Annotated in this window: 173 protein-coding genes, 7 tRNA genes and 2 pseudogenes (1 of these 182 only partly in view); 97 read left to right on the forward strand and 85 right to left on the reverse strand. The window is 71.5% G+C overall.

Going from position 1 to position 216,340, the window contains the following annotated elements; genetic code table 11:
- From EIM47_RS07175 to EIM47_RS07225, 11 genes are all read left to right on the forward strand, one after another.
- Positions 1 to 172, forward strand: partial view of an SDR family NAD(P)-dependent oxidoreductase gene (locus tag EIM47_RS07175; protein WP_026010329.1) — the end only. It extends 587 nt beyond the left edge of the window; 172 of the gene's 759 nt are visible here — the last part of the coding sequence; its start codon lies off the left edge, out of view; it ends in the stop codon at positions 170 to 172.
- Entirely contained in the window at positions 169 to 768 is a 600-nt protein-coding gene (locus EIM47_RS07180; RefSeq protein ID WP_019397740.1) for a YhgN family NAAT transporter, read from the forward strand. The genes EIM47_RS07175 and EIM47_RS07180 overlap by 4 nt, the downstream gene beginning before the upstream one ends.
- A gap of 219 nt (positions 769 to 987) precedes the next feature.
- Entirely contained in the window at positions 988 to 4,143 is a 3,156-nt protein-coding gene (locus EIM47_RS07185; protein ID WP_232207886.1) for a carboxypeptidase regulatory-like domain-containing protein, read from the forward strand.
- Between the two features lie 125 nt (positions 4,144 to 4,268).
- The gene (gene ppnN, locus EIM47_RS07190; protein WP_125076536.1) at positions 4,269 to 5,651 is read left to right on the forward strand and encodes a nucleotide 5'-monophosphate nucleosidase PpnN; all 1,383 of its coding nucleotides are present in this window, start codon (positions 4,269 to 4,271) and stop codon (positions 5,649 to 5,651) included.
- A 116-nt stretch (positions 5,652 to 5,767) separates the two neighbouring features.
- Complete coding sequence (locus tag EIM47_RS07195) at positions 5,768 to 6,280, forward strand: Tfp pilus assembly protein FimT/FimU (protein WP_125076537.1); 513 nt, start codon at positions 5,768 to 5,770, stop codon at positions 6,278 to 6,280.
- On the forward strand, positions 6,277 to 6,735 hold the full coding sequence (gene pilV / locus EIM47_RS07200) for a type IV pilus modification protein PilV (RefSeq protein WP_125076538.1): 459 nt from the start codon (positions 6,277 to 6,279) through the stop codon (positions 6,733 to 6,735). The genes EIM47_RS07195 and pilV overlap by 4 nt, the downstream gene beginning before the upstream one ends.
- Positions 6,736 to 6,743: 8 nt before the next feature.
- Entirely contained in the window at positions 6,744 to 7,913 is a 1,170-nt protein-coding gene (locus EIM47_RS07205) for a PilW family protein (RefSeq protein ID WP_125076539.1), read from the forward strand.
- A gap of 8 nt (positions 7,914 to 7,921) precedes the next feature.
- Positions 7,922 to 8,416: a PilX N-terminal domain-containing pilus assembly protein gene (locus tag EIM47_RS07210; protein WP_125076540.1), complete on the forward strand. Its 495-nt coding sequence runs from the start codon at positions 7,922 to 7,924 to the stop codon at positions 8,414 to 8,416.
- Positions 8,417 to 8,485: 69 nt separating this feature from the next.
- Positions 8,486 to 13,030 (forward strand): PilC/PilY family type IV pilus protein, encoded by a 4,545-nt coding sequence (locus EIM47_RS07215; RefSeq protein WP_240626187.1) that lies wholly within the window; start codon positions 8,486 to 8,488, stop codon positions 13,028 to 13,030.
- A gap of 16 nt (positions 13,031 to 13,046) precedes the next feature.
- The gene (locus EIM47_RS07220; RefSeq protein WP_125076541.1) at positions 13,047 to 13,490 is read left to right on the forward strand and encodes a type IV pilin protein; all 444 of its coding nucleotides are present in this window, start codon (positions 13,047 to 13,049) and stop codon (positions 13,488 to 13,490) included.
- A 69-nt stretch (positions 13,491 to 13,559) separates the two neighbouring features.
- Positions 13,560 to 13,636: transfer RNA gene (locus tag EIM47_RS07225), tRNA-Asn, on the forward strand.
- A gap of 130 nt (positions 13,637 to 13,766) precedes the next feature.
- Here EIM47_RS07225 and EIM47_RS07230 read toward each other — a convergent pair.
- Complete coding sequence (locus tag EIM47_RS07230) at positions 13,767 to 14,297, reverse strand: GspH/FimT family pseudopilin (RefSeq protein WP_125076542.1); 531 nt, start codon at positions 14,295 to 14,297, stop codon at positions 13,767 to 13,769.
- Between the two features lie 395 nt (positions 14,298 to 14,692).
- On the opposite strand from EIM47_RS07230, the gene uvrB reads away from it, so the two are divergent.
- Together uvrB and EIM47_RS07240 are read left to right on the forward strand one after the other, a co-directional pair.
- Complete coding sequence (gene uvrB, locus EIM47_RS07235) at positions 14,693 to 16,720, forward strand: excinuclease ABC subunit UvrB (protein WP_019397729.1); 2,028 nt, start codon at positions 14,693 to 14,695, stop codon at positions 16,718 to 16,720.
- A gap of 85 nt (positions 16,721 to 16,805) precedes the next feature.
- Positions 16,806 to 16,880 (forward strand) — tRNA-Val (locus EIM47_RS07240).
- A gap of 243 nt (positions 16,881 to 17,123) precedes the next feature.
- Here the strand turns inward: EIM47_RS07240 and EIM47_RS07245 are convergent.
- Entirely contained in the window at positions 17,124 to 19,565 is a 2,442-nt protein-coding gene (locus tag EIM47_RS07245) for a glycoside hydrolase family 127 protein (RefSeq protein WP_125076543.1), read from the reverse strand.
- Between the two features lie 109 nt (positions 19,566 to 19,674).
- Positions 19,675 to 21,399, reverse strand: coding sequence for an IlvD/Edd family dehydratase (locus EIM47_RS07250; protein ID WP_019397727.1), 1,725 nt, complete (start codon positions 21,397 to 21,399; stop codon positions 19,675 to 19,677).
- 341 nt (positions 21,400 to 21,740) lie between these two features.
- Between EIM47_RS07250 and EIM47_RS07255 the strand changes: the two genes are divergently transcribed.
- The 5 genes from EIM47_RS07255 to EIM47_RS16100 all read left to right on the forward strand — a co-directional run bounded on the left by EIM47_RS07255 (position 21,741) and on the right by EIM47_RS16100 (position 24,267).
- Complete coding sequence (locus EIM47_RS07255; RefSeq protein ID WP_164514562.1) at positions 21,741 to 22,175, forward strand: DUF1801 domain-containing protein; 435 nt, start codon at positions 21,741 to 21,743, stop codon at positions 22,173 to 22,175.
- 92 nt (positions 22,176 to 22,267) lie between these two features.
- On the forward strand, positions 22,268 to 22,546 hold the full coding sequence (locus EIM47_RS07260; RefSeq protein ID WP_125076545.1) for a hypothetical protein: 279 nt from the start codon (positions 22,268 to 22,270) through the stop codon (positions 22,544 to 22,546).
- Between the two features lie 187 nt (positions 22,547 to 22,733).
- The gene (locus EIM47_RS07265) at positions 22,734 to 23,054 is read left to right on the forward strand and encodes a DUF1330 domain-containing protein (RefSeq protein ID WP_019397724.1); all 321 of its coding nucleotides are present in this window, start codon (positions 22,734 to 22,736) and stop codon (positions 23,052 to 23,054) included.
- 22 nt (positions 23,055 to 23,076) lie between these two features.
- Positions 23,077 to 23,355, forward strand: coding sequence for a hypothetical protein (locus EIM47_RS07270; RefSeq protein WP_125076546.1), 279 nt, complete (start codon positions 23,077 to 23,079; stop codon positions 23,353 to 23,355).
- Between the two features lie 78 nt (positions 23,356 to 23,433).
- Positions 23,434 to 24,267 (forward strand): DUF1801 domain-containing protein, encoded by an 834-nt coding sequence (locus tag EIM47_RS16100; protein ID WP_125076547.1) that lies wholly within the window; start codon positions 23,434 to 23,436, stop codon positions 24,265 to 24,267.
- Here the strand turns inward: EIM47_RS16100 and EIM47_RS07280 are convergent.
- Positions 24,218 to 25,774 (reverse strand): alpha-L-arabinofuranosidase C-terminal domain-containing protein, encoded by a 1,557-nt coding sequence (locus EIM47_RS07280; RefSeq protein ID WP_125076548.1) that lies wholly within the window; start codon positions 25,772 to 25,774, stop codon positions 24,218 to 24,220. The genes EIM47_RS16100 and EIM47_RS07280 overlap by 50 nt on opposite strands.
- Before the next feature lie 340 nt (positions 25,775 to 26,114).
- Between EIM47_RS07280 and EIM47_RS07285 the strand changes: the two genes are divergently transcribed.
- Both EIM47_RS07285 and EIM47_RS07290 read left to right on the forward strand, forming a co-directional pair.
- Positions 26,115 to 27,173 carry an aldose epimerase family protein gene (locus EIM47_RS07285; RefSeq protein ID WP_125076549.1) on the forward strand — a complete coding sequence of 353 codons (1,059 nt, stop codon included), beginning with the start codon at positions 26,115 to 26,117 and terminating at the stop codon, positions 27,171 to 27,173.
- Between the two features lie 22 nt (positions 27,174 to 27,195).
- The gene (locus tag EIM47_RS07290) at positions 27,196 to 28,164 is read left to right on the forward strand and encodes a Gfo/Idh/MocA family oxidoreductase (RefSeq protein ID WP_205948696.1); all 969 of its coding nucleotides are present in this window, start codon (positions 27,196 to 27,198) and stop codon (positions 28,162 to 28,164) included.
- A 41-nt stretch (positions 28,165 to 28,205) separates the two neighbouring features.
- Here the strand turns inward: EIM47_RS07290 and EIM47_RS07295 are convergent, their stop codons facing one another.
- Positions 28,206 to 29,156: a LysR family transcriptional regulator gene (locus tag EIM47_RS07295; RefSeq protein WP_019397718.1), complete on the reverse strand. Its 951-nt coding sequence runs from the start codon at positions 29,154 to 29,156 to the stop codon at positions 28,206 to 28,208.
- Positions 29,157 to 29,314: 158 nt separating this feature from the next.
- On the opposite strand from EIM47_RS07295, the gene araD1 reads away from it, so the two are divergent.
- From araD1 to EIM47_RS07335, 8 genes are all read left to right on the forward strand, one after another.
- The gene (araD1, locus tag EIM47_RS07300) at positions 29,315 to 30,316 is read left to right on the forward strand and encodes an AraD1 family protein (RefSeq protein ID WP_125076550.1); all 1,002 of its coding nucleotides are present in this window, start codon (positions 29,315 to 29,317) and stop codon (positions 30,314 to 30,316) included.
- A gap of 25 nt (positions 30,317 to 30,341) precedes the next feature.
- Positions 30,342 to 31,781, forward strand: coding sequence for an aldehyde dehydrogenase family protein (locus EIM47_RS07305; RefSeq protein ID WP_125076551.1), 1,440 nt, complete (start codon positions 30,342 to 30,344; stop codon positions 31,779 to 31,781).
- 97 nt (positions 31,782 to 31,878) lie between these two features.
- Positions 31,879 to 32,859 carry an ABC transporter substrate-binding protein gene (locus tag EIM47_RS07310; protein ID WP_019397715.1) on the forward strand — a complete coding sequence of 327 codons (981 nt, stop codon included), beginning with the start codon at positions 31,879 to 31,881 and terminating at the stop codon, positions 32,857 to 32,859.
- Positions 32,859 to 34,412, forward strand: a complete 1,554-nt coding sequence (locus tag EIM47_RS07315; protein WP_125076552.1) for a sugar ABC transporter ATP-binding protein — start codon at positions 32,859 to 32,861, stop codon at positions 34,410 to 34,412. Before EIM47_RS07310 ends, EIM47_RS07315 begins: the two co-directional genes overlap by 1 nt.
- The gene (locus tag EIM47_RS07320) at positions 34,409 to 35,497 is read left to right on the forward strand and encodes a sugar ABC transporter permease (RefSeq protein WP_019397713.1); all 1,089 of its coding nucleotides are present in this window, start codon (positions 34,409 to 34,411) and stop codon (positions 35,495 to 35,497) included. The genes EIM47_RS07315 and EIM47_RS07320 overlap by 4 nt, the downstream gene beginning before the upstream one ends.
- Positions 35,494 to 36,516: a galactofuranose ABC transporter, permease protein YjfF gene (gene yjfF / locus EIM47_RS07325; protein ID WP_019397712.1), complete on the forward strand. Its 1,023-nt coding sequence runs from the start codon at positions 35,494 to 35,496 to the stop codon at positions 36,514 to 36,516. Before EIM47_RS07320 ends, yjfF begins: the two co-directional genes overlap by 4 nt.
- On the forward strand, positions 36,509 to 38,479 hold the full coding sequence (locus EIM47_RS07330; protein WP_026010322.1) for a glycoside hydrolase family 97 protein: 1,971 nt from the start codon (positions 36,509 to 36,511) through the stop codon (positions 38,477 to 38,479). Before yjfF ends, EIM47_RS07330 begins: the two co-directional genes overlap by 8 nt.
- A gap of 40 nt (positions 38,480 to 38,519) precedes the next feature.
- On the forward strand, positions 38,520 to 40,634 hold the full coding sequence (locus tag EIM47_RS07335) for a glycoside hydrolase 43 family protein (protein ID WP_205948697.1): 2,115 nt from the start codon (positions 38,520 to 38,522) through the stop codon (positions 40,632 to 40,634).
- A gap of 353 nt (positions 40,635 to 40,987) precedes the next feature.
- Here EIM47_RS07335 and parE read toward each other — a convergent pair whose 3' ends face one another.
- On the reverse strand, positions 40,988 to 42,877 hold the full coding sequence (gene parE / locus EIM47_RS07340) for a DNA topoisomerase IV subunit B (RefSeq protein ID WP_028915352.1): 1,890 nt from the start codon (positions 42,875 to 42,877) through the stop codon (positions 40,988 to 40,990).
- A 179-nt stretch (positions 42,878 to 43,056) separates the two neighbouring features.
- On the opposite strand from parE, the gene EIM47_RS07345 reads away from it, so the two are divergent.
- From EIM47_RS07345 to truD, 9 genes are all read left to right on the forward strand, one after another.
- Entirely contained in the window at positions 43,057 to 43,314 is a 258-nt protein-coding gene (locus EIM47_RS07345; protein ID WP_019397708.1) for a hypothetical protein, read from the forward strand.
- A gap of 144 nt (positions 43,315 to 43,458) precedes the next feature.
- Positions 43,459 to 45,123, forward strand: a complete 1,665-nt coding sequence (locus EIM47_RS07350) for a CTP synthase (protein ID WP_028915353.1) — start codon at positions 43,459 to 43,461, stop codon at positions 45,121 to 45,123.
- A gap of 104 nt (positions 45,124 to 45,227) precedes the next feature.
- Positions 45,228 to 46,061 carry a 3-deoxy-8-phosphooctulonate synthase gene (gene kdsA, locus EIM47_RS07355; RefSeq protein WP_019397576.1) on the forward strand — a complete coding sequence of 278 codons (834 nt, stop codon included), beginning with the start codon at positions 45,228 to 45,230 and terminating at the stop codon, positions 46,059 to 46,061.
- Positions 46,062 to 46,259: 198 nt separating this feature from the next.
- Positions 46,260 to 47,552 carry a phosphopyruvate hydratase gene (gene eno / locus EIM47_RS07360; RefSeq protein WP_019397577.1) on the forward strand — a complete coding sequence of 431 codons (1,293 nt, stop codon included), beginning with the start codon at positions 46,260 to 46,262 and terminating at the stop codon, positions 47,550 to 47,552.
- 13 nt (positions 47,553 to 47,565) lie between these two features.
- Positions 47,566 to 47,886 (forward strand): cell division protein FtsB, encoded by a 321-nt coding sequence (ftsB, locus tag EIM47_RS07365; RefSeq protein ID WP_050992118.1) that lies wholly within the window; start codon positions 47,566 to 47,568, stop codon positions 47,884 to 47,886.
- Entirely contained in the window at positions 47,883 to 48,575 is a 693-nt protein-coding gene (gene ispD, locus EIM47_RS07370) for a 2-C-methyl-D-erythritol 4-phosphate cytidylyltransferase (protein WP_125076623.1), read from the forward strand. Before ftsB ends, ispD begins: the two co-directional genes overlap by 4 nt.
- Positions 48,576 to 48,603: 28 nt before the next feature.
- Positions 48,604 to 49,107 carry a hypothetical protein gene (locus EIM47_RS07375; RefSeq protein WP_232207884.1) on the forward strand — a complete coding sequence of 168 codons (504 nt, stop codon included), beginning with the start codon at positions 48,604 to 48,606 and terminating at the stop codon, positions 49,105 to 49,107.
- A gap of 82 nt (positions 49,108 to 49,189) precedes the next feature.
- A complete protein-coding gene (gene ispF / locus EIM47_RS07380; protein ID WP_125076553.1) occupies positions 49,190 to 49,684 on the forward strand; it encodes a 2-C-methyl-D-erythritol 2,4-cyclodiphosphate synthase in 495 nt (164 codons plus the stop codon).
- Positions 49,685 to 49,692: 8 nt separating this feature from the next.
- Positions 49,693 to 50,751 (forward strand): tRNA pseudouridine(13) synthase TruD, encoded by a 1,059-nt coding sequence (gene truD, locus EIM47_RS07385; protein ID WP_125076624.1) that lies wholly within the window; start codon positions 49,693 to 49,695, stop codon positions 50,749 to 50,751.
- A 172-nt stretch (positions 50,752 to 50,923) separates the two neighbouring features.
- On the opposite strand, the gene bamA is transcribed toward truD, so the two are convergent.
- The 10 genes from bamA to rpsB form a co-directional block, all read right to left on the reverse strand.
- The gene (gene bamA / locus EIM47_RS07390) at positions 50,924 to 53,326 is read right to left on the reverse strand and encodes an outer membrane protein assembly factor BamA (RefSeq protein ID WP_026010283.1); all 2,403 of its coding nucleotides are present in this window, start codon (positions 53,324 to 53,326) and stop codon (positions 50,924 to 50,926) included.
- A gap of 68 nt (positions 53,327 to 53,394) precedes the next feature.
- Positions 53,395 to 54,753 carry an RIP metalloprotease RseP gene (gene rseP, locus EIM47_RS07395; RefSeq protein WP_125076554.1) on the reverse strand — a complete coding sequence of 453 codons (1,359 nt, stop codon included), beginning with the start codon at positions 54,751 to 54,753 and terminating at the stop codon, positions 53,395 to 53,397.
- Positions 54,746 to 55,972 (reverse strand): 1-deoxy-D-xylulose-5-phosphate reductoisomerase, encoded by a 1,227-nt coding sequence (locus tag EIM47_RS07400; RefSeq protein ID WP_125076555.1) that lies wholly within the window; start codon positions 55,970 to 55,972, stop codon positions 54,746 to 54,748. The genes rseP and EIM47_RS07400 overlap by 8 nt, the downstream gene beginning before the upstream one ends.
- Before the next feature lie 14 nt (positions 55,973 to 55,986).
- The gene (locus tag EIM47_RS07405) at positions 55,987 to 56,850 is read right to left on the reverse strand and encodes a phosphatidate cytidylyltransferase (protein ID WP_125076556.1); all 864 of its coding nucleotides are present in this window, start codon (positions 56,848 to 56,850) and stop codon (positions 55,987 to 55,989) included.
- On the reverse strand, positions 56,847 to 57,596 hold the full coding sequence (gene uppS / locus EIM47_RS07410) for a polyprenyl diphosphate synthase (RefSeq protein WP_026010285.1): 750 nt from the start codon (positions 57,594 to 57,596) through the stop codon (positions 56,847 to 56,849). The genes EIM47_RS07405 and uppS overlap by 4 nt, the downstream gene beginning before the upstream one ends.
- Positions 57,597 to 57,621: 25 nt before the next feature.
- A complete protein-coding gene (frr, locus tag EIM47_RS07415) occupies positions 57,622 to 58,179 on the reverse strand; it encodes a ribosome recycling factor (RefSeq protein ID WP_019397588.1) in 558 nt (185 codons plus the stop codon).
- A gap of 135 nt (positions 58,180 to 58,314) precedes the next feature.
- Positions 58,315 to 59,037, reverse strand: a complete 723-nt coding sequence (pyrH, locus tag EIM47_RS07420) for a UMP kinase (RefSeq protein ID WP_026010286.1) — start codon at positions 59,035 to 59,037, stop codon at positions 58,315 to 58,317.
- 73 nt (positions 59,038 to 59,110) lie between these two features.
- Positions 59,111 to 60,601 carry a GGDEF domain-containing protein gene (locus EIM47_RS07425; RefSeq protein WP_125076558.1) on the reverse strand — a complete coding sequence of 497 codons (1,491 nt, stop codon included), beginning with the start codon at positions 60,599 to 60,601 and terminating at the stop codon, positions 59,111 to 59,113.
- Positions 60,602 to 60,784: 183 nt separating this feature from the next.
- A complete protein-coding gene (gene tsf, locus EIM47_RS07430; protein ID WP_019397591.1) occupies positions 60,785 to 61,663 on the reverse strand; it encodes a translation elongation factor Ts in 879 nt (292 codons plus the stop codon).
- 161 nt (positions 61,664 to 61,824) lie between these two features.
- Positions 61,825 to 62,640, reverse strand: a complete 816-nt coding sequence (rpsB, locus tag EIM47_RS07435; protein ID WP_125076559.1) for a 30S ribosomal protein S2 — start codon at positions 62,638 to 62,640, stop codon at positions 61,825 to 61,827.
- 358 nt (positions 62,641 to 62,998) lie between these two features.
- Here rpsB and map point away from each other — a divergent pair, with 358 nt between their 5' ends.
- The 6 genes from map to dapE are packed head-to-tail and all read left to right on the forward strand — an operon-like array spanning position 62,999 to position 70,824.
- Complete coding sequence (gene map / locus EIM47_RS07440) at positions 62,999 to 63,775, forward strand: type I methionyl aminopeptidase (protein WP_019398607.1); 777 nt, start codon at positions 62,999 to 63,001, stop codon at positions 63,773 to 63,775.
- A complete protein-coding gene (gene glnD / locus EIM47_RS07445; RefSeq protein WP_125076560.1) occupies positions 63,772 to 66,396 on the forward strand; it encodes a [protein-PII] uridylyltransferase in 2,625 nt (874 codons plus the stop codon). The genes map and glnD overlap by 4 nt, the downstream gene beginning before the upstream one ends.
- Positions 66,396 to 67,304: a 2,3,4,5-tetrahydropyridine-2,6-dicarboxylate N-succinyltransferase gene (gene dapD, locus EIM47_RS07450; RefSeq protein ID WP_019398605.1), complete on the forward strand. Its 909-nt coding sequence runs from the start codon at positions 66,396 to 66,398 to the stop codon at positions 67,302 to 67,304. The genes glnD and dapD overlap by 1 nt, the downstream gene beginning before the upstream one ends.
- Before the next feature lie 36 nt (positions 67,305 to 67,340).
- Positions 67,341 to 69,248 (forward strand): CocE/NonD family hydrolase, encoded by a 1,908-nt coding sequence (locus EIM47_RS07455; protein WP_125076561.1) that lies wholly within the window; start codon positions 67,341 to 67,343, stop codon positions 69,246 to 69,248.
- Positions 69,249 to 69,272: 24 nt separating this feature from the next.
- Complete coding sequence (locus EIM47_RS07460) at positions 69,273 to 69,632, forward strand: arsenate reductase (protein WP_019398603.1); 360 nt, start codon at positions 69,273 to 69,275, stop codon at positions 69,630 to 69,632.
- Positions 69,633 to 69,678: 46 nt separating this feature from the next.
- On the forward strand, positions 69,679 to 70,824 hold the full coding sequence (dapE, locus tag EIM47_RS07465) for a succinyl-diaminopimelate desuccinylase (protein WP_125076562.1): 1,146 nt from the start codon (positions 69,679 to 69,681) through the stop codon (positions 70,822 to 70,824).
- Between the two features lie 3 nt (positions 70,825 to 70,827).
- On the opposite strand, the gene EIM47_RS07470 is transcribed toward dapE, so the two are convergent.
- Both EIM47_RS07470 and EIM47_RS07475 read right to left on the reverse strand, forming a co-directional pair.
- Positions 70,828 to 72,501, reverse strand: coding sequence for an AarF/UbiB family protein (locus EIM47_RS07470; protein WP_028915364.1), 1,674 nt, complete (start codon positions 72,499 to 72,501; stop codon positions 70,828 to 70,830).
- An 82-nt stretch (positions 72,502 to 72,583) separates the two neighbouring features.
- Complete coding sequence (locus EIM47_RS07475; RefSeq protein WP_125076563.1) at positions 72,584 to 72,868, reverse strand: hypothetical protein; 285 nt, start codon at positions 72,866 to 72,868, stop codon at positions 72,584 to 72,586.
- On the opposite strand from EIM47_RS07475, the gene asnB reads away from it, so the two are divergent.
- On the forward strand, positions 72,849 to 74,543 hold the full coding sequence (asnB, locus tag EIM47_RS07480; protein WP_019398600.1) for an asparagine synthase B: 1,695 nt from the start codon (positions 72,849 to 72,851) through the stop codon (positions 74,541 to 74,543). The genes EIM47_RS07475 and asnB overlap by 20 nt on opposite strands.
- Positions 74,544 to 74,661: 118 nt before the next feature.
- On the opposite strand, the gene EIM47_RS07485 is transcribed toward asnB, so the two are convergent.
- Together EIM47_RS07485 and EIM47_RS07490 are read right to left on the reverse strand one after the other, a co-directional pair.
- The gene (locus EIM47_RS07485) at positions 74,662 to 75,420 is read right to left on the reverse strand and encodes an NAD-dependent deacylase (protein WP_125076564.1); all 759 of its coding nucleotides are present in this window, start codon (positions 75,418 to 75,420) and stop codon (positions 74,662 to 74,664) included.
- A gap of 22 nt (positions 75,421 to 75,442) precedes the next feature.
- Positions 75,443 to 77,804 (reverse strand): annotated as a pseudogene (locus EIM47_RS07490) (penicillin acylase family protein).
- Between the two features lie 117 nt (positions 77,805 to 77,921).
- On the opposite strand from EIM47_RS07490, the gene bfr reads away from it, so the two are divergent.
- Entirely contained in the window at positions 77,922 to 78,413 is a 492-nt protein-coding gene (bfr, locus tag EIM47_RS07495; protein WP_125076565.1) for a bacterioferritin, read from the forward strand.
- Between the two features lie 39 nt (positions 78,414 to 78,452).
- Here the strand turns inward: bfr and EIM47_RS07500 are convergent, their stop codons facing one another.
- From EIM47_RS07500 to EIM47_RS07520, 5 genes are all read right to left on the reverse strand, one after another.
- On the reverse strand, positions 78,453 to 79,109 hold the full coding sequence (locus EIM47_RS07500) for a thiopurine S-methyltransferase (protein ID WP_125076566.1): 657 nt from the start codon (positions 79,107 to 79,109) through the stop codon (positions 78,453 to 78,455).
- Between the two features lie 95 nt (positions 79,110 to 79,204).
- Positions 79,205 to 81,448 carry a DNA topoisomerase IV subunit A gene (gene parC, locus EIM47_RS07505; protein WP_125076567.1) on the reverse strand — a complete coding sequence of 748 codons (2,244 nt, stop codon included), beginning with the start codon at positions 81,446 to 81,448 and terminating at the stop codon, positions 79,205 to 79,207.
- 64 nt (positions 81,449 to 81,512) lie between these two features.
- Positions 81,513 to 83,330, reverse strand: a complete 1,818-nt coding sequence (locus EIM47_RS07510; RefSeq protein WP_125076568.1) for an SLC13 family permease — start codon at positions 83,328 to 83,330, stop codon at positions 81,513 to 81,515.
- Between the two features lie 139 nt (positions 83,331 to 83,469).
- Positions 83,470 to 83,554: transfer RNA gene (locus EIM47_RS07515), tRNA-Leu, on the reverse strand.
- Between the two features lie 130 nt (positions 83,555 to 83,684).
- Positions 83,685 to 83,769 (reverse strand) — tRNA-Leu (locus EIM47_RS07520).
- 110 nt (positions 83,770 to 83,879) lie between these two features.
- Between EIM47_RS07520 and rnr the strand changes: the two genes are divergently transcribed.
- The 3 genes from rnr (at position 83,880) to EIM47_RS07540 (ending at position 90,368) form a co-directional block, all read left to right on the forward strand.
- The gene (gene rnr / locus EIM47_RS07525; protein ID WP_125076569.1) at positions 83,880 to 86,315 is read left to right on the forward strand and encodes a ribonuclease R; all 2,436 of its coding nucleotides are present in this window, start codon (positions 83,880 to 83,882) and stop codon (positions 86,313 to 86,315) included.
- A gap of 272 nt (positions 86,316 to 86,587) precedes the next feature.
- Positions 86,588 to 87,334, forward strand: coding sequence for a 23S rRNA (guanosine(2251)-2'-O)-methyltransferase RlmB (gene rlmB / locus EIM47_RS07535; RefSeq protein ID WP_125076570.1), 747 nt, complete (start codon positions 86,588 to 86,590; stop codon positions 87,332 to 87,334).
- A 67-nt stretch (positions 87,335 to 87,401) separates the two neighbouring features.
- On the forward strand, positions 87,402 to 90,368 hold the full coding sequence (locus tag EIM47_RS07540) for a two-component regulator propeller domain-containing protein (protein ID WP_125076571.1): 2,967 nt from the start codon (positions 87,402 to 87,404) through the stop codon (positions 90,366 to 90,368).
- Positions 90,369 to 90,378: 10 nt separating this feature from the next.
- Here the strand turns inward: EIM47_RS07540 and rnt are convergent, their stop codons facing one another.
- From rnt to pstS (EIM47_RS07575), 7 genes are all read right to left on the reverse strand, one after another.
- Positions 90,379 to 90,975, reverse strand: a complete 597-nt coding sequence (gene rnt / locus EIM47_RS07545) for a ribonuclease T (protein ID WP_186828153.1) — start codon at positions 90,973 to 90,975, stop codon at positions 90,379 to 90,381.
- Between the two features lie 129 nt (positions 90,976 to 91,104).
- A complete protein-coding gene (gene phoU, locus EIM47_RS07550) occupies positions 91,105 to 91,797 on the reverse strand; it encodes a phosphate signaling complex protein PhoU (RefSeq protein ID WP_125076572.1) in 693 nt (230 codons plus the stop codon).
- Between the two features lie 123 nt (positions 91,798 to 91,920).
- Positions 91,921 to 92,775, reverse strand: coding sequence for a phosphate ABC transporter ATP-binding protein PstB (pstB, locus tag EIM47_RS07555; RefSeq protein ID WP_186828151.1), 855 nt, complete (start codon positions 92,773 to 92,775; stop codon positions 91,921 to 91,923).
- Complete coding sequence (pstA, locus tag EIM47_RS07560) at positions 92,768 to 93,628, reverse strand: phosphate ABC transporter permease PstA (RefSeq protein ID WP_028915374.1); 861 nt, start codon at positions 93,626 to 93,628, stop codon at positions 92,768 to 92,770. The genes pstB and pstA overlap by 8 nt, the downstream gene beginning before the upstream one ends.
- Positions 93,628 to 94,596: a phosphate ABC transporter permease subunit PstC gene (pstC, locus tag EIM47_RS07565; protein ID WP_019399270.1), complete on the reverse strand. Its 969-nt coding sequence runs from the start codon at positions 94,594 to 94,596 to the stop codon at positions 93,628 to 93,630. The genes pstA and pstC overlap by 1 nt, the downstream gene beginning before the upstream one ends.
- Positions 94,597 to 94,695: 99 nt before the next feature.
- Entirely contained in the window at positions 94,696 to 95,790 is a 1,095-nt protein-coding gene (gene pstS, locus EIM47_RS07570; protein ID WP_125076573.1) for a phosphate ABC transporter substrate-binding protein PstS, read from the reverse strand.
- A gap of 199 nt (positions 95,791 to 95,989) precedes the next feature.
- Positions 95,990 to 97,000 carry a phosphate ABC transporter substrate-binding protein PstS gene (gene pstS, locus EIM47_RS07575; RefSeq protein WP_125076625.1) on the reverse strand — a complete coding sequence of 337 codons (1,011 nt, stop codon included), beginning with the start codon at positions 96,998 to 97,000 and terminating at the stop codon, positions 95,990 to 95,992.
- Positions 97,001 to 97,275: 275 nt separating this feature from the next.
- Here pstS (EIM47_RS07575) and EIM47_RS07580 point away from each other — a divergent pair, with 275 nt between their 5' ends.
- On the forward strand, positions 97,276 to 98,571 hold the full coding sequence (locus tag EIM47_RS07580; protein WP_125076574.1) for a porin: 1,296 nt from the start codon (positions 97,276 to 97,278) through the stop codon (positions 98,569 to 98,571).
- A gap of 60 nt (positions 98,572 to 98,631) precedes the next feature.
- On the opposite strand, the gene gspM is transcribed toward EIM47_RS07580, so the two are convergent.
- From gspM to EIM47_RS07645, 13 genes are all read right to left on the reverse strand, one after another.
- The gene (gspM, locus tag EIM47_RS07585) at positions 98,632 to 99,099 is read right to left on the reverse strand and encodes a type II secretion system protein GspM (RefSeq protein ID WP_164514563.1); all 468 of its coding nucleotides are present in this window, start codon (positions 99,097 to 99,099) and stop codon (positions 98,632 to 98,634) included.
- Between the two features lie 29 nt (positions 99,100 to 99,128).
- Positions 99,129 to 100,247 carry a type II secretion system protein GspL gene (gspL, locus tag EIM47_RS07590; RefSeq protein WP_164514564.1) on the reverse strand — a complete coding sequence of 373 codons (1,119 nt, stop codon included), beginning with the start codon at positions 100,245 to 100,247 and terminating at the stop codon, positions 99,129 to 99,131.
- Positions 100,247 to 101,224, reverse strand: a complete 978-nt coding sequence (gene gspK, locus EIM47_RS07595) for a type II secretion system minor pseudopilin GspK (RefSeq protein WP_164514565.1) — start codon at positions 101,222 to 101,224, stop codon at positions 100,247 to 100,249. The genes gspL and gspK overlap by 1 nt, the downstream gene beginning before the upstream one ends.
- Positions 101,221 to 101,826 carry a type II secretion system minor pseudopilin GspJ gene (gene gspJ, locus EIM47_RS07600; protein WP_125076577.1) on the reverse strand — a complete coding sequence of 202 codons (606 nt, stop codon included), beginning with the start codon at positions 101,824 to 101,826 and terminating at the stop codon, positions 101,221 to 101,223. The genes gspK and gspJ overlap by 4 nt, the downstream gene beginning before the upstream one ends.
- Entirely contained in the window at positions 101,811 to 102,182 is a 372-nt protein-coding gene (gspI, locus tag EIM47_RS07605) for a type II secretion system minor pseudopilin GspI (protein WP_125076578.1), read from the reverse strand. The genes gspJ and gspI overlap by 16 nt, the downstream gene beginning before the upstream one ends.
- The gene (locus tag EIM47_RS07610; RefSeq protein ID WP_125076579.1) at positions 102,166 to 102,663 is read right to left on the reverse strand and encodes a GspH/FimT family pseudopilin; all 498 of its coding nucleotides are present in this window, start codon (positions 102,661 to 102,663) and stop codon (positions 102,166 to 102,168) included. Before EIM47_RS07610 ends, gspI begins: the two co-directional genes overlap by 17 nt.
- Positions 102,660 to 103,106, reverse strand: a complete 447-nt coding sequence (gspG, locus tag EIM47_RS07615; RefSeq protein WP_125076580.1) for a type II secretion system major pseudopilin GspG — start codon at positions 103,104 to 103,106, stop codon at positions 102,660 to 102,662. Before gspG ends, EIM47_RS07610 begins: the two co-directional genes overlap by 4 nt.
- A 32-nt stretch (positions 103,107 to 103,138) precedes the next feature.
- Positions 103,139 to 104,338: a type II secretion system inner membrane protein GspF gene (gspF, locus tag EIM47_RS07620; RefSeq protein WP_125076581.1), complete on the reverse strand. Its 1,200-nt coding sequence runs from the start codon at positions 104,336 to 104,338 to the stop codon at positions 103,139 to 103,141.
- Entirely contained in the window at positions 104,325 to 105,812 is a 1,488-nt protein-coding gene (gene gspE, locus EIM47_RS07625; RefSeq protein WP_125076582.1) for a type II secretion system ATPase GspE, read from the reverse strand. The genes gspF and gspE overlap by 14 nt, the downstream gene beginning before the upstream one ends.
- On the reverse strand, positions 105,809 to 107,899 hold the full coding sequence (gene gspD, locus EIM47_RS07630) for a type II secretion system secretin GspD (protein WP_125076583.1): 2,091 nt from the start codon (positions 107,897 to 107,899) through the stop codon (positions 105,809 to 105,811). The genes gspE and gspD overlap by 4 nt, the downstream gene beginning before the upstream one ends.
- Entirely contained in the window at positions 107,896 to 108,723 is an 828-nt protein-coding gene (locus EIM47_RS07635; protein WP_158675186.1) for a type II secretion system protein N, read from the reverse strand. Before EIM47_RS07635 ends, gspD begins: the two co-directional genes overlap by 4 nt.
- 154 nt (positions 108,724 to 108,877) lie before the next feature.
- Entirely contained in the window at positions 108,878 to 111,511 is a 2,634-nt protein-coding gene (locus EIM47_RS07640) for a TonB-dependent receptor (protein ID WP_125076585.1), read from the reverse strand.
- Positions 111,512 to 111,614: 103 nt separating this feature from the next.
- Positions 111,615 to 113,087 (reverse strand): hypothetical protein, encoded by a 1,473-nt coding sequence (locus EIM47_RS07645; protein WP_125076586.1) that lies wholly within the window; start codon positions 113,085 to 113,087, stop codon positions 111,615 to 111,617.
- 249 nt (positions 113,088 to 113,336) lie between these two features.
- On the opposite strand from EIM47_RS07645, the gene EIM47_RS07650 reads away from it, so the two are divergent.
- A complete protein-coding gene (locus EIM47_RS07650; RefSeq protein ID WP_162125603.1) occupies positions 113,337 to 114,188 on the forward strand; it encodes a 2OG-Fe(II) oxygenase in 852 nt (283 codons plus the stop codon).
- Positions 114,189 to 114,251: 63 nt separating this feature from the next.
- Here the strand turns inward: EIM47_RS07650 and nth are convergent, their stop codons facing one another.
- From nth to EIM47_RS07665, 3 genes are read right to left on the reverse strand one after another with little or no spacing between them, the layout of a single operon-like run.
- A complete protein-coding gene (gene nth, locus EIM47_RS07655; protein ID WP_125076588.1) occupies positions 114,252 to 115,049 on the reverse strand; it encodes an endonuclease III in 798 nt (265 codons plus the stop codon).
- On the reverse strand, positions 115,046 to 115,399 hold the full coding sequence (locus tag EIM47_RS07660; RefSeq protein ID WP_125076627.1) for a hypothetical protein: 354 nt from the start codon (positions 115,397 to 115,399) through the stop codon (positions 115,046 to 115,048). The genes nth and EIM47_RS07660 overlap by 4 nt, the downstream gene beginning before the upstream one ends.
- A gap of 16 nt (positions 115,400 to 115,415) precedes the next feature.
- On the reverse strand, positions 115,416 to 116,198 hold the full coding sequence (locus tag EIM47_RS07665; protein WP_019398882.1) for an enoyl-CoA hydratase-related protein: 783 nt from the start codon (positions 116,196 to 116,198) through the stop codon (positions 115,416 to 115,418).
- A 169-nt stretch (positions 116,199 to 116,367) separates the two neighbouring features.
- Here EIM47_RS07665 and EIM47_RS07670 point away from each other — a divergent pair, with 169 nt between their 5' ends.
- From EIM47_RS07670 to EIM47_RS07680, 3 genes are all read left to right on the forward strand, one after another.
- Positions 116,368 to 117,069, forward strand: a complete 702-nt coding sequence (locus EIM47_RS07670) for an FKBP-type peptidyl-prolyl cis-trans isomerase N-terminal domain-containing protein (RefSeq protein ID WP_019398881.1) — start codon at positions 116,368 to 116,370, stop codon at positions 117,067 to 117,069.
- 82 nt (positions 117,070 to 117,151) lie between these two features.
- Positions 117,152 to 117,961: a CoA pyrophosphatase gene (locus EIM47_RS07675; protein WP_125076589.1), complete on the forward strand. Its 810-nt coding sequence runs from the start codon at positions 117,152 to 117,154 to the stop codon at positions 117,959 to 117,961.
- Positions 117,958 to 118,827: a sulfurtransferase gene (locus EIM47_RS07680; RefSeq protein ID WP_028915383.1), complete on the forward strand. Its 870-nt coding sequence runs from the start codon at positions 117,958 to 117,960 to the stop codon at positions 118,825 to 118,827. The genes EIM47_RS07675 and EIM47_RS07680 overlap by 4 nt, the downstream gene beginning before the upstream one ends.
- A 41-nt stretch (positions 118,828 to 118,868) precedes the next feature.
- Here EIM47_RS07680 and EIM47_RS07685 read toward each other — a convergent pair whose 3' ends face one another.
- The gene (locus EIM47_RS07685) at positions 118,869 to 119,633 is read right to left on the reverse strand and encodes an SDR family oxidoreductase (RefSeq protein WP_019398878.1); all 765 of its coding nucleotides are present in this window, start codon (positions 119,631 to 119,633) and stop codon (positions 118,869 to 118,871) included.
- Positions 119,634 to 119,743: 110 nt separating this feature from the next.
- On the opposite strand from EIM47_RS07685, the gene EIM47_RS07690 reads away from it, so the two are divergent.
- Positions 119,744 to 120,658, forward strand: a complete 915-nt coding sequence (locus EIM47_RS07690; protein ID WP_084220849.1) for a LysR family transcriptional regulator — start codon at positions 119,744 to 119,746, stop codon at positions 120,656 to 120,658.
- Positions 120,659 to 120,662: 4 nt separating this feature from the next.
- Here the strand turns inward: EIM47_RS07690 and EIM47_RS07695 are convergent, their stop codons facing one another.
- Positions 120,663 to 121,442 carry an enoyl-CoA hydratase/isomerase family protein gene (locus EIM47_RS07695; protein ID WP_019398876.1) on the reverse strand — a complete coding sequence of 260 codons (780 nt, stop codon included), beginning with the start codon at positions 121,440 to 121,442 and terminating at the stop codon, positions 120,663 to 120,665.
- 44 nt (positions 121,443 to 121,486) lie between these two features.
- On the opposite strand from EIM47_RS07695, the gene EIM47_RS07700 reads away from it, so the two are divergent.
- Both EIM47_RS07700 and EIM47_RS07705 read left to right on the forward strand, forming a co-directional pair.
- Positions 121,487 to 122,002 (forward strand): copper chaperone PCu(A)C, encoded by a 516-nt coding sequence (locus EIM47_RS07700; RefSeq protein ID WP_125076590.1) that lies wholly within the window; start codon positions 121,487 to 121,489, stop codon positions 122,000 to 122,002.
- A 63-nt stretch (positions 122,003 to 122,065) separates the two neighbouring features.
- Positions 122,066 to 122,959, forward strand: a complete 894-nt coding sequence (locus EIM47_RS07705; RefSeq protein ID WP_125076591.1) for a universal stress protein — start codon at positions 122,066 to 122,068, stop codon at positions 122,957 to 122,959.
- Positions 122,960 to 123,037: 78 nt separating this feature from the next.
- Here the strand turns inward: EIM47_RS07705 and EIM47_RS07710 are convergent, their stop codons facing one another.
- Together EIM47_RS07710 and uvrA are read right to left on the reverse strand one after the other, a co-directional pair.
- Positions 123,038 to 123,460, reverse strand: coding sequence for a thioesterase family protein (locus EIM47_RS07710; RefSeq protein WP_019398873.1), 423 nt, complete (start codon positions 123,458 to 123,460; stop codon positions 123,038 to 123,040).
- Entirely contained in the window at positions 123,457 to 126,396 is a 2,940-nt protein-coding gene (uvrA, locus tag EIM47_RS07715; protein WP_125076592.1) for an excinuclease ABC subunit UvrA, read from the reverse strand. The genes EIM47_RS07710 and uvrA overlap by 4 nt, the downstream gene beginning before the upstream one ends.
- A gap of 217 nt (positions 126,397 to 126,613) precedes the next feature.
- On the opposite strand from uvrA, the gene rplU reads away from it, so the two are divergent.
- The 3 genes from rplU (at position 126,614) to cgtA (ending at position 128,422) form a co-directional block, all read left to right on the forward strand.
- A complete protein-coding gene (gene rplU / locus EIM47_RS07720; protein ID WP_019398871.1) occupies positions 126,614 to 126,922 on the forward strand; it encodes a 50S ribosomal protein L21 in 309 nt (102 codons plus the stop codon).
- Between the two features lie 19 nt (positions 126,923 to 126,941).
- Positions 126,942 to 127,202, forward strand: coding sequence for a 50S ribosomal protein L27 (gene rpmA, locus EIM47_RS07725; protein WP_019398870.1), 261 nt, complete (start codon positions 126,942 to 126,944; stop codon positions 127,200 to 127,202).
- A gap of 155 nt (positions 127,203 to 127,357) precedes the next feature.
- Positions 127,358 to 128,422, forward strand: a complete 1,065-nt coding sequence (gene cgtA / locus EIM47_RS07730; protein ID WP_028915388.1) for an Obg family GTPase CgtA — start codon at positions 127,358 to 127,360, stop codon at positions 128,420 to 128,422.
- A 106-nt stretch (positions 128,423 to 128,528) separates the two neighbouring features.
- Here cgtA and rpsT read toward each other — a convergent pair whose 3' ends face one another.
- A complete protein-coding gene (gene rpsT / locus EIM47_RS07735; RefSeq protein WP_019398868.1) occupies positions 128,529 to 128,801 on the reverse strand; it encodes a 30S ribosomal protein S20 in 273 nt (90 codons plus the stop codon).
- A 131-nt stretch (positions 128,802 to 128,932) separates the two neighbouring features.
- On the opposite strand from rpsT, the gene murJ reads away from it, so the two are divergent.
- The 5 genes from murJ to ispH all read left to right on the forward strand — a co-directional run bounded on the left by murJ (position 128,933) and on the right by ispH (position 135,960).
- Entirely contained in the window at positions 128,933 to 130,549 is a 1,617-nt protein-coding gene (gene murJ / locus EIM47_RS07740) for a murein biosynthesis integral membrane protein MurJ (RefSeq protein ID WP_125076593.1), read from the forward strand.
- 108 nt (positions 130,550 to 130,657) lie between these two features.
- Complete coding sequence (locus EIM47_RS07745; protein WP_125076594.1) at positions 130,658 to 131,608, forward strand: bifunctional riboflavin kinase/FAD synthetase; 951 nt, start codon at positions 130,658 to 130,660, stop codon at positions 131,606 to 131,608.
- Complete coding sequence (gene ileS, locus EIM47_RS07750) at positions 131,605 to 134,451, forward strand: isoleucine--tRNA ligase (RefSeq protein WP_125076595.1); 2,847 nt, start codon at positions 131,605 to 131,607, stop codon at positions 134,449 to 134,451. Before EIM47_RS07745 ends, ileS begins: the two co-directional genes overlap by 4 nt.
- A complete protein-coding gene (gene lspA, locus EIM47_RS07755; RefSeq protein ID WP_125076628.1) occupies positions 134,448 to 134,954 on the forward strand; it encodes a signal peptidase II in 507 nt (168 codons plus the stop codon). The genes ileS and lspA overlap by 4 nt, the downstream gene beginning before the upstream one ends.
- 55 nt (positions 134,955 to 135,009) lie before the next feature.
- On the forward strand, positions 135,010 to 135,960 hold the full coding sequence (gene ispH, locus EIM47_RS07760) for a 4-hydroxy-3-methylbut-2-enyl diphosphate reductase (RefSeq protein ID WP_019398711.1): 951 nt from the start codon (positions 135,010 to 135,012) through the stop codon (positions 135,958 to 135,960).
- Between the two features lie 15 nt (positions 135,961 to 135,975).
- Here ispH and EIM47_RS07765 read toward each other — a convergent pair whose 3' ends face one another.
- Positions 135,976 to 138,267, reverse strand: coding sequence for a DUF3772 domain-containing protein (locus EIM47_RS07765; protein WP_125076596.1), 2,292 nt, complete (start codon positions 138,265 to 138,267; stop codon positions 135,976 to 135,978).
- A 117-nt stretch (positions 138,268 to 138,384) separates the two neighbouring features.
- Here EIM47_RS07765 and EIM47_RS07770 point away from each other — a divergent pair, with 117 nt between their 5' ends.
- The gene (locus EIM47_RS07770; RefSeq protein WP_026010538.1) at positions 138,385 to 138,963 is read left to right on the forward strand and encodes a DUF488 domain-containing protein; all 579 of its coding nucleotides are present in this window, start codon (positions 138,385 to 138,387) and stop codon (positions 138,961 to 138,963) included.
- Positions 138,964 to 139,170: 207 nt separating this feature from the next.
- On the opposite strand, the gene EIM47_RS07775 is transcribed toward EIM47_RS07770, so the two are convergent.
- Positions 139,171 to 139,246 (reverse strand) — tRNA-Thr (locus EIM47_RS07775).
- A 197-nt stretch (positions 139,247 to 139,443) separates the two neighbouring features.
- Here EIM47_RS07775 and radA point away from each other — a divergent pair.
- Positions 139,444 to 140,841: a DNA repair protein RadA gene (radA, locus tag EIM47_RS07780; RefSeq protein ID WP_205948699.1), complete on the forward strand. Its 1,398-nt coding sequence runs from the start codon at positions 139,444 to 139,446 to the stop codon at positions 140,839 to 140,841.
- 13 nt (positions 140,842 to 140,854) lie between these two features.
- Here radA and EIM47_RS07785 read toward each other — a convergent pair whose 3' ends face one another.
- The 7 genes from EIM47_RS07785 to EIM47_RS07815 form a co-directional block, all read right to left on the reverse strand.
- A complete protein-coding gene (locus tag EIM47_RS07785) occupies positions 140,855 to 141,748 on the reverse strand; it encodes a filamentous hemagglutinin N-terminal domain-containing protein (RefSeq protein WP_125076597.1) in 894 nt (297 codons plus the stop codon).
- Complete coding sequence (locus EIM47_RS07790) at positions 141,745 to 143,466, reverse strand: ShlB/FhaC/HecB family hemolysin secretion/activation protein (protein ID WP_019398716.1); 1,722 nt, start codon at positions 143,464 to 143,466, stop codon at positions 141,745 to 141,747. Before EIM47_RS07790 ends, EIM47_RS07785 begins: the two co-directional genes overlap by 4 nt.
- A gap of 6 nt (positions 143,467 to 143,472) precedes the next feature.
- Positions 143,473 to 144,264, reverse strand: a complete 792-nt coding sequence (gene ccsA / locus EIM47_RS07795) for a cytochrome c biogenesis protein CcsA (protein ID WP_125076598.1) — start codon at positions 144,262 to 144,264, stop codon at positions 143,473 to 143,475.
- Between the two features lie 203 nt (positions 144,265 to 144,467).
- Positions 144,468 to 146,054, reverse strand: coding sequence for a DHA2 family efflux MFS transporter permease subunit (locus EIM47_RS07800; RefSeq protein ID WP_125076599.1), 1,587 nt, complete (start codon positions 146,052 to 146,054; stop codon positions 144,468 to 144,470).
- A gap of 15 nt (positions 146,055 to 146,069) precedes the next feature.
- Positions 146,070 to 147,260 (reverse strand): efflux RND transporter periplasmic adaptor subunit, encoded by a 1,191-nt coding sequence (locus tag EIM47_RS07805; RefSeq protein ID WP_125076600.1) that lies wholly within the window; start codon positions 147,258 to 147,260, stop codon positions 146,070 to 146,072.
- Positions 147,261 to 147,273: 13 nt separating this feature from the next.
- On the reverse strand, positions 147,274 to 148,752 hold the full coding sequence (locus EIM47_RS07810) for an efflux transporter outer membrane subunit (RefSeq protein ID WP_125076601.1): 1,479 nt from the start codon (positions 148,750 to 148,752) through the stop codon (positions 147,274 to 147,276).
- A 3-nt stretch (positions 148,753 to 148,755) separates the two neighbouring features.
- Positions 148,756 to 149,205 (reverse strand): MarR family transcriptional regulator, encoded by a 450-nt coding sequence (locus tag EIM47_RS07815; RefSeq protein ID WP_019398721.1) that lies wholly within the window; start codon positions 149,203 to 149,205, stop codon positions 148,756 to 148,758.
- Between the two features lie 170 nt (positions 149,206 to 149,375).
- On the opposite strand from EIM47_RS07815, the gene ffh reads away from it, so the two are divergent.
- Entirely contained in the window at positions 149,376 to 150,746 is a 1,371-nt protein-coding gene (gene ffh / locus EIM47_RS07820; RefSeq protein WP_028915400.1) for a signal recognition particle protein, read from the forward strand.
- 70 nt (positions 150,747 to 150,816) lie between these two features.
- Positions 150,817 to 151,644, forward strand: coding sequence for an aminotransferase class IV (locus EIM47_RS07825; protein ID WP_240626188.1), 828 nt, complete (start codon positions 150,817 to 150,819; stop codon positions 151,642 to 151,644).
- 278 nt (positions 151,645 to 151,922) lie between these two features.
- On the opposite strand, the gene EIM47_RS07830 is transcribed toward EIM47_RS07825, so the two are convergent.
- Genes EIM47_RS07830 through EIM47_RS07840 form a run of 3 tightly spaced genes read right to left on the reverse strand, consistent with a single transcriptional unit; the run spans position 151,923 to position 159,341 of the window.
- Positions 151,923 to 155,027 carry an efflux RND transporter permease subunit gene (locus tag EIM47_RS07830; protein ID WP_125076603.1) on the reverse strand — a complete coding sequence of 1,035 codons (3,105 nt, stop codon included), beginning with the start codon at positions 155,025 to 155,027 and terminating at the stop codon, positions 151,923 to 151,925.
- 1 nt (position 155,028) lies between these two features.
- A complete protein-coding gene (locus EIM47_RS07835; protein WP_028915403.1) occupies positions 155,029 to 158,124 on the reverse strand; it encodes a multidrug efflux RND transporter permease subunit in 3,096 nt (1,031 codons plus the stop codon).
- The gene (locus tag EIM47_RS07840; protein WP_125076604.1) at positions 158,121 to 159,341 is read right to left on the reverse strand and encodes an efflux RND transporter periplasmic adaptor subunit; all 1,221 of its coding nucleotides are present in this window, start codon (positions 159,339 to 159,341) and stop codon (positions 158,121 to 158,123) included. The genes EIM47_RS07835 and EIM47_RS07840 overlap by 4 nt, the downstream gene beginning before the upstream one ends.
- Positions 159,342 to 159,698: 357 nt before the next feature.
- On the opposite strand from EIM47_RS07840, the gene rpsP reads away from it, so the two are divergent.
- The 6 genes from rpsP to EIM47_RS07870 all read left to right on the forward strand — a co-directional run bounded on the left by rpsP (position 159,699) and on the right by EIM47_RS07870 (position 162,983).
- Positions 159,699 to 159,965, forward strand: a complete 267-nt coding sequence (gene rpsP, locus EIM47_RS07845; protein ID WP_028915405.1) for a 30S ribosomal protein S16 — start codon at positions 159,699 to 159,701, stop codon at positions 159,963 to 159,965.
- Positions 159,966 to 160,002: 37 nt separating this feature from the next.
- On the forward strand, positions 160,003 to 160,536 hold the full coding sequence (gene rimM, locus EIM47_RS07850; protein WP_050992169.1) for a ribosome maturation factor RimM: 534 nt from the start codon (positions 160,003 to 160,005) through the stop codon (positions 160,534 to 160,536).
- A 127-nt stretch (positions 160,537 to 160,663) separates the two neighbouring features.
- Positions 160,664 to 161,434 (forward strand): tRNA (guanosine(37)-N1)-methyltransferase TrmD, encoded by a 771-nt coding sequence (gene trmD / locus EIM47_RS07855; protein WP_125076605.1) that lies wholly within the window; start codon positions 160,664 to 160,666, stop codon positions 161,432 to 161,434.
- 197 nt (positions 161,435 to 161,631) lie between these two features.
- Complete coding sequence (gene rplS / locus EIM47_RS07860) at positions 161,632 to 162,027, forward strand: 50S ribosomal protein L19 (protein ID WP_019398730.1); 396 nt, start codon at positions 161,632 to 161,634, stop codon at positions 162,025 to 162,027.
- A gap of 224 nt (positions 162,028 to 162,251) precedes the next feature.
- Entirely contained in the window at positions 162,252 to 162,656 is a 405-nt protein-coding gene (locus EIM47_RS07865; RefSeq protein ID WP_019398731.1) for an RNA-binding S4 domain-containing protein, read from the forward strand.
- Between the two features lie 93 nt (positions 162,657 to 162,749).
- Positions 162,750 to 162,983 carry a hypothetical protein gene (locus tag EIM47_RS07870; protein ID WP_019398732.1) on the forward strand — a complete coding sequence of 78 codons (234 nt, stop codon included), beginning with the start codon at positions 162,750 to 162,752 and terminating at the stop codon, positions 162,981 to 162,983.
- 60 nt (positions 162,984 to 163,043) lie between these two features.
- Here the strand turns inward: EIM47_RS07870 and katG are convergent, their stop codons facing one another.
- Both katG and EIM47_RS07880 read right to left on the reverse strand, forming a co-directional pair.
- Positions 163,044 to 165,269 (reverse strand): catalase/peroxidase HPI, encoded by a 2,226-nt coding sequence (gene katG, locus EIM47_RS07875; RefSeq protein ID WP_125076607.1) that lies wholly within the window; start codon positions 165,267 to 165,269, stop codon positions 163,044 to 163,046.
- Between the two features lie 268 nt (positions 165,270 to 165,537).
- Positions 165,538 to 166,599 carry a cytochrome-c peroxidase gene (locus tag EIM47_RS07880; RefSeq protein ID WP_019398734.1) on the reverse strand — a complete coding sequence of 354 codons (1,062 nt, stop codon included), beginning with the start codon at positions 166,597 to 166,599 and terminating at the stop codon, positions 165,538 to 165,540.
- Positions 166,600 to 166,719: 120 nt separating this feature from the next.
- Here EIM47_RS07880 and EIM47_RS07885 point away from each other — a divergent pair, with 120 nt between their 5' ends.
- The 3 genes from EIM47_RS07885 to EIM47_RS07895 all read left to right on the forward strand — a co-directional run bounded on the left by EIM47_RS07885 (position 166,720) and on the right by EIM47_RS07895 (position 168,543).
- Positions 166,720 to 167,412, forward strand: coding sequence for a YafY family protein (locus EIM47_RS07885; RefSeq protein ID WP_125076608.1), 693 nt, complete (start codon positions 166,720 to 166,722; stop codon positions 167,410 to 167,412).
- Between the two features lie 81 nt (positions 167,413 to 167,493).
- Entirely contained in the window at positions 167,494 to 168,135 is a 642-nt protein-coding gene (locus EIM47_RS07890) for a glutathione S-transferase (RefSeq protein ID WP_019398736.1), read from the forward strand.
- A 3-nt stretch (positions 168,136 to 168,138) separates the two neighbouring features.
- Positions 168,139 to 168,543, forward strand: a complete 405-nt coding sequence (locus EIM47_RS07895; protein WP_019398737.1) for a GFA family protein — start codon at positions 168,139 to 168,141, stop codon at positions 168,541 to 168,543.
- A 168-nt stretch (positions 168,544 to 168,711) separates the two neighbouring features.
- Here EIM47_RS07895 and mutS read toward each other — a convergent pair whose 3' ends face one another.
- Both mutS and EIM47_RS07905 read right to left on the reverse strand, forming a co-directional pair.
- Positions 168,712 to 171,309, reverse strand: coding sequence for a DNA mismatch repair protein MutS (mutS, locus tag EIM47_RS07900; protein WP_125076609.1), 2,598 nt, complete (start codon positions 171,307 to 171,309; stop codon positions 168,712 to 168,714).
- A gap of 49 nt (positions 171,310 to 171,358) precedes the next feature.
- The gene (locus EIM47_RS07905; RefSeq protein WP_019398739.1) at positions 171,359 to 172,801 is read right to left on the reverse strand and encodes a GGDEF domain-containing protein; all 1,443 of its coding nucleotides are present in this window, start codon (positions 172,799 to 172,801) and stop codon (positions 171,359 to 171,361) included.
- Between the two features lie 522 nt (positions 172,802 to 173,323).
- Between EIM47_RS07905 and EIM47_RS07910 the strand changes: the two genes are divergently transcribed.
- From EIM47_RS07910 to EIM47_RS07920, 3 genes are all read left to right on the forward strand, one after another.
- Complete coding sequence (locus EIM47_RS07910) at positions 173,324 to 175,870, forward strand: TonB-dependent receptor (RefSeq protein WP_232207911.1); 2,547 nt, start codon at positions 173,324 to 173,326, stop codon at positions 175,868 to 175,870.
- 353 nt (positions 175,871 to 176,223) lie between these two features.
- Positions 176,224 to 177,102 (forward strand): cation diffusion facilitator family transporter, encoded by an 879-nt coding sequence (locus EIM47_RS07915; protein ID WP_019398742.1) that lies wholly within the window; start codon positions 176,224 to 176,226, stop codon positions 177,100 to 177,102.
- 93 nt (positions 177,103 to 177,195) lie between these two features.
- Positions 177,196 to 177,693 (forward strand): CinA family protein, encoded by a 498-nt coding sequence (locus EIM47_RS07920; RefSeq protein ID WP_026010542.1) that lies wholly within the window; start codon positions 177,196 to 177,198, stop codon positions 177,691 to 177,693.
- Positions 177,694 to 177,716: 23 nt separating this feature from the next.
- Here the strand turns inward: EIM47_RS07920 and EIM47_RS07925 are convergent, their stop codons facing one another.
- The gene (locus tag EIM47_RS07925) at positions 177,717 to 177,926 is read right to left on the reverse strand and encodes a helix-turn-helix transcriptional regulator (protein ID WP_028915412.1); all 210 of its coding nucleotides are present in this window, start codon (positions 177,924 to 177,926) and stop codon (positions 177,717 to 177,719) included.
- Positions 177,926 to 178,465: a hypothetical protein gene (locus EIM47_RS07930; RefSeq protein ID WP_019398745.1), complete on the reverse strand. Its 540-nt coding sequence runs from the start codon at positions 178,463 to 178,465 to the stop codon at positions 177,926 to 177,928. Before EIM47_RS07930 ends, EIM47_RS07925 begins: the two co-directional genes overlap by 1 nt.
- Before the next feature lie 112 nt (positions 178,466 to 178,577).
- On the opposite strand from EIM47_RS07930, the gene lexA reads away from it, so the two are divergent.
- The 7 genes from lexA to EIM47_RS07965 all read left to right on the forward strand — a co-directional run bounded on the left by lexA (position 178,578) and on the right by EIM47_RS07965 (position 184,801).
- Entirely contained in the window at positions 178,578 to 179,228 is a 651-nt protein-coding gene (lexA, locus tag EIM47_RS07935; protein ID WP_019398746.1) for a transcriptional repressor LexA, read from the forward strand.
- A gap of 167 nt (positions 179,229 to 179,395) precedes the next feature.
- Positions 179,396 to 180,421, forward strand: a complete 1,026-nt coding sequence (gene recA / locus EIM47_RS07940; protein ID WP_019398747.1) for a recombinase RecA — start codon at positions 179,396 to 179,398, stop codon at positions 180,419 to 180,421.
- Positions 180,422 to 180,565: 144 nt separating this feature from the next.
- Complete coding sequence (locus EIM47_RS07945; RefSeq protein WP_240626189.1) at positions 180,566 to 180,982, forward strand: TfoX/Sxy family protein; 417 nt, start codon at positions 180,566 to 180,568, stop codon at positions 180,980 to 180,982.
- Positions 180,979 to 181,461 carry a recombination regulator RecX gene (gene recX / locus EIM47_RS07950; protein ID WP_125076610.1) on the forward strand — a complete coding sequence of 161 codons (483 nt, stop codon included), beginning with the start codon at positions 180,979 to 180,981 and terminating at the stop codon, positions 181,459 to 181,461. Before EIM47_RS07945 ends, recX begins: the two co-directional genes overlap by 4 nt.
- Before the next feature lie 166 nt (positions 181,462 to 181,627).
- Positions 181,628 to 184,273, forward strand: a complete 2,646-nt coding sequence (alaS, locus tag EIM47_RS07955) for an alanine--tRNA ligase (RefSeq protein ID WP_028915415.1) — start codon at positions 181,628 to 181,630, stop codon at positions 184,271 to 184,273.
- Between the two features lie 146 nt (positions 184,274 to 184,419).
- The gene (gene csrA / locus EIM47_RS07960) at positions 184,420 to 184,626 is read left to right on the forward strand and encodes a carbon storage regulator CsrA (protein ID WP_026010543.1); all 207 of its coding nucleotides are present in this window, start codon (positions 184,420 to 184,422) and stop codon (positions 184,624 to 184,626) included.
- A gap of 82 nt (positions 184,627 to 184,708) precedes the next feature.
- A tRNA-Ser gene (locus EIM47_RS07965) sits at positions 184,709 to 184,801 on the forward strand.
- A 1,007-nt stretch (positions 184,802 to 185,808) separates the two neighbouring features.
- On the opposite strand, the gene EIM47_RS07970 is transcribed toward EIM47_RS07965, so the two are convergent.
- The 9 genes from EIM47_RS07970 to EIM47_RS08010 all read right to left on the reverse strand — a co-directional run bounded on the left by EIM47_RS07970 (position 185,809) and on the right by EIM47_RS08010 (position 193,146).
- Positions 185,809 to 185,885, reverse strand: a tRNA-Arg gene (locus EIM47_RS07970).
- 41 nt (positions 185,886 to 185,926) lie between these two features.
- Positions 185,927 to 186,787 (reverse strand): alpha/beta fold hydrolase, encoded by an 861-nt coding sequence (locus EIM47_RS07975; RefSeq protein WP_019398752.1) that lies wholly within the window; start codon positions 186,785 to 186,787, stop codon positions 185,927 to 185,929.
- Complete coding sequence (thiD, locus tag EIM47_RS07980) at positions 186,784 to 187,593, reverse strand: bifunctional hydroxymethylpyrimidine kinase/phosphomethylpyrimidine kinase (protein ID WP_028915417.1); 810 nt, start codon at positions 187,591 to 187,593, stop codon at positions 186,784 to 186,786. The genes EIM47_RS07975 and thiD overlap by 4 nt, the downstream gene beginning before the upstream one ends.
- A gap of 36 nt (positions 187,594 to 187,629) precedes the next feature.
- Positions 187,630 to 189,333 carry a SulP family inorganic anion transporter gene (locus EIM47_RS07985; RefSeq protein ID WP_028915418.1) on the reverse strand — a complete coding sequence of 568 codons (1,704 nt, stop codon included), beginning with the start codon at positions 189,331 to 189,333 and terminating at the stop codon, positions 187,630 to 187,632.
- The gene (locus EIM47_RS07990) at positions 189,333 to 190,064 is read right to left on the reverse strand and encodes a YoaK family protein (RefSeq protein ID WP_028915419.1); all 732 of its coding nucleotides are present in this window, start codon (positions 190,062 to 190,064) and stop codon (positions 189,333 to 189,335) included. Before EIM47_RS07990 ends, EIM47_RS07985 begins: the two co-directional genes overlap by 1 nt.
- Positions 190,065 to 190,089: 25 nt before the next feature.
- A complete protein-coding gene (locus tag EIM47_RS07995) occupies positions 190,090 to 190,341 on the reverse strand; it encodes a helix-turn-helix transcriptional regulator (protein ID WP_028915420.1) in 252 nt (83 codons plus the stop codon).
- Positions 190,342 to 190,494: 153 nt separating this feature from the next.
- Positions 190,495 to 191,895 carry a PhoH family protein gene (locus EIM47_RS08000; RefSeq protein ID WP_019398757.1) on the reverse strand — a complete coding sequence of 467 codons (1,401 nt, stop codon included), beginning with the start codon at positions 191,893 to 191,895 and terminating at the stop codon, positions 190,495 to 190,497.
- A 127-nt stretch (positions 191,896 to 192,022) separates the two neighbouring features.
- Positions 192,023 to 192,499, reverse strand: a complete 477-nt coding sequence (locus tag EIM47_RS08005) for a peroxiredoxin (RefSeq protein ID WP_028915421.1) — start codon at positions 192,497 to 192,499, stop codon at positions 192,023 to 192,025.
- 17 nt (positions 192,500 to 192,516) lie between these two features.
- A complete protein-coding gene (locus EIM47_RS08010) occupies positions 192,517 to 193,146 on the reverse strand; it encodes a glycine cleavage system protein R (protein WP_026010545.1) in 630 nt (209 codons plus the stop codon).
- A gap of 95 nt (positions 193,147 to 193,241) precedes the next feature.
- Here EIM47_RS08010 and dapA point away from each other — a divergent pair, with 95 nt between their 5' ends.
- Positions 193,242 to 194,150: a 4-hydroxy-tetrahydrodipicolinate synthase gene (gene dapA, locus EIM47_RS08015; protein ID WP_037034999.1), complete on the forward strand. Its 909-nt coding sequence runs from the start codon at positions 193,242 to 193,244 to the stop codon at positions 194,148 to 194,150.
- Positions 194,151 to 194,177: 27 nt separating this feature from the next.
- Positions 194,178 to 194,693 (forward strand): hypothetical protein, encoded by a 516-nt coding sequence (locus tag EIM47_RS08020; protein ID WP_019398761.1) that lies wholly within the window; start codon positions 194,178 to 194,180, stop codon positions 194,691 to 194,693.
- 267 nt (positions 194,694 to 194,960) lie between these two features.
- On the opposite strand, the gene fdxA is transcribed toward EIM47_RS08020, so the two are convergent.
- The 5 genes and pseudogenes from fdxA to EIM47_RS08045 form a co-directional block, all read right to left on the reverse strand.
- A complete protein-coding gene (gene fdxA / locus EIM47_RS08025) occupies positions 194,961 to 195,284 on the reverse strand; it encodes a ferredoxin FdxA (protein WP_019398762.1) in 324 nt (107 codons plus the stop codon).
- Between the two features lie 71 nt (positions 195,285 to 195,355).
- Positions 195,356 to 196,251, reverse strand: a pseudogene (locus tag EIM47_RS08030) (2-dehydro-3-deoxygalactonokinase).
- Positions 196,248 to 197,153, reverse strand: a complete 906-nt coding sequence (locus tag EIM47_RS08035) for an SMP-30/gluconolactonase/LRE family protein (protein ID WP_125076611.1) — start codon at positions 197,151 to 197,153, stop codon at positions 196,248 to 196,250. Before EIM47_RS08035 ends, EIM47_RS08030 begins: the two are co-directional and overlap by 4 nt.
- 7 nt (positions 197,154 to 197,160) lie before the next feature.
- Positions 197,161 to 198,309: a galactonate dehydratase gene (dgoD, locus tag EIM47_RS08040; RefSeq protein ID WP_125076612.1), complete on the reverse strand. Its 1,149-nt coding sequence runs from the start codon at positions 198,307 to 198,309 to the stop codon at positions 197,161 to 197,163.
- A complete protein-coding gene (locus EIM47_RS08045) occupies positions 198,306 to 198,932 on the reverse strand; it encodes a 2-dehydro-3-deoxy-6-phosphogalactonate aldolase (protein ID WP_019398766.1) in 627 nt (208 codons plus the stop codon). Before EIM47_RS08045 ends, dgoD begins: the two co-directional genes overlap by 4 nt.
- A gap of 209 nt (positions 198,933 to 199,141) precedes the next feature.
- On the opposite strand from EIM47_RS08045, the gene EIM47_RS08050 reads away from it, so the two are divergent.
- The 8 genes from EIM47_RS08050 to EIM47_RS08085 all read left to right on the forward strand — a co-directional run.
- A complete protein-coding gene (locus EIM47_RS08050; RefSeq protein ID WP_125076613.1) occupies positions 199,142 to 200,131 on the forward strand; it encodes a LysR substrate-binding domain-containing protein in 990 nt (329 codons plus the stop codon).
- A 153-nt stretch (positions 200,132 to 200,284) separates the two neighbouring features.
- On the forward strand, positions 200,285 to 203,473 hold the full coding sequence (locus EIM47_RS08055; RefSeq protein WP_125076614.1) for a TonB-dependent receptor: 3,189 nt from the start codon (positions 200,285 to 200,287) through the stop codon (positions 203,471 to 203,473).
- Positions 203,474 to 203,755: 282 nt separating this feature from the next.
- Positions 203,756 to 206,674: a TonB-dependent receptor gene (locus tag EIM47_RS08060; RefSeq protein ID WP_125076615.1), complete on the forward strand. Its 2,919-nt coding sequence runs from the start codon at positions 203,756 to 203,758 to the stop codon at positions 206,672 to 206,674.
- 259 nt (positions 206,675 to 206,933) lie between these two features.
- A complete protein-coding gene (locus tag EIM47_RS08065; RefSeq protein ID WP_125076616.1) occupies positions 206,934 to 208,877 on the forward strand; it encodes a sialate O-acetylesterase in 1,944 nt (647 codons plus the stop codon).
- A 5-nt stretch (positions 208,878 to 208,882) separates the two neighbouring features.
- The gene (locus EIM47_RS08070) at positions 208,883 to 210,604 is read left to right on the forward strand and encodes a DUF5597 domain-containing protein (RefSeq protein WP_125076617.1); all 1,722 of its coding nucleotides are present in this window, start codon (positions 208,883 to 208,885) and stop codon (positions 210,602 to 210,604) included.
- A 63-nt stretch (positions 210,605 to 210,667) separates the two neighbouring features.
- Positions 210,668 to 213,514 carry a TIM-barrel domain-containing protein gene (locus EIM47_RS08075; protein WP_125076618.1) on the forward strand — a complete coding sequence of 949 codons (2,847 nt, stop codon included), beginning with the start codon at positions 210,668 to 210,670 and terminating at the stop codon, positions 213,512 to 213,514.
- A gap of 69 nt (positions 213,515 to 213,583) precedes the next feature.
- Positions 213,584 to 216,001: a glycoside hydrolase family 95 protein gene (locus EIM47_RS08080; protein WP_125076619.1), complete on the forward strand. Its 2,418-nt coding sequence runs from the start codon at positions 213,584 to 213,586 to the stop codon at positions 215,999 to 216,001.
- Positions 216,002 to 216,064: 63 nt separating this feature from the next.
- On the forward strand, positions 216,065 to 216,340 hold a 276-nt coding region (locus EIM47_RS08085; protein WP_164514567.1), incomplete at its 3' end, for an MFS transporter.

Below are 216,340 nucleotides of genomic sequence, written 5' to 3' on the forward strand. Positions count from 1 at the left end.
GCAGCCGGGGCCGATGCGCACCCCGTTGCGCGCCCGCGCCTACGCCGACGACCTGGCCGCCGACCTGCGCGATCCGCAGGCCTATGCCGAGCGCTGCGTCATGCTGCTCTCGGCCGCAGGCAAGGACTACCGCGGCCGGGTGCTGGCCGGGCTGGAGGGGGTGCCGGCATGACCATCATGTCCGCGGCCCTGCTGCTGTTCCTGATCCTGGATCCGCTGGGCAACGTCCCGGTGTTCCTCAGCGTGCTCAAGCCGCTGGCGCCGCAGCGCCAGCGCAAGGTGCTGGTGCGCGAGCTGCTGATCGCGCTGGCCGTGCTGATGCTGTTCCTGTGGTGCGGCAAGTACGCCCTGGAGCTGATGCACCTGCGCCAGGAGTCGGTCTCCATCGCCGGCGGCATCGTCCTGTTCCTGATCGGCATCCGCATGATCTTCCCGCGCCCGGAAGGGCTGATGGGCGAGATCCCGGACGGCGAGCCGTTCATCGTGCCGCTGGCGATCCCGCTGGTGGCCGGCCCCTCGGGCATGGCCGCGGTGATGCTGATGGGCAGCCGCGAGCCGGACCGGCTGTGGGAGTGGAGCCTGGCGCTGTTCCTGGCCTGGGCCGCGACCGCCGCGATCCTGCTGGCCTCGCCGTTCCTCTACCGGCTGCTCGGCCGGCGCGCGCTGACCGCGGTCGAGCGCCTGATGGGCATGCTGCTGGTGGCCATTTCGGTGCAGATGCTGCTGGACGGCGTGGCCGTCTACCTGGCCCAGGTGGCGGCCGCTTGAGCGGTCGCCGGGCGGCGGTTTCGTCGCAAACCATGCTGCGGCGCAGTAAAAATTTGTAATGAAACCGTCACGGTACGCACCTACCATGTTAACCTAGTGTTAACCGCGCGCAGCGCCGCGCGCGGGGAAGTCATTGATCCTATTAGCCCTTGTTCGGGCTGAAACTTTTCCGCCACCCTCCCGAGGCCTTTAGCCATGACCGATCACCGTCGACCCCGGATGTCCAAGCTCGCCCTTGGACTGGTCGCCGCCCTCGCTGTTGCTCCTGCGTTCGCCCAGAGCACTTCCTCTGGTGTCGCCGGTACTGTTACCTCCACCAGCGGCCAGCCGGTCGCCGGCGCCGAGGTGACGATCGTCCACGTCGAGTCCGGCACGGTCAGCCGCGCCACCACCGACGCCAACGGCCGCTACACCGCGCGCGGCCTCCGCCCGGGTGGCCCGTACACCGTCACCATCACTTCGGCCCAGGGCACCACGACCGAGGAAGGCGTGTACCTGGAGCTGAACAAGGTCGGCACCGTCAACGCCGCCCTGGGCAACGTGACCGAGATCGCCGCCGTGCAGGTCACCGGTTCGCGCCTGCTGGACACCTTCAACCCGGACAACAAGGGCGTCAGCACCTCCATCAGCGGCCGCCAGCTCGAGACCGCCGCCGCCGGCAACCGCTCGCTGGACGACTTCGCCCGCCTCGACCCGCGCCTGTCGGTCGACGCCGGCACCGGCGCCATCTCCGCCGCCGGCGTGAACAACCGCTTCAACGAGATCCAGGTCGATGGCATCTCCCAGGGCGACCCCTTCGGCCTGAACGCCAACGGCATGCCGTACACCGGCTCGCCGATCTCGATCGACACCATCGCCGCGTTCGACATCGCCGTCACCGACTACGACGTGGCCTTCAGCACCATCGGCGCGCAGATCAACGCGGTCACCAAGTCGGGCACCAACGAGCTGCACGGCTCGGCCTACTACGCGTTCAAGGATGCCGACAGCATGATCGGCAAGCGCGACGGCAAGCGCTACACCGGCTTCGACAAGGACAGCACCAAGGGCTTCACCCTGGGCGGCCCGATCGTCAAGGACAAGCTGTTCTTCTTCGTGTCGGCCGAGAAGCAGGAAGTGACCGCGATCGGCGGCACCGACTCCGACGGCCTGAGCACCGGCGCCGTGACCCAGCAGCAGGTCAACGACGTGATCGACGCCGCCACCCGCCTGGGCCTGTTCCCGGGCGCGTACATCGGCGCGATGGACCTGGAGAACGAGCGCTTCCTGGCCAAGCTGGACTGGAATATCAACGACTACCACCGCGCCAGCCTGACCTACCAGCGCACCGAGGAGGTCAAGCCGAACCCGTACAACCAGTCGGGCAACCGCGTGGTCCTGTCCAGCCACTGGTACAACTACGACAGCCTGACCGAGAACACCTCGCTGCAGCTGTTCAGCGACTGGTCCGAGAACTTCAGCACCGAAGCCAAGATCAGCTACCAGAAGTTCGACCAGGAGGCGGCCGCGTTCACCAACCAGCCGCACGTGGAGGTCTACACCGGCACCGCCACCAGCGGCCCGGCGATCTTCCTGGGCGAGGACAAGTACCGCCACGAGAACGCGATCTCGACCAAGAAGCTGACCGCCTCGCTGTTCGGCAACTGGTACCTGGGCGACCACGTCGTCAAGGGCGGCTTCGAGTACGTCGAGAACGACGTCTACAACATGTTCGGCCGCGACCTGCACGGCGTGTACCAGTTCACGCTGGCCAACTTCCTGGCCTGCGCCGACGGCAGCACCCCCTGCAACTACTCGCGCTACGACCTGCGCACCCCGGCCCCGGGCTACGGCCTGGAGGACGTCCCGGGCGCGGTGACCATCAGCACCTTCAGCCCGTTCGTGCAGGACACCTGGCAGGCCACCGACAAGCTGTCGCTGACCTACGGCGTCCGCGTCGACATCCCGAAGGAAGACCACGCCCCGCTGTACAACGCGGCCTTCGAGGAAGCCTTCGGCTACCGCAACAACCACCGCCTGGGTTCCAGGAACAAGGTCGTGCAGCCGCGCGTGGCCTTCAACTACCTGCTGAACGAGGAGCAGTTCATGCAGGTGCGCGGTGGCTTCGGCCTGTTCCAGACCAAGCCGCCGGCGGTGTGGCTGAACAACCCGTACCAGAACAACGGCCTGACCGTCTACGCGTACAACACCTCCAACCCGGCCACCGCCCCGTTCAGCCCGGATCCGTACAACCAGAACGTCCCGGGCAACGGCTCGGCGCCGCAGATGGCCGTCGACACGCTTGATCCGGACTTCAAGCTGCCGACCGCGTGGAAGGCCAACCTGGGCTTCGACGCCGCCCTGCCGTGGTGGGACCTGGTCGCCACCGTCGAGCTGCAATGGATCAAGAACAAGGACGCGATCCTGTACCTGGCGCCGAACATCGGCACCCCGAACGGCACCCTGCCGGACGGCCGCGCCTCGTACTGGGTGAACGGCTTCACCACCAGCAGCTCGGCCAGCGGCAAGAACCACGGCAGCAACCGCGCGTTCACCACCAACTCGACCCTGCTGACCAACACCGACAAGGGCGGCTCGCGCGCCATCACCTTCGCCCTGGACAAGAAGTTCAGCGACGGCTGGTACGCCAACCTGAGCACGACCTTCACCAAGGCCGAGGAAGTGAACCCGGGCAACAGCTCGCAGGCCTCGTCGGGCTACAGCTACGTCGCCCGCGTGGACCACGAGAACGTGGTCTCCAGCACCGCCGACCGCACCATCGCCACCCAGGTCAAGCTGGCCGTGGGCTGGGAGCACGCGTTCTTCGGTGACTACAAGACCAGCATCACCGCGTTCTACAACGGCCACGACGGCATGCCGTACAGCTGGACCTACGGCACCGACGTGAACGGCGACGGCGACTCCAACTACGACCTGGCCTACATCCCGCTGCGCGAGAACGACCCGTACGTCAGCTACGGCAACGCCACCGCCGAGCAGATCGAGGCCTTCCACAAGTTCATCGACGGCGACCGCTACCTGTCCAAGCACCGCGGCGAGATCGCGGAGCGCAACGGCGCGCGGATGCCCTGGGTGAACCAGCTGGACGTGTCGATCCAGCAGGAGCTGCCGGGCTTCTTCAGGGAGCACAAGTCGATCGTCCGCCTGGACATCTACAACTTCCTGAACCTGCTCAACAAGGACTGGGGCGTGACCAACTACATCGACAACGGTTACAGCACCCGCCGCCTGGCCTACGTCAACGGCATCACCGACGACGGCAAGTACATCTACGGCCTGAACACCGCTTCGCTGGTGCCGTACGATGGCAAGGGCCTGCCGAGCCGCGCGGTGTCCCGCTGGGGCGCCATGCTGACCCTGAAGTACCAGTTCTGATGGCTGCTGCTTCAAGGTGACACGGAAACGGCCGGGGCAACCCGGCCGTTTCCTTTTGCGCGGTGGTGCGGCGCCCGGGGCTGCGCTAGAGTCGCCGACCGGTTTGCCACACTCGCAGGACCCCGATGAACGAGCCCGCCACCAGCACCCTCCCGGTCCAGGACGCCAGGATCTACCCGCGCGGCGGGCTGGACGTGCTGTCGCGGACCGAGGTGGCGCGGTTGCGCGACGCCTCCAGCGGCGGCATGCACGAGCTGCTGCGGCGCTGCGCCCTGGCGGTGCTGACCAGCGGTAGCGCCAGCGACGACCCGCGCGCCGCGCGCGACCTGTACCCGCACTTCGACATCCAGGTCACCCAGCAGGACCGCGGCGTCCGCATCGACCTGCAGAACGCGCCGGCGATGGCCTTCGTCGACGGCCAGATCATCCGCGGCGTGGCCGAACTGCTGTTCGCGGTGGTCCGCGACCTGGCCTGGACCGCGATCGAGCTGGGCCCGGAGTACGCGACCGAGCTGGAGAGCTCCGAGGGCATCACCGACGCCGTGTTCGGCCTGCTGCGCAACGCCCGCGTGCTGCGCCCGGCCGAGCCCAACCTGGTGGTGTGCTGGGGCGGCCACTCGATCTCGCGCGACGAGTACCTGTACACCAAGCAGGTCGGCTACGAGCTGGGCCTGCGCGGCCTGGACATCTGCACCGGCTGCGGCCCGGGCGCGATGAAGGGCCCGATGAAGGGCGCGACCATCGCCCACGCCAAGCAGCGCAAGGCCGACAACCGCTACATCGGCATCACCGAGCCGGGCATCATTGCCGCCGAGTCGCCGAACCCGATCGTCAACGAGCTGGTGATCATGCCGGACATCGAGAAGCGGCTCGAGGCGTTCGTGCGCATGGCCCACGGCATCATCGTGTTCCCCGGCGGCGTGGGCACGGCCGAGGAGATCCTGTACCTGCTGGGCATCCTGCTGCGCGAGGAGAACGCGCACGTGCCGTTCCCGCTGATCTTCACCGGCCCGACCATCGCCGCGCCGTACTTCGAGCAGATCGACCGCTTCATCCGCCTGACCCTGGGCGAGGCGGCCACCTCGCGCTACGAGATCGTGATCGGCGACGCGCCGGAGGTGGCGAAGAAGATGTTCGCCGGCATCCGCCAGGTGCGCGAGGCGCGCATCGCCCACAAGGACTCGTTCTACTTCAACTGGGGCCTGTCGATCCCGCTGGAGTTCCAGCGCCCGTTCGTGCCCACCCACGAGGCCATGGCCGCGCTGGACCTGCACCACGGGCGCCCGGCCTCGGCGCTGGCCGCGGACCTGCGCCGCGCCTTCTCCGGCATCGTCGCCGGCAACGTCAAGGAAGAGGGCATGCGCCGGGTGGAGCAGCACGGCCCGTTCCTGATCCACGGCGACGCGGACATGATGCAGGCCCTGGACGGCCTGCTGCGCGCCTTCGTCGAGCAGCGCCGGATGAAGATCGCCGGCGAGTACCGGCCCTGCTACCGCGTGGTGGCCTGAGCCAGGAGGAGGGGCGCCGCCGCTCCTCCGCCGGTTCCGACCGCCCGTCCCTCCGGCGCTAGGCGCCGCCAGGTCGGGCCGCTAGTCTTGCCAACGTCACGCTGGGGAGCGTCCGTATGCCGTCCTGCCGCAATTCCGGTTTCACATTGATGGAGCTGATGGTGACCCTGGCGGTCCTGGCCATCCTGCTGGCGGTCGGGCTCCCATCCTTCCAGGGCAGCCTGCGCAGCAACCGCCTGGCCACCACCACCAACGAACTGATCGCGTCCATGTCCTTGGCGCGCAGCGAGGCCATCCGCAACGGGCGCGGCAGCGGTGTCTGCGCCAGCGCCGACGGCGCTTCCTGCGGTGACGACTGGGCCGCCGGCTGGCTGGTGTGGCAGGACGCTAACGGCAACGGCAACCTGGATGCCGGCGAGGCGGTCCTGCGCTTCAGCCAGGGCAACGCCAAGATCGCGGCCAGCGCGACGGCCGACGTCATTGCCTTCGACTCGCGGGGGCGGCGTCGCGCCGCCAACGATCAGAGCATCGGCCTCCAGCCCACCGACTGCCCGGGCGGGGACCTGCGCCGCACCGTCACGGTCAACACCACCGGGCAGATCAAGACCACCAAGGGAGCTTGTTCATGAGGGGGCGCCGCATCTCCGGGCCAGCCGCAAGCGCCGGCTTCAGCATGATCGAAGTGCTCATCGCCATCCTCGTGCTGGGCATCGGCCTGCTCGGGTTCGCCCTGCTGCAGACGATGAGCGTGCGCTTCACCCAGAGCGCCAACTTCCGCACCCAGGCCACCAACTTGGCCTACGAGATGCTGGACCAGATGCGGATCAACCGCGTGGTGGCCAAATCCTACGCCGGCAACTACACCGCCACGACTGGAGCCTGCACGCCGACCACCGGCGCCAACCTCTCCGCGACCAGCTTCCGCAATGCCTGGTCCTGCCGCCTGGGTAAAGCGCTGGGGGGCGGCGCGACCGCCAGCGTCGTCCGCAACGGCGCCGAGGTCACGGTCAACATCACTTGGGGCGACGAGCGTTGGGACGAAAGCGCGTCGGCCCGCACCTTCAGTTTCACGACCCAGCTGTGAGGCAGACCATGTCACGACGCGTCCGCGGTTTGACGCTAATCGAGCTGATGATCGCCATGCTCATTGGCGTGGTCCTCATCCTCGGCCTGGTGCAGGTGTTCGCCGCCTCGCGCTCGGCCTACATGCTGTCGGAGGGCATGTCGCGGGTCCAGGAGAACGGCCGCTTCGCCCTGGATTACCTGCAGCGTGACATCCGCATGGTCGGCCACTTCGGCTGCGTCAACGACCAGGCGCACATGGCCAACTCGCCGCAGGGCCTGGTCAGCCTGTTCGGCGCCCATCCGGGGCTGGATTTCTTCACCTCGGTCCAGGGCTACGAGGCCGATGGCACCGCGCCCGGCGCCGGCCTGGCCATCTCCGAAACCCCGGCCGTGGGCGGCACCGCCTATTCGCCGACGCTGCCGGCCGAGATCGCCGCGGCCACCACCAACCGCATCAATGGCAGCGACATCATCGCCCTGCGCTTCCTTGCCGCCGAGGGCGTGCCGGTGACCGCCATCGAGGGCACCCCGGACACCCCGGTGTTCCGCTTCGACCCGGCGCGCTGGGACGTGCTGCGCAGCGGCGCGGACAACCCCGGCCTGTTCGGCGTGGCCGACTGCATCAGCTCGGTGGTGTTCCAGGCGGCCGCGGTGGACTCGGGCAGCGGCAGCGTCACCGCCGGCTCGACCCAGTCCTTCAACGCCAGCTCGGTGTTCACCCGGGTCTTCACCGAGGGCCAAGCCACCCTGCACCGGGCCGAGAGCGTGGTGTTCTATGTCGGCCGCAACGACCAGGGCCAGCCCTCGCTCTACCGCGTCCGCTTCACCGCCGGCCCCAGCGGCGCCCTGGTCGCGCAGCGCCAGGAGCTGGTGGAAGGCATCGAGAACATGCAGCTGCTCTATGGCGTGGACCGCCAGCTCGATCCCACGCGCCCGGCCGACGGCTTCATCGACCGGCTGATGGTGGCCTCCGGCGTCCAGGCCGCGGCCACGCCCGCCCGCGAGGCCTGGCGCAGGGTGGGGGCGGTGCAGATCGGCCTGCTGGCGGTCAGTCCGCAGCGCGCCACCGCCGTCCAGGGCGACGACACCCACCGGCCCTCGGCCCTGGGCGTCACCTACACGGTTCCCGACGACGGGCGCTACCGCACCGTCTACGAGAGCACCATCGCCATGCGCAACCGCCTCTACGGCAACTGAGTGTCGTGATGAATACCCTCCGCCCGCGCAAACTGCCTTCCCGCCTCCCGCGCCGCCAGTCCGGCGCCGTGCTCTACGTGGCCCTGGTGATGCTGATCCTGCTGGCGCTGATCGGCATCGTCGGCATGCAGGTGGCCGGCCTGCAGGAACGGATGGCGGCCAACTACCGCAACGCCAACCTGGCCTTCCAGAATGCCGAGGCGGTCGCGCGCGAGATGGAGCGCGAGATCGACGCTGCGCTCACCGGCGAGGCCGGCACCTACGAGGCCGACCAGGAGGTGTGCCAGCCCACCTTCGACCCGGTGACCTGGGCCGACAGCATCAGCGCGACCGAGGCGACCTATACCCGGCGCATCGACCAGTGCTTCCCGGCCTCCAGCCGGGTGGCCGGGAAGAAGCGCAACGAGCAGACCAGCAACATCTACGAGGTCAACTCGCTGGCCAGCGACAACGCCACCAGCGCGACCTCCTCTGCCGTGATCAGCACCATCTACATTCCCTGAGGCACACTCGTCATGAAAGGCATCGCGATTCCCCGATGGTTGCGTTGGACTGTGCCGGGTGCCGCAGCAGTGGCCATCGCAGGCTGGATGCTGGGCCTGTCGGCGGCGGTCAGCGACTTCGACATCGCCCAGCGCCCGCTCTACCAGGGCACCAGCGAACCGCCGCTGATGATGATGGTGATGTCGCGTGACGAGCGCCTGTTCACCAAGGCGTTCTCCGACTACACCGACCTGGATGGCGACGGCCTGCTGGACGTCACCTACAAGGACAGCTTCAGCTACGAGGGGTATTTCGACCCCGGCCTTTGCTACAGCTACAGCAGCAACAGGTTCAAGGCCGCCGCCCAGGCCGGCGGCCCCAATGGGCACAGCTGCAGTGGCCAGTGGAGCGGCAACTTCCTCAACTGGGTGACGATGAGTCGCCTGGACATCCTGCGCTACGTGCTCTATGGCGGGATGCGTTCCACCGACACCAACACCACGGTGCTGGAGCGGGCGCATATCCCCAACGACCTGCATGCCTGGGTCAAGGTCTATTCCGGCAGCGACATCGGCAGCTTCGTGCCCGGCGCCAGCGGCACCACCTCGTTCTGCAACGCCTCCCTCAGCAGCACTGGCGAGCCGAAGATGCGCATCGCGAGCGGTGCCTGGCCAGAGTGGGCCTCGACCGCGGCGCACCAGTGCATGCTCAAGAGCCAGAACGCTGGCCAGGGTTCGGATAACGACATGCCGCCGAGCACCACGGATTACACCGTCCGGGTGGAGGTGTGCGACCCGAACAACACCGCCCTGCACGAGTCGTTCTGCCAGCGCTACGGTGCTTCCTCCTACAAGCCGGTGGGCCTGCTGCAGACCTATGGCGAGACCAACAAGCTGCGCTTCGGCCTGCTGACCGGCAGCTACTCCAATCCCCGCGACGGCGGCATCCTGCGCCGCAACATCGGCCGCTTCGCCGGCAATGGCAACAGCACCAGCGGCTGTGCCGCCGGCGACGAGGTGGACCTGTCCAACGGCCGCTTCTGCAACCAGAACGACGGCGCCGAGGGCATCGTCAACACCATCAACCGCTTCAAGCTGACCCAGTGGAACGCCGGCAACAAGGTCTGGGACGACTGCAATACCTACGGCATCCTCAACAGGGACCTGGGCAGTAACAACGCGCGGCGCTGCAGCGCCTGGGGCAATCCGCTGGCGGAGATGTACGCCGAGGCCCTGCGCTACATCGCCGGCCAGAACTCGGCCACGGCCGCGTTCACCGGCGGCAACGACCTGGCCGGCCTGCCCAAGCCGGCCTGGCAGGATCCCTACCGCCTGCCGGAGCTGGGCGGCAATTCCTACTGCGCCGCCTGCAACATCCTGGTCATGTCCTCCAGCCTGCCCTCCTTTGACGGCAACGCCATCCCCGACGTGCCGCAGGGGATCGGCAACGGCAACAGCCTTACCAACTCGATAGGCAGCTACGAGGGCCTCAACGGCGAGCTGCTGGTTGGCAGCGCGACCCAGGACACCAATACCGCCCATGAGCAGCTGTGCTCGGCCAAGAACGTGACCGCCCTGGGCAGCGCCCGCGGCATCTGCCCGGACACGCCTTCCACCGAGGGCAGCTACCGCCTGGCCGGCCTGGCCTATGGCGCGCGCACCACCGACCTGCGCCCCGGCCTGCAGGGCAAGCCGGCGACCCACCGCAATACGGTGACCACCTATGCGGTGGCACTGGCCGACAACCTGCCCAAGTTCGAGGTGCCGGTCGGCGGGGGGCGCATCACCCTGGCGCCGCTGTGCCAGGCCAACAACAGCGGCAATGCGGGCATCGACAGCAGCGGCTGGCGCAGCTGCTTCCTGGGTTCGGTGGGCGTGGGCGCCAAGACCGCCAGCGTCAGCCCCCAGCATGTCTATGGCCGCCCCCTGCGCGACGACGGGCGCGCCGGCAGCTTCTCCCTGGTCTGGGAAGACTCGCTGTGGGGCAACGACCACGACAACGACGTGGTCTCGATGCTGACCTACTGCGTGGGTTCGACCTGCACCGAGGACACCAACCCCAGGAACAACAACGAACATAGCGGCTACGACATCTGCTGGCGCTCGGACTCCGATGTCTGCAACGGGGGCGGCCGTCCGACCGTGAACGAGGATGAGGTGCTGGTGCGCATCGAGAACCTGTCGGCGTACGCCGGCAACGCGATGCTGACCGGTTTCGCCGTGGCGGGTTCCGATGACGACGGCCTCAAGCGCCTGGCCCTGCGCCCCGGTAACAGCAACACCACCATCCTGACTGCCCAAGCCGATCCGCCGAGCAACTGGGACAAGCCCAAGGTGCTCAAGTTCAAGCTCGGCAACAGCGGCGCCAGGCAACCGGAGAGCCCGCTGTGGTACGCCGCCAAGTACGGCGGCTTCAAGGACGCCAATGGCAACAACCGTCCGGATTCCGGCGAGTGGGATAGCCGTACCCCGGGCGAGCCTGACAACTATTTCTTCGCCCGCGACCCGTCCAAGCTCAAGCGCGAGATCCAGGCCATCTTCGAGGCGGCCTCGCTGACCGGCGCGGTCACGGGCGGCAGCGGCGCCGGTTCCCGCATCGGCGACAACTCGATGACGGTCGAGGTCGGCTTCCAGCCGGGCCCGGAGGACAATCCGGGCGACTGGACCGGCTACCTGCGCGCGGTGACCGTCACCGCGCTCGGCGGCCGCGGCGAAGTGCTGTGGGATGCGGGCAGCAAGATCCCGTCCCCGGCTTCGCGCAACATCTACGTGGCTACCCAGCCGACCCAGCTCAATGCCACCGGGGCGGTGACCCAGGCCGTCCAGGCCGCGACCTTCACCTCCGCCTCGCTGGGCGCCAACAACACCGAGCGGCTTGCCGCGCTGGGCGTGCCTTCGCCGGCGCCCAACTGGCTCGGGGCCTCGCCCAGCGCCGACACCCTGGTCAGCTACCTGCGCGGCCAGGCCGTGGCCGACTACCGCACCCGGAGTTCGCTGCTGGGCGACATCATCAACTCCCAGGCCGAGATCGTGACGCCGCAGGACGACTACGGCTACGGCTTCTGGTCGTACGGCACCGGTGCCCCGGCCTGGCGTGCCGGACTGGGCAGCGGCTACAGGGACTACCTGGCCGCCAAGCGCACCGCGGGCCGGCGTACGATCTTCGTGGGCGCCAATGACGGCATGCTGCACGCCTTCGATGCGCAGATGAACGGCGCCGGCGGCACCGAGAAGTTCGCCTTCGTCCCCAATGGCGCGCTCCGGCACATGTACGAGCTGGTCAACCCGGCGTACGACCACCGCTATTTCGTCGATGGTCCGATCGCGGTTGGCGATGCTTCCTTCAGCGGCACCGGCAGCGGCGACTGGCGCACGGTGCTGGTCGGCAGTACCGGCGCCGGCGGCGCCGGCATCGCCGCCGGCTCCACGGTGCGTGGCGACGGCTCGGTGTTCGCGCTGGACGTCACCAATCCGGATGGCTTCGGCGCCAACAACGTGCTGTGGGAGCTGACCGGCGCCACGGACGATGACCTGGGCTTCGTCCTGGGCAAGCCGACGATCGTGCCGGTGGCCATCGACGGGCTGGACTCGGCGCCGCGCTGGGTGGCGCTGTTCGGCAACGGACCGAACTCGGCCAACGGCGCCCCGGTGCTGTTCGTGGTGGACATCGCCAGCGGCGCGGTCCTGGCCCGGCTCAAGCCCGGCAACAGCTACGCCGGCCAGAACGGCCTGATGAACATCGCCCCGGTGGCGGTCTACAACAGCCTGGGCGTGGTGGACACCGTGTACGGCGGCGACCTGCAGGGCAACCTATGGAAGTTCGACCTGCGCGGTACCCAGGCCGACTGGGAGGTGGCTTTCAGCGGTGCCCCGCTGTTCCAAGCGCGCTATGGGGCGCAGGTGCAGCCGATCACCGGCGGCCTGGAGATCTCCAGTGGCCCGGGTGGCGGCATCAGCGTGCTGTTCGGTACCGGCCGCTTCTTCGTCCAGGGTGACAATACCGATACCTCCGTGCAGTCGCTGTACGGCATCTGGGACAACCTCAGCGACACCCCGGTCAGCGGCCGCGATGTGCTGGTGAACCAGAGCGTGTCGGCGCTGGGGGCCGCGGACGGCTACAACACCCGTGGCGTTGGCCCGGTGCCGCCCAACTCGGTGAACTACGGCGTCCACCGCGGCTGGTACGTGGACCTGGTGGTCGCCGGGCAGGCGGCGGCCGGGGAGCGCTTCATCGGCGCCCCGACCCTGCAGAACGGCAAGGTGATCTTCACCACCTACGTGCCGACTTCGGCGATCTGTTCCGCGGGCGGTGGCGTCAACTGGCTGTACGCGCTGGACCTGCTCAGCGGCACCGGCAGCATGGCCGGCATCAGCCTGGCCCCGGGGGGCGAGGCGGTGTGCACCGGCAACTGCGGCGCCATCTCGCTCAACAAGGATGATTCACCGCAGGCGCCGGTGACCAGCACCAACATCTTCGTTCCCAAGCTGGAGGGATGCGATCCTTCCGACCCGGGTTGCACGATCGACCAGGTGTTGGCGGCGGAGAAGTGCACCTTCGTGCTGCGCGCACCCGGTGCCGACCCGCTGTACATGCCCAGGCCGTGCGGCCGCCAATCCTGGCGCCAGGTACGTTGAGCAGGAGTGACCACAGATGAAGCGAGCCCTTGCCATCCTCCAGCCCGGCCGCGCGCAGTCCCAGCGCCAGGCCGGCTTCACCCTGGTGGAGCTGATGATCGTGGTGGCGGTCGTGGCCATCCTCGCGGCGCTGGCATATCCCGCCTACACCGGCCATGTGCTCAAAGCGCGCCGTGCCCAAGCCAAGGCCGACCTGGTGGAGTACGCGCAGCTGGCCGAGCGCTGGCATACGGTGAACAACACGTACCAGGGGTTCAGCCTGCCGGTGACGCAGTCGCCGCGCGAGCCGGGTGCGACCGCCCGCTACGCCCTGGCGCTGGACAACGTGACTGCGACCACCTTCACCATCGTCGCTACCGCCCAGGGCGCCCAGGCCGAGGACCGTTGCGGCGACCTGTCCATCACCCATACGGGGGCCAAGGCCAGGACCGGCACGGCGCCGCTGTCGGAGTGCTGGTGAGGGCAGGCCGAAAAAATTCTCCGGGATGCTTGATCCTTGCGCGTCACGTTGACTACAATGCGCCCCCCTGCCCGAATAGCTCAGCCGGTTAGAGCACTTGACTGTTAATCAGGGGGTCGTTGGTTCGAGTCCAACTTCGGGCGCCATATTCATGAAGCACTTAGGCCCGCCTTGGCGGGCCTAAGTGCTTTTTGTATGCCAGCCGCTGGTCGCCTGCTGTGTGCTCGGCGGAGCGGTTCGTTCAGTTTGGCAGGGCCGCGGTGGGCCAAGGGCGGTTCAGCTCTCCGGGCAAGGTTGTGGTCGCTCCAGGCGCTGGCTGCGGGTGCGGCCGGCGTTGTTGACCACCACTTCGCCGCGCAACTGCCCGCCCACGCAGACTCTCAAGGTGAGGTTGGTGCCACTGTTGCGGCCGTCGGGCTGGTAGCGCACCCGGTGCCGTCCGGTGGAGGACACCACCCGCACGTCCGGGTGGAAAGGCTGGCGTATGTTGCGCAGCACGTTGGCCTCCGAGGCGGGTTGGCCGGTCCGGGCCGGGTCCAGAAACAGGAGCCAGTCCCCGCTCCAATCGGTTCCGCTGGCGCAGCGGCCGTCGCCCCGGGATGGGCACAGAGTCACCGGCATCCGCCGGGTGATGGCGGTGCTGCGGGCCTGGGCCAGCTGGGCGGTGACCAGGTGCATGGCGGTAGCCAGGCGTTGGCGGCGCAGTGCTTCCTGAAGGGAAGGCAGGGCGAGCCCGCACGTGATGGCGACCACGGCCGCCACCGCGGCGGTCTCGACCAGACTGTATCCCGGCGCATCCTTGCGCATGGGCGAAATCCTTTTCGCTCGGGAACTCCAGCATGGAGCCGGCGGCCGGCCGGCGGAATCGGCATCCCGGCATGCGTGGTGTAGGAATTCGCCGCATCCGGGCGGGCGCCGAGTAGGGCCGCCGGGAACGCGCCTGGAGCGCCAGGGCGGGCCGTTCGGCGAAGACCGAGCCGTGCTGGCGCCCCCTCGGCCTCCGTCGCCGGCTGCCGTCGGCAGTCGCCGGGCGCCTGGCGCCAGTGCGGCGCGACGCTGCTGGCCCCGGCCGGCAACGCCGGCCTGGTCGCGGGCATCGCCGCCCGCCCGGTGGTCGCCAGGCGCCGGCCGCCGGCACCCCCGGTCACGGCCGGCACAGCCCCGCTGTCTATACTGGACAGTCCCCATCCACGGTGTCGCCCATGAGCGAGCGGTTCGAGCTGGTGTCCCCGTACGCCCCGGCGGGCGACCAGCCGTATGCCATCGAGAAGCTGGTCGAAGGCTTCGAGGCCGGCCTGGCGAAGCAGGTGCTGCTGGGCGTCACCGGCTCGGGCAAGACCTACACCATCGCCAACGTGGTCCAGCAGGTGCAGAAGCCGACCCTGGTGATGGCCCACAACAAGACCCTGGCCGCGCAGCTGTACGGCGAGTTCAAGGCGTTCTTCCCGAACAACGCGGTCGAGTACTTCGTCAGCTACTACGACTACTACCAGCCCGAGGCCTACGTCCCCTCGACCGACACCTTCATCGAGAAGGACAGCTCGATCAACGACCACATCGAGCAGATGCGCCTGGCCGCGACCAAGGCGCTGCTGTCGCGGCGCGACGTGCTGGTGGTGGCCACGGTCTCGGCGATCTACGGCCTGGGCGCGCCGGAGGACTACCTGTCGCTGCGCCTGATCCTGTCGCGCGGCGAGCGCATCGACCAGCGCGAGCTGCTGCGCCACCTGACCCAGCTGCAGTACACCCGCAACGAGTACGAGCTGCAGCGCGGCACCTTCCGCGTGCGCGGCGAGGTGGTGGACGTGCACCCGGCCGAAAGCGACGCCGAGGCGGTGCGCATCGAGCTGTTCGACGGCGAGATCGAGAACATCTCCCTGTTCGACCCGCTCACCGGCGAGATCCTGCGCCGCATCCCGCGCTACACCATCTACCCGAAGACCCACTACGCGACCACCCGCGAGCGGGTGCTCAACGCGATCGAGACCATCAAGCTCGAGCTGAAGGAGCGGCTGGAGCAGCTGTACGCGCAGAACAAGCTGGTCGAGGCCCAGCGCCTGGCCCAGCGCACCCAGTTCGACCTGGAGATGATGGCCGAGGTCGGCTACTGCTCGGGCATCGAGAACTACTCCCGGCACCTGACCGGCAAGGCGCCTGGCGAGCCGCCGCCGACCCTGTTCGACTACCTGCCGGCCGACGCGCTGCTGGTGGTGGACGAGTCGCACGTGACCATCCCGCAGATCGGCGCCATGTACAAGGGCGACCGCTCGCGCAAGGAAACCCTGGTGGAGTTCGGCTTCCGCCTGCCCTCGGCGCTGGACAACCGCCCGCTGAAGTTCGAGGAGTGGGAGGCGCGTGCGCCGCGCTCGATCTACGTCTCGGCCACGCCTGGCCCGTACGAGATGCGCGAGGCCGGCGACCAGGTGGTCGAACTGGTGGTGCGCCCGACCGGCCTGGTCGACCCGCAGGTGGAGATCCGCCCGGTCGCCACCCAGGTCGACGACCTGATGGGCGAGATCAACAAGTGCGTGGCCATGGGCGACCGCGTGCTGGTCACCACCCTGACCAAGCGCATGGCCGAGAACCTCACCGACTACCTGGCCGAGCACGATATCAAGGTGCGCTACCTGCACTCGGACGTGGACACGGTCGAGCGCGTGGAGATCATCCGCGACCTGCGCCTGGGCAAGTTCGACGTGCTGGTGGGCATCAACCTGCTGCGCGAGGGCCTGGACATGCCCGAGGTCTCGCTGGTGGCGATCCTCGACGCGGACAAGGAGGGTTTCCTGCGTTCGTCCGGCTCGCTGATCCAGACCATCGGCCGCGCCGCGCGCAACCTGCGCGGCAGGGCGATCCTGTATGCGGACACCATCACCCGCTCGATGCAGGCGGCGATCGACGAGACCAACCGCCGCCGCGAGAAGCAGGAGCAGTACAACGCCGAGCACGGCATCGTCCCGCGCCAGGTGGTGCGCCAGATCATGGACGTCATGGAGGGCGCGCGCCCCGAGCCCGGCGAGGCCAAGTCCAAGGGCAAGGGCCGCGGCAAGGCGCGCCAGGTGGCCGAGCCGGCCACCGACTACTCCACCCTGGACCCGGCCAAGGCCCTGGCCAGGATCAACGAGCTGGAGCAGCGCATGTACCAGCACGCCCGCGACCTGGAGTTCGAGGACGCCGCGCGCCTGCGCGACGAGATCCGCAAGCTCAAGGAAGCGGCCCTGGCCGGCTGAGGCCCGCCCCCTGTTGTGGATTCGGCCCGGGGCAGGGTAGAATGCGCGCCCCTGCAGACGGCGACGCCGTCCGGCAGCGGCAAACGGGCGGTTAGCTCAGCGGTAGAGCACTACCTTGACATGGTAGGGGTCACAGGTTCGAACCCTGTACCGCCCACCACCTCCAGGCAGGTGGAAAAAATGCCTTGGCCCGAAAGCCCCGCCCGCCGCGGGGCTTTTTCGTATCCGCGGCCGGCACCGCGCCACGCGCACGCGGCTCAGCGGGCGAGGGCGTCCAGCAGCCACGCCAGCCTGCGCAGCTGCACCGGCTGCACGCGGAGACTCCGGGTGTGCGGATCGCCTCCGGCGTGGCGATATCCCGGGCGCTTCGCTACCCCCGGCTACGCCCGCTGGCCCGGGCCGCTCACCTGCCGGCCGCGCCTTCCACCACCCGCACCTCGAACACCCACGGCGTGCGCTTCCCGCCATGGGCGACGAACTCCACCCGCGTCCCATCGCCGCGCAGCGCGGCCGCTGTCCCGGCAGGCAGCGTGAACTCCTCGACCACCAGGTCGTCCTTGCCCTTGCCGTCGAGCACGATGCTGCCGAGCTTGCGGCCGTCGACCAGCACGTCCATGCCGGCATTCCACTGGCCGCCGAACACCGTCAGCTGCAGGGTCGGTGGGGTGCTTTCGGGAACCGGACGGCGGGCTCGCAGCAAGTAGGAGAAGCGGTCGCCGGCATCGCGCCAGGGCCGGCCGAGCATGTTCCCGGTCCTGCTGTCGCGGCCCTGGTAGGCGTGGTCGACCTCGGGCTGCTGTTCGCCGGGCTGGACCTGGTCCAGGGTGCGGGCTTCCAGGGCCTGGCGCTGGCGTTCGGCCGCCTCGATCGCGGCGACCACGGCCGGATACCGCTCCGGGGTGGTGGTGCGCCAGTAGGCCATGTAGCGGGCGTCGTGGACGCGGTACAGCGGCTCCAGGCGCAGGCCGCGGAACGACATCGGCCGCACCAGGGCGTCGGCGCTGAACACCAGCGGCTGCCCCGGCACCGGGCGGATGCCCGCGGCCAGCGCCTCGCGCTCGCCCACCAGCATCGGCGCCTGGTCCAGCGGCAGGTAGGGGCCGGGGGCGATATGGCTGCCGCGGCCGTCGTCGGCGATCAGGCCTTCCAGATCCTCCCCGCCGGTGCGCGCGGCCAGCATCAGCGGGCCGTGCATCACCGCCACCCAGTCCGAGCCGTCGGGCAGGGCCTCGATGCGGGTGGCCATGGGCAGCTCGACCTCGATGCGGTCGCCGTCCTGCCACCGCCGCTCGATCCGCGCATGGGACGAGGGCCTGGATTCCACCGGCCAGGACCGGCCATTGATCCTCACCCGCAGCGGGCCCGCCAGCCAGTGCGGATGGCGCAACTCCAGGGCGAAGCTGTGCGGCGTATCCAGCGCCAGTTCCAGCACGCTGCGCGGCTCCTCGGGGAAGCGCGTGTGCTGGCGCAGCACCAGGCCGGATTCGGCCCAGCGCAGTTCCGAGTCCAGGTACAGGTTCACCCGCAGCACATCGGCATCGTAGGAGTACACGAAGGCACCGTGGCGGCCGTGGTTCTCCATGCCGCTGCCCACGCAGCACCAGAAGCACTGCTGCGGCTGCGAATACACGCGGTAGTGCCGCGGCCGGATCGGGGTGAAGTACACCAGCCCGCCGTGGTCGGGATGCTGGGTGGAGAGGATGTGGTTGAACAGCACCCGTTCGTAGAAATCCGCATGCCGCGGGTCCGGGCGCAGCCGCTCCAGCAGCAGGGTCAGGCGCAGCATGTTGTAGCTGTTGCAGGTCTCCGGGCCCTCGCGCGAGGCCACCATGCCGCTGAAGTCGCCGGCCGGGTTGAAGTGCTCGCGCACGCTGTTGCCGCCAAAGGCGATGCTCCGGTGCAGCGCCACCCGCTCCCAGAAGAACTGCGCCGCCTCGATCCAGGCCGCGTCGCCGTCCAGCTCGCCGATGCGGGCGAAGCCGATCACCTTGGGGATCTGGGTGTTGGCGTGCAGCCCGTCCAGCCGGTCCTCGCGCCGCAGCAGGGGCTCGAGGATGGCGCGGTGCGAGAAGCGCCGCGCCAGCGCCAGGTAGCGGCGTTCGCCGGTGATGGCATAGACGTCGGCCAGCACCTCGTTCATGCCGCCATGCTCGGTATCGAGCACGCGCTGCAGCTGGTCGTCGTCGAGGTTGGCCACCAGCGCCCCGGCCCAGTCGGCGAAGCGCACCAGCACCTCGCGCGCCTGCCCGTTGCCGGCCAGCACCCAGGCATCGCGCAGCCCGGCGAAGGTCTTGTGCAGGTTGTAGAACGGCACCCAGGCGCCTTCCAGCGCGAACGACTCGGCCTGGAAATCGCCGCTGGCGATGCGCTCCCACAGCACGCGGCCGTTGGGCACGCCGCCGACGTAGCCGTCGCCGTTGGCGGCCTGGACCTCGGCCAGGGCCGCGACCATGTAGTCCAGCCGCCGGCGCATCTCCGCGCTGCCCTGCGCGGCCTGCTGCGCCAGCGCCGAGAGGTAATGGCCGGCGGTATGGCCATCCAGGCCCATGGATTCCCAGTTCGGGTACCTGGATGCGGGCGAGGGCAGGCCGGCCTCGAGCCGGAATGGTGCCAGCAGCCGGTCCATGTCCAGCGCGGCCAGATAGCGCAGGTTGAGCGCGCTGGAGCGGGCGAACAGGCCTTCGCCCAGGCGCACGTCGGACAGCGGGAAGAAGCGCACCGGCCCGCGCTGCCAGGGCAGCGGCGGCGGCAGGGCCAACGCCGGCAGCAGGGGCAGGCTGGCCGCGGCGCCGCCCAGGGCGGCGACGAAGCCGCGCCGGCTCAGGCGCGGGCCGGGCGCGGCCATGGCGGCGTCTGCCAGGAGAAAAAGACCCCGTCGCAAGGGGAAACCGCCGGGGTGGCGGTGGCGGCGGGGCTTCCGGAAGGGAGGAACACACCGCGCGGCATGGCGGCGCTCAGTGCGAGTCGCGGGCGACGGTGTCGCCACTGCCGCCGACCAGGAAGTCCAGGTCGGCACCCAGGTGCGCCTGCTGCACGTGGTCCACGTACAGCCTGGCCCAGCCACGGGCCGGTGGCGGCGGCGGGGTCCACTCGGCGCGGCGGCGCTCCAGCTCGGCCGCGTCCACGTCCAGGTGCAGGCGGCGGGCCTCCACGTCCAGCTCGATGAAATCGCCCTCGCGCACCAGCGCCAGCGGGCCGCCGGCGGCGGCTTCCGGCGAGACGTGCAGCACCACCGTACCGTAGGCGGTGCCGCTCATGCGCGCATCGGAGATGCGCACGATGTCGGTGATGCCACGGCGCAGCAGCTTGGGCGGCAGCGGCATGTTGCCGACCTCGGCCATGCCCGGGTAGCCGCGCGGACCGCAGTTCTTCAGCACCATCACGCAGGTCTCGTCGATGTCCAGCGCTTCGTCGTCGATCCGCGCCTTGAAGTCCTCGATGTCCTCGAACACCACCGCGCGGCCGCGGTGCCTCAGCAGGTGCGGCGAGGCGGCCGAGGGCTTGATCACCGCGCCGTCCGGGGCCAGGTTGCCGCGCAGCACGGCGATGCCGGCCTCGGCGCGCAGCGGCTGGTCGAGCGGGCGGATCACCTCGCGGTTCCAGCACGGCGCGTCGGCGATGTTCTCGCCGAGGGTGCGGCCGTTGACCGTCAGTGCGTCCAGGTCCAGGTACTGCGCGATCTCGCGCAGCACCGCCGGCAGGCCGCCGGCGTAGTAGAAGTCCTCCATCAGGTACTCGCCCGACGGCTTGAGGTTGACCAGGCAGGGCAGGCGCGAGCCGATCTCGTCCCAGTCCTCCAGGCTCAGTTCCACGCCCAGGCGGCCGGCCAGGGCCAGCAGGTGGATCACCGCGTTGGTCGAGCCGCCGATCGCGGCGTTGGCGCGGATCGCGTTGGCGAAGGCCTTGCGCGTGAGGATCCTCGACATGCGCAGGTCCTCGCGCACCATCTCCACGATGCGGCGGCCGGAAAGGTGGGCCAGGCGGAAGCGGCGCGAGTCGACGGCCGGGATTGCCGCGTTCTCCGGCAGCGACATGCCCAGTGCCTCCACCATCGAGGCCATGGTCGAGGCCGTGCCCATGGTCATGCAGCTGCCCCTGGAGCGCTGCATGCAGGCCTCGGCCTCGTTGAACTCGGCCTGGGTCAGGGTGCCGGCGCGGACCATCTCCGACATCTCGATCACCCCGGTGCCCGAGCCCACCGGCTTGCCGCGCCAGTTGCCCGACAGCGAGGGGCCGCCGGACACGCCGATGGTCGGCAGGTCCACGCTGGCCGCGCCCATCAGCAGCGAGGGCGTGGTCTTGTCGCAGCCCATCAGCAGCACCACGCCATCGATCGGGTTGGCGCGGATGGATTCCTCCACGTCCATCGAGGCGAGGTTGCGGAACAGCATGGCCGTGGGCCGCACCTGGGTCTCGCCCAGGGACATCACCGGGAACTCCAGCGGGAAGCCGCCGGCCTCGTACACGCCGCGCTTGACGTGCTCGGCCAGCTCGCGGAAGGAGCTGTTGCAGGGCGTCAGTTCCGACCAGGTATTGCAGATGCCGATCACCGGGCGGCCATCGAACATGTCGTGCGGCAGGCCCAGGCCCTTGAGCCAGCTGCGGTAGTAGAAGCCCTGCTTGCCCTCGCGGCCGAACCACTGCTGGCTGCGTAAGGGCTTTTTGCTGGAGTCGCTCATGCGCTAGGGATCCCTGCCCAGGAGGAGAGGGCGGGCAGGCGGGGAGGGACTCCCGCGCGGCCCACCTGTTGCGCACGGATGCTACCGGGCCGGGACATGCCCGAAAAATAACAATTCCGCCGGTTGGGATATGAGGATTGCAATGCGGAATGGTCCGCGCCTGGGCCAGCCCGGCTGGGCCGGATCCTCGCGTGGTATCCCCTGCCGGAACGGGGTCGCGGGTGGTGCACGGCGGATGCGCCGCGCCGGCGCGCGGAATACCCTCGCCCATGCGGGCAGGACCCCGGGGCATATCCATTCCTTCCGTCCCGCATCGCGGGACGCCAACAGGGAGCGCATGCATGGCGGCAGCAAGGAAGCAGGGCACGGGTGGCGCGGCGCGGCGGGAGCAAGACGACACGCCGGGCGTGGACGCGCTGGTCGCGCGGCTCTCGCATCCGCTGGCGCCGCTGCTGCAGCGGATCCGGGCGGCCATCCTCGCGGCCGATCCGGCGATCGGCGAGGGCATCAAGTGGAACTCGCCGAGCTTCCACCGCCATGGCTGGTTCGCCACGATCAACTGCCGGCGCCCGGACCTGCTGCAGGTGGTGTTCCACTGCGGCGCGAAGGTGCAGGCCGGCAGCACGGTGCGCGAGGCGGTGGACGACCCGCGCGGGCTGCTGGCCTGGCCTTCGGCCGACCGGGCGCTGGTGGCGTTCGCCAGCGAGGCGGACTTCGCCGCGGCCGAGGAGGACTTCCGCCGGATCGTGGCGCAGTGGGCGGCGTACGCGGGATAGGGTGGGTCGCGGCGGCGTGGTCCGCAGGCGCGCCTCGCGCGCCGGCAGGGAAAGGTGCACGCTGGTCCGGCTTTCCACGCTGGAGGTGCGCCATGGATTCCGACCTGGATGGCATGAGCCGCGAGCAGCTGGTCGCGGAGGTGGTGAGGCTGCGCAACGCGATCCGCGCCCATCGCGACAGCTCCGGGCATGCGCTGTGCTGGTACCACCCGGACCTTTGGAGCCTGTTGCCGGAGCAGTCCACCGCCAGGCCGGTGGTGCCGGAGTGGCCCGTGTTCCTGCGCGGCTGCATCCGCTACCGGCAGTCGCTGGACGAGCAGCTGGCGGACGCGCCGCGTTCGTCCGTGGAGTATCCGGGCGACGGGGCCTGACTGCCGCGGGTGGAGCCGATTGGCAGCGTTCCTGTTCCCGCGCCCTGCGGTGGCGGGGCACGGACGGCGGTTGTCTACAATGCCGGCGACCCGTCGCGCCCTGCCGGAGGCGGGGGTCATGCCCCGGTTTCCTGCGGCCCATGCCGCCGGAGCGCGCAGGAATAGCGTTGCTGCCATGGAGTAATCGATGACTGCCTATGCTGTTGCGGTAATACGCGAGACCCGGTTCTGCGACGAGATCAAGGAATACCTGCAACGCATCGACGACACGCTGGCTCCTTTCTCCGGCAAGTACCGCGTGCATGGAGGTCCCTACCAGCCGCTCGAGGGGTCATGGTCGGGGGACCTGGTCATCATCGAGTTCCCCTCCATGGAACTGGCCAGGAGCTGGTACGAGTCGGAGGCGTACCAGGCCATCCGTCCCTTGCGCACGAAGAACACGGAGGGGGATGTCCTCCTGGTCCAGGGCGTGCCGGAGGGGCACAGGGGCGTGGATCTCCTTGGGTAAGGCCGGGGCCGCCCTGGTGGCAATGCGCAGCTTCCTGGCGGCGGACGTGCTGACCCTGTTGGCGGCCGCGGTCGTGGTGGGCGCGGCAGCCGTGCTGTTCACCTTCCCGCAGGACCCGCGGGCGTGGCAGGCGGCCACCTGGACCTTGGTGGGCGGGCTGGTGGTGTTGTCGGTGCTGGTCGTCTCCTGCGGCATCCGGATGGCCCGGAATCGCGCGGCGAGGGGGTGGCGGAGTATCGTGGCCTTCGCGATCGGCCTGGCATGCCTTGCGCCGTTCGCCGCTGCACTGCTGCTGGCGTAGGCCCCGCGCGATCCGGCGAGGGCCGCATCGGCCGGGGCGGTGGAGCCTTCCGCAAGCCTGCACGCCGGAGGAGGCAGCATGGAAAAGCCGGGCAAGCCGACGACCGTCGAGGGGTACATCGCCGCCGCCGCGCCGGGGAATGCGCAGGCGCGGCTGCGCGAGATGCGCCAGTGCCTGCGCGAGGCGGCACCGCAGGCACGGGAGTCGCTGAAGTGGGGCAAGCCGGCTTTCAGCCTTGGCACCGTGCTTTACGTCTATTCGGTCCACAAGCGGCACGTCAGCTTGCACCCTGCGGTCGGCGCGGTGGCGCACTTCGCCGCCGAGCTGGGCGGCTACGCGACGTCCGGCAACACCATCCAGTTCCCGCTCGATGCGCCGCTGCCGCTGGACTTGATCCGCCGCATGGCCGGATTCCGGGTGCGCGAGGTGGTGGAGCACGGGGGGGGGATGGAAATAGGCCCCGGTACCGGCGTTGACAGGCAAGTCGTGGCTGCCTTCATCGTCGACGACATCCAGGCCGAGTACGAGCGCCTGCTGGCCGCCGGCGTGCGCTTCACCCAGCCGCCGGTGGCGATGGGCCCGGTGACCATCGCCGTGCTCGATGACACCCCTGCGGCAACCTGGTCCAGCTGCTGCGGAAGAACACCTGGCCGTAGCCCGGAAAAGCGGAACGCTTCCGGTTTCCGGCGTTGCGGTACCCGGATGCGGCCGGGTACCTGCGATCCCGGGGCGCGACGAGGCCAGGGCCGTCGCCACCGGCCCGCCATCCTGGAGCGCGTCTCCCGAACCTCTCGCGATGGCAGGGAGCAAGAAGAAGGGCGCCTTGCGGCGCCCTTCGCGGGTCACGCGTTGACGGCGGATCTCACTCCAGCCGGAGCACCACCACCGACTTGGCCGGCAGTTCGACCTTGAGGGTGTTGCCGTTGAGGCTGGCGCCATTGAAGGCGGCGGGCTTCACCACCTCGGGGCGGTCGAAGGTGTTGTGCGCGGTGATCGCGTCGGCGGTCAGCACGCGGCCGCTGACGGCGCGGGCCTGCAGGCCGCTGACGCTGGCGGAAATGCTCGCCGGCCGGTTGGGGTCGAGGTTGCTGAGGGCCACGTACACGTGCCCGTCCTTCGCGCGCACCGCCGAGCCGTGCACGCCGGGGATGGCGCTGTTGCCGTGGCGGTACTGCGGAGCCTTCAGCTCCAGCGGCAGGTAGGTCGCGTCCTGCCAGGGCTTGTACATCTCGAAGACGTGGTAGGTGGGCGTGAGCACCATCTTCCCGCCCTCGGTGAGGATCATCGCCTGCAGCACGTTCACCATCTGCGCGATGTTGCCCATCTTCACCCGGCGCGCGTGCTTGCTCATCGCGTCGAAGTGGATCGCGGCCACCAGGGCGTCGCGCAGGGTGTTCTGCTGCTGCAGGAAGCCCGGGTTGGTGCCGGGGTAGGCCTCGTACCAGGTGCCCCACTCGTCGAGGTACAGGGCGACCTTGTTCTCCGGGTCGTACTTGTCCATCACCTCGATGTGCCTGCGCAGCAGCTCGTCGACCTTCAGCGCGCTTTCCAGGGTCTGGAACCAGGCGGCCTCGTCGAACTCGAAGCTGGAGGCGCGCGGCGGCCAGCCGCCGGGCACGGTGTAGTAATGCACCGACAAGGCATCCATGTGCTTGCCGGCGATCTTCATCATCACCTCGGTCCAGTTGTAGTCGTCGCCATTGGCGCCGGCGGCGACCTTGGTGACGGTCTGGCCGGCGGGCACCTTGACGAAGGTCTGGAACTGGCGGTGCAGGTTGGCGGCGTGCTCGGGCGTCATGTTGCCGCCGCAGCCCCACATCTCGTTGCCGATGCCGAAGAAGGGCACCTTCCACGGCTTGTCGCGGCCGTTGGCGCGGCGCTCCTCGGCCAGCGAGGAGCCCTTCTCGTAGGTCATGTACTCGACCCACTCGGCCATCTCGCGCGGCGAGCCGCTGCCGGTGTTGCCGGAGACGTAGGCGTCGGTGCCCAGCAGCTCGGCGAAGTCCATGAACTCATGGGTGCCGAAGCTGTTGGGTTCTTCCACGCCACCCCAGTGGGTGTTGATCTTGACCCGCCGCTTCTCGCGCGGGCCGATGCCGTCGCGCCAGTAGTACTCGTCGGCGAAGCAGCCGCCGGGCCAGCGCACCACCGGCACCTGCAGCTGCTTCAGCGCGGCCAGCACGTCGTTGCGGTAGCCGCGGGTGTTGGGGATCTCCGAGTCCTCGCCGACCCAGATGCCGCCGTAGATGCCGTAGCCCAGGTGCTCGGCGAACTGGCCGAAGATGTAGCGGCTGACGGTCTCGCCGGGCTGGTCGGCGCGCAGGGTGGCGCTGGCCTGGACCGGCGCCTGCGCGCTGGCGGTGCCTGCGAACAGCAGCGCGGTGGCCAGCGCCAGCCGGGACAACGGGTTGTTGAGCATCGTCTTGCCTCGCTTTCTCGGTGGACGGTTGGGTTGGACGCGCACCGGGACGGCGAGGCTGCGGGCAGCCGCGACGGATCGGCACGACGTCCGGGCGATGCGCCCGGCGCCGGTGGCGGCGGGCGCAGGCCGGTCGAGCATAGTCAGGGCCCCGATAACCTGCCAATTACTTTGTCGGGCGCAGCCATACCCGTTCGCGTATCCCGCGCCAGGCCCCCTGGAGGGGCAAGGGGTATTCCTTTTCGCGCGGTTGGCATGCCCGGGGCGGGATTGGTCGACGCCCGGTGCGGTCGCTATCCTGCCCGCCGCCGGCAGCGGCCGGCGCGGACTGGGAAGGCGGATGGCGCACAGGCGGCCCTTTGGCGAACTGGACGACGGCAGGGCCGTGCACGCGCACGTGCTGGGCGATGGCAACGGGCTGCGCGCCGAGGTGCTGGACCTGGGCGGGATCCTGGCGCGGCTGGAATTCCCCGGTGAGCGCGGCCCGGTGGCGCTGGTGCTGGGGCTGCCGGACGCGCGTGCGTACTTCGCCGATCCGGCCTACCTGGGCATCGTGGTCGGGCGCTTCGGCAACCGCATTGGCGGCGCCGCGTTCACGGTCGATGGCCAGGCCTGCCGGGTCAGCGCCAACGAGGGACGCAACCACTTGCACGGCGGGCACCTGGGCTTTGGCCGGCGGCTTTGGCGGGTCGCCGCGCACGATCCCGGCCGGCTGGAGCTGCACTACCACTCGCCGGACGGCGAGGAGGGCTATCCGGGCAACCTCGACATGCGCGCGGTCTACAGCCTCCACGGCGCGCGCCTGCGCCTGGAGCTGGAAGCGGAGTGCGACGCGCCCACGCCGTTCAATCCCACCCACCATCCGTACTGGAACCTGGCCGGCGATCCGGCGGTGCCGGCCGCGGCGCAGTGGCTGCAGGCGCCAACCCGCGGCTTCCTGCCGGTGGACGGCGAGCTGATCCCGCTCGGCCAGGTGGCCGCGGCCGCCGGCACGCCGTTCGATTTCCGTGCCGCGCGCACGCTCGAGGCCGCGGCCGCCAGCGGCCATCCGCAGCTGGAGGTGGCCGGCGGTTACGACCACTGCCTGGTGCTGGAGGAGGGTGCGACCACCTGCGCCACGCTCTACTCGCCGCACAGCGGCATCGCCCTGCGCATCGACTGCGACGCGCCGGCACTGCAGCTGTACGACGGCCACGGCCTGGACCGGCAGCATCCGGGGCTCGGCCGCGGCCTGTGCCTGGAGCCGCAGGGCTATCCCGACGCGCCGAACCGGCCGCAGTTCCCGGACGCGATCCTGCGCCCGGGCACGCGCTTCCGGCGCGTGATCGAATACCGCTTCGCCAACGCCGGGCGCGGCTGCGCCTGGGGCGCGGTGGAAGCAGCGCTGGCGCAGGCTTGAGCCGCGCCACGCACCCGAACGCATGCGCGGCCCTGCCGCGCGCCACAGCCATGGAGGACACGCCGTGCCAAGCATCAACCTCGCCATCGTCGGTGTCGGCAAGATCGTGCGCGACCAGCACCTGCCCGCGGTCGCGGCCAATGCCGACTACCGCCTGGTGGCCGCGGCCAGCCGCAACGGCCGGGTGGACGGGATCGCCAACTTCGGCTCGATCGAGGAAATGCTGGCGGCGGTTCCGGAGATCGACGCGGTCTCGCTGTGCATGCCGCCGCAGTACCGCTACGCGGCCGCGGTGAAGGCGCTGGAGGCGGGCAAGCACGTGTTCCTGGAGAAGCCGCCGGGGGCCACGCTGTCGGAGGTGGAGGACCTGGCGGCGCAGGCGCGCGCCAAGGGCGTGACCCTGTTTGCCAGCTGGCACTCGCGGCACGCGCCGGCGGTGGAGGCGGCGCGCGCGTTCCTGGCCGGCACCACGGTGCGCTCGATGCGGGTGACCTGGAAGGAGGACGTGCGCCACTGGCACCCGGGCCAGGCCTGGATCTGGGAGGCCGGCGGCCTGGGCGTGTTCGACCCGGGCATCAATGCGCTGTCGATCGTCACCCGGATCCTGCCGCGGCCGGTATTCGCCACCGAGGCGACGCTGGAGTTCCCGCAGAACCGCGCCGCGCCGATCGCCGCCAGCATCCGCTTCAGCGATACCCAGGGCCTGGACCTGCGCGCCGAGTTCGACTGGCGCCAGACCGGGCCGCAGAGCTGGGACATCGAGGCGGAGACCGGGGCGGGGACCATGCTGCTGTCGCATGGCGGCGCGCGGTTGGCGGTCAATGGCCAGGTGGTCCATGCCGAGCCGGAGCAGGAGTACCCGGAGCTGTACCGCCACTTCGCCAGGCTGGTCCGTGCCGGCGAATCGGACGTGGACCTGGCGCCGCTGCGCCACGTGGCCGATGCCTTCATGCTTGGCCGGCGCGTGGTGGTCGAGCCGTTCCACGATTGAGTCGTTCCCGCACCCGGGCGCGGCCTCCGGCCCTGTACGGGCTACGCAGCGGTGCCGTAGACCTCGGCCGCGGTTTCCTGCAGCGCCTGCAGCACCGTGCGCGCGCCGGGCGAGAGCAGCCAGTCGGTGCGGGTGATGATGCCGAAGGAGTCCATGTGGCAGGACAGCTCCACCGGCAGGATCTTGACCATGCCGTAGGCGGCGTAATGCCGCGCCACGTCCACCGGGACCACGGCCAGGTAGTCGCTTTCCTGCAGCATCTTGGTGATGAACACCAGGGCGGTGGTCGCCAGCACGTGCTGCGGCGGCTGCAGTCCGGCGCTGCGGAACATCAGCTCGAAGCGGTGGCGCAGCACGCTGCCTTCCGGCGGCACGATCCAGCTGGCCTGGGCCAGGCCGGCCAGGTCCAGGCGCTTCCTCCCGAGGATCGGGTGGCCGGGGCGCACGATCGCGCAGATCTCCTCCTCGGCCAGGGCCTGGTACTGCAGGTGGGTCTTGTCGTGCTGCTCGAACAGGCGCGCGACCAGGAAGTCCAGGCGGTTCTGTTGCAGCCGCTCCAGCAGCACGTCCGAGCTTTCCACCAGCAGCGACACCCGCAGGTCCGGGGCGGTGCGCGCCACCCGTGCCAGCGCGGTGGGCAGCAGGCTCATCGCCGGCCCGGCGATCGCGCCGATCGCCACGCTGCCGGCCCAGCCGCCCCTGAGCGCCTCGATCTCCGCGCCGGCCTCGCCCAGGCTGGCCAGGGCGATGCGGGCGTGGCGGATCATGGTCTCGCCGTACCAGGTCGGGCGCATCCCGCGCGGCAGCCGCTCGAACAGCGCCACCCCCAGCATGTCCTCCAGGTCCTTCAGCAGCTTGGAGGCGGCCGGCTGCGACATGGCCAGGGTTTCGGCCGCGCGGTGGATGTTGCCTTCCTCGTCGATCGCGATCAGCAGCATCAGCTGCCGGGTCTTGAGGCGGGCGCGGACGAACCACGGCACGTTCTGCGGCACGTATGACACTCCAGTCGATACGAATGTTCATATATGTTATGCACGAATTTGCATTGGATGCATATTCGTCCAGCCGGCAGAATCGGCCGAGGCATGCGCGGTGGCTTCCGTCTCTCCCGGAAGCGGCATGCCTTCCCATCCCATGACGAGGGCGGCCGATGCGACTGATCCAGCTGCGGGACGATGGCGGTGACATCCGCGTCGGCGTGATCGAGGGCGAGGTGGTGCGCCTGCTGGACGGCGTCGACTCGACCTGGGCGCTGGCCAATGCCGCCATCGCCGCCGGCCGCAGCCTGGACGACGAGGCCGCCACCCGCGCCGGGGCCACCACGCTCGCCTACGCGCCGCTGCTGCGCGAGGGGCGGGTGCTGGGCCCGCTGCACCATCCCGATCCGGCGCATTGCCTGGTCACCGGCACCGGCCTGACCCACCTGGGCAGCGCCGCCGCGCGCGACGCCATGCACCAGAAGCTGCAGCAGCAGGCCGAGGAAGGCACGCTGACCGACTCCATGCGCATGTTCCAGTGGGGCGTGGAGGGTGGCATGCCGGCCCCGGGCACGGCGGGCGCGCAGCCGGAGTGGTTCTACAAGGGCGACGGCCAGATCGTGGTGCCGCCGGGCGCGCCGCTGCGCTCGCCGGACTTCGCCCTGGACGGTGGCGAGGAGCCGGAGCTGGTGGGGCTGTACGTGATCGGCCCGGATGGCACCCCGCACCGGCTGGGCTATGCCCTGGGCAACGAGTTCTCCGACCACGTCACCGAACGCCAGAACTACCTGTACCTGGCCCATTCCAAGCTGCGCACCTGCGCGGTGGGCCCGGAACTGCGCACCGGCCCGCTGCCGGCGGACCTGCGCGGCACCAGCCGCCTGCGCCGCGACGGCGCGGTGGTGTGGGAGAAGCCCTTCCTCACCGGCGAGGCCAACATGTGCCACTCGCTGGAGAACCTGGAGTACCACCACTTCAAGTACGCCGCGCACCGGCGCCCGGGCGACGTGCACCTGCACTTCTTCGGCACCGCCACCCTGAGCTTCGCCGACGGCGTGCGCGCGCAGCCGGGCGACGTGTTCGAGATCGAGATCGCCGAACTGGGCGCGCCGCTGGCCAACCCGCTGCAGGTGGTGCCGGCCGGCTTCGCCCCCGGCGGCGTGCGCGCGCTGTGAGCGCGGCCGGCAACAGGAGCAGTACGTGAACGAACCGCGTTATTCCAGCTACATCGCCGGCCAGTGGGTGGAAGGCGGGGGCAGCCTCGTCGACGAGAACCCGGCCAACCTCGACGCCCCGGTCGGCCACTACGGCGTGCTCGATGCCGCCGCGGTCGGCCAGGCGGTGGACGCGGCGGCCGCGGCGCTGCCGGCCTGGTCGCTGGCCACCCCGCAGCAGCGCGCCGAGGTGCTGGACTTCGTCGGCAGCGAGATCCTCGCCCGCAAGGAGGAACTGGGCCGGCTGCTGGCGCGCGAGGAGGGCAAGACCCTGGCCGAGAGCATCGGCGAGGCCGCCCGTGCCGGACAGATCTTCAAGTTCTTCGCCGGCGAGGCGCTGCGCATCCCCGGCGAGAAGCTGGCCTCCACCCGCCCGGGCGTGGACGTGGAGGTCACCCGCGAGCCGGTGGGCGTGGTCGGCATCATCGCGCCGTGGAACTTCCCGCTGGCGATCCCGGCCTGGAAGATCGCCCCGGCGCTGGCGTTCGGCAACACCGTGGTGTTCAAGCCGGCCGAGATCGTGCCCGGCTGCGCCTGGGCCCTGGCGGAGATCCTGTCGCGTGCCGGCCTGCCGGAGGGCGTGTTCAACATGGTCCTGGGCAGCGGCCGCACCGTGGGCCAGGCCCTGGTCGCGCACCCGAAGCTGGACGCGCTGACCTTCACCGGCTCGGTGCCCACCGGCCGCGCCCTGCTGGAGCAGGCGGCCGGGCGGGCACTGAAGGTGCAGATGGAGATGGGCGGCAAGAACCCGCTGGTGGTGCTGGCCGACGCCGACCTGGACCAGGCGGTGGAATGCGCGGTCAACGGCGCGTTCTTCTCCACCGGGCAGCGCTGCACCGCCTCCAGCCGGCTGATCGTCGAGGCGGCGGTGTACGACCGGTTCGTGGTGAAGATGCAGGCGCGCATGGCCCAGCTGCGGGTCGGCGATCCGCTGGACCCGCAGGTGCACATCGGCCCGGTCGCCAGCCAGGCGCAGCTGGACACCGACCTGGGCTACATCCGCGCCGGGCACGAGGACGGGGCCGAGCTGCTGGCCGGCGGTGGTCGGGTGGATTGTCCCACCCGCGGCCACTTCCTGGCGCCGACCCTGTTCGCCGCGCGCGCCAGCGACCGCATCTCGCGCGAGGAGATCTTCGGCCCGGTGGCCGCGCTGCTGCGCGCGGCCGACTACGAGCACGCCCTGGCCCTGGCCAACGACACCGAGTTCGGACTGTGCGCGGGCATCTGCACCACCTCGCTCCGGCACGCCACCCATTTCAAGCGGCACGCCCAGGCGGGCATGGTGATGGTCAACCTCCCTACCGCCGGGGTCGATCCGCACGTACCCTTCGGGGGGCGGAAGGCTTCCAGTTACGGACCGCGCGAGCAGGGGCGCTACGCGGTGGAGTTCTACACCACGGTCAAGACCGCCTATACATCGGCCTGAGGGCCAACCGCGGCCGCGCGCGCTGGAGGGCGCGCACGGCCAGCCGCGGCGAGGGTCGCGGCACGCGGCACAACAACGAATCGATCGGGAGGGAGCGATGAGGAAGTTCGTGTTCGGGATGCTGGCGCTGGGCGCCATGGCGCTGGCCGGCTGTTCCGGCGGCGGCGAGGGCAGCGGCGGCGAAGGCGGCGAGGGCAAGCCGATCACCGTCGGCTTCAGCCAGGTCGGCGCCGAGAGCGAGTGGCGCACCGCCAACACCCGCTCGGTGAAGGAGGCGCTGGCCGCGCCCGAGTTCCGCCTGCGCTTCTCCGACGCCCAGCAGAAGCAGGAAAACCAGATCAAGGCGATCCGCTCGTTCATCGCCCAGCGCGTGGACGTGATCGCGTTCTCGCCGGTGGTCGAGTCCGGCTGGGAGACGGTGCTGCGCGAGGCCAAGGCCGCCGGCATCCCGGTGGTGCTGACCGACCGCGCGGTGGACGTGTCCGACGACTCGCTGTACGTGACCCTGATCGGCTCGGACTTCGTCGAGGAAGGCCGCCGGGCAGCGCGCTGGCTGATCGAGGACAGCAAGGACAAGGAAGGGCCGATCCGCGTGGTCGAGCTGCAGGGCACCGTGGGTTCGGCCCCGGCCAACGACCGCATGCGCGGCTTCAAGGAAGTGATCGCCACCGATCCGCGCTTCCAGATCGTGCGCTCGCAGAGCGGCGACTTCACCCGCGCCAAGGGTAAGGAAGTGATGGAGGCCTTCCTCAAGGCCGAGGGTGGCCGCATCGACGTGCTGTTCGCGCACAACGACGACATGGCCATCGGCGCGATCCAGGCGATCGAGGAGGCCGGGCTGAAGCCGGGCCAGGACATCCGCATCGTCTCCATCGACGGCGTGCGCGGCGCGTTCGAGGCGATGAAGGCCGGCAAGCTCAACGCCACCGTGGAGTGCAACCCGCTGCTGGGCCCGCAGCTGGCGCAGCTGATCCGCGACGTGCACGCCGGGCGGCAGGTGCCCAAGCGCGTGGTGGTGGAGGAGGGCGTGTACACCATGGACCAGGCCGCCGCCGAACTGCCCAACCGGAAGTACTGATGGCGCCGGCGCAAGGGCACGCGCAGGGCGATGGCGGCCGCGGCGGGAGCGCGGCCGCGCCGGTCGTGCTGCAGGCCTCGGGCCTGCGCAAGCGCTTCGGCGCCACCCTGGCGCTGGACGACGCCGGGCTGGTGCTGCGTGCCGGCGAGATCCACGCGCTGATGGGCCAGAACGGCGCCGGCAAGTCCACCCTGATCAAGCTGGTCACCGGGGTCGAGCGTCCCGACGCCGGTCGCATCGAGCTGGACGGCCGCGAGGTCGCCCCGGGCACGCCGCTGGAAGCGCAGTCGCTGGGCATCAGCACGGTCTACCAGGAAGTGAACCTGTGCCCGAACCTGTCGGTGGCCGAGAACCTGTTCGCCGGGCGCTACCCGAAGCGGCGCTGGAGCGGCCTGATCGACTGGCCGAAGGTGCGCGCCGGCGCGCGCGAACTGCTGGCGCACCTGGGCCTGGACATCGACGTGGACCGCAGCCTGGGCAGCTACCCGGTGGCGGTGCAGCAGATGGTGGCCATCGCCCGCGCGCTGGGCGTGCAGGCGAAGGTGCTGGTGCTGGACGAGCCCACCTCCAGCCTGGACGAGGACGAGGTGCAGGCGCTGTTCGCGGTGATGCGCCGGCTGCGCGACCGCGGCATGGCGATCCTGTTCGTCACCCATTTCCTGGACCAGGTGTATGCGGTCTCCGACCGCATCACCGTGCTGCGCAACGGCACCCTGGTGGGCGAATACGCCGCATCGGAGCTGCCGCAGGGCGCGCTGGTGGCGGCCATGGTCGGGCGCGAGGTGGCGCTGGCCGGGGGGCGCGAGCCGGGGGAAAGCGTTGCGGCGGGCGAGGTGGTGGCCGAGGCGCGCGGCCTGGCCCGGCGCGGCGCGCTGCATCCGGTGGACCTGCAGCTGCGCGCCGGCGAGGTGCTGGGCCTGGGCGGGCTGCTGGGTTCCGGCCGCACCGAACTGGCGCGGCTGCTGTTCGGCCTGGACCGCGCCGACGCGGGCGAATTGCGCATCGGCGGCCAGGCGGTGCAGCTGCGGCATCCGGCCGAGGCGGTGGCGCGCGGGCTGGCGCTGTGCCCGGAGGAACGCAAGACCGAAGGCATCGTCGCCGGGCTGTCGGTGCGCGAGAACATCGTGCTGGCGCTGCAGGCGCGGCGCGGCTGGTGGCGCGCGCTGCCGCAGGCCAGGCAGGAGGAGATGGCGCGCGAATTCGTGCGCCTGCTCGGGATCAAGACCGCCGACATCGAGACGCCGGTGGGCGCGCTGTCCGGCGGCAACCAGCAGAAGGTGGTGCTGGCGCGCTGGCTGGCCACGCAGCCCTCGCTGCTGATCCTTGACGAACCGACCCGCGGCATCGACATCGCCGCCAAGCAGGAGATCATGGCCGAGGTGGTGAAACTGGCGCGGCAGGGCATGGCGGTGCTGTTCATTTCCGCCGAGATCGAGGAGCTGACCCGGCTCAGCGACCGCATCGCGGTGCTGCGCGAGCGGCGCAAGGCCGGCGAGCTGGACGGCGGCAGCGATGGCAGCCGGGTCCTGGACCTGATCGCGGGGCACGCATGAGCGAGGAACAGGCTCCCCTGGTGCAACCGGCACAGCCGCGGCCGCAGTCCGCGCGGCCGGGCCTGCGCGAGCGCCTGATGGCGCATCCGCTGCTGTGGCCGGCGCTGGCCCTGGTCCTGCTGCTGCTGGGCAACGCGCTGTTCAACCCCGGTTTCCTGGCGCTGCAGTGGCGTGACGGGCACCTGTACGGAAACCTCGTCGACATCGCCAACCGGGCGGCTCCACTTGCGCTGGTTTCGCTGGGCATGACCCTGGTGATCGCGGTGCGTGGCCTGGACATCTCGGTGGGCGCGGTGCTGGCGATCAGCGCCACGGTCGCGGCCTGGACCATCGCCCGCATGCAGGCCGGCGGCAGCGGGGGCCTGGCACCGCTGTTCGGCGCGATCGCCGCGGCGCTGGCGGTGGCCGCGCTGTGCGGGCTGTGGAATGGCGTGCTGGTGGTCAGGGTCGGGATGCAGCCGATCATCGCCACCCTGATCCTGATGGTGGCCGGGCGCGGGGTGGCCCAGCTGATCGGCGATGGGCAGATCCTCACCATCTACTACGCGCCCTACGCCTTCCTCGGCAACGGCTTCCTGTTCGGCCTGCCGTTCTCGCTGTTCGTGCTGGCGGCGGTGTTCGTGGGCCTGAAGCTGCTGCTGGACCGCACCGCGCTGGGGCTGTTCGTGCGCGCCATCGGCCACAACCCGGCCGCGGCCCACGTGGCCGGCATCCGCGCCCGCGCCATCGCCCTGTCGCTGTACGTGTTCTGCAGCTTCAGCGCCGGCCTGGCCGGGCTGCTGGTCAGCTCCAACGTGGCCAGCGCCGATGCCAACAACGCCGGCCAGCTGCTGGAGCTGGACGCGATCCTGGCCGTGGCCCTGGGCGGCAGCGCCCTGTCCGGCGGCCGCTTCAGCCTGGCCGGCAGCCTGCTGGGCGCGCTGATCATCCAGACCCTGACCACCACCATCTACGCCATCGGCGTGCCGCCGCAGGTCAACCTGGTGGTCAAGGCGCTGCTGGTGACCGCGGTGCTGCTGCTGCAGTCGCCGCAGTTCCGGGCCAAGGCCAGGACGCTGTTCAGCCGCAGGGAGGCACGCGCATGAGCATCGCGATGCGCGCCCCGGGGGCCGGCAACCTGCTGCGCCGGCTGCGCGAGCCCGGCCTGCTGTCGCTGGCGGTGACCCTGGCCCTGTTCGTGGCCATGTCCGCCGCCGGCGGCATCCTCTACGAAGGCTTCCTGTCGCCGCAGGTGTTCCTGAACCTGCTGATCGACAACGCCTTCCTGCTGATCGTCGCGGTCGGCATGACCTTCGTGATCCTCACCGGCGGCATCGACCTGTCGGTGGGCGCGGTGGTGGCCTTCACCACGGTGCTGCTGGCCAGCCTGGTGGAGAAACACGGCTGGCATCCGCTGGCGGCAATCCCGCTGGTGCTGCTGATCGGCACCGGCTTTGGCGCGCTGATGGGCGTGCTGATCGAACGCTACCGGCTGCAGCCGTTCGTGGTGACCCTGGCCGGCATGTTCCTGGCGCGCGGCGCGGCGACCCTGGTCAGCGTGGATTCGATTGGCATCAACCATGCCTTCCACGTGGCCGTGGCCAGCACCCGGGTGCCGCTGGGCGGCGGTGCCTCGCTCTCGGTGGCGGCGCTGGTGGCGCTGGCGGTGGTGGCGGCCGGCGTGGTGCTGGCCGGTTCCACCCGCTTCGGGCGCACGGTGTACGCCATTGGCGGCAGCGCGCAGTCGGCGGAGCTGATGGGCCTGCCGGTGGACGCGACCCTGATCAAGGTCTACGCCCTCAGCGGCTTCTGCTCGGCGCTGGCCGGCGTGGTCTACACGTTCTACATGCTCAGCGGCTACAGCCTGCACGGCATGGGCCTGGAGCTGGATGCGATCGCCGCGGTGGTGATCGGCGGCACCCTGCTCGCGGGCGGTAGCGGCTACGTGCTGGGTTCGCTGTTCGGGGTGCTGGTGCTGGGCCTGATCCAGACCCTGATCGTGTTCGACGGCACCCTCAGCTCGTGGTGGACGCGCATTGCCATCGGCGTGCTGCTGCTGGCGTTCTGCCTGTTGCAGCGCCTGCTGGCGCGGGGCGGTCAAGCGAGTGGAGGCGGTCATGGCTGACAAGTGGCTCCGTGCGCGCGCCGCGCGCGTGCTGGCGGCACTGGCATTGGCGGGCGCCTGGCTGCCGCTGCAGGCGGCCACGCCGGCGCTGGGCGAGGTCGCAAGTCCGGACGGCAGGCTGCGCGTGGAGATGGCGCTGGACGAGGCCGGCCGCCCCACCTGGCGGCTGCTGCGCGAAGGCCGCGAGGTGATCGCGCCGTCGCCGCTGGGCATGGTGGGCGAGGGCGTGGACCTGTCGCGCGGGCTGGCCTTCGCCGGTGCCGATCCGGTGCAGGCGGTGGCCGACGACTACGAGCTGCTGTCCGGAAAGCGCCGCCACAACCATTACCGCGCCAACCGCCGCGTGTTCCGCTGGGAGGATGGGCGGGGCCACGAGCTGGCCGTGGCCTGGCAGCTGTCCAACGATGGCGCCGCGTTCCGCTACGAGCTGCAGCGCCCGGTACCGGGGCTGGATACCTGGAAGCGCGATGCGGCCACGTTCCGCCTGCCGGTCGATGCCCATGCCTGGCTGCAGCCGCTGGCCGAGCCCAAGACCGGCTTCGGCCGCACCAATCCCTCCTACGAGGAGTACTACCTGCAGGACGTTGCGGTGGGCACGCCTTCGCCGCTGGGGCATGGCTGGGTGTTCCCGGCGCTGTTCCGCAGCGGGCAGGACTGGATCCTGCTCAGCGAGGGCAGCCTGCGCCGCGGCGATGCCGGCAGCCGCCTGCTCGATGGCGCGGTTCCGGGCGAGTACCTGCTCGGCTTCCCCGACGCACGCGAAGCCCTGCCGGGCGGGGCGGCGTTGCCGTGGATCGAGGGGTTCCCGTGGCGTTCGCCGTGGCGCATCGTCGCGGTGGGCGACCTGGCCACCGTGGCCGATTCCACCCTCGGCACCGACCTGGCCGACCCGCCGGCGGTGGCCGCGCCCTCGGTGCCGGGCAAGGCCTCGTGGAGCTGGCCGCTGCTGGGCGACGACCACACCGTGTTCGAGGTGCAGAAGCAGTTCGTCGACTACGCCGCGCGCATGGGCTGGCGCTACACCCTTGTGGACGCGCTGTGGGACGTGCAGATCGGCGAGGCGAAGATGCGCGAGCTGGTGGACTACGCGCGCGGCAAGGGCGTGTCGGTGCTGGTCTGGTACAACTCGGCCGGCGACTGGAACGAGGCGCCGCAGACCCCGCGCAGCCGCCTGCTGGACCATGCCAGCCGGGTGCGCGAGTTCGACAAGCTCAAGGCCATGGGCGTGGCCGGGCTGAAGGTGGATTTCTTCGGCGGCGACGGCTCGTCGATGATCGCCTACTACCTGGACCTGCTGGCCGACTCGGCTCCGTACGGCTTCCAGATGAACTTCCACGGCTCGACCCTGCCGCGCGGCTGGCAGCGCACCTGGCCGCACCTGCAGACCATGGAAGCGGTGCGCGGGCTGGAGTTCGCCACCTTCGAGCAGGCCAATGCCGACCGCGTCCCGGTGCACGCGGCGACCCTGCCGTTCACCCGCAACGTGTTCGACCCGATGGACTTCACCCCGCTGGCCATGGTCAAGCTCAACGACCGCGTCCAGCGCCGCACCAGCGCGGCGTTCGAGCTGGCGCAGTCGGTGCTGTTCGTCTCCGGCATCCAGCACTACGCCGAGACCGCCGAGGGCATGGCGCAGGTGCCGGAGTACGTGCGCCACTTCCTTGCCGGCCTGCCGGAGGCATGGGACGACAGCCGCTTCATCGATGGCTACCCGGGCCGGTGCGCGGTGTTCGTGCGCGAAGGCGGCGGGCGCCGCTACGTGGCCGGGATCAATGCCGGGCCGGGACCGCGCAGGATCGTGTTGGACGCCGGCAAGCTGGGCGGTGGCGTGCTGCGCGGCCAGCTGCTCACCGATGGCGGCGACGCGCCGGGCTTCGCGGAACGGCAGGTGGAGCTGGCGCCCGGCCGGCCGCTGGAACTGGAGCTGCCGGCCGCCGGCGGCTTCGTGCTGCAGCTGGATTGATGCGACGGCGCCCAGGGCGCGCCGCGCGGGGAGGCAAGTGATGGTGTTCGCGCGACCATTCGGGCTGGCGTGCCTGCTGATGTTGCTGCTGGCGGGCGGCGTGTCCGCGGTCGCTGCGCCAGCCAGCTGGACCGCCGACAACGGCAACGGCACCTACACCAACCCGATCTTCTACGACGAGTTCTCCGACCCGGACCTGGTCCGGGTGGACGACTGGTTCTACATGACCGGCACCACCATGCACGCGGTGCCTGGCCTGCCGCTGCTGCGCTCGCGCGACCTGGTGAACTGGGAATTCGTCTCGTACGCGCTCACGGAGTTCCCGCCCGGACCCGAGTACCGGCTGGAGGACGGCAAGGACCTGTACGGCCAGGGCATCTGGGCGCCGGTGCTGCGTTACCACGATGGCCGCTTCCATGTCTTCGCCAACATCAACGAGCGCGGCCTGCACGTGTTCACCGCCAGCGACCCGGCGGGGCCGTGGGACCACACGGTGATCGACCGCAACCTGCATGACCTGTCGGTGCTGTTCGACGACGACGGCCGGGTGTGGGCGGTGTTCAACTACAACGAGGTGCGGCTGGTGGAGCTCAAGCCGGACCTGTCCGGCGTGGTCGAGGGCAGCGAGCGGGTCATCATCCCGGCCGGCAATGGCATGGGCGAGGGCCACCACTTCTACAAGATCGACGGGCGCTACTACATCATCAGCGCCAACTACGCCCCGGTCGGGCGCATGCAGGCCGCGCGCGCCGACCGCCTCGATGGTCCATGGGAGACGGTGGCGATCAGCGCCAGCGAGAGCATGGGCTTCCAGCGCGGCTGGTGGGAGGACAGCGTGGGCCAGCGCTCGCCGGTTCCGGCCGACGGTGCGTCGTTCTCTTCGCACAAGCCCGCGGACAACGCGCTGGGCGCCGTGCCGCTGCACCAGGGCGGCATCGTGCAGGCGCCGGACGGCAGGTGGTGGGGCTTCTCGATGATGGACCTCAAGTCCGTCGGCCGCACCACCTTCCTGTCGCCGGTCACCTGGCACGATGGCTGGCCGTACTTCGGCCTGCCGGGCAACCTGGGGCGCACGCCGCGTACCTGGACCAAGCCGGTGGTGGACCCACGCATCCGGCCGCATGCGCCGTACGTGCGCAGCGACGCCTTCTCCGCGCCGCGGCTGCAGCCGGTGTGGCAGTGGAACCACCAGCCGCTGGACGGCAAGTGGTCGCTGCGCGAGCGCCCGGGCCACCTGCGCCTGCACGCGCTGCCGGCCGAAGGCTTCCTGCATGCGCGCAACAGCCTGACCCAGCGCGTGGTGGGCCCGGAGGCCACGGCCACCGTGGTGCTGGATGCATCCGGGTTGCAGCCGGGCGACGTGGCCGGGCTGGGCCTGCTGAACATGCCGGCGGCGTGGCTGGCGGTGATGCAGGAGGACGGACGCCGCGTGCTGCGTTGGTATTCGCAGGCGCAGGACCGCCGGGTCGAGGTGCCACTGCCCCGGGCCCGCGTGCACCTGCGCGTGCGCGGCGACCACGACGAGGACCTGGCCTGGTTCTCCTGGAGTGCGGACGGGCGCCGCTTCCACGACATCGGCGAGCCGGTGCGGCTGCCGTACCAGCTCAAGACCTTCCAGGGCTCGCGCTACGCGCTGTTCGCGTACAACAGCGCCGGGCGCGAAGGCGGATATGCGGACTTCGACCGTTTCGACCTGCACGAGCCGCTGGCCGACCGCTCGCGCAACATCCCGCTGGGCAAGGTGGTGAGGCTGGAGAACCTGGGCGATGGCAGCGTGGCCGCAGTCCATCCGCTGGGCGTGGTGCAACCGGTGGCGGCCGACGACGGGAGGGCGCGGTCGCCGTCTGCCCGTTTCCGCGTGCATGACCGCGGCAATGGCCAGGTGGCGCTGGAAGCGATGGATGGCAGCGGCTTCCTGACCGTGGTCGGCATCGGCCTGTCCGCCGACGTGCGCCTGTTGCCCGAGCATCCGGTGGACAGCCGCTTCATGTGGCAGGACCTGCTGCGCGGCCAGTTCATGCTGCTGTCGATGAAGACCCACCGCTACCTGGGCATCCTGCCCGGCAGCGGCGAGCCCTATGCCGCCGACCGCCCCGGCACGCGACCCGACCGTCGCGACGGCACGGTGCTGGCGTGGAAGCTGGCGGAGGACTAGCCAAGGCAGCGGCCCTGGCCCTGCCCGCGCCACGTTCCGCGAACTCCGAATCCCGGATCCCCGATCCCGAGCCCTTCAGACCTCCAGCGAAGCCGCGCCCCTGCGCCGTTGAAATGCGACGACGTCGGGGCCGTCGCCACGGCCCAGCAGTCTGGACGTGCGAGGCTTTAGACCTCTAACGAGGCCGCGCCCCTGCGCCGTTGAAGTGCGACGACGTCTGGGCCGTCGCCACGGCCCAGCAGTCTGGACGTGCGAGGCTTTTAGACCTCTAACGAGGCCGCGCCCCTGCGCCGTTGAAGTGCGACGACGTCGGGGCCGTCGCCACGGCCCAGCAGTCTGGACGTGCGAGGCTTTTAGACCTCTAACGAGGCCAGATCGCCCTTCGTCTCCAGCCACGCCTTGCGATCGCTTGCCCGCTTCTTGGCCAGCAGCATGTCCATCAGCGCGCGGGTCTGTTCACCGTCGTCGACGGTCAGCTGCACCAGGCGGCGGGTGTCGGGGTGGATGGTGGACTCGCGCAGCTGCTGCGGGTTCATCTCGCCCAGGCCCTTGAAGCGGGTCACGCTGACCTGGCCCTTGATCTTCTCGCGGGCGATCTTCTCCAGCAGCAGGCGCTTCTCTTCCTCGTCCAGGGCGTAGAACACCTGCTTGCCCACGTCCACGCGGAACAGTGGCGGCATGGCCACGAACACGTGGCCGGCGGCGACCAGGGCCGGGAAGTGGCGCAGGAACAGCGCCGACAGCAGGGTGGCGATGTGCAGGCCGTCGGAGTCGGCGTCGGCCAGGATCACGATCTTGCCGTAGCGCAGGCCCGACAGGTCGTCCTTGCCCGGATCGCAGCCGATGGCCACGGCCAGGTCGTGCACTTCCTGCGAGGCCAGCACGCTGCCGGAGGCCACTTCCCAGGTGTTGAGGATCTTGCCGCGCAGCGGGAGGATGGCCTGGAAGTCCTTGTCGCGCGCCTGCTTGGCACTGCCGCCGGCCGAGTCGCCTTCCACCAGGAACAGCTCGGTGCGCGACAGGTCCTGGCTGATGCAATCGGCCAGCTTGCCGGGCAGGGCCGGGCCCTGGGTGACCTTCTTGCGGACGACCTGCTTCTCGGTCTTCAGGCGCGCGCTGGCGCGCTCGATCGCGATCTGGGCGATGCGCTCGCCCATGTCCACGTTCTGGTTCAGCCACAGGCTGAAGGCGTCGTGCACGGCGCTCTCGATGAAGCCGGCGGCCTGGCGCGAGGACAGGCGCTCCTTGGTCTGGCCGCTGAACTGCGGGTCGCTCATCTTCAGCGACAGCACGAAGGCGACGCGGTCCCACACGTCCTCCGGCGCCAGCTTGACCCCGCGCGGCAGCAGGTTGCGGAAGTCGCAGAACTCGCGCAGCGCGTCGGTCAGGCCCGAGCGCAGGCCGTTGACGTGGGTGCCGTGCTGGGCGGTGGGGATCAGGTTGACGTAGCTCTCCTGGACCAGCTCGCCCTCCGGGACCCAGGCCACGGCCCAGTCCACCACCTCGGTCTCCTTCTTCAGCGAGCCGGTGAACAGCTCCGGCGGCAGCAGCTCGCGGCCGGCCAGTTCGCCCTTGAGGTAGTCGCGCAGGCCGTCCTCGTAGTGCCAGGTGTCGCGCTCGCCGGAGGCCTCGTCGAACAGGGTCACGGTCAGGCCGGGGCACAGCACGGCCTTGGCGCGCAGCAGGTGGCGCAGGGCGCGGACGTTGATCTTCGGGCTGTCGAAGTACTTCGGGTCCGGCCAGAAGCGCACGCGGGTGCCGGTGTTCTTCTTGCCGACGGTGCCGACCACCTCCAGCGGGGTGGCGCGGTTGCCGTCGCGGAAGGTGATGCGGTGCTCGGCGCCGTCGCGCTTGATGTGCACCTCGACCAGGGTGGACAGGGCGTTGACCACGCTCACGCCCACGCCGTGCAGGCCGCCGGAGAAGGTGTAGTTCTTGTTGCTGAACTTGCCGCCCGCGTGCAGGCGGGTGAGGATCAGCTCCACGCCCGGGATCTTCTCCTCGGGGTGGATGTCCACCGGCATGCCGCGGCCGTCGTCGGCCACCTCGCAGCTGCCGTCGCGGTACAGGGTGACCTCGACCGAGCGCGCATGCCCGGCCAGCGCCTCGTCCACCGCGTTGTCGATCACCTCCTGCGCCAGGTGGTTGGGGCGCGAGGTGTCGGTATACATGCCGGGCCGGCGCTTGACCGGGTCCAGGCCGGACAGGACTTCGATGTCGGCGGCGTTGTAACGGCTGCTCATGGAACCTTCGGTGACGCGGTAAAGACGCGCAAGTGTGCGGCCTGTCTGCCGTTTTTGCACGCCCGCCAGCCCGTTCAGGCCGGCGCAGGGCGCGCGGACGTATAACCGGGGCCGCGGCACGAGCCGCGGCCGGCCGCCCCCCGTGGCCGGCGCAATGCCCCCCCAAGCGGAGGAACGCCATGAACCGACGCCTGATCTGGAGCGCAGTGGCCGCCGCGGTGGCGGTCGCGGCCATCGCCGTCCCGGCGCTGGCCCAGGAGCGCAAGGCCGAGGGCCGCCAGGGTGCGCTGGCCGAGCACAAGGCCCAGGAGGCCAGGGACAATGCCGAGGCCGACGAACGCGCCCGCCGCCGCGAGGCGGCCCGGTCCGGCCAGGACCCGCGCAACAAGTCGCGCCCGCAGCGCGAAGAGGAAGAAGAGCAGCGCGAACGGCGCTGAAGGCGCCCGTTCGGGACCTGTTCCAGGCCCGCCGGCCCTTGTCCGGCGGGCTTTTTCGTCGGCTCCGGGCGCGCCGGCGGGTAGCCGCCGGCTTGGGCTCGGGCGGTCGAGCCGGTAAACTACGGCTTTCCGGAGCCCCGCCAAATGACTCCCCTGATCTTCGTTACCGGCGGCGTGGTGTCCTCGCTAGGCAAGGGCATCGCCGCCGCTTCGCTCGCGTCCATCCTCGAGGCCCGTGGCCTGCGGGTCACGATGATGAAGCTAGACCCCTACATCAACGTGGACCCGGGCACCATGAGCCCGTTCCAGCACGGCGAGGTCTACGTCACCGACGACGGCGCCGAGACCGACCTGGACCTGGGCCACTACGAGCGCTTCGTGCGCACCCGCCTGAGCCGCAAGAATTCGGTCACCACCGGCCGGATCTACGCCGAGGTGATCCGCAAGGAGCGCCGCGGCGACTACCTCGGCGCCACCGTGCAGGTGATCCCGCACATCACCGACGAGATCCGCCGCTGCATCGACGAGGCCACCGAGGGCTACGACGTGGCCCTGGTCGAGATCGGCGGCACGGTGGGCGACATCGAGTCGCTGCCGTTCCTGGAGGCGATCCGCCAGATCCGTGCCGAGCGCGGCCCGGAGAAGGCGCTGTTCATGCACCTGACCCTGGTGCCGTGGATCGCCGCCGCCGGCGAGCTGAAGACCAAGCCGACCCAGCACTCGGTCAAGGAACTGCGCTCGATCGGCATCCAGCCGGACGTGCTGCTGTGCCGTTCCGAGCAGCCGCTGCCGGACGGCGAGCGCCGCAAGATCGCGCTGTTCACCAACGTCCCCGAGCGCGCCGTCATCTCGGTGCAGGACGTGGACGTGCTGTACAAGCTGCCGCTGGAGCTGCACGCCCAGGGCCTGGACGCGCTGGTGGTCGACCGCCTGCGCCTGCAGCCGCCGCGCCCGGCCGACCTGCACGAGTGGGAGGCCGCGGTCGACGCCACGGTCAACCCGGTGGACGAGGTCACCATCGCCGTGGTCGGCAAGTACGTGGACCACAAGGACGCGTACAAGTCGGTGGGCGAGGCGCTCAAGCACGGCGGCCTGCGCCAGCGCACCCGGGTCAACCTGAAGTGGCTGGAGTCGCAGGACATGGAGACCGCAGGCGCCGAGGCGCTGCTGGCCGACGTGGACGGCATCCTGGTCCCGGGCGGCTTCGGCGACCGCGGCTTCGAGGGCAAGGTCCTGACCTCGAAGTTCGCGCGCGAGCACGGCATCCCGTACTTCGGCATCTGCTACGGCATGCAGGCGGCGGTGGTGGACTTCGCCCGCCACCGCGCCGGGCTGGAAGGCGCCAACAGCACCGAGAACGACAAGCAGTGCCCGCACCCGGTGATCGGCCTGATCACCGAGTGGCGCACCAGCACCGGCGAGGTGGAGAAGCGCGACGAGAAGTCCGACCTGGGCGGCACCATGCGCCTGGGCCTGCAGGAGCAGCGGCTCAAGCCGGGCACCCTGGCGCGCGAGCTGTACGGCAAGGACGTGGTCGCCGAGCGCCACCGCCACCGCTACGAGTTCAACAACCGCTACCGCACCCAGCTGGAGGACGCCGGCCTGGTCATCTCGGCCAAGTCGATGGACGACACCCTGGTGGAGATGGTGGAGCTGCCGCGCAACGAGCATCCGTGGTTCCTGGCCTGCCAGGCCCACCCGGAGTTCCTGTCCACCCCGCGCGAGGGCCATCCGCTGTTCGTCGGCTTCATCCGCGCCGCGCGCGAGAAGAAGGCCGGCGGCAAGCTGCTGAAGGAGGCGCGGGCCTGAGGCCCGCCGCCCGGTTGGCGCGCCCTTCGCGCCGGCCGGGGTGAACCGATCGTCCAGTTGCCGGCGCCGCGCGCCGGCTGCCGTCCCCGGAAGAGGAAGAAGCAATGAAACTGTGTGGATTCGAAGTCGGCCTGGACCAGCCGCTGTTCCTGATCGCCGGCCCCTGCGTGATCGAATCGATGCAGCTGCAGCTGGACGTGGCCGGCAGGCTCAAGGAGATCACCGGCAAGCTGGGCATCAACTTCATCTTCAAGTCCAGCTTCGACAAGGCCAACCGTACCTCCGGCAGCAGCTTCCGCGGCCCGGGCCTGGAGGAGGGCCTGAAGGTGCTGGCCGAGGTCAAGCGCCAGATCGGCGTGCCGGTGCTGACCGACGTGCACGAATACACCCCGCTGCACGAGGTGGCCGCGGTGGTGGACGTGCTGCAGACCCCGGCGTTCCTGGTGCGGCAGACCGACTTCATCCGCAACGTGTGCTCGGCCGGCAAGCCGGTGAACATCAAGAAGGGCCAGTTCCTTTCGCCGTGGGACATGAAGCCGGTGGTGGAGAAGGCCAAGTCCACCGGCAACGAGCAGATCCTGGTGTGCGAGCGCGGCGCCAGCTTCGGCTACAACAACCTGGTCAGCGACATGCGCTCGCTGAGCGTGATGCGGCAGACCGGCTGCCCGGTGGTGTTCGACGCCACCCATTCGGTGCAGCTGCCGGGCGGCCAGGGCACCAGCTCCGGCGGCCAGCGCGAGTTCGTGCCGGTGCTGGCGCGCGCGGCGGTGGCCGTGGGCGTGGCCGGCCTGTTCGCCGAGACCCACCCGGATCCGGCCAAGGCCCTGTCCGACGGCCCCAATGCCTGGCCGCTGGGCAAGATGGAGGCGCTGCTGGAAACCCTGCTGGCGCTGGACTCGATCACCAAGAAGCACGGCTTCATCGAACAGACCCTCTGAAACCGCCCCGTGGGGGTGGCCAGGGCACGACCAGGCGGGCGCCCCAGGGCGCCCGTCCTGCGTTCCGGGGCGGCCGTTTCCGCGGCAACGAAGGCGGGCCGCCGCAAGTGGCGGAAAAGCCCGGGAAAAGCCGCCAAAGCCGGGCCCGGCTCCGTTAAACTTCCGGACGACTCCACCCACTGGACGCTAGCCATCCCAATGACCAGCATCGCCAAGATCCACGCCCGCGAAATCCTCGACAGCCGCGGCAACCCCACCCTCGAAGCCGAGGTCACCCTGGCCGATGGTTCCTTCGGCCGTGCCGCGGTGCCGTCCGGCGCCTCCACCGGCACCAAGGAGGCGGTGGAGCTGCGCGACGGCGACAAGACCCGCTACCTGGGCAAGGGCGTGAAGAACGCGGTGGCCAACGTCAACGGCGCCATCGCCGAGGCCCTGGCCGGCTTCGACGCCGCCGACCAGCAGGGCCTGGACCGCCGCCTGATCGACCTGGACGGCACCGAGAACAAGGGCCGCCTGGGCGCCAACGCGCTGCTGGGCGTGTCGCTGGCCGCCGCCCATGCCGTGGCCGCCTCGAAGAAGCAGCCGCTGTGGCAGTACATCGCCTCGATCACCGAGTCGAACGTGTCGCTGCCGGTGCCGATGATGAACATCATCAACGGCGGCGCCCACGCCGACAACAACGTCGACTTCCAGGAGTTCATGATCCTGCCGGTCGGCGCCTCCTCGTTCTCCGAGGCCCTGCGCGCCGGCACCGAGGTGTTCCACTCGCTCAAGTCCGTGCTCAAGGGCCACGGCCTGAGCACCGCGGTGGGCGACGAGGGCGGCTTCGCCCCGGACTTCCGCAGCAACGTCGAGGCCCTGGACACCATCCTGGAGGCCATTGGCAAGGCCGGCTACAAGGCCGGCGAGGACGTGCTGCTGGGCCTGGACGTGGCCTCCAGCGAGTTCTACGACAACGGCAAGTACCACCTGGTGGGCGAGAACAAGCGCCTGTCCTCCGAGCAGTTCGTCGACTTCCTGGCCGACTGGGTCGCCCAGTACCCGATCATCACCATCGAGGACGGCCTGGCCGAGGACGACTGGGCCGGCTGGAAGCAGCTGACCGAGCGCCTGGGCAGCAAGGTGCAGCTGGTCGGCGACGACCTGTTCGTGACCAACCCGAAGATCCTCAAGCAGGGCATCGACTCGGGCACCGCCAACGCGATCCTGATCAAGGTCAACCAGATCGGTACCCTGAGCGAGACCCTGGACGCCATCGCCATGGCGCACAAGGCCGGCTACGCCTCGATCGTCTCGCACCGCTCGGGCGAGACCGAGGACACCACGATCTCGGACATCGCCGTGGCCACCACAGCGACCCAGATCAAGACCGGCTCGCTGTGCCGCAGCGACCGCGTGGCCAAGTACAACCAGCTGCTGCGCATCGAGGAAGCGCTGGGCGGCTCGGCCCGCTACGCCGGCCGCGACGCCTTCGTCTCGCTGAAGCGCTGAGGGAGGATCGCCCGTGTTGCGATGGGTGCTCCTGGGGCTGGTCCTGCTGCTGGGATGGCTGCAGTACCGGCTCTGGTTCGGCATCGGCAACGCGGGCGAGGTCACCGCGCTGGCGGCGCAGGTCGAGGCCCAGCGCCGCGAGAATGCGGGCCTGGAGGAACGCAACGCCGCGCTCGCGGCCGAGGTACGCGACCTCAAGGAGGGCGTGGCCGCGGTCGAGGAGCGCGCGCGCAGCGAGCTGGGCATGATCAAGCCGGGCGAGGTGTTCTATCGCGTGGTCGAGGACACCCCGCCGCGCCCGCTGCCGCCCCCGCCGGCGGCGGAGGAGGACTGATGGGCGGCATCTGGGCGGTGGTGCCCGCGGCGGGCCGCGGCACCCGTTTCGGCGGCGAGGTCCCCAAGCAATACCTGGAAGTGGCCGGCAAGCCGTTGCTGGTGCACACCCTCGACGCGCTGCTGGCGCACCCGGCGGTGGCCGGGGTGGTGGTGGCGCTGTCCGGCGACGACCCGCGCTGGCCTGGCTGGCACGAGTACCGCGGCAAGCCGCTGCTGGCCTGCACCGGCGGCGACAGCCGCGCCGCCTCGGTGCTGGCCGCGCTGCAGGCGCTGCCCGAATCGGTGCGCCCGGACGATTTCGTGCTGGTCCACGATGCCGCCCGTCCCAACCTGGCGCTGGAGGACCTGGACCGGTTGCTGGAGCGCGGCCGGCTCGATCCGGTCGGCGCGATCCTGGCTGCGCCGGTGCGCGACACCCTCAAGCGCGCCGGCGACGACGGCGGCATCGACCGCACCGAGCCGCGCGAGCGGCTGTGGCGCGCGCTGACCCCGCAGCTGTTCCGGCGCCTGCAGCTGACCCGCGCCCTGGAGGCCGCCGCGGCCGCAGGGGTGGAGGTCACCGACGAGGCCATGGCGTTCGAACTGCAGGGCCAGCGCCCGCTGCTGGTGGAAGGCCGCGAGGACAACTTCAAGGTCACCACGCCCGCCGACCTGGCACGGTTCGAGTTCGAGCTTTCGCGCCGCTGAGCGGTGCCGGCACGACAGGGAGGTCGTGATGGCGAAGGTGGGAAGGTTCTTCCGCGACGCGTTGCTGGCTGACCCGGATGGCCGCCTGTTGTGGCGGTCGTTCCTGGCCTTCCTGGTCTCCCTCGCCGGTGCCCTGGCCTGCGTCGCGCTCGGGCTTGCCGTGCTGGAGCTTGCAGGCCTTCCGAGGGACGGAATGGACCAGGTCGACGCCGGTACCGGATGGCGCGCCTTCATCGGGGGCGTCCTGTTCGCGCCGGTGGTGGAGACCCTGCTGCTGGGCGGGATGCTGGCGCTGATGCCAGGGCGCTGGAGCATCCCGTCCAGGGCCTTGCTCGCAGGCTTGCTCTGGGGGCTGCTGCATGGCCTGGTCGCGCCGATCTGGTTCATCGGCACCTGGTTCCCGTTCTTCGTCTTCAGCTGTTGCTGGATGACCTGGCGCCGGCGCTCCTTCCGCCACGCCTTCGCCGCCGCGGCGCTGCCGCATGCGCTGCAGAACCTGGTGGCGTTCTGGCCCGACATCCTCGCTGGCTGAGGGGATACGCCCGGTCCTGCCACCCGGAGGGCACAATAGGCACGACGTGCCGGACCGTCCGGCAACGACCGGAACCTGCGACATGGCAATCGACATCCCTCCCTTCCGCATCGGCCAGGGCTACGACGTCCACGTGTTCGGCGAGGGCGACCACGTGATGCTTGGCGGCGTGCGCGTGCCGCACGAGCGCGGCGTGGTCGCGCACAGCGACGGCGACGTGGCCCTGCATGCGCTGTGCGACGCCATCCTCGGCGCGCTGGCGCTGGGCGACATCGGCGTGCACTTCCCGCCCGGCGACGAGCGCTGGCGCGGCGCCGACAGCCTGGTGCTGCTGCGCCACTGCGTCGGCCTGGTGGCCGGCTGCGGCTGGAAGCTGGGCAACGCCGACATCACCATCGTCTGCGAGCGGCCCAAGGTCGGCCCGCACGCGGCGCAGATGCGCCAGCGCATCGCCGAAGCCTGCGGCGTGGACCTGGACGCGATCAGCGTCAAGGCCACCACCAGCGAGAAGCTGGGCTTCACCGGCCGCGGCGAGGGCATCGCCGCGCAGGCGGTGGCGATGCTGGTGCGCGCGTGAACGCGCCGATGCAGGCCTTCGGCGCGCCGGTGCTGGCGGCGCGGATCCGCTCCGTCCCGGAGGATTTCCGGGTCGAGGAACTGGACGGTTTCGAGGCCAGCGGCGACGGCGAGCACCTGCTGCTGACCATCGAGAAGCGCGGCATGAACACCGGCTTCGTCGCCGGGGAGATCGCGCGCTGGGCCGGGGTGCCGGAGGTGGCGGTCGGCTATGCCGGGCTCAAGGACCGCCACGCGGTCACCGTGCAGCGCTTCAGCGTGCAGCTGCCCGGGCGCGAGCCGCCACCGCTGGATGCGCTGGAGCGCGAGGGCCTGCGCGTGCTGGCCCAGGCCCGCCACAGGCGCAAGCTGCCGCGCGGGGCGCTGGCCGGCAACCGCTTCGTGCTGGTGCTGCGCGGGGTGCAGGGCGAACACGCGGCGATCGAGGATCGGTTGCGGCAGGTCGCCGCCCGCGGCGTGCCCAATGCCTTCGGCGACCAGCGCTTCGGCCATGGCGGCGGCAACATCGCCAAGGCGCTGGCGATGTTCGCCGGCAAGCGGGTGGGGCGCGAGCAGCGTTCGATGCTGCTGTCGGCGGCGCGCTCGGCGCTGTTCAACCAGGTGCTGGCCGCGCGCGTGGCCGACGGCAGCTGGGACCGCGGCCTGGACGGCGAGGTCTGGGCCCTGGAGGGCAGCCGCAGCGTGTTCGGACCAGAGCCGATGACGGAAGACATCGCCAGGCGCCTGGCCGCGTTCGACATCCATCCCAGCGGTCCGCTGTGGGGCCGCGGCGCGCCGCGCAGCGAAGGCGCCTGCCAGGCGCTGGAGCTGGCGGCGATGGACGACCCGACCTCGCTGAAGCTGCGCGAGGGCCTAGAACGCGCCGGCCTGGAGCAGGAGCGGCGCGCGCTGCGCCTGCGCCCGCAGGGACTGGTCTGGCGCTGGCTTGCCAATGACCTGCTGGAACTGGCGTTCGCGTTGCCGGCCGGCTGCTATGCGACCGCGGTGCTGGACCAGCTGGGCCGGATCGAGGATGCCGCGGCACGCCCACCGGCCGCGGGAGGGGAAGGCGGCCCGGCGCCCGCGTAGCCCGGATCGGCGAAGCGCGTCCGGTACTTGGCGGGCGTGTCCTCCCGGATGCGGCCTGCGGCCCTGTCCGGGCTACGCCACCGGTCCCGGCCTGCGGCGGCCGGATCGGGCCGCCGGAAACACGAAGGGCGCCGCAAGGCGCCCTTCGTGCCTGTGCCTGCTGGCGCTGGCGTCAGAAGCCGCCGCCGAAGGTGAACTGCAGGCGCTCCAGCTCGTCGCCTTCCTTCTTGCGGAACGGGAACGCGTAGCTGATCGAGATCGGGCCCACCGGGGCGCGCCACAGCAGGGCCACGCCGGCGGAGGCGCGCAGCTCGCCGCTGTCGAAGTCGTCGATGCCGTTGTACACGTTGCCGAAGTCGACGAAGGCCGAGACGCGCGCGGCATTGCTGTCGAACAGCTTGGGGAACACCATCTCGATCTGGCCGACGGTCTTCAGCGAGCCGCCCATCGGCTGGCCGCGGTAGCCGGCGATGACCTCCGAGCGCGGGCCCAGGGTGTTGTCGCGGAAGCCGCGCACCGAGCGGGTGCCGCCGGCGTAGAAGTTCTCGAAGAACGGCAGCCCGGAAGCGGTGACGGTCTTGCGGTAGCCGGCCGCGTCCGGCGTGCAGGGATCGGCGGTGGTGCCGTCGACCGGGACGCACAGGTGGCGGGTGGTCTCGCTGCCGTAGCTGTCGCCGTAGCCCAGGTCCAGGCCGGTGCGCAGCACGAACGCCGGGCTCAGGCGCCAGTAGCGCGAGAACTCGTAGCTGAGCTTGTAGTACTCGGCGGTCGAGCCGGGCAGGGTGGTTTCCAGGCCCACGCGCTGGTAGGTGCCGCGGGTGGGCATGAAGAAGTCGTTGCGGGTGTCGCGCGCCCAGCCCAGCTCGGTGCGCCAGGCGTGGAAGGTGCGCTGGCCGACCGCGTCGAGGTAGTCGACGATCGCCTGCGGGGTGTAGCCGCCCCAGGCCTGGATCTGGTTGCTGTCGATGCCGAACAGCAGCGAGACCGAGCTGTGCTCGGTGATCGGCAGGCCCAGCACGGTCTGCACCGCGGCGTTGGTGCTGTTGTACTGGGCGGTGTTGAAGTCCGAGTAGTCCAGCTCGCGCCACCAGACGTTGTAGCCCAGCGACACGCCCTCGTCGGTGAAGAACGGGTTGATGTAGGAGAACGCGTAGCGCTGCAGGTAGTCGCTGCGCTGCGCCTCCACCGACACGCGGTTGCCGCCGCCGAGGAAGTTGCTCTGCGACAGCTGCACCGAGGCGGTCATGCCAGCCAGCTGCGAGTAGCCGAGGCCGAACACGAAGCTGCCGGAGGTGGTCTCCTTGACGTTGAACACCACGTCCACCTGGTCGCCGCTGCCCGGCACCTGCGGGGTCTCGACCTCGACGGTCTCGAAGTAGCCCAGGCGGCGCAGGCGCACGGTGGAGCGGTCGATCGCCGCCTGCGAATACCAGGCGTTCTCGAACTGGCGCATCTCGCGGCGCAGGACCTCGTCGGAGGTGCGGGTGTTGCCCTTGAACACGATCCGGCGCACGTTCACGCGCGGGCCGGGGATCACCTGCAGGTTGATCGCCACGGTGCGGTCGGCGCGGTTCGGGGTCGGGATCGGGTTGACCCGGGCGAAGGCGTAGCCGATGTTGCTGAGGGTGTTGGTGATGGCGTCGGCGCTGGCTTCAAGCAGCACGCGCGAGAAGGTGTCGCCGGCCTTGGGGATCACCATGCGCTCGACCACGTCCTGCGGCAGGATGGTGTCGCCGGTGACCTTGATTTCGGAGATCTTGTAGACCTCGCCCTCGGTGATCGAGGTGCTCAGGTACATCTCGCGCTTGTCGGGGCTGATCGACACCTGGGTGGAGTCGATGCTGAAGTCCACGTAGCCGCGGTCCAGGTACCAGGAGTTGAGCTTCTCCATGTCGCCGGAGAGCTTTTCCTTGGAGTACTGGTCGTCGCGGCGGTACCAGGACATCCACGAGCTTTCCTTGGACTCCCAGGTATCCAGGATCTCCTCGGTGTCGAAGGACTCGGCGCCCACCAGGTTGACGTGGCGGATCTTGGCCGCCTTGCCTTCCTTGATGTCGATGGTCACGTCCACGCGGTTGCGGTCCAGCTGGCTGACCGTGGGCGTGATCTGGACGTTGTACTTGCCGCGGTTGTTGTACTGGCGGGTCAGCTCCTGGGTGACGCGGTCCAGTGCCAGGCGGTCGAAGGTCTCGCCCTCGGCCAGGCCGATGTCCTGCAGGCCGCGCAGCAGGTCCTCGCTCTTGATGTCCTTGTTGCCGTTGAGCGTGAGCTTGTTGATCGCCGGGCGCTCGGTGACGGTGATCACCAGGATGTCGCCCTGGCGGTCCAGGCGCACGTCCTCGAAGAAGCCGGTGCGGTACAGGGCGCGCACGGTGTCGCCGGCCTTGGACGCGTCCAGGGTCTCGCCGCGCTCCACCGGCAGGTAGGTGAAGACCGTGCCGGCCGCGATGCGCTGCAGCCCGTCGATGCGGATGTCCGCGACGGTGAACGGCTCGGCCGTCTGCGCCATCGCCGACAGGCTCAGGGACGAGGCGAGGGCGAGGGCGAGCAGGCGGCGAACGGGGAATCGCGTCATGTCACATCCGGTGGAAAACGGGTATCGGGGCAGGAATCGCCGGCGCCGCGCGCCGGTGGTCGTCAGGGTCATCGCGGGAGCAGGCCGAGCAGGTCGTTGTAGAAGGCCAGGCCCATCAGGCCGGCCAGCAGGGCCAGGCCGACGTACTGGCCGGTGGCCATCGCCCGCTCGCTCAACGGACTGCCCTTGATCAACTCGATCGAATAATACAGGAGGTGGCCGCCGTCCAAGACCGGGATCGGCAGCAGGTTGATGATGGCCAGGCTCAGCGACAGCAGGGCCAGGAAGTACAGGAACCAGTCGGCGCCACGCTTGGCCGAGGCGTTGGCGGCACGGGCGATGGTGACCGGGCCGGAGAGGTTCTTCACCGAGGCCTCGCCGGTGACCATGCGCCGCATCATGCCCAGCGAGTCGGAGGCCAGGCGGCCGGTCTCGCGCAGCGCCACCGGCAGGGCCGCCAGCGGGCCGTAGCGCTGCACCGCGTCATAGGCCGGGGCCTGCGGCGGGGCCAGGACGATGCCCAGCTCCCACGCGCCGGCGCGGGCCGGATCGGTGCTGCGCCGCGGCTCCAGCTCGATCGCCAGGCGCTCGCCCTCGCGCTCGACCTCGATCATGCCCGGGCCGCCACGCTCGCCCAGGGCACGCACCAGCGGCGCGACCTCGTCGGCGGCGTTCACCGCCTGGCCGTCGATCGCCAGGATCACGTCGCCCGGCAGCAGGGCGCCGGCGGCGGCGCCGTCCGCGCGGACCTGGTCGATCCGGGCCGGGGCCAGCATGAACTGCCAGGCCAGGCCGGCGTGCTCGGCCAGGCGGCGCTCGTCCAGCTGGTCCGGCAGGCGCGACAGGCGCAGGGTGCGGGTGGCGACACGGCCGGCGGGATCCTCGACCGTGACCTCGATGTCGCGGCGGTCCAGCGCCGGAGCGGCCAGGGCCAGGCTGGCATCGGTCCAGGTCGCGACCTGGCGGCCGTCGACCGCGACCAGGCGGTCACCGCGCTGCAGACCGGCCTCGGCGGCCACGCCCCCGACCCGGCCCAGCACCGGGGCGTAGTCCTGGCGGCCGACCATGAACATCACCCACAGCAGGGCCACGCACAGCAGCAGGTTGGCGAGCGGGCCGGCGGCCACGATCGCGATCCGCCGCCACACGTTCTGGCGGTTGAACGCATGCGCCTGGCGGGTGATCGGGACATCGCCCTCGCGCTCGTCCAGCATCTTCACGTAGCCGCCCAGCGGGATGGCGGCGATGGCGAACTCGGTGCCGGCGCGGTTGCGGCGCGACCACAGCGGCTTGCCGAAGCCGACGGAGAAGCGCAGCACGTCCACGCCGCAGCGGCGGGCCACCCAGTAGTGGCCGAACTCATGGAAGGTCACCAGCAGCCCGAGGCTGACGATGAGCCACCAGACGGAGCCGAGGAACTCACCCATGGCGGGCATCCTGGAGCGGGGTGGCTGGGGCACCGCCGGGGGAACGGTGGTCGATCATCTGGCGGGTCACTCGGCGCGCGTCCGCGTCGGCCTGCAGCAGCGCCTCCAGGGAACTGGCGGGCGCGGCCGGCAATGCGGCGAGGGCATCCTCGACCAGCGCGGGAATGGCTAGGAAACCCACGCGCCCCTGAAGAAAGGCTGAAACCGCCTCCTCGTTGGCGGCGTTGAGCACCGCCGGGGCGGTGCCGCCGGCATCCATCGCCCCGCGCGCCAGGCGCAGGCAGGGGAAGGCGTCCATGTCCGGCGGCTCGAACTCCAGCCGGCCCTGGGCCAGCAGGTCCAGCCCGGCCACGCCGGACTCGATCCGCTCCGGCCAGCCCAGGCCCACCGCCAGGGCGGTGCGCATGTCCGGCAGGCCCAGCTGGGCCAGGGTGGAGCCGTCCACGTACTCGACCAGGGCGTGGACCAGGCTCTGCGGGTGCACCAGCACGTCGATCCGCGAGCCGGGCAGGCCGAACAGGTGGTGGGCCTCGATCACCTCCAGGCCCTTGTTCATCAGGGTGGCCGAGTCGACCGAGATCTTCGGGCCCATCGACCACTTGGGATGGGCCACGGCCTGGGCCGGGGTGACCTCGGCCAACGAGGCCCGGCTGCGGCCGCGGAACGGGCCGCCGGAGGCGGTCAGCACGATCCGGCGCACGTCCTGGCCGCGGCAGGCGCGCAGGCACTGGAACACCGCGCTGTGCTCGCTGTCGATCGGCACGATGGTGGCGCCGGCGTCGCGCGCGGCGGCCATCACCAGCTCACCGGCCAGCACCAGCGATTCCTTGTTGGCCAGCAGCAGGCGCTTGCCGGCGCGGGCCGCGGACAGGGTGGAGCCGAGGCCGGCGGCGCCGACGATGGCGGCGACCACGGTGTCGCAATCGGGGCCGGCGGCCAGCGCCTCCAGGGCCTCGCTGCCGGCGTGGGCGCGGGTGGCCAGGCCGGCAGCGCGCAGCCCGTCGCGCAGGCGCGGGAACAGTGCCGGGTCGGCGATCACCGCGTGCTCGGGGCGGTGGGCGATGCACAGCTGGACCAGGGCATCGACCCGGCCGCCGGCGGCCAGCACGGTGGCGCGCATGCGCCGGGGATGGCGGGCGATGACATCGAGGGCCGAGGTCCCGATGGAGCCGGTGGCTCCGAGGACGGCGACCCGGCGGATGTCGGCGGGGGAAGACATGGGGAAGGCCTCGCTCAGAACCCGGCGATTTCCTTGCCGATGGCGAAGACCGGCAGGGCGGCGAGGACGCCGTCGATGCGGTCCAGTACGCCGCCGTGGCCCGGGATCAGGTCGCCGGAATCCTTCACCCCGGCCTGGCGCTTGAGCAGGCTCTCGACCAGGTCGCCGACGATCGAGGCCAGGGCCGCGACCAGCGCGACCAGCGCCAGGCCCGGCCACTGCGCCACGCCGGCGCCGGCCAGGGCGCCGAAGGCCAGGGCCACCAGCACCGCGCCGGCAATGCCGCCCAGCGCGCCCTCGACCGTCTTGTTGGGGCTGATGGTCGGCGCCAGCTTGCGCCGGCCCAGGTGGCGGCCGGCGAAGTAGGCACCGGTGTCGGCCGCCCAGACCAGGGCCAGCGCGGCCAGCAGCCAGCGGTGGGCCATCGGCTCGCCCGGACCGCCGAGGGTGGCGAAGCTGTCCGAGTGCACCAGGCACAGGGCGCACCACGCCGGGACCACGGCCAGGGTGCCGGCGGCCAGCTTGAGCGCGCGGTTGGCGGGGCGGTCGGCGGCGCCGAAGCCCGGGCGCCACAGCCACAGCAGGGACAGCACCCAGCCGGCGGCGCCGGCCAGGGTCGCCAGCTGGAACAGCACCGGCGAGAAGCCGGCCTCGCTGCGCGAGGCCCAGACCAGCAGGACCATCAGCAGCAGGTTCAGGCCCACCAGCACGGTGCGCGGCAGGCTGTCGTCGACCCCGGCCAGCTTCAGCCATTCCCACAGGCCGGTCAGCATGACCAGGGCGGCCACGGCGGCCAGCCACGGGGTGGGCAGCAGCAGGATGGCGGCGATGGCCGTTGGGGCCATCACCAGGGCAGCAATCACGCGGGTGCGGGTCATGCGGAGGTCTCCGCTGCGGCGATCTGCGCGCTGGTCAGGCCGAACCGGCGCTCGCGCCGGCCGAAGTCGTCCAGGGCACGCTGCAGCACGCTGGCGTCCACGTCGGGCCAGAGCGTGTCGGTGAACCACAGCTCGGTGTAGGCCAGCTGCCAGAGCAGGAAGTTGCTGATCCGGTGGTCGCCACCGGTGCGGATGAACAGGTCCGGCGGGGGCAGGTCGGCCAGGGCGACGTGGGCGGCCATGGCCGCCTCGTCGATCCGCTCCGGGTCCAGGCGCCCGGCGGCCACCTCGCGCGCCAGGGCGCGGGCGGCGAAGGCGATGTCCTGGCGCCCGCCGTAGCTGGCGGCAACGGCCAGCTCGAGGCGGCCGTTGCCGGCGGTCTGCGCCTCGGCGGCGGCCATGCGCTCGCGGATCGCCGGGGAAAAGCGCTCGCGGTCGCCGATGAAGCGCAGGCGCACGCCGCGCTTGTCCAGCGCCCCGACCTCGCGTTCCAGCGCGCCCAGGAACAGCTTCATCAGGGCGTTGACTTCCTCCTCGGGCCGGCCCCAGTTTTCGCTGGAGAAGGCGAACAGGGTCAGCGCCCCGATGCCCCGGTCCAGGCAGAAGTCGATGGTGCGCTCGGCCGCGCGCGCGCCGGCGCGGTGGCCGACCACGCGCGGGCGGCGGCGGCGCTGCGCCCAGCGGCCGTTGCCGTCCATGATGACGGCAAGGTGGCGGGGGACCGGGGTGCGTTCTGGGGCGGACATGAGGGTCATGCGGATGGCAGACCGCTCAGACCGCCATCAGTTCCTGTTCCTTGGCCTTGACCACCTCGTCGACGTCCTTGATCGCCTTGTCGGTGATCTTCTGGATCTCGTCCTCGGCGCGGCGCACGTCGTCCTCGCTGATCTGCTTTTCCTTCAGCAGGTCCTTGACCTTCTGGTTGGCGTCGCGGCGGATGTTGCGGATGGCGACCTTGGCGTCCTCGCCCTCGCCGGCCACGACCTTGGCCAGCTCACGGCGGCGCTCCTCGGTCAGCGGCGGCAGGTTCAGGCGGATGGTGGTGCCGGCGGTGTTGGGGGTCAGGCCCAGGTCCGAGCCGAGGATGGCCTTCTCGATCGGGCCGACCATGCCCTTGTCCCAGGGCTGGATGACCAGGGAGCGGGCGTCGGACACGGAGACGGCGGCCACCTGCGACAGCGGGACCTCGCTGCCGTACGCGCTGACCCTGATCGAGTCGACCAGGCCGGTGGAGGCGCGCCCGGTGCGGACCTTGACGAGGTTGTGGCGCAGGGCCTCGATGCTCTTGGCCATGCGTGCCTGCGCGTCTTGCTTGATTTCGTTGATCATCGCCGTGTTTCCTGGTGGAGCCGAATCGGCCGATTATACGGGTAATGCCATCCCTGGCCCCGGGCGCGGCGGCAAGGCACGAAAAAGGGCCGCGCGTGCGCGGCCCTTCGCGGGGTCGGGGTGCGGCGGCCGCGGTCAGCGGCGGGCGCGGACCAGGGTGCCGATCGGCTCGCCGCGCAGGATGCCCATCAGGTTGCCCGGCACCGACAGGTCGTAGACCCGCAGCGGGATGCCGTGGTCGCGGCACAGGGCGAAGGCGGCGGTGTCCATCACCTGCAGGTCGCGGGCGATGACCTCGTTGTGGTCCAGTTCCTCGAAGCGCACCGCGTCGGGGTGCTTCTTCGGGTCCTTGTCGTACACGCCGTCGACCTTGGTGGCCTTCAGCAGCAGGTCGGCGTTGATCTCGATCGCGCGCAGGGCGGCGGCCGAGTCGGTGGTGAAGAACGGGTTGCCGGTGCCGGCGGCGAAGATCGCGATGCGGCCCTTCTCCAGGTGGCGCACGGCGCGGCGGCGGATGTAGTCCTCGCACACGTCGTTGATCTTGATCGCGCTCATCACCCGGACCTTGCCGCCGAGCTTCTCCAGCGCGTCCTGCATGGCCAGGGCGTTGATCACCGTGGCCAGCATGCCCATCTGGTCGCCGGTCACCCGGTCCATGCCGCCGGCGGCCAGGCCGGCGCCACGGAAGATGTTGCCGCCGCCGATCACCAGGGCGATCTCGGCACCGGCCTCGCGGGCCTCCATCACCTCGCCGGCGATGCGCCGGATCACCACCGGGTCGATGCCGTAGTCCTCCGACCCCATCAGCGCCTCTCCCGAAAGTTTCAGCAGCACGCGACGGTGGACGAGATCGGACATGGGGGGCCTCGGGAGTGGGGTGGACAAACGCGGGGATTCTAGCGGAAACCCCGGCGCCTGCGCCCGCACATCCTCACTGCCCGTGCTGGCCCACCTGGTTGCGGCCGCGGCGCTTGGCCAGGTACAGGGCCTGGTCGGCGGCCTGGAGCATGGCGCGGGCGTCGGCGAACGGGCTGTCGTGGCCGTCGCGGCTGGCGACGCCGGCGGAGAAGGTCACGTACAGCGGGTGGCCATCGACCACCGCCATCGGGGTGCGCGCGGTCTCCTCGAGGATCCGCCGCAGCACCCGTGCCGCGGCGGCCTCGTTGGAATGGGCCAGCACCACCAGGAACTCCTCGCCGCCGTAGCGCGCGACCAGGTCGGTGCTGCGCAGCAGGCGCTGCAGGGTCTGGGCGAACTGGCGCAGGACCTGGTCGCCGACCAGGTGGCCGTGGCGGTCGTTGATCTGCTTGAAGCCGTCCAGGTCGACGAAGGCGATCGACAGCGGCTGGCCGGCGGCGCTGGCGGCGGCGAACTCGCGCTCCAGCGCCTCCTCCAGCTGCATGCGGTTGTAGACCCCGGTCAGCGGGTCGCGCCGGGCCTGTTCGGTCAGGTGGCGGATGTGCTCGCGCGAGGCGTCGGCCTCGCGGCGGGCGCGGGCGGCCTCCTGGATCTCGCGCAGGTTGCGCAGCACCAGCAGCTCGCGCGCCTGCTCGATGATCGCCTGCAGGTGCGCCGGCTGCACGATGCGCATGTCGAACAGGGCGCCGAAGCCCTGCGCCGCCGAGGCCATCTGCGCCAGCAGGCTGTCCAGGGTGCCGGGGCCGCCGATGCCGCCGGCCTCGATCCGGGCCTCGGCCGCGGTGCGCAGGGCACCGTCGGGGTCGTCGTCGGCCAGCCACAGGGTGGCCACCGCGCCGGAGGCGAACACGCACGCCTGGAAGGCGTTGGCCGGGGCCGGGCAGCCCTCGCTGGCGGCGATCGCGTCGCACAGGTGGTCGGGCAGCTGCCACTGCCGGGCCAGCCAGGCGCCGGCCGCGGCATGGTCGTCGCCGAAGACCTCGCGCTCGCGCTCCAGCGGTGCCGGGACGCGGCCGCCGTCCTGCAGGGCCAGCCAGGCATCGGGGCGGGCCTGCAGCAGGGCCAGGGCGCCGATGTCCTGCAGCAGGCCGGCCAGCATCAGGTCCTCCAGCCGTTCCAGCCCGGCGTGCTCGCCCAGCAGGCGTGCGGCCAGGGCCGACAGCACGCTGCGCTTCCACAGCCGTTCCTGCTCGGCGGCGGCGCCGTCGGTGGCGCGCAGGCCGCGGGCCAGGGAGAAGCCCAGGGCCAGGCTCAGGGTGGCGTTGAGGCCCAGCATGGTGGTCGCCTGGGCCAGGGTCTCGACCCGGCGGCGCCCTGCGTACAGCGGGGAATTGGCCACCCGCAGCAGGCGCGCGCTGAGCGCGGGGTCCATGGCGATCACCCGCGCGGCGGTGGCCAGGTCCGCGTCGGGGTCCTGGGCCAGTTCGATGATCTGCAGGGCGATCGCCGGCGGCGACGGCAGGTTGCGGCAGTGCACGAGGCTGGCTTCGAGGTCCGGGTGCATCGTCTGTGGCTGTCAGGGGGAAACCTGCCGCCGTGGCGTGGGTCCACGGTCCCAACGTGGCGGTCCATGCGCTGGCGCATGGCTGCCTCCGCTACCGGTATCGGCTGGCTCGCCGGGGCCTTTAATGCGGAAAAGCCGCGGCGGGGCCGCGGCTTTTCCTCGGGGACTGCGCCAGGAGGCTGATCAGGCCAGGCCGGCCTGCTTCATGACCTCGGCGGCGAAGTCGTCTTCCTTCTTCTCGATGCCTTCGCCCACGGCCAGGCGCTCGAAGCGGACCACCTCGGCGCCGGCGGCCTTCAGCACCTGCTCGACGCTCTGGTTGGTGTCCAGCACGTACGGCTGGCCGTACAGGGTCACCTCGTTGACGATCTTGTTGATCTTGCCGGAGATGATCTTCTCCAGGATCTCGGCCGGCTTGGCCTTGTCCTTCTCGGACATCTTGGCCAGCTCGATCTCCTTCTCCTTGGCGATGAACTCGGCCGGGACGTCGGAGGCCTTGATGTGCGGCGGGTTCATGGCCGCCACGTGCATGGCGATGCCACGGGCCAGCTCGGCGTCGCCGCCCTTGACCTCGACCAGCACGCCGATGCGGCCGCCGTGGACGTAGGCGGCGACGTTGTTGGCGCTGTCGATGAGGGCCAGGCGGCGGACCTGCACGTTCTCGCCGACCTTGGCGATGACCGCGGCGCGGGCTTCCTCGACGGTCTCGCCGGAGGCCAGCTTGGCGGCCTTCAGGGCCTCGACGTCGGCGGCGCCGGAGGCCAGCGCGGCCTGGGCGACGGCCTCGGCGAAGGCCAGGAAGTTGGTGTCCTTGGCCACGAAGTCGGTCTCGGAGTTGATCTCCACCAGCACGGCCTTGCCGCCGTCCTGGGCGACCGCGATGCGGCCGTCGGCGGCCACGCGGCCGGCCTTCTTGTCGGCCTTGGCCAGGCCGGCCTTGCGCAGCCACTCGGCGGCGGCGTCGATGTTGCCGTTGTTCTCGGTCAGGGCCTTCTTGCACTCCATCATGCCGGCGCCGGTGCGCTCGCGCAGTTCCTTGACCAGGGAAGCAGTGATTTCCACGGGAATTCCTCTCTAACGGGATGAAGGTGGCTCCGCGCCGGGGCGGAGCGGGCGGAGGGCCGTCGCGCATGCCTGCGCGGGGCGGCCCGCCCGCAAGCGGGCCTGCCTGGGGCGGGCCCGCGGGGGGATGGCGGCCGCGCGGGGTGGCCGCCGGGTGCGGCTTACTCGGCCGCGGCGGCCTCGCCTTCCTCGGCCTTGCCCTTGCGCGGGCCCTTCTTGGCCGGGGCGCGGCGGGCGCCCTTGGCCTCGTCGGCCTCGATGAAGTCGCTCTCGGTCACGGTGGCGGCGTGCGGGGCGGCGGCCTTGCCCTCCAGCACCGCGTCGGCGGCGGCGCGGGCGTACAGCTGCACGGCGCGGATGGCGTCGTCGTTGCCCGGGATCGCGTAGTCGACCAGGTTGGGGTCGTAGTTGGTGTCGACCACGGCCACCACCGGGATGCCCAGCTTCTTGGCTTCCTTGATGGCGATGTCCTCGTGGCCGATGTCGATCACGAACAGGGCGTCGGGCAGGCGGTTCATGTCCTTGATGCCGCCCAGCGAGGCTTCCAGCTTCTCGCGCTCGCGGCGCAGGCCCAGGACCTCGTGCTTGACCAGCTTTTCGAAGGTGCCGTCGGTCTCGGCGGCCTCCAGCTCCTTCAGGCGGGCGACCGACTGCTTGACGGTGCGGAAGTTGGTCAGGGTGCCGCCCAGCCAGCGCTGGGTCATGTACGGCATGCCGCAGCGCTCGGCCTCTTCCTTCATGGCGTCGCGCGCGCTGCGCTTGGTGCCGATGAACAGGATGGTGCCGCGCTTCTGCGCGATGCCCGAGATGAAGTTCATCGCGTCCTGGAACAGCGGGACGGTCTTCTCGAGGTTGATGATGTGGATCTTGCCGCGCGCACCGAAGATGTACGGGGCCATCTTCGGGTTCCAGTAACGGGTCTGGTGGCCGAAGTGGACGCCGGCTTCCAGCATCTGGCGCATGGTGATCTGGGGCATTGCAGAACTCCTGGCAGTGGAACCGCCCCGCGGCCTGTCTGGGCAATGTGCGGGCGCCCGGGCGTGGCGCCGCGGGCATGGGTTCCGGGGTTGGGCCTCCCTGGCGCTTCCGTGGCCGAACCTGTCTGGCAGGCACCCCGGCACGGGCATTGGCGTCAGGTGTGTATTCGCCGGCCGGGACGGAGCCCGGTACCCTGCGCCCGGCGTGGGCGTCCCCCTGGCGGGGGCAAACAGAGACGCGGAAGTATACCTGCCGGGGCGGGGGCGGGGCAAACGACCCGGGGTGCGGGGGCGTGGCAGGCCGCGTGCGGGCGCGGAAGGGCCGCCGGAGGGGCGCGAATAGGCGATAATCCCCGCCATGACCCTGCACCTCAAGACCCCCGAAGAAATCGAGAAGATGCGCGTCGCCGGCCGCCTGGCCGCCGAGGTGCTGGAAATGATCACCCCGCACGTGAAGCCGGGGGTGAGCACCGAGGAACTGGACCGCATCTGCCACGACTACATCGTCAACGTGCAGGGCGCGATCCCGGCCAACGTCGGCTACCGGGGCTACCCCAAGGCCACCTGCATCTCCGTCAACAACGTCATCTGCCACGGCATCCCGAGCGCCACCAAGGTCCTCAAGGACGGCGACATCGTCAACATCGACGTCACCGTGATCAAGGACGGCTGGCACGGCGACACCAGCCGCATGTACTACGCCGGCACCCCGTCGGTGATGGCCCGGCGCCTGGTCGAGACCACGTTCGAGGCGATGTGGCGCGGCATCCGCGCGGTGAAGCCGGGTGCCACCCTGGGCGACGTCGGCCACGCCATCCAGAGCTACGCCGAATCCGAGCGCTTCTCGGTGGTGCGCGAGTACTGCGGCCACGGTATCGGCAAGGTCTACCACGACGAGCCGCAGGTGCTGCACTACGGCCGCCCGGGCGAGGGCCTGGTGCTCAAGCCGGGCATGACCTTCACCATCGAGCCGATGATCAACGAGGGCACCCGCTACACCCGCGTGCTGCCCGACGGCTGGACCGTGGTCACCAAGGACCGCAAGCTCTCCGCGCAGTGGGAGCACATGGTCGCCGTCACCGAGGACGGGGTGGACGTGCTGACGCTGGCGCCGGGCCAGCAGCCGCCGGCGTGAGCGGTCCCGGCCCGGTGGACGTGGCTGGCGTCGCCGCGACCAGCGACGCCGACTGGGCCGCCACCGCCCGCGCCCAGCTGGCCGCCGCCGACGCGCGGCTGGCCCGCCGCTACGGCCCCGAGGCCGACATCGACCGCCTGCTGGCGCTGCGCGCGCGCGCGGTGGACCTGGTCCTGCGCCAGGCCTGGGCGCGTTGCCTGGGCGAGGCTCCCGGGCTGGCCCTGTTCGCGGTGGGCGGCTACGGCCGCGGCGAACTGTTCCCGCGCTCGGACATCGACCTGCTGGTGCTGGCCGAGGCCGGCGCGCAGCAGGCGCACGAGGCCGCGCTTTCCCGCTTCTTCGCCCTGGCGTGGGACGCCGGCCTGCCGGTCGGCCACGCCGTGCGCTCGCCCGCCGAGTGCACCGCCGCGGCCGCCGACCAGACGGTGATGACCGCGCTGCTGGAGGCGCGCCCGCTGGTGGCCGACGCCGCCGCGCAGGCGGCCCTGGCCGACGCCATCTCCCCGCAGCGGGTATGGCCGCCGCGCGAGTTCTTCCTGGCCAAGCGCGAGGAGCTGCAGGCGCGCCACCAGCGCTTCGGCGACACCTCCGACAACCTCGAGCCCAACATCAAGGACGGCCCCGGCGGCCTGCGCGACCTGCACACCCTCGGCTGGATGGCGCTGCGCGCGTTCGGCGTCAGCGACCTGCACGCGGTGGTGGAGCTGGGCCACCTGGGCCAGGACGAGGCCGCGGCGCTGGCGCGCGAGCGCCGCGCCCTGGGCCGCCTGCGCTTCGGCCTGCACCTGGTGGCCGGGCGCCCCGAGGAGCGGCTGGGCTTCGACTACCAGAAGTTGCTGGCGCGGCGCCTGGGGCTTGAGGACGACGCCCACAGCCTGGCGGTCGAAAAGATGATGCAGGGCTTCTACCGCAGCGCCGCGATCGTGCGCCGGATCAGCGACCGGCTGCTGCAGCGCTTCGAGGAGACCTTCGACGGCGAGGCCGAGGCGGTGCCGCTGAACCCGGACTTCGGGCTCAAGCGCGGCTACCTCGCGGCCGCCGCGCCGTACTGGCCGGAGGGCGACCTGCGCGAGGTGCTGGGGCTGTTCTCGACCTGGGCCGCGCATCCGGAGATCCGCGGCCTGCACTCGCGCACCGCGCGCGCGCTGGCCGAGGCGCTGCCGCGGCTGCCGCCCTATACCGAGGCCGGCCCGGCGGCGCGCGCCCGCTTCATGGCCCTGCTGCGCGGGCCGCGCCCGGTCGAGACCCTGACCCGGCTGGCGCGGCTGGGCGTGCTCGGCCAGTACCTGCCGGCCTTCGCCCGGGTCTCCGGGCGCATGCAGTTCGACCTGTTCCACGCCTACACCGTGGACCAGCACACCCTGATGGTGCTGCGGAACATGGCGGGTTTCGCCAGCGGCCAGCCGGACGAGCGCTTCTCCATCGCCCACGAGGTCTGGCCGCGCCTGCGCAAACCCGAGCTGCTGCTGCTGGCCGGCCTGTTCCACGACATCGCCAAGGGCCGCGGCGGCGACCATTCCGAGCTGGGCGCGGTGGACGCGCGCGAGTTCTGCGCCGCGCACGGGCTCAGCGAGTCCGACACCGGGCTCGTGGCCTGGCTGGTGGAGCAGCACCTGCGCATGTCGGTGACCGCGCAGAAGCAGGACATCGCCGACCCGGAGGTGGTGCGCCGCTTCGCCATCCTGATGGGCGAGCGCGAGCGCCTGGACTACCTGTACCTGCTGACCTGCGCCGACATCGCCGGCACCAGCCCCAAGGTCTGGAACGCATGGAAGGACCGCCTGCTGGCCGACCTCTACCTGGCCACCCGGCGCATGCTGCGCGAGGGCCTGGAGGCGCCGCTGGACGTGGAGGCGCGGGTGGCCGAGGCGCGCGAGGAGACCCGTGCCCTGGTGCGCGCGGCCGGCTTCGACGACGCCACCATCGACCGCCAGTTCGCGCAGATGCCGGACGAGGCCTTCCTGCGCTTCCGACCCGAGCAGCTGGCCTGGCAGACCATGCTGCTGGTGGACGTGCGCATGGGCGACACCCGGGTCGCGGTGCGGCGCATCGCCGGCACCGCGCTGGAGGTGTTCGTGCATTCGCCCGACCGCGACGGCCTGTTCGCCGCGATCGTGGCCACCCTGGACCGGCACGGCTACGGCATCCACCAGGCGCGCGTGCTGATGGGCCCCAACGGCACCGTGTTCGACACCTTCGAGGTGCTGCCGGCCGACAGCTTCGCCAGCGGCGACCCGGTGCAGCTGGAGGCGGCCCTGGCCCAGGCCCTGTCCGGCGAGCTGGACCAGGTGCGCGCCACCCGGCGCGCCGCGCCGCGGCAGTTGCGCCATTTCCGTTTCCCGCCGACGGTGGAGTTCAACACCACCGCCGACGGCCGCCGCAGCCTGCTGTCGCTGGTTTGCCCGGACCGCCCGGGCCTGCTGGCGGAGGTGGCGCTGGCGCTGCGCGCCTGCCGGCTGCGCGTGCACGACGCGCGCATCGCCACCTTCGGCGAGCGCGCCGAGGACCTTTTCCAGATCACCGACGAGCATGACCGGCCGCTGGACGGCGCCGCGCAGGAGGCCCTGCGCGCCGAGCTCCGCACGCGGCTGGATCCCGACAGCACAGGAGCCGCACGCTGATGGCAACGACGCCGAAGAAGACCCCCGCCACCCGCAAGCCCGCCGCGCCGCGCAAGCGCGCCGTCGCCGCCGCCGAGAAGCCCGGCCTGGCCGAGCTGCGCTTCTCGATCGAGGACGCGTTCGAACGCCGCGCCAGCCTGACCCTGGACGAGATCGACGGCTCCACCCGGCCGCTGGTCGAGCGCGTGATCGGCGGCCTGGAGAGCGGCGAGTTCCGCGTGGCCGAGCCGGACGGCAACGGCGGCTGGCAGGTGAACGAATGGCTCAAGAAGGCCGTGCTGCTGTACTTCCGGGTCAACGACATGGTGGTGATGGAAGGCGCGCCCGGCCCGTACTGGGACAAGGTGCCGCTGCGCTTCCAGGGCTGGGGCGAGGCCGAGTTCCGCAAGCTTGGCGTGCGCGTGGTGCCGGGCACCGTCGCCCGCCGCGGCACCTACTTCGGCAAGGACGTGGTGCTGATGCCCAGCTTCGTCAACATCGGCGCGCACGTGGGCGAGGGCACCATGGTCGACACCTGGGCCACGGTCGGTTCCTGCGCGCAGGTCGGCAAGCACTGCCACATCTCCGGCGGCGCCGGCATCGGCGGCGTGCTCGAGCCGCTGCAGGCCAGCCCGACCATCATCGAGGACCACTGCTTCATCGGCGCGCGCTCGGAGGTGGTGGAGGGCGTGGTCGTCGGCCACCACAGCGTGATCGGCATGGGCGTGTTCCTCGGCCAGTCGACCCGCATCTACAACCGCGCCACCGGCGAGATCAGCTATGGCTACGTGCCGCCGTACAGCGTGGTGGTGTCCGGCTCGCTGCCGGCTGCCGACGGAAGCCATTCGCTGTACTGTGCGGTGGTCGTCAAGCAGGTCGACGCCAGGACCCGCGCCAAGACCAGCATCAACGAGCTGCTGCGCGGCTGAGGATCCAGATCGTCCACTCCCGGGGGGTGAATGCCCATGAAGGCGGAACGCAGGAAGGGGAAGCGGGTTGGCTGGCTGGCGGCGGTGCTGGCGGCGGTGGTGCCGCTGGCATGCGCCGGGGAGCTGTCCCGCTACAGCGAGGACGGCCTGCGCGCCGAGCTGGCGGAGATCGCCGAGGCCGAGACCGCGGTGCTGGTGCCGATGCGCGACGGCGTCGGCCTGTCCACCAACGTCTGGCGGCCGAAGGGCGCCACCGGCAAGCTGCCGACGGTGCTGTGGAAGACCCCGTACAACGAGCACAACCCGCGCGGGCGCTCGGCGCAGCTGGCGATCGAGGCCGTGCGCCGCGGCTACGCCTTCGTGGTGCAGAACGAGCGCGGCCGCTACTTCAGCCAGGGCGACTACGAGATCCTCGGCCATCCGCAGACCGACGGCTGGGACACCCTGGACTGGATCGCGGCCCAGCCCTGGTCCAACGGCAAGGTCGGCACCCTGGGCTGCTCGTCCTCGGCCGAATGGCAGCTGGCGCTGGCGGCGCTGGACCACCCGGCGCACGCGGCGATGGTGCCGATGGCCGCCGGCGCCGGCATCGGCAAGGTCGGACGCTTCCGCGAGCAGGGCAACTTCTACACCGGCGGCGTGCCGCGCATCCTGTTTGCGGTGTGGATGTACGGGGTGGACAACCCGCTGCGCGCGCAGCTGCCGCAGGACCTCGACGGCCCGCTGCGTGCGCGCGTGGCCCAGTACAACGACCTGCACGCGACCAAGCCCAAGGTCGACTGGGCCAGGCACATCTGGCACCTGCCGTACAGCGAACTGCTGTCCTCGCTGGGCGAGCCGCCGGCGACCTGCGAGGCGCTGATCCGCCGCAACGGCCCGGCCGACCCGGCCTGGGAACAGGGTGGCCTGTACCACGACTCCATGGGCTGGGGCGTGCCGGCGCTGTGGTTCAACAGCTGGTACGACGTGTCCATCGGCCCGAACCTGGAGCTGTTCAACCACGCACGCAACGCCGGCACCGACGCCGAGGCCAGCGCCAACCAGTACGTGGTGGTCGGCCCCAACCCGCACTGCCAGTTCTGGCAGCTGGGCCCCGACTACACGGTCGGCGCGCGCAAGGTCGGCGACGCCAGCTTCCCGGTCAGCGAGCAGATCTGGGCGTTCTTCGACCGCTGGCTGAAGGGCGAGAAGAAGGCCTTCCCGTCCAGCACGCCGAAGGTGCGCTACTTCACCATCGGCCTGGACAAGTGGCAGGCCGACGAGCATTGGCCGCCGAAGGCGGCCAGGCCGCTGCGCCTGTACCTGCATTCGGACGGCCGCGCCAACTCGCTGCACGGCGACGGCCGGCTGTCGCCCGGACCGCCGCCCGCCGGCGCGCCGGCCGACCGCTTCGTCTACGACCCGGCCAACCCGGTGCAGACCATCGGCGGCGGCGACTGCTGCAACGGCGGCCTGGTGACGCCCGGCGCCTTCGACCAGCGCCAGGTGGAGGCCCGCCACGATGTTCTGGTCTACACCAGCGAGCCGCTGGAGCAGCCGCTGGAAGTGACCGGCTTCGTCGACGCGGTGCTCAAGGTCTCCTCCAGCGCGCCGGACACCGACTTTGCGGTGAAGCTGGTGGACGTGGCCCCGGACGGCACCGCGTGGATCGTCGGCGACACCATGCTGCGCGCGCGCTACCGCGACGGCTACGAGTCGCCGCGGCTGATGCAGCCGGGCCAGGTCTACGAGCTGCGGCCGACCCCGATCGCCACCTCGATCCAGTTCGGCAAGGGCCACCGCATCCGCGTGGAAGTGACCAGTTCCAACTTCCCCAAGTTCGCCCGCAACCTCAACACCGGCGGCGCGAACGAGACCGAGTCCGAGCCGGTGGTGGCGGAGAACGCCGTGCACCACTCGGCCGACGCCGCCAGCTACATCGAACTGCCCGTGGTCGCGCGCTGAGCGCGGCCGCGCCCCGGAGACTGCATGAGCAACACGATCTACGGCCTGAAGAACTGCGATACCTGCAAGAAGGCGACCAAGTGGCTGGACCGCTTCGGCGTGCCGTACACCTTCGTCGACTACCGCGACAACAAGCCCTCGCCGGAGACCCTGGTGGAGTGGGCGGGCAAGGCCGGCGGCTTCGATGCCCTGGTCAACAAGTCCTCCACCACCTGGCGCCAGCTGCCGGAGAACCGCAAGTCGCCGGGCAGCGAGGCGGAGTGGAAGCTGTTGCTGCGCGAGCATCCGCAGCTGGTGCGCCGCCCGGTGGTGGTCCGGGAGGACGGCAGCTTCAGCCAGGGCTTCTCCGACAACGGCTTCAAGAAGCTGTTCGGCGTCGGCTGAGGCCATACCGCGGCGGCCGGCCGCAACCCGGATACGGATCGAGAGCATGAGCGAAGTCCTGGACCTGGCCTGCGAACTGATCGCGCGTCCCTCGGTGACGCCGGACGACGCCGGCTGCCAGGCGTTGCTGGCCGCGCGCCTGCGGCGCGCCGGCTTCGCCTGCGAATCGCTGCGCTACGGCCAGGTTGACAACCTGTGGGCCACGCATGGCAGCGGCGAGGGCCCGGTGCTGGTGCTGCTGGGACATACCGACGTGGTCCCGCCCGGCCCGCGCGAGGCCTGGGCCAGCGATCCATTCCAGCCGCAGGTGCGCGACGGCGTGCTGTACGGCCGCGGCGCGGCCGACATGAAGGGCAGCGTGGCCGCGTTCGTGGTCGCGGCCGAGCGCTTCGTCGCCGCGCATCCCGGCCATCCCGGCACGCTGGCGCTGCTGCTGACCTCGGACGAGGAGGGCGATGCCATCGACGGCGTGCGCCGCGTGGCCGAGACCTTCCGCCAGCGCGGGCAACGGATCGACTGGTGCATCACCGGCGAGCCGTCCTCGACCGCCAGGCTGGGCGACCTGCTGCGGGTGGGGCGCCGCGGCAGCCTGTCGGCCACGCTCACGGTGAAGGGCGTGCAGGGACACGTCGCCTATCCGCACAAGGCGCGCAACCCGATCCACCAGGCCGCGCCGGCGCTGGCCGAACTGGTGGCGCGGGTCTGGGACGAAGGCTACGAGAGCTTCCCGCCGACCAGCCTGCAGGTCAGCAACATCCACGCCGGCACCGGCGCCAACAACGTGATCCCCGGCGAGCTGCAGGTGCTGTTCAACCTGCGCTACAACCCGCACTGGGACGCGCCGCGGCTGGAGGCGGAGATCGCCGCACTGCTGGACCGCCATGGGCTCGGTTACGAGCTGCGCTGGCACCGCAGCGGCGAGCCGTTCTACACGCCCGAAGGCCCGCTGCGCCGCGCCGCGCGCGAGGTGCTGGCGGAAGTGGCGGGCGCGCCGCCGGAGGAAAGCACCGGCGGGGGCACCTCCGACGCGCGCTTCATCGCGCCGCTGGGCGCGCAGTGCATCGAGGTCGGGCCGGTGAACGCGTCCATCCACCAGGTCGACGAGCACGTGTCGGTGGCCGAGCTGGAGGCGCTGCCTGGCCTGTACCAGCGCCTGCTCGAGCGGCTGTTGCTGCAGCCCGGCGCGCGCTGAGCCTCAGGTCGGGCCGCTGCGTTCGGCCGGTTTGGCGCGGCGGTCGAAGATCAGCGCGCTGAGCGCAATGGCGATGCCCAGCCCGGCGCCGACCAGGAACAGCAGCACCGCCAGCACCGGGTAGCCGAACAGGGTCGTCTTGGTCTCGATCCTCATCAGCATCGCCGAGGACAGCAGCAGCGCCGCGGTCACCACCGCGGCGGCGATGCGGTTGGCGATCTTCTGCAGGTTCTCCATGATCCTGGAGTGGTCCAGGCCGTCCAGGCGGACCTGCATCTTGTTCTCGGCCAGCAGCGACAGGGTGTCGGAGATCTTGCGCGGCGCGTCGCGCAGCAGCGCCTGCACCTCAAGCGCCTCGCTGGCCATGTTGGCGCTGGAGAACGAGCGCCTCAGCTGCTTGCGCATGATCGACTGCAGGTGTTCCTCCACCAGCTCGCGCACGTCCATTTCCGGGTCCAGCGCGTCGGCCACCCGCTCGAGGTTGAGCAGGGTCTTGCCGAGCAGGCTGATCTCCGGCGGCACCCGCAGGCCGCGTTCGGCCGCGCAGGCCACCAGGTCCAGCAGCAGCCGGCCCTCCGAGGTGCGGCGGCCGCCGGTGGCGTAGCGCGCCACCAGCTGCCCGGTGTCGCGGCTGAAGGCGGCATCGTCGAATTGCTCCAGGCGCGTGCCGATCGCCACCAGCTCGCGCGCCACGTCCTCGCCGCGCGCGTCGACCGCGGCGAACAGCAGCTTGAGCAGGCGCTCGCGCATGCGCGGCGCCACCTGCGCGACCATGCCCAGGTCGATCAGCGCCAGGCGTCCGTCGCGGCACAGCAGCACGTTGCCCGGGTGCGGGTCGGCATGGATGTCGCCGTTGACGAACACCTGGTCCAGGTAGGCGCGCATCAGTTCCGAAGCCGGCGTGCGCAGGTCCAGCTCGGTGCGCTGCAGGCCGGTGACCGAGGTGACCTTCTCGCCGTGCACAAGTTCCATGGTCAGCACCTTGCAGGTGCTCAGGCCCCAGACCGGCGCCGGCACGAACAGGTGCGGGTATTCGGAAAGGCGCTCGCGGAAGCGCTCCAGGTTCTCGGCCTCGCGCCGGTAGTCCAGCTCCAGCAGCAGGATCTTGCGGAACTCGGCGATCCAGTCGGCGAAGCGCAGGCGGCGCCCGGCCTGGGTCAGCGCATCGGCGGTGCCGGCCAGTCCGGCCAGCACTTCCAGGTCCAGGCGGATGGCGGCTTCCATGCCCGGGCGCTGCACCTTCACCGCCACTTCGCGGCCGTCGCGCAGGGTCGCGCGGTGCACCTGGGCCAGCGAGGCGGCGGCCAGCGGCACCGGGTCGAAGCTGGCGAAGATGCGGCCGACCTTGGCGCCCAGCTCCTCCTCGATGGTCTTCTCGATCACCGCGGTCGGCACCGGCGCGACCTCGTCCTGGATCCGGTCCAGTGCGTCGATGTAGGCCGCGGGCACCAGGTCCGGGCGGGTGGACAGGGATTGCCCCAGCTTGATGAAGGCCGGGCCCAGCGCCTCCAGGTCGGCGGCGAAGGCCTTGGCCTCGGCGACCTCCGATACGTGGGCCACGGTCGGTTCCACCGGCGGCGCCTGGCTCCAGTCCATCCCGGTCAGGATGCGGCGATGGCGCGCCAGGCGGGTAACGACCTGGGTGGTGCGGGTCAGGCGGCGACTGGTTTCAGGCAAGGCGGTGTCTCCCCGGGCGGTGCGGCGGCCGGCGCCGGATGCGCCGTGGGCGGAGTATTGGGGCCGCCGCGTGAGCGAGGCGTCAGTTGCCAAGGCAACGGTTGCGGCGGGCCCGGCGCGGGGTTAACGTGCGGCCCATGCCTTCGATCAGCCGCGCCAATCCGGCCAATGCCAACCGCAACAATATTGCGGCGAATAACCGTGCGCGGCCGATGCGGGGGCGCCACCGGGCATAAGCAGGAACTGCCCGGGGAACGAGAAAACCCGCATCGGCCGATGCGGGTTTTTTTGTGCCCGCCACCGGAGTGCGACCACCACCACGCGCCAACATCCAGGAGTCCCTTCCCATGTGTTCGATCTTCGGCATCTTCGGCCTGCAACCGGGCGATGACCTGCAGCAGCTGCGCCGGCAGTCGCTGGACCTGTCGCAGCGCCAGCGCCACCGCGGCCCCGACTGGAGCGGCGTGTACGTGGACGAAGGGGCGATCCTGGTGCACGAGCGCCTGGCCATCGTCGACCCGGCCGGCGGCTCGCAGCCGCTGCTGTCGGAGGATGGCGAACTGGCGCTGGCGGTGAACGGCGAGATCTACAACCACGCCCTGCTAAAGGACGAACTGCGCCAGCCGTACGCGTTCCGGACCGCCTCCGACTGCGAGGTGATCAACGCGCTGTACCGCGAGGACGCGCCGGCTTCGTTCCTCAACCGGCTCAATGGCATCTTCGCCTTCGCCCTGTGGGACAAGGCCAGGGGGCGCGCCATCATCGCGCGCGACCCGATCGGCGTGGTGCCGCTGTACTGGGGCCACGACCGCGAGGGCCGCCTGCGCGTGGCCTCGGAGATGAAGGCGCTGGTGGACGAATGCGCGGACGTGGCCCAGTTCCCGCCGGGGCACTGGTACGACACCGCCACCGGCGAGCTCACGAAGTACTACCAGCGGCCGTGGCGCGACTACGCCGCGGTGGAGGGCGTGTCGGTGCCGCTGCAGGAGCTGCGCGAGGCGTTCGAGGCGGCGGTGCACCGCCAGCTGATGACCGACGTGCCCTACGGCGTGCTGCTGTCCGGGGGGCTGGATTCCTCGCTGGTGGCGGCGGTGGCCGCGCGTTACGCGCGCCACCGGGTCGAGGATGGCGGCCGCAGCGAGGCCTGGTGGCCGCGCCTGCATTCCTTCGCCATCGGCCTGAAGGGTTCGCCGGACCTGGCCGCGGCCAAGGTCGCCGCCGACGCCCTGGGCACCGTGCATCACGGCTTCGAGTACACCTTCGAGGAAGGCCTGGACGCGCTGCCGGAAGTGATCCGCCACATCGAGACCTACGACGTCACCACCATCCGTGCGTCCACGCCGATGTTCCTGCTGGCGCGGCGGATCAAGGCCATGGGCGTGAAGATGGTGCTGTCCGGCGAGGGCAGCGACGAGGTGTTCGGCGGCTACCTGTACTTCCACAAGGCGCCCAACGCGCGCGAGTTCCACGAGGAGCTGGTGCGCAAGCTCGATGCGCTCAACTACTACGACTGCCTGCGCGCGAACAAGTCGATGATGGCCTGGGGCGTGGAGCCGCGGGTGCCGTTCCTGGACCGCGAGTTCCTCGACGTGGCCATGCGCATGGACGCCGCGCACAAGATGGTGCGCAAGGGCGATGCCGGCCCGCAGCGGATGGAGAAGGGCATCCTGCGTGCCGCCTTCGACGGCTACCTGCCGCCGGAGATCCTGTGGCGGCAGAAGGAGCAGTTCAGCGACGGCGTTGGCTACGGCTGGATCGACGGGCTCAAGGCGCACGCCGAGGCGCAGGTCTCCGACCGCGAACTGGCCGCGGCCGACAAGCGCTTCCCGGTCAACCCGCCGCAGACCAAGGAGGCGTATTTCTACCGCACGATCTTCGAGCGCTACTTCCCCGGGCAGGCCGCGGCGGAGACGGTGCCCGGCGGCAAGTCGATCGCCTGCTCCTCGCCGGCGGCGATCGCCTGGGACGCGAGCTTCGCGAAGATGGCAGACCCCTCCGGCCGCGCGGTGGCCGGCGTGCACAACGAGGCACTGGCGGGGTGACGTACCGCTGTCCCTCCTCTCTCCCCGGGAGAGAGGAGGGGTGAGGGCCGGTGTGCCGGCCATGTGGAAGTCCCGGCCTCTCAACCCACCCTGGCGCCCCGCCAACCCGGCGGGGGCTTCAGGGCCGCAGCAATAGCTCAGCCAGCAATGGCAGCCCCACGGCCGCATTGAGTGGCAGCCGGTGGATACGGCGCGCACCCGGCGCGCCCGGCTGCGGATTGACTTCGACCACCACCGCATCACGCGGCGCCAGCCCGACCAGCCCGGCGGCCGGCTGGACCACGCCGGAGGTGCCGACCACCAGCAACAGGTCGCAGCCGGCGATGCGTTCCTGCGCCTGCCGCAAGACGGTGTCGTCGAGCATTTCCCCGAACCAGACCACGCCCGGACGCACTTCACCGCCGCAGTGCGCGCAGCGCGGCGGCTCCAGCCGCCGCTGCGCCGCGCCCGGAGGTGAAGGCAGCGGGTGCGGAGCCGCGCAGTCGAAGCAGCGTGGCGCGAACAGGCTGCCATGCAGGTGCAGGACGTCGGCCACGCCGGCGCGCTCGTGCAGGTCGTCCACGTTCTGGGTGACCACCTGTGCGCCCAGGGCCTGCTGCATCCGCGCCACGGCCAGGTGGCCCGGATTGGGCGCGGCCTGCATCACCAGCCCGCGCCGCCATTCGTACCAGCCCCAGACCAGGGCGCTGTCGCGGCGCCAGGCCTGCGGGGTGGCCAGCTGCTGCGGATCGAACTCGTGCCACAGGCCATTGCTGCCGGAGCGGAAGGTGGGGATGCCGCTGTCGGCGGACATGCCGGCGCCGCTGAACACCACGATGCGTTCGAAGCGGCGCGACAGCGCCTGTCGCAGGGCAGGATCGAGGGTGGAATCCGGCATGGGTGGTGTGCTTGCGGTGGTTTCATTCCCGCGCGGCGACCGGCCGCAGGGTGAGCGTGTATCTTGCCGGCCCCGGGAGGAACGGGGTGGGCCGGCCGTGGACCCAGTCGTCGTGGCCGGCGCCGCGGAATGGCGACAGCGGATGCCCGCCCTGGCCGCCGGGCATGTGCGCCAGGCCGTCCTGCTCGCGGCCGGGCGCCACCACCATGCGCTGCGAGGCGCCGAACGCGGGCGCGGCGACGCGCGGCACGATGCGGTCGCCGCGCAGTTCGTCGGCCGGCATGCACAGGCGCCGGGCCAGCAGCGCGGGCACGGCCGCGGACAGCGGATGGCAGATGCGAGCAGTGTTTTCCTCGCCCCAGCGGCGTGCGGCCAGGGGCCCGGCCGCGGCCAGCGCGTCGCGCACCTCGGCGGCGGCATCCTCCAGCAGCGCTTCCCAGCTGTCGAAGCCTGCCGGAAGCAGGTGCGGCGGGCGCTGCCGCAGCAGCGGCCAGGCCACGCCTTCCAGCTGCGGCAACGCAGGCAGCTCGAACTCCGGCCCCAGCCGTGCCAGCGCGGGCGCGGCCAGGCCGCGGGCAATGCGCGCGTGCACTGCCAGGCGCCAGGCGCGGACCAGGCGGTAGGCCACCGACTCCGGCGCGGCATGGCCGTTCCAGTCTCCGCCGGCATCGGCCAGGGCGCGCAGCGCCGAGCCCGCGGGCGCGCGCCGGGCTTCGCCCAGCAGCAGGTCGTGCCACGGCTCCAGCAGCAGGGCGCGGTCGTCCAGCTGCATGGCCAGCAGCGCCGTCGAAACGGTCCGCCGCGTGCAGGCGCTCGCGGATCTGCCAGGCGCGGATGCCCAGCGCATAGCCGCCATCACCCACGCGCGCCAGCGCCTCGCCGTCGAGGGTGCGGGCGTTGGCGGTCCACAGGCGCTGCCCGGGCGGGTCGCGCTGGACCGGCACGCTGGCGCTGGCGAGCGGCCACGGCGTGCAGGTAGCGGTGCTTCCGTCGGGCCGCAGGCCGGTGCAGCCGGGTGCGCGGGCGGGCAAGGGGCCGAGGATGCGCCAGGCGATGGCGCCGTGGCGGTCGGCGATGACCAGGTTCTGCGCCGGGATCGCGGCCTGGTCGGCGATCGCCAGGGCCTGGTCGAGGTCGGCCGCGTACGCGAAGCCGGCCAGGCCCAGGTTGAGCGCGCCGGGCAGGTGCGCCACCCAGCGCAGGGCCAGGGCCTGGCCATCGATGTCGGCGTGGACCAGCGGACCGGCCGCGGTCTCGCGGATCTCCAGCTGCACGTCGTCGCCGCCGGCCACGCGGATGGTTTCCACGTGCCGCGCCACCGGATCGCAGTCCTGGGCCTGGCCTTCGCCACAGGGGCGCACCGGGAACCAGTCCGCCGTGTCGGCATAGGCGTTGGTGAAGCCCCAGGCCACGTGGCCATTGCTGCCCACGACCACCGCCGGCAGGCCGGGCAGGGAGAAGCCGCTGACGTCGACCCGGCCGCCGGGCGCGGCCGGGTCCGGATAGCGCAGCCGCACCCGGAACCAGAGGTTGGGGGCACGCAGGCCCAGGTGCATGTCGTCGGCGACGATGGCGCGGCCGTCGGTGGTCAACGCGGCGCCCACCGCCCAGTTGTTGCTGCCGGGGCTGGCAGGCTCGTGCAGCGGCTGGCCGGCGGCGGGCGGAGCTGGCAGCCGGCGCAGGTCGACCGCCGCCGCGTCCGGCAGCGCGGCCTCGCCACGCGGCTGGCCCAGCAGCGGCGCGTCCCACTGGCTGCCGTCGTGCAGCAGCAGCTCGCGCAGCGGTGCCGGCAGGCGCCGGCCCAGCCGCCACAGCGCCAGCTCGCGGCGGTTCTCCGCGTCCTGCAGGTCGAAGTACATGGCGTAGCCGGCCAGGGCCGTGTCGGCTGGTTGCCACGGCCGGGGCGGCTGGCGCAGCAGCAGGTAGGGCCAGGGTCGCACCGGCAGTGCCTCCAGCCCGGCATTGACGCCTTCGGTGTAGGCCTGCAGCTGCGGCATCCGCGTGCCGGCGAAGGCATCCAGGCGCGCTTCCACGCGGGCGCGCAGCCGGTGGATGCGGCGCCTGCGGTCGGTGTCCAGCGCCCGCGGGCCGAACAGTCCGGCCAGTTCGCCGGCGGCGGCGCGGCGCAGCAGGTCCATCTCGAAGAAGCGCTCCTGCGCGTGCACGTAGCCCAGGGCGCGGGCGGCGTCCCCGGCGCTGGCGGCGTCGATGGTGACGATGCCGAGGGCATCGCGCTGCACCGTGGCCGGCGCCGCCAGGCCCGGCAGCGCCATGCTGCCCTCCAGGCGCGGCAGGCTGCCGCGCAGCAGCAGCCAGGCGGCCGCGGCCAGGGCCAGCAGGACCAGCGGCAGCGCGCAGGCCGCGCGCAATAGCCATCGACGCATGCGGGGCTCCCGGTGGGCGGCGGGTGCGAAGGCAGTGCAACTGCGACTGATTCCGATTGAAACATGGCCGCGGCGCTTGCGGCACACTGCGCCCCTGCGTTCCACCGGAGCACCCCCATGAAAGGCGACCCCGAAGTCATCGAATGCCTCAAGGAACTGCTGCGCGGCGAGCTGGCCGCGCGCGACCAGTACTTCCTGCATTCGCGCAGGTACGAGGACCTGGGCCTGAAGGCGCTGTACGAACGCATCAACCACGAGATGCAGGAGGAGACCGAGCACGCGGACGCGATCCTGCGCCGGATCCTGTTCCTGGAAGGCGAGCCGGACATGCGCCCGCACGGGTTCCAGCCCGGCACCACCGTGGTGGAGATGCTGCAGGCCGACCTGCGGGTGGAGTACGAGGTGCGTGCCAACCTCGCCGCGGCGATGAAGCTGTGCGAGGAAAGGCAGGACTACGTCAGCCGCGACATCCTGCTGGCCCAGCTCAAGGACACCGAGGAGGACCACGCCTGGTGGCTGGAGCAGCAACTGCGCCTGATCCGCATGATCGGGCTGGAGAACTACCAGCTGTCCAAGCTCGAGGGCGACGGCGCCCCGGCCCACGGCTGAGCGTGGCGTGGTGCCGCGGCCCCCGCTGGCGGGCCGGGGCTAGCGGCGCCGCAGGCGGTAGACCGCGGTCGCCAGCGCGGTGACGCCATCGGCGACGAAGCGCGGCTCCTGGGCGAGGATGTCGCGCCGCTCCAGCAGCTCCACCTCCCAGTCCGCGGCGAACAGCCCGCGGACCTCGGTTTCCGCCACCGAAAACGGCGGGCCCTGCATCTGCTCCTGCGGATATTCCAGGGTAATCAGCAGGCCGCGGCAGCCGCGCGGCAGGCGGCCGTAGACCTGGCTGGCATAGCGGCGCCGCAGGGCGGTCGGCAGGGCGATCAGCGCGGCGCGGTCGTAGACCGCCTGCATCCGCGCCAGGGTGGCGTCGGCCAGCGCGAACACGTCGCCCTCGACCAGGTCGATGCGGCCGGCGCGATGGTGCAGCCCGTCCGCGTCCCGTTCCTGTTCCGGGGCCAGGCCGGCCTCGGCGAAGAACGCCTCCACCGCCAGCGGCGACAGCTCGCAACCCAGCACCCCATGCCCGCGCGCGGCCAGCCAGTGCATGTCCAGGGTCTTGCCGGCCAGCGGCACGAATACCGGCGCGCCGTCGGCCGCTCCCAGCCTGGGCCAGTGCTTTTCCAGCAGCGGCATCACCGCGTCGCGATGGAAGCCGGTGCGGCCCTCGCGCCAGCGCTGCAGCCAGAATTCCGGTTCCATCGTGCGACTCCTGTGGGGTGGCGCGGGACTGCACGGGATGCCTGCGACGGCGCCTGCCGCGCCGCCGCACGCTGCGGGTGCCAGGCTACGACGTGCTACTCGACGTCAAGGCCATCCACCTTCTGCCACCCCCGCGGCAGCAATCCACCCCGCGTCGCCCGCGCACCCAGATACGCATCCAGGTCCTTGAACGACAGGGTCATGGTGCGCTGGCCGCTGTAGACCTGCAGCTTCTGCGCCGGGCCGACCGCGGCCACCGCCACCACCCGCTCGGTGCCGAGCTTGGCGCGCGGGATGTCGATCAGCTTGTTGCCCTTGCCCTTGTCCAGCTCCGGCAGTTCGGCGGCCGGGATCGCCAGCAGGTGGCCGGCGCTGGTCACCGCGACGATGCGGTCGGTCCCGAGGTTGCCGACCAAAGCCGGCTGCAGCACGGTCGCGCCGGGCGCCAGGTTGATCAGCGCCTTGCCGGCCTTGTTGCGGCCGGTGAGGTTCTCGAAGCGGGTCACGAAGCCGTAGCCATGCGAGGACGCCAGCACGAAGCGGGTCTCGTCCTCGCCGCTGGCCAGGGCCAGGAAGGAGGCGCCGCTGGCGGGCGAGAAGCGGCCGGTCAGCGGCTCGCCGTTGCCGCGCGCCGAGGGCAGGGTGTGCGCCGGGGTCGAGTAGCTGCGGCCCTGGGAGTCGATGAAGGCCACCTGCCAGGTGCTGCGCGCGCGCACCGCCGCCAGCAGGGCGTCGCCCTCGCGGTAGGACAGGCCGGCGGCATCGACGTCGTGGCCCTTGGCCGCGCGCACCCAGCCCTTCTGCGACAACACCACGGTGACCGGCTCGCTGGGCACCAGCTCGGTCTCGTCGATGGCGTGCGCGGCCTCGCGCTGCACCAGCGGCGAGCGGCGGGCGTCGCCGAACTTCTTGGCGTCGGCCAGCAGCTCGTCCTTGACCAGCTTCTTGAGCTTGGCCTTGCTGTCCAGGGTGGCGAGGATGCGTTCCAGCTCCTTCGCCAGCTCCTCCTGCTCGCCGCGGATCTTCATCTCCTCCAGCCGGGCCAGCTGGCGCAGCCTGGTCTCGAGGATGTAGTCGGCCTGTTCCTCGGTCAGCCCGAAGCGGGCCATCAGCACCGGCCTGGGCTCGTCCTCGGTGCGGATGATGCGGATCACCTCGTCGAGGTTGAGGAAGGCGACCAGCAGGCCTTCCAGCAGGTGCAGGCGGCGCTCGACCTTCTCCTGGCGGTGCTTGAGCCGGCGCACCACGGTGTCGGTGCGGAAGGTCAGCCACTCGTCCAGCAGGGTGCGCAGGTTCTTGACCGCCGGCTTGCCGTCCAGGCCGATCACGTTGAGGTTGACCCGGTAGCTCTTCTCCAGGTCGGTGGTCGCGAACAGGTGGCCCATCAGCTGCTCGGCATCGACGCGGTTGGAGCGCGGCACCAGCACCACCCGCACCGGGTTGGCGTGGTCGGACTCGTCGCGGATGTCCTCCAGCCACGGCAGCTTCTTGGCGCGCATCTGCGCGGCGATCTGTTCGATCACCTTGGACGGGGAGACCTGGTAGGGCAGGGCGGTGACGACGAAGTTGCCGTTCTCCTTCTGCCAGGTGGCGCGGGCGCGGACGCTGCCGCTGCCGCTCTCGTACATGGCGCGCAGCTCGGCCGGCGGGGTGATGATCTCCGCCTCGGTCGGGTAGTCCGGGCCGCGCACGTGCTCGCACAGGTCGGCGACGCTGGCGTCCGGGTCGTCGAGCAGGCGCACGCAGGCGCTGACGATCTCGTTGAGGTTGTGCGGCGGCACGTCGGTGGCCATGCCCACGGCGATGCCGGTGGTGCCGTTGAGCAGCAGGTGCGGCAGGCGCGCCGGCAGCCAGCTCGGCTCCTCCAGGGTGCCGTCGAAGTTCGGCGTCCAGTCCACCGTGCCCTGGCCCAGCTCGCCCAGCAGCACCTCGGCGATCGGGGTCAGCTTGGCCTCGGTGTAGCGCATGGCCGCGAACGACTTGGGGTCGTCGGGCGAGCCGAAGTTGCCCTGGCCCTCGATCAGCGGGTAGCGGTACGAGAACGGCTGGGCCATCAGCACAAGGGCCTCGTAGCAGGCCGAGTCGCCGTGCGGGTGGTACTTGCCGATGACGTCGCCGACGGTGCGCGCCGACTTCTTCGGCTTGGCCGCGGCGTTGAGCCCCAGCTCGCTCATCGAATAGATGATGCGCCGCTGCACCGGCTTGAGCCCGTCGCCGAGGAACGGCAGGGCGCGGTCCAGGACCACGTACATCGAATAGTCCAGGTAGGCGCGCTCGGCGTACTCGCGCAGCGGGATCTGTTCGAAGCCGTGGAAGGCGGGGCGGATGGTTTCGGTCATTGCGGGCACAGCTGCGGGACAGGAGCGCGATTCTACCCGCGTGCCGCCGCCCGGCGCCCGCCGCTCAGGGCAGGGAAGGCAGCAGCGGGCCGCCGAGCCACAGGGCGCGGGCCATCCAGGCCGAGGCCAGGCCGATCAGCAGGGTCAGCGGCACCCCCACCTTCAGGAAGTCGCCGAAGGTGTAGCGGCCCGGGTTGAGGATCAGCAGGTTGCCGTGGTGGCCGATCGGGGTCAGGAACGAGGCCACCGCGCCCATCGCGGTGCAGACCACGAACGGGGCAGGGGGCAGGCCCAGGGCCTCGGCCACCGCCAGCGCGATCGGCGCCAGCAGCACGGTGGTGGCGGCGTCGGACAGGATCTGGGTGAGCAGGGCGGCGGTCCAGAACATCACCAGCAGCAGCCCGAACACCGGCCACTGGGCGGCGTGGGCCATCAGCAGGTCGGCTACGGCCTGGGCGGTGCCGGTCCGCTCCATGGCGATGCCCAGCGGGATCACCCCGGCGATCATCACGTAGATGCGCACGTCGACCTGCCGGTAGGCCTCCTCCACCGGCACGCAGCGGCACAGGACCATGGCCACCGCGCCGGCGAGGAAGGCGACCTGCGGGGCCAGCAGCCCGGTGGCCGCGGCGACCACGGTGGCGGCCATGATCGCCAGCGCCACCGGCGCGCGGCGGCGGGCCTGGCCGCGGCCCTGGAACGGCATCAGCATCATGAAGCCATGGTGGGAGGACAGCGGGCGGATGTCGGCCTCGCGGCCCCACAGCACCAGCAGGTCGCCTTCTTCCAGGCGCATCTCCGACAGTTCGCCGTGCAGCCAGCCCTCGCGCCGCCACAGGCCGACCACGACCACGCCCAGGGTGCGCAGGAAGTCGATGTCGGCCACGCTGCGGCCGATGAACTCCGAGTGCGGCGCGACCACCGCCTGCACCAGCTGCTCGTCGCCCAGCAGCTCGGCCTGGCCGCCCTGGCGCGGGCTGTCGCCGTACTTGGCTACCGCGTGCAGGGCCAGGCCCGGCTCGTCCTTGATCGAGGCGATCTCGTCCGGCGAGGCACGCACCAGCAGCACGTCGCCGGCCGCGAGCGGGCTGTCGCCGGACTGCCGGCGCCGGCGCATGCCGTAGCGCAGCCAGTCCACCACCTGCAGGCGCTCGCTGAAGGCCTCGTCGAACTCGCGCCGGGTGCGTCCGACCCAGGGCGAGCCTTCCTCGACCAGCAGCTCGGTGTAGTAGCGCTCCAGGCGCATGTAGTCGCCCTGCGGGGCCTCGCCCTGGCGGCGCGGCACCAGCCAGCGCGCCAGCAGCATGTAGACCGTGCCCAGCACCACCAGCACCGCGCCGATCGGGGTCACGGCGAGGATGTCCAGGCCCTCGCCGCCGGCGCGTTGCAGCAGGTCGCTGGCCAGCAGGAAGGCCGGCGCGCTGAACAGGGTCAGGGTGGTGCCCAGCGAGGCGGCCAGCGACATCGGCATCAGCAGGCGCGAGGCCGCCAGCTGCCGTTCCCGCGCCAGCCGCATCAGGATCGGCAGCATCATCGCGGTGACCATGACGTGGTGCGAGAACGCGGCCAGGGCGGCGGTCGCTGGCATCACCACCGCGATCGTGCGCCACTCGCTGCCGCCGGCCGCGCGCCCGATCGCCGCGCCGATGCGGTCGGTGATGCCGGTCGCGGAAAGGCCGGCGGAAAGCACGAAGACCGAGACCACGATGATCGCCGGCTCGCTGGAGAACCCGGCCAGGACCTGGCGCGCGTCGAGGATGCCGGTGAAGGCCAGCGCGAGCAGGGCCAGCATCGCCACCAGGTCCACGCGCATGCGCCCGCTGACGAACAGTGCCAGCGCGGCGCCGAGGATGGCGAGGAAGACGATCTGTTGTGGGTCCATGCCTATGCATCCCCCTGCGCGGACCCGGATCGTGCCAGAAGGACGCCGGGGGCCTGGTGATGCCCACGTTCGCGGGCCCTGATACGAAAAAACCTCGCCGGGGCGAGGTTCATCGATGGCCGTCTGGCCGCTGCGCCGTTGGTGCCCAGGAGAGGACTCGAACCTCCACGGTTTTACCCGCTAGTACCTGAAACTAGTGCGTCTACCAATTCCGCCACCTGGGCGGCGCAGGGCGGCAATTCTGCGGGAGGCGGTTGCACCTGTCAACAGTCCCCGCGCGGCGCGGGGCGGAACGCCGGATGCAAAAAACCCCGCCGTTGGCGGGGTTCTTCGTAGGCCCGAAAGCCGGTGTCTTGGTGCCCAGGAGAGGACTCGAACCTCCACGGTTTTACCCGCTAGTACCTGAAACTAGTGCGTCTACCAATTCCGCCACCTGGGCAGGTGAGGCGGCGCATTCTGGAGGCGCGCGAAGGCAATGTCAACGGTCCGTGCACGGCGGTCGCGGCGGACCCCGGGTCCGGTACAGCAGCCGGGGTGTAGGATCGGCCCATGAAGAAGACTGGAAGTCGCGGCGGCAGCCGCAAGGGAGCCGGCGGCGCCGGCGCAGGCAAGGGAAGCAGGACGGCGGGCGGCAAGGCCGGCGCAGGGCGCCAGGCAGGCAACAAGCTGCCACCGTGGATGCCGGAGCCGGCGCCCGCGGCGCGGCCGGGCAAGGCCGGGGCGGCGGTGCGCGCGCCACGGCGGGTGATCGCGGCGGTGCCCGATCCCTTCGCCGAGCGCGAGGCCCAGCGCTACGACAATCCGATCCCCAGCCGCGAGGCGATCCTCGCCACCCTGGAGGAGGCGGATGGCCCGCAGACCCATGCGCAGCTGGCGGCCCTGCTCGGGCTGGACGGCGATCCGGAACGGTTCGAGGCCCTCGGCAAGCGCCTGGGCGCGATGGTGCGGGATGGCCAGCTGGTGCAGAACCGGCGCGGCGGCTTCGCCCCGCTCGAGCAGACCAACCTGATCCCCGGCACCGTGATCGCCAACCCGGAAGGGTTCGGCTTCCTGCGCCCGGACGGCGGCGGCGACGACCTGTTCCTGGCCCCGTACGAGATGCGCAAGGTCATGCACGGCGACCGCGCGCTGGCCAACGTCACCGGCATCGACCGCCGCGGCCGCCGCGAGGGCAGCATCGCCCGCGTGCTCGAGCGCGGCGTGCACCGGCTGATCGGCCGCTTCGGCAGCGAGGCGGGCATCAGCTTCGTGGTCCCCGACGACGCGCGCATGCAGCGCAACCTGCACATCCCGCCGGACGCCACCGGCGGCGCGCGCGAAGGCCAGCTGGTGGTGTGCGAGCTGGTGGCCCCGCCGGACACCCGGCGCCCGCCGATCGGCAAGGTGGTGGCGGTGCTGGGCGACAGCCTGACCCCGTCGCTGGTGGTGGAGACCGCGATCCACGGCCACAACCTGCCGCACGAGTTCCCGCCGGAGGTGCTGGACGAGGCCACCGCGATCCCGCTGCAGGTCGAGCCGTCGATGATCGGCGACCGCGTGGACCTGCGCGACCTGCCGCTGGTGACCATCGACGGCGAGGACGCCAAGGACTTCGACGACGCGGTGTACTGCGAGCCCAACCGCCAGGGCTTCCGCCTGGTGGTGGCGATCGCCGACGTCTCCCACTACGTGCGCCCGGGCACGCCGCTGGACGAGGAGGCGCAGAAGCGCGCCACCTCGGTGTACTTCCCCGGCTTCGTGGTGCCGATGCTGCCGGAGACGCTCTCCAACGGCATCTGCTCGCTGAACCCGAAGGTCGACCGCATGTGCTTCGTGTGCGACATGCAGGTCGACCACGAGGGCGAGGTGGTGCGCTCGAAGTTCTACGAGGCGGTGATGAACTCGCACGCGCGCCTGACCTACACCCAGGTGTGGAAGGCGGTGGGCGAGGACGACCCGGAGGCGAAGGCGCAGGTCGGCGCACTGATGCCGCAGGTCGAGCGCCTGTACCAGCTCTACCAGGTGCTGGCCGCCGCCCGCGCCCGGCGCGGGGCGATCGAGTTCGAGACCGCCGAGGTGCGCTTCGTGCTCGACAACCGCGGCGAGGTCACCCAGGCCGGCATGTTGCCGCGCAACGACGCGCACAAGCTGATCGAGGAATGCATGATCGCGGCCAACGTCGAGGCCGCGCGCTACCTGCTGAAGACCCGGATCCCGGCGCCGTTCCGCATCCACGAGAAGCCGCCGGAATCCAAGTACGCGGACCTGCTGGAGTTCCTCAAGGAGTTCGGGTTGAGCCTGCCGCCGTGGAGCAAGGTCACGCCCGGCGACTTCACCCGCCTGCTGAAGAAGGTGCGCGACCGCGCCGACGCCACCCTGCTGGAGTCGGTGCTGCTGCGCAGCCAGAGCCTGGCGGTGTACTCGCCGGACAACGTCGGCCACTTCGGCCTGGCGCTGGAGGCCTACGCCCACTTCACCTCGCCCATCCGCCGCTACCCGGACCTGCTGGTGCACCGCGCGATCAAGCACGCGCTCAAGCGCGGCAAGCCCGACGGCTACCTGTACTCGGCCCGCGACATGGCCGGCCTGGCGCTGCAGTGCTCCGAGCGCGAGCGCCGCGCCGACGAAGCCGAGCGCGAAGTCGACGAGCGCTACCGCGCGGCGTGGATGGAGAAGCACGTCGGCGGCCAGTTCGACGGCGTGGTCAGCGGCGTGACCAGCTTCGGCCTGTTCGTGGAGCTGGAGCAGTCCAAGGTCACCGGCCTGGTGCACGTGACCCAGCTGCCGCACGACTACTACCAGTTCGACCCGATGCGGAAGATGCTCACCGGCGAGCGCCGCGGGCTGGAGTTCCGCCTCGGCGACCGGGTGCGGATCGTGGTGCTCAAGGCCAGCATGGAGGACCGCAAGATCGACTTCCGCCTGGTCCCGGACGACGCCGACGGCGGCCTGCCGCCGCTGCCACCGCGCGGCCAGCCGGCGAAGCGGCCCAAGCGCAAGTACTGAGGACGGGGCCGTGGGCGGCCATGGCGCAAGCCCGGACGATGGCGGCGGCTGCCACTGCGGTGCGGTCCGCTTCCGCGCCACCGGTACCCCGGGTGCCGCCTCGACCTGCCACTGCCGGATCTGCCGGAAGGCCTTCGGCGGTTAGTTCGCCCCGCTGCTGGAGCGGAGCCGCGGCGCCGGCCTGGTGGCCCGCGCACGGCTGAAGGCCCGCGCCGGCGGCGATCGCGGCGGGATGCGATAATGCCGGCCTTCCTTACGTGGCCGTGCAGTCGATGAGCAAGCAGAACCAGTGGGTGGTGGGCGTCAACGCCGTGGCCTCCGCCATCGAGAACGATGCGGAGCACGTGCGCGAGGTCCTGGTCGACTCCGGTGCGCGCAATCCGCGCCTGGTCGAGATCGAGGAGCAGGCCCGCCGCTACGGGATCGAGGTGCGCAAGGTCGCCACCCAGGCGCTGGACGGCATCGGCGGCAACGTCCGCCACCAGGGCGTCGCCGCGCGCTACGCCGCCACCAGGACCTGGGACGAAAGCGAGCTGCCCGGCCTGGTCGAGGCCGCGGAAGGCAAGGCCCTGCTGCTGGTGCTCGACGGCGTGCAGGACCCGCACAACCTCGGCGCCTGCCTGCGCAGCGCGCTGGCCGCCGGCGCCACCGCGGTGGTCATCCCCAAGGACAAGTCGGCACCGGTGAACGCCACCGTGCGCAAGACCTCGGCCGGTGCCGCCGACCGCCTGCCGGTGGTGCAGGTCACCAACCTCGCCCGCACCCTGCGCGAGCTGCAGAAGCTGGGCGTGTGGGCCTACGGCCTGGCTGGCGAGGTCGACGACACCCTTTACGGCGTGGACCTCAAGGGCAACGTCGCCCTGGTGCTGGGCGGCGAGGCCGATGGCCTGCGCCGGCTGACCCGAGAGACCTGCGACGGCCTGGTCCGCATCCCCATGCCCGGCGACGTGGAAAGCCTCAACGTGTCGGTGGCCGCCGGCATCTGCCTGTTCGAGGCGGTCCGCCAGCGCGGCGGCTGAGGGGGCGGCGGGGACAGGGGGCGTGATGCGGCCGCGCGGATCCCGGTGGACCACCCGCGGATGCCGGTTGCGCATCGCGCAGGCCCTGCTGCTGTGCCTGCTGGCGTGGCTGCCGGCGGCGGTGCTGGCCGCGCCGCCGGGTCCACCGCCGCTGCGCGACTACGCGATCGACGCCTGGAGCACGCGCAACGGCCTGCTGCACAACTCCGTGCGCGACATGGCCCAGACCGCCGAGGGCTACCTCTGGTTCGCGACCTGGGAGGGCGTGGTCCGCTACAACGGCGTCGAGTTCACCCCGTTCCACCGCGGCACCCGGCCGGGCCTGCGCGACAACGGCGTCGGCGCGCTGTACCTGGACCCGCAGCGGCGGCTGTGGCTTAGCGACTCGCGGGGCAACCTCGGCCGCCTGGGCGCGGATGGCGCCTGGGAATACCTGGAACGCCCGCCGGAGTGGCCCCGCGCCCTGGTCCACGACATGGTGATGGACGGCGGCGGCCGGTTGTGGCTGCTGTTCGAGAACCATGGCCTGGGCTGCGTGCAGCCGGACGGGCGCCTGGAGTACATCGCGCCGCCGCCGGGGATCCCGCTGCCGGCCAGCTTCCCGCGCATGGCCGTGGATGCGTCCGGCAACCTGTGGATCGGCACCCTGGAAGGCCTGGTCGTGCGCGCGGTGGATGGCCAGTGGCGGCGCTTCGGTCCCGCCGATGGCCTGCCCGCGGGCCTGGTCTGGCCCTACATCGCCCCCGACGGCACGCTGTGGCTGGCGGCCGGCGAACGCGTGTTCCGCCGCCGCGGGGACGGCCGCTTCGCCGCGGTGCACGTGTTGCCCGGCGCCGGCTACTTCACCTCGATGCTGCAGGACCGCGAGGGCTACCTGTGGCTGGGCACCGAGAACCGCGGCGTCGCCCGGATCGGCCCGCACGGGCAGGAATGGCTGCCGCCGGAGCGGCTGACCAACGGCCGCATCGCCAGCCTGCTGGAGGATGCCGAGGGCGGCATCTGGATCGGCGCCAACGGCGGCCTGTTCCGCCTGCGCGAGGCGCTGTTCACCGGCTGGACCCGGCGCGACGGCCTCGGCGGCGAATACGTGCGCGCGCTGCTGGAGGACTCGGCCGGCACGCTGTGGGTGGGCGGCGGCGGCGGCCTGGACCGGCTCGGCGCCGACGGCCGCTTCCACCCGGTGCCGCTGCCGGGCGGCAACGCGCCGGTGCCCTCGATCCTGAGCCTGGCCGAGGGCCGCGAGGGCGACCTGTGGGTCGGTACCTTCGCCGATGGTGTGTTCCGCCTGCGCCAGGGCCGGCTGCTGCAGCACTACGGACAGGCCGAGGGCGTGCCCAGCGGGCACGTGCGCGCGATCGCGGTGGGCGACGATGGCCGGGTCTGGATCGGTACCCGCCGCGGGGTGGTGGTGGTCGACGACGCCGGCGTGCATACGCCGCCGGCGCTGCCCGGAATGCCGCAAGGCCTGGTGACCGCGCTGGCGGCGATCGACGGTGAACTGTGGATCGGTTCGGTCGAGGGCGCCAGCGTGCTGCGCGCCGATGGCACGGTGGAAAAACTGCCGCTGGAACGCGCCGGCGGCGACCCGCGCACCGTGTTCGGCTTCCACAAGGTCGGCGGGGCGGTATGGATGACCAGCGACCGCGGCCTGTTCCGCATCCGCGACGGCCACCCGGCACGGGTCGGCCTGGAGCAGGGCCTGCCGGTTGACGCGGTGTTCTCGCTGCTCCCCGATGCTGCCGGGGATGCCTGGATCACCAGCAACCGCGGCGTGCTGCGGGTGCCGCTGGCGGCGCTGGAGGCGGTGGCCGATGGCGCTGGCAACGGCCGCCTGCCCTTGCAGCACTACACCGAGATCGACGGCCTGCCCAGCTCGCAGGGTAATGGCAGCTCCTCGCCGGCGGCGATCCGGCGGCGCGACGGCAGCATCTGGCTCGCCACCGCCGCCGGCGCGGCCAGCGTCGACCCGGAGCGGCTGGCGCGCTACGCCGACCGGCCGGCGCCGCCGCCGGTGATCGAGGCGGTGAGCGTGGACGGGCAGGCGCTGGACTGGCGCGCGACCACCGCACTGCCGGGCGGCAGCCGCCTGGCGGTGACCTATGCCGGCCTCAGCTACCTGCTGCCGGAGCGGATCCGCTACCGCACCCGCTTGCACGGCCTGGACGGCGGCTGGGTCGAGCGCGGCACCCGCCGCGACGTGGAATTCATCGGCCTGCCGCCGGGGCAGTACACCCTGGAGGTGCAGGCCGCGCACCCGGGCGGGGCGTGGAGCCCGCAGGCGGCGCGCTGGTCGTTCCAGGTGCGGCCGCTGTGGTGGCAGCGCAGCGACGTGCGCATCGGCGGCGCGCTGCTGGCGCTGCTGCTGCTGTACGGCCTGTACCGCTACCGCGTGCACAGCTACCAGGCCAGCAACCGGCGCCTGGCGCAGCTGGTGGACGCGCGCACCGCCGACCTGAAGGCGCAGGCGCAGCGGCTGCAGGAAATCGACCGCGAGCGTGCCGGCCTGCTGGAGCAGCTGCGCGAGCAGGCCGAGGGCTATGCCCGCCAGGCCCGCGAGGACGCCCTGACCGGCCTGCCCAACCGGCGCCAGTTCGAGGAAACCCTGGCCCGCGACCTGGCCCTGGCCCGGCGTGGCGCGCATCCGCTGTGCCTGGCGCTGCTGGACATCGACCACTTCAAGCGGATCAACGACACCCGCTCGCACAGCGTGGGCGACCAGGTGCTGCGCGAGTTCGGCCAGCTGCTGCACGGCCAGCGCCGCGGCTCGGATCTGGTGGCGCGGCTGGGCGGCGAGGAGTTCGCGCTGCTGATGCCCGATACCCGGCTGGAGGAAGCACTGCCTGCCTGCGAGCGGCTGCAGGCGCGGACCCGGGCACACCGGCCCTGGGCCGGCCTGGAGGACCTGGAGGTGAGCTTCAGCCTGGGCCTGGTGGAACTGCGCCCGGGCGAGGACGCCGAGGACCTGTACCGGCGCGCCGACGCGGCCCTGTACCGGGCCAAGCGCGAGGGCCGCGACCGCCTGCAGCTGGGCTGAACGGCCGCGCTCAGCCCGGCAGCGGCGAGGGCCAGGCGTTGGCGATGCGGCAGAACAGGCGCGCGGTCTGCTCGGCGTCGTACACCGCCGAATGCGCTTCCTTGGCGTCCCATTCGAACCCGGCCGCCTGCATCGCCCGCGCCAGCACGGTCTGGCCGTAGGCCACGCCGGCCAGGGTCACCGTGTCGAACACGCTGAACGGGTGGAACGGGTTGCGCTTGTGCCCGCTGCGCGCCACCGCGGCATTGACGAAGTTCAGGTCGAAGTGGGCGTTGTGGCCGACCAGGATCGCGCGCTGGCAACCGTGCCGGCGCACCGCGGCGCGGACCTGGTTGAACACGTGGCCCAGTGCGTCGCGCTCGGGCTTGGCCAGGCGGAACGGGTGGTCCAGGTCGATGCCGGTCACTTCCAGCGACTTGGGATCGATCTCGGTGCCGGGCGCGGGGATGAAGTGCGCGCTGGCGGTCTTGCCGGGCACCAGCAGGCCCTGCTCGTCCATCTCGATCGGGACCGCCGCCATCTCCAGCAGGGCATGGCGGTTCCAGTCGAAGCCGCCGGTTTCCACGTCCACCACCACCGGCAGGAAGCCGCGGAAGCGGCGCGCCATCGCGCCGGGAGGCGCGGCCGGGGTCTCGTCCTTGTGCAGGTCGTCCAGATCGCTTTCGGTCATGCCCGCAAGGGTACTTCACGGCGGCCCCGGCGGGGGCACCGCCGGCCCGCGGGACCGCGCGCCGGTTCAGGGCGGGGCCGCCGCCGCGGTCCCGTCGCGCTTGTCGCGCGGCTCGGGGGGCGGTTCCCCGTGCAGCAGGAACCAGGCGTTCTCGGCGATGTTGGTGGCATGGTCGCCGATCCGCTCCAGGTTCTTGGCCATGAACAGCAGGTGCGTGCATGGGGTGATGGTGCGCGGGTCCTCCATCATGTAGGTGAGCAGCTCGCGGAACAGGGCGGTGTATTGCTGGTCCAGGCGCGCGTCGTTGTCTCGCACCTGCAGGGCCAGTTCGCCATCGCCCTCGCGGTAGGCGCGCAGGGCCTGGCGGACCTGGCCGGCGGCCAGCATGCCCAGCGCCCGCAGGCCAGCGGTATGCGGCAGCGGGGGCGCGGTGTTGAGGGCGATCGAGCGCTTGGCCACGTTGGCGGCGTAGTCGCCGATGCGCTCGATGTCCGCGGGGATGCGCACCCCGACCAGGATCTCGCGCAGGTCGCGCGCAAGCGGTCCGCGCAGGGCCAGCAGCATCACCTCGCGGCTGATCCGCCGCTCGGCATCGTCGATGGCGTCGTCGTTGGCGACCACCCGCCGCGCTGCGGAGTCGTCGCGGCGCTCGACCACGTCCAGCGCCGCCTCCAGCTGCGCCACCGCGACATGCCCCATGTCGATGATCTGTTCGACCAGCTGTCGCTGTTCCTCGTCGTAGCTCCTGACGATATGCATTCAGCACCTCCGGTGCTTGGTTCGGGATTAGGCATTCGGGACTAGGGATTCAGGTGGCAGCGTTGGTTTGCTCTTACGAATCACCAATCACGAATCCCCAATCCCGCACCGGCAGGGTCGGCGTCAGCCGAACCTGCCGGTGATGTAGTCCTCGGTCTGCCGCTTCGAGGGACTGGAGAAGATCGTCTCGGTGCGGTCGTGTTCCACCAGCTCGCCCAGGTACATGAACGCGGTGTAGTCGGATACGCGCGCGGCCTGCTGCATGTTGTGGGTGACGATGACGATCGTGTAGTCGCGCTTGAGCTCCTCCACCAGCTGCTCGATGCGGCTGGTGGAGATCGGGTCCAGGGCGGAGGTCGGCTCATCCAGCAGCAGCACGTCCGGGCGCAGGGCCACGGCGCGGGCGATGCACAGGCGCTGCTGCTGGCCGCCGGACAGGCCCAGCGCGGACTGCCGCAGCTTGTCCTTGACCTCGTCCCACAGCGCGGCCTGGCGCAGGGCCTGCTCCACGCGCCCGGCCAGCTCGGCCTTCGACAGCCGCTCGTGGTGGCGGATGGCGTAGGCCACGTTCTCGAAGATCGTCATCGGGAACGGCACCGGCTTCTGGAACACCATGCCCACGCGCGAGCGCAGCCGGTTTATCGGGTACTTCGGCGAGAGGATGTCCTCGCCGTCCAGCAGCACCTGGCCGCGCGCCTCCAGCTTCGGGTACAGGGCGTAGATCCGGTTGAACACCCGCAGCAGGGTGGACTTGCCGCAGCCGGAGGGGCCGATCAGCGCGGTGACGCGCTTCTCCGGGATCTCCAGGTCGATGCCCTTCAGCGCATGGAACCGGTCGTAGTAGAAGTCCAGCCCGCGTGCCGCGAGCTTGACCGGCGCCGCGGCGGCCTCCGGACGGGCGACGGCGGCCAGCGACAGCGGCTTGGCGGAGGTGGTCTCGGGGAGGTTCATGGCCAGGTCCAGGGCGGGGTCAGTCATGGGAGATCCGGTTGCGCAGCAGCAGGGCGCGTGCGGCCAGGCTCACCAGCAGCACGAAGACGGTCAGTACCAGGGCGCCGGCCCAGGCCAGCACCTGCCAGGACTCGTACGGGCTGGCGGCGAACTGGTTCATCACCACCGGCACCGAGGCCATGGGCTGGAAGACATGAGTGCTCCAGTACTGGTTGCCGAACGCGGTGAACAGCAGCGGCGCGGTCTCGCCGGAGATGCGGGCCAGGGCCAGCAGCACGCCGGTGACGATGCCGGCGCTGGCGCTGCGGTAGAGCACCTGCACGATCACCTTCCACTGCGGGATGCCCAGCGACAGCGCGGCCTCGCGCATCTGCACCGGCACCAGGCGCAGCATCTCGTCGGTGGTGCGCACCACCACCGGCAGCACGATGAAGGCCAGCGACAGCGCGCCGGCGAAGGCGGAGAAGTTGCCGCCGGTCTGCATCACGTACAGCGTGTACACGAACAGGCCCAGCACGATCGATGGCGCCGACAGCAGGATGTCGTTGACGAAGCGCACCACGGTGCCGGCCTTGCGCGCGTTGCCGTACTCGGCCAGCCAGGTGCCGGCGGCGATGCCCAGCGGGGTGCCGATGGCGATCGCCATCACGCACATCACCGCGCTGCCGAAGAACGCGTTGGCCAGGCCGCCTTCCTGCATCGGCGGCGGGGTCATGCGGGTGAACAGGTTCCAGTCGATGCCGGCCATGCCCTTGGCCACCAGCGTCCACAGGATCCAGCCCAGGAAGAACAGGCCGAACAGCGCGGTGGCGCAGGACAGCACCAGGGCGACGACGTTGACGACGCGGCGGCGCAGGTACAGCGCGGTGGTGGCGGACATCAGTTGCCCTCCCGGCGGGCCAGGCGCAGCAGCATCAGGCGGGCGATGGCGAGCACCACGAAGGTGACGATGAACAGCACGAAGCCCAGCAGCAGCAGCGCGGAACGGTAGGTCTCGGTGGCCTCGCCGAAGTCGTTGGCGATCAGCGCGGCGATGGTCGTGCCCGGCTCCAGCAGCGAGGGCGACAGGCGCACCGCGTTGCCGACCACGAACGCCACCGCCATGGTCTCGCCCAGGGCGCGGCCCAGGCCGAGGAAGATACCGCCGATGACCGCCGAGCGGGTGTACGGCAGCACGATGTCCCAGCTGACTTCCCAGCGGGTCGAACCCAGCGCGTAGGCCGATTCCTTGAGCCGGGTCGGCACGGTCAGGAACACCTCGCGCATCACCGAGGAAATGAACGGGATCACCATGATCGCCAGCACGAAGCCGGCGGTGAGCAGGCCGATGCCCAGCGGCGGGCCCTGGAACAGCGGGCCGATCACCGGCGCGGTGCCCAGGTTCTCGTTGAGCCACGGGGTGACGTACTCGGTCATCACCGGCACCAGCACGAACAGGCCCCACATGCCGTAGATGATCGAGGGGATGCCGGCCAGCAGCTCGATGGCCGTGCCGACCGGCCCGCGCAGCCAGCGCGGCGCCACCTCGGTGAGGAAGAAGGCGATGCCGAAGCTCACCGGCACCGCCACCACCATGGCGATCAGCGCCGTCACCAGGGTGCCGTAGATCGGCACCAGGGCGCCGAAGCGGTTCTCGACCGGGTTCCATTCGGCCGAGTAGAAGAAGCTCAGGCCCTGGGTCTGCAGCGCGTCCCGCCCGCCCCATAGCATCGACAGCGCCGCCCCGGCCAGGGCGACCAGCACGAAGGCCACGCAGGCGGTCAGGGCGTAGCGGAACATCCGGTCGGCGCGGGCGTCGCTGCGCTCGCGCGCGTCGGCCTGGCTGGCGTGCAGGGTGATGGTGTTCATCGGCTCGCTGGGAATAGGTGCGCGCGGGGCGGCGGTCCGGGGAGGGTCGGACCGCCGCCCGGCGGCGCAGGGGACGCGGTGTGGCGCGGGCGTGCCGGCTTACTTGAACTCGCTGGCCCAGTAGGCCTCGATCTGCTGCACCAGCTCCGGCGGCAGCGGCACGTAGTGCAGCTCGTCGGCCTGCGCCTGGCCCTGCTCGAAGGCCCACTTGAAGAAGGCCAGCGTGGCGGCGTTGCGCGCCGGGTCCTTGGCCTGCTTGCGCATGAGCATGAAGTTGGTGGCGGTGATTGGCCAGGACTTCTCGCCCGGAGCGTTGGTGATCACCAGGTTGAAGTCGCGGGCATTGGCCCAGTCGGCGCTGGCCGCGGCGGCGGCGAAGCTCTCGGCGCTGGGCTGCACCCACTGGCCGGCCGCGTTCTGCAGCGAGGCGTAGGGCATGCCGTTCTGCAGCGCGTAGGCCAGCTCGACGTAGCCGATGCCGCCCTTGATCTGCTTCACGTAGGCGGCCACGCCCTCGTTGCCCTTGCCGCCCACGCCGGTGGGCCATTGCAGCGAGGTGCCCTCGCCGACCTTCTGCTGCCACTCCGGGCTGACCTTGGCCAGGTAGTTGCTGAAGTTGAAGGTGGTGCCCGACCCGTCGGAGCGGTGCACCACGGTGATCTTCTCCGCCGGCAGCGCCACGCCGGGGTTGGCCGCGGCGATGGCCGGGTCGTTCCAGGTGGCGATCTTGCCCAGGAAGATGTCGGCCAGCAGCGCGCCGGTCAGGCGCAGCTGGCCCGGCTCGACGCCCTGCAGGTTGAACACCGGCACCACGCCGCCGATGGCGGAGGGGAACTGGCCCAGGCCGGCCTCGGCCAGCTCCTCGCTGGACAGCGGCTTGTCGGACGAGCCGAAGTCCACCGTCCCGGCCTTGATCTGGGCGATGCCGCCGCCCGAGCCGATGGACTGGTAGTTGATCTTGTTGCCGGTGGCGGCGTGGTAGTCGGCCGACCACTTCGACACCAGCGGGTAGATGAACGACGCGCCGGCGCCGGAAATCTCGGCCGCGACCGGCGTCTGCTGGCCGGCGGGCGCGGCGCCGGCCTGGGCCGGAGCCGCGGAGGCGGGGGCGCCGTCGCCGGAGGGCGAGCAGGCGGTGGCGGCCAGGGACAGGGCCAGGGACAGGGCGGCGAGGCGGACCGGGGCGGGAAGCATCGGGGATCTCACGACAGGAAGGAGCGCCGGCCGGGCCGGCGTGGACGTAATGAAATGATGTTTTTGTTACACCCGTATGACATTTCCCCGCGGCCCCGCTGGACGGTCCCGGGGGCCGTGGAAAGGAAAGGGCGCGGACCGTCCGGTCCGCGCCCCTGTGCCGGGCGGCGAGGGGAGAGAGGGGCTCGCCGCCCCTTGCTCAGTACTTCATGTTCTGGGCCCAGTACGCCTCGATCTGCTTGACCAGGGCGTCGGGCAGGGGGACGTAGTCCAGCTGGCGGGCCTGGGCGTCGCCGTTGGCGTAGACCCACTGGAAGAAGGCCTTGGCGTTGCGGGCGCCGGCGGCGTTCTTCGGCTTCTTGTGCATGAGGATGAAGTTGGTGGCGGTGATCGGCCAGGCGTTCTCGCCCGGGGCGTTGGTCATCACCAGGTAGAAGTCCTGGGCCTTGCCCCACTCGGCGCTGGCCGCGGCGGCGGCGAAGGTCTCGTCGCTGGGCTGCACGAAGCGGCCGGCGGCGTTCTTCAGCTGCACGTGGGAGAGCTTGTTCTGCAGCGCGTAGGACAGCTCGACGTAGCCGATGCCGCCCTTGATCTGCTTCACATAGGCGGCCACGCCCTCGTTGCCCTTGCCGCCGATGCCGGTCGGCCACTGCACCGAGGTGCCCTCGCCCACCTTCTGCTTCCACTCGGGGCTGATCTTGGACAGGTAGTTGACGAAGTTGAAGGTGGTGCCCGAGCCGTCGGAACGGTGCACCACGGTGATCTTGGTGTCGGGCAGCGCCAGGCCGCGGTTGAGGGCGGCGATGGCCGGGTCGTTCCAGCGGATGATCCTGCCCAGGAAGATGCCGGCCAGGGTGTGGCCGTCCAGCTTCAGCGCGCCCGGCGCGACGCCCTGCACGTTGACGATCGGAACCACGCCGCCGATCACCGACGGGAACTGCGCGAGGTTGTACTTGGCCAGCTCCTGCGGCGGCAGCGGCGCGTCGGACGAGCCGAAGTCGACGGTGCCGGCCTTGATCTGGGCGATGCCGCCGCCCGAGCCGATGGACTGGTAGTTGACCTGCTTGCCGGTGGCGGCCTTGTAGTCGGCCGACCACTTGGACATCACCGGGTAGACGAACGACGCGCCGGCACCGGTGACGTCGTTGGCGTGCGCCTGGGCGGCGAAGGACAGCGCGACCAGCGCGGCGGCGGCGCGGAACTTGGACATGGCGTTCAAGCGGGGCTCCTGTTGGGGCAGCAGAGGGGACGCGGCAGGACCCGCGTCGGCCCGGCCATTGCACAGGCGATGCATGACAGCCGGATGTCGCAACCATGACGGGAGGATGACCGGCGGCGGCATCCTGCGCCGCGCCTTCCCGTCATGTGACAGGCGGCGTCATGCGCCGGTCATGTTTCCGCCACATGCTGCGCGCGGAACCTGGCGGCGCGACCTTCCCCGCGCGCACCGGCCGGGGCGCCCCCCTCATCATCCGGAGAGCATCCATGCGTCATTCCCCCCTGGCACTGGCCCTGGCGCTGGCCGCCGGCACGGCCGCCTTCGACGCCGCCGCCGCCGACAGCGCCGAGCTGGCCGAACTGAAGGCGCAGCTGGCCGCGCTGCAGGCCCGCGTGGCCGAACTGGAGGCGCGCACCGACGCGCAGTCGGACATCAACGTCGGCACCCAGCAGAGCATCGAGAACATCGCCACCACCACGCCCAAGGTGGAGACCAAGGGCGGCCTGAAGGTCACCTCGCCCGACAAGCAGTTCGAGGCCTCGCTCGGCGGCCGTATCCACTTCGACGCCTACGCCTTCGACCGCGACCAGGCCTCGGCCACCGGCACCAGCGAGTTCCGCCGCGCGCGCCTGACCCTGGCCGGCAAGGCGCTGGGCTGGGACTACAAGCTGGAGCAGGACTTCGCCGCCGGCACCAACCTCGAAGGCCTGCGCGACGCCTACATCGCCACCGGCCTGTGGGGCGGCAAGGTCACCATCGGCCACTTCAAGCCGTACCGATCGATGGAGGAACTGACCAGTTCCAACGACCTGCTGATGATGGAGCGGCCCTTCGCCTCGGCCACCGGCCTGTTCAACGGCCGCCAGTTCCAGCAGGGCGTGGGCTACCAGCGCGCAGGCGAGAACCACACCGCCGGCTTCACCGTGTTCAACCTGCGCGGTGCCTCGGGCAGCCGCAACGAGGGCATGGGCGCGGCCGGCCGCGTCACCTGGGCGCCGATCAATACCGACAACGACACCCTGCACTTCGGCGGCTGGGCCAGCCGCGAGGACGCCAACCAGGGCTCGGCCGACCTCGTCGCCTCGGCCAGCTACGCCGGCCGCCGCGGCCCGTCGCAGGCCATCGCCACCACCACCGGCGCCAGCCGCAACACCGTCACCGCCTACGGCCTGGAAGCGGCCGGCGCGTTCGGTCCGCTGTTCTTCCAGGGCGAGTACGTCAACGCCGTGTTCGGCCAGCCCATCGGCGGCGACCAGGACGTGACCACCTGGTACCTGCAGGGCAGCTGGCTGATCAACGGCGGGCACAAGGCGTACAAGTCCGCCACCGGCGTGTTCGGCGCGCCCAAGGTCACCGACAGGGGCCTGTGGGAGCTGACCGCCCGCTACGACACCATCGAGAACCGGGACATCGACGACCGCCAGGCCACCAGCGTCATCCTCGGCGTCAACTACTACGTCAACCCCAACCTGCGCTTCATGTTCAACTACACCCGGGGCGACAACGAAGCCACCGGGGACGAGACCGGGCAGTACGCGGTCCGCACCCAGTTCAGCTGGTAAGCCGCCTGGCTTCCGGAAGAGCCCCGCCTGCGCGGGGCTCTTCCTTTTCATGCGGATGTCTCAATGCGCGGCCGTCACGAACTGCGCCTGCACGCGCAGCCGGCCTTCGCTCTTGGCCGCGCTGAGCGTGGCCGGCGCCAGCCCGTGGTCCTGGCGCAACGCATCCAGGAACGCGAACAGTTGCCCCGGGCTGGCCGCATCGGCCTCGATGCCGAAGCCGCCGTCGTCGCGCTCGCGCGACACCGCCAGCCCGGCCTTCGCCGCCGCGGCCAGCACCGCCGCCCGCAGCGCCGCCGCGTCGCTTGGCCGCGCCGGCATGCGCTCTTCCAGCGCCGCGACTCCCGCCGCCTCCGATCGCACCCGCGCCAGCTCCGCCGCGGCCCGGTCGTGCCGGAGCCGCGCCGCCTCCGCCGCCCCGCGCAGCGGCAGGTGCAGCCCGTACCAGTAGGCGAAGGCCGCCAGCATCGCGGCCATCGCCCCCAGCATCCACCGTTCGCGCGGCGCGCGGGCGTCCCACCACGGGTGCATGCGCGCGAAAGTCCCTCTGCCCGTTGCGCTCATCGCAATGCCTCCACGCCCACCAGGCTGCGCATCCCGCCGTCCACCGGCCGGCTCTCCAGCGGCACCGGCGCCAGCCCCGCCGGGGCCAGGCGCTCGCGCAGCGTTTCCAGGTCCTGTTCGCCCGCGTGCAGCAGCCCGGCGCGCACGCCGGTGGCGGTGGCGAACTCGTAGCTGTCCAGCTGCGCGCCGGGCACGGCCGGCAGCGCCCCGAACAGCGCCGCCGAGTGCTGCGCCAGCACCGCGGGCGCGGCCAGCTCGGCGTGCAGTGCGTGCAGCGCGGCCGACGGGTCGGCGCTGGCGGCCAGCGCCGGGACCTGCTGCACCGCCAGCGCGTCGGCGCGCGCCTGCATCCAGTGCGCGCCCAGCGCATAGCGCAGCGCCAGGGCGCCATCGACCAGCACCGGCGAGCACAGCGCCAGCGCGGCCAGCACCGCCAGCCGCCGGCGCCGGCGCCGCGCGCGGGGGTCGCGGCGGGCGTGGCCGTACTGCAGCAGGTCCAGCGGCGGTTCGCCGGCCGCGGCGGCGGCGAAGCGCGCCTCCGCCTCGCCGGGTTCCAGCATCCGCAACGGGCGCGCCCCCGCGATCGCGCGTGCGAGCCCGGGCTCGGCGGTGAACGCCAGCCGAGGCCCGCGCACGGCCAGCATGTCCCCGGCCGGCGCGGCGAGCAGCGTGCCGTCGTCGGCCTCGGGCAGCAGCAGGCAGTCCGGCACCACCGCGTGCGGCGAGATGCCCAGTTGTGCGCAACGCTGCAGCCAGCCGCGCAGGGTGGCGTCCTCCACCGCGCCCAGCAGGCGCGGGCCGGCGGCCGCCGGCGCGATGGCCACGTGCAGTCCCTGGACCGCACCGGCGACGTGGTCCTCCAGTTGCAACCGCGCGGCGGCCAGCGCCTGCGCCGGATGGCGCGCGGGCAGCTCCAGCCACAGCAGCCGCACCGACTCGCCGGGCACGGCCACGACCTCGCGCACGGACTCGCCCGGAGGCGGCGGCGGTGCCTGCCCCGGAAGCAGCGGCTGCCGCGCGAGGATGCGCCCGGACGGGTCGATGCGCAGGCAGGTGGAAGGCTGCGCCGGGTCGCGCGCGAGCAGGGTCAAGCGGGTGGCGGAAGGCGGTTTCATCATTCGTCTCGGGTCCAGCGGCGGGCGGCCAAGCGTGCTTCGCGGCTGCCGTCCTGTTCCAGCAGCGCGCTGAGGACGACCTGCGCGCCGGCGTACTCGACCTCGGCGTCGAGCACGAACCAGTGGCTGCGCAGCGACACCTGGTCGTAGACCTCGTTGGGCACCGGCGCCTGCAGCAGCGCCGGGTCGGCCCAAAAGGCGGCCGCGTCGCGCCAGCCGCGGGCCGGGCGCGACTCCAGCACCCGGCGCGCCTGCGCCGGGGTCAGCGCACCCAAGGTGAGCATGCTCAGCACCGGCGCGCGCGCCGGGGCCAGCGCGTTGACGTTGACCGGCGACAGGTCCGGCCGCGGCAGCGCGCACACGTACGGACGCAGGCGCGCGTACACGGGCGGCGTGTAGCCCTGCACGGCGCGCAGCTCGCTGGCTTCGGCCAGCAGCGTGCCGCCGGTGCGGTAGGGGGGCTGCAGCGCGGCGTAGCTGCCGTCCTCGGCGCCCAGCGGCGCGCGGCGGTGGTCGCTGTCGATCCAGTCGGCCAGCGCGTCGGCGAGCGCCTGCGCCTGCGCCGCACTGAAATCCAGCGCCTGCAGCAGCGCCACGTACTGGCGCACGCCCAGCTCGCGCCGGCGCCACTGGCCGGCGGCGCCTTCCACCACGCTGTTGAGGTTGAAGCAGTCGCTGCCGTCGCGCAGCCGCGCGCGGACCAGGCCGTGCTCGACGGGAAACGCCAGCGGCCGGCCATTCCAGGCGGCCACGGCCACGTCCTCGCGCGCCAGCGCCGCGACCTTGCGCCGCGCCAGCGCCTCGGCGCCCAAGGCGAGGCGCTGCGCCTGCGCCATTGCGTCGGCGTTGGCGGTGCGGCGCAGGCCGAAGCGGATGTCGTCCAGCATCGCCACCACCAGCACGCCCATGAGCGCGGCCATCAGCAGCACCGACAGCAGCGCGGTGCCGGACTGGCGGGCGGGACGGGGCGCGCTCACGGCGGGGCCTCCGGCAGCACGAACACCTGGCGCACCGGGCCGAAGTCGCGCAGGCGCAGGTCCAGACGCACCGCGCGCGGCAGCGCCTGCGCCCCGCCGATCCAGCCGTCGCTCCACTGCCCGTGCGAGTAGAAGCCGGCACGCACGTCCTCCACGCCGGTCAGCAGCACCTGCGGCGCGGCCGCGGCGGTGCCGTCCAGGGCCGGGCGCGCGCTGCGCTCCAGCCGGCCGTCGACCACGCGGTACTCCACGTACTGCAGCGAGGCGCGCGGTTCGGCGTCCGGGTTCTCGCGGCCGCGGCGCACGAAGCCCAGCAACGGCCGCGACAGGTCGCCCGGCGGCGCGGCGTCGAAGGCGTTGCGCGCGATACCGCCGTCCGGCAACCGCGTGCGCCGCACCGCGGCCTGCGACAGGTCGGCCTTGAGCAGCGCATGCGCCCGCTGCAGCTCGCCCAGCCGCTCCATGCGCGCGCGCAGCGCGGCCTGCTGGTCCCCGGCCCAGGCCAGGATGGCCACCGCCGCGGCCGCGAGCAGGGCGAACACCGCCAGCGCGACCAGCACTTCGACCAGGGTGAAGCCGCGCGCCTTCACCGGAACACCCACGCATCGGCGGCTTGGCCGCCGTCTTCGCCGACGACCACGATGTCCACCCGCAGCAGCCCGTCCGCGCCGGTTACGGTGGCCGTGCGCCGCCAGCGCCAGTCGCGCCCGCCCAGGTGCGCCACGCCGTCGGCCGGGGCGGCCAGCGTGGCGGCGTCGGCCAGCATGGCCTCGGCGGCCAGGTTGTCGGCGACGATGCCCGCCAGCATCCGCTGCTCCACATGCGCCGCGGTGCGCGCGCTCTCGCCGGCCAGGTTCAGCACCCCGGCCACGACCAGCGCCAGCACCGCCAGCGCCACCAGCAGTTCGATCAGGGAGAAGCCCGGCGCGCGGGCGGGCCCTTCAGTGCGGGCGGCCATGCACGTCCACCTTGCCGGCAGGATCGACGGACACCTCCACCCGGGCCTGGCCGAGGGCCAGCGCCACCGCCTGCGGCTCGGCCGCGCCGGTGGGATCGAAGCGGAAGCCCAGCCGGTCCTGGCGCGCGGGCAGCAGCGCGCGCACGCCGTCCTGCCAGGCGCGGGCGGCGAACGGACCGTCCTCCAGCGGCACCCAGGCGCCGAAGTCGTGGCGCGCGAAGCGGTAGCCGGCCGCGTCCACCTGCACCTGCACCGTGCGCCCGCCGAGGATGGCTTCGTCGCGCGCGTGGCCCAGGCGCTGCGCGAAGCCGTCGGCCTGGCGGTGCAGGGTGGCGTCGTCGTCCGGCAGGGAGAGCAGCACCGCGGTGGCGGCCAGGCCGGCGATGGCCACGGCGACCAGCAGCTCCAGCAGGGTGAAGCCGCGCGCGCGCCTGCGCCGCGGCGCGGGGAGGTGGCGGCGTGGGCGCGCGCGCGCGGTCACTGCCAGTTGCCGATGTCCGCGTTCTCGCCGTCGCCGCCCTCGGCGCCGTCGGCACCGAAGGAATAGACGTCGAACGCGCCGCGCCGGCCCGGGATCCGGTACTGGTAGGGGTTGCCCCACGGATCGTCCGGCAGCCGGCGGATGTAGCCGCCCTTGCGGTAGCGCTCGGGCCGCGCCAGCCCGGCCGGCGCCTGCAGCAGCGCCTGCAGTCCCTGGTCGTTGCGCGGGTAGGCCAGGTTGTCCAGGCGGTAGGTCTCCAGCGCCTGCTCCAGCAGCGCCACGTCGGCGCGGGCCTTCTCGGCCATGGCGCGGTCCTGGCTGGGGAGCACGTTGATCATCACCACCGTGGCCAGCAGGCCGATGATGACGATGACCACCATCAGCTCGATCAGGGTGAAGCCGGCGGCGTCCGGATGCGGGCGGAAGCGGCGGGGCGGTCGCATGGGCGGTTCCTCGGTGCGGGGTCGGGGCGCGCTCAGCCGAGCGCGAGCGAGTTGAACTGGAGGATGGGCAGCAGGATGGAGAGCACGATCAGCGCGACCACGCCGCCAAGGGCGACGATGATGGCCGGCTCGAGCAGGCTCAGCGCGGCGGCCGAGACGGTGTCGATCTCGCGCTCCAAGTAGTCGGCGGCGCGTCCGAGCATCGGCGCCAGGCGGCCGCTGCCCTCGCCGCTGCCGGCCATGTACAGCAGGGTGGGCGGGAACACGCCGGCGCGGCGCATGGCGGACGACAGGCTGCTGCCCTCGTCGATTGCGGTGACCATGGTGGCGGTGGCCGCGCGCAGCACGCGGTTGCCCACGGTGCGCGCGGTGATGGACAGCCCCTCGAGCAGCGGCAACCCGCTCTCGAGCATGATGGCCAGCGTGCGCGCCATGCGCGCGGCATGCAGGTCGCGCAGCACCCGGCCCAGCAGCGGCAGGCGCAGCAGCAGGCCGTCGAAGCGCATGCGGAAGTCCTCGCGCCGCAGCAACCGGAGGAAGGCCACGCCCGCCACCGCCAGCAGCGCCAGCCCCAGCCAGCCCCACTGGGCGATCGCGTCGGACACGGCGATCACGGCGCGGGTGAGCCACGGCAGCGCGCGGCCCATCGAGTCGAACTGCTCCACCACCTTGGGCACCACGAAGCCCATCAGCGCCGCCACCACCAGCACCGCGGTGAACGCCAGCGCCGCCGGGTAGACCAGCGCGCCGGCCAGGCGCGCGCGGAGCTGCTGTTGCCGCTCCAGCAGCTCGGCCAGCCGTTCCAGGATCTGCGGCAGCGCGCCCGAGCTCTCGCCGGCGGCGACCATGGCCCGGTACAGCGGCGGGAAGGCGTTGCCCTGCTGCGCCATGGCGTCGGCCAGGCGGTAGCCCTCCAGCACCTGCGCGTGCGTGGCCATCACCACCCGGCGCACGCCGCGGCGGTCGCTCTGGCTGCCGATGGTGCGCAGCGCCTCTTCCAGCGGCGCGCTGGCGGCCAGCGTGGCCAGCTGGCGGGTCAGCAGCGCCAGGTCGCGCGCGGTGAAGCGGCCACCGGCGGCGCGCGCGGCGGCCTGACGCGCCGGCTCCAGGCGCACCGGCACCAGCTGCCGCTGTTCCAGCAGCGCGCGCGCCTCGCGCGCGCTGGCCGCGGCCACCGTGCCGGTGCGGGTGCGGCCGCGGCCGTCGAGCGCGGAATACTCAAACGCCGACATCGCCCGGGTTCTCCTGGCGGGTCACGCGCACGGCCTCCTCCGGCGTGGTGACGCCGGCGGCCACGCAGCGCCGCGCCGCGTCGGCCAGCCGCCCGCCGCCGGAGGCGAACGCGGCCTCGGCGATGGCGTCCTCGCCGGCGTCCTCGGCGACCAGGCGGCGGATGCGCTCGTCCACGACGATGAATTCGTGGATGCCGATGCGGCCGGCGTAGCCGGTGTGGTTGCAGCGCGGGCAGCCGACGGCCTCGTACACGGTGCCGCCGGCGCGCCCGCCGCCCAGCGCCGCGTCCAGGCGGTCGTCGCCGCGCGGCCGCCGGCAGTGCGGGCACAGCCGGCGCAGCAGGCGCTGGGCCATCACCAGGCGCAGGCTCGAGGCCAGCAGGAAGGGCTCGATGCCGATGTCGCGCAGGCGGGTGATGGCCCCGGCGGCATCGTTGGTGTGCACGGTGGACAGCACCAGGTGGCCGGTCAGGCTGGCCTGCACCGCGACCTGCGCGGTCTCGCCGTCGCGGATCTCGCCGACCATCACCACGTCGGGGTCCTGGCGCAGGATGGCGCGCAGGCCGGCGGCGAAGGTCATGCCCACGCGCGCGTTGACCTGGGTCTGGCCGACGCCCTCGATGGCGTACTCGACCGGGTCCTCGACGGTGAGGATGTTGCGCTCGCCGTCGTTGAGCGCGGCCAGCGCGGCGTAGAGCGTGGTCGTCTTGCCCGAGCCGGTGGGGCCGGTGACCATGACGATGCCGTTCGGCGTGCGCAGCGCGTCGCGCAGCGCGGCCAGCGCCGGCGGCTCCATGCCCAGCTGCTCCAGCGAAAGCGCGCCCTGATCCTTGTCCAGGATGCGCAGCACCACGCGCTCGCCGCCGCGGGTGGGCAGGGTCGAGACGCGCACGTCCAGCGCCTTGGCGCCCATGGCAAGCGACACGCGGCCGTCCTGCGGCACGCGCTTCTCGGCGATGTCCAGCCGGGCCATGACCTTGACCCGCGAGACCAGCAGCGGCGCCACCCGCGCCGGCAGGCTCACCGCCTCGCGCATCACCCCGTCCACGCGGAAGCGCACGCGCAGCGCCGATTCGAACGACTCGATGTGCACGTCCGATGCGCCGATGCGCGCGGCCTCGGCGATCACGCCGTTGATCAGGCGGATGATGGGCGCGTCGCCCTGGCTCTCCAGCAGATCGGCGGTGCCGGGGATGTCCTCCGCCAGCGCGTCCAGGCTGCCGTGCAGGTCCAGCTCGCCCACGCCGGCGGCGTTGCCGAGGGCGGCGTCGGCGTACACCTCCGAAAGCCGGCGGTCGAACGCGGCGCGCTCCAGCACATCCACCTGCAGGGGCACGCCGAGCACGCGCCGCACCTCGACCAGCGCCTGCGGGTCGCCGCCCTCGCGCAGCGCGACGTGGCCGCCGGCGCCGAGCAGCAGCACGCCGTGGCGCCTGGCGAAGGCGTAGGCCAGGGCAGGCGCGGCCGTACTCATCGCGGCGAACCGCCGTCCGTGGCCGCGCCTGGCTGCACCGGCGCCTTGGCGGGGGCGGGGGCGGGAGCGGGGGCGGGGGCGGGGGCCGCGACCGGCGCGACCGGCGGGTTGGCGCGCAGGTAGTCGCGCACCACCGCGTCGAGCTCGGCCAGCGCGGTGGGGTCCCCGCGCAGCTGCTGCTCGCGCAGGTAGCCGTAGCGGGCCGCGGTGTGGCGCTGCGCGTCGGCGGCGTCGCGGACGATGGTCGGGCGCAGGAACACCATCAGGTTGGTCTTGCTGCGGCTGCGCGACCTGCTGCGGAACAGCGCGCCCAGCGCCGGAATGTCGCCGAGCACCGGGATCTTCTCGGTGCGCGCCTCGTCGCTCTGGTCCAGCAGGCCGCCCAGGGCGACGATGGCGCCGTCGTCGACCACCACGTTGGTCTCCACCTCGCGCTTGTTGAGCACCAGCTCGTCGCTGGTGGTGCTGACGGTGCCGTTGACCGAGGACACCTCCTGCTTGATCGACAGGGTGATGCCGCCGCCGCTGTTGATCTGCGGCCGCACCGTGAGCTGGATGCCCACGTCCTGGCGGTCGATGGTGCGGAACGGGTTGTCGTTGTTGGTGCTCAGCACCTCGCCGGTGGTGACCGGGACCTCCTGGCCGACCATGATCCGCGCCTCCTCGTTGTCGAGGGTGAGGATCGAGGGCGTGGACAGCAGGCTGGAGCCGGTGTCGCTCTTGACCGCGTTGATGATCAGGCCGAACAGGCGGTCGTCGCTGCGGTCGGCCAGGCCGACCAGGCCGCCGCTCAGGCCGAGCAGCGCCTGCGCCGCGGCGCGGCGGGCCAGATCGGCCGCCTCGCTCTCCGAATCGCCGGCGAGCGCGCCGCCGGCCAGCGCGGCCATGCCCGGCCCTGCATTGGAGAACTGGGTCAGGCCGATGGGCACGCGTCCGTCGCGGCCGGCCAGCAGCAGCTGCGCGCCGAGCTTGCGCGCGGCCTCGTCGGAGATCTCCACCACCAGCGCCTCGACCAGCACCTGCTCGCGGCGCACGTCCAGCTGGCGGATCACGTCCAGCAGCACGCGCTGGGTGTCCGGGTCCGCGTGCACGATCAGCGAATTGGCGCCGGGGTAGCGCACGATCACCGGGCGCTTGCCGCTGGCCGGGGTGATGATCTGGGTGCTGGCCGCGTCGGTGGCGGCCCCGGCCGGGGCCGACGGGATGCGCGCCGCGTCGGCGCCGGACGCGGCGGCCACCGGGTCCGGGGCCTGGCCGATCAGCTGCTGCAGCACCGGCAGCAGCTGTTCGGCGCTGGCGTGCTGCAGACGGACCACGGCCACGTCGCCGCTGCGCTCGGCGCGGGCGTCCAGTTCCATCGCCAGTTGCGCGGCGCGCTGCACCAGCGCCGGGTTGCCGCGCAGCAGCAGCGAGTTGCTGCTCTCCACCGGCACCACGGACAGCGGCGCGGCCGCGCTGCGGTCGGTGGTGCCGCCGTAGAGCCCGGCCAGGGTGGCGGCCAGCTCGCGCGCCGAGGTGTTGCGCAGGGCGACGGTGTCGATGCTGGCGCTGTCGCGGTCGATGCGCTCGACCAGGCCGAAGATGCGCTGCAGGTTGTCCGCGTAGTCGGCCACCAGCAACTGGTTGCCCTGCGGCAGCGCGACCACCACGCCGCCCCGGCCGACCAGCGGCTTGAGCGTCTCGGCCGCGGCGCGTGCGTCGATGCGCTGCAGCGGGAACACGCGCGTGGCGAAGCCCAGCGGCGTACCGGGCTGCTGCGCGGCGGTGTCGTCCGGCACCACGCGGTAGGTGGCCGGGCCCGCGGGCACGGCGATCAGCCCGTTGCCGCGCAGCACCGCCAGCAGCACGCCCATCAGGTCCTCGTTGGACATGGCGTCGCCGCGGGTGACGGTGACCGTGCCCTGCACGCGCGGATCGACGATGAAGGTGGTGCCGGTGGCGCGCGCCACGTCCTGGATGAACGCGGACAGCTCCACGTTCTGCATGCGCAGCGCCGGCGCGGACGCGGCCTGGGCCGGCGCCGGCGGCACCGGGAAGACGAGTGCGCCCGCGGCGATCAGCAGCAGGGCGGCGGGGCGTGGGGTCATGGGGAGCCGGTTCCGAGGGTGACGGTCCGCACCTGGCCATCGCGTCGGTAGGCGATGACGGCGCGCGGGTTGGACTTGAGCTGTTCGGCCACTTCCGGCAGGTGCTCCGGATCGAGCGCCTGGCCGTTGACGCTGAGCAGCACGTCGCCGGGCTGCAGGCCGGCGGCGCGCAGCAGCGCGGCGTCGCCGCGGGGCATCAGCGTGTAGCCGGCCACGCGGCCGGCCTCCTGGTAGGTGCGCAGCCCGGCCTCGGCGAGCAGGCGCGCGGGGTCGACGTCGCGCGTCTCCTGCTCGGGCGCGGCCGCGGTGGCCGGCGCAGGAGCGGGCAGGGCGGCCGGCGCAGGCGCAGGCGCGGAAGCGGGCAGGGCGGCCGGTGCAGGCCCGCCGCCCGGGCCGGCGCCCTGGACCGCCGGCAGCTCCAGCCGGCGACGCACGCCGGCATCGAGCAGCACGGCGTGGTCGGCGGCCACCGCCTCCAGCACCACGCCCGGGGCGAGCGCGTCGCCGACGCGGTAGGCCTGCTGCGGGCCGCCGTCGCGGGCGAGGATGGCCGAGCCGCCGTCGGCCGCCACGCGCAGGCCGAACAGCCGCCAGCTGCCGGCCTCGCCGGCCGCCTCCGGTGCGTTGCCGAAGAACGGATCCAGGCCGGCCAGCGCCGGCGCCTCGGCCGCCACCGCCACCGGCGCCGCCCCGGCCGACGCCGGCGCCGGCGCGAACGCCAGCCAAAGCAGCCGTGCCAGCTGCAGCAGCAGCACGAGCACGAGCGCGGCCTCGGCCAGCGCCGGCCAGTGCCGCAGGAGCGAGTTCGGGAGCGGTCGTGGCACGTCGATAGGTGCGCGGGGCCGGAAAGCCCCGGTTCGATGACAGGATGAGTCAGAAATGTGACGTGCCGGTTTCAGCCCGCGCGCGCGATGCACGGAACTGAAACAAAGCGGCCCGGCGCGGGGCCGGGCCGTCGGGACGCACGTGGCACCCGCGTCAGAAGTCCACCGACAGGCTCACGCTGTAGCTGACGCCCGGCTCGTAGGTGTACACGTCCACGCGCCGGCCGCCGCGCTCCTGGTACTCCTCGTGGTCGGTCTCCAGCAGGTTGCGCGCGGTGAACGCCAGCGTGCCGCGGCGGTCCCACAGGTCGAAGCCCTTGCGCACCACCAGGTCCAGCGTGGTGCCCGGCTTCTCCATGTAGTCCGGCTGGCCGGGACGGCCGCGCGCCAGGATGCGCTCGCTGACGTGGTTGGCCACCAGGGTCGCCTGGAAGCCCGAGCTGGCGCTCTCGATGCCCAGCTGCAGGTTGGCGATGTGCTCGGACTGGCCCTGCAGCTGGCTGCCGTCGCGGACGAACAGGCGTGCCGGGATGGGCGTGGCGTAGCCGTAGGGATGCACGGTGTCGCCTTCGCCGGCCTCGACCTCCGAGTCCGACCAGGTGTAGTTGCCGGCCACGTACAGGCGGTTGTCCCCCCACCAGGCCGCCTGGATCGGCAGGTCGAAGTACTTCTTGGCGTCGAACTCGAAGCCCTGCACGGTGGCCGAGGGCGCGTTGACGAAGCTCTGGAACACCACCCCGCCGGCCTCGTTCACGTTGGCCTCGATCGGCCGTTCAATCTCCTTGTGGAACAGGCCGGCGGTCAGGTACTCGCCGGCGCCGAAGAACCACTCGTAGCGCAGGTCGAAGTTGCGCAGCTTGCTGTCGACCAGGTTCGGGTTGCCGTAGAACAGGCGGTCGTTGTCCGGGTCGTTGTACTGCTGCGGCGCCATCTCGCGGAACTGCGGACGGGCGATGGTTTCCGAGACGCCGAAGCGCAGCTGCTGGTTGTCGGCGAAGTTCCAGGTCACCGTGGCCGCAGGGAGCAGGTAGTCCTCCTCCAGCGGCGCCGGCGACTCGATGCGCTGGCCGGTGAAGATGTCGTACGGATGCACGGCCTGGGTGGCGTCCTCGTAGCGGACGCCGAGGCTGGCGCGCACCATCGGCACCACCTCGCCCTCCAGCTGCAGGTACGCGGCGCGCACCTTGAGCGTGGCGTCGTAGGCGGCCGCGCCGGTGTTGCCGGTGGTCTCGCGCAGGCGCAGCAGGTCCTGGCTCAGGTTGTAGTCCGAGAACAGGTAGTCGATGCGCTGGTAGCGGTTGTAGAAGGGCAGGGCGCCGTCCAGGGCCAGGAAACGGAACTCGCGCTGCCAGGCGCTGCGGTCGTTGTCCGAGTAGGACGCGCCGCCCGAGAGGACGAACTCGCGCTCGGTCGGCAGGCGCCAGCCCACGTCCACGCCGCCGCTGGCCACCTCGTCCTCCACCTCGCCGAAGCGGATGTAGTTCTGCACGCGCGAGGCGTCGTGGCTCCAGTAGCCCTCCACGTTCTCGTAGCTGATGCCGGTCTCGTACGGCGACTCGCGGTTGGCGCGGGAAACGGCGCCGCGCCATTCGACGGTCAGGTCGTCGTACTCGCCGAAGCGGTGGGTGCCGCTGACCTGGTTGTTGACCAGCGTGCGCTCGAACCACTCGGTGTAGTCGTCGCGGACCTCGAAGCCGGCCAGGTTGTCCTCGCCGGCGCGGCTGCGCGCCTGCTTGACGGTGTCGTGCACGTACAGCGAGGTGAAGGTCACTTCGTGGCTCTCGCCCTTCAGGCCGGCGCCGAACATGGCGTTGACGCGGGCGTTGTTGCGGGTGGAGGCGAAGTCGTAGCTGCTGTTGAACTCCACCTCGTCGCCGGTGAAGTATCCGTCCTGCTGGCGTCCGGTGCGGGTGCGCCACTCGTTGCTGAAGTTGGCCACGGCCACGAAGCCCAGGTCCACGCCGTCCTGGACCTCCATCGAGTTGCCGGCGCTGCCGCCGAAGCTGAAGTCCGGGTCGATGCTGTCCTTCTGCTGCAGCAGGTACAGGTTGGGGTCGTTGATGCTGCGGCCGATGGTGCGGATGTCCGCGCGGTCGAAGTCCGCGCCCAGGTCCACGCGCCGGCCGGTGGCCAGCGCCTGCCTGAGCTCGGGCGACATCTTGCGGGTGCCGTCGTCGTAGCCCCACCAGTCGTCGTCGCCGCCGTAATAGGTCAGGCCCTTTTCGCCGGTGGTGACGCTGTTGCCGCCGGTGCCGATGGACAGCTTGAGGAAGCCCTCCTCGGGCACGGTCAGGCCGCGCAGGTCGATCACGCCGCCGCCGAACTCGCCGGGGTAGCGCGCCGAGTAGGTCTTCTGCACGGTCACGCCCTCCAGCACCTCGCTGGGGAACAGGTCCAGCGGCACCACGCGCTGCAGCGGCTCGGGGCTGGGCAGCGGCGAGCCGTTGAACAGGGCCGAGGAGTAGCGCTCGCCGAGGCCGCGGACGTAGACGAACTTCTCGCCGACCACGCTCAGCCCGCTGACGCGGGTCAGCGCCTGGGCGGCGTCGCTGTCGCCGGTGCGCTGCAGGTCCTCGCGGGTCACGAAGGTGGCCACTTCGGTGGTGTGCTGCATCGGCTCGGGGATGTGCTCCCCGCGTACCTGGACGGAATCGAGCTGGACCGCGGCGGCCACGGCCGCGGTGGCGGCGTCGGCGGACTGCTCGGCCCAGGCGGGCGTCGCCAGCGCGGCGGCGACGGCCAGGCACAGGCTGGAGCGGGGCGGTCCGATGCGGGGTAGTTTGGACATCATGGAGGATAGCCTTGGCTGCGGAGGGCAGGCGGAAGGGAAACGTCGTGCGGCGCGGCGGCGAAGGACGCCGCCGCGCCGCGTAGCGCGGCGGAGGCCTGCGTCAGCAGGGCTTGTCCGCCGTCAGGCCGCAGGTCCAGCCCTGCCACCAGGTGTCGGCCGAGTTCTTCACGCCGCCGATGTAGTCCACGTTCTGGAAGAAGGAATGGACCCCGCTCAGGTTGGCGTACGGGGTCACCGCCGACTCGTTGGCGCCGTTGACGAAGGTCGAGGCCAGGGTCGAGGTGCCGTTGGCGACGTTGTTGGTGCCGGCGTTGAACGCGGCCTCCGCCGTGGCGCCGGAGAAGGCGGTCGGGCAGGAGAAGAACACCGAGTGGAAGGTGCCGGTGGTGTTGGCGTCGGCGATGTTCAGGCAGGTGGCGCCGTTGCCGCTGCCGCCGGCCGGGCGGGTCACCACGGTGTTGTAGAAGCTGGCCTGGGTGCCCTGGTTCAGCTCGATCGCCACGCCGCCGCCGGCGCGACCGACGTAGGTGAAGTTGGCGATCCTGGGCTTGGAGTAGGGCTCGCGGCGGATGGCGCTCCACTCGTTCATGCGGTCGCCGCCGTTGGCGCGCTGCACCACGATGCCGAACTGCGCGCCGCCGTCCCAGCCGGTGTCGGTGTCCAGGCTGTCGTCGTCGTTGCCGGTCAGCACGATGTGGCGCAGGTTGACCGTGCCGCCGAAGATCTCGATGCCGTCGTCGGAGCTGTTGTGCACCTGGATGTGGTCGACGGTGGTGGCGCGGCCGACGCCGCCGAAGGTGATGCCGTTGAGCTCGTTGTTGGCGGCGATGGTATAGCCGGAGTGCTGCACGCGCACGTAGCGCAGGCGGCCGCTGTTGTCGTTCGGGTTGTTGCCGCCGTAGAAGACGTTGTTCACGCCCTCGATGAGCGCCTGGCACTCCGGCGTGCCCGACACGGTCTCGCCCGGGCAGGCGCTGATCGGCGCGCGGCCCAGGATGACCACGCCGCCCCACTGGCCGATGGAGTCCACGTTGGTCTCGCCCTCGACGCTGGCGCGCGAGGTGAACACGATCGGGTCGCTGGCGGTGCCCTCGGCGAAGATCTGCGAGCCGCGGTTGACCACCAGGAAGTCGGCGCCGGCCGAGCCGAAGAAGCGCACGCCGGGTTCCACGGTCAGGATGCCGGTCTGCGCGCCAGCCACCGGGGCCGAGGCGTTGCCGCCTGCGTCGTCGCCGACGTTGACCTGGCCGTTGATCGCGTAGATCACGCCGTCCAGCTTCTCGATGACCAGGTTGCCGACGATGCGGTTGGGCAGCTGGCAGGCGCGCAGCGTGCCGCCGGCGACGGTGCCGACGTTGGCGAAGCCCGTCGGGCAGTTCTCGGCCGGGCCGGCGGCCGGCGGCGGCGAGGTCGGCGGCGGGGTGGTCGGCGGCGGCGTGGTCGGCGGCGGAGCCGGCGGGAAGGCGCCTTCGCCCGGGGAAACGACGCTGTCGGCGCCGCCGCCGCAGGCGCTCAGGGCCAGTGCGGCGCCGAAAGTCATCAGCAGGGTCTTGGTGTTGTTGCGGACAGGCATTTCCTCTATCTCCGGTCGTTGGACGGGTGGTCCGGGCGAGCAAAAAAGCGTTAAGAAGGCTGTATAGGAAACTTGCGTGACAAAGCGGTTACCGCCCGCGTCGCGCGCATCCGCTGCGGGCAATGGGCGGCCGTCGGCGATCGCGTCGCCGTGCACGCCATGTTTCAGCAGCTTTGTTGCAGCCGTATGTTGTTCATGCGACGCGCGCGGCCTGCTGCATCCGCGCGCGGCTGCGGCACAATGGCGTGCATGGATCGCAGGCAGCTTCCCGACGAACTCGAGCAGTGGGTGGTGCGGCAGGCGGTGGCCGGCGCCGACCCGGAAGACGTGCTGCGCCCGCTGCGCGAGGCGGGCTGGGACGAACAGGACGCGGTGGACGCGGTGCAGGAGGCGGTCGCCCGCTTCCTCGAGCGCAGGTCGCAGGAAGCCGGGCTGCCGCTGCCCTGCCCGGTGCCGGTGCCGATCGGCATCAACGGCCCCTCGGTGCTCGACGCCGGCGACCGCGAGGTGCACGTGCTGATGAGCCTGATGCTGCCGCGCGTGGTGGTGTTCGGCGGGCTGCTGTCGGACGAGGAGTGCGACGCGCTGGTCGAGCTTTCGCGGCCCGGGCTGCGCCGCTCGACCACGGTGGACATGCGCACCGGCGGCGACCAGGTGCACGCCGACCGCACCAGCCGCGGCACCTTCTTCACCCGCGGGGAGAACGCGCTGTGCCGGCGCATCGAGGCGCGCATCGCGCGGCTGCTGGACTGGCCGCTGGAGAACGGCGAGGGATTGCAGGTGTTGCACTACCCGCCGGGCGCGGAGTATCGCCCGCATTACGACTACTTCGACCCGGCCGAGCCGGGCGGCGAGGTGTTGCTGCGTCGCGGCGGCCAGCGCGTGGCCACGCTGGTGATGTACCTCAACACGCCGCGCCGCGGCGGCGCCACCTCATTCCCCGACGCCCGGCTGGAGGTGGCGGCGGTGAAGGGGAACGCGGTGTTCTTCAGCTACGACCGCGCGCACCCGATGACGCGCACGCTGCATGCCGGCGCGCCCGTGGTCGAAGGGGAGAAGTGGATCGCGACCAAGTGGCTGCGGGAGCGGCGGCACGACTGAGCGCGCCGCAGCCGGCCGTCGCCGCCTCCGACCGGCCCCCGGGTGCGGGCGGGCCCGGCGCGTTCAATCCCCGGGCAGGGCGAGGGTCTTGTGCTCGTACCTGCACAGGTCGCGGATCGGGCAGCGCGGGCATTCCGGCCGGCGCGCCTTGCAGGTGTAGCGACCGTGCAGGATCAGCCAGTGGTGCGCGTCCTGCAGGAATTCCGGCGGCACCACCCGCAGCAGGCCTTCCTCCACCTCGCGCACGTCCTTGCCCGGTGCCAGCCCGGTGCGGTTGGCGACCCGGAAGATGTGGGTGTCCACCGCGATGGTCGGCTCGCCGAAGGCGGTGTTCAGCACCACGTTGGCGGTCTTGCGGCCCACCCCGGGCAGCGCCTCCAGCGCCGCGCGGTCGCGCGGCACCTGGCCGCCGTGTTTCTCCAGCAGGATGCGGCTGGCGGCCACCACGTTCCTGGCCTTGGCGTTGAACAGGCCGATGGTGGAGATGTAGCGCTTCAGCCCTTCCTCGCCGAGCTCGACGATCCGCTGCGGCGTGTTGGCCACCGGGAACAGGCGGCGGGTGGCCTTGTTCACGCCCACGTCGGTGGCCTGCGCCGACAGCGCCACCGCCACCAGCAGCTCGAACGGCGTGCTGTATTCCAGCTCGGTGGTCGGATGCGGGTTGAGCTCGCGCAGGCGCGAGAACAGCTCGCGTACTTCCGCCGGCGCCAACCGCCCGGCGCGGGCGCGGATGCGCGGCTTGGCCGCGGCCTCGCGCGCCTTCGCGGCCGTGCCGGCTTTGTTCGCGGCCGCGGGCCGGGCGGCCGGTCCCGGGACGGCGGCGCCGGGACCCGAGGCGCGCTTGCGTACCACCTTGCTCATGGCTTGCGCCCCGCCGCCGCGCGCGCCCGCGCGCGGGCCAGGGCCGCCGCCGCCGCGGGCGGCAGGGCCGGGTTGGACGCGGGCGCGTCGGCCGGAACGGCCGCGGCGCGGCGCCGGGCCTCGCGCTCGGCGGCAATCCGCTCCAGCCGCGCGGCGCGCGCGCGGTGCCGCTCGCGCGCGGCCCAGGCCGTGCGCAGGCGCTGTTGCGCCGCAAGCAGCGGCGCGTCCTCCGCTGCGGCGGGCGAGGCGGGGTAGTCCATCAGCCCGGCCTGCAGCGCGGCGTCGAGGTCGCCATCGGCCAGCAGCGCGAGCAGGCGCGCGCGCTGCGCCTGGCGGGCCGGGTCCTGCATCGTCGCCATCGCCCGGTCAGCGGTTGCGGAACTGCGGGGTGCGCTTGCCGAGGAAGGCGGAGGTGCCCTCGCGCATGTCCTCGGTGGCGAACAGCAGGGCGAACTGCGCGGTCTCGAACTGCAGGCCTTCCTCGATCGCGCACTCGCCGCCGACCACCACCGCGTCCAGGACCGCGCGCAGCGCCAGCGGCGCGGCCGTGGCCAGGCTGCCGGCGAGGGTGGCGACCTCGGACTCGAGTTCCGCGGCCGGGACCACACGGTTCACCAGGCCCAGCTGAAGGGCGCGGGCGGCATCGATGGGCTTGCCGAGCAGGCACAGCTCCAGCGCCGCGGCGCGGCCGCACAGGCGCAGCAGGCGCTGGGTGCCGCCGAAGCCCGGGACCAGGCCCAGGTTGATTTCCGGCTGGCCCAGGCGCGCGCTGTCGGCGGCGATGCGCAGGTGGCAGGCCATGGCCAGTTCCAGGCCGCCGCCCAGGGCGTAGCCGTTGACCGCGGCGATCACCGGCTTGGGCATGCGCTCGATCCGGCGCATCAGGCGCTGGCCCAGCAGGGAGAACTCGCGTGCCTCGATCGGGCCGAGCTGGTTCATCTCGGCGATGTCGGCGCCGGCCACGAAGGCCTTGGGGCCGGCGCCGGTGAGTACCACCACGCGCACGGCGGTATCGGCCGACGCCGCGGCAAAGGCCGCGTCCAGCGCCTCCAGGGTCTGCCGGTCCAGGGCGTTGAGCCGCTCGGGACGGTCGATGGTGATGGTGCGGACGCCATCGGCGTCGCGGACGGTGACGGGACTGGACGCCATGGGGCTCCTTGTCGGTACGGTTCGGGAATGTGAAGGAAGCGGCGGAACTTCGCGGGTCCGCCACGGTCACAGGCCTGTCCCGCGCGCTCTGGCGCGGGCAACCAAGCGGCGGCTATCCTAGCGCGTCGAACACCCGGGGCCGACCGTCCCCCTTCCGGAGAAGAACTTGATGAAGTTGCGTCCGATCGCTGTCGCCCTTGCCGCCATGGCCGTGGCCGGCAGTGCCCTCGCCCAGGACACCACGTCCGAGAAGGGCAAGCTGAGCTACTACTTCGGCTATGACTACGGCAACAACCTTGCCGAACTGCAGGCCCGCGGCGAGCAGCTCGACGTCAATTCGGTGGTCAAGGGCCTGCAGGACGCCCTGGCCAAGAAGGAGCCGGCGATCACCGCCGAGCAGCTGCGCCCGGCCCTGGAAGCCTTCCAGAAGCGCGAGCAGGCCCGCATGCAGGAGGCCAAGGCCCAGTACGACAAGGCCGCCGCGGAGAACAAGACCCGCTCCGACCAGTTCATCGCCAGCTACAAGGGCCAGGCGGGCGTGAAGACCCTGCCCAGCGGCGTGGCCTACAAGGTGGTCGAGGCCGGCAACGGTGCCAAGCCGACCCAGGCCAGCACCGTGCAGCTGGAGGTTGCCGGTCCGTACCCCTACGGCCAGCGCCCGGAGCAGGCGCGCCCGGCACAGCAGATCCCGTCGATCAAGGTCAGCGAGGTCGAGATGGCGGCCATGCGCGAGGTCCTGCTGCAGATGCCGGCCGGCTCCAAGTGGGAAGTCGCCCTGCCGCCGGACAAGGCCTACGGCGCCGACCCGCGCACCGGCTTCCCGCCGAACGTGGCGGTGGTGTTCGAGATCAAGCTGGTGTCGGTCAAGTAATACGCGGCGGCCACCGCCGTCCGTGTTGCTGCGCCGGCTTCGTGCCGGCGCAGTCGTTTCCGGCCCTGCAGGATCCCGTGACGTGAGCGTTTCCCCAGACCTGGCTACCGTTTCCAGCCCGTGCATCGGGCTGTGCCGCCTGGACCGTGACGGTCTGTGCGAAGGTTGCCTGCGCAGCGGCGAGGAAATCGGTGCCTGGAGCCGGATGGACGAGGGCCAGCGCCGGCGCCTGATGGAGGAGGTCTTGCAGCAGCGCCAGCGGCAACGCCAGGTCTTCGTGCAGCGCCTGCGCGAGCGGGACGGCCTGCAGCGGGTGCTGCACCCGTTGCGCCAGCCGCCGCGCGAGCCGGGCTGGAACCGCGACGAACTGGCCGACCTGCTCGGCCCGCATGCCCCGGCCGAGGCCGCGGTGCTGGTCGGCCTGGTCCCGCGCGTGGAGGGCACGCGGGTGCTGCTGACCCTGCGCACCGACGGCCTGCGCCACCATGGCGGCCAGGTCAGCTTCCCCGGCGGAAGGGTGGAGCCGGCGGACCGCGGCGTGCTGGCGGCGGCGCTGCGCGAGAGCCACGAGGAAATCGCGTTGCCGGTGTGCCAGGTCGCGCCGCTGGGCTACCTGGACCCGCTGCTGACCATCAGCGGCTTCCGCATCACCCCGGTGGTGGCGGCGGTCGACCCGGACTTCGTGCCGCGCCCGGAGCCTGGCGAGGTGGCGCAGGTGTTCGAGGTGCCGCTGGACTACCTGATGGAGCCGGCGCGCCTGCGCCGGATCGACATGGACTACCGCGGACGCACCCGCACCGTGCTGGAGTACGACTGGCCGGAACAGCGCATCTGGGGCGCGACCGCGGCGATCCTGTACAACCTGAGGAGACGCCTGGAGGAGGGGAGATGAGCGGCATGCACTGGACCACCCTGGTGGACGTGCCCGCGCTGGCGGCGCGGCTGGACGACCCCGGCCTGCGCCTGCTCGACGCGCGCGCGGTGCTGGCCGATCCGCAGGCCGGCGCCGCCGCGTTCGCGGCCTCGCACCTGCCGCGCGCGCGCCACGCCGACCTGGACCGCGACCTGTCCGACCACGACGTGCAGGGCGAAGGCCGGCATCCGCTGCCGCGCGCGGAGGATTTCGCCCGGCGCGTGGGCGCCTGGGGCATCGGCCCGGAGCACCAGGTGGTGGTCTACGACGCCGGCGACGGCAGCATGGCCGCGGCACGCGCCTGGTGGCTGCTGCGCCTGCTGGGCCATGCCCGGGTGGCGGTGCTGGACGGCGGCCTGGCCGCCTGGCGCGCTGCCGGCCTGCCCGAATCCGGCGATGGCGCCGGAGCGCCGGCGCCGCTGCCGCCGTATCCCTCGCCCGGTTACGACCAGGCCCGCATCGCCACCGCGGCGGACGTGCTGCAGCGGTTGGGCGAGCCGGCCGGCTGGCTGCTGGACGCGCGCGGTGCCGAGCGCTTCCGCGGCGAGGTCGAACCGATCGATCCGGTCGCCGGCCACGTGCCCGGCGCGGTCAACCGTCCCTTCACCCTGAACCTGCGCGATGGCCGCTTCCGCCCCGCGCAGGAACTGCGCGCCGAGCTGGAGCCGCTGCTGCATGGCTGGGCGCCGCCGGATGCGGTGCTGATGTGCGGCTCCGGCGTCACCGCCTGCCACTTGCTGCTGGCGATGGAGCACGCCGGGCTGTCCGGCGCGCGGGTCTACGCCGGGTCCTGGAGCGGCTGGATCGCCGATCCCTCGCGCCCGGTGGCGCGCAGCGCCCAGTAGGCCACCCGGCGGGCCGCAGCCCGCCGGGCCGGCATCCGGGCTCAGAGCAGCATGCCGCCGGAGGCCTCGATGCGCTGGCCGTTGATCCAGGCCGTGCCCGGGCCCAGCAGCGCGGCCACCGCGCCGCCGATGTCGTCCGGCTGGCCGACGCGTCCCAGCGGGGTCTGCGAGGCGACCCAGGCATTGAGCTGGCGGTCGTCGCGCAGGCGGCCGCCGCCGAAGTCGGTCTCGATCGCGCCCGGGGCCAGGGTGTTGACGCTGATCCGGCGCTCGCCAAGTTCGCGTGCCAGGTAGCGGGTCAGCACCTCCACCGCGCCCTTCATCGAGCCGTAGGCCGAAGTGCCGGGCATGCTGAAGCGGGCCAGGCCGCTGGAGATGTTGAGGATGCGGCCGCCGTCGGCAAGCAGCGGCAGCAGGGCCTGGGTCAGCAGGTACGGGCCCTTGAAGTGGATCCGGTACATCTCGTCCAGCTGCGCCTCGGTGGTCTCGGCGAAGGGCACGTGCAGGCCTGTGCCGGCGTTGTTGACCAGGTGCTCGAACCGCTGCCGGCCCCAGCCGGCCAGCACCTCGCGCACGCGTCCGGCGAAGGCCGCGAAGCTGCCGCTGTCGGCCACGTCCAGCGGCAGCACCGCGACCCGGCGCCCGAGCGCCTGCAGCTCGGCGGCGACGGCTTCGGCCTCGGCGGCCTTGCTGCGGTAGGTGAGGATCAGATCGTGGCCGGCGCGGGCCAGGTGGATGGCGGCGTTGCGGCCGAGGCCGCGGCTGCCGCCGGTGATCAGGGTGACGGGGGAGGCGGGGGTATCCATGGCGAGGCTCCGTGCGTGGGGAGGAATGGGACACGCACAGGCTATTGGTGCCGGATGGGCTGATAAACTCGGCTCATCCGATTTCTTTGTTCGCCTGGGGAGAACAGTCCATGGACCAACTCGAGCATTACCGCATCTTCCTCCGCGTCGCCGAACTTGGCGGCTTCACCCGCGCCGCCGACAGCCTGGGCCTGCCCAAGGCCAGCGTGTCCACGGCGGTGCGCCGGCTGGAGGCGGAGCTGGGCACCCAGCTGTTCCACCGCACCACGCGGCGGGTACAGCTGACCGGCGACGGCGCGCTGTTCCTGGAGCGCTGCCGCGACTTCCTCGGCGAGGCCGAGGAGCTGCAAAGCATGTTCCGGCGCGAGCCGCAGCAGCTCAGCGGCCGGGTGCGGATCGGCATGTCCGGCGGCATGGCCCGGCAGCTGGTGCTGCCGCGGCTGGGGGCGTTCCTGGAGGCGCACCCGGGGCTGCAGATCGAGCTGGGCGCCGGCGAGCGCCGGGTCGACGTGGTGCGCGAGGGCTATGACTGCGTGGTGCGTACCGGTGACGTCGTCGATCCGAGCCTGGTCGCGCGGCGCCTGGGCCTGGCGCCGGTGGTCACCTGCGCCAGTCCGGCCTACCTGGAGCGCCACGGCATGCCGCGCACGCTGGAGGACCTGGCCTCCCACCGCCTGGTGCAGTTCGCGGTGGCCTTCGGCCAGAAGCCGGAAGGGTTCGAGTACCCGCTGCCCGGCGGCGGCCATGCCAGCCTGGAGCTGCCGGGTGCGGTCATCGTGGACAACGGCGAGGCCTATGTCGGCGCGGCCCTGGCCGGGCTGGGCCTGATCCAGCTGCCGCGCTTCGGCGTGCGCGAGGCGCTGGCCGACGGCCGCCTGGTCGAGGTGCTGCCGCAGCTGCCGGCCGCGCCGATGCCGGTCAGCCTTCTGTATCCGCTGCAGCGGCACATGCCGCGCCGGGTGCGCGAGGTGATGGACTGGCTGGCCCAGGTGCTGGCCGAGCACCTGGAGCCGTGGCCGGGCTGAGCGCTCAGGCCTTGCCGAGCTTCGCCAGCAGGGCGCGCAGGCCGGCCTGGGTGTCCGGCTCGTACCAGCCGTCGACGAAGCGGTCCAGGTGCAGGTGGTCCGGGTCCAGCGCGCGCACCAGGTCGGCGCGGGCCAGGGCGCGGGTCTGCAGCATCGGCGCGCGCGGCAGGCGCAGCAGCGGCTCCAGCCAGGCCAGGGCGCGCGGCACCACTTCCTCCACCGCGACCAGCTCGTCGACCAGGCCGATGCGCAGCGCTTCCTGGTCCGGAACCATGGCCCCGGCGACCAGCAGGCGCTCGGCGCGGTGGTGGCCGACCACCCGCCGCATCAGCTGCTGCGCGCCATCGGGCACGGCCAGGCCGACCTGGGTCTCGTTCATGCCGATGGCGAACGGTCTGGCTGGATCCGGCGAGCGCGCCATGATCCGGTAGTCGCAGCACAGCGACAGCACGCAGCCGCCGGCCGGTGCATGTCCGGTGACCGCCGCCACCACCGGGATGCGCAACCCGGCCAGCGCGCGCGCCGCGCCGAAAAACGCGCCCCAGGCCGCCTGCAGGGCGTGGCGGTCCTCGCCCAGCGACATCAGGTAGGGCACGTCCAGGCCGGCGGAGAACATGCCCGGCGCGCCGGACACCACCACCGCGTCCATGTCCTCGGCCACCGCGGTCTCCAGGCCGGCGATCAGCGCCCGGCACAACGCCGGATCCAGCGCGTTGACCGGCGGGCGCGCCAGGCGCAGTTCGCGGATGCGGCCGTGGTCGATGGTCTGCACGAAGGCGTTCATGGGCGGTCCGGTGGCATGCGTATGGGGCGGCTATGATAGGGGCCATGGACATCCGACGACTGCTCCCGATCGCCATCGCGGCCGCCCTGGCCGCGCTCCCCGCCGCCAACCGCGCCGCCACGCCCGCATCGGACGATGCGAAGGCCGCTTGCGTGGTGATGGAGGACGGCTGGATCCGGCTGTCGCCGGTGCCGCAGCCGCGCATGCTGGCCGGCTTCGGCCGCATCGCCAACCACTGCGGCGAGGCGGTGGCGGTGGTCGGTGCCAGCAGCCAGGCGTTTGCCGAGGTCACGGTGCACGAGACCGTCGTCGTCGACGGCGTGAGCCGGATGCGCGAGCTGGAGCGCCTGGCGCTGCCGGCGCATGGCGAAGCCGTGCTGCAGCCCGGTGGCCTGCACCTGATGCTGATGCAGCCGGTGCGGGCATTGGCCGAAGGCGAGCGCGTGCCGCTGCTGCTGGAGCTGGCCGACGGTGCGCAGGTGCAGGTGGAGCTGGAAGTGGCGCGTAATGCACCGGAGGGTGCGGCCAACGAGGCGCCCGCGCACCATCATCATCACTGAGGGCGCGCCGCAACTGCGGCGTGCAGGGGCCGTGGCGCCGCCACGGCCGCAAGGGGAGGAGCCATGAACGAAGCAATCGGCCGGCCGCGTTCGATCCTGCTGGCCAGCGACCTGGACGCGCGCAGCGACCGCGCGCTGGACCGCGCGCTGCAGCTGGCCCGGGCCTGGGACGCGCGCCTGGTGGTGGCCAACGTGGTCGACGCCAACGCGGTCGAGGCCCACGCCATGCTGGTCCGCGATCCGCCGGACTGGTACCGCGGCAGCGACCCGGTGCACGCGGCGGAGAAGCAGCTGCGCGACGACGCGGCCGCGCGCGGCGTCGACGTTACCTTGCGGGTCGAGCAGGGCGGCCGGGTCGCCGAGCGCCTGCTGGAAGTGGCGCGCGAGGAAGGCTGCGGCCTGGTGGTCACCGGCGTCGCCCGGCTGGAGCCGCTGGGCCGGCTGGTGCTGGGTTCGACCGTGGACCAGCTGGCGCGGCGCTCGCCCTTGCCGGTGCTGGTGGTGCGCCGGCGCACGCACGGGCCGTACCGGCGCATGGCCGTGGCCAGCGACTGGTCGGCGGCCTCGGCGCATGCGTTCCGCACCGCGGCGGCGCTGTTCCCGGATGCCGCGGTCAGCGTGCTGCACGGCTACGAGGCGCCGCTGGCCGGGCTGGCCGACGCCGCCCGCGACCAACTGCGGGCCGCCGCGCGCAGCCGCGCCGAAGCCGAGGGCCGGGCCTTCATCGCCGCGTGCGAGCCGCCCGGCGGCGCCAGCGCGGTCAGCCTGGTGGCCGAGCGCGGCGACCCGTCCCTGCTGCTGCGGCTGTACGCCGCGCAGTTCCCGGTCGACCTGGCGGTGGTCGCCTCGCGCGGGCGCAGCGCGATGGCCGACGTGCTGCTGGGCAGCGTGGCCCAGCGCCTGCTCGAGACCTCGCCGGTGGACATGCTGGTGGTGCGCGACCCGGGCGCGCGCTGAGGCCCGCCGCGCCCGGCAGGCGCGGCGTTCCCAGAAAACGAAGGCGGAGCCGGCGCCCGGCCGGCGCCGGACAGGCGGTCAGGCCGCGGCGGCGCGGATCGCGTCCGGCAGCGGCGCGCTGCGGCCGGTCTGGGTGTCCATCCAGACCACCACCACGTTGCCGTCCGAGTACAGGATGCGCTCGTCCTTCTGGTCGAGGATGCGGTGGCCGATGGTGACGCTGCTGTTGCCCAGGCGCTCGACGAACAGCTCCACGACGATGTCGTTGGGCCACACGATCGGCGCGCGGTAGTTGACGTTGGTGGCGGCCACGACCGGGGCGATGCGGTCGCTCATGGACACGCCCGGCACGCCCTGCATCCAGCGCACGCGCGCTTCTTCCAGGTAGGACACGTACTTGGCGTTGTTGACGTGGCCCATGGCGTCCATGTCGCGCCAGCGCACGCTGATCGGCACGCGCGCCAGCAGGCGCGGCTGCGGGGTGGGGGAGGTTGCGGTCATGCGGTCCTGCTCTTGGTTTTCCTTGCCGGGGCCTTCTTCGCCGCGCTCTTGCGCGGCGGCAGCACCGGATCCTTCGCCACGGCGGCGGGCTTGCTGCCGCGCGGCGTCTTCGTTTCCGGCAGCAGCTTGGCCAGGAAGCGGCCGGTGTGCGAGACCGGGTTGGCGGCGATCTCCTCCGGCGTGCCGGTGGCGATGATCTGGCCGCCGCGGTGGCCGCCCTCCGGACCGAGGTCCACGATCCAGTCGGCGGTCTTGATCACATCCAGGTTGTGCTCGATCACCACTATGGTGTTGCCCTCGTCGCGCAGCCGGTGCAGCACGCCTAGCAGGTGCTCGATGTCGTGGAAGTGCAGGCCGGTGGTCGGCTCGTCGAGGATGTACAGGGTGCGGCCGGTATCGCGCCGCGACAGCTCCTTGGACAGCTTCACGCGCTGCGCCTCGCCGCCGGACAGGGTGGTCGCGCTCTGGCCGAGCTTGACGTAGCTCAGGCCCACGTCGACCAGGGTCTCCAGCTTGCGGGCGATGGGCGGGACGTTCTCGAACAGCCGCAGCGCGTCCTCGACCGTCATCTCCAGCACGTCGTGGATGCTGTGGCCCTTGTACAGGATGTCCAGGGTCTCGCGGTTGTAGCGCTTGCCGCCGCACACGTCGCAGGGCACGTACACGTCCGGCAGGAAGTGCATCTCGACCTTGATCAGGCCGTCGCCCTGGCAGGCCTCGCAGCGGCCGCCGCGCACGTTGAAGCTGAAGCGGCCCGGCGAGTAGCCGCGCGCGCGCGCCTCCGGCACCTGCGCGAACAGCTCGCGCAGCGGGGTGAACAGGCCGGTGTAGGTGGCCGGGTTGGAGCGCGGGGTGCGGCCGATCGGGGACTGGTCGATGTCGACGATCTTGTCGAACAGGTCAAGGCCCTCGACCTCGCGGTACGGCGCCACCGGGTGCGAGGCGCCGTTGATCTCGTTGGCCGCCAGCGCGAACAGGGTGTCGTTGATCAGGGTCGACTTGCCCGAGCCGGACACGCCGGTGACGCAGGTGAACAGCCCGGCCGGGATCTCCAGGTCGACGTCCTTGAGGTTGTTGCCGCTGGCGCCGTACAGGCGCAGGGTCATCTTCGGGTTCGGCTTGTGGCGCCTGGCCGGCACCTCGATCCTGCGCTTTCCGGACAGGTACTGGCCGGTCAGCGAGCGCGGCGAGCGCACCAGGTCCTCCAGGGTGCCCTGGCCGACCACCTCGCCGCCGTGCACGCCGGCGCCGGGGCCGATGTCCAGCACGTGGTCGGCGGCGCGGATCGCATCCTCGTCGTGCTCGACCACGATCACCGTGTTGCCCAGGTCGCGCAGGCGGGTGAGGGTGCCCAGCAGGCGCTCGTTGTCGCGCTGGTGCAGGCCGATGGAGGGCTCGTCGAGCACGTACATCACGCCCACCAGGCCGGCGCCGATCTGGCTGGCCAGGCGGATGCGCTGGGCCTCGCCGCCGGACAGGGTGTCTGCCTTGCGCTCCAGGGTCAGGTAGTCCAGGCCGACGTCGACCAGGAAGCCCAGCCGCTCGTTGATCTCCTTGACGATCTTGGCCGCGATCTCGCCGCGCCAGCCCGGCAGCTTCAGGTCGCGGAAGAAGGCCAGGGCCTCGTCGATCGGCATCACCACCAGCTCGGGCAGGGCGCGGTCGGCGACGAACACGTTGCGCGCGGCCCGGTTGAGCCGGGCGCCGCCGCACTCGGGACAGGCGCGCTCGGAGATGTACTTGCCCAGCTCCTCCTGCACCGCCGCCGACTCGGTCTCGCGGTAGCGGCGCTCGAGGTTGTTGATGATGCCCTCGAAGCGGTGCTTGCGCTGGGTGCGGCCGCCGGCCTCGGTGAGGTAGGTGAAGGTGATCACCTCGTCGCCGCTGCCGTACAGGATCGCCTGCTGCACGTGCTCGGGCAGCTGGTTCCACGGGGTGTCCGGGTCGAAGCGGTAGTGCCTGGCCAGCGAGTTGATCAGCTGGAAGTAGTAGGCGTTGCGGCGGTCCCAGCCGCGCACCGCGCCGGCGGCCAGCGACAGCTCCGGGTGCGCGACCACCCGTGCCGGGTCGAAGAACTCGGCCATGCCCAGGCCGTCGCAGGATGGGCAGGCGCCCATCGGCGCGTTGAATGAGAACAGGCGCGGCTCCAGGTCCGGCAGCGAGTAGTCGCACACCGGGCAGGAGTACTTGGACGAGAACAGCTGCGGCGGCGCGTCCGGGTTGTCCAGCGACATGACCATGGCCATGCCGTCGCCCAGCTTGAGCGCGGTCTCGAACGACTCGGCCAGGCGCTGCTTGATGTCCTCGCGCGGGCGGAAGCGGTCGATCACCGCCTCGATGGTGTGCTTCTGGCGCAGGGCCAGGGCCGGCACCGCGTCGATCTCGTGCAGGGTGCCGTCGACCCGCACCCGGACGAAGCCCTGGGCGCGCAGCTGCTCGAATACCTGCACGTGCTCGCCCTTGCGCTCGCGCACCACCGGGGCCAGCAGCATCCAGCGCTGCTCCGGGTCCAGGGCTAGCACCTGGTCGACCATCTGGCCCACGGTCTGGGCCTCCAGCGGGTAGCCGTGGTCCGGGCAGCGCGGGATGCCCACCCGCGCGTACAGCAGGCGCAGGTAGTCGTAGATCTCGGTGATGGTGCCGACGGTCGAGCGCGGGTTGTGCGAGGTCGACTTCTGCTCGATCGAGATGGCCGGGGACAGGCCCTCGATGTGGTCGACGTCCGGCTTCTCCATCACGCTGAGGAACTGCCGGGCGTAGGCCGAGAGCGACTCCACGTAGCGCCGCTGGCCCTCGGCGTAGATGGTGTCGAACGCCAGCGACGACTTGCCGGACCCGGACAGGCCGGTGATCACGATCAGCTTGTCGCGCGGCAGGTCGACGTCGATGTTCTTGAGGTTGTGGGTCCGCGCGCCGCGGATCTTGATGGCATCCATCAGTGGGGGCTCTGCGGAGGCAATGCGCCAGCGTAAGGGAACGCCCGATTTGGGGGCAACGGGCCGCGCCCGCAACCCGCCCGGCGGCGGGCCGGGGCCGCCGTTCAGGTCCATGGGGGTGGCTTGACCCGGGCCTGGCCGGACCCCTACAATTCCGCTTCTGTCCGCCCATCCGCGGGCAGGGTTGACCACAATAACAACAGAGGAATGCCTGGTCATGTACGCAGTTCTGGTAACCGGCGGTAAGCAGTACCGCGTGGCGCAGGGCGAGAAGCTCCGCGTCGAGAAGCTCGAGGCCGAGGCTGGCTCCGAGATCAAGTTCGACAACATCCTGCTGCTGGGCGACAGCGACGGGATCAAGGTCGGTGACGCCCTCAAGGGCGCGAGCGTGACCGCGAAGGTCGTCGGCCACGGCCGCGCCGACAAGGTCAAGATCATCAAGTTCCGCCGCCGCAAGCACCACATGAAGCGGCAGGGCCACCGCCAGCACTACACCGAAATCGAAATCACCGGCATCGCCGGCTAATCAGTAGGGAGATCCCGTCATGGCACACAAAAAGGGCGTAGGCTCCTCGCGCAACGGCCGCGATTCCAATCCGAAGTACCTGGGCGTGAAGGTGTTCGGCGGCCAGGCCGTCGAAGCCGGCAACATCATCGTCCGCCAGCGCGGCACCCAGTTCCACCCGGGCGCCGGCGTCGGCCTGGGCCGCGACCACACGCTGTTCGCGCTGGTCGACGGCAAGGTCCAGTTCACGACCAAGGGTCCGGCCAAGCGCCGCACCGTCAGCGTCGTCGCTGAAGCCTGATTGCTGGCCGCGCCTGGCGCGGCCGGACCGCACGGCAGGCCCCGCTTAGGCGGGGCTTTCCGTTTCTGGGGCGCCCGCGGCCCGCGCCGTCCGCGCCGGGCCGGGCCGGCTAGACTGTGCCCCGTCGCATTCCCCCTCCCGAGTCCTGCTGCCCCATGAAACTGGTCGACGAAGCTGAAATCGAGGTGATCGCCGGCAATGGCGGCAACGGATGCGTCGGCTTCCGCCGCGAGAAGTTCATCCCGCTGGGCGGTCCGGACGGCGGCGACGGCGGCGATGGCGGCAGCGTCTGGCTGGTCGCCGACGAGAACCTCAACACCCTGGTCGACTTCCGCCACGAGCGCCGCTTCCGCGCCCAGCGCGGGCAGAACGGCATGGGCCGGCAGATGTACGGCAAGGGCGGCGAGGACCTGTTCATCACCGTCCCGGTCGGCACCGTGGTGACCAACGTCGAGACCGACGAGGTCATCGGCGACCTGACCGCGCACGGCCAGCGCCTGCTGGTGGCCCGCGGCGGCAAGGGCGGCCTGGGCAACATGCACTTCAAGAGCTCGACCAACCGCGCCCCGCGCCAGGCGACCCCGGGCGAGCCGGGCGAGCAGCGCACGCTGAAGCTGGAGCTGAAGCTGCTGGCCGACGTCGGCCTGCTGGGCTTCCCCAATGCCGGCAAGAGCACCTTCGTGCGCGCGGTCTCCGCCGCCACCCCGAAGGTGGCGGATTATCCGTTCACCACCCTCTATCCGAACCTGGGCGTGGTCAGCGTCGAGCCGCACCGCAGCTTCGTGATCGCCGACATCCCGGGCCTGATCGAGGGCGCCGCCGACGGCGCCGGCCTCGGCGCGCAGTTCCTGCGCCACCTGCAGCGCACCCGCCTGCTGCTGCACCTGGTCGACATCGCGCCGATGGACGGCTACGAGGGCGTGGAGGTCATGTCACCGGTGGAGCAGGTGCGCGCGATCGAGCGCGAACTGGAGCGGCACGATCCCGGGCTGCTGGCCAAGCCGCGCTGGCTGGTGCTGAACAAGGCCGACCTGATGTTCGAGGACGAGGCCCGCGAGCGTGCGCAGGCCATCGTCGCCGAGCTGGGCTGGACCCAGCCCTGGTTCCTGGTCTCGGCCCTGGGCCGCGAGGGCACCTGGCCGATCATGCAGCAGGTGATGGGTTTCCTGGACCGGCAGCGCCACGCTGAAGCCGAGGCCGATGAAGATGCATCGGCCTGAGTCTGGATTCCGCGCAACGAAAAACCCGGCCGAAGCCGGGTTTTTCGTATGCCTGGCTGGCGCGGAAGGGCCGGCGCGCGCTGCGCGGCCCGCCCTCCGCCGGGGATCAGGCGGCGGCCTTGATGGCCTTGATGCGCGCGGTCAGGCGGCTCTTGTGACGGGCGGCCTTGTTCTTGTGGATCAGGCCGCGGGCGCTGAAGCGGTCCAGCAGCGGCTGGGCGATGGCGAAGGCGGCCTCGGCGCCGGCGGCGTCGTTGGCGTCCAGGGCCTTGAGGACCTTCTTGACGGCGGTGCGGAGCTGCGAGCGCTGGGCGGTGTTGCGCGCGTTGCGCACGACCGTCTGCTTGGCGCGCTTCTTGGCGGACTTGATGTTGGCCACGGCGGTGGATTCCTGAAAAACGGGTACGAAAACGGTATGGTGGAGTACAGCGAACGCGAAATTATGGTTTATTCAAGGGCTTGGGTCAACCGTTGTGGTCGGCCCGCCGTAGACGGCCCGGAGGCCGGTCGATGAGCGGCTCCCGCCTGTTGCGTTCCGCATCGCTGTTCAGCTCGCTGACCTTCGTTTCCCGGGTGTCGGGCCTGGTGCGCGACCAGGTCTACGCCATCGTGTTCGGCGCCAGCCCGGCAATGGACGCGTTCATCGCCGCGTTCCGCATCCCCAATTTTATGCGCCGGCTCTCGGCCGAGGGCTCGTTCTCGATGGCCTTCGTGCCGGTGCTGGCCGAATACAAGGAAAAACACGGCCCGGACGCGGTGCGCGCGCTGATCGACCGGGTTGCCGGTTCGTTGCTGGCGGCGCTGCTGGTGCTGACCGCGGTGGTGCTGCTGTTCGCGCCGTGGGTGGGGCGGCTGCTGGTGCCTGGCTTCCTCGAGGAGCCGGAAACCTATGCGCTGTTCGTGGAGATGCTGCGCATCACCTTCCCGTACGCGCTGTTCATCTCCCTGGCCTCGCTGGCCGGCGGCATCCTCAACACCTGGCAGCGCTTCGGCGTGCCGGCCCTGTCGCCGGTGCTGCTGAACCTGGCGCTGATCGCCGCCGCGGTGGTCGGCGGGCACTGGCTGGGTGGTTCGGTGAAGGTGCTGGCCTGGGGCGTGCTGGTGGCCGGCATCCTGCAGCTGGCCTTCCACCTGCCGGCGCTGGCGCAGCTGGGGCTGCTGCCGCGGCCGCGCCTGGACCTGGCCCATGCCGGCGTGCGCCGGGTGATGACGCTGATGGTGCCGACCCTGTTCGGCTCCTCCGTGGTCCAGTTCAACCTGCTGATCAATACCCAGCTGGCCTCGCTGCTGGTCGGCGGCAGCATGACCTGGCTGTACTACAGCGACCGCCTGCTGGAGTTCCCGCTGGGCATGTTCGGGGTGGCGATCGGCACCGTGATCCTGCCGCACCTGTCCTCGCGCCACGCCAGCGCCGACCCGGACGGGTTCTCGCGCGGCCTGGACTGGGGCTTCCGCCTGTGCGTGCTGATCGGCGTGCCGGCCACCCTGGGCCTGGTGCTGTGCGCCCGGCCGCTGGTGGCCACCCTGTTCCAGTACGGCGAGTTCGGCGCGGAAGACGCGCGCATGAGCGCGCTGAGCCTGGTCGCGCAATCGCTGGCGGTGCCGGCCTTCCTGCTGGTGAAGGTGCTGGCCCCGGCGTTCTACTCGCGCCAGGACACCCGCTCGCCGGTGCGCGCGGCGGTGTTCGCGGTGCTGGTCAACGTCGCCAGCACCCTGCTGTTCTTCGCCCTCCTGCTGTACGCCACCGACACCGGCCGCCAGGCGCTGGCCGCCGCCGGCGGCAGCGCGGTGGCGGCCCTGGGCACGGTGCGCGGCGCCCATGCGCTGCTGGCGCTGGCGGTGGCGGTGGCCGGCTGGACCAATGCCCTGCAGCTGGCCTGGATGCTGCGCCGCGCCGGGGTCTACCGGCGCCAGCCCGGCTGGGGCCGCCTGCTGCTGCAGGTCGGCGCCGGTGCGCTGGCCCTGGCCGTGGTGGTGCTGGGACTGGGCTGGCTGTGGCCGGACTGGTCGGCCTGGGCCTGGTGGGAGCGCGCGTGGCGGCTGGCGGTGATGGTCGGCGCCGGCGCGGCGGCCTATGGCGCGCTGCTGCTGGCCCTGGGCCTGCGCCCGCGCGAGTTGCGCGGCTGAGGCGGGCCGGCGCGGGCCTTTGTCCCGCGCCGGCCGCTATACTTGCAGGCTCGGCCCCGGGCCGGCGCCGGCTGGCGCCGCGGGGCGTCCCAGGTCATACCCAAGCAGATGAGCAGGCTGTTCCGTGACGTCGATGGCGGGTCGCTGTGCCCGCGCGGCAGCGTGGTCTGCATCGGCGCCTTCGACGGCCTCCACCTCGGCCATCGGGCGCTGGTGCGGCATGCCGTGGCGCGCGCACGCGCGCTGGACGTGGCGGCGGTCGCGCTGAGCTTCGAACCGCTGCCGCGCGAGTTCTTCGGCCGCGGCAGCCCGCCGCCGCGCCTGACCCTGCCGCGCGACCGCATCCGCCTGCTGCTGGACCAGGGCCTGGACCACCTGGGCCTGTTGCGCTTCAACGCCGCGCTGGCGGCGATGCCGGCCGAGGACTTCGTGCGCCGCGTGCTGGCCGGCCGGCTGGGCGCGCGCGAGGTGTGGATCGGCCCCGACTTCCGCTTCGGCCACTGCCGCGGCGGCGACCTGGCCCTGCTGCAGGCCATGGGCGCGGAACTGGGCTTCCACGCCGGCGAGATCGAGCCGGTGCAGGCCCAGGGCGAGCGCGTCTCCAGCACCCGCATCCGCGAGGCCCTGGTCGCCGGCGACTTCGCCCGCGTGCATTCCTTGCTGGGCCGGCCCTACGCGATCGGCGGGCGCGTGGTGCGCGGCCGCCAGCTCGGCCGCACCCTCGGTTTCCCGACCGCGAACCTGCGGTTCCCCAAGGCGCCGGCGCTGTCCGGCATCTACGCGACCTGGGTGCACGGCGTGGCCGCGCAGCCGTGGCCGTCGGTGTCCAGCTTCGGTACCCGGCCCACGGTCGAGGGCGTGGAGCCGCTGCTGGAAGCCCACCTGTTCGACTTCGCCGGCGACCTCTACGGGTGCCACATCGAGGTCGAGTTCGTCGCCAAGTTGCGCGACGAGGAGAAATTCCCCGACCTGCCGGCCCTGACCGCGCAGATGCAGCGCGATGCCGAGCAGGCGCGCGCCATCCTTTCCGAATCCGAACGACTGCGAGCCACGGCGTGAGCCAGGACTACAAAGCCACCCTACACCTGCCCGCCACCGACTTCCCCATGCGCGGCGACCTGCCGCGGCGCGAGCCCGAGATCCTCGCGCGCTGGGAGTCCGAGCGCCTCTACGAGAAGCTGCGCGCCCATGCCAAGGGCCGCCCGCTGTTCGTCCTGCACGACGGCCCGCCGTATGCCAACGGCGCGATCCACCTCGGGCATGCGGTCAACAAGATCCTCAAGGACATCATCGTCAAGTCGCGCCACCTGGCCGGCTTCGACGCGCCGTACGTGCCGGGCTGGGACTGCCACGGCCTGCCGATCGAGATCGCGATCGAGAAGAAGTACGGCAAGGTCGGGGTCAAGCTCGACGCGACCGAGTTCCGGCAGAAGTGCCGCGAATACGCGCAGTCGCAGATCGAGATCCAGCGCAAGGACTTCAAGCGCCTGGGCGTGATCGGCGACTGGGACAACCCGTACCGCAGCCTGGACTTCCGCTTCGAAGCCAACGAGATCCGGGCCCTGGCCAGGATCGTCGACAACGGCCACCTGACCCGCGGCGTGAAGCCGGTGCACTGGTGCTTCGACTGCGGCTCGGCCCTGGCCGAGGCCGAGATCGAGTACCAGGACAAGGTCTCCCCGGCGATCGACGTGGCCTACCTGGCGCGCGACCCGCAGGCGGTGGCGCGCGCCTTCGGCGTCGAGCTGCCGGAAGGCGTCGAGGTCGCGGTGCCGATCTGGACCACCACCCCGTGGACCCTGCCGGCCTCGCTGGCGGTGTCGCTGGGTCCGGACCTGGAGTACGCCCTGGTCGAAGGCCCGGCACAGGATGGCCGCCGCCGCTGGCTGGTGCTGGCCGACGCGCTGGCCGAGCGCGCGCTGCAGCGCTACGGCGTGGCCGGCGTGACCGTGCATGGTCGCGCCGCCGGTTCCGCGCTGGAGCACCAGCTGCTGGCGCATCCGTTCTACGCCGAGCGCGACATCCCGGTGATCCTCGGCAGCCACGTGTCGGCCGAGGACGGTACCGGCGCGGTCCACACCGCGCCCGGGCACGGCCAGGACGACTACGTGGTCGGCAAGGCCTACGGCCTGATCGAGAAGTACACGGCGGCCCAGCTCAATCCGGTCGACGGCCGCGGCGTGTACCTGCCGTCGACCCCGGCCGCGCGCGGCGTGGAGCTGGCCGGCCAGCACATCTGGAAGGCCAACGACGTCATCGTCGAGGTGCTGCGCGAGGCCGGCGTGCTGCTGGCCGCGAGCAGGCTCGAGCACAGCTATCCGCACTGCTGGCGCCACAAGACCCCGATCGCGTTCCGCGCCACGCCGCAGTGGTTCATCTCGATGGACCAGTCCAACCTGCGTGCCGATGCCCTGGCCGCGATCGACACGGTCAAGTGGTACCCGGAGTGGGGCAAGGCCCGCATCTCCGCCATGGTCGAGGGCCGCCCGGACTGGACCATCTCGCGCCAGCGCACCTGGGGCGTGCCGATCGCGCTGTTCGTGCACCGCGAGACCGGCGAGCCGCACCCGCGCAGCAGCGAGCTGATGCGCCAGGTGGCCGACCGGGTGGAGCAGGGCGGCATCGACGTGTGGTATTCGCTGGACCCGGTCGAGCTGCTGGGCGACGAGGCCGGCCAGTACGAGAAGATCACCGACATCCTCGACGTCTGGTTCGACTCCGGCGTGACCCACGAGGCGGTCCTGCTGGAGCGCGGCCTGGGCAAGCCGGCCGACCTGTACCTGGAAGGCTCGGACCAGCACCGCGGCTGGTTCCAGTCCTCGCTGCTGACCGGCGTGGCGATCGACAAGGCCGCGCCGTACCGGCAGTGCCTGACCCACGGCTTCACCGTGGACGAGCACGGCCGCAAGATGTCCAAGTCGCTGGGCAACGGCATCGAGCCGCAGGACATCATGAAGACCCTGGGCGCGGACATCCTGCGCCTGTGGATCGCCTCGGCCGACTACTCCAACGAGATGTCGCTGTCGCAGGAGATCCTCAAGCGCAACGCCGACGCCTACCGCCGCATCCGCAACACCGCGCGCTTCCTGCTGGCCAACCTGCATGGCTTCGAGCCGGCGCGGCACCTGCGCCCGCTGGACGACATGGTCGCGCTGGACCGCTGGATCGTGCACCGCGCCTGGGAGGTGCAGGAGAAGATCAAGGCCGCCTACGAGCGCTACGACTTCGCCGGCATCGTGCAGGCGCTGCTGAACTTCTGCTCGGTGGACCTGGGCTCGCTGTACCTGGACGTGACCAAGGACCGCCTGTACACGATGGGCGAGGACTCGCGCGGCCGCCGCAGCGCGCAGAGCGCGATGTACCGCATCGCCGAGGCCTTCGTGCGCTGGATCGCGCCGATCCTCAGCTTCACCGCCGACGAGCTGTGGGGCTACCTGCCCAAGGACACCGGCGACGGCCAGCGCGAGGAGAACGTGCTGTTCGCCACCTGGTACGAGGGCCTGGCGCCCATGCCGGAGGACGCGGAGCTGGGCGCGGCCGACTTCGAGCGCCTGCTGGCGCTGCGCGAGCAGGTGGCCAAGGTGCTGGAGCCGATGCGCGCCAACGGCCAGATCGGCGCCGCGCTGGAGGCCGAGATCACCGTGACCGCCGGCGCCGAGACCGCGGCCCACCTGCAGCCGCTGGCCGAGGAACTGCGCTTCCTGTTCATCAGCGGCGACGTGACCGTGGTGCCGGCGCAGACCGACGGCATCTTCGTCACCGCCCAGCCCACCAGCAAGCCCAAGTGCGTGCGCTGCTGGCACTACCGCGCCGACGTCGGCACGCATCCGGGGCACCCGGAGGCCTGCGGCCGCTGCGTGTCCAACATCGAGGGCCCGGGCGAAGCGCGGAGGTGGTTCTGAGCCCGCGTCCCGCCCCGCGCCCGAACGCGCTGCCGTGGCTGCTGCTGTCGGCGGCGGTGATCGTGCTGGACCAGTGGAGCAAGGCCTGGGTGCTGTCCAGCCTGCCCGAGTTCACCGCCGTGCCGGTGATCGAGGGCTTCTGGAACTGGTACCGCACCTACAACACCGGCGCGGCGTTCAGCTTCCTGGCCAACGCTGGCGGCTGGCAGATCGTGTTCTTCAGCGTGTTGGCCTTCGCCATCAGCGGGCTGATGGGCTGGTGGCTGTGGCGCACCCCGCGCGGCGACTGGCGCCAGGCCCTGCCGTACGCGCTGGTGATCGGCGGCGCCCTGGGCAACGTGATCGACCGCCTGGTCCACGGCCACGTGGTCGATTTCATCCAGTGGCACTGGCGCGACTATTACTGGCCGGCGTTCAACATCGCCGACTGCGCGGTGGTCGGCGGCGCGATCGGCATCGCCCTGTTCGGCCTGGCCGGCGCCCGCCGCAAGCCGGCTTCCTGAACCCCGCCGGCGCCGCGGCCGGCCGCCGCGGCCCGGATATCGGATAATCCCGCCCATGGACGTCATCCTCGCCAACCCCCGCGGCTTCTGCGCCGGCGTCGACCGCGCGATCGAGATCGTCAAGCGCGCGATCGAGACCCTCGGCGCGCCGATCTACGTGCGCCACGAGGTGGTGCACAACCGCTTCGTGGTCGACGACCTGCGCGCCCGCGGCGCGATTTTCGTCGAGGAGCTGGACGAGGTCCCCGACGGCAACACCGTGATCTTCAGCGCCCACGGCGTGTCCAAGGACGTGCGCAACGAGGCCGCGCGCCGCGGGCTGAAGGTGTTCGACGCCACCTGCCCGCTGGTGACCAAGGTGCACCTGGAGGTGGCGCGCCACTGCCGCGCCGGGCGCGACGTGGTCCTGATCGGCCACGCCGGCCACCCGGAGGTCGAGGGCACGATGGGCCAGTGGGACGCCCAGTGCGGCGGCGGCAGCATCTACCTGGTGGAAGGCGTGGAGGACGTGGCCAGGCTGGAGGTGCGCCAGCCGGAGAACCTGTTCTACACCACCCAGACCACGCTCTCGGTGGACGATACCCGGGGCATCATCGAGGCCCTGCAGCGCCGCTTCCCGGCGATCCAGGGGCCGAAGAACGACGACATCTGCTACGCCACCCAGAACCGCCAGGATGCGGTGCGCGAACTGGCGCGCCGCTGCGACCTGGTGCTGGTGGTCGGCTCGCCCAACAGCTCCAACTCCAACCGCCTGGCCGAGCTGGCCCGGCGCGAGGGCGTGGAGTCGTACCTGATCGACGGCGCCCACGAGATCGATCCGGCCTGGATCGCCGGCAAGCAGCGGGTCGGCCTGACCGCCGGCGCCTCCGCGCCGCAGGTGCTGGTGGACGGGGTGATCGAGCGCCTGCGCGAGCTGGGCGCCGGCGGCGTCACCGAGCTGGAGGGCGAGCCGGAGAACATGGTCTTCGCCCTGCCGAAGGAACTGCGCCTGCGCCTGGTCGACTGAGCGCGGCGCGCCGGCTCAGCCCGGCGGCATCTCCTGCGCGCGCAGCCGGCGCAGGATCTCGAACAGCAGCGCGCTGCGCGTGGCCGAGGCCTGGCGCGGCGAGGGCACGTAGCCGCTGGCGCTGAACACGATGCGGTCGTTGGTGATGTTGTCGATCGCCACCGAGGGCGCGGGCGTTTCCAGGATCGCCGGGTGTTCGCGGAACACTTCCAGCAGCAGGTCGCGCACCCGGTCCGGGTCGGTCGACAGCGGCATCGGCAGCTGGATCTTCACCAGGCCCTCGGCGTTGGCGTAGGTGCGGTTGCGCACCGCCTTGGTGATCAGCTCGGAGTTGGGCACCAGCACCGTGGTGCGGTCGCCGGTCTGGATCTCGGTGGCGCGCACGTTGATCCGGCGGATGTCGCCCTCGGCGTCGCCCACCACCACCCAGTCGCCGACCTTGACCGGGCGCTCGGCCAGCAGGATCAGGCCGGAGATGAAGTTCTGCACGATCGCCTGCAGGCCGAAGCCGATGCCCACCGACAGCGCGCTGGCGATCCACGCGATCCGCTCCAGGCCAACCCCGATCGCCGCCAGCGCCATCGCGATCGCCAGCACCATGCCGGCGTAGCCGACCAGGGTCGCGACCGAGGCACGCATGCCCTCGTCCATGCGCGTGGTCGGCAGCAGGCGGCGTTCCAGCCAGCGCCGGAACAGGTGCAGCAGCAGGCTGGCGCCGGCGAACACCAGCAGGGCGCGGACGATGTTGCGCGGGCTCAGGACCAGCTCGCCAATGGTGATGCCGCGCAGCAGCTGCATGCTGCGGTCGACCAGGTCGGTGCCGCCGGCGCCCCAGGGCATGGCCAGCGCGATCAGCGCCGCCAGCGCGACCACCGCGCGCAAGGCCACCGACAGCAGCACCGCGGCGCGGTCCACCAGGCGCGGCTCGATCCCGAAGCGGGTGTTGATGCGCCTGCCGGCGGCGCCGCGCGAGGCCAGGACCGTGCACACCAGGTCGTCGACGAAGCGCATCGCCAGCCAGGCCGTGGCGGCCACCATCACCGCCCAGATCACCTGCATGCCGACGAAGGCCGACAGCGCCACGTAGCCGGCCACCAGGCCCAGGAACGCGACCGCGTTGCCGATCCAGCCCAGGCTGACGGCCACGTTCATCCACGGCCGGAAGTGGACCGGCGGCGCGTCGCCCGCGTCGGCCAGCGGCTGCAGGCGCTGGATCCGCAGCAGCACCACCAGCACCAGCGCCACGCACAGCGCCGCCGACAGGCCGGTGATGGCCACCGCCAGGTCCAGGCTGGTCGCGGCCAGCCGGACCACCTCCTGGCCCAGGCTGGCCAGGGCGATCACCAGCGCCGCCGGCAGCGGGAACACGCGCAGCGCCCTGGCGCCGGCGTCGGAGATCGCCGGCAGGCGCCACGAGGGCCGGTCCACCGACAGCAGCGCGCTGCCCAGGGCGGTGGCCACCGCCACGAACACCGCCAGCGCCAGCGCATGCCCGGCCAGCGCCGCCACCGCGGCCGGCGGCGCATTCGGCAGCAGCGCGCCGCGTACCAGCTGCGCCACGCACAGCGCTGCGACCAGTGCCAGCAGCACCCGCAGCGTCGGCGGGGCCGAGCGCCGCAGGCGGCCCGGCGGCACGTGCCGGGTGGCCAGCTCCGGGATCCGGCGGCCCAGCCACCAGGCTCCGGCCGCCAGCAGCACGGCCAGGCCCAGGCTCACCAGCGGCTGCAGGCCGGCCGCCTTCCAGTGTTCGCGGCTGGCCTCGACGACGGCGTGCCACAGCTTGCGCACCCGGCCCAGGTCGCGCGGGGCGCTGGCGGCGAGCTGGCGCCAGAACGCCGGCCGCCACGGCGGCGTGGTCCGCTCCGAGAGCATCCCGAAGAAGCGCTGCTGGCGCAGCGTGGCGATGCGCTCCAGCAGCTGCGTGCCTTCCACGACCGCCAGCCGTGCCTGGCGCAGTTCCGCATCCACCGCCGCACGCTGGTCCTGCAGGGCGCGGCGCTCGCGGGCCACGTCGCCGGGTTCGTCCTGGCCTTCCGGCACCTCGCCCAGTTCGGCCAGGCGCGCGTCCAGGCTCTGCAGCTCCGGGGTGCGGCCGTCGATCAGCGCCTGCGCCGCGGCTTGGATCTCCAGCACCGCCTCGCGCGCCTTGGCGAGCTCGGCATCGTGCTCGTAGCGCTCCAGGCGGGTGGCGATCGTCTCCAGCTGGCGCCGGCCCGCGTCCACGTCGGGCTCGTCGGCCAGGGCCGGCGCGCCGAGGACGAGGCAGAGCAGCAGGAGCGGGCGCAGCAGGAAGGTGGTCCGGTGCATGGACGGTCGGGTCGCGGATGGGGCGGTTACGTTAGCACCGGGCGCGCGGCGCACGGGCGACCGTGCTTTCACCGGGCGGGGACCATGCTGGCGGCCGGATCCCTGGCGGCGGACGACATGGCGCAACGGCAGCACGACAGGCAGGACCCGGCGGCGCCGACCATCTGGACCGTCGGCCATTCCACCCTGGAGTGGGAGGCGTTCCTGGAGCTGCTGCGCGCGCACGGCATCGGCGCGATCGCCGACGTGCGCCGCTACCCGGGCTCGCGGCGCTACCCATGGTTCGCCAGCGACGCCCTGGCCCGCGCGCTGCCGCAGGCCGGGATCGGCTACCGCTGGCTGCCGCAGCTGGGCGGGCGCCGCGCGCCGCGGCCGGATTCGCCCAACGCCGCCTGGCGCAATGCCGGCTTCCGCGGCTACGCCGACCACATGGCCAGCACCGAATTCGGCGAGGGCCTGGCCGCGGCACTGGAACTGGCAGCCACGCAACGCACCGCGCTGATGTGCGCCGAGGCGGTGTGGTGGCGCTGCCACCGCCGCCTGCTCTCCGACCTGCTGCAGCACCGCGGCTGGCAGGTCCTGCACATCCTCGACGCCGGCCCGGCGCAGCCGCACCCCGGCAACCCCGACGCGCGCCCGGCCGGCGATGGCCTCGTCTATCCGGCGCTGCAGGGCGGGCTGTTCCCGGAAGGATGACCGGCTGGCCGGTCCGGGCGGGAAGAGGAGGAGCCTCCAGGTGCCCTCTGTTGGCGCGCCGGCTGCAATCAGCGGCTGCCCGGGCCTGGAGTGCCGTCGCTTGATGGCTGGATCCGGGCCGCTGGCGATGACGCCGCCGGGAGCGGAGGTGGAAGGCTAGGGCGGCCGGAAGGACGAACGCCCGGCACGGGGCCGGGCGTTCGGGATTGGTGCCGGAAATAGGATTCGAACCTACGACCTACGCATTACGAATGCGCCGCTCTACCAACTGAGCTATTCCGGCAGGCCGGGCGCCGCAGCGGCCGGGGGCGCGATTCTAACCGGACAGGCGCCGCGCAGGCCAGCGGGGCCGGGGACGGGGCATCGGCGGTGCGCGCGGCGGCGGGCCGCCTGCCTTGGCCTGCCCGGCCGGGCGCGTGCGTCTCAGCCGGCGCGAACCGCGGCGGGTATGCTGCCGCCCTCGTTGGACGAAAGGCATCGATGGCCATGGCGAAACCGGGCAAGGCGCGCACCGCCTACGTGTGCGGCGAATGCGGCGCCGAGTACAGCAAGTGGCAAGGGCAGTGCGGCGAGTGCAGTGCCTGGAACTCGCTCTCGCAGGTGGTGCTGGAGCCGGCCTCCGCCGCGGGCACGGCGACGCCGGCGGCGCGTCGCAGCGGCTGGGCCGGCAAGGTCGACCCGCCGAAGGTCACCGCGCTGAAGGACGTCACCCAGGCCGCCGAGGTGCGCGTGTCCACCGGCATCGGCGAGCTGGACCGGGTCCTGGGCGGCGGCCTGGTCGAGGGCGCGGTGGTGCTGGTCGGCGGCGACCCGGGCATCGGCAAGTCCACCCTGCTGCTGCAGGCGGTGGCGAAGATGGCCGCGCAGCTGCCGGCGCTGTACGTCACCGGCGAGGAATCGCTGGCCCAGGTGGCCGGGCGCGCGGTGCGCCTGGACCTGCCGCTGGACAACCTGCAGGCGCTGGCCGAGACCGGGGTCGAGTCGATCCTGCAGCACGCGGCGGAGGCCAAGCCGCGGCTGATCGTGGCCGACTCGGTGCAGACCCTGTGGACCGAGACCCTGACCGCCGCGCCGGGCTCGGTCAGCCAGGTGCGCGAGAGCGCCGCGCGCCTGGTGCGCTACGCCAAGGAGACCGGCACCGCGGTGTTCCTGGTCGGCCACGTCACCAAGGAGGGCGGCATCGCCGGCCCGCGCGTGCTCGAGCACATGGTCGACGCGGTGCTGTACTTCGAGGGCGAGAGCGGCAGCCGCTTCCGCGTGCTGCGCGCGTTCAAGAACCGCTTCGGCGCGGTCAACGAGCTGGGCGTGTTCGCGATGGGCGAGAAGGGCCTGAAGGAAGTGCCCAACCCTTCGGCGATCTTCCTCTCCGGCAGCGCGCGCCAGCCCGGCAGCTGCGTGATGGTGACCCGCGAGGGCACCCGTCCGCTGCTGGTGGAGGTGCAGGCGCTGGTGGATGCCTCGCCGCTGTCCAACCCGCGCCGGGTCGCGGTGGGCCTGGAGCAGAACCGCCTGGCCATGCTGCTGGCGGTGCTGCACCGGCATGGCGGCGTGGCGGTCGGCGACCAGGACGTGTTCGTCAACGTGGTCGGCGGCATCCGCGTGCAGGAGACCGCGGCCGACCTGCCGGTGCTGCTGGCGGTGCTGTCCTCGCTGCGCGACCAGCCGCTGCCGGACAAGACCATCGCCTTCGGCGAGGTCGGCCTGTCCGGCGAGATCCGCCCGGTGCCCAATGGCGAGGAGCGCCTGCGCGAGGCGGCCACGCATGGCTTCCGGCGCGCGATCGTGCCCAGGGCCAACGCCCCGCGTGGCGGCGCGAAGTACAAGGACCTGGAAGTGATCGCGGTCGAGCGCCTGGCCGACGCGCTGGAACACGCCTGAGCGCGGCGGCGCCTCAGGGCCGGCCGGGTGCGGAGGCCTGCGGCGCCGCCGGGGCGGCGCCGGCGGGAACGGCCACCAGCAGCACCCGACCGTCGCGCACGGCCACGCCGCGCGCCTGCGGCGTGGTTCCCGTGGCCACCGCGCTGGAAACCAGGGCGGCGCTGCCGGCATCCGACAGCACCAGGTCCCCGCCATCCTCCTGCAGGCCGCCCTCGTCGACCAGCGCCTGCACCTGCTCCGGCTGCAGGCCGATGCGCAGGTGCCCGCCGGCACCCGCATCCAGGGTCAGCAGGCCGCGGCCGGGCGCGGCGCCTGCGCCGGCCGGCGGTTCGGCATCTTCCGCTTGCGGATCGGCGACCCGCAGGGGCAGCGGCGGATTGCCTGCGCCCGGCGCCATCGGCAGCAGGCCTTCCGGAGCGGCCTGGTCGAAGCGGCCGTCGCTGGCCATGAATTCGCTGTCGGCGATGTCCAGGCCGGTGCTCACCAGCCGGCCCACGTCCACCTGCGCGCCGGGCGCGAACAGCACGCCGGCGGCGTTGACCAGGTAGACGTGGCCGTTGCCGGAAAGCCGGCCGGCGATGCGCGAAGGCTGCCCGCCCAGCACCCGGTTGAGCACCACCGCCGAGGCATCGGGCTGGACGAAGTGCACGGCGGCATCGGCGCCGATGTCGAAGCTGCGCCATTCCAGGATCGCGCGCTGGCTGTGCTGGGTGATGGTGAGGCTGCGCTCGTGGCGGGCCAGGTCGGCCTTGCCGGCGACCACGCGCCCGTCCTGCGGCAGGGCATCGCGCTCTTGCGCGCCGGCGCCGGCCGCAAGCGCCAGGGTGGCGGCCGTGGCCAGGCACAGGACATGGATGCGGGTCGGGCGCATGGCGGTGTACTCGCTAGGGCCGGAGCGGTGGGTCATGGCGAAAAGCGCTGGCGCAGGTTGAACCATAGCTGCGGCCCGCGGCGGGTGCCATCCTGGTTGGCGCCGTCCAGGCCGCCCGGGTTGTCGCCCAGCGGTGCGGCGAGCGCCAGGCCCAGGGTGGTGCCGCGGCGGTACCAGCGCAGGCCCAGCCCGGCCGCGGCCAGGCCGTAGCGGTTGACCAGCGCCGGGTCCCAGGGATCCTGGCGCGCGCGGATGCGGCCGCCGTCGGCGAACAGGAAGGCGTCGACCTCGCTGCTGCCCGGCGCCGGGAACACACGGTGCAGTTCCAGCTGGGCCAGCGCGCCGCTGTCGCCGGGCGCCTCGTTGACCGGATAGCCGCGCACGCCCGAGGGGCCGCCGAGCACGAACTGCTGCGAGGAATCGAGGTTGCCGTCGGCCCACTGGCCGTTGACGCGCGCGCGCAGGTACCAGTCCCGGCCAAGCCAGCGGTCGTGGCGCAGCTCCAGCCGGGCGAGGGAGAAATCGCCGTGCACGCCGGCGCTGTCGAACTCCAGCTCGACCGGAAGGCCCAGGCGCACGCGGCCATGGGCCAGGTCCAGGATCCAGGCGGTATGGCCGCTGCCGGCGTGCACGGCATCGCCGAACAGGCTCAGGGTCAGGTCGTGCAGGCGGCGCCGGCGCAGCTCCTCGCCGAGGCTGGCGTCTTCCTGCAGGCGCCGGGCCCAGGCCAGCTCCATCTCGAGGTTGGCCGCCTCGCTGCGCAGCAGGGGATAGCTCACGCCGGCGCGGTACAGGCGCGAGGCGCCGCGCGCCTCCAGCTCCTCGAACTCCTTGCCCAGGCGGTAATGCAGGTCGGTATAGCCGAGGCTGCCGCGCAGGCCGCTGGCGCCCAGCGGCAGGGTGTAGCTGGCGCCGGCGTACTCCAGCTCCTCGCCGCGCATCACGGTGGCGCCGAGCTGGTCGCCGTAGCCACTGGGGTTGTCCACGGTCAGCCGGCCGATCGCCTGCGCGCGCCCGGTGTAGCGGCTGCCGTCGTTGCCGACCGCGAGGCTGCCGCCGAACAGCGGGCCGTCCTCGACCTGCAGCACCAGGTCGCTGGTGCCCGGTTCCTGGCCGGGTTGCAGCACACCGTCGACGTACACGCCCGGCAGGTCGTTGGCCAGCAACAGGCCGCGCTCCAGCCGCCACATGGGATAGGGCTCGCCGGCACGCAGGCCGCGGCCGGCCATGGCGGCCACGAAGTCGCCGCGCGCGCGGCTGCCTGCGTCCAGCACGCCGATCCGGCCAAGGCGGCCTTCCAGCACCTGCACGACGACCGTGCCGTCGGTGATGTCCTGTTCCGGCAGTTCGGCGCGGGCGAACCAGCCGTGGGCGCGGTAGAGCGCCACGATCCGGCGCAGGGCCGCCTGCAGGTCGGAGAAGCGCAGCGGGCGGTCGCGCCAGGGCGCCAGCGCTTCCTGCAGGGTCGCCTCCGGCAGCAGGGTGGCGCCTTCCAGGCGGAAGCGGCGGACCTCGAACCGCGGCCCGGCTTCGTCGGCCGCGGGCTGTTCGCGCGTCGCGGGCGCGGGCGGCGCCACCGGCGCCATGCCAAGCGCGCGCTCGGCCTGGCGCTGCACCTGGCCGGCATCCGGCGGCGTGGCCAGCGCCGATGCCGGGGGCAGCAGCGCGGCGAGGGCCGCGGCCAGGACCGCCGCCCCGCGGGGAGCGGGCCGGCTACGGGTGGGCCGGTGTGGGCGCCGTGCGGTCGAGCGCATGGCGGTTCAGGGCCTGCCCAGCACCAGTTCCAGCACGAACTTGCTGCCGAAGAAGGCCAGCAGCAGGAGCACCATCGCGGTCAGGGTCCAGCGCACCGCGCGCACGCCGCGCCAGCCGTAGCGCCAGCGGCCCAGCAGCAGGCCGCCGAACACCAGCCACGACAGCATGCTCAGCACGCTCTTGTGCACCAGGTGCTGGGACAGGAAGTCCTCGACGAAAAGTACGCCGGTCAGCAGGGTCAGGCTCAGCAGGGCGAAGCCGGCGCCGATCGTGCGGAACAGCAGCGACTCCAGTTCGGTCAGCGGCGGCAGCGAGCGCAGCCAGGTGCTGAAGGTGCGCCGGCGCAACGCGCGCTCCTGGATGCGCAGCATCACCGCCAGCACCGCGGCGATGGCCAGGGTGGCGTAGGCCAGCAGCGCCAGCCAGGCATGCAGCTGCAGGCGCCAGCCCAGCACCGTCGAGGTGGTGTGCCCGTGCAGGTGGTAGGCGACCAGCAGCGCCGCCGCCAGCGGGAAGGCGAACACGCCCAGCGCGGCCATGCGTCCGCGCGCGCCCACCAGCATGGTCATGCCGGCCATGCCCATGCCCACCAGCGACAGGGCGGAGAAGAAGTGCATGTCCGGGCCGCCGGGCGTGCGCCAGGCGACGAGGAGGTGGTAGGCGGCGTGCAGCAGGACCGCCGGTGCCGCCGCGGCCAGCCAGGCGCGTCCCGGCTGCGGCCGGCCCTGGCCCATGGCGCGGAACAGCAGGCCCGCGGCGGTCAGGTAGGCAAGTGCGGCAATGAGAACGATTGTCATCGCGTGAGTGTCGCATAGCGCCGCGGCCAACCGGAATGCCATGGGTTGCCTTGACCGCCACGGCGGGCGCCAAGGCAGCGTCGCGGCGTCACCGCTGGCGGCGGCGCGGGAGGGATGGGCCGGCCATCATGCCAGCCTGGCGCGGTGCCCGGGGCGGCACTGTGTGTGGCCGTGCTGCGCGCCCGCCGCGGCGGCGGGCGCGCTCAGTGGTCGCCGCCCACCGGCCGCGGCCCCTTGGCCGTGAACGGCGGCCGCGCGAACCACACCAGCACGATCACCGCCAGGAAGATGATGCCAAGCAGGTGGAAGATCTCGTTGAAGCCGATCTGCGCGGCCTGCTGGCCGATCTCCTGGTTGAGCATCAGCGCCCCGCGGGTGAGGTCGCCCTGGCCCAGCTGGATCGCCAGCTGGCGCACGCCTTCGTCGCTGGCGGGCAGGTGCTCGGTCAGGCGCGCATGGTGGATGGTGGTGCGCTGGTTCCAGGCCCAGGTGGTCAGCGAGGCGGCGAAGCTGCCGCCCAGGGTGCGCACGAAGGTGGCCAGGCCGGACCCGGCGGCGATCTCGTGCGGCTCCAGGTCCGACAGCAGGATGGTCAGCACCGGCATGAAGAACAGGGCCACGCCGATGCCCTGCACCAGCTGGATCATCGCCACGCGCTGGAAGTCCACGTCCAGGTTGAAGCCGGCGCGCATGAAGCTGGTGGTGGCCATCGCCACGAAGGCGAGGCTGGCCAGCATGCGCAGGTCGAAGCGGGTGGCGTACTTGCCCACGAACGGGGTCAGCAGCACCGGCAGGATGCCGATCGGCGCGGTGGCGAAGCCGGCCCAGATCGCGGTGTAGCCCATGTTCCGCTGCAGCCACAGCGGCACCATCAGGCCGATGGCGAAGAACGCGGCGTAGGCCGTGACCATCGCCACCGTGCCGGCGGCGAAGTTGCGGTGGCGGAACAGGCGCAGGTTGACGATCGGATCCTTCTCGGTGAGCTCCCAGATCACGAACACCGCCAGTGCGACCACCGCGACGATGGTCAGCACCACGATCTCGGTGGACTGGAACCAGTCCTTCTCGTTGCCCAGGTCGAGCATGATCTGCAGCGCGCCCACGCCCAGCACCAGGCTGGCCAGGCCGATGTAGTCCATCTTCGGCTTCTCGGTGCGCTCGGGCCGGCCCTTCATCTGCGAGCTCACCACCCAGGCCGCGAACAGGCCGATCGGCACGTTGATGAAGAAGATCCACTCCCAGCTGTAGTTGTCGGTGATCCAGCCGCCGAGGATGGGGCCGGCGATCGGCGCGACCACGGTGACCATCGCCAGCAGGGCGATGGCCTGGCCGCGCTTGGCCGGTGGATAGATCGACAGCAGCAGGGCCTGGGTCACCGGGTACATCGGGCCGCAGACGAAGCCCTGCAGGGCGCGCGATGCCACCAGCATGCCCATGCTCTGCGAGATGCCGCACAGCAGGGAGGCGACGACGAAGGCCAGGGTCGCCCACTGGAACAGGCGCACCTCGCCGAAGCGGCGGCTGAGGAAGCCGGTCAGCGGCAGGGCGATGGCGTTGCTGACCGCGAACGAGGTGATCACCCAGGTCGCCTGGTTGGCACTGGCGCCGAGGTTGCCGGAGATGGTCGGCAGCGAGACGTTGGCGATCGTGGTGTCCAGCACCTGCATGAACGAGGCGAGCGCCAGGCCCAGGGTGGCCAGGGCCACGCTGGGCGGACGGAATGGCTGGGCCGCGGCGGCCGCGCGTGGCGTGGCGCCGGATCCGGGGGCGGTGGCGGCGGTGGAGGACATGGGGGAGGGCGTCCGTCAGCCGTGCGCGCGCGGCAGGTTCTGCTCGATGATCCGGGTGGTCAGCGCGTTGGCCTCGTCCAGCTGCCTGCGGTAGACGGCGGTGGAGAAGCGCGGCTCGCCTTCGCCGCGCGACTGCGCCAGCACCTGGCCGCTGTCATCGCGCACGTCCACGTCGACATGCATGCTCAGGCCCAGGCGCAGCGGATGGGTGGCCAGCTGCTCCGGGTCCAGCTCGATCCGCACCGGCACGCGCTGCACGATCTTGATCCAGTTGCCCGAGGCGTTTTGCGCCGGCAGCAGGGAGAACGCGCTGCCGGTGCCCAGGCCGAGGCTGGCGACCTTGCCCTGGTAGCGGACGCTGCCGCCGTACAGGTCGGCCCTGACCTCGACCGGCTGGCCGATGCGCATGCGCGCCAGCTGGGTTTCCTTGAAGTTGGCCTCCACCCACATCTGCTCCAGCGGCACCACGGTCATCAGCGTGGCGCCGGGCTGCACGCGCTGGCCCAGCTGCACCTGGCGCCTGGCCACGTAGCCGGACACCGGGGCGACGATCGCGGTGCGCTGCAGTCCCAGGTAGGCCTGGCGCAGCTGCGAGGCGGCGGCCTGCACCTGCGGCTGCTCCTGCACGGTGGTGGCATCGACCAGGGCGCGGCTGCGCTGCAGGTTGCCCCGGGCGGTGCCCAGCGCGGCCTCGGCGGCGGCGAGCACGTCGCGGGCGTGGGCCAGTTCCTCGCGCGAGATCGCGCCGCTGGCGACCAGGCCCTCGCGGCGCTTCACGTCGGCGCGTGCCTGCTCGACCGCGACCTGGCGCGCGCGCAGTTCGGCCTGGGCAGCGTCGGCGCTGCCGAAGTAACCGCGCACCTGGCGCACGGTCGCGGCCAGGTTGGCCACGGCCTGGTCGTAGGCGACCTGGGCGTCGTTCGGGTCCAGCTGCACCAGCACCTGGCCGGCCTCGACCCGGTCGCCGTCGTCGGCCTGGATGCCGACCACGGTGCCGGCGGTCTGCGGCACCACGCTCACCACGTTGCCCTGGGCGTAGGCGTCGTCGGTGTCCTCGTGCCAGCGGGCGTACAGCAGGTACCAGGCCAGCCAGGCGGCGCCGGCCAGGACCACGACCAGCAGCAGGATCTTCAGGGCGCGCTGGCGCTTGCCATTGCTGGCGGGCGCGGCCGGCGCGGTCACTTGCGGATTGGTTTCGGTGGTCATGGGCGTGGGGGGCTCAGGAGTTCGGCTCGGAGGCGGTGGATGCGGTAGCGGGCGCGTCGAAGGACAGGCCGCCGCCAAGCGCGCGGTCGAGGTCGACCGCGGCCAGGTAGCGCTGCGCGCGCAGCGCCGCCAGCTGCTGCTCGACCTGCAGCAGCGGACGCTGCGCGGACAGCACCTCGAGCTGGCTGCCGATGCCGGCGTGGTAGCGGGCCTCGGCCAGCTGCAGCGCGGCCTCGGCGGAGGCGCGCGCCTCCTGCAGCGAGCGTTCCTGCGCGTCCAGCGAGCGGATCGCCTGGACTGCGTCGGTCACCTCGTGCAGGGCATCGACCACGCCCTGGTTGTAGCGGGCCACGGCCAGGTCGTAGTCGGCATTGCGCGCATCCAGCCGGTTGCGGCGCGCGCCGGCGTCGAAGATCGGCAGGCTGATTGCCGGGCCGCCGAGCCCGAGCACGGCGTCGCCGTCGAACAGGTCGGCGAAGTCGGTGGCGGCCAGGCCGACCAGGCCGCTGAGGTCGATGCTGGGCCTGAAGGTGGCCTTGGCCGACTTGATGCCCTGCGCCGCGGCCTCGACCCGCCAGCGCGCGGCGACCACATCGGGGCGGTGGCCCAGCAGTTCGCTCGGCAGCACCCCCGGCAGCGCCGGCGCGGGAGCCTGCAGCAGGCGTGGGCGGGCGATGTCCAGGCCGCGGTCCGGGCCCTGGCCCAGCAGCGCGGCCAGGGCAGTGCGCAGGGCGTCGATCTGCTGCTGCGCCGCCTCCACCTGGGCCTTGGCCGTGGCGATGGCGGTCTCGGCGTTGCGCAGCGACAGCGCGCCGTCGATGCCGGCGTCCACGCGCTGGCGGCCCAGCTGCAGCAGGCGCTCGCTGCGCTGCTGCTCGCGCAGGGCGATGTCGTGCGCCTCGTGGGCCTGGGCCAGGGCGATGTAGCTGCGCGCCACGTTCGCGGCCAGGGACAGGCGTGCGGCCTGGGCCTCGATCTGGCTGGCGCGGGCCTCGCCCAGCGCGGCCTCGTAGTCGGCGCGCCTGCCGCCCCACACGTCCAGCGGCCAGTCGAAGTTGAGCATCAGCACCGCGTTGTGCATCAGCTGGCCGCCCAGCTCCTCGCCGGCCAGGCCCTCGGGCAGCTGGGCCACCGCGTACTGCGCGCTGCCGGCCACGGTCGGCTTGCGCGCGGCGGAAGCGAGGCCGGCCTGGGCGCGGGCCTTGCGCAGGCGGGCGTCGGCGGCCACCAGCGAGGGGCTGCCGTCGAGGGCCTCGGCGACCAGCGCGTCCAGCTGCGGGTCGCCGAAGGCGCGCCACCAGTCCTGGCGCGGGAACGCGGCCGGGCTGGTGGGCGCGCCGTCCAGGCTGCGCGCGACGGCATGGGTGTCGGCATCGCGCAACTGCGCGGCCGGCTCCAGCCCGCCGGTGCTGGCGCAGCCGGCCAGCGCGAGCGCAAGGGACAGGGTACCGATGGCCGCCAGGCGGCGGCCGGGGTGGGGGAGGGCAGGCATCGGTCAGGTTTCCGGAATGGAAAGGTTGTCGCGGACCTGCTCCAGCAGGCGCACGAACTGCGCGCGCTGGGCTTCGTCCAGGCCGGCGAAGGCGGCCTCGCTGACCCGCTCGCCGCACTGGGCGATGTCGCGCGCGATCTGCTTGCCGCCTTCGGTCAGGCGGATGTTGAGCGCGCGGCGGTCGCCCGGATCGGCGCCGCGCACGATCAGGCCGCGGGCCTCGAGCCTGTCCAGCAGGCGGGTCATGGCGCCCGGGGTCAGTTCGGCGATGCGCGCCAGCTCGGTGGCGTTGGCCACGCCCTCGGACAGCTTCTTGATGATCAGGAACTGGCTGAAGGTGAGGTCGTGGCCGACCTTGACCAGCTCGTGCTGCCAGCGCGCGCGCATGGCGTCGCGGACCTGGCGCACGAGCAGGCCGAGGCTGGAGCCGGAGCAGACGGGGGGCGAAGACATGGGGGCGGGAGGATACTCGCCTTGGCAATATTTGCAAGCGAAAATATTGCCTGTTCAACCTGTGCCCGGGGCCGGAACCGGCCGGGCACAGTGCGCAGGCGCAACGGACGGGGGCACTGCCCCGCGCCCGCTATAATCGCCGGCCGTTTTCCGCCTTCCGGTCCGCCTGCATGTTCGAATCCCTGACCCAGCGCCTGTCCGGCACCCTCGAGCGCCTGCGCGGCCGCGGCCGGCTGACCGAGTCCAACATCAGCGAGGCCGTGCGCGAGGTGCGCATCGCCCTGCTGGAGGCCGACGTCGCCCTGCCGGTGGTCCAGGCCCTGATCCAGCGCATCAAGGTGCGCGCGGTTGGCCAGGAGGTGCTCAAGTCGCTGACCCCGGGCCAGGCCCTGATCAAGGTGGTGCGCGACGAGCTGACCGCGGTGATGGGCTCGGCCGCGACCGACCTGAATCTCAACGTCCCGGCCCCGGCGGTGTTCCTGATGGCCGGCCTGCAGGGCGCCGGCAAGACCACCACCGTCGGCAAGCTGGCCAGGCACCTGAAGGAAAGGCGCAAGAAGAAGGTGATGGTGGTCAGCGCCGACGTCTACCGTCCGGCCGCGATCGAGCAGCTGAAGACCCTGGCCGAACAGACCGGCGTGCTGTTCTTCCCGTCCGACGCCGGGCAGAAGCCGGAGGACATCGTCCGCGCCGCGATCGCGGACGCGAAGAAATCCTTCGTCGACGTGCTGATCGTCGATACCGCCGGCCGCCTCGCCATCGACGAGGCGATGATGGCCGAGATCAAGGCCCTGCACGCCGCGGTCAACCCGGCCGAGACCCTGTTCGTGGTCGACGCCATGACCGGCCAGGACGCGGCCAACACCGCCAAGGCGTTCTCCGACGCCCTGCCGCTGACCGGCGTGGTCCTGACCAAGACCGACGGCGATGCCCGCGGCGGCGCGGCGCTCTCCGTGCGCTACATCACCGGCAAGCCGATCAAGTTCGTCGGCACCGGCGAGAAGGTCGACGGCCTGGACGTGTTCCACCCCGACCGCGTCGCCGCGCGCATCCTCGACATGGGCGACGTGCTGTCGCTGGTGGAGCAGGTCGAGCAGACCGTCGACCAGGAGAAGGCCGCCAAACTGGCCGCCAAGGTCGCCAAGGGCAAGAAGTTCGACCTCAACGACATGCGCGACCAGCTGGAGCAGATGCAGAACATGGGCGGCATCGCTGGCCTGATCGACAAGCTGCCCGGCCTCGGCCAGGTGCCCGAGCACCTCAAGCAGCAGGTGGCGCAGAGCCGCGAGGTGCCGCGCATGATCGCCATCATCGGCTCGATGACCCCCAAGGAGCGGCGCAACCCGGGCCTGCTCAACGGCTCGCGCCGTGCCCGCATCGCCCGCGGTTCGGGTACCACCCCGGCCGACGTCAACAAGCTGCTGAAGCAGTACCAGCAGATGGAGAAGATGATGGCGAAGATGGGCCGCGGCGGCATGAAGGGGATGATGCGCGGCCTGCAGGGCATGATGGGCGGCATGGGCCGCATGCCGTTCCGCTGATCCACGCGCGGGCTGGCCACGTGGCCCCGGCGCCGGCCGGCTGGCCCGGTCGAGGACGATGGAGGACGCGATGACGCAGCCGCCTTCGGGCAGCTTCCTGCTCAACGGCCGCCCGGCCGCCTCCGATCCCGAGGGCCTGCGCGCGCTGGCGCAGGTGAACTACGGCCACTTCACCGCGTTGCAGGTGCGTGGTGGCCGCGCCCAGGGCATGGAGCTGCACCTGGCGCGGCTGGGCCAGGGCAACGCCGAGCTGTTCGACGCTGCGCTTGATGAGGCCCAGGTCCGGGCCTGGATGGCCCAGGCCGCGGCGGAACAAGGCGGCGACTGCTCCCTGCGCGTGGCCGTGTTCGCGCGCGGTTTCGACCACCGCCAGCCGCTGCGCGCGCTGCAGGCGGACGTGCTGGTCTCCGCCACCGCGCCGGCACGGCCATCGGGCAAGGCGATCCGGGTGCGCAGCGTCGACTTCGTGCGTCCGTTCCCGCACCTCAAGCACGTGGCCACCTTCCCGCTGTTCCAGCACCGGCGCCTGGCCATGCGGGACGGCTATGACGATGCGCTGTTCGTGGACGGCACGGGCGCGGACGCACGGGTGGTGGAAGGCACGGTCTGGAACATCGGCTTCTGGGACGGGCGGGGCATCACCTGGCCGGCGGGCCCGGCCCTGCGCGGCACCGCCGAGCAGCTGCTGCAGGCCGGGCTTGGGACCCTGGGTTGCATGCAGCAGGTGCGGCCGGTCGCGCTGGGCGAGGTCGGCGACTTCGCCGCCGCGTTCGCGGCCAACGCCAGCGGCGTGCAGCGCATCGCCGCCATCGACACGGTGGAATTCGCGCCGTCGCCGGAGCTGGACGCCTTGCTGGCATCCGCCGCCGCCCATGCCCCCTGGGAGCCGTTGGCGTGACGGGGATTGGTGGTTGGTGATTCGGGATTGGTGATTGGTGATTGGTGACTGCTGATTCGTAGGCGGCTGCGTCGCCAGGAATCCATGGTGGCCTTGCAGACCACGACCAATCCGAATCCGGATCCCACTCCCGGAGACGCGGCCGCGCAGGGTTGGGCCTGCAATCGCACCTGGATCCCGGATGCGCTTGGGTTATCCGGGCGACGACCCTTCCGCCAGCCCGGCCGGTACCAGCAAGCGCTCGTGCCAATCCCGAATCCCGAATCACGGATCCCGAATCACGAATCCCGAACCACCAATCCCGTCCTTCCCGCCATCCGCTCGCGCAGCCGGTCCAGGGCCAGGAACACCGCCGGGGTGGTGTAGAGCGTCAGCACCTGGCTGACCAGCAGGCCGCCGACGATGGCGATGCCCAGCGGGCGGCGCATTTCCCAGCCCTCGCCGGTGGCCAGCATCAGCGGCAGCATGCCCAGCAGCGCGGCCACGCTGGTCATCAGGATCGGGCGGAAGCGCAGCTTCGCCGCCTCCAGGATCGCCGCCTGCGCCGGCTGGCCCTCGCGCTGCGCCGCCAGCGCGAAGTCCACCATCAGGATGGTGTTCTTCATCACCACGCCCACCAGCAGGAACAGGCCCAGCAGCGAGATCAGGTTGAGCTCGCCGTCGAACAGCAGCAGCGCGACCAGCGCGCCGATCCCGGCCGAAGGCAGGATCGACAGGATCGCCAGCGGCTGCACCAGGCTCTCGTACAGCACGCCCAGCACCAGGTATACCGCCAGCACCGCGCCCAGGATCAGCCACGCCTGGCGGTTGCGCAGGTCCTGCAGGCTGCCGGCCTCGTCGCCGAGCCGGGCCTGGACCTCGGTGGGCAGCATGATCTTCGCCATCGCGTCCTCGATCGCCGCGGTGGCCTCGCCCAGGGTGACGCCCGGGGCGAGGGCGAAGCTGATCCGGGTGGAGACGAACTGCGAATGGTGCTGGATCCGGTCCGGGGCCATGCCGTAGCCCCAGCTGGCGATCGCCGAAAGCGGCACGCGGTGGCCGCCGGCGGCGATCACGTACACCTGGTCCAGCGTCTCCGGCGAGGTGGTGTAGCGCGGATCCAGCTCCATCACCACCCGGTACTGGTTGAGGCTGTCGTAAAGCGTGGCCACCTGGCGCTGGCTGAAGGAGTTGTTGAGCACGGTGCCGACCGTGCGCATGTCCACGCCCAGCCGCGCCGCCGCCTCGCGATCGATCTCCAGGCGCACCTGGCGCATGCCCTCGTCGCCGCTGGAGTCCACGTCCACCAGCTGCGGCAGCGCCGCCAGCGCCTCCTGCACCTTCGGCGTCCACTCGCGCAGCGGCCCGATGTCGCCGGCCAGCAGCTGCAGGTCCAGGTTGCCGTCGTCGTTGCCGCCGCCGATGCGGATGTCCTGGTCCACCCAGAACCACAGGTTGCCGCCGGGCACCTTGGGCAGGTTCCGGCGCAGGCGGTCGATCACCTCGCGGCTGGAGACCTTGCGCTCGGCCAGCGGCTTCATCTGCATCATCACGAAGCCGTTGTTCACCCCGGTGCCGCCGCCGATGTAGCCGGCGATGTCGGCGATCGCCGGGTCCTGCAGCAGGAACTCGCGGTAGGCCTGGATCTTCGGCTGCATCACCTGGAACGAGAGGCCGTCGTCGCCGCGGATGAAGCCGCGCAGCTGGCCGGTGTCCTGCTGCGGCACCGTGCCCTTGGGCACCTTGGCGAACAGGTAGGCATTGAGCGCCACCGTGCCCAGCAGCAGGCAAAGCATCAGCGGCAGGCGGGCGAGGCTGCGGTCCAGCGAACGCAGGTACAGCCGGCGCAGGCCGCCGAACAGCAGCTCGCCCAGCCGCTCCCACGGCGGCACCACCCGGTCCGGGCCGGCGCTGCGCAGCAGGCGCGAGCACAGCGCCGGGGTGAAGCTCAGCGAGACCGCCACCGACACCGCCATCGCCGCCACCAGGGTCAGCGAGAACTCGCGGAACAGTTTCTCGACGAAGTCGTCCAGGAACAGGATCGAGACGAACACCACGCCCAGGGCGATGTTCATCGACAGCAGGGTGGCGCCGACCTCGCCGGCGCCGCGCATCGCCGCCGCCACCGGCGACAGGCCGGCGGCCAGGTGCCGGGAGATGTTCTCCAGCACCACGATGGCGTCGTCCACCACCAGCACCGCGGCCACGATCAGCGCCATCAGCGACAGCGTGTTGAGCGAGAACCCGGCCAGCCAGATGATCGCCAGCGCGCCGAACAGCGAGACCGGGATCGCCAGCGAGGGCACCAGCGCCGCGCGCCAGCTGCCCAGGAACGCCAGCACCACCAGCACCACCAGGCCGATCGCCAGCACCAGGGTGGCCTCGGCCTCGCGCAGGGTGGCGCGGATCACCGGCGAGCGGTCCATCACCACCTTCATGTCCACGCCTGCCGGCAGCAGCGCCCGCAGCGTGTCCATCTGCCCGTGGATCGCGTCCACGGTGCGGATGATGTTCGCGTTCGGCTGGCGGTTGACCATCATCAGCACCGCCGCGCGGCGGTTGTGGAAGCCGGAGGCGTAGCGGTTCTCGGTGCCTTCGCCGACCTGGGCCACGTCGCGCAGGTGCACCGCGCGGCCGTCGCGCCAGGCCACCACCAGGTCGCGGTATTCCTCCGCTGTGCGCAGCTGCAGCCCGGCCTCGACCTGCCACTGGCGGTCGTCGCGGGCCACCGTGCCCAGCGGGCGCAGGGCGTTGGCGTTGCGGATCGCCGCGGCCACGTCCTCCAGGGCGATGCCGTACTGGTTCAGCGCGCCGGGGTTGAGCGAGACCCGCACCGCCGGCAGCGAGCCGCCGCCGACGCCGACCTCGCCCACGCCCGGCACCTGCGCGATCTTCTGCGCCAGCACGGTCGAGGCCACGTCGAACACCTGCGCCGGGGTGAGCGTGTCCGAGCTCAGCGCGATGGTCATGATCGGCGCCTGCGACGGATTGATCTTGCGGTACTGCGGCATGCCCGGCATGCCCGAGGGCAGCTGCGCGCGCGCGGCGTTGAGCGCGGCCTGGACCTCGCGCGCGGCCTCGTCGATGTCGCGGTCCAGCGAGAACTGCAGGTCGACGCGGGTGCTGCCCTGGTTGCTGCTGGAGGTGATGCGGGTGATCCCGGGGATGCTGCCCAGCGCCCGCTCCAGCGGGGTGGCCACGGTGGCCGCCATCGACTCGGGGCTGGCGCCGGGCATGCTGGCGCTGACCTGGATCGCGGGGTAGTCGACCTGCGGCAGCGGCGCCACCGGCAGCTGGCGCAGGGCCAGCAGGCCGCACAGCACCACCGCCACCGCCAGCAGCACGGTGGCGACCGGGCGCTCGATGAACACCCGCGACAGGTTGGGCGAGGCGCCTTCGTGCATGTCAGGCCGCCGCGCCGGCGCCTTCGGCCGCCGCCTCGCGGCGGCGCGAGAGGCGGTCGAAGAACAGGTACACCACCGGGGTGGTGAACAGGGTCAGCACCTGGCTCACCAGCAGGCCGCCGACCATCACCAGGCCCAGCGGCTGGCGCAGCTCGGCGCCGGAGCCGGAGGCGAACACCATCGGGATGGCCGCGAACAGCGCCGCCAGGGTGGTCATCAGGATCGGGCGGAAGCGCAGCAGGGCGGCGCGGTGGATCGCCTCGCGCGGCGCCAGTCCCTGCTCGCGCTCGGCCTCCAGGGCGAAGTCGATCATCATGATCGCGTTCTTCTTCACCAGGCCGATCAGCAGGATGATGCCGATCACCGCGATCAGGTCCAGGCTGCGCCCGGACAGCAGCAGCGCCGCCAGCGCGCCCACCGTGGCCGAGGGCAGGGTGGAGAGGATGGTCACCGGGTGGATGAAGCTCTCGTAGAGCACGCCCAGCACGATGTACATCACCAGCACCGCGGCCAGGATCAGCCACAGGGTGCTGGAGAGCGAGTTGCGGAACGCCTGCGCCGCGCCCTGCAGGCGCAGCTCGACGCTGGCCGGCATGCCGATGTCGGCACGCGCCTGCTCGATCGCCGCCACCGCCTCGCCCAGCGAGGCGCCCGGCGCCAGGTTGAAGGAGAAGGTCACCGCCGGGAACTGGCCCAGGTGGCTGACCTGCAGCGGGGTCGGGCGGGTCTCCACGCGCGCCAGGCCCGACAGCGGCGTCTGCCGGCCGTCGGCGGTGGCCACGTGGATGCGGCCGATCGCCTCCGGTCCCAGCTGGAAGCGCGGATCGGCCTCCAGCACCACCCGGTACTGGTTGGCGTGGGTGAAGATGGTCGAGACCTGGCGCTGGCCGAAGGCGTCGTACAGCGCGTCGGCGATCGCCGAGACCGACACGCCCAGGCGCGCGGCCGCGTCGCGGTCGATGTCCAGCCAGGCCTGCAGGCCCTGGTCCTGCAGGTCGCTGGCCACGTCGGCCAGGGCCGGGTGCTTGCGCAGCGCCTGCAGCATCGCCCCGGTCCAGCGCGACAGCTCGTCCAGGTCCGGGGTGGTCAGGGCGAACTGGTACTGGGTGCGGCTGACCCGGTCCTCGATGCTCAGCTCCTGCACCGGCTGCAGGTACAGGTCGATGCCCGGCACCGCGGCGGCGCGGCGCTTGATCCGCTCGATGATCTCCAGCGCGCCGGCGCTGCGCTCGGCGTGCGGCTTGAGTTCGATCAGGAAGCGGCCGCTGTTGAGCGTGGCGTTGCTGCCGTCCACGCCGATGAAGGAGGACAGGGTGGCCACGTCCGGATCGGCGAGGATGGCGTCGGCCAGCGCCTGCTGGCGGCGCGCCATGGCCTCGAACGAGACCGACTGCGGCGCCTCGCTGATGCCCTGGATCAGGCCGGCGTCCTGCACCGGGAAGAAGCCCTTGGGCACGGCGATGTACAGCGCGACGGTCAGGGCCAGGGTGGCCGCGGTGGCGCCCAGCATCAGCGGCTGCCGCGCCAGCACCCAGTGCAGGCCGCGGTCGTACAGCGCCACCACGCGGTCGAACATGTCGCCCTGGGCGCCGTCGGCGCCGGCCTCGCCATGGCCGTGCCCGGCCTTGAGGAAGCGCGCGCACAGCATCGGAGTCAGGGTCAGCGAGACCACCAGCGAGATGCCGATGGCTACCGCCAGGGTGATCGCGAACTCGTGGAACAGCTTGCCGACCACGTCGCCCATGAACAGCAGCGGGATCAGCACGGCGACCAGCGACACCGTCAGCGAGACCAGGGTGAAGCCGATCTGGCGCGCGCCGTTGAGCGCGGCCTCCATCGGGCCTTCGCCGTCCTCCATGCGCCGGGCGATGTTCTCCAGCATCACGATCGCGTCGTCGACCACGAAGCCGGTGGCGATGGTCAGCGCCATCAGGGTCAGGTTGTTGAGCGAGAACCCCGCCAGCAGCATCACCCCGAAGGTGGCCACCAGCGACAGCGGCACCGCGATCGAGGGAATGATCGTGGCCGGCACCGTGCGCAGGAACACGAAGGTCACCAGCACCACCAGGCCGATCGCCAGCAGCAGCTCGTGCTGCACGCCCTTGATCGAGGCGCGGATCGACTCGGTGCGGTCGCTGAGCACGGCCACGTCCACCGCCGCCGGCATCGAGGCGCGCAGCTGCGGCAGCAGGGCGTGGATCCGGTCCACCACCTCGATCACGTTGGCGCCGGGCTGGCGCTGGATGTTGACCAGGATCGCCGGGGCCTTGCCCGACCAGGCGGCGAGCTGGCTGTTCTCCGGCCCCTTCTCCACGGTGGCGACGTCGCCCAGGCGCAGCGGCGCGCCGTCGTTCCAGGCCAGCACCAGCTGCCGGTACTCCTCGGCCGAACGCATCTGGTCGTTGGCGTCGAGCATGGTGGCGCGGGTGGGGCCGTCGAAGCTGCCCTTGGGCATGTTCACGTTGGCCGCGCCGATCGCGCGGCGGATGTCGCCCATGCCCAGGCCCGCGGCGGCCAGCGCCTGCGGGTTGACCTGGATGCGCACGGCAGGGCGCTGCCCGCCGGCCAGGCTCACCAGGCCCACGCCCGGCAGCTGCGACAGGCGCTGGGCCATGCGCGTGTCGACCAGGTCGTAGACCTCGGGCAGGGCCATCGAAGGCGAGGTCACCGCCAGGGTCAGGATCGGGGTGTCGGCCGGGTTGACCTTGCGGTACACCGGCGGCATCGGCAGGTCGTTGGGCAGGAAGTTGGAGGCGGCATTGATCGCGGCCTGCACCTCCTGCTCGGCCACCCCCAGGTCCACCTCCAGCGAGAACTGCAGGGTGATCACCGAGGCCCCGCCGGAGCTGGTGGAGGTCATCTGGTTCAGCCCCGGGATCTGGCCCAGGCGCCGTTCCAGCGGCGCGGTCACCGCGCTGGTGGTCACCGCCGGGCTGGCGCCCGGGTACAGGGTGAGCACCTGGATGATCGGGTAGTCGACCTGGGGCAGCGCCGAGACCGGCAGCAGGCGGTAGGCGAACAGGCCCGACAGCAGCAGCGCCAGCATCAGCAGCGAGGTCGCCACCGGGCGCAGGATGAACGGGCGGGACAGGTTCATCGCGCGGCGGCCGCCTTGCTGCCACCAGCCGCGGCGTCGACGGGCCTGCCGGCGTCGGCCGCGACCGGCACGCCGTCGGCGTCGACCACCTGCACCTTGCCGCCCTCGCGCAGGCGGTCCAGGCCCTCGAGCACCACGCGCTCGCCGTCCGCCAGGCCCTCGAGCACGGCCACCCGGCCCTCGTGGCTGGCGCCCAGCTTCACCTCGCGCACGCTGGCGGTGTCGTCCTCGCCCACCACGTACACGTAGGTGCCGCGGTTGCCGAACTGCACCGCCGCATCGGGGATCGAGACCACGTCCGCGCTGCCCAGGCGCAGGCGCACGTTGACCGACTGGTTGGGGAACAGCGACTCGTCCGCGTTCTCGAACAGGGCGCGCAGGCGCAGGGTGCCGGTCTGCACGTCGATGCGGTTGTCCAGGCTGGACAGGGTGCCGCTGGCCAGCGGCTGGCGCTCGTCGCGGTCCCAGGCCTGCACCGCCAGCGCCTGGCCCCCGCGCACCGCCGCCTGCACCGAGGGCAGCACGCCTTCGGGCAGGGCGAACACCACGCTGATCGGACGGGTCTGGGTGATGGTGGCGATCCCGCCCTCGTCGCCGGCGCGCACCAGGTTGCCCACGTCCACCGTGCGCAGGCCGATGCGGCCGTCGATCGGCGCGGTGATGCGGGTGTACTGCAGCTGCAGGCGGGCCTCGTCCACCGCGGCCTGGTCGCTCTCGCGGCGGCCCTCGAACTGGCGCACGCGCGCCTGCAGGTCGGCCACTTCCTGGGCGGAGACGTAGTTGGCGCCGGCCAGGTCGCGGAAGCGCTGCAACTGGATGCGGGTGTTCTCCAGCTCGGCCAGGTTCTGCTTCTGCGCGCCCTCGGCCTGGGCCAGGCGCACCTGGAACGGGGCCGGGTCGATCTCGGCCAGCAGCTGGCCGGCGCGGACCTGCTGGCCCTCGTCGAAGGCGATGCGCAGCAGCTCGCCCTCGACCCGCGGGCGCACGGTCACCGTGCGCAGCGGGGTAACGGTGCCCAGCGCCTTGATCTCCAGGTCCAGCGGGCCGCGCTCGGCGGTGGCCACGCGCACCGGGGTCGGCGGGCGCTCGCCCCAGCCGCCGCGACCGCCGCCCGGAGGCGCGTCCTCCTTCCCGGAGCAGCCCCGCCACAGCAGGACCAGGGCCAGCACCAGGCCGAGGACCAGGAGCGCTTTGAGGAGGCGGGGCAGCTTTTTCATCGGTAGTCCATCAGGGCGGCGGGCGCAGGGCCCACCGTGGGGGAGGTGTACGGGGCAAGGCCTGGGGTCGCGGCGCCGCTTTCCCTGGCCGGGCTGTGCGCCCGGCGCGACGCCTGCCCGGTGATGGTACGGGAGCGGTTTGCCGCGGTTGCATGACTTTGGTCATGCTGCGCGTAATTCACCAGGGATCGCGCGCCCGCGAAGCGGGGGCAGGAGCCCGCAGCGGTGCGGGTCGCGGCCGGGCGGGGTGGCCGGCAAGGCGGCCGGGCGGGGCGGGGTGGTTTCCCTGGCGGCGGTGTTCGGCTAGAATCGCCGGCTTACCTCGTCATCCTGGCGACTGGGCAACACGAAAAACACATGGTCAAGATCCGTCTCACCCGCGGCGGCGCCAAGAAGCGCCCGTTCTACCACATCGTCGTCACCGACTCGCGCAGCGCCCGCGACGGCCGCAACATCGAGCGCGTCGGCTACTACAACCCCGTTGCCCAGGGCAACGAGCAGCGCGTTGTGCTGGACATCGCCCGCGTCGACTACTGGGTGGGCAACGGCGCGCAGCTGACGGACAAGGTCCGCAGCCTGTACAAGGAAGTGGTCAAGGCCCAGAGCCAGGCCCAGGCCGCCTGATGGCGACGGCCGCCCCTGGCGGCGGCCGGTACCTGACATGAACGACGCAGGGCGTCCCACTCCAGCACCGCGGAAGCTGATTCTGCTGGGCCGGGTGACGGGCGCCTTCGGCGTGCGCGGCGACGTCAGGCTCGAGTCCTGGACCGAGCCGCGCGCGCAGATCTTCCGCTACCAGCCCTGGATCCTGCGTTCGGCCAACGGCGCCGAGCGCGAGCTGCGCGGGGCCAGGGGGCGCGACACCGGCAAGCACGTAGTGGCGACCCTGCCCGGCTGCGACGACCGCGATGCCGCCGAGGCCCTGCGCGGCACCGAGATCCTGGTCCCGCGCGAGGCGCTGCCGCCGCCGGCACCCGGCGAGTACTACTGGGTCGACCTGGAAGGGCTGAAGGTGGTCACCGTCGACGGCGTGGCCCTGGGCGAGGTTTCGCACCTGCTGTCCACCGGCGCCAACGACGTGCTGGTGGTGCGCGGCGAACGCGAGCGCATGATCCCCTTCGTCCGGCCCGACTACGTCACCTCGGTGGATTTCGACACCGCCACCATCACGGTCGACTGGGATCCCGATTTCTAGGGGCCGTGATTCGTGATTGGTAATTGGTGATTTGAAAGAGCGATAAGCTCGGATTGCCAGCCGAACTGGGTTGCCAGCGCCTCCCGCTTTTCCGAATCACGAATCCCGAATCACCAATCACCGCTCCATGCGCATTGACGTCGTCAGCCTGTTCCCCGAAGAGGTCGACCGCTGCACGGCGTTCGGCGTGACCGGGCGCGCGCGCGAGCGCGGGCTGCTGCAGTTGCACGGCTGGAACCCGCGCGAGTACGCCGACGGCAACTACCGCAAGACCGACGACCGCACCTTCGGCGGCGGGCCGGGCATGGTCATGCTGGTGGAGCCGCTGCGGCGCTGCCTGGCGGCGGTGCGGCAGGCCGACCCGACCCCGGTGCACGTGGCCTACCTGAGCCCGCAGGGCCGGCGCCTGGAGCAGAAGCGGGTGCGCGAGCTGGCGGCGATGCCGCGCCTGGTGCTGCTGTGCGGCCGCTACGAGGGCATCGACGAGCGCCTGGTCCAGGCCGAGGTGGACGAGGAGCTGTCGATTGGCGACTACGTGCTGTCCGGTGGCGAGCTGGCCGCGGCGGTGGTGGTCGACGCGGTGGCCCGGCTGCAGGACGGCGCGCTCAACGACGCCGGCTCGGCTGCCCAGGACAGCTTCGAGGACGGGTTGCTGGACTGCCCGCACTACAGCCACCCGGTCGAGCACGCGTACGGCACCGTCCCGGAGGTGCTGCGATCGGGCAACCATGCTGCGATCGCGCGCTGGCGCCGGCAGCAGGCCCTGGTGCGGACCTGGCTGCGGCGCCCGGACCTGCTGCAGGGGCGGGAACTGTCCAAGGTCGACCGCAAGCTGCTGGAGGAGGGCCTGCGCGCGCTGGAACAGGACCCGGCGGGGCAGGAGGCACCGCCGGCCTGACCCTGCCCGGTTCCGGTCCATGGGGTGACTAGCCACGGACCTTGCGGACCGGCTACAATGCCGGATTCCTGCAAGAGGCAGGCCCCGAAGGGCGCCGGAGCAGGCATCCACAACAACAAACGCGCAGCGCAATCCGGCGACTGCGTTAGCCCGAGTTGTCATCCAGACACGCCCACCCGAACAAAGAGTCGGTCACCATGAGCAAGCTGAACAAGTCCATCATCGCGGAGTTCGAGTCCGCCCAGATCAACCGCGAACTGCCGAAGTTCAGCCAGGGCGACACCGTCGTGGTGAACGTCAAGGTCAAGGAAGGCAACCGCGAGCGCGTGCAGGCCTACGAAGGCGTGGTCATCGCCACCAAGAACGCCGGCCTGAACTCGTCCTTCACCGTGCGCAAGATCTCGCACGGCTACGGCGTCGAGCGCGTGTTCCAGACCTTCAGCCCGATGATCGAGTCGGTCGAGGTCAAGCGCCGCGGCAAGGTCCGCGCCGGCAAGCTGTACTACCTGCGTGGCCTGGAAGGCAAGGCGGCCCGCATCAAGGAAGACCTGGCTGCCGTGGCCAAGGCCAAGGCCGAGAAGAACGCCGGCTGATCCGCCGCGTCTTCGCTGTCCGCGACGGCCGCCCCAGGGCGGCCGTTTGCGTGGTGGCCTCCGCGCGCTGGCGTCCCCGCGCCGACGGGCGCACACTGCGGACGTACCGCGGCCTGCCGGCAGCCGCCATTCGCACCGGCCGTACACGCGATCGATGCCGAACACCCGTACCTGCAACCTGGCCTGCATGATCCCGCCCCACGCGGGCGCCGCTGGTGCCTCCCATGGCTGAGACGGAAGCCGGCGCGCACGTGCGCCTGGACGTCTGGCTGTGGGCGGCGCGCTTCTTCCGCACCCGCAGCCTGGCCCGCCAGGCGGTGGACACCGGCAAGGTCGAGGTCGGCGGACAGCGCGCCAAGCCTTCGCGTGCGATCCGGGTCGGCGATGCCCTGCGCGTGACCCGCGGCGAGGAAACCTTCGAGGTCCAGGTACTGGGCCTGAGCGACACCCGCGGCCCGGCCCCGGTGGCGCAGGCGTTGTACGCCGAGAGCGCCGAATCGGCGAAGCGGCGCGAGGAGCAGCGGCTGCAGCGCGCCGCCATGCGCGATGGCTACCGCCCGCCGGAGCACAAGCCGGACAAGCGCGCCCGCCGCCTGATCCAGGCCCTGGGCGACATCGACGCGTTCTGATCCACCCCTGACTTCCGGCCTGTCGCGCGGGCACCCGTGCCGGTGTAGAACGGGCGTGTTCCCGCCGACCGGAGTTGCCGAATGCTTCGCAGGATGTCCGCCCTTGCCGTGCTGTCGCTGGGCCTGGCCGGTTGCGCCAGTGTCCAGGACGATCCACTCGCCCCGATGGCCGCCGATTGCCTGGTGGGCGGCGACAAGGGGCCGGCGCTGCCGGGCCAGCCGGGTACCAGCCGCGACCGCCGCTGCAAGCCGGCGGAGGAAGCGGTGATCTGGTCCAGCGAGCGCGACAGCCGGATCAAGCTCGACCTGCGCGCGCGCGACCAATAAGCACCAACGAAAAGCCCCGCCCGGAACCCGGGCGGGGCATGCTGCGTGCCGCGTGCGGGCTCAGGCGCGCAGGTCGAAGCGGTCCAGGTTCATCACCTTGGTCCAGGCGGCGACGAAGTCGCGGGCGAACTTCTCCGCGCCGTCGTCGGACGCGTACACCTCCGACAGGGCGCGCAGCACCGAGTTGGAGCCGAACACCAGGTCGATCCGGGTCGCGGTCCACTTCACCGCGCCGCCGTTGCGCTCGCGCACTTCGTACAGCTGGCGCTCCGCGTCCACCGGCGTCCACTCGTAGGCCATGTCCAGCAGGTTGGTGAAGTAGTCGGTGCTGAGCACGCCCGGGCGCTCGGTGAACACGCCATGGCGGCTGCCGTCCCAGCTGGCGTCCAGTGCCCGCAGGCCACCGACCAGCGCGGTCATCTCCGGCGGGGTCAGGGTGAGCAGCTGGGCCTTGTCCACCAGCAGGTGCTCGGCCGGCACTTCGGACGGGGCCTTGAGGTAGTTGCGGAAGCCATCGGCGAACGGCTCCATGTGGCGGAAAGCCTCGACGTCGGTCTGCTCCTGCGAGGCATCCACGCGGCCGGGCGCGAACGGCACCTCGACGTAGACGCCGGCCGCCTTGGCCGCCTGCTCGATCGCCACGCCGCCGGCCAGCACGATCAGGTCGGCCAGCGACAGCCGCACCTGCGGCTGCAGCTCCTCCAGCTTCTCCAGCGCCTTGATCGCGCGCTGGTTGACCTGCCAGCCGCGCTGCGGCTCCAGGCGGATGCGCGCACCGTTGGCGCCGCCGCGCTTGTCGCCGCCGCGGAAGGTGGAGGCCGAAGCCCAGGCCAGGGCGACCAGGTCGCCGGCCGGCAGGCCCAGCGCCTCGATCCTGGCCTTGGCATCGGCGATGTCGGCCGCCTCGGGGGCGTGCACCGGCCTGGGCAGCGGGTCCTGCCAGATCAGGTCCTCGGCCGGCACTTCCGGGCCCAGGTAGCGGGCCTTGGGGCCCATGTCGCGGTGGGTCAGCTTGAACCAGGCGCGGGCGAAGGCATTGGCGAAGGCCTGCGGGTCATCGCGGAAGCGGCGGGAGATGGGGCCGTAGACCGGGTCGAAGCGCAGCGCCAGGTCGGTGGTGAGCATGGTCGGCTTGCGCCTGGGCGAGTCCGGGGTGGGGCCGGGGATGAAGGGCTCGACGTCCTTGGCCACCCACTGGTGCGCACCGGCCGGCGACCTGGTGAGCTCCCACTCGAAGTCGAACAGGAACTTGAAGAAGTCGTTGTTCCACTGCGCCGGGGTGCTGGTCCAGGTCACCTCCAGGCCGGAGGTGATGGTGTCGGCGCCCTTGCCGGTGCCGAACCTGTTGGCCCAGCCCAGGCCCTGCATCTCCAGGTCGGCCGCTTCCGGATCCGGGCCGACATTGTCGGCCGGGCCGGCGCCGTGGGTCTTGCCCAGGGTGTGGCCACCGGCGATCAGGGCCACGGTTTCCTCGTCGTCCATGCCCATGCGGCCGAAGGTCACGCGGATGTCGTGCGCGGCCAGCAGCGGATCGGGGTTGCCGTCCGGGCCTTCCGGGTTCACGTAGATCAGGCCCATCTGCACCGCGGCCAGCGGGTTCTCGAGGTTGCGGCTGTGGATCTTGCCGTCGGCGTCGTCCTCGGACACCAGCACGCTGTCGCCCTCGGGCTTGGGCACGCCTTCCGAGCCGCGGGCGTAGCGCTCGTCGCCGCCCAGCCAGGTCTTCTCGCGACCCCAGTACACGTCCAGGTCCGGTTCCCAGGTGTCCTCGCGGCCGGCGCCGAAGCCGAAGGTGCGGAAGCCGGCGTGCTCGAGGGCGACGTTGCCGGCCAGGATCATCAGGTCGGCCCAGGAGATCTTCTGTCCGTATTTCTTCTTGACCGGCCACAGCAGGCGGCGGGCCTTGTCGAGGCTGACGTTGTCCGGCCAGGAGTTGAGCGGGGCGAAGCGCTGCTGGCCGCGGCCACCGCCGCCGCGGCCGTCGCCGACGCGGTAGGTGCCGGCGCTGTGCCAGGCCATGCGGATCATCAGGCCCACGTAGCTGCCGAAGTCGGCCGGCCACCAGTCCTGCGAACTGGTCATCAGGTCCAGCAGGTCCTTCTTCAGCGCCGCGTAGTCGAGCTTGCTGAACTCCTCGCGGTAGTTGAAGTCCTTGCCCAGCGGATTGGAGCGCTCCGAGTGCTGGGTCAGCAGGTCCAGGCGCAGCTGGTTCGGCCACCAGTCGCGGTTGGTGGTGCCTGTGCCGGCGACGCCGGCGTGGAACGGACACTTCTTCTCGGTCGTCATTGGGATTGCCCCTCTGCTTCGTGCCCACGGGGGAGCGGGCGGTGGATGCGATGCGGCGCGGGCCGCGCGCCGCCTGTGGCGAAGGGACTGCTGCTGCAAGCCCGTAGCCGGTGTGAATCGAACGGCCACAGGCTAGTTGGCAGGGGCTATCAAGAGAAATTGTTAGTTGCGAATTTCCCGATAGCACCTGCCTATGGAACAGGCGGCGCCCCGCAGGGCGCCGGACCGGAAGAACGGGGCGGCGCGTGGCCGCCCGGCCCGCCAAGCATCACTCCGGACGCGGCGTGGTGGAAGTGCTCGGCGGCAGCAGCGGCGTGGTCACCTGCGGCTGGCGCCCGGTGAGGGTCTTCAGGAAGCGGGCGATGGCCTCGACCTCGGCCGCGTCCAGTTCGTGGCCCAGCTGGCTGCTGCCCATGATCGCCACCGCCTGGTGCAGGTCCCAGACCTGGCCGCTGTGGAAGTAGGGCGCGGTCAGTTCCACGTTGCGCAGCGGTGCGGCGCGGAACACGTACTCGTCGCTGGCGGTCTGGGTCACGGCGAAGCGGCCCTTGTCGCCGGCCGGCAGCACGTCGGCGCCGGGGCGCGCGACCACGCCGAACGGGAAGTAGGCCTGGCCACCCACGTTGGGACCGGAATGGCAGGACGCGCAGCCCTTGTCGATGAACAGCGACAGGCCGCGCAGCTCGGTGGCGTCGAGGCTGTCCTTGCCGGCGAGGAACTGGTCGAAGCGCGAGTCCGGCGTCACCAGGGTGGTCTCGAAGGCTTCCAGCGCGCGTGCCATGTTCTCGAAGGTCACCGGCTCGCGCTCGCCCGGGAAGGCCTTGCGGAACGCTTCCACGTAGGCCGGGATGCTGCGCAGGGTGGCTTCCACGCGCTCGGGCGTGTTGTTCATCTCCACACTGGCCTGGACCGGGCCCTTGGCCTGCTCCTTCAGGTCCTCGGCGCGGCCGTCCCAGAACTGGGCGATGTTGAGCACCGCGTTGAGCACGGTGGGCGAGTTGCGCGGGCCCTTCTGCCAGCCGTGGCCGATCGAGGTGGGCACGTTGTCGGCGCCGCCGGTGGCGACGTTGTGGCAGGTGTTGCAGCTGATCACGTGGCTGCGCGACAGGCGCGGCTCGAACCACAGCGACTTGCCCAGTTCCACCTGGGCGGCGGTGACCTGCTGGCCGCGCACCTGTTCGATCCTGTGCGGGACCGGGCCGAACAGGGCGTTGGCGGTCTCGCGCAGCGCGGCCGCGTCCGGCTGGTCGGCGGCTTGCGTCGACTGGGCCTGCAGGCCGGTGCAGGCCAGGGCGAGGGCGGCGGCAAGGACGGTGCTGCGGTGGCGCATGGACTTCTCCGGTGGGGCTGTGGCGCAGTTATCGGATGCGCCCGCGACCGTGGCATTGACTGCGATCAACCGCGCCGCCGCGGCTATGCTTGGCATCCCGTCGCCAGGCCTGCCGTAGGGATGACCCAGCGCGCCACCCGTCTGCTACGGATGCTCGAGGAACTGCGCCAGCGCCGTGGTGCGGTGCGCGGCGCGCAACTGGCCGAATGCCTGGGCGTGAGCCTGCGCACCGTGTACCGCGACATCGAGGCGCTGCGCTCGCAGGGCGCGCAGATCGACGGCGATGCCGGCGTCGGTTACCGCCTGCGCCCCGGGTTCGTGATGCCGCCGCTGATGTTCCCGGCCGAGGAGCTGGAGGCGCTGGTGCTGGGCGCGCGCTGGGTGGCCTCGCATTGCGACCCTGAGCTGGCGGCCGCCGCCAACCGCGCGCTGTCGCGCATCGCCGGCGTGCTGCCCGGCGAGCGGCGCCTGGAGATCGAGACCAGCGGCCTGTTCGCACCGTACTGGCAACAGCGCGCACCCGAGCCATGGGTGCCGGCGCTGCGCCGCGCGATCCGCGACGGCCATGCCGTGCGCCTGCGCTACCGCGACGCCGAGGGGCGCGAGAGCGAGCGCGTCGTTTGGCCCTTCGCCATGGCCTTCCTCGACGACATGCGCCTGATCGCCGCCTGGTGCGAGCAACGCGACGACTTCCGCCATTTCCGCGCCGACCGCGTGCTGGACCTGGAGGACACCGGCCGCCGCTATCCCCAGACCCGCCACCAGCTGCTGCGCCGCTGGGAACAGCTGCGCCTGCGCCGCAGCGAGGGCTGAGCAGGCCCTCGCACGCTGCTGACAGCAGCTGTCAGCAGGCCCGTCCCAGACTTGGATTCCCTTCCAGTGACGGAGACGACCATGGGCAAGACGCTGACCTTCTACACCAACCCCCTGTCCCGGGCGCGCATCACCCGCTGGATGCTGGAGGAGACCGGCCTGCCGTACGAAGAGGTCGTGCTCGACTTCGGCACCACGATGAAGTCGCCCGAGTACCTGGCGGTCAACCCGATGGGCAAGGTGCCGGCGATCCGCCACGGCGACCTGGTGGTGACCGAGAACGCCGCCATCTGCGCCTACCTGGCCGACCTGGTCCCGGAGAAGGGGCTGGCGCCGCCGCCGGGTGCGCCCGAGCGCGGCAGCTACTACCGCTGGCTGTTCTTCCTCGCCGGGCCGGTGGAGTCGCTGCTCACCGCCAAGGAAGCCGGCGCGCTGGCCAGGCCGCTGTCGGCCGGCTACGGCACCGAGGCCGACCTGCTGCGCACTCTGGAGCAGGCGGTGGCCGGGCGCCAGCACCTGGTCGGGGACCGCTTCACCACCGCCGACCTGCTGATGGCAGCCTTCCTCGGCTACTACATGATGGTCGGCATGCTGGAGAAGAAGCCGGCGTTCGTCGCTTTCGCCCAGCTGCACGCCGCGCGCCCGGCGGCGGTGGCGGCCAACGCGCGCGACAACGCGCTGGCGGTGCAGCACCCGGTGCCGGCCGGGATGCAGGAGGCCTGAGCGATGGAGAAGGCCTACCACGGCAGCTGCCACTGCGGCGCGGTGCGCTACCAGGCGGTGATCGACCTGGCGGCCGGCACCGGCCGCTGCAACTGCACCTTCTGCACCAAGACCCGCTCCTGGGGCGCGCAGGCGAAGGATTTCGAGCTGCTGCAGGGTGAGTCGGCCCTGGGCGACTACGGCCGCGACTGGGGCGAGGGCAACATCCACCACCGCTTCTGCACGCGCTGCGGAACCCATGTGTACGGGCACGGCTACATCGCCGAGGCCGGCGGCGACTACCTGGCGGTGCGGGTCAACACCCTGGACGATGCCAGCATCGACGAGCTGGTCGGCGGCGGCATCCGCTACGCCGACGGCCGCCACGACAACTGGATGAACCCGCCGGCCGACATCCGCGCGCTGTAGCGCGGGCAGGCGAGGCGCACGCGCCGCCACCCTTGTCGCCGGTCGTCCCCTGGCGTGGCGGATCCGCGGATGCGGCCTTGGCCTTGTCCGGGCTACGCCGGTGAAGCCGTGGCCCGGTGGGCGAAGTGCTCCCGGGCCTTCGGGCGGCAGGGCGAAGGCGCCCCCGCCCTACAGCAGCGACTTCAGCCGGTACAGCGCCTCCAGCGCCTGCTTCGGGGTCAGCTCGTCCGGATCCAGCGCGGCCAGTGCCTCCTGCGCGGCCGAGGGCGCCGGCGCGAACAGGCCGAACTGCTGCGGGGCGTCCAGTGCCTGCGGCGCCATTTCCGAGGCGTGGGTCTCGCGGCCGCGCTGCTCCAGTTCGGCCAGGCGCCGCCGCGCCTGCGCCAGGGTCGCCTTGGGCAGGCCGGCCAGCGCCGCCACCTGCAGGCCGAAGCTGCGGTCGGCCGCGCCTTCGCGCACCGCGTGCATGAACACCAGCGAATCGCCGTGCTCCACCGCGTCCAGGTGCACGTTGGCGATGCCGCTTTCCGGCGTGGCCAGCGAAGTCAGCTCGAAGTAGTGGGTGGCGAACAGGGTCCAGCAGCGGTTGACGGTAGCGAGGTGGCGCGCCACCGCGTCGGCCAGGGCCAGGCCGTCGTAGGTCGAGGTGCCGCGGCCGATCTCGTCCATCAGCACCAGCGACTGCGGCGTGGCGTGGTGCAGGATGTAGCTGGTCTCGGCCATCTCGACCATGAAGGTGGACTGGCCGCGCGCCAGGTCGTCGCCGGCGCCGATGCGGGTGAGGATGCGGTCGATCGGGCCGATCACCGCGCGGCTGGCCGGCACGAAGCTGCCGATGTGCGCCAGCAGCACGATCAGCGCGTTCTGGCGCATGTAGGTGCTCTTGCCGCCCATGTTCGGGCCGGTGATCACCAGCATCCGCCGCGCCTGGCCGTCGCGGTCGCCGTACAGCTCCAGGTCGTTGGGTTCGAACGGTTCCTCGCGCACCGCCTCCACCACCGGGTGGCGGCCGCGCTCGATGCACAGGCAGGGCGCGTCGGTCAGCTCCGGCTGCGACCAGTCCAGCGCCTGCGCGCGCTCGGCGAAGCAGGCCAGCACGTCCAGCTCGCTGAGCGCCGCGGCGCAGCGCTTGAGCGGTTCCAGCACCTCGTTGAGCGCATCCAGCAGCGCGTCGTACAGGAACTTCTCGCGCGCCAGCGCGCGCTCGCGCGCCGACAGCACCTTGTCCTCGAATGCCTTCAGCTCCTCGGTGATGTAGCGCTCGGCCCCGGTCAGGGTCTGGCGCCGGGTGTAGTGCACCGGGGCCTTGTCGGACTGGCCCTTGCTGATCTCGATGTAATAGCCGTGGACCCGGTTGTAGCCGACTTTCAGCGTGGCGATGCCGGTGGCCGCGCGCTCGCGCGCCTCCAGGTCGACCAGGAACTGGTCGGCGTTGGTGGACAGCCGTCGCAGCTCGTCCAGCTCGGCATCGTAGCCCTCGGCGATCACCCCGCCGTCGGCCAGCTTCAGCGGCGGCTGCGGGGCGATCGCCGTGGCCAGCAGGTGCGCGATCTCGTCGTGCTGCCCCAGCTCGGCCGCCAGCGCCTGAAGCCGCGGCGAATCCAGCGGCGCCAGCGCCTGGCGGATGCCGGGCAGCAGGCCCAGCGCGTCGCGCAGGGTGGACAGGTCGCGCGGCCGCGCCGAGCGCAGGGCCACGCGGGTGAGGATGCGTTCGACGTCGCCCAGGCCGCGGAAGCCGTCGCGCAGGTCGGCGTCGGCGCGCTGCTCGACCAGGGTGGCCACTGCGTGGTGGCGGGCGCCGAGCACGCCGCGGTCGCGCAGCGGACGGTGCAGCCAGCGCCGCAGCAGGCGTCCGCCCATGGGGGTGATGGTCGAATCCAGCACGCCCAGCAGGGTGTGGCGGGTCTGGCCGTCGACCCGCGAATCCAGCTCCAGGTGGCGGCGGGTGGCCGCGTTCATCGCGATCGCCTCGCCGGAGGTCTCCAGCGCGATCGAGGTCAGGTGCGGCAGGCGCTGCTTCTGGGTTTCCTCGACGTAGCCCAGCAGCGCGCCGGCGGCGGCGATCGCCAGCGGCTTGTCGTCGATGCCGAAGCCGGTGAGGTCGTGCAGGCCGAAGAAACGCAGCAGCTGGCGGCGGCCGCTGTCCGGGTCGAACAGCCACGGCGGGCGGCGGCGGATGGCACCGGCCGACAGCCGCGGCCAGCCTTCCTCGTCCGGCACCAGCAGTTCGGCCGGTTCGAGGCGGGCGAGCTCGGCCTCCAGCTGGTCGGCGTTCTCCACCTCGCTGACCAGGAAGCGGCCGGCGGACAGGTCGGCCCAGGCCAGGCCGTAGCCGCTGCGCCCGTGCGCCACCGCCATCAGCAGGGTGTCGCGGCGCTCGTCCAGCAGCGCCTCGTCGGTGACCGTGCCGGGGGTGACGATGCGCACCACCTTGCGCTCGACCAGGCCCTTGGAAGTGGCCGGGTCGCCGATCTGCTCGCAGATGGCCACCGACTCCCCCAATGCCACCAGCCGCGCCAGGTAGCCTTCGTAGGCGTGCACCGGCACGCCGGCCATCGGGATCGGCGCGCCGCCGGAGCTGCCACGCTGGGTCAGGGTGATGTCGAGCAGGCGCGCGGCCTTGCGCGCGTCGTCGTAGAACAGCTCGTAGAAATCGCCCATCCGGAAGAACAGCAGCAGGTCCGGATACTCCGCCTTGGCGGCGAAGTACTGCTTCATCAGCGGGGTGTGTTCGGGCGCTGCGGACTTGTCTGCGGTCTTGGCCATCGGCTTGCGGGTTCTGCGGGGCTGCCGATTGTAGCGGCCGCGGCCGCGCTCAGCCCCGCAAGGCGCGCTGTCCCGGCGGGTCTGGCAGGCCGCCGTCGGCCACCACCACCTGGTCGCGGCCGCCGCGCTTGGCCTGGTACATGGCCGCGTCGGCGCGGGCCAGCACGCGCTCGTAATCCGGGTGCCCGTCCTGCAGGGCCACGCCGATGCTGGCGGTCAGCGGCAGGCGCACGCCGCCCTGCAGCAGCACCGGCGATTCGGCGATCGCGCGCCGCAGCGCGTGGGCGATGGCCACCGCCTCGGTACGGCTGACCGAGCCCAGCACCACCACGAACTCCTCGCCGCCGTAGCGGAACAGGTAGTCGCTGCCGCGGGTGTTCTCCACCAGGATCGCGGCCACGTGCTGCAGGGCGCGGTCGCCGGCCTCGTGCCCGTACTGGTCGTTGATCGCCTTGAAGTGGTCCAGGTCCAGCATCAGCACCGCGAACTGGCGGCCGGTGTTGGCCTGCAGCGCCACCTCGCGGCGCAGGATGGTCGGCAGGAAGCGGCGGTTGAGCAGGCGGGTGAGGGCGTCGCGGCCGGACTCCAGGTCGCCGATGCCTTCGAACAGCACCCCGACCAGGTTGCGGATCTCCGCGGCCCAGCCGCGGATCTCGTCCAGCAGGGCGCGGCGTTCGGCGGCGCTGCCGGATCCCGGCAGGCGCTCGCGCAGGGCCGCGTCGATGCGCTCGGCCAGCTCGCCGACCTGGCGGGTCTCGCTGGTCTCGCCGAAGCTGGCCATGCCCTTGTGCAGGAACCACAGGCCGAACTCGGAGCGGGAGACCAGCAGGTTCTCCACCGGGCCGGGCTGGTCCGCGGTGAGGGCGTAGAGCAGGGCGTTCTCCCAGGCCAGCAGCAGGGCGCGCTGGCGCTCGCGCTCGGTGCCCACGTTCTGGATCAGCGAGAACAGGCGGAAGGAGCCGTCCAGCTCGCTGGCGGCCTCGCGCGAGCGGGCGTAGGCGCGGGTCATCGACTCCAGCGCCAGGTCCATCAGGCCGTCCAGGTGCAGGCTGGCGCGCAGCGCCAGCGTGGCGTCGGCGGTGGCGGCGCCGATCACCTGGTGCATGTGCTCCTTGAGAATGCGCGTGCCGCGGCCGACCAGGTCGACCGGGATGCCGATGCGGGCGTGCACCTGGCCGACGTGCTCGTGCAGGCGGTGCAGCGATTCGACATCGCCGGCGCGGGCACTGGCCAGCTGCCGCAGCCAGCGCTGCAGCGAGGGCTTGAGCCGGCCCTGGACCTGGTCCGGGTCGAGGAAGCGGTTGGCGCGCGGGTCCTTGAGCAGGCCGCCGTAGAAGCACTCCGCAAGCGCGGGAGCGTTGGCGGCCACCAGGTCCTCGACCAGCCGTGCGACCTCGTCGCCGGCGCTCTGCAGCCGGCAGGTCCAGTCGGCGATCAGCTGGGGGTCGGGAGGCGGGTGTGCGGGGGCGTGTGGGGCAGGGGAAGTCGACATGTCGGGGGAACCATCCATGCCCAATTATCGCCCGTCGCGGAGGGCCTGCGTGACGACGCGGCGCGCAGGCCGGCCGGCGATCCGTGCGGGGGCGGGGCAGGTGGCCAAGGGGGCGGGGCGGTATTCCGTGCCGGATAAAACGCCGACTGGAGTAATTCATTCGCAAGCATGATGGGCGCCATTTTGGTGATGGTCGAATCAAAACGGTGCTGGCGAATGAATCGCACCTGTTCGGTGCCTATAAGGAAATGCCATGTAATCAATCGCTTGCTGGTTAATTCCGCTTGCATACGTGGATTATCGAAAATCACCCGTGATTGATTTTTCGGTTTGCCAACGCGCGCCTGTTTGGATGTAATGCTGCAGTGCACCAACCGAATGTCGGTGCCGGATGGGGAGCCCAACGAAAACCACCAGTTAATCCGGAGGCGCAGCATGAAACCGCTCCATAGCAGGCGCGTGATGTTCCCGAGTGTCCGGTTGGCGATTGCCGTCCAGGCTGTCATGGCCACGGCCCTGGCCGTGGCGAGTCCCCCGGTACTGGCGCAGGCCGTGGCACCCGACGGGGCCGGGACTTCGCCGGAGGCCGCGGCCCCGCAGGGCAGTGCCACCAACCTGGATACCGTGTCGGTGCTGGGCAACCGCAGCCAGCCACGCTCGGTGTCCTCGTCGGCGGTGCCGATCGACATCCTCGGCGGCGACGAATTCCGCAACCAGGCCGCCACCGATGCCCTCGACCAGCTGCGGGTGCTGGTGCCCTCGTTCAACGTCAGCACCATCCCGATCGACGACGCAGCCAGCCTGGTGCGCCCGGCCAACCTGCGTGGCCTGCCACCGGACAACACCCTGGTCCTGGTCAACGGCAAGCGCTTCCACCGCTCGGCGGTGATCACCTTCCTCGGCCACGGCCTGTCCGACGGCGCGCAGGGTCCGGACCTGTCGGTGTTCCCCTCGCTGGCGCTGGAGCAGGTGGAGGTCCTGCGCGACGGTGCCGCCGCGCAATACGGCTCCGACGCGATCGCCGGGGTGATCAACTTCGGCCTGAAGAAGGCCAACGAGGGCGGCGCCTTCGAGGCCTTCGCCGGCCAGTATTACGAGGGCGACGGCTTCACCACCCAGTATTCGGCGCAGGTGGGCCTGCCGCTCACCGCGCGCGGCTTCGCCACCCTGACCCTGGAGTGGCGCGAGGCGGACGACACCTCGCGCAGCGTGCAGCGCGACGATGCAGCCGCCGCGATCGCCGCCGGCTACCCCGGCGTGCCCGCGCCGGCGCAGGTCTGGGGCTCGCCCAAGGTCGAGGACGACCTCAGGTTCGTCGCCAACCTCGGCATCTCCGGCGACACGGTGGACTTCTACCTGTTCGGCAACTACGCCAGCCGCGAGGTGGACGGCGGCTTCTACTTCCGCGACCCGACCGCGCGCTCGGGCGTGTACTCCAACGACGACGGCCAGACCCTGCTGGTCGGCGACCTCACCGGCGCCGGCGGCTGCCCGGTGATCCCCCTGCGCGATGCCGACGGCAACCTGTTCCCGTACAGCACGGTCAGCGCCCAGGTCGCGGCGCTGCCGGGCAACTGCTTCACCTTCCTGCAGACGCTGCCGGGCGGCTTCACCCCGCGCTTCGGTGGCGAGCTGGAGGACTACTCGGTGGTGGCCGGGGCCAAGGGTGCATGGGGCGCCTGGCACTGGGACCTCAGCGCCAGCTACGGCCGCAACGACATCGAGTTCCTGATCTACAACACGGTCAACGCCTCGCTTGGCCCGGACCAGCCGGCCAACCTGCGCTTCCGCCCCGGCGGCAATACCCAGACCGAAAAGGGCATTAACGTCGACCTCGGCCGCGATTTCGACGTGGGCTTCAGCCAGGGGCCGCTGCGCCTGGCGCTGGGCGCCGAATGGCGCGAGGAGAGCTTCAAGGTCAGCGAGGGCGACGCTGCCTCCACCGGCATCGGCCCGCTCACCGAACAGGGCTTCGCCCTGGGCTCCAACGGCTTCAACGGCTTCAGCCCGCGCACCGCCGGCACCTTCGACCGCAGCAACTGGGCGGTATACGTGGACGTGGAGGTCCAGTCCACCGAGCGGTTCCTGCTGGCGGCGGCGGTGCGCCACGAGGACTTCGAGGACTTCGGCGGCACCACCAATGGCAAGCTCACCGCGCGCTACGACGCCAGCGACAGCTTCGCCCTGCGCGGTGCGCTGAGCACCGGCTTCCGCGCGCCGACCCCTGGCCAGGCCAACATCAGCCAGATCAGCACCGTGTTCGGCGGCACCTCGCTGCAGGACATCGCCACCCTGCCGCCGACCAACCCGATCGCCGAGCTCAAGGGCGCGCGGCCGCTGGGCCCGGAGGAGTCGCGCAACCTGTCGCTGGGCCTGGTCTGGGACAGCGGTGACTGGCTGGTGACCGTGGACGCCTACCGCATCGAGGTGGACGACCGCATCGCCCTGAGCACCAGCTTCGACCTCAGCGACGCCGAGCGCGCCGCGCTGGTGGCCGGCGGCAACCCGGAAGCGGCGTCGATCTCCTCGGTGACCTACTTCGGCAACGCCTTCGACACCACCACCACCGGCGTGGACCTGGTGGCCAGCGTGGAGACCGCGCACTTCGGCGGGCGCACCACCTATTCACTTGCGCTGAACTGGAACCGCACCGAGGTCGATGCCTGGGACCCGGACTTCATCGACGAGGCGCGGGTGTACAAGCTGGAGGAGTCGCTGCCCAGGACCAAGGGTTACTTCAGCATCAACCACCAGCGCGAGGTGTTCCATGCCAACCTGCGCCTGGGCTATTACGGCTCCTGGTACGAGGACCACCTGGACAGCGGGGTGATCCGGGCCGAGGACGGCGGGCTTCCGATCCACGAGGGCAGCAAGCTGATCGTGGATGCGGAGGTCGGCTGGGAGCTGCCCTCCGGCCTGTACTTCAACATCGGCGCGCAGAACCTGTTCGACGAGACGCCGGCCGACAACCCCTGGGGTGCATCGGTGGCCGGTGCGGCCTATCCGGTGCATTCGCCCTACGGCTTCAACGGCGGCTTCTACTACGCACGCGTGGGCTGGAAGTTCTGACTGGCGGCGCCGGTGCCCCGGTGCCGGGGCACCGGCCTGCGCCGCGGCAAACGCCCGCGGACTTGTAATAGTCTCCGCCGGAGGCTTTGCCGATAGTGCGGCCCATGGCACACCAACATCATCCGCAGACGGCGCGGACCGGCGCCGATCCAGGCCTAGGCGCAGGCGGGTGCGTGCATGCGCCCGCCGGTGCCGGTCATGACGCGCGCGAACACGGGCAACATGGCCACGACGCCCATGGCTCCGGCCGCCACGACCATGCTCCGTCCGGCGCGCACGCCGCGGGCGGCCACGACGGGCACGAGCATGGCCACGGCGGGCACCACCACCACGGCCCGGGCGGGCATAGCCACGTGCCCGCGGAGATCCGCCACGAGCGCCCACTGTGGTGGGCGCTGGGCCTGACCGCCACGGTGCTGGCGGCCGAGGCGGTCGGCGCCTGGCTGACCAACAGCCTCGCCCTGCTGTCCGATGCGGCGCACATGGCCACCGACACCCTTGCCCTGGGCATCGCGCTGGTTGCGGTGCGGCTGGCGCGGCGCCCACCGGATGCGCGCCGCACCTACGGTTACGCCCGTTTCGAGGCGCTGGGCGCGCTGGCCAATGGCGGCCTGCTGTTCGTGCTGGCCGGCTACATCCTGTGGGAGGCGTGGCAGCGCTTCCGCGCGCCGCTGCCGGTGGCCAGCCTGGGCATGCTGGGCGTGGCCTGCGTCGGCCTGGCCTGCAACCTGGCGGCGATGAAGCTGCTGCATGCCGGCGCGGGGCAGAGCCTGAACCTCAAGGGCGCGTACCTGGAGGTGTGGAGCGACATGCTCGGCTCGCTGGCGGTGATCCTGGCCGCCGGCATCATCCATTTCACCGGCTGGACCTGGGTGGATCCGCTGCTGGCGGTGCTGATCGGGCTGTGGGTGCTGCCGCGTACCTGGATCCTGGTGCGCGAGGCGCTCAACGTGCTGATGGAAGGCGTGCCGAACGGCGTGGACCTGCAGGCGCTGCGCCGCGACCTGGAGGCCCAGGCCGGCGTGGCCGGGGTGCACGACCTGCACGTCTGGGCGCTGGCCTCGCGCACGCCGGCGCTGAGCGCGCACGTGGTGGTGGGCGAGGACGCCGATGCCGACGCCGTGCGCCGCGCGCTGGCGGGGATGATCGCCGAGCGCCACGGCATCGCCCACGTCACCCTGCAGATGGAGGCCGGCGGCGGCGAACCCTGCCATGGCTGCGGGCACGCCTGAGCGGCGCCCGCAGGCCGGCGCATTGCGCCGGCGCACGACAGCGGGCGTGGTTCTGCGGTAGAACGGGGCGGTTCCTTCCCACGGACCATGCCGATGCTTCCACCCACTGATGCCCAATTGCGCGAGCAGGCGCAGGCCCTCGGCGACCGCCTCGCCGCCGCGCGCGAGCACCTGGTCACCGCCGAGAGCTGCACCGGCGGCTGGATCGCCAAGTGCCTGACCGACATCGCCGGCTCCTCGGCCTGGTTCGACTGCGGCATGGTCGTGTACAGCTACGAGGCCAAGCAGGCGCTGCTGGGCGTGCGCCCGCAGACCCTGGAGGAACACGGCGCGGTCAGCCGCGAGACCGCGATCGAGATGGTCTCCGGGGCGCTGGTGCACTCCGGCGCCAGCCTCGCAGTGGCGGTCACCGGCATCGCCGGGCCCGGCGGCGGCAGCGAGGACAAGCCGGTGGGCACGGTATGGATTGCATGGAAGCGCCGCGGCGGCTATGCCAGCGCCTCGGTGTTCCGCTTCGAGGGCGACCGCGAGGCGGTACGGCGGCAGACCGTGGGCAAGGCGCTGGAAGGCGTGGCCGCGCTGCTGGGCTGACGGCGCGCCGCGGTCCGGCCGGATCAGTCCTCCGGCCGGTACTCGAGCAGGTCGCCGGGCTGGCACTGCAGGACCCGGCAGATCGCCTCCAGGGTGGCGAAGCGCACGCCCTTGACGTGGCCCTGCTTGAGCAGCGACAGGTTGGTCTCGCTGATGCCCACCGCGTCGGCCAGTTCCCTGGACTTCATCTTGCGGCGGGCGAGCATCACGTCGAGGTTGACCACGATCGGCATCAAACGATGCTCCGCGCGTCTTCGGCCGCCCGCACCGCCAGGCGCAGCAGGTGCGCCACGCTGTACAGGCACAGGCAGGCCAGCAGGAAGTAGTACGGGTTGGTGTCCACGGTGATGTGCAGTACCCAGTCGCCCTGCTGGCTGCGCACCACCGCGGCGATCACGCCGGCGGCCACGACCAGCGCCGCCGAGAGCGGCAGCGAGTGGGCCAGGCGCATGAACGCGGTGGCCACCGCCGGCGACAGCGCATCGCAGGCATACAGCGCCTTGCCCAGCCGCCGTACCGCGGCCAGCGGCACGACGTAGGCGGCGGTGGCGACCAGGATCGAAACGGCCAGCAGGCCGCGGTCACCGGGCGGCAGGCGGCTGGCTTCGTCCCAGGGCAGGCCGAATACCACCCAGGCCCCGAACAGGCTTCCGTGCCCGGACAGCAGCCACAGGGCGGAACCCATTCCGAGGGTGACACTGACGACGGTACCGAGCGAGGCCAGCGACATCAGGCGGTAGCCGTGCCGGCGGATCTTCATTTCCGGGGTCATGGCGCTCCTCCTTGAGCGGGTTGTTTACGCAAAACATAAAGAAATTTATGCCCGGGTCAAGCCTGTATGGCCGGGTTGCGCCGAGCTTCGGTTAGCAGTATTACTACTAACCATGGACCTGACCGACACCCAGCAGGCGATCCTGCGGCTGATCGCCGAGCGCATCGAGGCCGAGGGCATGCCGCCTTCGCAGGCCGAAATCGCCCGCGCCTTCGGCTTCAAGGGCGTGCGCGCCGCGCAATACCACCTGGAGGCCCTGGAGGCCGCCGGCGCGATCGAACGCGTCCCGGGCCGGGCCCGTGGCATCCGTCTCCGCCAGCTGCCGCCGGCCCTGCAGCCGGAACTGGCGCTGCCGCCGGCCAACGACGACGCCCTGCGCCTGCCGGTGCTGGGGCGGGTGGCCGCGGGCATGCCGATCGGCGCCGACGTCCCCACCGACCTGGCCGAGAGCTTCCTGGTCCTGGACCGGGTGCTGTTCTCGCCGTCGCCGGACTACCTGCTTCGGGTGCAGGGCGATTCCATGCGCGACGAGGGCATCTTCGACGGCGACCTGATCGGGGTGCACCGCACCCGCGAAGCGCGCTCGGGCCAGATCGTGGTGGCGCGGGTGGACGACGAGATCACGGTCAAGCTGCTGAAGATCGGCAAGGACCGCATCCGCCTGCTGCCGCGCAATCCCGACTACGCCCCGATCGAGGTCCTGCCGGACCAGGACTTCGCGATCGAGGGGCTTTACTGCGGCCTGGTCCGCCCCAACCGGTGAGCCGGCCGCGAACGCGGCGTCTTCCGACGCCATGCCGGGCACTCCGGCGATGGGCGCGCCCGGCCCGGCCCGCTAGCCTGGTGCCACGCCGCTCCGTGCGTCGCAGCTTTTGCGACCGCCCCCGGCCACACTACGCACATACTCACTGACACCGAGGACACACCCAGATGGACGAGAACAAGAAGCGCGCCCTCGCGGCGGCCCTGAGCCAGATCGAGAAGCAGTTCGGCAAGGGCTCGGTGATGCGCATGGGCGACCGCGTGGTCGAACCGGTGGAGGTCGTGCCGACCGGCTCGCTGATGCTGGACATCGCCCTGGGCATCGGCGGCCTGCCCAAGGGCCGCGTGGTCGAGATCTACGGCCCGGAGTCCTCGGGCAAGACCACCCTGACCCTGCAGGCCATCGCCGAGTGCCAGAAGCAGGGCGGCACCGCCGCCTTCATCGACGCCGAGCACGCGCTGGATCCGATCTACGCCGCCAAGCTGGGCGTGAACGTCGACGACCTGCTGCTGTCGCAGCCGGATACCGGCGAACAGGCGCTGGAAATCGCCGACATGCTGGTGCGCTCCGGCTCGGTCGACATCCTGGTGGTGGACTCGGTCGCCGCGCTGACCCCGAAGGCGGAAATCGAGGGCGAGATGGGCGACCAGCTGCCCGGCCTGCAGGCCCGCCTGATGAGCCAGGCGCTGCGCAAGCTGACCGGCAACATCAAGCGCTCCAACACCCTGGTGATCTTCATCAACCAGCTGCGCATGAAGATCGGCGTGATGATGCCGGGCCAGAGCCCGGAAACCACCACCGGCGGCAATGCGCTGAAGTTCTACGCCTCGGTGCGCCTGGACATCCGCCGCATCGGCTCGATCAAGAAGGGCGACGAGATCATCGGCAACCAGACCCGGGTCAAGGTGGTCAAGAACAAGCTGGCGCCCCCGTTCAAGCAGATCGTCACCGAGATCCTGTACGGCGAGGGCATCAGCCGCGAGGGCGAGCTGATCGACATGGGCGTGGAAGCCAAGCTCGTGGAGAAGTCCGGCGCCTGGTACAGCTACGGCTCCGAGCGCATCGGCCAGGGCAAGGACAACGCGCGCCAGTACCTGCGCGAGAACCCCGAGGTCGCGGCCAAGCTCGAAGCCGAGCTGCGCGAGAAGTTCCAGCCGGCCGAGGCCGCCCGCGACGAGGACGCCGCGGACTGAGTCCACCCGTCTCTCCGTTCCCTGCCGGCGTGCTGTCAGTGACGCGCCGGCGGGGAACGGTTCCCCATCCAGGAGGTCCGGTGCCAGGGATGGCGCAACCTGGGCGGCGCGACGGGACGCAGGCCGGCCGGAAAGGAGGAGGCGATGGCCACCGATCCGCAGTTCCTTCAATACGTGCTGGAACAGGCCGGACTGGGCGCCGCGCTGGCCGCGCGCCGCATGTTTGGCGAGTACGGGTTCTACCTGGACGGCCGCTTCGTCGCCGTCGCCGCCGACAACCAGCTGCTCCTCAAGCCCACCGCCGAGGCACGCGCGCTGCTGCCGGACGCCAGCGAGGCCCCGCCGTACCCCGGCGCCAGGCCCTGGCTGCGGCTGGATGGGCCCTGGAGGAGCCGGAGCTGCTGCGGCGCCTGCTGCGGGCGACCGCCGCCGCGTTGCCGCTACCCGCACCCCGGCCTGCCCGCGGCACGGCGAAGTTCGCTGCCTCGCGCAGGCCATCCGCGCGACCGCCCGACCGCCCCTGAGCCCCGTCCCGGCGCCATCCACTGCCAGCTCCGATGACCGAAGACTCCCCCTCCCGCCGCAAGCCGCGCACCCCGCAGACCCCGGTGCAGCGCGCCCTGGGCCTGCTGGTGCGGCGCGAGCACTCGCGCCGGGAGCTGACCCGCAAGCTGACCGCCCGCGGAGTGGACGCCGAGGAGGCCTCGGCCGCGGTGGAGCGCCTGGCCGGGGAGGGCTGGCAGGACGATGCCCGGTTCGCCGAATTCCTGGTCCGCAGCCGCGCCAATGCCGGCTACGGGCCGCTGTACATCCGCGCCGAACTGGGCACCCATGGCCTGCCCGGCGAGGTGGTCGTCGCCGCCATGGACGGCTTCGAGGGCGACTGGACCGAGCTGGCCCGCGACCTGGTCCGGCGCCGCTTCGGGCCCGCCGGCCCGGCCGACCTGGCCCAGCGACGCAAGGCGGCCGACCTGCTGGCCCGCCGCGGATTCGACGGCGAGGCCATCCGCGCCGCCACCCGCTGGGATCCGGACGACTGAGGCCAGGCCGGCGCTCGCGGGCCGCGCCGGGGCCTGGCGGACAGGGGAGGGCGCCGTGTTCCGCCGGCCGGAGGCCGCGCTCTGATACCCTTTACCGGTTGATTTCCCGTCCGTCCGGGCGCGCCAGGCGCGTCCCGGCCCGGACCCGTCCGCCAGCCGAAGCCAGATGACCCCCACCACCCCGTATACCACCGCGCGCATCCGCAGCGATTTCCTCGAGTTCTTCAAGGGCAAGGGCCACACCATCGTGCCGTCCGCGCCGCTGGTGCCGGGCAACGACCCGACCCTGCTGTTCACCAACTCGGGCATGGTCCAGTTCAAGGACGTGTTCCTGGGCGCGGAAAAGCGCAGCTACGTGCGCGCGGCCGACGTCCAGCGCTGCCTGCGTGCCGGCGGCAAGCACAACGACCTCGATTCGGTCGGCTACACCGCCCGCCACCACACCTTCTTCGAGATGCTGGGCAACTGGTCCTTCGGCGACTACTTCAAGAAGGAAGCGATCGCCTGGGCCTGGGAACTGCTGACCGGCGTGTGGAAGCTGCCGGCCGAGCGCCTGCTGGTCACGGTCTACCACACCGACGACGAGGCCTACGCGATCTGGCGCGACCAGGTCGGCCTGCCCGAGGACCGCATCATCCGCATCGGCGACAACAAGGGCGCGCCGTACGCCTCGGACAACTTCTGGCAGATGGCCGACACCGGCCCCTGCGGCCCGTGCACCGAGATCTTCTACGACCACGGCGAGCACATCGCCGGCGGCCCCCCGGGCTCGCCGGACGAGGACGGCGACCGCTTCATCGAGATCTGGAACCTGGTGTTCATGCAGTTCGACCGCCAGCCCGACGGCACCCTGGTGCCGCTGCCGGCGCCGTGCGTGGATACCGGCATGGGCCTGGAGCGCCTGGCGGCGGTGCTGCAGCACGTGCACAGCAACTACGAGATCGACCTGTTCCAGGCGCTGATCCGCCGCACCGCGGAGCTGACCGGCACCTCCGACCTGGAGAACAAGTCGCTGCGCGTGATCGCCGACCACATCCGCGCCAGCGCTTTCCTGATCGTGGACGGCGTGCTGCCCTCCAACGAGGGCCGCGGCTACGTGCTGCGCCGGATCATCCGTCGCGCGCTGCGCCACGGCTGGATGCTGGGCGTGCGCCAGCCGTTCTTCCACAAGCTGGTGGACGCGGTGGTCGAGCAGATGGGCCAGGCCTATCCCGAGCTGCCGGCCGCGCGCGACACCGTCGAGCGCGCTCTCAGGGCCGAGGAGGAGCGCTTCGCCGAGACCCTCGACGCCGGCATGAAGATCTTCGAGGAAGTCGCGTCGCAGGCCAGCGGCGTGATCCCGGGCGTGGACGCGTTCCGCCTGTACGACACCTATGGCTTCCCGCTGGACCTGACCCAGGACATCGCGCGCGAGCGCGGCCTGACCGTGGACGTGGACGGGTTCGAGGCGGCGATGGAGCAGCAGCGCGAGACCGCGCGCGCGGCCGGCAAGTTCGGCGGCGGCGTGCAGCTGCCGGCCGAGCTGGTCGCCACCCTGGAGCCGACCGTGTTCCTGGGCTACGACGCGCTCGAGGCCGAGGGCATGAAGATCGTCGCCCTGCTGCACGACGGCCGTCCGGTTGAGGCCATCGCCGCCGGCGAGGAGGCGATCGTGCTGCTGGACCGCACCCCGTTCTACGCCGAGTCCGGTGGCCAGGTCGGCGACACCGGCGTGCTGGAGGGCGAGGGCGCGAAGCTGCAGGTCACCGACACCCAGAAGTTCGCCGGCCAGTTCCACGGCCACTTCGTGCGCGTGCTCGAGGGCGGGCTGAAGCTTGGCCAGGTGCTGCGCGGCGCGGTCGATGCCGAACGCCGCCGCGCGATCGTGCTCAACCACTCCGCCACCCACTTGCTGCACGGCGCCCTGCGCGGGCTGCTGGGCACCCACGTGCAGCAGAAGGGCTCGCTGGTGGCGCCGGACCGCCTGCGCTTCGACTTCTCGCACTTCCAGCCGGTGTCGGCCGAGGAGCTGGCGCGGATCGAGCGCATGGTCAACGCCGAGGTGCGCGCCAACCATCCGGTGGTGATCCAGCAGATGGGCATCCAGGACGCGCTGGACATGGGCGCGATGGCGCTGTTCGGCGAGAAGTACGGCGAGCGTGTGCGCGTGGTGAAGATGGGCGACTCGGTGGAGCTGTGCGGCGGCACCCATGTCGCGCGCACCGGCGACATCGGCCTGTTCAAGATCGTCAGCGAAGGCGGCGTGTCCGCCGGCGTGCGCCGCGTCGAGGCGCTCACCGGCCAGGCCGCGCTGGACCACGTGGCCGGCGAGGGCCGCGCGCTGGACGAGGCCGCCTCGCTGCTGGGCGGCAGCCGCGGCGACGTGGTCGATCGCGCGCGCGCGATGGCCGAGCGCATCCGCAAGCTGGAGCGCGAGCTGGAATCGATCAAGGCCAAGGCCGCCAGCAGCGCCGCCGCCGACCTGGCCGGTTCGGCGGTGGACGTGTCCGGCATCAAGGTGCTGGCCGCGCGCCTGGAAGGCATCGACGCCAAGGGCCTGCGCGAGGCGGTGGACCGCCTCAAGCAGCAGCTTGGCGACACGGTGGTGCTGCTGGCCGGCGCGCAGGGGGGCAAGGTCGCCCTGGTCGCCGGCGTGAACGGCAGCGCAACGGGGCGGATCAAGGCCGGCGAACTTCTTTCGCATGTCGCCGGTCGTATTGGAGGCAAGGGCGGTGGCCGCCCGGACCTCGCCCAGGGTGGTGGCGAGGACGGGCCCGCCCTTGCGCCTGCCCTTGCCGACGTGCCTGCGTGGGTTGCCGAGCGTATTGCCTGAGTCAGCTGACAGTCGGCCACGCGCTTGCCGCACCGTAGGGCGGGCAGTACGATCCACCGACCCCGACGCTGCACACCGGATGCGCGCGGCTTCACCCGAAGCCCTGCGTCGGCACCGAGAGGCCGCCGACGCCATGGAGAACGAAAATGTTGATTCTGACCCGCCGTGTAGGCGAGACCTTGATGATCGGTGATTCGATCACCGTTACCGTGCTCGGGGTCAAGGGAAACCAGGTGCGGATTGGCATCACCGCGCCGAAGGACGTCGCCGTGCACCGCGAGGAGATCTACCAGCGCATCCAGCGCGGTGAATCGCCCGCCGACGCCCAGGACGAGGGCGCTTCCGGCGAATGACGCAGGAAGTGTTTGCCGGGCACGTGCGCAGGCTGTATCCTTGCGCGGCCCGCAGCGCTGGTGCAGCGCGGCGGGCTCCAACGGAGTGATGCCCGAGAGGCCGAAGGGGCTCCCCTGCTAAGGGAGTATAGGGTCAAAAGCTCTATCGAGGGTTCGAATCCCTCTCACTCCGCCAGATCCCGAAAGCCCGCGACCTGCTCGCGGGCTTTTTCTTTTCCCGAATGCCTCATGGCGCCTGGTTGCGGCTCGGATGCATCCATCCTGCGCGTCGCGGCCAGCCGCGACGGCTGGCGCACACCGGCCAGCAAGGAGCAGCCGGCGTGCGGACATGGCCGCAGTGACGGATGGTGCGACGCACGGCGGTGATGGCAGGGCGTGAGCCCTCCCGGCCGTGCCGGCGCGCCTGCCCACGTTGTCACGCCTTTGTGCCGTCGCTCCACCGCGCCACGAGGTTCTGGTGTGCTGCGTGCGCCTGCCGTCCATGGGCCGGCTGGTGGCTGGAAGGGGCGGCGCCGGGCGGGGGGGGCAGGTGCAGGGCGCGAGGGTGGCGAGGCATGGAGGTGGCGTGCTGCCGTTGCCGCTGCGCTGGCATCGCGTGGCGGGCGGTGCCCTGGACCGGTCCGCATGTCCGCGGGTTCGCGCAAGGACCGCAGCGGTGCCAGTTGATGGACTGGCCAATGGCTGGTCGGGGGTCGCCGGCGCGGCCGCTTCGTGCGCCTGTTGTCCTGTGGCTGCGGGATTCCCGATGGCCTCGTGCCGGTCCGTGGGGCACGCGACGCCTGTCCGCCGCGCCGGCCGCATGCCCGGCATCGAGCCGCGGGTGGCATGTTGCGGCCAGAGCCGTGCTCCGCGGACGCTTCCTTGTGCAGTCATGGTCGCCAGGGCGCGCTGCGGCGATGGTGGACCTGGCGCGTACGTGTGCGGGCGGCCGCACATGGGGATTGCCTGCTTGCAGCAGGCTGTCGTCGCTCCGGAGGCTGCGCCACTGGTGTTGCTTCCGTGCCAGGCCTGCGGGCTTTGTCGCGTGCCGCGGATATCGACGGGCGCCTGCGCGGAAGTGGCTGGCGTGTGGCCCGTGTGCGCGTGCCGCGTCGACCAGGCCTCGCGCGGGTCCGTGGCTTGCATGCGGTGCGCGGGGCAAAAAAAAGACCGTCGACGGTAAAGTCGACGGTCCTTGAAAAATGGCGCGCCCGGAGAGATTCGAACTCCCGACCGCCTGGTTCGTAGCCAGGTACTCTATCCAGCTGAGCTACGGGCGCGCTGCTGAGGCGCGAAATTATGCGTGGGTGGGGCAGGGTCGTCAACACCTTTTTTGCGTCTGGTCGAAAATTTTTTCCGCGAGGGTTGAGGCCACCGTCCCGGGGCTGCGCATCCAGCTGAAATGGTCGGCGCGGACCTGCAGCTGTTGCTGGTCGAGCACGACGATTCCGGCCTGCGCGCGCGGCAGGTGCGCCAGCAGTCCGTGCAGCGACGAGGCCGGACCCAGCCAGTCGTCGGCCAGCACCACCGCCTGCACAGGGAGCTGCAGTGCAGCCATGCCGGCTTCCAGGTCCAGCGTGGTGCCGGCGGCGGCGTAGCGTCCGCTGCGGCCCACCGCGGCCCAGTCGGCGATCAGGCCTCGCGCCTCGGTGCCGCCGAAGCCCAGGCGGCGTCCGTGCAGCACGCCCTGGCGTCGCGCCAGCCACGGCAGCAGGCGGTAGGCCAGTGGCAGCAGCCAGCGCCGCGGCGCGGGGAAGCTGCGCCAGTACGGCGTGCCGCTGGCGACCAGGGCCAGGCCGGCAATGCGCTGCGGATGCAGCCCGGCCAGGCAGCAGGCCAGCTGGCCGCCGAGGCTGTGGCCGCCAAGCCATAGCGGCGCGTCGCCGGGCACCGCGTCCAGGCTTGCCGGCAGGTCGCGGCTCAGCAGCTCGGCGTAGCCCCAGTCCCGTTCGCGCGAGGGCCGCAGCGAACTGCTGCCGTTGCCGCGCCATTCGTGCAGGTGCACGGCGATGCCGTGCGCGGCCAGCGCCGCGGCCAATGGCAGGTAGTGGCGCGCGGCCACGCCCAGCGCCGGCAGCCACAGCAGCCGCGCGCGCGGCTGCGGCGGGGCGACGCGGGCCAGCGTCCAGCGGTGGCCGTCGGCGGCGGCGAGGACCTGTTCGACCGTGGTCGGTTCGCTCATCGGCCGGGAAGGACGGCGAAGTGGTCCAGCACCAGCACGTCGCCGCGGCCGGGACGCGAGCCGGCGCGCAGCGCGGCGTGCACGTAGTCGGTGGCCTGGCGGCAGGCCTCGCGCAGCGGCAGGCCGCGGGCCAGGTTCGCGGCCACCGCCGAGGCCAGGGTGCAGCCGGTACCGTGCGCCTCGCCCTGCAGGCGCGGGTGCGCCGTGCGCTGTTCGCCCTGGGCGTCGACCAGGATGTCCACCACGTCGCCGCTGCCGGGCAGGTGGCCGCCCTTGAGCAGCACCGCCGCGGCGCCAAGCGCGCGCAGCGCGGTGGCGGCCCCGGCCATGGCGTCGAGGTCGGCGATCCTGCGGCCCAGCAGCAGCTCGGCCTCGGGCAGGTTGGGCGTGATCACCGTGGCCAGTGGCAGCAGGCGCGTGCGCAGCGCGTGCAGCGCGTCCTCCTCCAGCAGGCGCGCGCCGCTGGTGGCGACCATCACCGGATCGACCACCAGGTGTGGCGGGCGGTGGCGCTCGAGCGCGTCGGCCACCGCCTCGATCACGGCGGCGTTGGCCAGCATGCCCAGCTTGACCACGCGGATGTCGAAGTCGTCGAAGCAGGCATCGATCTGGGCCTGCAGGAATTCCAGCGGTGGCACGTGCACCGCGGTCACGCCGCGGGTGTGCTGCGCGGTCAGCGCGGCCAGCGCCGACAGGCCGTGCACGCCGTGCGCGGCGAACGCCTTCAGGTCGGCCTGGATGCCGGCGCCGCCTCCGGAGTCGGAGCCGGCGATGGTCAGGGCGGAGATCACGGATGGGGTCTGCATGCGCCCATTGTGCCGTGCCCGGCGCGCGGCGTGGGCTCAGCCGCGCGCAGCCACCAGGGACTGCGCCAGCTTCAGCGCGCGGTCGAAGTTGGAGGCCAGGTGCAGGCCGCCGGCACCGCCGTCCAGGCCCATCTGCGCGACCACCCGGTTGGGCTGGTCGCGCAGGCCGGAGAGGATCAGCACGATGCCCTCGCGCTGGCAGCGCTCGGCCAGCTTGCGCAGCGCGTGCACGCCGCTGGCGTCGATCACCGGCACCAGGCGCATGCGCAGGACCAGCACCTTCGGCTTCTCGAAGAACTGGTCGAGCAGGCTGTCCAGGCGGTTGGCCGCGCCGAAGAACAGCGGGCCGCCGATCTGGTAGGCCTCCACGCCGCGCGGCAGACGCAGGCGCTGCTGTTCGTCGCGGGCGCGGGCGGCGGCCTCGTCCAGGTCGTCGTCGGTCATGCGCACCCCGGAGCTGATCTCGACCGATTCGGACATGCGGTACATGAACACCAGCGCCGCCACCACCACGCCGGCCTCGATCGCCACGGTCAGGTCGAAGAACACGGTCAGCAGGAAGGTCAGCAGCAGCACCACGCGGTCGCCCCACGGCGCCGACAGGGTGGTGCGGAAGTGCTCGTACTCGCTCATGTTCCAGGCCACCACCAGCAGCACCGCGGCCAGCGCGGCCAGCGGCACGTAGCGCATCAGCGGCGCCAGCAGCAGCATGAACAGCAGCAGGTAGCCGGCATGCAGCATGCCCGACACCGGCGAGCGCGCGCCGGCGCGGATGTTGGTGGCGGTGCGCGCCAGCGCGCCGGTGGCCGGCAGGCCGCCGAACAGCGCCGAGGCTGCGTTGGCCACGCCCTGCGCGACCAGCTCGCCGTTGGAGCGGTGGCGGCCGCCGGTCATGCCATCGGCCACCACCGCCGACAGCAGCGACTCGACGCCGGCCAGGAAGGCGATGGTGAAGGCGCTGGGCAGCAGCTCGAAGGTGCGCTCGAAGGGGATGCGCGGGAAGTCGAACGCGGGCAGGGCCGTGGGCAGTTCGCCGAAGCGGCTGCCGATGGTATCGGTGGGCAGGGCGAACAGCGTGGTCGCCGCCGTGCACACCAGCAGCGCGACCAGGAAACCCGGCCACTTCGGCTTCCAGTAACGCAGGCCGACGATCACCACCAGGCCGAGCACGGTCATGGCCACGGTGGCCGGCTGGGTGGTGGCGAAGTGTCGGGCGTAGGCGCTCCAGCGCTCGACGAATTCCGCCGGTACCTCCTCCATCTGCAGGCCCAGCGCATCCTTGACCTGCGAGGAGAAGATGCTCACCGCGATGCCGGCCGTGAAGCCGGTGATCACCGGCTGCGGCATGTATTTCATCAGCGTGCCCAGGCGCAGCAGCCCGGCGGCGATGAGCATCAGTCCGGCCAGAAGGGTGCACAGGATCAGCCCGCCGTAGCCGAATTTCTGGATGACCACGAATACCACCGGGATGAAGGCAGCGGTCGGTCCGCCGATCTGCACCCGCGAGCCGCCGAGGGCCGAGATCAGGAAGCCGGCGATGATCGCCGTATGCAGGCCTTTCTCCGGCGTGGTGCCGGAAGCGATCGCCAGGGCCATGGCCAGCGGCAGGGCGACGATGGCCACGGTCAGGCCGGCAAGCGCGTCCGCGCGCAGGTGCTGGAGGGTGTAACCCTCGCGCAGGGTGGTCCACAGCTTGGGTTCGAACTGCTGCAGGTAGGTGCGCAGCCGGGTGGCGTCCATTACCCCTCCCGTCGATGTTCCCGTTCCGGGGCGCCGCTGTCGTCGGGCGTGCTGCCCGGCTGGCGCAGCAGGCGCAGTGCATGGTTGCGGTAGATCACGTAGCCGATGCCGGTTGCGCCGGTCAGCGCGGCCGGGATCGCCAGGGCGTGGTAGCCGAACGCGCGGAAGCCCCAGGTGCCGAGGATACCGCCGCAGAGGAAGCCGCTGATGATCAGGCCGCTCAGCGTCAGCCGGCGCATCGGCAGCGGCAGGCCGCGCAGCAGGTGGCCCAGGCCGATGCCCAGGTCGGTGAACATGCCCGACAGGTGGGTGGTGCGCACCACCGCGCCGCTGTAGGTGGTCACCATCGCGTTCTGCAGGCCACAGGCCATCGCCGCCAGCAGCGCGCCGTTGAGCTGCTGGCGCAGGAACAGCGGGATCGCCGCCAGCAGCAGCGCCGCCTCCAGGGCCAAGGCCACGCCGTAGCGCCGGCCCAGGCGCAGGGTGCTGTCCTGGATGATCAGGCCGCTGAGCATGGCGCCCAGGCTGAAGGCGATCAGCACCGCCCACAGGTGGCGCACGCCGCGCCAGTTGCCGTCCGCCAGCGCCGTGCCCAGCTGGGTGGTGGTGCCGGTGACGTGGCTGACGGCCAGGTGCTCGAAACCGAGGAAGCCGACCGCATTCACCATGCCGGCAATCCCGGCGAGGGTGATCGCGCCGACCCAGACCCAGCGTGGCAGCCGCGTGTTCATGCCGCTCGGCGGGGCTCCCGGGGCATCAGGCCGGCTCCCTGAGGCGCACGCCACGCCCCCGGCCCGTGCTGGGCTGGTCCTCGCCGATCAGTTCGACGCCGGCCGCGTTGAGCGCGCTGACCACCTTGGTCAGGGTACCGACCACTCCGCGCACGGTGCCTTCGCTGGCTTCCATGCGCTGGATCGTGGGCAGGGACACGCCGGCCAGCGCGGCCAGCTGGCGCTGGTCGATGCCGAGCAGGGCGCGGGCGGCCCGCATCTGGGCAGCGGTGATCATGGATGCAATGGTCCCCCTCCAGCCATGCCTATGCAAGCCTGGGGCTTGCCAGGTGATGTCCCATGCATCACCTGGTCGCTGCCCGGAGCTGGCTGGAAAGGCGTTGCCGGGCGCCCGGCTCCCCCGTCCCCGCTCCCGGGGAGAGGGGGGGGCTCAGAGCACCTCGGAGGCGAAATCGGCCAGGCGCGAGCGCTCGCCGCGGCGCAGGGTGATGTGGGCGCTGTGCGGCCAGGCCTTGAAGCGGTCCACGGCGTAGGTCAGGCCGGAGGTGGTCTCGGTCAGGTACGGGGTGTCGATCTGCTCGACGTTGCCCAGGCAGACGATCTTGGTGCCGGGGCCGGCACGGGTGATCAGGGTCTTCATCTGCTTGGGCGTGAGGTTCTGCGCCTCGTCCAGGATCAGGTAGCGCGAGAGGAAGGTGCGGCCGCGCATGAAGTTCATCGAGCGGATCTTGATCCGCGAGGCGAGCAGGTCGTTGGTCGCGGCTCGGCCCCAGGCGCCGCCTTCCTGGTTGTGGGTCAGCACTTCCAGGTTGTCGGTCAGCGCGCCCATCCACGGGGTCATCTTTTCCTCCTCGGTGCCGGGCAGGAAGCCGATGTCCTCGCCGACGCTGACCGTGGCGCGGGTCATGATGATCTCGCGGTAGCGCTGCTGGTCCATGGTCTGGGCCAGGCCGGCGGCGAGCGCCAGCAGGGTCTTGCCGGTCCCGGCGGTGCCGAGCAGGGTGACGAAGTCGATCTCGGGGTCCATCAGCGCGTTGAGCGCGAAGTTCTGCTCGCGGTTGCGCGCGGTGATGCCCCACACCGCGTGCTGGCCGTGGCGGTAGTCGTCCACCAGGGCCAGCACCGCGCGGCCGCCTTCGACGCTGGCCACGCGCAGTTCGACCTCGTCCTCGCCGGGCAGGTACAGGAACTGGTTGGGGTACCAGTCCTCGTCCTCGCGCAGCTCCACCTCGTAGCAGGTGCGGCCGCGGTCGGACCAGGAGCGCAGGTCGGCCGAGTGGCGCTTCCAGAAGTCCGCCGGCAGCTCGGTGGCGCCGGTGAACAGCAGGCTGAAGTCGTCCAGGGCGCGGTCGTTCTCGTAGTCCTCCGACACGATGCCCGCGATCGCCGCCTTGATCCGCAGGTTGATGTCCTTGGACACGAACACCACCGGGATCTCCGGCGGAGTGACCTCCTTCAGCGCCAGGATCGCGCCGAGGATGGCGTTGTCCGGGATCACCGCGCCGAAGCTCTTGCCGGCCTCGAAGTGGCTGGTCTGGAAGCGCAGCAAGCCGGCGGCATGGCGCCCGCGCAGCTGCAGGCCGTTGGGCTGGCTCAGCGGCACCCCGCCATCCAGGCGCTGCATGCCGGCGCTTTCCACCAGGTCGTTGAGGAAGCGGCTGACCTGGCGCGCGTTGCGGCTGGCCTCGGAGGTGCCCTTCTTGGCGTTGTCCAGCTCCTCGATGACCTGCATCGGCAGGTAGATGTCGTGCTCCTCGAACTTGAACAGCGCGGTGGGATCGTGCATCAGCACGTTGGTGTCCAGCACGTAGATGCGCTTGCCTCGGGTCATCGTGGGTTCCTGGTGGCTGGTGCGGAACGGGCGAGGGTGGCGGACCGGCCGGGGCCGGACGCCGGACAGGGGCGAGCCGTCGCGGCCTGCGGGGCAGGGCGACGGTCGGCATGGAAGGATGGGCGGGTCACTTGCCGGTTTCGGCCTTCAGTGCGTCCAGCACCGCCTGGGCGTGGCCGGGGACCTTGACCCCGCGCCATTCCCGCGCGATGCGGTGGTCGGGCGAGATCAGGAAGGTGCTGCGCACCACGCCCATGACCTTGCGCCCGTACATGTTCTTCTCGTGGATCACGTCGAAGGCGCGGCACAGCGCCTCGTCGCCGTCGCTGACCAGCGGGAACCGGAAGCCCTGCTTCGCGCAGAAGTTGTCGTGCGACTTCACCGAGTCGCGCGACACGCCCAGCACGTCCGCCCCCAGCTCCCGGAACTGCGGCAGCAGGGCGTTGAAGTCCAGGCCCTCGGTGGTGCAGCCGGGGGTGCTGTCCTTCGGGTAGAAGTACAGCACCAGCCAGCGGCCGGCGTAGTCGGCGAGGGTGGCGCTGCCGCCGCCGGACAGGGCCAGCGGCAGCTTGAGGGTGGCGCGGTCGAGCTTGGCGGGTTTCATCGTGCCGTTCGTGCCCCTCAGAACTTCATCGGATCCATGATCGCGTCGAGGTTCAGGTGGTCGCAGAACTCGAGGAAGTCGTCGCGCAGCGCGGCGATGTGCATGTTCGCCGGCACGCCGATGGTGACCTGCGCCGAGAACATCTCCGCGCCGGTCTGCATGGCGCGGTAGCGGGTGCTCTGCAGGTTCTCGATGGTGATGCCCTGGCGGTCGAAGAAGTCCGCCAGCTGGAACAGGATGCCCGGCTTGTCGGCGGCCACCACTTCCACGATGTAGGGCAGCAGGTTGGACTGCACCTGCTTGGCAGCGGTGCGGTACCAGTTGAGCTTGAGCCCTTCCTCCCGCTCCAGCCGGCCGAGCATCGCCTCCAGCTTCGCCACCGCGTCCCACGAGCCCACCGCCAGCGCGGTCATCGACACGTCGCGGCCGACGGTGGCCAGGCGGGCATCGACCAGGTTGCAGCCGCTGTCGGCGATCCGGCGGGTCACCGGCAGCAGCGGCGACTCCGGATGCGTCGTGTAGGCGTTGATCAGGAGGTGGTTTTCGTTCGGCGAAGGCCGCTGTGGGGTGTCGGTCAAGGAGGCTTCCGCGGGTGTTTTCACATGCTGGAAGGCGCGCCGACAGGGGGCGCGCCGCCGGGCCAGCATACTTGCCCGTGCTTTGAGGCCGCAAGTATGATCGGGCCTCCTTCAGGCGGCCCCGCGACATGCGCTTGCGCCGCAGAATCCAGAGCGAAACCGGCTTGCACCCCACCGGCCTGATCACCGCGCTTGCCACCCCCTTCGACGGCAACGGCGCCATCGATTTCGACGCCTGGCGCCGGCTGCTGCAGTGGCAGCTGGCCGCGGGCGCGCAGGGCCTGGTCGTGGCCGGCTCCACCGGCGAGGCGGCGATGCTCGACGACGCCGAGTACGACGCCCTGCTGCAGGTGGCCGTGGAAACCGTGGCCGGGCGCGTGCCGGTCATCGCCGGCACCGGCCAGTCCGGCACCGCCGCGACCATCGCCCGCACCCGCCGCGCCGCGGCGGCCGGGGTGGATGCGGCCCTGGTGGTGACGCCCCCCTACGTGCGCGCCACCCAGGCCGGGCTGCTCGCGCATTACCGTGCGGTGGCCGGGCAGGGCGGGCTGCCGCTGGTCCTGTACAACGTGCCCGCGCGCACTGCCTGCGACCTGCTGGCGGAAACGGTGGCCGAACTGGCCGGGCACGAGAACATCGTGGCGATCAAGGAAGCGGTGGCCGATCCGGCCCGCATCCAGGCCCTGGTCGCGCTGTCCGGCGCGCACTTCACCGTGCTCAGCGGCGACGACGGCAGCGCCGCGCGGGCCATGCTGTCCGGCGCGCATGGCCTGGTCTCGGTCGGTTCCAACATTGCCCCGGCCGCCTACCGTCGCCTGTGCGACCTGGCCCGGGCCGGCGACCCTGGCGCGGCCGCCGACTGGGATGCGCGGCTGGCGCCGCTGCATGCCTTCTGCGGGATCGAGCCCAACCCGATCCCGGTCAAGGCCCTGCTGCGCGCCGCCGGCTACGGGCAGGGCCTGCGCCTGCCGCTGCTGCCGCTGTCTGAACGGCACCACGACGAGGCCGCGCGCATGGCCGCACTGGCCGCCGAACTCGAAGCACACTGCCGCTGCACTACGCTGGCGGCCTGACCAAGACCCATCCGGAGAGCATTGCCGATGTCCCGTTCCTCACGTTTCGTGCGCATTTCCGCGGCTCTGCTGCTGGGCGTCACCGTGGTTGCCTCGCTGGGCGGCTGCAAGGTCTTCCGCAAGGGGCCGCGCGGCGACTACGCGCTCAACGCCGAGCAGCGCCCGCTGGAAGTGCCGCCGGACCTGGACCTGCCGGATACCTCCGGCGCCATGGCGGTGCCGTCGCCGGGCGGCAGCCCGGCGCAGCTGCCGGCCGCGCCGGCCGATTCGCAGAGCGGCTTCACCGTCGCCGGCGGCCAGCGCGACCAGGTGTTCGAACGCGTCGGTGCCGCCCTGGAGGCGATCGAGGGCCTGAGCATCAGCAACCGCGCCCAGCTGCTGGGCAGCTACGACGTCAGCTACCAGGGCGAAAGCTTCCTGGTGCGCGTGGCCGCGGTACGCGGCGGGGCGTACGTGTCGGCGGTCGATCCGCGCGGCGTGGCCGCCACCAGCCCGGCGGCGGTCCAGGTGATCGCCTCGCTGCAGGCCACGCTGGCCCGCTGATTGCCGTATCACGTGGCCCGCGCCGGTCGCGGCGCGGGCCACGGCGTTTCCGCGCCGCGCGGGAAGCCTCTGGCCCCCGGGCCTGCGTCGCGGCGACGCCAGGGCGTGCGCCGGCAAAGCGGGCGCATGGCGTTTCCGGCGCGGATGCCGCCCTCTGCACGGGGGGCGGACGTTTCTTCCTGCAGGAAGCCCTGGCGGCCGGCGTGGTGCATGGCCGGTGGCATCGCGATGTCGTGGGCCGCGCCGCCGGTGCGGCCGGCAAGCGCCTCAGCGCTCCAGCAGCTTGAGCTTGTCCGGCTTGCCGTCCCACTCGGCGGCATCCGGCAGCGGTTCCTTGCGCACGGTGATCACCGGCCAGGCCTTGGACAGTTCGGCATTGAGCGCGACGAAGCCTTCCTGGCCGGCCGGCACGTCATCCTCGGGGAAGATCGCGTTGGCGGGGCATTCCGGCTCGCACAGGGTGCAGTCGATGCACTCGTCCGGGTCGATCACCAGGAAGTTCGGGCCTTCGTGGAAACAGTCCACCGGGCACACCTCCACGCAGTCGGTGTACTTGCACTTGATGCAGTTCTCGGTGACGACGAAAGGCATGGGTGGACCAATGGAAGCTTCAGGAAACGCGCCATTCTAATCCAGCGGGGGTGGGCGCGTCGCGCCGGGGCTCAGCCGAAGCGCGCGCGGGCCAGGCGGTAAAGGCCCAGCGCGGCCAGGTCCTCGCGGTGGCGCTGCACGGTGCGGCCGTGCGCGGACAGGGCGCGGGCGTAGCGTTCCAGCAGCGCATCGCTGCCGACCAGGTGCGCCGGGCCGTCCGCGGCGCCGGCCAGGGCCGGCTGCAGTTCGTGGCCGACCAGTAGCCCGGAGAGGTAAGAGGGCAGGGCCTCGGCCTCGAAGCGCGCGAACAGGGCCGCGGTGCGCACGCCGAACAGGTCGTGCAGCAGGCCGCCGCCGGCGCGCGCCGCGGCCAGGCCGGCGTCGAACGCGGCCGGGTCCAGCGGCGGTTCGGTCGCCGGCATGCTGCGCGCGAGGATGCTGTGCCGGCGCAGCAGGCCGTAAAGCTCGCCGGTCAGCGCGGTGGAAATGCCGGTGATGGCGCCGTCCTCGACCCGCACCCACTTGCTGTGGGTGCCGGGCAGGCAGACGTCGTGGCGGCCGGGCCCCAGCTGCGCGAGCAGGCCGGCGACCTGGGTTTCCTCGCCGCGCATCACGTCGGCGGCGGCGCCGCGATGGTCGGCCATGCCTGGCACGCACCACAGCCGGCGGCCGCGCAAGGCGTCGCCGGCGTGAGTGCCCAGCTCGACCATGCCCGCGGCCAGGGTCGCGATGCCGGCGGGGCAGGGCACGTAGGGCACCTCGATCCAGCCGCCGCGCGCGCCGACCATGCCGCACAGCAGGACCAGCGGATCGTCCCAGTCGCCGATCACGCCGGCCAGGGTCTGCGCGTGCTGGCCGTGTCGCAGGCCAGTGCGCCGACCTCGCCGCGGCGCTGCCCCAGCACCCGGCCATGGTCGTCGAGGCGATACGCGCGCAGGTTGCTCCCGCCCCAGTCGACCGCGATCAAGCAGGCAGCTCCACCCGGCTTTCCGGCAGGCCGAGCGGGCGGCCGAGCTCCAGGGCGTACAGGCCGCCGGAGCCGGGCGCCTGCGCCAGCGCGGCGGGGTCCAGGCCCTCGGGCGAGGTAATCACGTACAGCGTGTCCAGCCCGGGGCCGCCAAACGCGCAGCACGAGGGCTGCGGCACCGGCAGCCGGATCTCGCGTTCGATCCCGCCGCCGGGGGCGAAGCGGACCACGCGGGCGCCGCCCCAGCGCGCGTTCCAGATCCGGCCCTCGGCGTCGATGCAGGAGCCGTCCGGCGAGCCGGCGGCGGCGCCGGCGACAACCACCGGCGAGGGCGCGCCCACCTGCGCGGTGTCGGGGTCGTACCCGGCCTGGAGGATGCTGCCGGCCTGCGTATCGCACCAGTACAGGGTGCGGCCGTCGTGCGCGAAGCAGATCGAGTTGGGGATGCCGATGCCGCCCAGCGGCAACCGGCGCAGGCCGTGGGCCGCCGAGTACTGGTACATGGCGCCGGTGGGCGCGTGCCCAGGGTTCTCGTTCATCGTGCCGAACACGAAGTTGCCGTGGCGGTCGGCGCGGCCGTCGTTGCTGCGGTGGCCGGGCAGGGCCGGCTCGATGTCGGCCAGGTGCCGCAGCTGCAGCGGTCCGGGGGCGTCGGCGTCCACTTCAGCGCGGTACAGCGCGCTGGCCAGCACCAGCAGCACGGAGTTGCCCTGGCCCAGGCCGATGCAGCCGGGGCGGTCGGGCAGGTCCCAGTGGCGGGTCAGCCCGTCGCCGGGACGGTGCAGCCACAGGCGCCGGCCATGGATGTCGACCCACAGCACGGCCTGGCGCTGGGCGCACCAGAGCACGCCTTCGCCATGCGAACACTTCGAATCGACGACCAGCCGAGGGCTCTGTTCCATGGGCTCCCTACCATTCGGCAATGCTGGAATCGGCGTGCCGCCATACCGGGTTGCGCCAGTCCGGCGGGTTGGCGTGCGCGTGGCGCAGCCGTTCCTCGTCGACCTCGACGCCCAGGCCCGGTCCGGGCAGCGCGCGGATGTGGCCATTGTCGCAGCGGAAATCGTCCTTGTTGAGCACGTAGTCGAGCAGGTCGGCGCCCTGGTTGTAGTGGATGCCGATGCTCTGCTCCTGCAGCACCGCGTTGTGGGCGACGAAATCCAGCTGCAGGCAGGCGGCCAGCGCCACCGGGCCCAGCGGGCAATGCGGTGCCAGGGCGACGTCGTAGGCCTCGGCCATGGCGGCGATCTTCAGGCACTCGGTGATGCCGCCGGCGTGCGACAGGTCCGGCTGCAGGATCGCCAGCCCACCTGTTTCCAGCACGCGCTTGAACTCGAAGCGCGAATACATGCGCTCGCCGGCCGCCAGCGGGATCGGGGTCGACGCGGCCAGGCGCGGGTAGTACTCGGCCTGCTCCGGCAGCACCGGTTCCTCGACGAACAGCGGCCGGAACGGCTCCAGCTCGCGCAGCAGGGCCTTGGCCATCGGCGCGCCGACCCGGCCGTGGAAATCCACGCCGAAATCCACGCTGTCGCCGAAGGCCTCGCGCACCGCGGCGACCCTGGCGACGGCCTGGTCCACCGCGCGCGGGCTGTCGAGCAGCTTCATCTCCTCGGTGCCATTGAACTTGAAGGTGTCGAAGCCCAGCCCGCGGTAGCCGCGGATCTGCTCGACCAGGTCGGCGGGGCGGTCGCCGCCGACCCAGCGGTAGGTCTTCATGCGCTCGCGCACCAGCCCGCCGAGCAGCTGGTACACCGGCACGCCCAGGGCCTTGCCCTTGATGTCCCACAGCGCCTGGTCGATGCCGGCGATGGCGCTCATCAGCACCGGGCCGCCGCGGTAGAAGCCACCGCGGTAGAGCGTCTGCCACAGGTCGTTGATGCGCGAGGGGTCCTTGCCGACCACGTATTCGCCCAGCTCGTGCACCGCCGCCTCGACGGTGCGCGCGCGGCCCTCGACCACGGGTTCGCCCCAGCCGGTGATGCCCGCGTCGGTCTCGACCTTCAGGAACAGCCAGCGCGGCGCGGCGTGGTAGGTGGTCAGGCGGGTGATCTTCATGCGGCGTGGTCCATGTAGGCCTGGCGGAAGGCGCGGGCGTTGCGGCGCGTGGCTTCCGGCGCCTGGCCGGGGCGGTAGAGCTCGCCGCCGATGCCGGCGCCGGTGCATCCGGCAGCCAGCCAGGCGGGCAGGGAATCGGGGGTGATGCCGCCGACCGCGAACAGCGGCACCCCGGCCGGCAACACCGCGCGCAGCGCGCGCAGGTGGCCGGGCCCGTAGGTCGCGGCCGGGAACAGCTTGAGCATGCTGGCGCCGGCCTCCAGCGCGGCGAACGCCTCGCTGGCGGTGGCGAAGCCCGCCAGCACCTGCAGCCCGCCCGCGGCGGCGTGGCGGATCAGGTCGGGGTTGGTGTTGGGGGTGACGATGAAGCGCGCGCCCAGCCCGTGCAGGATGTCCACTTCCTGCCGGCGCAGCACGGTGCCGCCGCCGATCCAGGCGCGCTTGCCGTGCGCGCGCACGGCTTCGCCGATGCTGGTGGCCCAGTCCGGGGAATTGAGCGGTACTTCGATCGCGTCGTAGCCCTCTTCCAGCAGCGCCGCGAAGTGGGCGGGCGCCTGCCCCGGGGGAAGCCCGCGGAGGATGGCCACCAGCGGCAGCCGGAACGGCGATGGGGCAGGGGTCATGGGCAGGCTCCGCGGTGGCGTGGCGCGATCCTACGCACGATCGCCTGCGCCGGCGCTATGGGGTGCAAAGTGTCCTCCATTGGGCGGCGGCGCATTGCGGGGGAGGGGCCGGAACATGCGCGCCGCATGCGTAAGGCTCGCTTTTCTGGGATATGTTTGGAAATGAAATTTCCGATCCGAACTATTCCCGGGACATATAGGATCGTCCAATGAACCGCACGCCCTCGGCCTCGCATTGGGCCAATCCCGCCCGGTTGAAGACCCGCCACCTGATGTTGCTGCTGCACCTGGAGGAGCAGGGGTCGGTGCTGCGCGCGGCGGAGGCGGCACGCATGACCCAGCCTGCCGCGTCCAAGCTGCTGGCCGAGATCGAGGGCCTGCTGGGCGTGCCGCTGTTCGAGCGCCACGCCCGCGGCGTGCAGCCGACCTGGTATGGCCAGGTGCTGATCCGGCGCGCGCGCAGCGCGTTGCTGGAGATCGGCCGCGCCCAGGAGGAGATTGCCGCGCTGCGCGACGGACGCATGGGCAGCGCTTCGATCGGCACCGTGGTCAACCCCGGGACCAACCTGGTGCCGGCGGCGGTGGCCGCGATCAAGCGCGAGCACCCGGACATCCTGGTGCGGATCGAGATGGACTACAGCCGGCCGCTGCTGGCGCGCCTGCTGGACGGCCAGCTGGACCTGGTGGTCGGGCGGATCATGGAGCCGGCCGGGGGCGCCGACCTGGAATTCGAACCGTTGGCCGACGAGCCGCATTCGGTGATCGTGCGGGCCGAGCATCCGCTGGCGGGGCGCACCCGGCTCACGCATGCGGACCTTGCGCCCTATGGCTGGATCCTGCCGCCGCCGGACTCGGTGCTGCGCACGCGGCTGGAGACCATGTTCCTGGAGCACGGCCTGGCGACCCCGGGCAACGTGGTGGAGACCTCGTCCCTGCCGGTGACGGTGAACCTGCTGAGGGCCAGCGACCTGCTCACCGCCCTGCCGGTGGAGGCGGTGGCCCCGTACCTGACCGCGCGCCAGCTGGCGGTGCTGCCGCTGGACCTGGGGGTGGGGATGGAGTCGTTCGGGATCATCCGCCGCCGCGGCCACCTGCTGTCGCCGGCCGCGCAACGCGTGCTCGAGGCCCTGCGCACGGCGGCGGCCGCGGTCTACCCCGGGGCCCGCAACAGGCTTGGATTGCCCGCAAGGGGAGCCTGAAGTCACAACTGCAACGGCGTTCCATACGATGCTTGACCGGCGTCACGTGGTACCGTTAACGTCGGCTTCACGTACTCCCGCCGGACCGCGGGGGACGTTATTGCAAGTCCCTGAAAACCGAAAGAAATCCTTAGTCTCTGGGAGGGGAACTGGATGTCGAACCACATGAAGCGCGCTGCGGGCCGCGGCGCCAAGTCGCGCCTGTATCCGCAGCCCTGCGCCCTGGCCCTGGGCGTGGCCATCGTCCTGGCGGGCGCCGGCGCCAACGCGCAGGACAGCAACGCCAACGCGGGCTCCAATCCGGCAGTCGAGCTGGAGACGGTGCAGGTCACCGGCCTGCGCGGCAGCCTGATGCGGGCGCAGGACCTGAAGCAGGATGCCGAGCAGATCATCGACTCGGTCACCGCGCAGGACATCGGCGCCCTGCCGGACCGCAGCGTGACCGAGACCCTGAAGCGCGTCTCCGGCGTCACCGTCACCGGCTTCGCGGCGCGTGACGATACCGACCACTTCTCGGCCGAGGGCAGCGGCGTGATGATCCGCGGCCTGACTTTCGTGCGCGGCGAGCTCAACGGCCGCGACGTGTTCAGCGCCAACGGTGGCCGCGGCCTGAGCTTCGAGGAGATCCCGGCGGAGCTGATGGCCGGCGTCGACGTCTACAAGAACCCCTCGGCCGAGATCATCGAGGGCGGCCTGGGCGGCACGGTCAACCTGCGCACCCGCAAGCCGTTCGACGAGCCGGGCCGCAAGATCGCCGGCAGCGTGGACTACAACTACGGCGACAAGGCCAAGGACGCGCGTCCGTCGGCCTCGTTCCTGTTCTCCGACCGCTGGCAGACCGGCATCGGCGAGGTGGGCTTCCTGGCCAACCTCTCGTACTCCGAGCTGGCCACCCAGTCCGACGGCATCCAGATCCAGCCGTATTCCCGCCGCGGCCGCACCCCGGCCGAGCAGCCGGAAGGCCTGGGCTGGGTATACGACTGGGAGCAGGAGGCCTGGGTGCCGTCCGACAGCCAGCGCGACCTGCTGCTGGAAGGCACTGACCTCGACCACGTGTTCGTGCCGGGCGGCGTGAACTGGCGCCGCACCGACTTCGACCGCAAGCGCCAGGGCGGCGCGCTCGTGTTCCAGTGGCGTCCCAGCGACGACACCGAGATCACCACCCAGGTCATCACGTCCAAGTACGACATGGCCTGGCGCGAGCACTACATGGAGTACGCCGGCGCCGGCGAGGCCAACGACACCTCCAACTGGACCGGCGATCCGGACTACTACGACAACGCCTACGACACCGGCAATGGATTGGCGGACCGTACCAACAAGCTGATCCCCATGCCGGGCACGCAATTCACCTACGATTCGCGTGGCCGCTTCCTCAAGGGTGCGATCCGCCTCGGCGGTTGGCGCGGCCAGCCTGGCGACACGTCCAATGGCGTGTACCAGGGCCCCGGCATCCAGTTCGTGGCCGGTAACCGCTACAACGTGCAGTCCTCGCAGACGACCGATTGGTCGACCAGCCTGCGCCACTACATGACCGACAAGCTGGTCATGCGTGCCGACTTCCAGTACGTGAAGGCCGAGAGCGATCAGGTGGACTTCGCGGTCCATACCTCCACCCTGCTGGAAGGCATCACCCTGGACCTGACGGGCAAGTATCCGTCCATTACCCTGGACGACCCGAGCTTCCCGCTGCAGCAGGAGAATTACTTCTGGCGCTCGGCCATGGACCACCTGGCCGACAACGAGGGTCGCGAGCGCGCCGGTCGCCTGGACTTCGAGTACAGCTTCGACAGCGACTGGTGGCGCATGGCCCGCTTCGGCGTGCGCGTGGCTGATCGCAACTACATCAGCCAGTCCACGATCTACAACTGGCAAGTGATCAGTGATGACTGGAACAAGATCGCCAACCCCGATCCGAACCGTCCGCCGGTTGCGTGGCTGGACCAGTACTACGGCGACCAGGCCCAGCTGTACACGCTGAAGGACTTCTTCCGCGGCAAGGTGAATCTCCCGACCCAGTTCTGGGCGGCCAATGACGCGTTCGTGGACATCAACAAGGTGCGTGACACCCTGGCCACGATCCCTGGCAAGCCCAGGGAGAACGACACGGATTACCCGGGCGCGCAGTGGCGTCCGATCACGTTCTCCCCGAGCGCGATCAACAGCCAGGAGGAGCGCACCCAGGCGGCTTACGGCATGCTGTACTTCGAAAACTACGACCGCTTTGGGGTCCCGGTAGACGGCAACCTCGGCGTGCGCGTAGTGAAGACCAGCGTCTACAGCGTGGGCGGCGGCACGATGCCCAACATGAGCACCGGGTACGAAGGGCGGGTTGACCCGGCTGTACGCGAGGCGTTCTATGGCCAGGCCTTCGAAAGCGCGCCTGTCAGTAGCACCTATACCGACGTACTGCCCAGCTTCAATCTGCGCGTGCGCTTCGACCACGGCCTGCAGTGGCGCTTTGCGGCGTCGAAGGCCATTGCCCGACCGGAATTCCGGCTGATGCAGCATTGGGTCAATCTCGGTGCTAATCCTGCTGGGTGTGCCAGGCAGATCGAGGACGGATTGCGTGACCCAGCCGACCTGTGCAGTTTCGATGACCTGAGCTACACCGGCGGTGGCGGCAATCCCAACCTCAAGCCGATGCGTGCCAACCAGTTCGACACCGCACTGGAGTGGTACTTCGGTCCTGCCAACAGCGCCTACATCACGCTGTTCACCAAGGACGTGAAGGATTACTTCGCCACCATGGTGAGCCCGGAGGTCTTCGACGGACGCACCTATCAGATGAGCCGGACCTACAACCTGGACGAGGGTAAGATCCGCGGCTTCGAAGTCGGCTACTCGCAGTTCTTCGACTTCCTGCCGGGCTTCGGCATCCAGGCCAACTACACCTTTGTGGACAGCAAGGGCGGCACCAACGTCAATACGAGCATCCCGGAAGGTGGCCAGCAGATCGAAGTGCCGCTCGACCTGCCGCTGGAAGGCCTGTCGCGCCGCAGCTACAACGTGATGGGCATCTTCGAGCGTGGCCCGATCTCGATGCGCCTGGCGTACAACTGGCGTTCGCGTTACCTGCTGACCTCCAGCGACGTGATGCCGGCGATGCGCCAGCCGGTGTGGAACGACGACTACGGCCAGCTGGACGGTTCGATCTTCTTCAACCTGAACTCGAACATCCAGCTGGGCCTGCAGGCCAACAACCTCACCAACAGCACCACCAAGCTGCTGATGGGTCCGCGTGGCTACCGTCGTGACGGCTTCATCGACGAGACGCTGTACAACCGCGCCTGGTTCGAGAACGACCGCCGCTACTCGCTGGTGCTGCGCGCCAGCTGGTAACCGGAGCGACCGCCGCGCACGCGGCGGAAGCAGCCAGCCCAAGGCCCGCGGGGAAACCCGCGGGCCTTTTTCTTGTCCATTCCGGCGGGGAATACCTGCACGGGGATAATTTCATTGGTGGGGCATGCCTGCCCGAACCTATGCTCGGGCGACGCGGGTCCCCGACGCGCACGCAGCTCCCGGACCCGCAGGCCGATATCCCCACGCCGGCCTTGCGCAGACAACCCGAACGGACGGCGCCACCGTCCATGCTTGACCACACGTGTCCTGGGAGGGAACGCAATGTCCAAGCATTCTTCGCGCAACCGGCGGTCGCGGTCGCCCGCCCGCGCCGCGTCCGCCCGCAGCCTGCTGGCCCTTGGCGTGGCACTGTCGCTGTCCGGCCCCGTGTCCGCGCAGCAGGCGCGGGAGGAGGCGGTGGAACTGGACGCGGTCCGGGTCACCGGCATCCGCGGCTCGGTCTACCGGGCCCAGGACATCAAGCGCGACGCCGACACCTTCGTCGATTCGGTCACCGCGCTGGACATCGGCGCGCTGCCGGACCGCAGCGTCACCGAGACCCTGTCGCGCATTCCCGGCGTGACCATCGACCACTTCCTCTCGGTGGGCGACCCGGAGCATTTCTCCGCCGAGGGCGGCGGGGTGGCGGTGCGCGGCCTGACCCAGGTGCGCTCGGAGCTCAACGGCCGCGACAGCTTCTCCGCCTCCGGCGGGCGCAACCTCAGCTTCCAGGACGTGCCCTCCGAGCTGATGGGCGGGGTGGACGTTTACAAGAACCAGACCGCGGCGATGATCGAGGGTGGCCTGGGAGGCACGGTCGACCTGCGCACCCGCCTGCCGTTCGACCAGGACGGCCGCAAGGTCAGCGCGTCGCTGAGCGTGAACTACGGCGACTTCGTCGAGGAGTACAAGCCCTCCGGCTCGCTGCTGTACAGCAACCGCTGGCAGACCTCGGCGGGCGAGTTCGGCCTGCTGGTGGACGTGGCGCGCTCGGAGCTGGCGACCCGCACCGACGGCCTGTTCGTGCGCCCGTTCTTCGCCAATGCCAACACCGACCTGGACGGCGACGGCGGCAACGAGCTGCTGTGGCTGCCGCGCGGGGCGGACTGGCGCACCCTGGAATACGAGCGCCAGCGCGACGGCGCCTACGTGGCCCTGCAATGGCGCCCGGACGCCGGCATCGAGGTCACCGGCACCGCGTTCCAGAGCAAGTACGACGAGCTCTGGTACGAGGACGCGATCTTCGTCTCCAACGATCCGCTGCAGGTCGCGCTCGATGCCAGCCAGCCGTACGCCCTGGACGGCAACGTCTTCCGCTCCGGCCGCCTGACCCAGGCCGGCGGCGTGCCGATGGGCACCGACATCCGCGCCTCGCACCGCGAGTCCAAGACCACCGACCTGTCGCTGGGCCTCAAGTGGCAGCTCGGCGACCTGACCCGTTTCTCGACCGACTTCCAGTACATCAAGGCCGATACGCGCGCGCTGGATTCCACCGTGTCCCTCGGGGTCGATGTTCCCTGGATCGACGTGGGCCTCGGCGGCGTTCCCCGGATCGGGATCGACGGGTCCTTCACCGCGGATCCCGCGAACTACTACTGGGGCTTCACCATGGAGAACCTGGTGGACAACGTGGCCGAGGAGGTGGCGTGGCGCGCCGACCTCGACCACGCCTTCGCCGGCGCGGGCTTCCTCAAGGGCTTCCGCACCGGCGTGCGCACCACCCAGCGCAAGGCCACCAACATCGACACCGGCTACAACTGGCAGCCGGTGTTCCAGACCTGGATGAGCTGGTGGGCGCTGCCGTCCGACCAGATGCCGGGCCTGGACCTCAACGACAAGATCAATTCCAGCCTGGTCAACCTCAACACCTTCCGGAACTTCTACCGCGGCGGCGCCAACACCCCGGGTGCATTCCATGCCCCGGTGTTGGGCACGGCCCTGGGCTACCCGGCGAGCTACAAGGACATCCACGACGCGGCGACCCCGTACTACAGCTGCTGCTACGGTGGCTTCGAGGAGCGCGAGGCCGGCGGCGAGTACACCAATCGCCAGCGGGAAGACACCTACGCGGCGTATTTCATGCTGGAGTTCGGCCTGGACGGCGCGCTGCTGGACGGCAACGTCGGCGTGCGCGTGGTGCGCACCGAGAACACCGCCGATGGTTTCCTGGTCTATCCCGACGTGCCGTATGCGCCGTACCTGGGCGCGGGCGAGGTCGAGCCGATCGCCGCGCGCAACGCCTATACCGACGTGCTGCCTAGCCTCAACCTGCGCTGGGAGCCGGTGGACAACCTGATCTTGCGCTTCGCCGCGTCCAGGGCGATCGCCCGCCCGGACTTCGGCGACATGCAGGCTTACCAGGTGCTGACCGTGGGCACCCGCGATGGCGTGACCGAGCCGGAGCAGGGCACCCTGCCGATCGGCGACCTCGAGCTGTCCGGCAGTTCCTACGACAACCCGTACCTGGACCCGATGCGGGCCAACCAGTTCGACCTGTCGGCCGAGTGGTACTTCGATCCGGACCGCGGCGGCATGGCCTGGATCAACCTGTTCCACAAGGACGTCAAGGACTACTTCCGGCGCCAGACCCGGCTGGAGTCCTATCCCGGGCGCGACGGCAACCAGTACGAGTACCTGGTCACCCGTCCGGTCAACGTGGGCACCGCACGCATCCAGGGCGCCGAACTGGGCTGGAACCAGTTCTTCGACTTCCTGCCCGGTCCGCTCGGTGGCCTGGGCATGTCCGCCAACTACACGTACATCAAGAGCTCGACGAAGGTGCCGGTGGATTCGGATACCCAGCCGGTGGATACCGATGGCACCGGCTTCGCCGACCTGCCGGCCGACGGCCTGTCGAAGAACTCCTACAACGTCGCCGTGTTCTACGAGCGCGGCCCGTGGCAGGTGCGCTTCGCCTACAACTGGCGCAGCGAGTACCTGCTGTCGATCGGGCCCAACGGCTACAACGGCGAGGACGGCGGCATCCCGTGGAAGCTGCCGGTTTTCAGCGACGACTTCGGCCAGCTCGACGGCTCGGTCTTCTACCGCATCAACGACCACGTGCAGCTGGGCCTGGAGATGAACAACCTCAACAACGCCGAGCAGCGGACCATCATGAAACAGAACGGCGCCGGGGACCGGGTGACGTCCTGGTACGTCAACGACCGCCGCTACGCGGCCACCCTGCGGGTCAACTTCTGATGCCCGCGTCGTGCCCGTGCCTGCACCGGGCCACGTCGCGCGGCGTGGATCTTGCGCAGTGCAGCACATGATCCTGGCGGCAAAGAGGCGCGGGTGAGGGGAAGGAACGGTATCGTTCGGCCCACGAGGACCCGGCGGGGAGCGGACCTGCGACCCGCCCGGGACCACGTGCGCCCGCCTTGCGGCGGAGCGCGAACCCATGGCTGCGCCTGCCGGGCGAGCGGCAGGCGCGAGGCGAACTGACGGAGAAACTGCAGCAATGACACCACGGATCGTGCCTGCCATCCTGGCCTGGATCGCCCTGTCGCCGGCCGCGTTCGCGGCGCAGGGCGGCGCCCTGGAACTGCCCCTGATCTTCTCCGACGGCGTGGTGCTGCAGCGCGACCGCCCGCTGCCGGTCTGGGGCCAGGCGCGCCCGGGCTGCGAGGTGCGGGTCGAGCTTGATGGCCAGCGCGCCAGTGCCACCGCCGGCGCCGACGGGCGCTGGGAGGCGACCCTGCCGGCGCATGCCGCCGGCGGCCCGTACGTGCTGGCGGTCGAGGCCTGTGGCGAGCGCCGCAGGATCGCCGACGTGCTGCTGGGCGAGGTGTGGCTGGCCTCGGGGCAGTCGAACATGGAGTGGCCGGTGGCGCAGGCCCTGCATGGCGGGGAAGACATCGCCGGCGCCGGCGATCCGCAGCTGCGCCACTTCAAGGTGCCGCGGTCCTGGGCGGAAACGCCGCGTGGCCAGCTGGAGGGCGGGCAGTGGCAGGCGGCCGCTCCGGAGACGGTGGGCGCGTTCTCCGCGGTCGGCTATGCCTTTGCCCGCGAACTGCGCCGCACCGTGCAGGTGCCGGTCGGCATCATCGACAGTACCTGGGGTGGCAGTTCGATCGAGGCCTGGATGAGCGCCGGCATGCTGGGCCTGGATACCGCCGGGCTGGAAGCGAAGCTGCGCGAACGCCGCGCCGCCGAGGCCCGTGCGGAAGAAGCGGTGCGCCAGCGCGTGGCCACGTGGGAGCCGGTCGACCCGGCTTCGGAGGCCTTCGCCGCCGACGCGCTCGACACCCGCGACTGGCAGCCGATCCAGGTGCCTGCGGCGTGGGAAACGCAGGGCTACGACGGCATGAACGGCGTGGCCTGGTACCGCACCACGTTCGAGCTCAGCGAGGCCGAGGCGGCCGCCGGCATCGTCCTGGGCGTGGGCCAGATCGACGACACCGACACCACCTGGGTCAACGGCCACCTGGTCGGCAGCACGGCCAATGCCTACAACAAGCCGCGTGTCTACCAGGTCCCGGCGGGAGTGTTGCGTGCCGGCCGCAACACGCTGGCGGTGCGGGTGCAGGACGACGGTGGTGGCGGCGGCATCATGGGTGCGCCGGCGGAGATCTTCGTGCAGCCGCAGGGTGGCGCGCCGCGCGCGCTGGGCGGGCCGTGGCTGTTCCGCACCGCGCAGGTGAGCGTGTCGATGCTCGACGACAAGAACCAGGTCGATACCGTGCTGTACAACGCCATGCTGCATCCGCTGCAGCCCTACGCGCTGGCCGGGGTGATCTGGTACCAGGGCGAGACCAATGCCAGCCCGGAGGGTGCCTACCGCTACCGCGACCAGTTCCGCGGCCTGATCGAGGGCTGGCGCGCAGGCTTCCGCACGCCGCAGCTGCCGTTCCTGTGGGTGCAGCTGGCGCCGTTCCACTCCGGCGGCGACCGGCTCGACGCGCGGGGGCGGGTGCTTGAAAGCCCCTGGGCCACGCTGCGCGAATCGCAGTCGGCGACCCTGGCGCTGCCGGCCACCGGGCAGGCGGTAATCACCGATGTCGGCGACACCCACGACATCCACCCGCGCGACAAGCGCACCGTCGGCCAGCGCCTGGCACGGATCGCCCTGCACAAGGTGTACGGCGACCGGGACATCGCCTGGACCGGGCCGGTGTACCGCAGCGCCGAGGTGCGCGGGCGCGAGCTGGTGCTGCATTTCGACCATGCCGACGGCGCCCTGGCCGCGCGCGGCGGCGCGCTAGGGGGATTCGAACTGGCCGGCGCCGACGGCCGCTTCCATCCGGCGCAGGCGCGGATCGAGGGCGATACCGTGGTGCTCCGCGCCAGCGCGGTGTCCCGCCCGGTGAGCGCGCGCTACGGCTGGAGCGACGATCCGCAGGAGGCCAGCCTGGTCGGTCGCGACGGCCTGCCGGCTTCGCCGTTCCGTACCGCGGAGTGGTGAGGACGATGCGGCGCCGCGGACCGGACAGGCGGGACCCGGTGCGCGCCCGCGCGGCTGGCCTGGTGCTGCCGCTGCTGGGCGTGGCGCTGGCCATGCTGCTGGCCGCCTGTGGCAACCGTGGGGCAGGGGATGCCGCGGACGGTGCGGGCGCCGACGGCGAGCGGCCGGTCGCGCGCGGACAGGCTGCCGAAGCGCCGATCCCGCGGATCGTGACCCGCGACGGCCGCCACGCCCTGCTGGTGGACGGCAAGCCGTTCCTGGTCCTCGGCGCGCAGGTGAACAACTCCAGCAACTGGCCACAGGCGCTGGAGGACGTGTGGCCTGCGATCGAACTGGTGAAGCCGAACACGGTGATGGTGCCGGTGGCCTGGGAGCAGGTCGAGCCGGAGGAGGGGCGCTTCGACTTCTCCTGGGTCGACACCCTGCTGGCGCAGGCGCGCGAACACGACGTGCGCCTGGTCCTGCTGTGGTTCGCCACCTGGAAGAACAACGCGCCGCACTACGCCCCGGCGTGGGTGAAGCTGGACAACGGGCGTTTCCCGCGCGTGGTCACCGCCGACGGACGCACGCTCGACTCGCTGTCGCCGCACGGCCGGGAAACCCTGGAGGCCGACCGCAAGGCCTTCGTGCAGCTGATGCGCCACCTGAAGGCCAACGATCCGCAGCGCACGGTGATCATGGTCCAGCCGCAGAACGAGCCGGGCACCTACGGCGGCGTGCGCGACTTCTCGCCGCTGGCGCAGCAGGCGTTCGAGGCGCCAGTGCCGTCGGCGCTGCTGGAGAGGCTGGGCAGGCCGCCGGGCACGTGGCGCGAGGTGTTCGGCGCCGATGCCGACGAGTTCTTCCATGCGTGGCACATCGCCCGCTTCATCGACCAGGTGGCCGAGGCGGGCAAGGCTGAGTACCCGCTACCGATGTACATCAACGCCGCGCTGCGCGGGCCGTTCAACCCCGGCCAGCCGGGCCAGTACGCCAGCGGCGGCCCCACCGACAACGTGCTGGACGTTTACAAGGCCGCCGCGCCGCACATCGACCTGCTGGCGCCGGACATCTACATGCCCGAGTACCTGCACTACACCACGGTGCTGGACCGCTACGCGCGCCCGGACAACCCGCTGTTCGTGGCCGAGACCGGCAACCGCCCCGAGTACGCGCGCTACTTCTTCGCCGCGCTGGGCCGCCAGGCCATCGGCTGGTCGCCGTTCGGCATCGACTTCTCGAAGTATTCCAACTACCCGCTGGGCGCGAAGGTGGTGGATGCGGAGACCCTGGAGCCGTTCGCGCTCAACTACCGGCTGGTGCGGCCGGCGGCGGAGGTGATCGCCCAGGCGAGCTTCGAGGGCAGGGTGCACGGCACCGCCGAGCAACCCGGGCAGCCGGTGCAGACCCTGAGGATCGACGAGCGCTGGAACGCGGTGGTGACCTACGGCGTCCCGCAGTTCTGGTTCCAGGGCCAGCCGCCGGGCAATCCCGAGCCGGTGGGCGCGGCCCTGGTCGTGCAGCTGGGCCCGGACGAATTCCTGGTCACCGGCGTGCATGCGCGGGTGGAGCTGGTCGCGGCCGACCCGGCCGTGGCCGCGCGCCAGGTCTACGAATACGTGGACGAGGGCACCTACGTGGACGGCGAATGGAAGTTCCGCCGCCGCTGGAACGGCGACCAGACCGACTACGGGCTCAATTTCTCCAGCGCCACCCAGCTGCTGCGGGTGAAGCTGGCCAGCTACTGATTCGACCGCGGCAAGTTCCGCCGCACGGAGGGAAGAGGGATGAGGCAGAACCGCAGGACGACGATGCACTCCGGATGCGCGCTGGCCGCCCTGTCGCTGGCGGCCGCGCTGCTGCCGGTGCAGGCGCTGGCGCAGAGCGTCGAGCGCCGGGACGACGGGGTGGTCGTGCGCCCGGCCGCGGCGGAGGCGGCGCCCGTGCGGCTGCAGCTGGTGTCGGACCGCATCGTGCGCGTCAGCGCCGACCCGGGCGGCGACTTCCAGCGCAGCCCCAGCCTGATGCGCGCCGCCCCGCCGTCGCCGCCACCGGCGTTCGAGCTGGAGCAGGACGCCGGCCGGGTGCGGCTCAAGGCGCCGGGCATTACCGCCGAGGTGGCCCTGGCCGACGGCAGCATCAGCTTCCTCGACGCCGCAGGCCGGCCGCTGCTGGCCGAGCGTCCTGGCGGGCGCGAGTTCCGGCCCGTGCAGTTCGACGGCCGCGACTACTACAGCCTGCGCCAGCGCTTCGTCTCCGCCGCCGACGAGGCGCTGTACGGCACTGGCCTGCACCAGCAGGGCTGGATGAACCTCAAGGGCCGCGACGTCGAGCTGCTCCAGCACAACATCGACAAGGCCATCCCTTACCTGGTCTCCACCCGCAACTACGGCATCCTCTGGGACAACAACTCCATCACCCGCTACGGCGATCCGAAGGGCCTGCGCCCGCTGCAGGAGTCGCTGCGGGTGTACGACGCCAAGGGCCGGCCGGGCGGCTTCACCGCGACCTACTCGATCGACGGCAAGGTCCGGGTGCAGCGCCGAGAGGCGGAAATCAACTACCAGTACATCAAGGACCTGGCCGCGTTCCCGGAGCAGGCGAAGAACAAGGCCGAGGGCGGCCGCACCCTGGTGACCTGGGAGGGCGCGATCGAGGCGTCCAGCGGTGGGCGCCACACCTTCTCCATGTACAACAGCGAGTACGTGAAGGTGTACGTGGACGGCAAGCTGGTGGTCGACCGCTGGCGCCAGAACTGGAACCCGTGGCACCACGAGTTCGCCCTGGAGCTGGAGCCGGGGCGCCGCTATCCGGTGCGGGTCGAGTGGGACACCATCGACCCGGCCTACATCGCCCTGCTGCACCGCGACCCGCGGCCGGCCGGGGAGGCCTCCGACCTGTCGATCTGGTCCGAGGCCGGGCAGATGATCGACTACTACGTGGTCGCGGGCAGCAACGCCGACGAGCTGATCGCAGGCTACCGCTGGCTGACCGGCAAGGCGGTGATCCTGCCGAAGTGGGCCTACGGCTTCTGGCAGAGCCGCGAGCGCTACAAGACCCAGGCCGAGCTGACCGGCGTGCTGGACGAGTACCGCCGCCGCGGGCTGCCGATCGACGCCATCGTGCTCGACTGGTCGTACTGGCCGGAGGACGCCTGGGGTTCGCACGACTTCGACCCGGCCAACTTCCCCGACCCGGAAGGCATGGTCCGCCACGTCCACGACCAGCACGCGCAGATCATGATCTCGGTGTGGCCGAAGTTCTACCCGACCACCGAGCACTACAAGGAGCTGGACGCGGCCGGCTTCATGTACCGCCGCAACGTCGAGGTCGGCGAACTGGACTGGATCGGCAAGGGCTACCTCAACTCGTTCTACGACCCCTTCTCCAGGCAGGCGCAGGGCATCTTCTGGCGCCAGGTCAATGCCAAGCTCAACAGCAAGGGCTTCGACGCCTGGTGGCTGGACGCCACCGAGCCGGACCTGCACAGCAACATCGACGTCGGCGAGCGCAAGGCGCGCACCATGCCCAATGCCCTGGGCTCGTCGACCGAGTACTTCAACGCCTATCCGCTGCCGCACTCGGAGGGCGTGTACCGCGGTTCGCGCCAGGTCGATCCCGACAGGCGCGTGTTCATCCTCTCGCGCGCGTTCTTCGCCGGCCAGCAGCGCGCCGCCGCCGCCTTCTGGAGCGGCGACATCGTCCCGCGCTGGGACGACCTGCGCGAGCAGATCTCCGGCCTGGTCAACGCATCCATGGCCGGCGCGCCCAACGTGTCGATGGACATCGGCGGGTTCTCGCCCGAGCGCCGCTACGAGCGCAAGGACCCGGCGCACCTGGACGAGTGGCGCGAGCAGAACCTGCGCTGGTTCCAGTTCGGCGCCTTCGTGCCGGTGTTCCGCCTGCACGGCCAGTTCCCGTACCGCGAGATCTGGGAGCTCGCGCCGGAAGGCACGCCGCACTACGACAGCTTCGTGCACTACCTGAAGCTGCGCTACACCCTGCTGCCGTACATCTACACGCTGGCGGCGGATACCTGGCACCGCGACGGCACCATCCTCCGGGCACTGGCCATGGACTTCCCGCACAACCCGGAGGTGCGCGACATCGCCGACCAGTACCTGTTCGGCCCGGCCTTCCTGGTCGCCCCGGTCACCCGCTACAAGGCACGCGAGCGCCAGGTGTACCTGCCCGCGGGAACCAGCTGGATCGACTTCCACACCGGCCAGCGCCATGCCGGCGGGCAGCAGGTCGCCGCCGCGGCGCCGCTGGAGCGCAGCCCGCTGTTCGTGCGCGCCGGCTCGATCGTGCCGCGCACCGTGGTCCAGCAGTACGTGGACGAGAAGCCCGGCGCGCCGCTGCTCATCGAGGTCTACACCGGCGCCGACGGCAGCTTCTCGCTGTACGAGGACGACGGCCGCGACTATGGCTACGAGCGCGGCGAGTTCGCGCGCATCCCGCTGCGCTGGGACGAGGCGAAGGGCGAGCTGCTGATTGGCGCGCGCCAGGGCGGCTACCCGGGCATGGTCGCCGCGCGCGAGATCCGGGTGCGCTGGATCGACGGCCCGCGCACCGATGCCGGCGCGCTGGAACCGGAGGCGGACGCCAGCGTGCACTACACCGGCAAGCCGATCACGCTGCGTCGTCCGCGCAGCTGAAGCGCTGCCGCGCGCCGGCCGGCCCGGCACGCGGCAGCATCGCCGGACCAGCAGGGGAGCAGCGAACCGATGAGCCTGACCCGCCGCGAACTGATCAAGGCCACCGCGGCCGCGCTGGCGGCCGGTGCCGCGCCGGCGGCACTGGCGGCGCCGGGCGGCGGCACGGCCCCGGCATCGCGCGGCGCGGGGGCGGCGGATGCGGGCAGCTTGCCGGCGCCGGAGCGTCCGCTGCGCCTGTGGTACCCGCGGCCGGCCACGCGCTGGGTCGAGGCCCTGCCGCTGGGCAATGGCCGCCTCGGGGCAATGGTGTGGGGCGGGGGGCGCTCGGAGCGGCTGCAGCTCAACGAGGACACGCTCTACGCCGGCCAGCCCTATGACCCGGTGCCGGAGAGCGCGCTGCAGGCATTGCCGGAAGTGCGGCGCCTGCTGTTTGCCGGCCGCTACGCCGAGGCCGAGGCCCTGGCCGACGCGACCATGATGGGCCGGCCGCGCAAGCAGATGCCGTACCAGCCGCTGGGCGACCTGCGCCTGGATTTCCCCGAGATCTCCGACCTGGACGACTACCGGCGCGAGCTGGACCTGGACCGCGCCCTGGCCACCACCACCTTCGGTTCCGGCTGGAAGCTGCAGCACACCCGCCAGGCCTTCGTTTCCGCGGCGGACCAGTGCCTGGCCGTGCGCCTGGCCACCAGCCAGCCGGGTCGGGTGCGGGTGCGCATCGGCCTGGACAGCGACCACGCCGAGGCCGAAGCGGTGCATGACGGCGGCGACGGCCTGCTGCTGCGCGGGCGCAATGGCGACGCCTTCGGCATCGAGGGTGGCCTGCGCTTCGCTGCGCGGCTGAAGGTGCTGGCCAGCGGCGGCAGGTTGCGCCGGCGTGGCGAGCGCATCGAGGTCGACGGGGCCGACGAGGTGGTGCTGTTGCTGGCGGCCGCCACCAGCTTCCGCCGCTACGACGACATTGGTGGCGACCCGGAGGCGATCACCCGCGCGCAGCTCGATGCGGCGGCGCGCAAGCCGTGGGATGCATTGCTGGCCGCGCACGAGGCCGGGCACCAGCGCCTGTTCCGGCGCGTGGCCATCGACCTGGGGCGCAGCGCAGGGGAGGTCGCCGCGCTGCCAACCGACGAGCGCGTCGCCCGGTTCGCCGAGGGCAGGGATCCGGAGCTGGTGGCGCTGTACCACCAGTTCGGGCGGTACCTGCTGATCTGTAGTTCGCGCCCGGGCACGCAGCCGGCGAACCTGCAGGGCATCTGGAACGACCTGCTCGCTCCGCCGTGGGAGAGCAAGTACACGATCAACATCAACACCCAGATGAACTACTGGCCGGCGGAGGCCAATGCGCTGCCGGAGTGCGTGGAGCCGCTGGAGCGCATGGTCGCCGAGCTGGCACGGACCGGCGCCGACGTGGCCCGGCGCATGTATGGGGCACCAGGCTGGGTGGTGCACCACAACACCGACCTGTGGCGCCAGGCCGCACCCATCGACGGCGCGCAGTGGGGCCTGTGGCCGATGGGGGGCGCCTGGCTGCTGCAGCACCTTTGGGACCGCTGGGACTATGGCCGCGAGCCCGGCTACCTGGAGAAGGTGTGGCCGCTGTTCCGCGGCGCGGCCGAGTTCTTCGCCGCAACCCTGGTGGAGGACCCGGCCAGCGGCGCCATGGTCACCGCGCCGTCGATCTCGCCGGAGAATCCGCATCCGCACGGCGCCTCGCTGTGCGCCGGGCCATCGATGGACGCGCAGATCCTGCGCGACCTGTTCGACCGCTGCATCGCCATCGCCGGCCTGCTGGGCGTGGACGCCGACCTTTCCGCGCGCCTGGCGACGCTGCGCGAACGCCTGCCACCGCACCGCATCGGCAAGGCGGGGCAGCTGCAGGAGTGGCAGCAGGACTGGGACATGGAGGCACCGGAGCCGGACCACCGCCACGTCTCCCACCTTTACGCCCTGCATCCCTCCAGCCAGATCAACGTGCGCGATACCCCGGCGCTGGCCGCCGCGGCGCGGCGCTCGCTGGAGCTGCGCGGCGACGAGGCCACCGGCTGGGGCATCGGCTGGCGCCTGAATCTGTGGGCGCGGCTGCGCGACGCCGAGCGCGCCTACAAGGTGCTGGGCATGCTACTCAGTCCCGCGCGCACCTATCCCAACCTGTTCGACGCGCACCCGCCATTCCAGATCGACGGCAACTTCGGCGGCACCGCCGGCATCACCGAGATGCTGCTGCAGAGCTGGGGCGGGACGGTTTTCCTGCTGCCGGCGCTGCCACGGGCCTGGCCACGCGGTAGAGTGTCCGGCCTGCGCGTCCGCGGCGCGGCCGAGGTCGCGCTGGAATGGGACGCGGGCCGGTTGCGCAAGGCCAGGCTCCAGGCCCATCGTGGCGGCCGCTTCCGGCTCGAATACCGGGAGCAGCCGTTGGAGCTGGAGTTGCAGCCGGGCGAGGCGGTGGAGGTGGGGCCCAGGGGCGCACGGCTGGTGCGCCTGGGCTGAACCTCGCGACAAACCACACGCCGGGCTTTGCCCGGCACCCAGCACTTACTGGAGGGACCGCGGATGGCGGGCATTGGCAACACGGCACCTGGCGCGGCGCAAGCCGAAGCCGGCAACGAGAACACCTTCTTCATCATCCTGATCAGCCTGGTGGCCACCATTGGTGGCTTCCTGTTCGGCTACGACAGCGGCGTGATCAACGGCACGGTCGACGGCCTGGTGGCGGCGTTCAAGTCCGACGCGGCGGTGACCGGCTTCAACGTGGCCTCGATGCTGCTGGGCTGCGCGGTGGGCGCCTGGTTCGCCGGGACCCTGGCCGACCGCTACGGCCGGCGCACG

Origin of the sequence: Pseudoxanthomonas sp. SGT-18, from assembly GCF_003931645.1 — a bacterium.
In the GTDB taxonomy this organism is placed as follows: domain Bacteria; phylum Pseudomonadota; class Gammaproteobacteria; order Xanthomonadales; family Xanthomonadaceae; genus Pseudoxanthomonas.

Bases quoted from the DNA above. Each gene is read 5' to 3' on its own strand.
- EIM47_RS07180 (WP_019397740.1), top strand. From the start codon at position 169: ATGACCATCATGTCCGCGGCCCTGCTGCTGTTCCTGATCCTGGATCCG.
- EIM47_RS07185 (WP_232207886.1), top strand. From the start codon at position 988: ATGTCCAAGCTCGCCCTTGGACTGGTCGCCGCCCTCGCTGTTGCTCCT.
- ppnN (WP_125076536.1), top strand. From the start codon at position 4,269: ATGAACGAGCCCGCCACCAGCACCCTCCCGGTCCAGGACGCCAGGATC.
- EIM47_RS07195 (WP_125076537.1), top strand. From the start codon at position 5,768: ATGCCGTCCTGCCGCAATTCCGGTTTCACATTGATGGAGCTGATGGTG.
- pilV (WP_125076538.1), top strand. From the start codon at position 6,277: ATGAGGGGGCGCCGCATCTCCGGGCCAGCCGCAAGCGCCGGCTTCAGC.
- EIM47_RS07205 (WP_125076539.1), top strand. From the start codon at position 6,744: ATGTCACGACGCGTCCGCGGTTTGACGCTAATCGAGCTGATGATCGCC.
- EIM47_RS07210 (WP_125076540.1), top strand. From the start codon at position 7,922: ATGAATACCCTCCGCCCGCGCAAACTGCCTTCCCGCCTCCCGCGCCGC.
- EIM47_RS07220 (WP_125076541.1), top strand. From the start codon at position 13,047: ATGAAGCGAGCCCTTGCCATCCTCCAGCCCGGCCGCGCGCAGTCCCAG.
- EIM47_RS07230 (WP_125076542.1), bottom strand. From the start codon at position 14,297: ATGCGCAAGGATGCGCCGGGATACAGTCTGGTCGAGACCGCCGCGGTG.
- uvrB (WP_019397729.1), top strand. From the start codon at position 14,693: ATGAGCGAGCGGTTCGAGCTGGTGTCCCCGTACGCCCCGGCGGGCGAC.
- EIM47_RS07245 (WP_125076543.1), bottom strand. From the start codon at position 19,565: ATGGCCGCGCCCGGCCCGCGCCTGAGCCGGCGCGGCTTCGTCGCCGCC.
- EIM47_RS07250 (WP_019397727.1), bottom strand. From the start codon at position 21,399: ATGAGCGACTCCAGCAAAAAGCCCTTACGCAGCCAGCAGTGGTTCGGC.
- EIM47_RS07255 (WP_164514562.1), top strand. From the start codon at position 21,741: ATGGCGGCAGCAAGGAAGCAGGGCACGGGTGGCGCGGCGCGGCGGGAG.
- EIM47_RS07260 (WP_125076545.1), top strand. From the start codon at position 22,268: ATGGATTCCGACCTGGATGGCATGAGCCGCGAGCAGCTGGTCGCGGAG.
- EIM47_RS07265 (WP_019397724.1), top strand. From the start codon at position 22,734: ATGACTGCCTATGCTGTTGCGGTAATACGCGAGACCCGGTTCTGCGAC.
- EIM47_RS07270 (WP_125076546.1), top strand. From the start codon at position 23,077: ATGCGCAGCTTCCTGGCGGCGGACGTGCTGACCCTGTTGGCGGCCGCG.
- EIM47_RS16100 (WP_125076547.1), top strand. From the start codon at position 23,434: ATGGAAAAGCCGGGCAAGCCGACGACCGTCGAGGGGTACATCGCCGCC.
- EIM47_RS07280 (WP_125076548.1), bottom strand. From the start codon at position 25,774: ATGCTCAACAACCCGTTGTCCCGGCTGGCGCTGGCCACCGCGCTGCTG.
- EIM47_RS07285 (WP_125076549.1), top strand. From the start codon at position 26,115: ATGGCGCACAGGCGGCCCTTTGGCGAACTGGACGACGGCAGGGCCGTG.
- EIM47_RS07290 (WP_205948696.1), top strand. From the start codon at position 27,196: ATGCGCGGCCCTGCCGCGCGCCACAGCCATGGAGGACACGCCGTGCCA.
- araD1 (WP_125076550.1), top strand. From the start codon at position 29,315: ATGCGACTGATCCAGCTGCGGGACGATGGCGGTGACATCCGCGTCGGC.
- EIM47_RS07310 (WP_019397715.1), top strand. From the start codon at position 31,879: ATGAGGAAGTTCGTGTTCGGGATGCTGGCGCTGGGCGCCATGGCGCTG.
- EIM47_RS07315 (WP_125076552.1), top strand. From the start codon at position 32,859: ATGGCGCCGGCGCAAGGGCACGCGCAGGGCGATGGCGGCCGCGGCGGG.
- EIM47_RS07320 (WP_019397713.1), top strand. From the start codon at position 34,409: ATGAGCGAGGAACAGGCTCCCCTGGTGCAACCGGCACAGCCGCGGCCG.
- yjfF (WP_019397712.1), top strand. From the start codon at position 35,494: ATGAGCATCGCGATGCGCGCCCCGGGGGCCGGCAACCTGCTGCGCCGG.
- EIM47_RS07330 (WP_026010322.1), top strand. From the start codon at position 36,509: ATGGCTGACAAGTGGCTCCGTGCGCGCGCCGCGCGCGTGCTGGCGGCA.
- EIM47_RS07335 (WP_205948697.1), top strand. From the start codon at position 38,520: ATGGTGTTCGCGCGACCATTCGGGCTGGCGTGCCTGCTGATGTTGCTG.
- parE (WP_028915352.1), bottom strand. From the start codon at position 42,877: ATGAGCAGCCGTTACAACGCCGCCGACATCGAAGTCCTGTCCGGCCTG.
- EIM47_RS07345 (WP_019397708.1), top strand. From the start codon at position 43,057: ATGAACCGACGCCTGATCTGGAGCGCAGTGGCCGCCGCGGTGGCGGTC.
- EIM47_RS07350 (WP_028915353.1), top strand. From the start codon at position 43,459: ATGACTCCCCTGATCTTCGTTACCGGCGGCGTGGTGTCCTCGCTAGGC.
- kdsA (WP_019397576.1), top strand. From the start codon at position 45,228: ATGAAACTGTGTGGATTCGAAGTCGGCCTGGACCAGCCGCTGTTCCTG.
- eno (WP_019397577.1), top strand. From the start codon at position 46,260: ATGACCAGCATCGCCAAGATCCACGCCCGCGAAATCCTCGACAGCCGC.
- EIM47_RS07375 (WP_232207884.1), top strand. From the start codon at position 48,604: ATGGCGAAGGTGGGAAGGTTCTTCCGCGACGCGTTGCTGGCTGACCCG.
- ispF (WP_125076553.1), top strand. From the start codon at position 49,190: ATGGCAATCGACATCCCTCCCTTCCGCATCGGCCAGGGCTACGACGTC.
- truD (WP_125076624.1), top strand. From the start codon at position 49,693: ATGCAGGCCTTCGGCGCGCCGGTGCTGGCGGCGCGGATCCGCTCCGTC.
- bamA (WP_026010283.1), bottom strand. From the start codon at position 53,326: ATGACGCGATTCCCCGTTCGCCGCCTGCTCGCCCTCGCCCTCGCCTCG.
- rseP (WP_125076554.1), bottom strand. From the start codon at position 54,753: ATGGGTGAGTTCCTCGGCTCCGTCTGGTGGCTCATCGTCAGCCTCGGG.
- EIM47_RS07400 (WP_125076555.1), bottom strand. From the start codon at position 55,972: ATGTCTTCCCCCGCCGACATCCGCCGGGTCGCCGTCCTCGGAGCCACC.
- EIM47_RS07405 (WP_125076556.1), bottom strand. From the start codon at position 56,850: ATGACCCGCACCCGCGTGATTGCTGCCCTGGTGATGGCCCCAACGGCC.
- uppS (WP_026010285.1), bottom strand. From the start codon at position 57,596: ATGTCCGCCCCAGAACGCACCCCGGTCCCCCGCCACCTTGCCGTCATC.
- frr (WP_019397588.1), bottom strand. From the start codon at position 58,179: ATGATCAACGAAATCAAGCAAGACGCGCAGGCACGCATGGCCAAGAGC.
- pyrH (WP_026010286.1), bottom strand. From the start codon at position 59,037: ATGTCCGATCTCGTCCACCGTCGCGTGCTGCTGAAACTTTCGGGAGAG.
- EIM47_RS07425 (WP_125076558.1), bottom strand. From the start codon at position 60,601: ATGCACCCGGACCTCGAAGCCAGCCTCGTGCACTGCCGCAACCTGCCG.
- rpsB (WP_125076559.1), bottom strand. From the start codon at position 62,640: ATGCCCCAGATCACCATGCGCCAGATGCTGGAAGCCGGCGTCCACTTC.
- map (WP_019398607.1), top strand. From the start codon at position 62,999: ATGACCCTGCACCTCAAGACCCCCGAAGAAATCGAGAAGATGCGCGTC.
- dapD (WP_019398605.1), top strand. From the start codon at position 66,396: ATGGCAACGACGCCGAAGAAGACCCCCGCCACCCGCAAGCCCGCCGCG.
- EIM47_RS07455 (WP_125076561.1), top strand. From the start codon at position 67,341: ATGAAGGCGGAACGCAGGAAGGGGAAGCGGGTTGGCTGGCTGGCGGCG.
- EIM47_RS07460 (WP_019398603.1), top strand. From the start codon at position 69,273: ATGAGCAACACGATCTACGGCCTGAAGAACTGCGATACCTGCAAGAAG.
- dapE (WP_125076562.1), top strand. From the start codon at position 69,679: ATGAGCGAAGTCCTGGACCTGGCCTGCGAACTGATCGCGCGTCCCTCG.
- asnB (WP_019398600.1), top strand. From the start codon at position 72,849: ATGTGTTCGATCTTCGGCATCTTCGGCCTGCAACCGGGCGATGACCTG.
- EIM47_RS07475 (WP_125076563.1), bottom strand. From the start codon at position 72,868: ATGCCGAAGATCGAACACATGGGAAGGGACTCCTGGATGTTGGCGCGT.
- EIM47_RS07485 (WP_125076564.1), bottom strand. From the start codon at position 75,420: ATGCCGGATTCCACCCTCGATCCTGCCCTGCGACAGGCGCTGTCGCGC.
- bfr (WP_125076565.1), top strand. From the start codon at position 77,922: ATGAAAGGCGACCCCGAAGTCATCGAATGCCTCAAGGAACTGCTGCGC.
- EIM47_RS07500 (WP_125076566.1), bottom strand. From the start codon at position 79,109: ATGGAACCGGAATTCTGGCTGCAGCGCTGGCGCGAGGGCCGCACCGGC.
- parC (WP_125076567.1), bottom strand. From the start codon at position 81,448: ATGACCGAAACCATCCGCCCCGCCTTCCACGGCTTCGAACAGATCCCG.
- EIM47_RS07510 (WP_125076568.1), bottom strand. From the start codon at position 83,330: ATGGACCCACAACAGATCGTCTTCCTCGCCATCCTCGGCGCCGCGCTG.
- rnr (WP_125076569.1), top strand. From the start codon at position 83,880: ATGAAGAAGACTGGAAGTCGCGGCGGCAGCCGCAAGGGAGCCGGCGGC.
- rlmB (WP_125076570.1), top strand. From the start codon at position 86,588: ATGAGCAAGCAGAACCAGTGGGTGGTGGGCGTCAACGCCGTGGCCTCC.
- rnt (WP_186828153.1), bottom strand. From the start codon at position 90,975: ATGGCGCGCCGCTTCCGCGGCTTCCTGCCGGTGGTGGTGGACGTGGAA.
- phoU (WP_125076572.1), bottom strand. From the start codon at position 91,797: ATGCATATCGTCAGGAGCTACGACGAGGAACAGCGACAGCTGGTCGAA.
- pstB (WP_186828151.1), bottom strand. From the start codon at position 92,775: ATGACTGACCCCGCCCTGGACCTGGCCATGAACCTCCCCGAGACCACC.
- pstA (WP_028915374.1), bottom strand. From the start codon at position 93,628: ATGTCCGCCACCACCGCGCTGTACCTGCGCCGCCGCGTCGTCAACGTC.
- pstC (WP_019399270.1), bottom strand. From the start codon at position 94,596: ATGAACACCATCACCCTGCACGCCAGCCAGGCCGACGCGCGCGAGCGC.
- pstS (WP_125076573.1), bottom strand. From the start codon at position 95,790: ATGCTTCCCGCCCCGGTCCGCCTCGCCGCCCTGTCCCTGGCCCTGTCC.
- pstS (WP_125076625.1), bottom strand. From the start codon at position 97,000: ATGTCCAAGTTCCGCGCCGCCGCCGCGCTGGTCGCGCTGTCCTTCGCC.
- EIM47_RS07580 (WP_125076574.1), top strand. From the start codon at position 97,276: ATGCGTCATTCCCCCCTGGCACTGGCCCTGGCGCTGGCCGCCGGCACG.
- gspM (WP_164514563.1), bottom strand. From the start codon at position 99,099: ATGCACCCGTGGTGGGACGCCCGCGCGCCGCGCGAACGGTGGATGCTG.
- gspL (WP_164514564.1), bottom strand. From the start codon at position 100,247: ATGAAACCGCCTTCCGCCACCCGCTTGACCCTGCTCGCGCGCGACCCG.
- gspI (WP_125076578.1), bottom strand. From the start codon at position 102,182: ATGGCCGCCCGCACTGAAGGGCCCGCCCGCGCGCCGGGCTTCTCCCTG.
- gspG (WP_125076580.1), bottom strand. From the start codon at position 103,106: ATGCGACCGCCCCGCCGCTTCCGCCCGCATCCGGACGCCGCCGGCTTC.
- gspF (WP_125076581.1), bottom strand. From the start codon at position 104,338: ATGTCGGCGTTTGAGTATTCCGCGCTCGACGGCCGCGGCCGCACCCGC.
- gspE (WP_125076582.1), bottom strand. From the start codon at position 105,812: ATGAGTACGGCCGCGCCTGCCCTGGCCTACGCCTTCGCCAGGCGCCAC.
- gspD (WP_125076583.1), bottom strand. From the start codon at position 107,899: ATGACCCCACGCCCCGCCGCCCTGCTGCTGATCGCCGCGGGCGCACTC.
- EIM47_RS07640 (WP_125076585.1), bottom strand. From the start codon at position 111,511: ATGTCCAAACTACCCCGCATCGGACCGCCCCGCTCCAGCCTGTGCCTG.
- EIM47_RS07645 (WP_125076586.1), bottom strand. From the start codon at position 113,087: ATGCCTGTCCGCAACAACACCAAGACCCTGCTGATGACTTTCGGCGCC.
- EIM47_RS07650 (WP_162125603.1), top strand. From the start codon at position 113,337: ATGGATCGCAGGCAGCTTCCCGACGAACTCGAGCAGTGGGTGGTGCGG.
- nth (WP_125076588.1), bottom strand. From the start codon at position 115,049: ATGAGCAAGGTGGTACGCAAGCGCGCCTCGGGTCCCGGCGCCGCCGTC.
- EIM47_RS07660 (WP_125076627.1), bottom strand. From the start codon at position 115,399: ATGCAGGACCCGGCCCGCCAGGCGCAGCGCGCGCGCCTGCTCGCGCTG.
- EIM47_RS07665 (WP_019398882.1), bottom strand. From the start codon at position 116,198: ATGGCGTCCAGTCCCGTCACCGTCCGCGACGCCGATGGCGTCCGCACC.
- EIM47_RS07670 (WP_019398881.1), top strand. From the start codon at position 116,368: ATGAAGTTGCGTCCGATCGCTGTCGCCCTTGCCGCCATGGCCGTGGCC.
- EIM47_RS07680 (WP_028915383.1), top strand. From the start codon at position 117,958: ATGAGCGGCATGCACTGGACCACCCTGGTGGACGTGCCCGCGCTGGCG.
- EIM47_RS07685 (WP_019398878.1), bottom strand. From the start codon at position 119,633: ATGGATACCCCCGCCTCCCCCGTCACCCTGATCACCGGCGGCAGCCGC.
- EIM47_RS07690 (WP_084220849.1), top strand. From the start codon at position 119,744: ATGGACCAACTCGAGCATTACCGCATCTTCCTCCGCGTCGCCGAACTT.
- EIM47_RS07695 (WP_019398876.1), bottom strand. From the start codon at position 121,442: ATGAACGCCTTCGTGCAGACCATCGACCACGGCCGCATCCGCGAACTG.
- EIM47_RS07700 (WP_125076590.1), top strand. From the start codon at position 121,487: ATGGACATCCGACGACTGCTCCCGATCGCCATCGCGGCCGCCCTGGCC.
- EIM47_RS07705 (WP_125076591.1), top strand. From the start codon at position 122,066: ATGAACGAAGCAATCGGCCGGCCGCGTTCGATCCTGCTGGCCAGCGAC.
- EIM47_RS07710 (WP_019398873.1), bottom strand. From the start codon at position 123,460: ATGACCGCAACCTCCCCCACCCCGCAGCCGCGCCTGCTGGCGCGCGTG.
- uvrA (WP_125076592.1), bottom strand. From the start codon at position 126,396: ATGGATGCCATCAAGATCCGCGGCGCGCGGACCCACAACCTCAAGAAC.
- rplU (WP_019398871.1), top strand. From the start codon at position 126,614: ATGTACGCAGTTCTGGTAACCGGCGGTAAGCAGTACCGCGTGGCGCAG.
- rpmA (WP_019398870.1), top strand. From the start codon at position 126,942: ATGGCACACAAAAAGGGCGTAGGCTCCTCGCGCAACGGCCGCGATTCC.
- cgtA (WP_028915388.1), top strand. From the start codon at position 127,358: ATGAAACTGGTCGACGAAGCTGAAATCGAGGTGATCGCCGGCAATGGC.
- murJ (WP_125076593.1), top strand. From the start codon at position 128,933: ATGAGCGGCTCCCGCCTGTTGCGTTCCGCATCGCTGTTCAGCTCGCTG.
- EIM47_RS07745 (WP_125076594.1), top strand. From the start codon at position 130,658: ATGAGCAGGCTGTTCCGTGACGTCGATGGCGGGTCGCTGTGCCCGCGC.
- ispH (WP_019398711.1), top strand. From the start codon at position 135,010: ATGGACGTCATCCTCGCCAACCCCCGCGGCTTCTGCGCCGGCGTCGAC.
- EIM47_RS07765 (WP_125076596.1), bottom strand. From the start codon at position 138,267: ATGCACCGGACCACCTTCCTGCTGCGCCCGCTCCTGCTGCTCTGCCTC.
- EIM47_RS07770 (WP_026010538.1), top strand. From the start codon at position 138,385: ATGGCGCAACGGCAGCACGACAGGCAGGACCCGGCGGCGCCGACCATC.
- radA (WP_205948699.1), top strand. From the start codon at position 139,444: ATGGCCATGGCGAAACCGGGCAAGGCGCGCACCGCCTACGTGTGCGGC.
- EIM47_RS07785 (WP_125076597.1), bottom strand. From the start codon at position 141,748: ATGACCCACCGCTCCGGCCCTAGCGAGTACACCGCCATGCGCCCGACC.
- EIM47_RS07790 (WP_019398716.1), bottom strand. From the start codon at position 143,466: ATGCGCTCGACCGCACGGCGCCCACACCGGCCCACCCGTAGCCGGCCC.
- ccsA (WP_125076598.1), bottom strand. From the start codon at position 144,264: ATGACAATCGTTCTCATTGCCGCACTTGCCTACCTGACCGCCGCGGGC.
- EIM47_RS07800 (WP_125076599.1), bottom strand. From the start codon at position 146,054: ATGTCCTCCACCGCCGCCACCGCCCCCGGATCCGGCGCCACGCCACGC.
- EIM47_RS07805 (WP_125076600.1), bottom strand. From the start codon at position 147,260: ATGACCACCGAAACCAATCCGCAAGTGACCGCGCCGGCCGCGCCCGCC.
- EIM47_RS07810 (WP_125076601.1), bottom strand. From the start codon at position 148,752: ATGCCTGCCCTCCCCCACCCCGGCCGCCGCCTGGCGGCCATCGGTACC.
- EIM47_RS07815 (WP_019398721.1), bottom strand. From the start codon at position 149,205: ATGTCTTCGCCCCCCGTCTGCTCCGGCTCCAGCCTCGGCCTGCTCGTG.
- ffh (WP_028915400.1), top strand. From the start codon at position 149,376: ATGTTCGAATCCCTGACCCAGCGCCTGTCCGGCACCCTCGAGCGCCTG.
- EIM47_RS07825 (WP_240626188.1), top strand. From the start codon at position 150,817: ATGACGCAGCCGCCTTCGGGCAGCTTCCTGCTCAACGGCCGCCCGGCC.
- EIM47_RS07830 (WP_125076603.1), bottom strand. From the start codon at position 155,027: ATGCACGAAGGCGCCTCGCCCAACCTGTCGCGGGTGTTCATCGAGCGC.
- EIM47_RS07835 (WP_028915403.1), bottom strand. From the start codon at position 158,124: ATGAACCTGTCCCGCCCGTTCATCCTGCGCCCGGTGGCGACCTCGCTG.
- EIM47_RS07840 (WP_125076604.1), bottom strand. From the start codon at position 159,341: ATGAAAAAGCTGCCCCGCCTCCTCAAAGCGCTCCTGGTCCTCGGCCTG.
- rpsP (WP_028915405.1), top strand. From the start codon at position 159,699: ATGGTCAAGATCCGTCTCACCCGCGGCGGCGCCAAGAAGCGCCCGTTC.
- rimM (WP_050992169.1), top strand. From the start codon at position 160,003: ATGAACGACGCAGGGCGTCCCACTCCAGCACCGCGGAAGCTGATTCTG.
- trmD (WP_125076605.1), top strand. From the start codon at position 160,664: ATGCGCATTGACGTCGTCAGCCTGTTCCCCGAAGAGGTCGACCGCTGC.
- rplS (WP_019398730.1), top strand. From the start codon at position 161,632: ATGAGCAAGCTGAACAAGTCCATCATCGCGGAGTTCGAGTCCGCCCAG.
- EIM47_RS07865 (WP_019398731.1), top strand. From the start codon at position 162,252: ATGGCTGAGACGGAAGCCGGCGCGCACGTGCGCCTGGACGTCTGGCTG.
- EIM47_RS07870 (WP_019398732.1), top strand. From the start codon at position 162,750: ATGTCCGCCCTTGCCGTGCTGTCGCTGGGCCTGGCCGGTTGCGCCAGT.
- katG (WP_125076607.1), bottom strand. From the start codon at position 165,269: ATGACGACCGAGAAGAAGTGTCCGTTCCACGCCGGCGTCGCCGGCACA.
- EIM47_RS07880 (WP_019398734.1), bottom strand. From the start codon at position 166,599: ATGCGCCACCGCAGCACCGTCCTTGCCGCCGCCCTCGCCCTGGCCTGC.
- EIM47_RS07885 (WP_125076608.1), top strand. From the start codon at position 166,720: ATGACCCAGCGCGCCACCCGTCTGCTACGGATGCTCGAGGAACTGCGC.
- EIM47_RS07890 (WP_019398736.1), top strand. From the start codon at position 167,494: ATGGGCAAGACGCTGACCTTCTACACCAACCCCCTGTCCCGGGCGCGC.
- EIM47_RS07895 (WP_019398737.1), top strand. From the start codon at position 168,139: ATGGAGAAGGCCTACCACGGCAGCTGCCACTGCGGCGCGGTGCGCTAC.
- mutS (WP_125076609.1), bottom strand. From the start codon at position 171,309: ATGGCCAAGACCGCAGACAAGTCCGCAGCGCCCGAACACACCCCGCTG.
- EIM47_RS07905 (WP_019398739.1), bottom strand. From the start codon at position 172,801: ATGTCGACTTCCCCTGCCCCACACGCCCCCGCACACCCGCCTCCCGAC.
- EIM47_RS07920 (WP_026010542.1), top strand. From the start codon at position 177,196: ATGCTTCCACCCACTGATGCCCAATTGCGCGAGCAGGCGCAGGCCCTC.
- EIM47_RS07925 (WP_028915412.1), bottom strand. From the start codon at position 177,926: ATGCCGATCGTGGTCAACCTCGACGTGATGCTCGCCCGCCGCAAGATG.
- EIM47_RS07930 (WP_019398745.1), bottom strand. From the start codon at position 178,465: ATGACCCCGGAAATGAAGATCCGCCGGCACGGCTACCGCCTGATGTCG.
- lexA (WP_019398746.1), top strand. From the start codon at position 178,578: ATGGACCTGACCGACACCCAGCAGGCGATCCTGCGGCTGATCGCCGAG.
- recA (WP_019398747.1), top strand. From the start codon at position 179,396: ATGGACGAGAACAAGAAGCGCGCCCTCGCGGCGGCCCTGAGCCAGATC.
- EIM47_RS07945 (WP_240626189.1), top strand. From the start codon at position 180,566: ATGGCCACCGATCCGCAGTTCCTTCAATACGTGCTGGAACAGGCCGGA.
- recX (WP_125076610.1), top strand. From the start codon at position 180,979: ATGACCGAAGACTCCCCCTCCCGCCGCAAGCCGCGCACCCCGCAGACC.
- alaS (WP_028915415.1), top strand. From the start codon at position 181,628: ATGACCCCCACCACCCCGTATACCACCGCGCGCATCCGCAGCGATTTC.
- csrA (WP_026010543.1), top strand. From the start codon at position 184,420: ATGTTGATTCTGACCCGCCGTGTAGGCGAGACCTTGATGATCGGTGAT.
- EIM47_RS07975 (WP_019398752.1), bottom strand. From the start codon at position 186,787: ATGAGCGAACCGACCACGGTCGAACAGGTCCTCGCCGCCGCCGACGGC.
- thiD (WP_028915417.1), bottom strand. From the start codon at position 187,593: ATGCAGACCCCATCCGTGATCTCCGCCCTGACCATCGCCGGCTCCGAC.
- EIM47_RS07985 (WP_028915418.1), bottom strand. From the start codon at position 189,333: ATGGACGCCACCCGGCTGCGCACCTACCTGCAGCAGTTCGAACCCAAG.
- EIM47_RS07990 (WP_028915419.1), bottom strand. From the start codon at position 190,064: ATGAACACGCGGCTGCCACGCTGGGTCTGGGTCGGCGCGATCACCCTC.
- EIM47_RS07995 (WP_028915420.1), bottom strand. From the start codon at position 190,341: ATGATCACCGCTGCCCAGATGCGGGCCGCCCGCGCCCTGCTCGGCATC.
- EIM47_RS08000 (WP_019398757.1), bottom strand. From the start codon at position 191,895: ATGACCCGAGGCAAGCGCATCTACGTGCTGGACACCAACGTGCTGATG.
- EIM47_RS08005 (WP_028915421.1), bottom strand. From the start codon at position 192,499: ATGAAACCCGCCAAGCTCGACCGCGCCACCCTCAAGCTGCCGCTGGCC.
- EIM47_RS08010 (WP_026010545.1), bottom strand. From the start codon at position 193,146: ATGCTGGCCCGGCGGCGCGCCCCCTGTCGGCGCGCCTTCCAGCATGTG.
- EIM47_RS08020 (WP_019398761.1), top strand. From the start codon at position 194,178: ATGTCCCGTTCCTCACGTTTCGTGCGCATTTCCGCGGCTCTGCTGCTG.
- fdxA (WP_019398762.1), bottom strand. From the start codon at position 195,284: ATGCCTTTCGTCGTCACCGAGAACTGCATCAAGTGCAAGTACACCGAC.
- EIM47_RS08035 (WP_125076611.1), bottom strand. From the start codon at position 197,153: ATGGAACAGAGCCCTCGGCTGGTCGTCGATTCGAAGTGTTCGCATGGC.
- dgoD (WP_125076612.1), bottom strand. From the start codon at position 198,309: ATGAAGATCACCCGCCTGACCACCTACCACGCCGCGCCGCGCTGGCTG.
- EIM47_RS08045 (WP_019398766.1), bottom strand. From the start codon at position 198,932: ATGACCCCTGCCCCATCGCCGTTCCGGCTGCCGCTGGTGGCCATCCTC.
- EIM47_RS08050 (WP_125076613.1), top strand. From the start codon at position 199,142: ATGAACCGCACGCCCTCGGCCTCGCATTGGGCCAATCCCGCCCGGTTG.
- EIM47_RS08055 (WP_125076614.1), top strand. From the start codon at position 200,285: ATGTCGAACCACATGAAGCGCGCTGCGGGCCGCGGCGCCAAGTCGCGC.
- EIM47_RS08060 (WP_125076615.1), top strand. From the start codon at position 203,756: ATGTCCAAGCATTCTTCGCGCAACCGGCGGTCGCGGTCGCCCGCCCGC.
- EIM47_RS08065 (WP_125076616.1), top strand. From the start codon at position 206,934: ATGACACCACGGATCGTGCCTGCCATCCTGGCCTGGATCGCCCTGTCG.
- EIM47_RS08070 (WP_125076617.1), top strand. From the start codon at position 208,883: ATGCGGCGCCGCGGACCGGACAGGCGGGACCCGGTGCGCGCCCGCGCG.
- EIM47_RS08075 (WP_125076618.1), top strand. From the start codon at position 210,668: ATGCACTCCGGATGCGCGCTGGCCGCCCTGTCGCTGGCGGCCGCGCTG.
- EIM47_RS08080 (WP_125076619.1), top strand. From the start codon at position 213,584: ATGAGCCTGACCCGCCGCGAACTGATCAAGGCCACCGCGGCCGCGCTG.